Origin of the sequence: Methylobacterium sp. NPDC080182, assembly GCF_050281105.1 — a bacterium.
In the GTDB taxonomy this organism is placed as follows: domain Bacteria; phylum Pseudomonadota; class Alphaproteobacteria; order Rhizobiales; family Beijerinckiaceae; genus Methylobacterium.
On record NZ_JBNNWO010000004.1, the window covers coordinates 109,604 to 332,637 of the forward strand.

Consider the following 223,034-nt stretch of genomic DNA (forward strand, 5'->3'; position numbering starts at 1 on the left):
CGTACAGGATCGCGTGGCCATCGAAATGGCCGGCGGTGCGGTGCAGCTCCAGCCCCGGCAGCGGCTCGAGGAAATCGTCGTAGGGCCAGCTCACTTGCAGCGCCGCGCTCCACGTGAAGTCGGCCGCCGGCAGGCACAGCTCCGGGTCGAACCGGTCCTGGAGCTGCGTCAGCGCCCCGTAGGAATGTGGGTGCGAGGCCGAGAGCACAGCCATCCCGCCGAGCCGCTCGATCTGGTCGAGGGCGGCCTCGCTGAAGACCGGGCAGCCCTCGAAGCCCATGTTCCCGTGCTCGGTCTGGATCAGATAGGCGGACGGCCCGATGCCGGAGACCGGCTCGTTCCAGAAGCGCCAGACGCCCGGCTCGAGCTCCTGCCAGTGGCAGGGAAAGGCCTCCTGCGCCTCGCGGGCGGTGCGGAAGCGCCAGCCGTCCTGCGGCACGACGTGGCGGGCGTCGAGGCACATCGGGCAGGCGGCCGGCACCTCGAAGTGCCGCTGCCAGAACCCGCAATTGTCGCAGGTGTAGGCGGGCAGCTTCAGGGCGCCCGCGAAGGGCAGATAGCCGGGCATCGTCTGGGACCTTCCTCGGGGCAGTGTCTATAGATGGCCCCGGTTCAGCCGCCCTCTCCGTCATCGCGAGCGCAGCGAAGCGACCCAGGGCAGCGCGACACCGGGGAGCGTAGCGCCGGCTGGATTGCTTCGCTCCGCTCGCAGAGACGGCGGCACGCCTATCAACCGGAACGGGTGTAACAGGCGGCGCGGTCGGTTACAGCCGTCAGCTCCGCCCGGGCAGGCGGCGCGCCGACCGGGCGGCGTGGACGGTGCCGGCGAGGCCGACGAGGGCCAAGCCGACGAGGCCGCCGACCACGACGTCGCGGGTGCGGCTCGTGACGAACTCGGCGCGGCTCGCCTTGGTCCGACCGGAGAAGCGCCCGTCGATACCGGCCGGGCCGGGCACTGGGGCCTCGAGATTGCCCGCCATCTCGGGGATGGTCTCGTCGGAGAGCTGGGCCGACCACATGGCGGCGGCCTTGCGGTCGGCGAGCGCCGGCGCCAGCGCCTGGGCGGCCGCCATCATCACCGAGGACCGGCCGACCCAGACCTCCCGGCGCGGGTGCTCGACCGCGTACAGGATCGCGTCGGCGCAGAGCCGCGGGTCGAAGACCGGGTCCGGCGCGTACTGGCGGTGGCCGGTGCGGTTGCGCGCCCAGTTGAACTGCGGCGTGTTGACCGCCGGCAGGTAGATCACGCTGAGGCTGACATTGACCCGGTCGTGCAGCAGCTCGCAGCGCAGGGCGTCGGTGAAGCCCGAGACCGCGAACTTGGCCGCGCAGTAGGGCGCCTGCAGGGGCGCCGCCCGGATCGCGAGGCCCGACGAGACCTGGATGATCGCGCCGCGGTCGCGCCGCTTCATGTAGCGCAGGGCGGCGAGCGTCCCGTAGACCTGGCTGAGATAGGTGGTCTCGGTCACCCGCCGGTACTCGTCCGGGGTGATTCGGTCGGCCGGGTTCACCACCGTCGACATGGCATTGTTCACCCACGCGCGGATCGGGCCGAGCTCGCGCTCGACCCGCTCGGCGGCCGCGTCCACGGCCTCCGAGTCGGCGACGTCGGCGCCGATCGCCAGCACCGGCTGGCCGTAGGCGGCGAGCGCCCGCTCGGCCGCGGAGAGACGGTCGGGATCCCGCGCGATCACCGCGACCGACCAGCCGCGCGCGGCGAATTCATGCGCGGTGGCGAGCCCGATTCCGGCCGTGCCCCCCGTAACGACCGCAACCCGTGCCATACCGACCTCATCCGCGACAGACCGAACCGGCAACACGGTGCGGCGCGCTCGGTTGCGCCGCCCGATTGGGCCGGAACGTCACGGGGATACCGATCGCGATACCGATTTCGCGGACCGGGACGCAACGTCCGACCGCGGCCGCTGTTGACTGCCTGTACCGCGTCATGCCGAACCATCGAGGGTCGCAGCCATGCGCACTGGACGACGCTTCTCCCTCTTCTCGCTCCCGATCGATCCCTGGCCGCAGGCGTCCCTGGCCGAGCGGACCGCCGTCGGGATGGTCCTGACCGGCCTGCTGCTCGTGCCGGCCTGCGCGGTCGGGGCCGCGCTCCTCGTGTTCACGACGCTCGCGGCCCACGTGTACTGGTCCTACGATCTCGGCGCCTCCCTGCACGCGTTCATCGCCCGGCATGCCGGGGCCGCCGTCGCGCGGCGCGGCCGGCTCGTCCACAAGGCCTGACGCGCGGGAGCGGATCGACGGCCGGGCGGTGTTGAGCCGTGCCGGTCCACACGGCCCGGCCGCGCGGCCCCCGCGATCCCTGTGCGTTCGCCTCGGTCCGATTTGACCTGACGGTCTCTCGTGGGCCAGTCAGGTTCGGAACCGAGAGATCGCCATGTTCCGTACCCTGATGTCTGCGCGGCGCTTCGCGCCGCTGTTCTGGTGCCAGTTCTTCTCGGCGTTCAACGACAATTTCCTGAAGAACGCGCTCGCCTTCCTGATCCTGTTCGGGATCGGCGGCCAGGCGGACGCCCATGCCGGCGTCCTCGTGACGCTCGCGAGCGCCGTGTTCATCGGGCCGTTCTTCATTCTGTCGGGTCTCGGCGGCCAGTGGGCCGACCGCTACGACAAGGCGCTGATGGCGCGGCGGCTCAAGTTCGCCGAGATCTTCGCGGCCGGAACCGCCGTGCTCGGCTTCCTCCTGCACTCGATCCCGGTTCTGTTCGTGGCGCTCGGCCTGTTCGGGACGATCGCGGCGCTGTTCGGCCCGATCAAGTACGGGATCCTGCCGGACCATCTCCGGCGCGAGGAGCTGCCCGCCGGCAACGCCCTCGTGGAGGCGGCGACCTTCCTGGCGATCCTGCTCGGCACGATCGCGGCCGGCGCGGCCTCGGCGATGGGCGGCTCGGGACTCGTGTTCGGCGTCCTGGTGATGGGCTTCGCCGTCCTGTGCTGGCTCTCGGCCCGGATGATCCCGGCGACCGGCGAGGGGGCGCCGGACCTGCGCGTCGACCCGAACGTCGCCCGCTCGACCTACGCGCTGCTGCGCGACCTCTGGGCCGACACGCGGCTGTGGCGCGGCTCGCTCACGGTGAGCTGGTTCTGGCTGGTCGGCGTGGTGGTGCTGTCGCTGCTGCCGGTACTGGTGCGCGGCGCCTTCAACGGCACCGAGACGGTGATCACGCTGCTGCTGGCGCTGTTCTCGATCGGCATCGCGGTCGGCTCCGGCCTCGCCTCGTGGCTCGCCAGCGGCCGGATCGTGCTGCTGCCGACGCCGGTCGGCGCGGTGCTGATGGGCCTGTTCGGCCTCGACCTCGCGTGGACGATCGGCCACCTGCCGGCCCCGCCCGCCGAGCCGATCGGCCCCCTCGGCTTCCTGCAGACCGGCCACGGCCTGCGCACCGGGATCGACTTCCTCGGGCTGGCGATCTCCGGCGGCCTCTACATCGTCCCGTCTTTCGCGGCCGTGCAGGCCTGGGCCGAGAAGGCGATGCGCGCCCGGATCATCGGCGCGGTCAACGTCATGACGGCGGCCTTCATGGTCGCCGGCACCCTGGCGCTCGCGGCGCTGCAGGGCGCGGGCCTCACGATCGCGAGCCTCCTGGCGGTGGTGGCGGTGCTGAACCTGATCGTCGGCGCGCTCGTGTTCGCGACCCTGCCGACGAGCCCGTTCCGCGATTTCCTGTCGATCCTGTTCCGGGCCTTCTACCGGCTGGAGGTCCGCGGCTTCGACAACCTCGCGGCGGCCGGCCCGAACGCCATCATCGCCCTCAACCACGTCTCGTTCCTCGACGCGCCGCTCGCGCTGTCGCTCCTCGAGCAGGAGCCGGTCTTCGCCATCGATAGCGGGATCGCGCAGCGCTGGTGGGTGCGCCCGTTCCTGCGCATCACCAAGGCGATGCCGCTCGACCCGACCCGGCCGCTCGCCACCCGGACGCTGATCAACGCGGTCAAGAGCGGCGAGACCCTGATCATCTTCCCCGAGGGCCGGCTCACGGTCACCGGCAGCCTGATGAAGGTCTACGACGGCGCCGGGCTGATCGCCGACAAGTCGGGCGCGATGGTCGTCCCGGTGAAGCTCGACGGCCTGGAGCGCACCGTCTTCTCGCGGCTGTCGCGCGGGCAGGTGCGCCGCCGCTGGTGGCCCAAGGTGACCGTGACGGTGATGCCGCCGGTGCGGCTGACCGTGGACCCCGCGCTCAAGGGCAAGGCGCGGCGGCAGGCGGCGGGTGCCGCCCTCTACGGGATCATGTCGGACCTCGTGTTCCGCACCGCCGACATCGACCGCGGCCTGATGGCGGCGCTGATCGAGGCGGGCGAGCGCCACGGCTGGAGCCGCAACGCCCTGGAGGATCCGGTCGGCGGCCGCCTCAGCTACAGCCGGCTCGTGATGGGCGCCAACATCCTCGGCCGCAAGCTGATGCCGCTGGCGCCCGTGGGCGGCCGGATCGGCGTCATGCTGCCGAACGCCAACGGCGCCGCGGTGACGCTGTTCGCCCTCGCCTCCGCGGGCCGGGTGCCGGCGATGATCAATTTCTCCGCTGGCCCCGCCAACGTGCTCTCGGCCTGCCGGGCCGCGGAGGTCAGCAGGATCCTGACCTCCCGGGCCTTCATCGAGAAGGGGCGGCTGGGGTCGCTCGTGGAGGCGATCCGCGGCTCGGTCGAGTTGATCTACCTGGAGGACGTGCGGGCCGGCATCACGACGGGGGACAAGATCCGCGGCCTCCTGGCGCCGCGCCGCCCCCTGGTGGCGCGCGCCGGCGAGGATCCGGGGGCGGTGCTGTTCACCTCGGGCAGCGAGGGCACGCCGAAGGGCGTGGTGCTCGCCAACCGCTGCATGCTCGCCAACGTGGCGCAGGTGGCGGCCCGGATCGATTTCGGCCCGATGGACAAGGTGTTCAACGTCCTGCCGGTGTTCCACGCCTTCGGGCTCACGGCCGGGCTGGTCCTGCCCCTGGTCTCGGGGGTGCCGGTCTACCTCTACCCGTCGCCGCTGCACTACCGGATCGTGCCGGAGCTGATCTACGGCTCGAACAGCACCGTCCTGTTCGGGACCGACACGTTCCTCACGGGCTACGCCCGGTCGGCCCATTCCTACGACCTGCGCTCCCTGCGCTACGTCGTGGCCGGCGCCGAGGCCGTGAAGGAGACCACCCGGAAGACCTGGGCGGAGAAGTTCGGGCTGCGCATCCTGGAGGGCTACGGCGTCACCGAGTGCGGGCCGGTCGTCGCCCTCAACACGCCGATGTTCAACCGGTTCGGCACGGTCGGGCGGATCCTGCCCGGCATCGAGACCCGCCTCGAGCCGGTGCCGGGAATCGACGAGGGCGGCCGCCTGTCCCTGCGTGGACCGAACATCATGCTGGGCTACCTGCGCGCCGAGAAGCCCGGCGTGCTGGAGCCGCCGCCGGGCGGCTGGCACGACACCGGCGACATCGTGGCGATCGACCCGATGGGCTTCGTCACCATCAAGGGTCGGGCCAAGCGCTTCGCGAAGATCGCCGGCGAGATGGTGTCGCTCGCCGGCATCGAGACGCTGGCCGCCGAACTGTGGCCCGACCGTCCGAGCGCGGTGGCGGCGGTGCCGGACGCGCGCAAGGGCGAGCGGCTGATCCTGTTCACGCAGGAGAAGGGCGCGACCCGGGCCGCCTACCAGAGCTTCGCCAAGGGACGCGGCGCCTCAGACGTCGCGATCCCCGCCGAGGTGGTGGTGCTGGACGCGATCCCGATGCTCGGCACCGGCAAGGTCGACCAAGTGGCCGTCACGAAGCTCGCGCTGGAGCGGGCGAAGGAGAACGCGGCGGCCTGACGGTCGCGGCCGGGCCTCGCGCGTCACCCAAACGGGGGATGCGGTGCTCCCCGGGATCCGCTCGTATCGTGAATACAGCCGTGATTCGAACCGCTTGACGCGTTCGGGGCGCGGGTCTGAGGGGGACTCGGTACGCAACGGCGAGGGACAGATCATGCGGAAGGGCAGGCGAGTTCCGGCTTGGCTGGCGAGGCGGACCTACTTCAAGCGGATCGAGCGCTGGGCGAAGCCCGGCAAGGCGCGCAAGGCGGCGCAGCCCCCTGAGACACCGGCAGCCGCGATGCCCTCCAACGTCGTGCCGTTCCCGATCCGGATGAATCGGCCGGATCGGCCCGCCTTCGAGGACCTGCGGGGCGTCGGTACGGCCTAGAGGCCGGCTCCGGCGGGGGCTTGCCGGGCGCGCGGGAACACGGGATCCTGCGCCGTCGGAGCCGAGACCGGGAGGATGCGTGCCGCACGACGGGTCGGATCCGCGCGCGTCGGCGCCTCCCCGGAAGCGGGCGAGGGGCCTGCGCGCGGCGCTTGGGGCCACGGCGCTCGGTCTCGGCCTCCTGGGGGCCGGCACCGCCGCGCTCTGGCGCTACGCCGACGCGCTGCCGCCCCTCGACCTGGCCGCGGCCGAATCACGCTCGACGGTGGTGCTGGATCGGTCCGGCACGCTGCTGCGCCCCTTCGCGACCACGGACGGGCGCTGGCGCCTGCCGGTCACCGCTGAGGCGGTCGATCCGCGCTACCGGGCGATGCTGCTCGCCTACGAGGATCGCCGCTTCGCCGCGCATCCCGGCATCGACCCGGCCGCGGTGCTGCGCGCCGCCGGCCAGTGGCTGACCCGCGGCCGCATCGTGTCCGGCGCCTCCACCCTGTCGATGCAGGTGGCGCGCCTCGTCGAGCCGCGGCGCGAGCGGTCGCTCGAGGCCAAGCTCCGCCAGATGGCGCGGGCGGTCACGCTGGAGCAGCGCCTCGGCAAGGCCGGGTTGCTCGACCTCTACCTGGCGCTGGCCCCCTACGGCGGCCCGCTGGAGGGCGTGCGCGCGGCGAGCGTCGCGTATTTCGGGCGCGAGCCGGTCCGGCTGACTGCCGCGCAGGCGGCCCTGCTCGTCGCCCTGCCGCAATCGCCCGAGACCCGCCGTCCGGACAGGTTCCCCGAGCGCGCCCGCGCCGCCCGCGACCGGGTCCTGGCGGTGGCCGTCGCGCGGGGCATCCTCACGGCGGCGGAGGCCGAGGCCGCCCGGGCCGAGCCGGTGCCGACGGCGCGCAAGCCGTTCCCGATGCTCGCGGCGCACGCCGCCGAGGAGGCGGTGGCGGCCGATCCCGGTGCCGCCACGATCCGCCTCGCGATCGACGGGCGCCTGCAGGAGCGGCTGGAAACCCTGGCGGCCGAGCGCGCCGCCGCCGCCGGCCCGGACCTCTCGGCCGCGATCCTCGTCCTCGACAACCGCGACGGCCGGGTGCTCGCTCAGGTCGGCAGCGCCGGGTACCTGGACCCCGCCCGGCGCGGCGCCATCGACATGACCCTGGCGGTGCGCTCGCCCGGCTCCGCGCTGAAGCCCTTCGTCTACGCCATGGCCTTCGCGGACGGTCTCGCGCATCCCGAGACCCTGCTGGAGGATCGCCCGGCGCGCTTCTCGGCGAGCTACGCGCCGGAGAATTTCGACCTGACCTTCCAGGGCACGGTCACGGCCCGGCGGGCCCTGCAGCTCTCGCTGAACGTGCCGGCGGTCGAGCTGATGGACGCGGTCGGTCCCGCCCGCTTCATCGCCCGGCTGCGCGCCGCCGGGGCCGGGATCCAGCTCCCGCGGGAGGCGGCCCCGGGGCTGCCGGTCGCGCTGGGCGGCCTCGGCATCACGGTCACCGACCTCGCCCGGCTCTACGCGGGGCTCGCCCGCGGCGGCGCGGTTCCGGACCTGCTGCGCCGCGCCGACGGGGTCGCGGCCGAATCCCGGCACCGCGTCGCCGAGCCCGTGGCGTCCTGGTACGTCGCCGACATCCTGCGCGGGACACCGCCGCCGGAGAACGCACTGCCGAACCGCATCGCCTACAAGACCGGCACCTCCTACGGGTACCGCGACGCCTGGGCCGCCGGCTTCGACCGCCACGCGACGATCGTCGTCTGGGCCGGGCGCCCGGACGGCGCCGCGGTGCCGGGGCTCGTGGGCCGCACCGTCGCGGCGCCGATCCTGTTCGACGCCTTCGCGCGCCTCGGGATCGAGCCCGAGCCGGTCCCCCAGCCGCGGGACGCGCTGGTGGTCGGGACGGCGGGCCTGCCGCCGCCGCTGCGGCACCTGCGGCGCGAGGCGGCCGAGGCGGCGGGACCGGCGCTGCGGATCGCCTATCCGCCGGACGGGGCGCGGATCGATCTCGGCCTCGCGGTGGACCGGCACGGCGCCGCGGAGGGCGGCCCGGGTCTCGCCCTCAAGGCCCTGGGCGGCGTGCCGCCGCTCACCTGGCTGGTCGACGGTCAGCCGGTCGTGCAGACGCCGCGGCGGAAGGCCGAGTGGGCCCCGGGGGGCGCGGGCTTCGCGCGGATCTCGGTCTTGGACGCGACCGGCGCCAGCGACAGCGTGTCCGTCCGCCTCGAGTGAGCCGACGGCGGGTTCCTTCGGCTCAGCGACCGAGGCCGCGCTGGGCGCCGGCCGGGCCGCGCGCCTCGCAGGATTCCAGCGCCGCGGCGAGGCGCGCCGCGCTGGCCGCGGACCCGTAAGACAGGTTGAGGACAGTGGAGAGGATCCCGACGCTCACGAGCACGCCGAGGGCTGCCGCGCCGAGCAGAACGGCGGCGATCAGCCTGTTGCGTCGCAGGTCCGCCGTCAGCGCCCCGATGAGGTCCCGGTTGTGTTCGGCGAGACCGTTCCGCGCCGCCACCAGCTCGTTGTACATGTTCGTGATGGCGTTGGTGGACATGTACACCAGCAGCAGGTGGACGACGAAGTCGTCGTCCGTCGTGGTGTTGAGGGCGGCCGCGATCCGCACGGCGAGCTGACGCTCCCAGGGCTGGAGATCGCGGCCGTGGACCGACCGGTAGAACCGCTCGAGGTTGGTCACGGCCGGAGGGCATCCCGCCACGCCGTGTGGAAGTTGCGCCGCAGGCGGCGGCCCTCGACCCGCAGGCGCATCGGCGCGCTGTTCGCCAAGGCCTGCCAGGTCGTGTTCTGCACCCGCAGGGCCTCGATCAGCCGCTCGCCGATCCGCTCGATCTCGATGACGCGAAAGTTCGACTGCTTCCGCAGGGATCGCACGAGGTCGGACGATTCGAGATAGTCGAAATTGGTCGCCTGGGCGGTGTTCTTCGCCAGGATCGCCCGGTCGCACTCGATCAGCATGGGCCGGAGCTCGCGCAGGACCTCCAGGGCTGTGGGATCCACCGCGCCGGCCGCGACGACCACGGCGAGGCGGACATTCGCCTCCCGGCAGCTCTCCACGATGATCTCGGTGCACCGACGGGTCGTCTCGGTGTCGCCGGCCGGGAAGTCGACCACGACGAGGCGCTCGGCCGCCTCGGTCACGCGCTCGATCAGGTCCTGGCACAGGGTCGGGTCGACGCGGCCCGTGCTGTCCTCGGCGCGCAGGCGCTGCCGGATGGCGGTGATGCCGGGACGGCGCGGGACGAAGTTGTCGCTGCCGGGCGTGGTCTCCTGCATGAGTGCCGTGTGGAAGTGCCTGTTGGCCGGGTCGGTGTCGATCGCCAGGACCGGACCGACCTCTGCGCAGAGATCGGCCACCTGCAGGGCGATGGTCGTCTTGCCGACGCCGCCCTTGCCGCCGAGGCAGAGCACGAGAACCTTCGCGGCGGCGCCCAGGAGATCGCGCTGGATGTCCTGGATTTCGTCCGGGCTGTACCAGGCCGGAACCTTGCTCTGCGTCGTGTCGGTCATGCGGTGTCTCCTTGCTGATACGCGCGGGGTGGCCGCCGGACGCGCGCTCCGCGCGCGGCACCGGGCTGCGGGATCTCGGGGGTTCACGGGCTCGGGCCGGGCCGCACGGCCCGCGTGGGCGGGACGCGGCGCGCGCCGGCTCGACGGCGCGCCCGGGATGCCGGTCGCATCACGCGCGGGATCCGGTCGTGCACGGGTCGGCAGAGGCGCGGCCGCCTCGTGCTCGTGGCCCGGATGTGGACGGCCGACGCTCGGGTTCCGCGATGACGTCCGTCGCCACGATCTGCACTCCGTTGCTGGATCCGCTTCGCCGACGGCTCCGGCCGCAAGTCTTCCTCGCCGCGGCCGAGGGCAATGCATGATCATGCTCGGACCTAGGGAGGACGCAAGCCTCGAAAAATCGGATCTCTTCTCGACGAATGCTCTAGAATGAGATCGTTAATGAAGGTTTATATTTATAAAATATGAAATAATGAGCGAAGTACGACTATTACATCTGCATGAACACACAACATCCCGGACATCGTCCGCAATTCGATCGATTCGGCCGGCCGGAATCCGCGCGGGCCATCTGGGATGCGGGCCTTGCCCGGCCCTGTCGGCGGTGACCCGGTCGTCACCGCGCCGCGGCGAGGGGCGCGAACACGTCGATGAGGCCGTTCACCAGGATCTGGGTCCCGACGCAAAGGAGCAGGAAGGCGAAGAGGCGGCCCATCACCCGGGCGCGGGCCGGGCCGATGAAGGCGACGACCCGGTCGGCGGAGGCGTAGAGAACCGCGACCGTGGCGGCGACCGCGAGGGCCGCCAGCGTGACGCCGATATAGAAGCCGAAGCGCTCCGCGTAGGCCTCCGGCCGGTTGGCCCCCAGGGTGATGGCAACCGCGATCGTCCCCGGCCCGGTGGTGAACGGGAGCGTCAGGGGGAAGAAGGCGATGTCGGCGAGAGGGCCGGGGGCCGGGTCGCCCGGCGGCTCCGCCGGGACCGCGCCGCGGCCCGCCGACCCGGAGGCCTCGGCCTGCTTGCGCGCCTCCCGGGCCTCGGGCCGGTTCAGCTGGGTCCAGGCCGACGACATGACCACGAGGCCGCCGGCGATGCGCAGCGCACCCAGGGTGACGCCGAAGAAGTTCAGGATCGGCGTGCCCGCCCAGAGGGCGCCGAGCATCACCAGGGCGGCGTAGACGCCGATCCGGCGCGACAGCAGCACGCGCTCGGCGTGGCTGAAGGCGCCCGCCACCTGCGCGAAGATGAAGGCGCCCCCGACCGGGTTCACGATCGAGAACAGCGCGGACAGGGCGAGCAGGAACTGCTGGGTGGTGAAGTCGAGGCTCATCGGGGTCAACCCGGGGAGGGGGCCGGCACCAGCACCCGGGCCGGCGCGAGGCGGCGGGCGCGCCGCACCTGCTGGACGGCCACCGGCCGGTAGAGCTGCTTCGTCGCGTCGACCACGTGCAGGCCCGCGAAGGGCAGGGACAGGCCGGTGCCGAGCCACTCCCAGGCGGGCCCGGTGCGCAGCATCAGGCGCGAGCGGGCCGGCGGCATGTACAGGGTCTCGGCCCAGCTCACCGGCGAGAACAGCGTGTCGCGCATGAGCCGCCCGAGCTGCGAGCGGCTGTAGGGCTGGCCGTGGCCGAAAGGCGTCGCCTCCCGGCGGGCCCAGACGCCCCGGCGGTTGGGCACCACGAGGATCATGCGGCCGCCCGGTGTCAGGGTGCGCCAGACCTCCTGCAGCAGCTCCGTCGGGCTCTCCACCGATTCGAGGGCGTGGACCAGGATGACCCGGTCGATGGCGGCCTCCGGCAGCGGCATCATGGTGGGATCGGCGAGCGCCGCGCAGGAGCGCCCGGTGCCCGGCCAGTTCACCACGCCCTGCGAGGCCGGCATGAAGGCGAGGGTGCGCTCGGCGATGCAGTGGACCGGCCCGAGATACGGCGTCGCGTAGCCGATCCCGAGGACGCGCAGCCCCGAGACCGGGCCGAGGAAGTCGTGGAGCGCGCGGCCGACCACGCGGTGCGTCGTGCGGCCCAGAGGGCTGGCGTAGAAGGCCCGCAAGCCGTTGACGTCGAGGCGCATGGAGGGACAGGAGATCGCGGACGGAACGGTCGTCGTAACCAATGGTGAGCCGCGCGCCGCGCGGCAAGCGCCGGAGGAACCTCGCCGGACCATCACCTGTTCACGGCAACAGATTTCGCGCCGCTTCGCGCCCGTTCGCGTTCTTGGGAGACCCCGTCCGATGGCCGCCGAGACCGAGATTCGCACCTTCCTCTGCCGCAGCGACAACATCGGCGTGCTGATCCGCGATCCGCAGACCGGCGCCTGCGCGGCGATCGACGTGCCGGAGGCCGGACCGGTCCTCCGGGCCCTCGACGAGACCGGCTGGCGGCTGACCGACATCCTCGTGACCCACCGGCACGCCGACCATGTCGAGGGTATCCCGGAGGTGAAGCGGGCGACCGGTGCCCGGGTGGTCGCCCCCGCCAGGGCCGGCGACGCGGTCCCGCAGGTGGACGTGACCGTGCGGGAGGGCGACACGGTCACGGTCGGCAGCCTCGAGGCGCAGGTCTGGGAGACGCCGGGCCACTGCGCCGACCACGTGACCTACTGGTTCGCGGAAGCCGGCCTCGTCTGCGCCGGCGACACCCTGTTCACCCTCGGCTGCGGGCGCGTGATGGAGAGCCCGCCCGAGACCCTCTACCGCTCCCTGCGGCGCTTCGACGACCTGCCCGACGCGACGCGGGTCTTCAGCGGCCACGACTACGTACTCTCCAACGCGCGCTTCGCCCTGGCGGCCGATCCGGACAACCCGGAGCTGAGGAAGCGCCTCGCCGAGGCCGAGCGCGCCCAGGCGGAGGGGCGGTTCCTCATCCCCTCGACCATGGGTGCGGAGCGGGCGACAAACCCGTTCCTGCGCAGCGGGCAGCCGGCCCTGGCGCGATCCGTCGACCTTCCGCCGGAAAGCGATCCCGAGGCGGTGTTCGTCGCCTTACGGGCGTGGAAGAACCGCTTCTGACGCAGGTGATAACGAGAAAAATTTGTTGCCTTCTCAAGGCAAACTGACACATAGGGGTGTTTAAGCGGTCCTAATCCGCTCAGGTAACCGGGCTCCCGGGGGGAAGCCGTAACGTCAACGCGAAGCGCCGGGACGCTTCAGCCGGTATGATGGGGGTCCGTCTCGCCCTACCACCTGTCCACTTCCCGCCTTCCGCTTCCTTTCCTCAAGCCAGAGTCCGACGGGTCCAAGGAGGAGGCGCTCAGCGCCAAGGCCAAGATCACCGTCGCCGACGCCGAATCCGGCACACTCCGCGAGAGCGGTGAGGCGGCCAGTCCCGCCCGCCCGCGGGCGCCGGTCGCGGCCGACGTGCGGCTCCTCGGGATCGCCACCGAGCACCTCTCGCGGCTCGGGCCCAAGCGCGTGACGGTCGTGGCCGTCGCCGCCGAGGCCGGCATGACGCACGCGAACGTGTACCGCTACTTCCCGTCGAAGGACGCGCTCCTCGACGCGGTGGCGGGCCGCTGGCTGCGCGAGGTCGAAGCCCGGCTCGCCGGCATCGCCGATGCGCCCGATCCCGCCGACGACAAGATCGAGCGCCTCCTGACCGCCCTCGCGACGGTCCAGCGGGACGCCCTGTTCGACGAGCCGAACCTGTTCGCGGTCCATCTCGACGCCACCGTCTCGGCACGGCCGATCGCCCGGCGGCACCGCGTGCGGCTGCGCAGCCTCGTCGAGCGCGTGGTCGAGGAGGGCATCACCTCCGGGATCTTCTCGGCCCGGGACCGGGAACGGGCGATCGCCTACATCTTCGACGCGAGCTACCGCTTCACGCATCCGCTGGCGATCCAGCACGATGCCGAGGTGCCGCGCGACCTGATCGAGGCCCGGTTCGGGGCCGTCATCCACGCGATCCAGCGGGTCCTGCGCTCCGGCATCCTCTGATCCGGCGCGTACCCACAGGCTCTCTCGAAGGCCCGGACAGACCGTCCGGGCCTTCGTCGTTCGTGCGCCCTCCCGCGCCGCCCGCCGCCCGCCGCGACCCGAAATGACAGGATTCCAGATCTGTCATCGCGGCTTCGCGGCCGTCCCGCGCCAGGGTGCACTGCACCTAAAACACTCGCGACGTTGACGTTTCGGAGGCACGGTCGGGACGCTCGAGGGCGATCCGACGGCCCGGACGCGCCGCCCGCGCGGCCCTCATCGGGTTGAAGCCACGGTGCTTTTCGGCCACACAGCCGCGCAGATTTCAGAGTGGCGAATCCGGCCTCGGACCCTGACGGACGAGCGGCTCCGGCCTCGCGCAACGCATCACCGAAGTCGAACGCAGCGGAGACACATCCGACATGGCTCGCAACAAGATCGCGCTCATCGGCGCCGGCCAGATCGGCGGCACCCTGGCCCTTCTGGCCGGCCTCAAGGATCTCGGGGACGTGGTGCTGTTCGACATCGTCGACGGCGTGCCGCAGGGCAAGGCGCTGGACATCGCCGAGGCCGCCCCGGTCGAGGGCTTCGACGCGACCTACGCGGGTGCCAGCGACTACGCCGCCATCAAGGGCGCCGACGTGGTGATCGTGACCGCCGGCGTGCCGCGCAAGCCCGGCATGAGCCGCGACGACCTGATCGGCATCAACCTCAAGGTCATGCAGGCCGTCGGCGAGGGCATCAAGACCCACGCGCCGGACGCCTTCGTGATCTGCATCACCAACCCGCTCGACGCCATGGTGTGGGCGCTGCAGAAGTTCTCGGGCGTCCCGACCAACAAGATCGTCGGCATGGCCGGCGTGCTCGACTCGGCGCGCTTCCGCCACTTCCTCGCCGAGGAGTTCAAGGTGTCGGTGGAGGACGTCACGGCCTTCGTGCTCGGCGGCCACGGCGACGACATGGTGCCGCTGACCCGCTACTCGACGGTGGCGGGCGTGCCGCTGACGGACCTCGTCACGCTCGGCTGGACCACCCAGGAGAAGCTCGACGCCATGGTCGACCGCACCCGCAAGGGCGGCGGCGAGATCGTCAACCTGCTCAAGACCGGCTCGGCCTTCTACGCGCCCGCCGCCTCCGCCATCGCCATGGCCGAGAGCTACCTGCGCGACAAGAAGCGGGTCCTGCCCTGCGCCGCCTACCTCGACGGCCAGTACGGCGTGACGGGCATGTTCATCGGCGTGCCGATCGTGATCGGTGCCAACGGCGTGGAGCGCGTCCTCGAGGTGACCTTCGACGCGGCCGAGAAGACCATGTTCGACAAGTCGGTCGCCTCGGTGACGGGACTCATCGAGGCCTGCAAGGGCGTCGACAGCAGCCTCGCCTGACCGGTAAGCGGATACCGGGCAGCGCGTAGCGGTCGGAGATTCGAATCTCGATCACTCGATCTCTCTACGCGCCGCCCGCTGCCACCTATTCGCTCCTCCTTACGAGGCTCCGATGAATATCCACGAATATCAGGCCAAGGCCGTGCTGAAGGAGTTCGGCCTGCCCGTCTCCCGCGGCGTGGCCATCTTCAACCCGTCGGAGGCCGAGGCCGCCGCCAAGGAGCTCGGCGGCCCCGTCTGGGTCGTGAAGAGCCAGATCCACGCGGGCGGCCGCGGCAAGGGCACCTTCAAGGGCGCGCCCGAGGGCGCCAAGGGCGGCGTGCGCGTCACCAAGTCGATCGACGAGGTCAAGCAGTTCGCCGGCGAGATGCTCGGCCAGACGCTGGTGACCATCCAGACCGGCCCGGCCGGCAAGCAGGTCAACCGCCTCTACATCGAAGAAGGCGCCCAGATCGCCGAGGAGTTCTACCTCTCGATGCTGGTCGACCGCGCCACGGGCGGCGTCGCCTTCGTGGTCTCCACCGAGGGTGGCATGGACATCGAGGCGGTCGCCCACGACACGCCCGAGAAGATCCACACGATCGCGGTCGACCCCGCCACCGGCGTGATGCCCCACCACGGCCGCGCCGTCGCCAAGGCGCTCGGCCTGTCGGGCGCCCAGGCCAAGGAAGCGGCCGCGCTGACCGAGAAGCTCTACGCGGCCTTCGTGGCCAAGGACATGAGCCTCCTGGAGATCAACCCGCTGGTGCTGACCGCCGACGGGCACCTCAAGTGCCTCGACGCCAAGATGGCCTTCGATTCGAACGCCCTCTACCGGCACGCGGACATCATGGCGCTCCGCGACGAGACCGAGGAGGACGCCAAGGAGATCGAGGCGTCCAAGTACGACCTCGCCTACATCGCGCTCGACGGCACGATCGGCTGCATGGTCAACGGCGCCGGCCTCGCCATGGCGACGCTCGATATCATCAAGCTCTACGGCGAGGAGCCGGCGAACTTCCTCGATGTCGGCGGCGGCGCCTCGGAGGAGAAGGTCACGGCGGCGTTCAAGATCATCACCGCCGACCCGAACGTGAAGGGGATCCTCGTCAACATCTTCGGTGGGATCATGAAGTGCGACGTGATCGCCAACGGCGTGATCGCGGCCGTGAAGGCGGTGGGCCTGCAGGTGCCGCTGGTGGTGCGCCTCGAGGGCACCAACGTCGAGCAGGGCAAGGCCATCATCCGCAATTCCGGCCTCAACGTCATCCCGGCGGACGACCTCGACGACGCCGCCCAGAAGATCGTCGCCGCCGTGAAGGGAGCCTGATCATGTCGGTGATGATCGACGCCAACACCAAGGTCATCTGCCAGGGCTTCACCGGCAAGAACGGGACCTTCCACTCCGAGCAGGCCATCGCGTACGGCACCAAGATGGTCGGCGGCACGAGCCCCGGTAAGGGCGGCTCCACCCATCTCGGCCTGCCGGTCTTCGACACGGTGGCGGAGGCCCGCGAGGCCACGGGCGCCGAGGCCTCGGTGGTCTACGTGCCGCCGCCCGGCGCGGCGGACGCGATCTGCGAGGCGATCAGCGCCGAGGTGCCGCTGATCGTCTGCATCACGGAGGGCATCCCGGTGCTCGACATGGTGCGGGTGAAGCGGGCGCTGACGGGCTCGAAGTCGCGCCTCGTCGGGCCGAACTGCCCCGGCATCGTCACCGCCGGCGAGTCGAAGATCGGCATCATGCCGGCCAACATCTTCCGGCCGGGCTCGGTCGGCATCGTGTCCCGCTCGGGCACGCTGACCTACGAGGCGGTGTTCCAGACCTCCAATGCCGGCCTCGGCCAGACCACGGCGGTGGGCATCGGCGGCGACCCGGTGAAGGGCACCGAGTTCATCGACGTGCTGGAGCTGTTCCTCGCCGACCCGAAGACCGAGTCGATCGTGATGATCGGCGAGATCGGCGGCTCGGCCGAGGAGGAGGCGGCGCAGTTCCTCAAGGACGAGGCCAAGCGCGGGCGCAAGAAGCCGATGGTCGGCTTCATCGCCGGCCGCACGGCGCCTCCGGGCCGCCGCATGGGCCATGCCGGCGCGATCATCTCGGGCGGCAAGGGCGGCGCCGAGGACAAGATCGCCGCCATGGAGGCCGCGGGCATCCGCGTGTCGCCGTCGCCGGCCCGGCTGGGCTCGACGCTCGTCGAGGTGCTGAAGGGCTAAAGGCCCGCGCGCCTGCGTCGCGGCCATCGCAGGGCCGCGACGCCCATATCGGGCGTGCAGACGATCTCAGCGGGGCGGTCACCCGCCCCGTTTCGGTTCGAGGGCGCTCCGCCGCGCTGACGGGGAGCCCGGAGGGCAGGGGAGCCTGCCCGCGCGATCAGGATGGACGCACCATGGCACGCCAGGACGTGAACGAAGCGCTCCTCGAAACCTCGTTCCTGTACGGCGCCAACGCCGCCTACATCGAGGAATTGCAGGCGGCCTACGCCCGCAACCCGTCCTCGGTGGATCCGGAGTGGCAGACCTTCTTCAAGGGGCTCGGCGAGGACGAGACCCTGGTCGAGAAGAACGCCGCCGGCGCCTCCTGGGAGAAGCCGCACTGGCCGGTGCCGCTCAACGGCGAGCTGGTCTCGGCGCTCGACGGCAACTGGGGCGCCCTGGAGAAGGCGATCGGCGACAAGATCGTCGCGCGGGAAGCCAAGGAGCCCAAGCCCGGCAAGCCGCAGGACAGCGTCACCGCCACCACCGGCGTGTCGGTGGAGCAGGCGACCAAGGATTCGGTGCGGGCGATCATGCTGATCCGCTCCTACCGGATGCGCGGCCACCTGCACGCCAAGCTGGACCCGCTGGGGCTCGCGCCGCGGGGCGATCACGAGGAGCTGCACCCGCAGCATTACGGCTTCACCGAGGAGGCAGACTGGGACCGTCCGATCTTCCTCGACAACGTCCTCGGCCTGCAGTTCGGCACGATCCGCGAGATCGTCGGCATCCTGGAGCGGACCTACTGCCAGACCCTCGGCGTCGAGTTCATGCACATCTCGGATCCGGCCGAGAAGGCGTGGATCCAGGAGCGCATCGAGGGCAAGGACAAGGAGATCTCCTTCACCCCCGAGGGGCGCCGCGCGATCCTCAACAAGCTGATCGAGGCCGAGGGCTTCGAGAAGTTCCTCGACCTCAAGTACACCGGCACCAAGCGCTTCGGCCTCGACGGCAGCGAGGCGATGATCCCGGCGCTGGAGCAGATCATCAAGCGCGGCGGCGCGCTCGGCGTGCGCGAGATCGTGCTCGGCATGGCCCATCGCGGCCGGCTCAACGTGCTCACCAACGTGATGGCCAAGCCCTTCCGGGCGGTGTTCCACGAGTTCAAGGGCGGCTCGGCCTCCCCGGCCGAGGTCGAGGGCTCGGGCGACGTGAAGTACCACCTGGGCGCGTCCTCGGACCGCGCCTTCGACGGCAACAACGTCCACCTGTCGCTCACCGCCAACCCGTCCCACCTCGAGATCGTCGACCCGGTGGTGCTCGGCAAGGTCCGCGCCAAGCAGGACCAGTGGGCCAAGCCCAACATCGAGCGCCGCACGGTGCTGCCGCTCCTGATCCACGGCGACGCCGCCTTCGCGGGCCAGGGCGTGGTGGCGGAGTGCTTCGGCCTGTCGGGCCTGAAGGGCCACCGCACCGGCGGCTCGGTCCACTTCATCATCAACAACCAGATCGGCTTCACGACCGATCCGCGCTTCTCCCGCTCCTCGCCCTACCCGTCCGACGTCGCCAAGATGGTCGAGGCGCCGATCTTCCACTGCAACGGCGACGATCCGGAAGCCGTCACCTTCGCCGCCAAGGTCGCGGTCGAGTACCGGCAGAAGTTCGGCAAGCCGGTCGTGATCGACATGCTGTGCTACCGCCGCTTCGGCCACAACGAGGGCGACGAGCCGGCCTTCACCCAGCCGAAGATGTACCAGCGGATCCGCAAGCATCCCTCGGTGCTGGAGAGCTACGGCCGCAAGCTCGTCGAGAACGGCTCGGTGACCCAGGAGGCGCTCGACGCCCGCAAGGCCGAGTTCCGCGGGATGCTCGACAGCGAGCTCGACGTCGCCAACAACTACAAGGCGAACAAGGCCGACTGGCTCGACGGCCGCTGGTCCGGCGTGAAGGCCGTGCACGAGGACGTGGACGACCCGCGCCGCGGCCGCACCGCCGTGCCGGCCGGGACCCTGCAGGAGATCGGGCGCAGGATCACGCAGGCGCCGCCCGGCTTCCACCTGCACCGCACGATCCAGCGCTTCATGGACAACCGCGCCAAGGCGGTGGAGACGGGGGTCGGCATCGACTGGGCGACCGCCGAGGCCCTGGCCTTCGGGGCGACGCTCCTCGACGGCAACCGGGTCCGCCTGTCAGGTCAGGACGTGGAGCGCGGCACGTTCTCGCAGCGCCACGCGGTGGTGATCGACCAGGAAAACGAGCAGCGCTTCACGCCGCTCAACGCCATCCGCGAGGGGCAGGCCGCGATCGAGATCATCAACTCGATGCTCTCCGAGGAAGCGGTGCTCGGCTTCGAGTACGGCTACTCGCTCGCCGAGCCGAACGCCCTGGTCCTCTGGGAGGCCCAGTTCGGCGACTTCGCCAACGGCGCCCAGGTGGTGATCGACCAGTTCATCGCGTCCGGCGAGCGCAAGTGGCTGCGGATGTCGGGCCTCGTGCTGCTGCTGCCGCACGGCTACGAGGGCCAGGGGCCCGAGCACTCCTCGGCCCGCTTGGAGCGCTACCTCCAGGCCTGCGCCGAGGACAACATGCAGGTCGCCAACGTCACGACGCCGGCGAACTACTTCCACATCCTGCGCCGGCAGCTGAAGCGCGACTTCCGCAAGCCGCTGGTGCTGATGACGCCGAAGTCGCTGCTGCGCCACAAGCGCGCCGTGTCGAACCTCGACGCGCTCGCGGAGGGCTCGACCTTCCACCGCGTCCTCTGGGACGACGCCGAGGAGGAGGGCGCGCAGAACAAGCTCGTGCGCGACGACAAGATCCGCCGCGTCGTGCTGTGCTCCGGCAAGGTCTACTACGACCTGCTGGAGGAGCGGGAGAAGCGCGGCCTCAACGACATCTACCTGATGCGCGTCGAGCAGCTCTACCCGTTCCCCCTGAAGGCGCTGGCCAACGAGATGGCCCGGTTCCGCAACGCCGACGTGATCTGGTGCCAGGAGGAGCCCAAGAACATGGGCGCCTGGTCCTTCGTCGAGCCCTACCTCGAGTGGGTGCTCGGCCAGGCCGGCTCCGCGGTGAAGCGCGCCCGCTACGTCGGCCGTCCAGCCTCCGCCTCCACGGCGGTCGGCCAGATGTCGAAGCACCAGGCGCAGCTCCAGGCCTTCCTCAACGAGGCCCTGGCGGTCTGATCGTCCGGCCATGGCCTACTTCCTGCTCCGCCTGGAACCGCCCCGCCCGAGCTTCCCGTTCGACGCGACGGAGGCCGAGAAGGCGCTGTTCTCGGCGCATTCCGGCTACTGGATGGAGCAGGCGGCCGCCGGCACCGCCATCGCGGTCGGACCCGTCTTCGAGTCCGGCGGCACCTGGGGCCTGGCCCTGGTCGAGGCCGACGACGCGGCCCGGGCCGAGGCGCTCGGCGAAGCAGATCCCGTCCTGATGGCGCAGGCAGGCTTCCGGTACACCGTCTCGCCCGTTCCATCCCTGATCCTGCGGCGCTGACGTCGCGGCCCGACATCCAGAGGAGGCCCCCCGCGGGGCAGAAGAGAGCATGGCAACCGACATCCTCGTCCCGACCCTCGGCGAATCCGTGAGCGAGGCCACGATCGGCCGCTGGTTCAAGAAGCCCGGCGACACGGTCGCGGCCGACGAGCCGATCGTCGAGCTCGAGACCGACAAGGTCACCCTGGAGGTGAACGCGCCGGCGGCCGGCGAGCTCGGCGAGATCCTGGTCAAGGACGGCGAGACCGTGGAGCCCGGTGCCCTGCTCGGCTCGATCGTCGAGGCCGGAGCCGGCGGCGGCACGGCCAAGAAGGCCGCCCCGAAGGAGACCGCCGAGACCAAGGCCGAGAGCCGGAGCGAGGCCCCGAAGGCCGCCGCGCCCGCGAAGGCCGAGGCCCCGGCCCAGGAATCGTCCGCCGGCTACGGCAACCACGGCGATGCCGCCGCCCCCGCGGCCCAGCAGCGCCCGGTCGGAGACAACGGCCCGGCGGTGGCCAAGCTCGCCCGGGAATCGGGTGTCGACCCGTCGTCGGTGAGCGGGTCCGGCAAGGACGGCCGCGTCACGAAGGGCGACATGCTCGGCGCCATCGCCAAGGGGCCGGCCCCGTCGGCGCCCGCCAAGGAGGCCCGTCCGACCCTGCCGCGCGCCCCCTCGGCGCCGGACGACGCCGCGCGCGAGGAGCGCGTGCGCATGACGAAGCTGCGCCAGACCATCGCGCGCCGCCTGAAGGACGCGCAGGACACCGCGGCGATGCTGACGACGTTCAACGACGTCGACATGTCGGCCGTGATGGCGATGCGCAGCCAGTACAAGGATATCTTCGAGAAGAAGCACGGCACGAAGCTCGGCTTCATGGGCTTCTTCACCAAGGCGGTGATCGGCGCCCTCAAGGACGTGCCGGCGGTCAACGCCGAGATCGACGGGCAGGACCTCGTCTACAAGAACTACTACCACATCGGCATCGCGGTCGGCACCGATAAGGGTCTCGTCGTGCCGGTGGTGCGCGACGCCGACGACCTGTCGATCGCCGGCATCGAGAAGAAGATCGCCGGCTTCGGCAAGAAGGCCCGCGACGGCAAGCTCTCCATCGAGGAGATGCAGGGCGGCACCTTCACGATCACCAACGGCGGCATCTACGGCTCGCTGATGTCGACGCCGATCCTCAACGCGCCGCAGTCGGGCATCCTCGGCATGCACCGCATCGAGGAGCGCCCGGTGGTCCGCGCCGGCAAGATCGAGGCGCGGCCGATGATGTACCTCGCCCTGTCGTACGACCATCGCATCGTCGACGGTAAGGAGGCCGTGACCTTCCTGGTGCGGGTCAAGGAGGCGCTGGAGGATCCGGCGCGCCTCGTGCTGGACCTCTGAGGCAGCCATGTCGAGCGCTGAGAACAGGGTCGCGATCGTCACGGGTGGTAGCCGCGGCATCGGCCGCGCGGTGGCGCTTCTCCTGGCGGAGCGCGGCTACGCCGTCTGCCTGAGCTACGTGTCGGACGCCGCCGCCGCGCAGGGCGTGGTGGACGCGATCGCGGCCAAGGGCGGACGGGCGCTCGCCGTGAAGGGCGACGTCGGCAACGAGGCCGACGTCATCGCCCTGTTCAGGGCGGCCGACGGCCTCGGCCGCCTCGCGGCGCTCGTCAACAATGCCGGCGTGGTCGACGTGAAGTCTGACGTCGCCGACATGAGCGTCGCCCGCTTGCAGCGCATGATGACCACCAACGTGGTCGGCAGCTTCCTGTGCGCGCGGGAGGCGGTGCGGCGCATGTCGATCAAGCGCGGCGGGGCAGGGGGCGCGATCGTCAACCTGTCCTCGGTGGCGGCGCGCCTCGGCGGCCCCGGCCAGTTCGTGGACTACGCGGCCTCCAAGGGCGCCATCGACTCGCTGACGATCGGGCTTTCCCGCGAGGTCGCCGCCGACGGCATCCGCGTCAACGCGGTGGCGCCCGGCATCATCGCCACCGAGATCCACGCCAGCGGCGGCGAGCCGGACCGGGTCGAGCGTCTCGGCCCCGGCGTCCCGATGAAGCGGGCCGGCACCGCCGAGGAGGTGGCCGCACCGATCGTGTGGCTCCTCTCGGACGAGGCCTCCTACACCACGGGCGCCATCCTCGACATCGGCGGCGGCCGCTGAGGCCAAGCCCCACCTGACATTCCCTGCCCGTCTCGCACGCGGCACGACCGAGCGGAAGCGAAGCCTCATGTCCTACGATCTCGTCGTCATCGGCACCGGCCCCGGCGGCTACGTCTGCGCGATCCGCGCGGCGCAGCTCGGCCTGCGGACCGCGGTGGTCGAGAAGCGCGCGACGCACGGCGGCACCTGCCTCAATGTCGGCTGCATCCCGTCCAAGGCCCTGCTGCACGCGTCGGAGGCCTTCGAGGAGGCCAACACGCACTTCGCCGATCTCGGCATCGACGTCGGCACGCCGAAGCTCGACCTCAAGAAGATGATGGCCTTCAAGGCCGAGGGCGTCGCCGGCAACACCAAGGGCGTCGAGTTCCTGCTCAAGAAGAACAAGGTCGACACCTTCCACGGCACCGGCCGGATCGCCGGCGCCGGCCGCGTCGAGGTCATCGCCGAGGACGGCGGCAACCAGATGCTCGAGACGAAGAGCGTCGTCATCGCGACCGGCTCGGACGTGGCGCGCCTGCCCGGCGTCACCATCGACGAGAAGGTCGTGGTCTCCTCCACCGGCGCCCTGGAACTCGACCGGGTGCCGAAGAAGCTCCTCGTCATCGGCGCCGGCGTGATCGGGCTGGAGCTGGGTTCCGTCTGGCGCCGGCTCGGCTCCGAGGTGACCGTGGTCGAGTATCTCGACCGGGTGCTGCCGGGCATGGACGGCGAGGTCGGCAAGCAGTTCCAGCGGATCCTGACCAAGCAGGGCATCGCCTTCAAGCTGTCCACCAAGGTGACGGGCGTCGAGGTCGGCAAGAAGGGCGGCGCGACGGTCACGGTCGAGCCGGCCGCGGGCGGCGCGGCGGAGACGCTGCAAGCCGACGTGGTCCTCGTCTGCATCGGCCGGACGCCCTACACGGAGGGCCTCGGCCTCGACACGGTCGGTGTCCAGCGGGACGACAAGGGCCGGATCCTCACCGATTCCCACTACGCCACCAACGTCACCGGCATCTACGCCATCGGCGACGTGATCGCCGGCCCGATGCTCGCCCACAAGGCCGAGGACGAGGGCGTGGCGATCGCCGAGATGCTGGCCGGCCAGTCCGGCCACGTGAATTACGGCGTGATCCCGAACGTGGTCTACACGTTCCCGGAGGTCGCCTCGGTCGGCAAGACCGAGGAGGAGTTGAAGAAGGACGGCGTGGCCTACAACGCCGGCAAATTCCCCTTCACGGCCAATGGCCGGGCCAAGGCGAACGGCACCACCGACGGGTTCGTGAAGGTGCTGGCCGACGCCCAGACCGACCGGGTACTCGGCGTGCACATCGTGGGCGCGGATGCCGGCAATCTGATCGCCGAGGTGGCGGTCGCGATGGAGTTCGGCGCCTCGTCGGAGGACATCGCCCGCACCTGCCACGCGCACCCGACGCTGACCGAGGCCGTCAAGGAAGCCGCGCTGGCGGTCAACAAGCGCGCCATCCACGTCTAACGGGCGAAGGCCCACGGCTGCGCGGATTGCTACCTCGGCAGGCTCGACCGCCTGCGCGAAGGCCCCCTCTCCCGTGCGGGAAAGGGGGCCTTCGCGTTCCGTCACACACCGCGCGCCTCGAACCTGACTGGCCCGCAGAGCGACGGCCCGGCGCGGGGTCAGGCGATCTTGCGCCTGGAATTCGGCAGGTCGGCGATCCGCAGCAGCGCGCTCGGCGCGGGCGGGGCCGTCAGGGCGTTCAGCAGATACGGCCGACGCAGGCCCAGCGCGTTGTGCAGGGCGAGGTCGATGTCGCGGGCATAGAACGGCATCCGCAGCACGGCGTCGACGCCGAAGTAGCGGCCGGCCTGTGCGACGGGCTCCAGCTCGGACGTGGTCAGCAGGGTGATCCGGGTCGGGAGGCCGAGGGGCTGGATCTGGCAGGCCAGTTCGAGCCCGTCGATGCCGCCGAGCTTCACGTCGATGAAGGCGAAGTCGTAGGCGGCGAGCTTCAGCTGCTTGAGGGCGTGGCGGCCGTCATCCGTCTCGTCGAGCTCGATCGCGAACCCGCTGCGCGCCACGACGCGGCTGATGGCTGACCGCCCGGCCGGAGTCGAGCAGGCGAGCAGGGCCCGGGTCGGTGCGCGACGGCGGGCATCCGCGTGGAGCAGCGGCTCGATATGGCTCGGGTCGAGGGGCGTCTTCAGGACTTCGTAGGCGCCGAGGCTCGTCGCGATCTCCTGCCAGTGCGGCAGCACGCGGGTCGCCACCAGCACCAGGCAGGGGGGCTCCGCACCCGCCCGGCGCGCGACGGCGACGGCTTCGGGGCCGCTGAGATCGTCGAGCTGCATTCCCACGAAGGCCAGGGTGGGACGGTGGCGGAGGAGGATGTCGCAGAGCGCCTGACCCGAGGTCGCCTCATCGATCACCGCGCTGGGATCGAATCGCAGGACGATCTCTCTCAGGGAGACGCGGCGGCCCGGATCGCAATCCGCGATTACGACACGTGCCGGCGCCCTCCCATCCTGAAGATCCATGACGCCCGCCCAACCCCATCCCGTTCGTTGCCCATATTGGCTGAAGATCGTGACGAAGCTCTTAAAGAGCGGGATTCTGCACTGGGCGAACCGGAAGACGCGCCTATAGACGATGATGAAGGCTCTCGAAGTCGAAGTTTTTAGCAATCTTGCTCAATGGCCAGCCCGCGGATGGGCCGCCGCGTAGGCACTCATGAGGCGGGCGGCGTCGACCTGCGTGTAGAGCTGCGTCGTGGAGAGCGAGGCGTGGCCCAGGAGTTCCTGGATCGCCCGGAGTTCGCCCTGGCGCGCCAGGAGATGGGTTGCGAAGGAATGCCGCAGGGCGTGCGGTGTGGCGCTCTCGGGCAGGCCCAGGGCGCCGCGGGCGCGCGCGACCGTGTACTGGATGATGCGCGGCGAGAGCGGGCCGCCCCGGGCACCGAGAAACAGCGGTCCCTCCGGCGGCAGCGGCAGGGGACAGGCGGCGACGTAGTCCGCCACGGCCTGCGCCACGACGGGCAGGATCGGCACCATGCGCTGCTTGCCGCCCTTGCCGAGCACGGTGACCTGATCGACCCCGGGCAGGGGTGCGTCACGGCGGGTCAGGCCCAGGGCCTCGGAGATGCGCAGCCCGGCGCCGTAGAGCAGCGCCAGCACGGCGGCGTCCCGGGCGAGGACCCAGGGCTCCCGCTCCTCGCCGGCGCGGATCGCGGTATCGGTCAGCGCCACCGCGGCGGAAACGGGCAGGGGACGGGGAAGCCGCCGCGGGACCTTCGGCGAGCGCACACCGCCCAGGGCCGAGACGGTGCCGAAGCCCTCCCGCTCGAGGAAGCGCGCGAAGGAGCGCAGACCCGCCAGCATGCGCATCAGCGAGCGCCCGGAGACCTCGTCGGCCCGGCGCGCAGCCATGAAGCCGCGGATGTCCCGCACCTTGAGCCCGATCAGCATCGGGATCGTCGGCGTCCCCTGACGGGACGCGAGGTGGTGAAGGAACTGCCGGAGGTCGCGCCCGTACGCCTCGACGGTGTTGGACGACATCCGCCGCTCCCGCGCCAGCGCCTCGATCCAGGCGAGGACGGCGTCGCGGAGGCGGGCGTCCCCCGGAAACAGCAGCCGGTCGCCCTGGGTCTCGCGGGTGCTCGCATGCGTGCTCATGGCGACACTCGACCGGATCCTCCTTGCCGGGAGCTTAATGCCGGTCGCGGTCCGTCCCCAGCGCCGGGCTCGTCCCGCGCGGCGCGCCGTGCCAAGCTGACGCGATGACCCTCCTCGCCTACGCGGCCACCGCCCTCGCCGAGATCGCCGGCTGCTTCGCGTTCTGGGCCTGGCTGCGGCTCGGGCGGTCGGCTTGGTGGGCGCTGCCGGGCCTCGCCTCGCTGGCGGCCTTCGCGGCCCTCCTGACCCTCGTGGACAGCCCCGCGGCGGGGCGCGCCTTCGCGGCCTACGGCGGCGTCTACGTCGCGGCCTCGGTCCTGTGGCTGTGGCTCGCGGAGGGTCAGCGGCCCGACCGGTGGGACCTCGCGGGCAGCGCGGTCTGCCTCGCCGGAACGGCGCTGATCCTCCTCGGTCGCCGGGGGTGAGCTCGACCCGGCACCGGGCCGGCCACGGCCGATCGCTTCCGCGCCCGGAACCTTGGTGAAACCAAGCGTTCACGATACGTACGGCAGCCTCGGGCCGTTCACCGAGCCGTGGAGCCCCATGACCAGCGCCGTCCGCATTCTCGGGATCGACCCCGGACTCCGCCGCACCGGCTGGGGCCTGATTACCGCGCAGGGCACGAAGCTCACCTACGGCGATTGCGGGGTCGTGACTTCGGACGGGGAGCTTCCGCTGGCACTGCGCCTGCGGGAGCTGTTCGAGGGGATCGGCCGCGTCGTCGAGGCCGTTCGGCCCGACGAGGTCGCCGTAGAGGAGACCTTCGTCAACAAGGACGCCCAGGCGACGCTCAAGCTGGGCCATGCGCGGGCGATGGCGCTGCTCGTGCCGGCCCTCGCCGGACTGCCGGTGTTCGAGTACGCCCCCAACCTCATCAAGAAGACCGTCGCGGGCTCCGGCCACGCCGAGAAGGTGCAGATCCAGGCGATGGTCCGCTTCCTTCTGCCGAAGGCCGAGTTCCGCGTCGCGGACGCCGCCGACGCGCTGGCCATCGCGATCACCCATGCCAGTCACCGGGACGCCCACGCCCTGCGGCAGGCGCATCTGCCGGGGGGCAAGCGCCGCTCGCTCACCGGTCAGGCGGCCGCGGGACAAGGGCTCGAGGGGAAGGGCTTCTCGGCCGCCGCGGCCGCGCGCATCGAGGCCGCGCTGGCGAAACAAGGTTGACGGGATCGGGAAGAACTTGGTGGGGGAAGTAGGACTCGAACCTACGAAGCTTACGCAGCGGATTTACAGTCCGCCCCCTTTGCCGCTCGGGACATTCCCCCAAGGCGGGCATCGCCCGCGGCGCCCTTATGGTGAGGGGTGGGCCGGGTGTCAACGCTTATGGTGGACCGATCCGTCTCGCCGGACGCGGCAATCGTGGAGAGCGGGGCGGTTTCGCTCGGCGTCGCCGCGATCCGGGCGGCCGCGCTTGCAGAGTCGACCCTCTTCCGGCCTCGCGGTGCCCGCGGCTCCGCCATTGGGACGAAAACGCGAACGTTCCGCGACTCCGGGGATTCACAAAGGAATCCGGATCGGCCACGGTGTGGCGATGTCGCCCTGCTTCGCCGGCCCTTGACCCGTCCCGCCCCGTCCCTGCGGTCGCACCAGCGCACGCTGATGGCCCTGGTCGCGGCCATGGCGAGCGGGGAGGCGGCCCATGTCCGGAAGATCCTGGCGGCGGTCACGCCGGGCGGGGGCAAGTCGCTGCTGCCGGTCATCGCCGCGCACCGGCTGATCGAGGCGGGGCTCGTCGAGCGCGTGGTCTGGGTGGTGCCGCGGGATTCCCTGCGGCTGCAGGCCGAGGAAGCCTTCGCCGACCCGCTGTGGCGCGCGGCCTTCGGGCACGCCCTCAGCGTCCGGGCCGCCGACAACGAGCGCGACCCGGCGCGGGGTCTGGCCGGCTACGTCACCACCTATCAGGCGGTCGCCGCCGCCCCGGCGCTCCACCTCGCGGAGGCGCGGGCGCACCGCACCCTGCTGGTGGTCGACGAGGTTCATCACCTGCCGGTCCCCGGTCGCCCGGGCGCCGACGAAGCCTCCGCGGAGGATGCCGAGGCGGGGGCGTGGTCCCGCGCGATGCTGCCCGTCATGGAGGCGGCGACCGTGCGCCTGTACCTGTCCGGGACGCTGGAGCGGGCGGACGGGCGGCGGATTCTCGGACTGCCCTACCAGCCCGCCGCGCCCGGCCGCGGACCGGAACTCGATCTCGACGCCCCCGGCCTCGCGGTCATCGGCTACTCGCGGGCGCAGGCGCTGGCCGAGCGGGCGGTGCTGCCGGTGACGTTCGGCGCCATCGACGGCGAGGCGAGCTGGCTGGAGGGCGGCCGGATCGCGGGCGACAGCCCGCGCGTCGGGCCGCATCGGCTCGGCGCGGGCTCGGTCCGGATCACCACCCGGCCCGCGCTGTTCACCGCCCTGCGGACCGGCTTCGCCCGCGACCTTCTGAGCGAGGCGTTCTTCGCCACCAAGCGCCTGCGCGCCCGGCGCCGGGCCGAGCGCGATCTCCCGCCCGGCGAACCGGCCCGGGGGCTCGGCAAGCTCCTCGTGGTGGCGCCCGATCAGGCGAGCGCGCGGGCCTATCTCGCGACCCTGCGCGACTGGATGCCGGCGGGGCAGGGCGAGCGCGATGTCCGGCTCGCGACCTCCGGCCAGGGCGACGCCCACGCGGCCCTGGCCGCGTTCCGGCTCACGCCGGAACCGGCCGTGCTGGTGACGGTGGCGATGGCGTACGAGGGGCTCGACGCCCCGGAGGTCGCGGTGGTCGCGGCCCTGACCCATATCCGCTCCCGGCCCTGGCTCGAGCAGATGCTCGCCCGGGCCACCCGGGTCGATCCCCATGCCGGCCCCTACGACGGGCAGCAGGCGCTGATCTTCCACCCCGACGACCCGCTCTTCGCGCGGTTCCGCCTCGAACTCGAGACCGAGCAGGGCAGCAGCGTCCGGCCGCCCCGCGAGCGGCCGGCGAGCGCCGTCGTGCCCGAGCGGACCCGCTGGCGCGACGACGAGCCGGGCGGGATCACGCCCCTGGAGAGCAACGCGATCGGGATGCGCTACGCCCTGCTGCGCCCGCGCCTCCCCGAACCGGTCGCCGCGGCGCCCGCGCCCGAACCGCCCTCCGTCACCGAGCGGACCCTGCGCCAGCGGCTCGCCGCCGCGGTGGCCGCCCAGGCGGTCGAGGACGAGACCTCGCTGCGCGTGCCCCGCGGCGGCAATCTCGCCCACCGCTACAACGCCGTTCTCAAGCGCGTGCTCGGCAAGGGCCGCGCGACCATGACCCTCCCGGAGCTGGAGGCGGCCCTGTCGTGGCTCGAGCGCAACCGCCTCTCCGACCATCTCGACCGCCTCGACGGCGATGCCCGCTACGCGTGGTCGGCCCGGCAGCGCCGCGGGCGCTGGCAGCCGGAGCGCGCCGCCGGCCGCTGAAACGCCTGGGAAGGGGACAGCCGTGACCGAGAGCCTCCCCGCCGCCTTCGCCGCGACACTCGCTGCGTCCGAGCCGCCGAGCGTCTGGGACGCCCCGCTCGCCGCGCTCTGGTGGCTCGCCCGGGACGCGTCCGGCCCGGCCTCCGCCGCCTGGGAGCGGGCGCACCGCCTCGTCCAGGACGCCGACGGGTCCGACGCGGCCTGGGTCCACGCCCATCTCCACCGGGTCGAGGGCGACGACGGCAACGCGCGCTACTGGTACGCCCGCGCGGGCCGCCCGGTCCCGGACGGCAGGCTCGCGGAGGAGCGGGCCGCGCTCGTCCTCGCCCTCTGGCCGAGGTCGTGATCGCTCCGGGCCGCGCCGCGCCGACCGTCCCGAGCCTGCCGGATCGCGGAACGCCAAGGCTCACAGCCAGTTGAATGGCCGCCCGACGCGGAGATCGGGCCTCGATTATCGGAGCGGATCCATGAGCCTCCTCGGCAGCATCGTCAGCAAGATCCTCCATCCGTTCGGTGGCGGCACCGCGGACGCCGCGCCCGCGCCCAACGCCGGCTCCGGCGGCCAGGCCGGCACGAGCACGCCCTCCACGTCGGCCCCCGGCTCGGCCGGCGGCAGCGAGCCCGTGGACGTCGCGGCGGTGCTCACCGGCCTCGCCGAGAAGAACCCGCAGACGCTCGACTGGCGGCACTCGATCGTCGACCTGATGAAGCTGCTGGGCCTCGATTCCGGCCTCGCCGCGCGCAAGCAGCTCGCCGACGAGCTCCACTACACCGGCGACAAGGACGATTCGGCCAGCATGAACATCTGGCTGCACAAGCAGGTCATGCAGAAGCTCGCCGAGAACGGCGGCAAGGTTCCGGACGATCTGAAGCACTAGGTCATCGAGTCCGGGATCGACGAGGCTCGCCGCGGACGGTCTCGACCGGCGCCGCGGCGAGATCGCTTCTTGACCACGTCGTGCGCCGGCGGTGCGCACCGGCGGCGACACTTGCGGAGGGGGCCTTGCGGCGCCTCCGTGTTTATCGGTCACATGGCCCGCGTCGCGCAGCGCCGAATCAGGCGGCGCCGAGGAGCGAACGGTCATGGAGAGCCCGACCGGGGACCACAGCGGCGCCTTCGAGGCGTCCCCTCTCGCCGCGATCGCCACGGCGGTCGCCCGCGGTGACGTCGCGCGCATCGCCGCGCTGGCGCCCGGCCTGGATCTCTCCGTCCGCGGCGGCCGGAACCTCACCCTGCTCGAATGGGCGATCTGGAACGCGCGGCCGCGCGCGGTGTCGGCCCTGCTCGACGCGGGGGCGGACCCGTCTGTGCCGGGGCTCGATCAGGAGACCGCGCTGCACATGGCGGCGATGGTCGAGGATCCGACCTACCTGGAGATCCTGCTGCGCCACGGCGCGCCGGTCGACCCGGTGAGCCCGCGCGGTCAGTGGACGCCGCTGTTCCGCGCCGTACAGAACCGGCGCGAGGCGCAGATCGCGCTGCTGCTGCGGGCCGGTGCGGACTTGAACCGGGTCGACGCAACCGGCAACTCGCTGCTGCACGTGGCCGCGCAGGTCGGCGCGGCCAATCCCTGGGTGCTGAGGCTGCTCGAGGCCGGGATCGACCCGACCCTGCGCAACGCGCAGCGAAAGACCTTCCAGCCGTACTTCTTCACCACCCCTGAGCGCCTGCTCAACGATTCCGGGCGCGAGACCCGCGCGGCGGTCCGCGCGTGGCTCGCCCGCAGCGGCATCCCGGCGGATCCGGAACGCTGACGGAGTCCCGGCCGGGATCCGCGTCAGCGTCCGGTGCGGACCCGGGTCCAGAGGCGGGTGACGAAGCGCTGGGTGCGGTCGTCCCAGGCCGTGTTGATGGACAGGCGCTGCATCGTCGCCTCGTCCGGGTAGATGCCGGGATTGCTCAGGATCTCGGGCTTCACGAACTTCTTCGCCGCGAGGTTGCCGCTGGCGTAGGAGACGAAGTTGGTGTTGGCCGCCGCCACCTCGGGCCGCATCATGTAGTCGATGAAGGCCAGCGCCTCGGCCGGGTGGGCGGCATCCTTCGGGATCGCGAAGGTGTCGAACCACATGAGCGCGCCTTCCTTCGGCACGACGTAGGCGATGTCGATCCCGTTCTTGGCCTCCTCGGCGCGGCGCTTGGCCTGCATGATGTCGCCTGAATAGCCGACGGCCAGGCAGATATCGCCGTTGGCCAGCGCCTGGATGTATTCCGACGAGTGGAACTTCCGCACGGCGCCGCGCACCTTGTAGAGGGCGTCGGTCACCAGGGTCATGTCGTCCCAACGCTTGGAATCCGCCTTGGCGCCGAAGGCCGGGAGCATACTGGGGATCAGGTCCTCGGGGCTGTCGAGCACCATGATCCCGCAATCCTTGAGCTTGTTGGCCGAAGCGGGATTGAGGACGACGGACCACGAATTGACCGCCGCGCCGGCGCCCAGGCGCTCGCGCACCGCGGCGACGTTGTAGCCGATGCCGGTCGTGCCCCACATGTAGTCGACGGCGTAGGTGTTGCCGGGATCGTAGGCCGCCAGCCGGCTGGTCACCTCGGGCCAGAGATTGCCGAGGTTCTTCAGCTTGGACTTGTCGAGGGGCAGGAACGCGCCGGCCCGGATCAGCCGCTGCAGGTACGGTCCCGACGGCACGACGATGTCGTAGCCCGACCGGCCGGCGAGCAACTTGGTCTCCAGGATCTCGTTGTTGTCGTAGGTGTCGTAGACGACCTTGATCCCGGTCTCGCGGGTGAAGGCCTCGAGCACCTGCGGGTCGATGTAGTCCGACCAGTTGTAGATGTTGACGACCCGCTCCTCGGCGGCCGGTGCCGGCCGCACGAGGGGCAGGACCGCCAGGAGCCCTCCCGCGAGGACGGCCGCGGCCGCCGCCAGGACGGTCCGACGCGGGCCGATCACCGGCTCCTCGCGGCCACGATCACGATCTCGACCAGGTACTCCGGCGCGGCGAGCTTGGCCTCGACGGTGGCGCGGGCCGGCGCATTCTCCGGAGACACCCAGGCGTCCCAGGCGGCGTTCATCTCCGCGAACGTCGCGATGTCGGCGAGGTAGATGGTGGCCGAGAGGATCCGCGCCTTGTCGCTGCCGGCCGCGGCGAGTAGCCGGTCGATCTCCGACAGGATCTGCTGGGTCTGGATCGTGACCCCGGTGCCGACCGTGTCGGACGCGACCTGCCCGGCGAGGTAGACCATGTCGCCGAAGGTGACGGCCTGCGACATCCGCTTGCCCGGCTCGATCCGCTGAATGTCCATACCCGTCTCCACATCCTCGAGAACCGGCGTATCTGCCGCCGCACCGGCCCGGCCGTAAAGGGCCGCGCGCGCACGCGCCGCGGGAACCCGAGGAAAATCGTCATCGGCGGTCGGGGTGCGGGCAACCGTCGCGGGCCTCGAAGCGTTCTGCCGCCATCGACAATCACGCCTTGGGGTCAGTCATGGGTATTCTCTGGACCATCATCATCGGGTTTCTCGCCGGCGTCATCGCCAAGTTCCTCATGCCGGGCCCGAACGAGCCCGCCGGCTTCATCCTGACCACGATCCTCGGCATCGTCGGCGCATTCGTGGCGACCTTCCTGGGCCAGGCGATCGGCTGGTACGGGCCGAACCAGGGCGCGGGCTTCATCGGCGCCATCGTGGGGGCCGTGGTCGTGCTGTTCATCTACGGCCTGATCGCCGGCCGCCGCACCACCACCTACTGACCAGTCCGGCAGGTCCGGATACGACGAGGGGCGCCCCGCGGGGCGCCCCTTTTTTTTGACCGACGCATTCCGGTAGCGAGTCTCAACACAGCGCTCTCCGTCATCACGAGCGCAGCGACGTGACCCAGGGCAGCGCGACGATGTCGAACGTCGCGCTGCCTGGATTGCTTCGCTGCGCTCGCAAAGACGAAGGCGCCGAAGCCCTCCGAGGGCTGAGGCTCAGAGATGCTCGGACGCGGCCTTCACGGCGCAGTGGCCGGTGGCGCCGCGCACGGCGAGGCCCACGCCGACCACGAGGGCCAGCAGGCTCAGGAGCTTGTTGGGACGGGGCTGCGCGGCGGCGGCGGCGATGCCGAGGCCCAGCGCCACCGAGACGGCGCGCTCCGTCGTCGACAGGTTCGGCTGCCCGCTGAAGATGTCGTGCATCATGTCGTTGGCCATGAGGGTCTCCGATTGGGAAGTCGCGGGGGAACGCGGCATCCGGCGCCCCGTTCCCGGCCGACGACCGGTGTGACCCGACCTCGACGGGGCAACAAAAAGGGCGCGGCCCCGGAGGACTGCGCCCGTCTAAGAGATCCCCGCCGACCGAGGCCGGCGCGGGCGTCCCGCGTGCTTACTCGCCGGCCTCGCGGCGGCGCTCGCCACGGTGGCGGCCGCCCTCGCGGGGCTCGCGCGGCTCGTCGCCGCGCTCGGCCCGGTCGGCGTCGCGCTGAGCCTTCACCTTCTCGGTGATGTCCTCGCCGGTCTGCTGGTCGACGACCTTCATGGACAGGCGGATCTTGCCGCGGTCGTCCTGACCGAGGAACTTCACCTTGACCTTGTCGCCTTCCTTGACGACGTCCGTCACCTTGGCGACCCGGTTCGCGGCGAGCTCCGAGATGTGGACGAGGCCGTCCTTGGCGCCGAAGAAGTTCACGAAGGCGCCGAACTCCATGCACTTCACGATCGTGCCGTCGTAGATCACGCCGACCTCCGGCTCCGCCACGATCGAGCGGATCCAGTTGTAGGCCGCCTTGATCGCCTTGCCGTCAGCCGAGGCGATCTTCACGACGCCCGTGTCCTCGATGTTGATCTTGGCGCCGGTCTTCTCGACGATCTCGCGGATCACCTTGCCGCCGGTGCCGATCACGTCGCGGATCTTGTCCGTCGGGATCTGCATCGTCTCGATGCGCGGCGCGTACTCGCCGAGCTCCGGACGGGCCGCCGTCAGCGCCTTGGCCATCTCGGCCAGGATGTGGGCGCGGCCGTCCTTCGCCTGGGCGAGGGCGATCTTCATGATCTCCTCGGTGATGCCGGCGATCTTGATGTCCATCTGGAGCGAGGTCACGCCCTCGTCCGTGCCGGCCACCTTGAAGTCCATGTCGCCGAGGTGATCCTCGTCGCCGAGGATGTCGGACAGGACCGCGAAGCGCTCACCCTCGAGGATGAGGCCCATGGCGATGCCCGCCACCGGACGGCGCAGCGGCACGCCGGCATCCATCAGCGACAGCGAGCCGCCGCAGACCGAGGCCATCGAGGACGAGCCGTTGGACTCGGTGATCTCCGACACGACGCGGATCGTGTACGGGAACTCGTGGGCCGGCGGCAGGACCGGGCGGATCGCCCGCCAGGCGAGCTTGCCGTGGCCGATCTCGCGGCGGCCCGGCGAGCCCATCCGGCCAGTCTCGCCGACGCTGTAGGGAGGGAAGTTGTAGTGGAGCAGGAAGCGCTCCTTGTAGGTGCCTTCCAGCGCGTCGATGAACTGCTCGTCCTCGCCGGTACCCAGCGTCGCCACGACCAGCGCCTGGGTCTCGCCGCGGGTGAACAGGGCCGAGCCGTGGGCGCGGGGCAGAACGCCGACCTCGGAGAGGATCGAGCGGACCGTCTTCACGTCGCGGCCGTCGATGCGGGCGCCACTGTCGAGGATGTTCCAGCGGACCACCTTCGACTGGGCCTCCTTGAAGGCGGCCTTGACCTTCTCGGCCGGGAACTTCTCGGCGCCCTCGGGGCAGAGGGCGGCCATCACCTTCGCCTTCACGGCGTCGACGGCGGCGTAGCGCTCCTGCTTGACGGTCTTGGTGTAGGCGGCGCGGAGCTCCGCCTCGCAGACCTCCAGGACGGCCTTCTCGACGTCGGCGTTCTCGGGGGCCTTGAAGTCGCGCGGCTCCTTGGCGGCCTTCTCGGCGAGGCGGATGATCGCCTCGATCACCGGCTGGAAGTGCTTGTGGCCGAACATCACGGCGCCGAGCATCACCTCCTCGGAGAGCTCCTTGGCCTCCGACTCGACCATCAGCACCGCGTCCTGCGTGCCGGCAACGACGAGGTCGAGGCTCGACTCTTCCTTGGTCTCGGTGACCAGCGGGTTCAGCCGGTAGCCGCCGTTGATGTAGCCGACGCGGGCGCCGCCGATCGGGCCCATGAACGGCACGCCCGAGATGGTCAGGGCCGCGGAGGCCGCGACCATCGCGACGATGTCGGGATCGTTCTCGAGATCGTGGGTCAGGACAGTGACAACGACCTGCGTGTCGTTGCGCCAGCCGTCGATGAAGAGCGGGCGGATCGGGCGGTCGATGAGGCGGGAGACCAAGGTCTCCTTCTCGGAGGGACGGCCCTCGCGCTTGAAGTAGCCGCCCGGGATGCGGCCGGCGGCGTAGGCGCGCTCCTGGTAGTTCACGGTGAGCGGCATGAAGTCGATGCCGGGCTTCGGCTCCTTGGCGGCGACCACGGTCGCGAGCACCGAGGTCTCACCGTAGGTGGCGATGACGGCGCCGTCGGCCTGGCGCGCGACCTTGCCGGTCTCCAGGACGAGCTTGCGGTCGCCCCACATCAGCTCTTCGCGTTGAACGTCGAACATTCTCAATCTCTTCCTTGCCTGCGGCGGGCCCAAGCCCGGCGCCGCCCGGGGGCAAGACGGCGAGACACTGCGCCCGAAAACGCTCGGCGAAGTGTCTCGCGATCCTGCCCCGACGCTGGCGCCTCGAAGCGGCCCGTTTGTCGGGAGGCCGGACCCATTCCGGCAGCCCGCGATGGTGAAACGCGGCCCCGGGCCGGGCCCGGAACCGCGCGAGACGTGCCTTAGCGGCGGATGCCGAGACGCTCGATGAGGGCGCGGTAGCGGGCCTCATCCTTGCGCTTGACGTAGTCGAGCAGCGAGCGGCGCTGCGAGACCAGCTTCAGGAGGCCGCGGCGGGAATGGTTGTCCTTGCCGTGGGTCTTGAAGTGGCCGGTGAGGTTGGTGATCCGCTCGGTGAGGATCGCCACCTGGACCTCGGGGGACCCGGTGTCCTTGGCGTCCTTGCGGTGTTCCTTGATGAGCGCGGTCTTGCGCTCTGCCGTGATCGACATCGCGTGCCTTTCGGGTTGTGCTGGTCGGATGCGGCGCCCCAAACGGGCGCGCGCGGGCTCGGCGTTCGGCCGGTGCCGGGATGTCGTCCAGCACGGTCACAGCGCCAAGCGGCTCAAGCCCCGCCCGGCAACCCGGGTCGAGGCCGCGCGATCCATACACGAAACCGACGGTTATGCCAGTCCCGAGCCGGGCGGGCCGCAGCGGTGGCGCGTCGCGGCTGTCCGGGCCCGTCCAAAGAACGGTTAACGCCGCCGTGCTACCCGGAACCGCTCACGCGACGCGGCCCGGCGATGAACGGCACCTTCTCGGATGCGTGCGGCGTCGCCGTCGCGACGCTGCTCGGTATCCCCCTCGTTCTCGTGCCGGGCTATGCCCTGGGCGGCCTGACCGGCATCCTCGGGTTCCGCTCGCTCGCGCCCGGCGACCGCCTCCTGTGCGGGGCGCTCCTCGGGATCGGGCTGCTGCCGGCCCTCGACAGTCTGCTGATCCAGGCGGGCGGCGTCCCGGTCGCGGCCCTCGCGACCGGCGCCCTCGGGCTCGCCGCACTGCGGCCGGTCGCGCGGAGCCTGCGCGAGTCCCTCGACCGGGCGGCGCTCGCCCTCGCGCTGCTCTGGCTCGGCGTCGTGGCCTACGCACTGATCGACGTCGATACCGGCACCGCCCTCTACCGGCCCGTGACGATCATCGACCTCGTCAAGCACGCCGCCCTGACCCGCGCGATCGTCGAGCACGGATTACCGCCGGTGGACCCGTTCTTCGCCCGGCCCGAGCGGGCGGGCTACTATTACGGCTTCTACACGCTCACCGCCCTGGTCGACTGGGCGGGCGGACGGCTGGTCGACGGGCGGACCGCCTTCGCGGGCCTCGCCTTCTGGACCGGCCTCGCGCTCCTCGGCCTGATCGACCGTCTGCTCGCGGCGACCGGACTCGTCGCGGACGCCGCGCCCCGGCTCGTGCGCCGCGCGGTGCTGCTGCTGCTGCCGGCCGGAAGCCTCGACATCCTGCTGGTCCTCGCCGACCGGGCGACGTCCGGGACCTGGCTGCCGGTCCCGGAATGGCTGAACGAGCAGGTGCTCAACTGGCCGGCCTCGCTGGTCTGGGTGCCGCACCACGTCGCCGGCGCCCTGGCCGGGTGGCTCGGACTCCTGGCCCTGGCGGAGGTCGCGGACCGGACACGGCCGGACAGGCGCGCGGAGGCGGCGGCGATCGGCGTCGCGGCACTGGCCTTCGCCGCCTGCGCGGGCCTGTCCGTCTGGGTCTGCCTCGGCACGGCGAGTGCGGCCGGTGCCTGGCTGGTGCTGCTCGGCCTGGAGCGCCGCTGGCGCGCCGCGGCCCGGCTGGCGGTTGCCGGCCTGCTCAGCGCCGCGCTGGCCGCCCCTTACCTGCTGAGCGTCCTGGCCAACCGGACCGACGGCGGCGCGCCGATCCGGTTCTCGATCCGGCGATTCGGGCCGCTCGACGGCCTCGTCGACGAGCTGGCCCTGAGCGCGCTCCGCCTGATCCTCCTGCCGCTGAACTACTACACGGCCCTGGGGGTCTGCGCCGCCGGTGCGCTGCTGTTCTGGCGCCTCGTGCCGCGCCGGGAGGCGCACGGGCGCGAGGCCGGGCGCCTGCTCACGCTCTGCGCCGCGGCGAGCCTGCTCCTCGGCGGCGTCCTGCGCTCGGCGATCCTCAACAACGACCTCGGCGCGCGCGTGGTCCTGCTCGCGCAGGTCGCGACCCTGGTCTGGACCGTGGTGGCCCTGACCCGCCTGAGCGAGGCGCGGCGGCTCCGGTTCCCCGGCCTCCTCGCCGCGCTGCTGATCCTCGGCTACGCGACGACTCTCTACGGCTTCGTCGGGATGCGCGCCTATCCCGCCTCGGACCGGCCCGCCTTCGCCCGCCTCGCCGGCCGTCCCGATATCGACCGGGCGCTGCGCGCGGCCTACGCCTGGGCGGGCACGCACCTGCCCCGGGACCTGGTGCTGCAGCAGTCGCCGGTGCCGCACCGGGTGTTCGATTTCGGGCTCTACGGCCTCCAGCCGACGGGGGTGGCCGACGCGGAGGCGCGCCTGTTCGGCGCCCCGCCGGACGCCGTGGCGTCGCGGCTCGCCGACGTCGCGCCGGTCTTCCGCAACCGCCTGGACGGCGCCGAGGTGCGGCGGCGCGCCGAAGCGGCCGGGATCGGCGGCCTGGTCGTCACCGCGCAGGACGCCCCCTGGAGCAGCCCCGATTCCTGGGTCTGGCGCAGCCCCGCGGTCTACGCCGATCCGCTCGTCCGGATCCTGCGGGTCCAGGATCTCCGTGGAGGATCTCCGTGACTGAACCCAGTCCCGCGGCACCCACCCGCCCGCGCGCCGGGCAGGCCCTGCGCTGGCTCTGCGCCCAGGCGCTGCTGCAGGCCGGCGCCGTCGTCATCGGCTTCGCCTGCTTCGTGCTGCTGTTCCAGACGGATCTGTGGTCCGGCGTGACGATCCTGTTCTACCGCGGACTGATCCTGCTCGCGGTCGCCTTCCTGCTGACCCTGGCGGTCACGATGGCGCTGGCCGGGCTCGGCCGGGCCTGGGGATTGCGCCGACGGGATGCCCTCGGCGCCTGCGTCCTGTCGCTGTCCCTGAACCTCAGCGCCTTCGTGATCCTGCCGGTGACGGTCGACCGGTCGATCAGCGTGTTCCTGCTCGGCCAGATGGCTGCCCATCCCGGGGAGCGCTTCACGCCTGAGCGCGCGCGGGCGGTGTTCGAGCGGGTCTACCTCGGCGAGTTCCGGCAGATGGAGCGGCGCTTGGCCGAGCAGCAGGCCTCCGGCAACGTCGCGCGAGCGGGTGACGGCTACGTCATCACCCCGCAGGGCAGCGCCTTCATCCGCTTCTGCGGCCTCGTCGCCCGGGCGTTCCGGACCGACACCCGGATGATCGCCGCCGCACCGTCCCCGCCCGGCGGGGGCGACCCGGAAGCGCGCGGCGGGCCCCCTGAACCCGATCCCGTGGGCGCGGTGCGGCGGTAGGCTGTATCGACTCGGGATGAGGACGGTGCGGCGCCGGTCCAGGCGGTTCCGCGGAGGCCGCCGTCCGGGCATGAAAAGTGCCGGGTGACGATCCGGGCGAGGGAGAACGGACGCGATGGCGGAGTCCGCGGTGACCACGGGTGAACGGGCGGGCGCGGGGCGCGGACTCGCCCGGAGCCTCACCGCGCCGGGCCTCGTCGCCATAGGCCTCGGCGCCACGATCGGCGCCGGCATCTTCGTGCTCACCGGGACGGCGGCGGCGCAGTACGCGGGCCCGGCGCTCAGCCTCTCCTTCGTGATCGGCGGCGTCGCCTGCGGCCTCGTCGGCCTGTGCTACGCCGAGTTGGCCGCCATGATCCCCGAGCCGGGATCGACCTACACCTACACCCGCGCGAGCCTCGGGCGGCTTCCCGCCTGGATCATCGGCTGGGACCTCGTCCTCGAGTTCGCCGTGGCCGCGGCGACCGTGGCGGTGGGCTGGTCGGGCTACGCGCAGTCCCTCGCGGCGGAGTTCGGCCTGCGCCTGCCGCCGGCCCTGGCCGCGGCGCCCGGCGCCGGCGGCCTCGTCAACCTCCCGGCGGCCGGGATCGTGCTGCTGCTCAGCGCCCTGCTGATGCGCGCCACCGCGGAGGCGTCCCTGGTCAACGGCCTGCTGGTCGCCTGCAAGGTCGCGATCATCCTGGCTTTCGTGGGTGTCGGCGTGGCCCATCTGCGTCCCGAACTCTGGCACCCGTTCGTGCCGGAGAATGCCGGGACCTTCGGCGCCTACGGCTGGAGCGGCGTGTTCCGCGGCGCCGCGGTGGTGTTCTTCGCCTTCGTGGGCTTCGAGACCGTGGCGACGGCCGCGGGCGAGTGCCGGGCGCCGCAGCGCGACGCGCCGGTCGGCCTGATCGGGTCGCTGCTGATCACCACGATCCTGTACGTGGCCATGGCGGCCGTCCTCACGGGACTCGTGCCCTATCGCGACCTGGACGTCGCCGACCCGGTCGCCAAGGCGGTCGACGTGATCGGCCTGACGGGCTTCGCCACGATCATCAAGGCCGGCGCCCTGATCGGCCTGACCACCTCGGCACTGACCGCCCTCTACGGGCAGAGCCGGATCTTCTTCGCCATCGCCCGCGACGGGCTCCTCCCGGGGATCTTCTGCCGGGTCCATCCGGTGACGCGGGTGCCCGTGGCGAGCCAGCTGGTGATCGGCCTGTTCACGGCGGCCGTGGCGGGGCTCGTGCCCATCGACGTCCTGGGCGAGATCGTCAGTATCGGCACGCTCCTGGCCTTCTGCCTCGTCTGCGCGACGGTGCTGATCCTGCGCCGGACCGATCCGGACCGGGCGCGCCCGTTCCGCGTGCCGGCGGTGACCCTCATCGCCGGACTGGGGATCCTGTCCTGCGTCACGCTGATGGCGTCGCTCCCGGCCGACACCTGGATCCGCCTCGCGGTCTGGCTGGCGATCGGCCTCGCGATCTACGCCGGCTACGGCCGGCGGCACGGCCGGCTCAGCTGATCAGGTTGATGGTGGCCTGCGCGAGCGTCTTGATCGAGGCCGAGGCGCTCAGGCTCAATTCGTAGTTCCGGACCACCCGCTGGAGGTCGGCCGATTCGACCGCGACGTTGACGTTCGGCAGACGGACATAGCCGGTCGGGTCGGCCCCGGGATTGGTCGGGTCGTAGCGGGTGCGGAAGCCGGTGGTGTCGCGGACGATCCGGCCGACCGGGTCGCGGGGGCTGTCGGCCGCCACCGGGGCGAACACCGCGATCTTGCGGGCGTAGGGGGCACCGCCCGGGGTCGTCGGGACCGAATCGGCGTTGGCGAGGTTCTCGGAGATCGCGCGGATCCGCCCGCTCTGCACCTGCCGGCCGGCGGCCAGGGCGCCGGCGGCCGAGTTGAGGGCGCTGGTATCCGGCATGCGCGGGCCCTGTCGACGGCGAGGATCTGACCGAATCCTTGCCGAACAGCCTTAACCGGAAGTTAAGACGCCCGCGCGGAGAGGCTCAGCGCGTCCCGAAGATCCTGCCCGTCGGTCAGGCGAAGGCCGCGGCGGCGCAGCGCGGCCAGCATCGCGCGGTCGGGGAACGGGCAGTAGGGCAGAACGGGCTCGGACCGCCCCTCCGGCAGGGTTCCGCTCCGGGTGACGTCCTCGAGCAACCGGTCGAGCATCCCGCGCCCGTGGGCGTGGAGCGCCACCGAGGCCCGGGTCGCGGTGGTACCCTCGGGCAGCGCCAGCGCCTCCTGGGCGAGGATCGCGCCGGTGTCGATCGCGGCCGCCAGCCGGTGCAGGGTCATGCCGAACTGCCCGGGCCCGTCGGCCAGCGCGTGGATCGTCGGCACCGGGCCCCGGTGGCGGGGCAGCAGGCCGGGATGCCCGTTGATCCCGCCGAGCCGCGCCAGCCCGATGGTCTCGGGCTTCAGGATCTGGTCGAAATGGTAGGTGAGGATCAGGTCCGGCGCCGCGTCCCGGAGGGCCCGCGCGACGTCGGGACCGTTGACGTCGTCGACCGTCAGGGTCGGGACGCCGAGGCGGCGGCACAGGGTCCTGAGCGGCGTCGCCTCCGGCGCGTCGCCGCTGCCGGACGCCGCCTGGGTCAGGGGCGCCAGGGGCCGCAGCAGGTCCGGCAGGCCGAAATTGACCGCGAGGTAGGGCAGGATCCCGGGGCCGGAGCGCGCGAGGTGCCGCCGGATCTGCCCCGTGAGGCCGCCGCTCGACGGCCGCTCGGCGTTGGAGAGCCCGACCAGCACGATGTCGGCCCAGAGATCGGCGACGAGCCGGCGCACCGCGCGGGCGTTCGGCAGCGCCTCCAGAACGAACAGCGCGATCCGGGGTCGCGCCATCAGCGCCGCTTCCGGCGCTGGAAACGGAAGGCGTAGAGGCCGGCCTTGCGGACGTTCTCGGGCAGGAGCAGCACGGTGCGCGCGAGCGCCGTGAGGATGAACGGGAACGCGATCACGTCGCGGTTGGCCGCGATGCCCTTGGCGATCCGCACGGCCGCCTCCTCGGCGCTGATCTCGAGTGGCCGCCAGCCCTTCAGCTCGCCGCCCATCGGCGTCTTCACGTAGCCCGGGGTGACGACGTTGACCTTCACGCCGCGGGGCGCGACCTTCTGGCGCAGGGCGAGACCATGGGCGACGAGCGCGGCCTTGGCACCGCTATAGGCCGGCGCGTCCTGGAGCGGCGCGTAGGCCGCGAGCGACGACAGCAGCACGATCTGGCCGCGCCCGCGCTGGAGCATCAGCGTCAGGGCGGGCAGGATCACGTTGAGCGTGCCGGTGTAATTGATGTCGGCGGTCTCGAAGGCCACGTCCTCGGCCTCCACCTGCCCTTCCTGGTTGCCGCCGTTCACCGCCGCGTTGGCGATGACGAGGTCGAGGGGGGCCTCGGCATCCGACCGGTGGACCAGCGCCACGGTGGCGGCCCGGTCGCGGGTGTCGAGGCGGGCGGTCTCGACGGCGGCGCCGCTGGCGCGGCAGTCCCGGGCAACCGCCTCCAGCCGCTCGGCGTTGCGGCCGACGAGGATGAGGCTCGCGCCGGTTTGCGCGTAGTGGCGCGCCAGCGCGGCGCCGATGCCGCTCGACGCGCCGGTGATCAGAATGCGGGGCATGGGGCGGGTTACGCCGCCGCGCGGGGAAAGATCAAGGCCGGGAACGGCTCACCGGCGTTTAAACGCGCTTCAAAGGCCGCCGAATGGCGACGGCCCGGGAGCCGGGCGAGCCCGGTCAGTAGACCGGCGCGAGCTCGCCGTCGCGCTCGGCCACCTCACTCACCGCCCGCGCCGCCGCCAGCATCGCGTCGGGGAGGGCGGCCTCCATCCGCGGTACCGAGCCGGCCACCGCGCGGTCGATCGCCTCCTTGGAGAAGAAGCCGCCGTTGACCTGGGTCCGGTGCAGGACCACGCGGCGGAAATCCGCCATCAGGTCCGTCTCCGGCGGCGTCGGATTCTTCCAGAAGCTGTCGAGGTCGCCCTGATGGGTCAGGCCGGCCATGTTGTAGATCGCGGTGCCGACCGCGTGGGTCGGGCAGCCCATCTCCAGGGACAGCATCCCCACCGTCGAGTTGACGATGACCACCCCGCGGGCGCCCTTGATCAGGGCCGGCAGGTCGCCGCCGTCGATGAAGTCGAGCCGGTCGCTGACGCCGTGGCGGCGGGCCGAGGCGCGGGCGAACTTGCGCCAGTTGATCAGGCCGCTGTCGAGCGGGTGCAGCTTCACCAGCAGCCGGGTCGGCGCCGACGAGCCGTCCGCGAAGGACTTGATCACCCGGTCCATGAAGCCCTCGACGCCGAGGAACGGCGAGTGGACCCGGATCTGGTAGTCGCTGTCGAGCTGCAGCGGCAGCAGGAAGTAGTCGCAGCCGACCGCGCGGTAGATCTCGTCGCAGCGCGCCGCCTCGCGGCGGGTATGCGCGCGGCGGGCGAACTTCTTGATCCAGCCCGCATACTCGGCAGCGATATGGGTCGGCCGGTGGCTGCGGAAATGGGGGAAGAGGTAGGGGAACAGGACGTTGGCGAGGTTGTAGCCGACGTCCCAGACGCTGCGCCGGGCCATGTCGCCCGTGGAGGGCATCGCCCGGCCGGGTTGCGGCAGGCGCCGCGCCAGGGCGCGGATCTCGGCGGCCGTCCGGGGGAGGGACGAGAAGCCGTTCACGCCGCCCAGCTCGCAGGTGATCCAGTTCGGGCGGATATAGCCCTCCTCGAACACGTGCACCCGCAAGCCGCGATACTCGGCGATCATGCGGGCCGCCTTGTGGAACGGCCGGCAATCGCCGAACAGCACGATGTCGGTCACGCCCTCGCGGTCGAGATAGGCGTCGAGATACTCGCCCCAGGTCTCGCGGCGACCGCGGTAATTCTCGGCCTCGCCGCTCCAGAACAGCCAGTCGCCGGGGCAGAGATTGATGCGCCGGACAGAGTGTCCCCGCGCGCGCAGCGCCTGTCCGAGATCGGAGAAGAACGGCGTCGCGATGCCCTGCAGGAAGAGGAAGGTCGCGGGGCGGTCGCGGAGGGCGTCGGGGGCGGGCTGTTGCATTCCGCGGCGCTTCTGTCCTTGACCCTGGGCCGGATGAACCGAACCGGCGAGAGACTCTTGAGGTGGCACGGTGCCCGGCGAGCCCGCAATCCGAAGCCATGCCGCGGCATGGCGTTTCCGCGCCGGCGTGGCCCGTCTGCAACGGTCCCGCGTCTGCGGCCTAGCCTCCGGAATAGGCGGGCAATCGCGGCGACGATATGTCCAAATCCTTTCCAGGACGTGGCGACGGCGACGCGCGCTCAGGTTGTCCCCGCGTTGCATCACCATCCCATGCCGGCGAAAATGCGCTACAGGCCTGTTCCGCACCTCACCCGACCGGAGCCGGACGCACCGACCATGCCCGCAGACCCGACCCCGTCGCTCTACGCGACCGGCCGCACGATCCGCCGCCTGCGGGCGGAGATCGAGGCCGCGACGGGCCTCGCCTTCGGTCCGGCGCGCCCCGGCGCCGTCGGCGCGACCTGGGGCGCGGGGAGCCTCGCCGGGCGCCTGCTGGCGCTGACGGGGCGGCGCCGGCTCGTGGTCGCGCCCGGGCCGCTCCTGAGCCCCTACGACTCGCCGGAGTCCGGCTTCGCATCCCTGCGGATCACCCTCGACGGGGCGCCTCTCGGCGGGGAGGGCGGCGTCCATTACCTCGACCCCTGGACCGGGGCGCCGATCGACCGCGCGACCTGCGCCGAGCGGGTGGCGTGGCTCGCCACGCGCTTTGCCGAGAACGACCGGCGGGTGGTCTATGTCGGGATGTCGCGCTGGAAGCGGCCCGCCCTCGACGTCCTGGGCGCGGGCCCCGCCGGACGGCCGATCCACACCATGACCACCGAGGCCGCGATCGCCGCGGGACAGCGCCACGGCGGCCGCCTCCTCGCCTGGGCGACGCGGGCGCCCGGTCAGCTCGAGGAAGCCTGCGCGCGGGCCGGCCTGCCGCTGGCCCGCGTGGAGGACGGGTTCCTACGCTCCGTGGGGCTCGGCGCCAGCCTGCAGCCCGGCGCCTCCATCGTGGTGGACGACCTCGGCATCTACTACGACCCGCGCCGGGAGAGCCGCCTGCATCGGCTGCTCGCCGAGGCCGACTTCACCCCGGACCTCGTCGCCCGGGCGCGGCGCCTGCGCGAGGAGGTCGTGGCGCGCCGGCTCAGCAAGTACAATGTCGGCCTCGACGCCGCCGCGCTCGACTGGCCGGCCGGCCGGCGGATCGTCCTCGTGCCCGGCCAGGTGGAGGACGACGCCTCGGTGCGCCACGGCTCGCCGCTGGTCCGCTCGAACCGGGCGCTGCTGGAGGCGGCGCGGCGGCGCAACCCGGACGCGTTCCTGCTCTACAAGCCGCATCCCGACGTGGAGGCCGGGTTCCGTCCCGGCATCATCCCGGAGGCGGAGGCCCTGACCCTGGCCGACCGGATCGTGGGCGGCATCAGCATCGTCGACCTCCTCGACCGGGTGCATCACGTCGAGACCATGACGTCCCTCGCCGGGTTCGAGGCCCTGATCCGCGGCCTCACCGTGGCGACCCACGGCCGGCCGTTCTACTCCGGCTGGGGCCTGTCGGAGGATCTCGCGCCGGGCGCCGACCGCGGCCGCCGGCTGAGCCTCGATGAGCTGGTGGCCGGCGCCATGATCCTCTACGCGCGGTACCTCGACCCGGTGGCGATGAAGCCGTGCACGCCGGAACAGCTCCTCGACCGCCTCAGCGCGGCCCGGGCGGCGGCGCCGCGCAACGCCCTCTCCCTCGGCCGGACGGCCCACCTCGTGATGCGTGCCCGCTACGGCCTCCTCAATCCCGTCGTGCGGGCCCTGCGCAGCCGGCGCGGCGTCGGCCGCGAGGCCGGCGGCGGACCGCGCTAAGGCGCGGCGCGCGGCGCGAATCCGGTTCCGCGAGACCCTGATGTGACACCAAAGCGATAGCACGCGCTGCTAGAGTCCGCCCGCAACCGCCCGCCCCGGGACCGTTTCCGATCATTCCGGATCAGGAACGGCTCGCAAGCCCTTGCTCCCGCGCGCTGTTTCCTGCCGGACCGGATGCCGGCGGCGAGCAGGCCCGCCCCACGCCGAGTGCCCGTGTCTTGACGACGTTCCTCATCGCCACCGGTCTCGCGCTCGCCGTGTGCCTCGCCCTAGAGGTGTTCGCGGGCGACTCGATCACGCGGGCGAGCCTCGCGCCGCGGGATCTCGGCCTGCGGCTGCTCGGCTACCTGCTGATCCTGCTGTTCTGGTTCGAGTTCTCCTGGCGGCCCTGGCTCGCGGGGCTGACCTGCGTGATCACCGTGGCGATCCTGATCGTCGTCAGCCGCGCGAAGCGCTCGGTGATCGGCGAGCCGCTGCTGTTCAGCGATTTCGCCCTGCTGCCCCAGGTGCCGCGGCATCCGCAGCTCTACTACATCCCGCCCCTGTGGGACCCGCGCATCGCCGTGCCGGTCCTGCTCACCGCGGCGTTCACCGCGCTGTGGTACTGGATCGAGCCGAGCGTGCTGCCCGCCGCGACCCTGCCGCGGGTGCTGGCGATACTCGGCCTCCCGCTCGCGCTCTGGCTGCTGGTCAAGGCCGCCCCGCGGCCGCCGCTCGCCCGACTGATCGCCCGCTGGTTCCCCGAGCCCGACCTGGAGGCCGACGTGACCCGGGTCGGCCTCCCGGCGAGCCTCCTCGGCTACACCGCCCGCGCGATGGCGGGCGGCGTGCCGGTGCCCGCGGCGCCGGCGCTGCCGGAGGGCCCGGGCGACGATGTCGTCGTGGTGATCCAGCTCGAATCCTTCGTCGATCCGGAGCGGCTCGGCGGCGCGAAACTGCCGGCGATGGACCTGTTCCGAACCCGGGCCGCGCAGTACGGGCGCCTGCGGGTTCCGGCGCACGGCGCCTACACGATGCGCAGCGAGCACGCGGTGCTCACAGGCCGTCCGTCCGAGAGCCTCGGCTTCGGCCGCTACGACCCCTACACGTCCCGCAGCGGCGACGAGCCGACGAGCCTCGCCCGGCTCGCCGGGAGTCGGGGCTACGGGACCCTGTTCCTGCACCCGTTCCACCGCGACTTCTTCCGCCGGGCGCGGGTGATGGAGGCCTTCGGCTTCGCCGATCTCGTGATGGGCGAGGCGTTCGCGGAGGCGCCGCGCGTCGGGCCCTATGTCGGGGACGTCGCCCTCGGCGCGCGCCTCCTCGTGGAAGTCCGGGCCCGGCGCGCGCCGCTGTTCCTGTTCTGCGTGACCATGGAGAACCACGGCCCCTGGAAGCCCGGGCGGCTGCCGGGCATCGACGATCCGCAGGCGCAGTACCTCCATCACGTCGCCAATACCGGGCGGATGGTCGAGGATCTCGTCGCGGGCCTGGACGCCGTCGCCCGCGAGCGCGGCCAGACCATCACGCTCTGCGTGTTCGGCGACCACGCACCGTCGCTGCCGAGCTGCAAGCCGGGCTTCGGCGGGCGGACGACCGAGTACGCCCTGTTCCGCTTCGGCCGCCGGCAGGCGGTCCCGCGCCGCGCCGACATCGCCGCCGACGAGCTCGGTCGGGCGCTCCGCGGGGCCCTCGCGACGGCACCTGCGGACATCGCCGCGGGGACATGATACGGTTAAGCTTGCGCGGCATAAGCGTGGCCGTGCCACGCTGGTGACGCATTGCCCGCGGATAGCGCGACCGTCCGCACGGCGGCCGCCGCACCGGCGCGGTCGTTAAAGCGATCGCAGCGTTTGGCGGTCAAACTGGGTATCCCGGCCCGGGCCAGCGATGGCGCGGGCTCGGCGAGGAGAAATCTTTGTGATGCTGCGTAAGACGGCGTGCACCGCCCTGATGGCCGCCCTCGCGGCTGGATCTGCCGGCGGCTGCACGTACATGCCCGCGGCGGGTCCGACGGCGAGCGCGATCCAGGCCGGGGCCGAGGTCGCCACGGCCGACGGCGGGATCCTTGCCCGCTACGAGATCATCGACGTCACCCCCTCCGTGGTCGAGGCCCTGCGCGGCCGCCCCCTCGACAGCCTGCTCGCCTCCTTCGGCGACCATCGCCCCTCCTCCGAGCCGGTCATCGGCATCGGCGACATGGTCTCGGTCTCCGTCTGGGAAGCCGGGTCCGGCGGCCTGTTCTCCGGACCCCTCGTCGCCGACCGCTTCTCCGCCGGATCCAAGTCCGCCCTCATCCCCGAGCAGCCCGTCGGGCGCGACGGCGCCATCTCGGTGCCCTATGCCGGCCGCATCAAGGTCGCCGGCCGCCGCACCCAGGACGTCCAGGCGCTCATCGAGAACGAACTCGCCGGCAAGGCCATCCAGCCCCAGGTGCTGGTCTCGGTCACCCGCCCGATCTCCCAGGCCGTCACCGTCACCGGCGAGGGCGCCGCCGGCGCCCGCCTGCCGCTCTCGGGCCACGGCGACCGCATCCTCGACGTCATCGCCGCCGCCGGCGGCAACCGCGCGCCGGTCAACGAGACCTTCGTGCGGCTCTCGCGCGGGCCGGTGACCGCGACCGTGCCGCTGACCACGGTGGTGTCGAACCCGCGTGAGAACATCTACCTGCGGCCCAACGACGTGCTGACGCTCGTGCGCGACCCGCAGACCTTCATCGCGGTGGGCGCGCTGGGCAACAGCACCGAGCTGCCGTTCCAGGCCGACGGCATCACGCTGGCGCAGGCGCTGGCCAAGGCGCGCGGCCTGTCGGACTTCGCCGCCGACCCGGCCGGGACGTTCATCTTCCGGTTCGAGCCGGCCAGCGTCGTGCGCCGGCTCAGCCCCGGCTCGAAGCTTCTGGGCACGCCTCTGGTGCCGGTGGTCTACCGGATCGACATGCGCGACCCCAACAGCCTGTTCGTGTCCCAGGCGTTCCGGATGCGCAACCGCGACCTGATCTACGTATCGAACGCCCCCTTCACCGAGGTCCAGAAGGTCCTCACCGCCTTCAACGGCGTCACGGGCCCCGTCTCCTCGGCCGCCCTGGCCTATTCCTACGCCAAATAAGGCGGCGCAGCGCGACGCGGGCACCCACCCCACCGCGCGACGGACGCGCGCGTCGCGCCGACCCGGCCGATGCGCGCGTCCGACCGAGACCGCGGAGACCGGTTGCCCGAATGCCGAAGGGGGCGCGGATGTGATCCGCGCCCCCTACTTCGTAACGCTCTCGGGGAACCGGGGCTCCCGGCCCCGGCCGGGCTCAGACGCGCTTCGCCAGCAGTTGCTCGATCAGCGAGCCGCCCTTGTCGATGGCGGCGAGCTCCTCCGCCACCGCGTTCACGGTGTCGCGGATCTGGTCGGGGGTGTGCTCGGAGGTGAGGAAGAAGCGCAGGCGCGAGGCCCGCTCCGGCACGGCCGGGTGGATGATCGGCTGCACGTTGATGCCCCGGCGGAACAGCCGGTCCGACAGCGTCACCGCCTTCAGCGAGTCGCCGACGATGATCGGCACGACCGCGAGGCCGAGGCTGAAGCCGGTGTCGAGGCCGAGCTTCTTGGCGGTGGCCAGGAACAGGGTGCCGTTCTGGCGCAGGCGCTCGACCCGCTCCGGCTCGGCGTGCATCACCGCGAGGGCCGCCTCGGCGGCGGCCGCGAGCGGCGGCGACATGCCGACGCTGTACACGAAGCCGCCGGCGGTGTGCTTCAGGTACTCGATCAGCGCGATCGGGCCGCAGATGTAGCCGCCGCAGGTGGACAGCGTCTTCGACAGCGTGCCCATCCAGATGTCGACCTCGCGGGGGTCGACACCGCAATGCTCGAACAGGCCGGCGCCGGTGCGGCCGGTGACGCCGAGGCCGTGCGCCTCGTCGACCATCAGCCACGCGTCGTAGCGCTTCTTGAGGGCCACGAGCCCGGCGAGGTCCGGCGCGTCGCCGTCCATGCTGTAGAGGCCCTCGACCACGATCAGCGCCCGGCGATGCTCGTGGCGGGTCGACTGGAGCAGGGTCTCCAGGGCGTCGAGGTCGTTATGCGCGAAGGAGCGGCGCTGGGCGCCCGACAGCTGGGCGCCGGTGACGATGCTGTTGTGGGACAGCGCGTCGTGGAAGATCACGTCGCCGGCTTCCAGCAGGGCGCCGATGGTCGTGACGTTGGTGGCGTGGCCGCTCACCATCACGATGCAGCCCTCGGACTGGTAGTGCTTGGCCAGCGCCTGCTCGAGGCTGATGTGTCCGGGCCGCTCGCCCGCCACCACGCGGCTCGCCGACGCGGAGGTGCCGTAGGCCTCGATCGCCTCCCGGGCGGCGTTGCTCACCCGCGGATGACCGTTCAGGCCGAGGTAATCGTAGGACGAGAAGTTGGTGAAGCTCTTCTGGTCGATCCGCGTCGTGGCCCCGGCCTTGGCGTCGTGGACGCGGAAGAACGGGTTGCCCAGGCCGATCAGCTCGGCCGCCTGGCGCTGGAGCTTCAGCTCGCGGTAGCCCGGCAGGTTCTCGAAGTTCTGCGCCGCCGACTTGCCGGCGGGAGAGGCCGTCTTGACGGGGGCCGGGCGCGGCGTGGCGCGCCCGAGCCGGTTGGTCACGAAGCCGGCGAGCGCCGCGCGCCCGCCGTCCGGCCGTGCCGTGTCGGTCATGAGTTGGTCTCTTTGATCTCGCTGGACGTCTGCTCGATGAGTTCCTTGAGAGGCGCGAGGATCTGCGCATCGACCTCACCGCCGACATGCTTCGAGACGAGGCTCATCGCGACGCCGGCCGTCTCGTCCATGGGCGCGGAAACCGCCTGAATTAAGGACTCCGACAGCTCGTTGACGGTCATGCCCGACGAAAGTCCGGCGGGCGGCGCGTCGAGGGCGAAGCGCTCCTGCAGGCTGGCGCCGAGCTCGACGCCCATCAGCGAGTCGAGGCCGATCTCCGAGAGCTGGCGCACGCGGCTGATGTCGTCCTTCGGCAGCCGCAGGATGCGGGCGATGTCCTCGACGATCGCGTCCGACACGGTCTTGCGGACCGCGTCGAGGTCGCCGCCCTTGAGCAGCGACGCGATGTTGATCGCCTGGACGCCGCCGGCCTCGGCCTGCTGATCCGAGCCGAGTTCGGCGTAGCTCGGCGAGCGCATGGTGGCGAGACGCTCGCGCGCCTTGCCCCAGTGCATCGCCGCGATGGCGATGACCGCCTCGTCGGGGGACGTGCCCTGGCTGCCCAGCGCCTCGGCCATCAGGTCGAGGCAGCGGCGGGCCTCCATCGGCGTGACGCCGACGCGGCCGGCGAGGCCTTCCATGACCGCCTTGTTGCGGGCGAGCATGCCGACATCGCCGATGGCGCCCCAGGCCACGGCCAGCGCGGGCAGGCCGCGGCGGCGGCGCTGGCGCGCGAGTCCCTCCATGAAGCCGTTGGCGGCCACGTAGGACCCCTGGCCCGGGTTGCCGATGAAGGTCGTCGCCGAGGAGAATAGGACGAAGTAGTCGAGGCTCCGGTCGCGGGTGGCGGCGTCCAGGTGCTGGGCGCCGATCACCTTGGGGCCGATCACCGCGTCGAGCGCCGCGGCGTCGATGTTGGAGATCAGGCCGTCCTGGAGAACCGCCGCGGCGTGCAGCACGCCCGCGAGTTTCCTGCCGCCCTGCTCGATCCCGGCGATAAGCCGGTCCACCGAGGCGCGGCTCGTGATGTCGACGGCCTTCGCCTCGACGGTCACGCCCCGCGCGGTGAGCTCCGCGACGATGGCCTTGGCCTCGTCGGTGGCCGCGCCCTTGCGGCCCGCGAGCACGAGGTGCTTGGCACCCCGGTCGATCAGCCAGCGCGCCGCCTCCAGGCCGAAGCCGCCGAGGCCGCCGGTCAGCAGGTGGACGCCCTCGGCCGAGACCGTGAACGGCCGGGCCGTGTCCTTCATGATCGTGCCGGCCTTCGGCGGGCTGATCACGATCTTCCCGATATGGCCGGACTGCTGCATCAGCCGGAACGCGTCCGAGGTCTCGGCCGCCGTGAAGGGCTGGTACGGCAGGGGCTTGAGGCCGCCGTCGTTGAACAGGGCCATGACCTCGCGGAACATCCGCGCGCCGTCGTCGCCCTGGTGCTGGATCACTTGGTCGAGGTCGACGCCGAAGTAGCTGAGGTTCCGCCGGAACGGGCGCAGGCCGATATGGGTGTTGGCGACGTAGTCGCGCTTGCCCAGCTCGACGAAGCGGCCGAACGGCCGGAGGGCGTTGAGCGAGCGCTCCATCGCCTCGCCGAACAGGCTGTTCAGCACGATGTCGACGCCGTCGCCGGTGATCGCTCGGACCTCGTCCACGAAGGCCAGGGAGCGGGAATCGAGCACGTGCTCGGCGCCCAGCGCCTTCACGAGGGCCCGCTTCTCGCGGGAGCCGGCCGTGGCGATGACCCGCGCGCCCTTGAGCTTGACGATCTGCAGCGCCGCCAGCCCGACGCCGCCCGCGCCGCCGTGGACCAGCACCCATTCGCCGCGCCGCATCCGGGCGCAGGAGACGAGGCCGTAATAGGCGGTGAGGAAGGCCACCGGCACGGTGGCGGCCGCCATCGGGTCGAGGCCGTGCGGCATCGGCGCGACGACGAGGTCCGGCACAACGATGTGAGTCGCAAAGCCCGACTGCGCGAAGGCGACGACCGGGTCACCGACCTTGAAGCCCTTCACGCCCGGGCCGACGGCGGTGACGCGACCGGCACACTCGAGGCCGAGGCGGGGGCCGGCGAAGCCGTCCTCCAGGATCTCCTCGGGGAGCATCGAGAGCGCCCAGAGAACGTCGCGGAAGTTGAGGCCGGTGGCCTCGACCGCGATCTCCATCTCGCCCTTGCCGGGAGCGCGGCGCTCGGCCGGCCCCCAGACCATCTCGCTCAAGCCGCCGGTGTTGCTGCGCTCCAGGCGCGCGGCCTCGGCCGGGACGGCGTCGGCCGGATCCCGGTGCTGCGGCCGGCCGGCGTGGAAGCGCACGACCTGGGTCCGCTCGTCGTCCAGCACGATCTCGGTCTCCGGGGTGCCGGAGAGGATGAGGTCGCGCAGGCGCTCGGAGGCGCGCTTCGACGACATCTCGGGGGAGAGGTCGATGCGGCGGACGTCGAGGTTCGGGGCTTCGTTGGCGAGCGTGCGGGAGAAGGCCCACACGCCCGCCTCGATGTTGGTGGTCTGGCCGCCGCGGTCGCGGGTCGCGCCAGGCGCTACGACCCAGAGCTTGGTCTGACGGGATCCCAGGTGCTCGGTGCAGCGCTTCAGGCTGAGGCAGCGGTCGCGCAGGCGCTCGGACGCCTCGCCGCCGCGGGTGAAGGCGCCGGCCAGGAACACCACCGTGTCGGGGGTCTCCTTCTCCAGCTCCATCAGGGAGGTCTCGGAGTCGAGGATGATCGAGACGTGCACGCCGCCCGCGACCAGCAGGGTCGCCAGGGAGGATGCGGTCTCGGCCGCGAACTCGTCGTCCGAGCCGATGATGAAGGCGAAGCTCTGCGCCGGGGCCGGGCCCGGACGCACCGGCGCCTCGGCCGTCAGCAGCAGGTCGTCGCCGTTGGCGGAGGCGGCCCGCTCGACCTCGACCTTGACCAGGCCGTGGGCGCTCAGGATGCGCTGCCAGCCCTCGATGTCCTCGAGCCGGCCCACGGGCAGGCCGCCCGCGGCCTCCTCGAACCAGCCGGCCGTCAGTCCGAACACGAGGTCGCGGAACAGAGAGGCGCCCGGCTCCACGGCCACCAGCAGGCCGCCGGTGGCGAGCGCCCCGGCGAGCTGGCCCGGAAGGGCCCGTTCGCCGCGATGCAGGCTGCCCGACGCCAGGATCAGGTCGAAGCTGCCGGGCGCGAGCTCCTCGGCGGTCTCGACCACGGCGGCGGCACGGCCGAGCGACAGGCGGGCGCGCTCGGCGAGCCGGCGGTCGGTTTCGAAGACGGTGAGCCGGGCCTCGGCGGCGGACGCGAAGGTCGCGGTCTGGGCCGAGAGCGGGCCGAAGCCGACCTGCAGGACCCGCAGCGCCCGCTCCTTCGGGAGCTGGGCACGGCTCCGCTCGATCAGGCCGGCGACCACGTCGGCGCCGTGGCGCGCGGTGGCCGAGCGCAGCACGAAGGCGTCGATCGCCCCCTGCGGCAGGGACGGCGCGTCGGTGAGCGTGCCGGCGAGCAGCCGGTCGACCAGGGCGCCGACATCGGCGATCAGCACCAGCTCGGCCGAGAGGTCCGGATGGTCGCCGGCGATCCAGCGCATGATCTCGTCGGGCGCCGGCAAGGCGGAGCCGTCGCCCAGCGTCCAGTTCTGGCCCGCGCGCTCGGCGAGGCCGCTGCTCTCCAGGGCGTAGAGGGCGTTCAGCAGCCAGGGGCGCAGGGCCTCCGGCACACGGCTGTCAGTGACCGAGACGGTCTCCCCCTGCGCCAGCCCGGAGGCGAGGCGGTAGGCGAGCGAGGTCGCCCAGCCCTCCAGCAGGAGGTGGCCCGGCGACAGGGCGGCGTCGGACGGCCCCTTCGACTCGGCGGCGAGCGGGCGCAGACGCGCGGCCACGCTCGGGCGGCGCTCCATCGGGATCGCGGTCGGCTCGGTGGCGAGCTCCGGCACCTGCGAGATCGCGAAGGTCGAGAGGTCGCCGCCGCTCTTGGCGCGCAGGGCCTGGAACCGGCCCTCGCGGATCGTGGCGATGACCGCGCCCTCGGCGTCGAGGAGCGTGAAGTCGGCCAGGATCGAGCGCTCGTTGCAGCGGCGGGTGCGGATGATCGAGCGGGCGATCACCGCGCCGGGGCGCAGCATACGGACCTCGCCGAAGCGCACCGGGATGTAGGCCTTGCCGCCGTTCTCGCCGAGCAGGTCGGCGAACAGCAGGATCAGCCCGTGGAAGCACGCGTCGAGCCGGTTCGGCACCAGGCCGTAGCGGGTGTCGGGCTCGGCCGGCAGCAGGTCGGAGACGATCATGGCGTCGTCGAGCCGCGCGCTCATCGCCACCTGCTGGAAGCTCGGGCCGAAGCCGAGCCCGGAGGCGAGGGCCTTGGCGTAGAGCGCGTCGCCGGTGAGCACGTGGTCGCCCGCGGTCTCGAAGCTGAAGCCGTCGAGATCCGGTGTCTTCGGGGCCGAGAAGGTGCCCTCGACGATCTTGGCCTGGGCGTGCAGCTGCCAGGGGGTCTGGGTCAGGCGGGGCCGGCTCAGCACCTGGATGCCGTTGCCGGAGCCCCACAGGCGCACCGCGACCTCGCGCAGGGCGTCCTCGGCGAACACCATCGGCGCCACGATCTCGAAGTCGGCCAGCACGACCTCGTCGTCGCGCAGGGCCTCGCGAACGCAGGCCAGGGCCATCTCGACGAAGCCGGCGCCCGGCATGATCACCTGGCCGTCGACCTTGTGATCCTCCAGTTCCGGCACGGTCACCGGGTCGACGAAGCCGTTCCACTCCAGCCCGTCGAAGGTCGTGCGCGACCCGATCAGCGGGTGATAGGGGCGGGGGCTCATCGCGCCGACGCCCTCGGTGGTGTCGGCGAGGCGGAACGGGCGGCGCTGCCACGGGTAGGAGGGCAGGCGGACGTCGCCCTTCGGCGCGTCGCCGAACAGCAGCGTCTCGTCGACCTGCGCGCCCTGGACGAGGGCGGCGCTGACCGCCTTGGCGATCGGGTCGCCGCCGGAGGCCTTGCGGTGCATCACGCCGACCGTGGCGGTCTCGATGCCCAGCGGCTCGACCGCGTCGCCGACGTGCGACATGAGGGTGGCGCGCGGGCCGACCTCGACGAACACGCGGGCGCCGCGGCGGGTGGCGTCCTGCACGGCCTCGCAGAAGCGCACCGGCTCGCGGATGTTGCGCCACCAGTAGCCGGCGCCGAGATTCTCGCCGCCCAGCACCGAGCCGGTCACGGTCGAGACCATCGCGGTGGTGCCGGTCCGCGACTTGAGGCCCGCGAGATCGCGCAGCAGCGGCTTCTCGGTCGGGTCCATCAGCCGTCCGTGGAAGGCGTAGGCGAGGTCGAGCTTGCGGCCGCGACGGCGCTTGCGCGACAGGGCCTTGATGGCGGCGTCGATGTCGGCCACCGGCCCGGCGACCGTGACGGCCTTGGGGCTGTTGTAGGCGGCGATGTCGAGAGTCGGGTAATCCTTGAGGAAGGACTCGACCTCCTCGGACGGCATCAGCAGCACCGCCATGGTGCCCTGGCCGTGCGTCGTCTCCTGGTGGTGGCTGCGGTAGTAGATGACCCGGACCGCGTCCTCCAGGCTGAGGATCCCGGCGGCCTCGGCGGCCGCGATCTCACCGACGCTGTGGCCGAGGACGTAGGACGGGATCAGACCCTTCGCCTTGAGCGCGGCCGTCGAGGCGCTCTCGATGGCGAAGATCAGCGGCTGCGAGACGCTGGTCAGCGCGAGGCGCTCGTCGAGGTCGTCGGCGTAGAGCGCGTCCTTCAGCGACCAGTCCGAGTAGGCCCGGAACAGGGTGTCGATCCGGTCGAAGGTCGCGCGGAAGGTCGCGTTCTCCTCGTAGGCCTCGCGGCCCATGCCGGCCCACTGGCTGCCGTTGCCGGAATAGATGAACGCCACCTCGGCGACGCGGTCGACCGCGGTGCCGGTGAAGGCGTCCTGCGTGTCCTCGCCCTCGCCGACGGCGCGCAGCGCCGCGGCGACGTCGGTCTTGCCGTCGAGCGCGACGGCGAGGCGGGCGGGCATGCGCTCGCGGCGATGCGCCACCGCGGCCGCAACGGTCGCGACCTGCTCGGGGGCGGCCTCGAGGCGCTCGGCGTAGTCGAGGGCGAGCTCGTTCAGCGCCGCCCGGCTCTGGGCCGAGAGCAGCAGCACCTGGGCCTGGGGCTCCGCGGTCGCGGCGGCGGGCTTCGCCCAGGCGGGCGCGTCGGTGATGACGACGTGGGCGTTGGTGCCGCCGAAGCCGAAGGAGTTGACGCCGGCGAAGCGCTCGCGCGAGCCGCGGCCGATCTTCAGCGGCGCGCGCACGACGTCCAGGTTGAGCTCGCCGAAGGGGATCTCGGGATTGAGTTCGGCCGCGTGCAGCGACGGCGGGACGAGATCGTGCTCGAGCGCCAGAGTCGCCTTCATCAGGCCGGCGAGGCCGGAGACCGGCTCGGTGTGGCCAATATTGGTCTTGATCGAGCCGATCGGCAGCGGCGCCTGCCGGCCGCGGCCGAGCTTCGAGCCGATGGCCGAGGCCTCGATCGGGTCGCCCACCGGCGTGCCGGTGCCGTGCGCCTCCATGAAGGCGAGGTCGTCGAGGCGGATCTCGGCCTCGCGGTAGACCTTCTCCAGCAGGGCGCCCTGGGCGTAGCCCGAGGGGAGGGAGATGCCGGTGGTCCGCCCGTCGGAGTTGATGCCGGAGGCGGCGACGACCGCGCGCACGGTGGCGCCGTTGCGCCGCGCGGCCTCGGCCGACTGCAGCACGAACACCACGCCGCCCTCGGAGCGCACGTAGCCGTCGGCGTTCTTGGAGAACGCCTGGCACAGGCCGGTGCGCGAGAGCATCTGCGCGGTGGAGAAGCAGATGAAGTTGAACGGGCTCGCCAGCACGTTCACGCCGGCGACGACCGCGGTGTCCACGCGGCCGGACCGGATCGCCTGCACGGCGTTGTCGAAGGCGACGAGCGAGGACGAGCAGGCCGTGTCGACCGTGAAGCTCGGGCCCTTGAGGTCGAAGATGTAGGAGATGCGGTTCGAGATGATCGAGAGCGTGTTGCCGGTCGCCGCGTAAGCGTCGCCCGACGGCGCGTCGAGGATGCGCAGGTTGCCGTAATCGAGGGACGAGGCGCCGACGAACACGCCGATATTGCTGCCGGCCACGCTCGACGGGCGCAGGCCCGCGTCCTCGAGGGCTTCCCAGGTCAGCTCGAGCAGCATCCGCTGCTGCGGATCCATCTGCTCGGCCTCGCGGGGCGAGATGCCGAAGACCGACGGGTCGAACGACCAGACGTCGTCGATGACACCGGCCGCCCAGGTGTAGCTCTTGCCGCGCTCATGGGCGCGCGGATGGGCGAACCGCTCCAGGGAGAACCGGTCGGCCGGCACCTTGCTGACGGCGCAGCGCCCTTCGGACAGGAGTGACCAGAGCCCATCCACGCTGGGGGCCCCGGGCAGTCGGCATGCGCGTCCGACGATCGCAATGTCTGTACGTTGTGTCACGTTCGGTTCGCACACGCTCGTTATCGGAAGTCGGCTCGGCTCTCGACGAGTGAGTACCCTCTCACCCCTTACTGTGGCACCATTGCGGTGTCCAACCAGCCCTAACGCGAGGTCATCCCCGCGTGGCAAAATTGCCAGAGGCTGTGACATGTATTCATCAGAAGCTTATCCAATTCCTACGGTCAAAACGCCAAGTTTGAACCGCCGGACCGGCTGCCGAGACGCGGGCTCGATCACGAGAAAGCCACAGTTGCGCCTCCGCGGACGCCGCCCGTCTAGCGGCATCGATGCCGATTCCGGAAGAAATCTTCGCGATGTCGCGCAGGTCCCGCACAGGAATCCGGGCTCGAAGGCCGGCGCGGTGATGATCAAGACCCGATCCGGGCGACGCTCTCCTTGGTTCGTCCGACGCCGCAATAGGTGAAACCGTGGCGCGCGGCGCTCGCGGGGTCGTAGATGTTGCGCAGGTCGATCAGCACGGGAGCCGCCTCACCGGACGACATGGCCTGACGCAGTCGGTCGAGGTCGAGGGCCCGGAACGCGTTCCACTCGGTGACGATCACCACCGCGTCGGCGCCCTCGGCGCAGGCGTAGGCGTTCTCGGCGTAATCCACAGCCGGCATCAGGATCCGAGCCTGCTCCATGCCCTCGGGATCGTAGGCGCGGATTACGGCGCCGGCGTCCTGCAGGCCCGCCACGATCGCCAGCGCGGGCGCGTCGCGCATGTCGTCGGTGTTCGGCTTGAAGGTCAGGCCGAGGAGGGCGATCGTCTTGCCCCGCACCGACCCGCCGCAGGCCTTGATCACCTTGCGCGCCATCGCGCGCTTGCGCTGGTCGTTGACCGCCACCACCGTCTCGACCAGCCGCAGCGGCGTGCCCGCGTCCTGCGCGGTCTTGACCAGGGCCAGCGTGTCCTTGGGGAAGCACGAGCCGCCGTAGCCCGGCCCGGCGTGCAGGAACTTCGACCCGATCCGGTTGTCCAGGCCGATGCCGCGCGCCACCGCCTGCACGTCCGCGCCCACCGCCTCGCACAGGTCCGCCACCTCGTTGATGAACGTGATCTTCGCCGCGAGGAACGCGTTCGCCGCGTACTTGGTCAGCTCGGCCGTCCGGCGCGAGGTGACCATGATCGGCGCCTGGTTGAGGTAGAGCGGCCGGTAGACCTCGCGCATCACAGCCTCGGCCCGGGCCTCCTCGGCGCCGACGACGATGCGGTCGGGGCGCTTGAAGTCGGCGATGGCCGCGCCCTCGCGCAGGAACTCGGGATTCGAGGCGACCGCGAACTGCGCCTCGGGGTTGGTCTCGCGGATGATGCGCTCGACCTCGTCGCCGGTGCCCACCGGAACGGTCGACTTGGTCACAACCACGGTGAAGCCGGACAGGGACCCGGCGATCTCCCGGGCGGCATCGAACACGTAGCTCAGGTCGGCGAAGCCGTCGCCGCGGCGGGAGGGCGTGCCCACCGCGATGAAGACCGCGTCCGCCTCGGCCACGGCGTCCCGCATGGTCGCGCGGAAGGCGAGCCGGCCCTGGCGGACGTTCTCGGCGACCAGGACGTCGAGTCCCGGCTCGTAGATCGGCATGCGGCCGGCGTTCAGGCTGGCGATCTTGTCGGGATCCCGGTCGATGCACACGACCGTGTGGCCGAAATCGGCCAGGCAGGCGCCGGAGACCAGGCCGACATATCCGGCCCCAATCATCGCAATCCGCATCGGGCCCTCCCGGCAGCTCGCCCTCAGCTTGCTGCGATGCAACATGATCCGGGCCGCGTGAGGATGCAACCCGGGCCAGCCTGGATCTGCTCCAGTCTGTCACGGGAATGCAACACCCGCGAAGGATGACTGTAGTTTGACAGCGGGTCCCGGAGCGCCCCCCATCGGCCGCCGATCCGCGCGGCGAGCCTCCGCGACGGCGCGCGGGCGGCTTCGCAGCGCGGGCGGCTTCCTGTAGAAGCGCCCCCGCCCGACGGGGAGGCCCGGATCCGCCCCCGAGGACCCGACCCAAGGATCGGCGAAGGACCGCGATGACCGAATTGCCCAACGTGCACGTGCGTGCCGAGGTCCTGGCCCAGGCGCTGCCCCACATGCAGCGCTACGACCAGGAGATCGTCGTCATCAAGTACGGCGGCCACGCCATGGGCGACCGGGCCGCGGCCGAGGACTTCGCCGAGGACATCGTCCTGCTGGAGCAGTCCGGCCTGAAGCCGATCGTCGTGCACGGCGGCGGACCGCAGATCGGCAAGATGCTCGACCGGCTCGGCATCCAGTCCGAGTTCCGCGGCGGCCTGCGCGTCACCGACGAGGCCACCGTCGAGGTGGTCGAGATGGTCCTGGCCGGCCTGATCAACAAGCAGATCGTCGGCTGGATCTCGGCCGAGGGCGGCAGGGCGGTCGGCCTGTGCGGCAAGGACGGCAACATGGTCCGGGCCAAGCGGGCGATGAAGACCGTCGTCGATCCCGAGAGCCGCGTGGAGCAGACCGTCGATCTGGGCCTCGTCGGCGAGCCGGACCACGTCGAGCGCGGCGTCCTCGACGCGGTGCTCAAGGCCGAGCTGATCCCGGTCCTGGCGCCGGTCGCCTACGGGGCGGACGGGCAGACCTACAACGTGAACGCCGACACCTTCGCGGGGGCGATCGCCGGGGCGCTCCGGGCCAAGCGCCTGCTGCTGCTCACCGACGTGCCGGGCGTCCTCGACAAGGACAAGAAGCTGATCCCGGAACTCACCGTGGAGGATTGCCGGCGCCTGATCGCCGACGGCACCATCACGGGCGGGATGATCCCGAAGATCGAGACCTGCATGTACGCGATCGAGCGCGGCGTCGAGGCGGTCGTCATCCTCGACGGCAAGGTCAACCACGCCGTGCTGCTCGAGCTGTTCACCGATTACGGTGCCGGCACCCTGATCCGTCGCGGCTGAGATCCGGACCGCCCGCGCACCGTGCCGGATCCCAGCGCGGCGCGCGGGCGCAACCTCCGCGCGCCCAGCGCATTGTCGTACCCCGCCCGCCCCGGAGGGGCCGGCCCAGCAAGGCCCGGGCAAGGTACCGGCAAGCACCGAACTTGCGAGCTTGACCGTTCCAGTCCAGATTCCGGGGCAACAGCAACCTGAGGGGTTCCGGTGCACCACCCCGACAAGGCCCAGTTCACCACGCCCGCGGCGCGCGGCTTCGCCGATGTCGACACCTGGGTGTTCGACCTCGACAACACGCTCTACCCGAGCGACGCGGCGGTCTGGCCGAAGGTCGACGAGCGCATCACCCTGTACGTGATGCAGCTCTACGGGCTCGACGGGATCTCGGCCCGAGCCCTGCAGAAGTACTTCTACCACCGCTACGGAACGACGCTGTCAGCGCTGATGGTCGAGTCGCGGGTCGATCCCCACGACTTCCTCGATTTCGCGCACGACATCGACCATTCGTCGATCAAGCTCGACAAGAGCCTCGGCGACGCGATCGAGCGGCTGCCCGGGCGCAAGCTGATCCTGACCAACGGGTCGCGCCGGCACGCCGAGAACGTTGCCGCCAAGCTCGGCATCCTCGACCATTTCGAGGACGTGTTCGACATCGCCGCCGCCGACTTCGTGCCGAAGCCGGAGCGCACGACCTACGAGCGGTTCCTGGAGAAGCACGCCGTCGAACCGACCCGCGCCGCCCTGTTCGAGGACATCGCCCGCAACCTCGCGGTGCCGCACGACCTCGGCATGGCGACCGTGCTGGTGGTGCCGAAGGTCACCGATCCCTACCGCGAGGCCTTCGAGCAGGAGGCGGTGCGCGAGCCGCATATCGACCACATCACGGACGATCTCGCCGCCTTCCTCTCTGCCTGCGTGCTGCCCGAAGTACGATCCGCATCCGGGGAGCGCCGCTGACGCGAGGCCGGAGCGCTTCACGGGCGGCGCGCATCGAGCCCTGATCCCAAGTCGACCGACGATCCGCCGCGCCGGCAGCACCGCGGACCGATCGCGGCGGCAACCCAATCGACAAGCCGGCGACGATCCTGTAGAGAGCCGCCCAACTCACAACAGGATCGCCGAAATCCTGGCGCCGATCGCCCATGAGGGGCGGAACGGCGCGACGGCCGGAGCTATGCCATGAACATCATCGAGCAGCTGGAGCGCGAGGAAGTCGCGCGCCTCGCCAAGACCATCCCGGATTTCGAGCCGGGCGATACGCTCATCGTCAACGTCCGCGTGAAGGAAGGCGAGCGCACCCGCGTCCAGGCCTACGAGGGCGTCTGCATCGCCCGCTCGGGCGGCGGCCTCAACGAGAGCTTCACGGTCCGCAAGATCTCCTACGGTGAGGGTGTAGAGCGCGTCTTCCCGGTCCATTCCCCGATGATCGACTCGATCAAGGTGGCCCGCCGCGGCAAGGTGCGCCGCGCCAAGCTGTACTACCTGCGCGACCGGCGCGGTAAGTCGGCCCGCATCGTCGAGCGCACCGACCGTTACAAGGCCAAGGACACCCCGGCCCAGGCGCCGGCTGCCGCGGAGTAAGCTGTCCGATTCGCTCCGCAGGCCGGAGCGATCGCCCCGTTTCAGACCGGTCCGACTCAGCCGGGCCGGTTTTTTCGTGGCCGACAGGTCCGTCCAGTCGGCCGATAGCGCGCCTCAGGCAGCCCGGATCCCGTCGAGGAGCCGGTGGATCTCGGCGGAGAGCTGATCGGACCTGCGCGACAGGTCGATCGCGGCGCCGAGGACCTGCTCGGCCGCCTCGCCCGTCGCCTCGGCGCCCTGCGAGACCTCGGCGATGTTGCCGGTGACGGCCTCCGTGCCGGCCGCCGCGCGCGCGACGCTGCGCACGATCTCCTCGGTGGTCGCGCCCTGCTGCTCGATCGCGGCCGCGACGGACGCGGCGAGCGTGCTGACCTCGCCCACACTACGGCCGATCCCGTGGATCGCCTCCACGGCCTGCCGGGTCGAGGCCTGGACCGCGCCGATCCGCGCGGCGATCTCCTCGGTCGCGGCCGCGGTCTGCTCGGCCAGCGCCTTGACCTCGCCCGCCACGATGGCGAAGCCCCGGCCCGCCTCGCCGGCCCGCGCCGCCTCGATCGTGGCGTTGAGGGCGAGGAGGGTGGTCTGACGGGCGATGCCCGCGATCATGCTGGCGACGGACCCGATCCGCTCGGCCCCGTCGGCGAGATCGCCCACGAGGGCGTCCGTGCGCCGCGCCTCGGTCGCCGCCCGCGCGGTCTTGGCCGAGGATTGCGCCATCCGTCCGGAGATCTCCTGGATGGTGATCGCCATCTCCTCGGTGGCCGCGGCGACGCTCTGCACGCTCCCGGCGGTCTCCTGCGCGGCCCCGGCGACGCGCGTCGCCCGGGCACTCGTGCGCGACGCCGTCCGCGCCATCGCCTCGGCGGTCGCCTGCATCTCCGTGGCGGCCGCGGAGACGCCCGTCATCAGCGCCCCGGCCCGGGCCTCGAACGCCTGGGTGAGCGCGTCGAGGGTCTGCGCATGCCGGACCTTGGCCTCAGCTTCGCGCGCGACCGCCCGGTCCGTCTCGGCCTTGGCGACCAGCGCCTGCCGGAACACTTCGACGGTCCGGGCCATCTGACCGATCTCGTCCGTCCGCTCGAGTCCCGGTATCGGCTCCGCGCCGTCGCCCCGGGCGAGCGCCTGCATCCGGCGACCGAGGCGGTCGAGCGGGCGCGTGATGCCGCGCCCGATCAGGACGGAGCCGATCACCCCGAGCGCGCCGACCCCGAGCAGAAGGCCGATCGCCGCGAGGGCGAGCGCCTGGAAGGCGGCCCCGATGTCGTCGGTGTAGGTCCCGGCCGCGATCATGATGTCCCAGGGCTCGAACCTGACGGCGAGCGTCGTCTTCGGAGACAGGCCTTCGTGCCCCGGCCGGGGGTAGAGATAGCTCAGCGTCGCCGTGTCGGAGGTCTTCAGCCGTTCGATCAGCGTTCCGGCCGCACGAACGCCGTTGACCCGGGTCTCCAGCTGGTTGCTGCCGACGAGACGGCGATCGGGGACCGCCAGGACCGTGCCGTCCATCGCGTAGATGGCGACGTAGTTGGTGCCGTTATCGAATCGCATGGCCATGGCGGTCTCGGCCAGCTCCACCAGGGCCGCCTCACGGGACAGGGCGCCGCTCCTGACCCGGCTCTCGAGACTTTGCGCATAGGTGGTGAACAACTCCGTGACCGTGCGCAGGGACTTCAGCCGCCCCGACAGCATCTCTTGGTAATACATGCGCAGTCCGATGACACCGATGACCGATATAAGCAGACCTATCAAGGAAATCTGCGTCATCATCCGACGTGATAGATTTTTACTCAAAAATCGTCTTATCATAATACGTTCCGCGAGATCGACAAACTCGTCGATGCTGCGGTGTGGCCTGATAAATCTGAGCCCGCATGTCAACGTAATCTCGCAGATCTGGATCGAGATCTGAAAGACACGCGGTTCAGGCGCGCAGGGCGGCCGAGGAAGCGGTCACTCGCGACGCGGGCTGCGCCGGCGGCAGGAGCGGGCCGTCAGTAGGCGAGCAGAACCTGAGATCCTGCCCGCGGCGCGGGGCTACGCCCGACCAGCCCGAATGACCGGGATCGAATCGCTCCCTTGCACGCACCGCTGGGGCACGATGGGGATGACGTCATCGGCGGATCGGAGTGGCGCCGCGGCCCGACGGAACGGCGCGGAGACGGCGCGATCGGGAGCGGGACAGGCGTCTAGCCGATCCGCGCGGTCACCTCGATCTCGACGCGCATCTCGGGGCGCAGGAGGCCCGCCACGACCACGATCGTGGCGGCGGGCCGGACGTCCGCCAGCACCCGCCCGCAGACGGCCAGCACGGCCTCGGCATCGTCCCGGTCGGTGACGTAGTAGGTGGCGCGCAGGACGCCGGCGAGGCCGGTTCCGGCCTCGGCAAGGACCGAACGGATCGTGCGCCAGCAGGCCTCGGCCTGCGCGGCGGCGCCGTCGGGCATCGTCATCGTGGCGTAGTCGTAGCCGGTCGTCCCGGACAGGTAGACGGTGTCGCCGTCGACCACCGCCCGGGAGTAGCCGTAATCCCGCTCGAACGGGGACCCCGACGTGATCAGCCGCCGGCTCATCCGCCGCGCAGGGCCTCCAGAACCTTGCCGCCGGCGCGGCCCGTGGGCGTCATGCCGAGCCGGCGCTCGACGTCCTTGATGGCGTCGCGCGTCTTCTGGCCGACCTTACCGTCCGGCTCGCCGACGTCGTAGCCGCGGGCGGCCAGCCGGGTCTGGAGGTCGCGGCGCTCGGCCCGCGACAGGGGCGGGTCGTCGGTCGGCCAGGCGGCCTGGACGCCGGGCCGGCCGCGCAGCCGGTCGGACAGGACCGCGATGGCGAGGCCGTAGGATTCGGCGGCGTTGTACGAGTAGATCGCGTCGAAGTTCCGGGTCACCAGGAAGGCCGGTCCGTCGATGCCGGCGGGCGCCAGGATCCCGGCCGGGCCCTCGCCCGAGAGCGGGCGCCCGTCCGCGCGGGTGACGCCGAGCGACGCCCAGTGGGCGACCGGCTTCTTGTTCTTGCGCCCGGCGGCGCCGACGTTGAAGCCGCGGGGCAGCTTCACCTCGTAGCCCCAGACCTGACCGTTCTGCCACTTGGCGACGCGCAGGAAGTTGGCGGTGGAGGCGACGGCGTCGGCCACGGAGTCGACCACGTCGCGCCGGCCGTCGCCGTCGCCGTCCACGGCGAGTCGCTGATAGGTCGTCGGCATGAACTGGGTCTGGCCGAAGGCGCCCGCCCAGGAGCCGGTCAGCCGCTCCGGCGCGATGTCGCCGCGCTCGATGATCCGCAGGGTGGCGATCAGCTCGCCGCGGAAGAAGTCCCGACGGCGGTTGTTCGAGCAGGCGAGCGTCGCCAGCGACTGCACCAGCGGCATCTTGCCGAGGTTCTTGCCGAAATTCGACTCGACGCCCCAGACCGCCGCGATCGTGTAGCGGTCCACCCCGTAGCGCGACTCGGCCTGGGCGAGCGCCGCCGCGTTTTGGCGCATGGCCGCGCGCCCGTCCTCGACCCGCTCGTCGTCGACGAGCGCCGCCATGTAGTCCCAGATCGGCGTCTTGAACTCGGGCTGCGCCTGGGACAGCTCGATCACCTTGTCGTCGTAGCCGATGCCGCTCGTGGCGGCCCGGAAGGTCTGCGCCGAGACGCCCGCCGCTGCCGCCTGCGACTGGATGCCGGCGAGGCAGCTGTCGAAATCGGCCCGCGCCGGCAGGCTCGCCAGGGGCAGGACCGCGATGCCGGCGAGCAGCCCGAGCGCGCGCGCCGTCCTCGGTCCCGTCGGGTGCTTCGGCATGCTGACGATCCTCACGATGCGGAACGGAGTCTGGGCGCGGATTCAGGCGACATGTGGGTTAACGAACGGTGAGGAAACCCGCCTCGTCTTGACCCTGCGGCCTACCAACCGGTAGGTTGGCACCGTACTGGCGCATCGCCGGTCGGGTCAACGAACAGGGAGACGGGACGCGTGATGAAGGACTGGAATCAGTACGGCGCCGAGCTCGTCAGCACGCTCGGGCGCATCGGTGCGGTGAGCCCGGACCTCCTCAAGGCCCACGACCAGCTCGCCGCGGCGGCCCCGACCGAGCGCAAGCTGGACGCGAAGACCCGCGAGTTGATCGCCCTCGCGGTCGCGGTCACGACCCGGTGCGACGGCTGCATCGCGGTGCATTCCGACGCCGCCCGCAAGGCCGGCGCGAGCAAGGAGGAGGTCGTGGAGGCGCTGGGCGTGGCGGTGGCACTGAACGCCGGCGCCGCCCTGGTCTACACCGCCCGCGCCTTCGAGGCGTTCACCGGCGAGTCCGGCTGAGCCGACCGGGATAGGGCCATGTCCGGTTCGCCGGGCCCGGGGCTCGCCTTCAGGACGGCGCGCCGGCCCGGTCTCGGCTGCCCAGGCGGTCCAGATACGCGCAGAGCATATCGGCCAGGGCGTCCGCGAAGGTCGCCATGGCCGCCTCGGTCCGGACCACCTCCGAGATGCGCTCGCCGACCTCGCCGAGCGTCATCGCGATGATCTCGCCCGCGACCGCCAGGTCCGTCTCGCGCGCCGCGGGAAGCGCCGCGCGCAGGAAGTCGCGGAAGGCCTGCGAGCCGGCCAGCTGCGGCTCCGCGGCCTCGGGCGCGTCGCGATAGGCCGGGGCGGCCGCGTCGAGGGCCCGGCGCATCGCGGCCTCCGCGCATTCCGAACGCACGAAGGCGTGGACGGCGGCGCGCAGGCGCTCGCCGGGCGCGCAAGCGGGATCCGTCAGGATGCCGGCGAGGAGGGCGCTCGTGTCCCGCCACTCGTCGCTCTGGAGCTGGAACAGGATCGCCGCCTTGTTGGGGAAGTACTGGTAGAGCGAGCCGATGCTGACGCCGGCGCGCTCGGCGACCCGCGCCGTCGTGAACCGCGCCGCGCCGACCTCCGCCAGAACCTGAGCGGCGGCCTCCAGAACGGCCGCGACGAGGTCGCTGGAACGCGCCTGCCGGGGCTGCTTTCGCCTGGAGATTCCGAGACTTGGCCGGTCGGGCATGGGGCGGGGCTCGGAACGCGAATAGGCGCGGGCAGGGGGCGCCGGTACTCTGCGTCGTGTTCAGTTGAACGCGCAAGACGGAAAGCAACGCGCCATGTCACTCTCAGCATCCACACTCGCCGAACCGCGTATCGCGTCGCTGTTGGACAGTCTCTTCGCGCAGGCGGAGGCCTCCTCACCCTTGAGCGCCATCAGCGATCTCTCGGCGGAACAGCGGGCGCGCCTCATGGGCAGCCGCACCGGCTACCGGGACTTCTACAGCCGGCTCAAGGACATGCCCCTCGCGGTCTCGCGGGAGACCGGCCGGCTGCTCTACATGCTCGCGCGGACCCGCCGGGCGCGGACGATCGTCGAGTTCGGCACGTCCTTCGGTCTCTCGACCCTGCACCTCGCCGCGGCCCTGCGCGACAACGGCGGCGGCCGGCTGATCACCTGCGAGTTCGAGCCGTCCAAGGTGGTGCGGGCGCGGGCGAACCTGATGGAGGCCGGGCTGGCGGACCTCGTCGAGTTCCGCGAGGGCGACGCACTCCAGACCCTCGGCCTCGACCTGCCCGACTCGGTCGAACTGCTGCTCCTCGACGGGGCGAAGGGGCTCTATCCGGAGGTACTGAGCCTCGTGGAGAGTCGCCTCGGACCGGGGGCCCTGGTGGTCGCCGACAACGCGGACCACAGTCCGGACTACCTGCAGCGGGTGCGCGCGCCGAGCCGCGGCTACCTGTCGGTGCCGTTCGCCGAGGACGTGGAGCTGTCCATGCGGCTCGGGTGAGGCGGGCCCTGGCCTCGGACCGGCGGTCGCCTCAGCGCGACGCGACCGCCGTCGGGACGCGGGTCCGGTCGCTCAGGCCCACTCGCGCTGGGCGAGCTTCTGCTCGTAGGCGTCGATGGAGGAGACGCGCTCCAGCGTCAGCCCGATCTCGTCGAGTCCGTTCAGCAGGTTGTGCTTGCGGCCCTCGTCGACGTCGAAATGCAGGGTGCCGCCGTCCGGTCCCCGGATCGTCTGCGCCGCCAGGTCGACCGTCAGGGTGGCGTTCGCGCCGCGCTCGGCGTCCTCGAAGAGCTTCTCCAGATCCTCTGGCGACACGACGATCGCCAGGATGCCGTTCTTCGCGCAGTTGTTGAAGAAGATGTCGGCGAAGCTCGTGGAGATCACGCAGCGGATGCCGAAATCGGCCAGCGCCCAGGGCGCGTGCTCCCGGGACGAGCCGCAGCCGAAATTGTCGCCGCACACCAGGATCTTGCTGTTCCGGTAGGCCGGCTGGTTGAGGATGAAGTCCGGGTTCTCGGAGCCGTCCTCGCGGTAGCGCATCTCGGCGAACAGGCTCTTGCCGAGGCCGGTCCGCCGGATCGTCTTCAGGTACTTCGCCGGGATGATCCGGTCGGTATCGACGTTGATCGTCCGCAGGGGCGCCGCGACGCCCTCCAGGGTGGTGAACTTTTCCATCGTCTGACGGCTCGTGTCGGTGGTCTCTCTGTCGCGCGGTTTAGCAGCCGCGGGCCCGGGCCGGAAGCGTCAGGCGAGGTCGGGCGCCGTCGCCCGGGACAGGGTGCCGTCGTGGAGGGCCGAGGCGACCAGCGCCCCGGCGATCCCGGCCGCCCGGAGCGCCCGCAGGTCGTCCGGGCCGCGCACGCCGCCCGCCGCGTAGAGGCGGCGATCCGGCGCCCGCGCGCGCAAGGCTCCCAGGGCCGCGAGGTCCGGGCCGGCCCCGGCGCCGACCTGCGCCAGCGTCATGGCGATCACCTCCGGCGGCCAGAGCGCCGGATCGTCGTGGAGGGCCGCCGGGCCGAGCCGCTCCGCGCCGCGCGTGTCGAGAGAGAACACCGCCCGGTCGCCGAGCCGCGTCACGAGGTCGGCATCCGCCTGGCTCTCGCTGCCAATCACCGGTCGCCCGAGCCCGGCCTCCAGGAACGCCGCGACGCCCTCCGGCTCGGCGAAGCCGGCATCGACCCACAGGGCGATCCCCGGGCAGGCGCGGGCGATCGCCTCCAGGGCGCGGAGATCGGGCGCGGCGCGGTCGATGATCGCGTCGAGATCGGCGACGTAGAGGATCGCGGCGGGCCACGCGTCGACCAGCCCGCGGGCCACCGCGTCCGGCGCCGAGCCCTTTGCCAAGGGCGTCTCGATCGGGGCATAGGAGGAGCGCTCGCCCCGGCGCGCCCGCACCACGCGGCCGCCCCGGAGATCGAGCACCGGGATCACCGCGAAGCCGGGGCGCCCGATCCTGTGGTCCATCGAGGCGCTCATCGCGGTCCCATGCGCTCATCAAACCCAACGACCATCGGGTGGGACCTCGGCGGGGTCCACGTCAAGGTCGCCCTGGTCGAGGACGGCCGGGTCGCGGCCGCCGCCCAGGTGCCGTGCCCGCTCTGGCAGGGCCTGCCGGCCCTCGACCGGGCGCTGGAGGCCGCCCCCGACTGGGCCCGCGGCGCGGCCCTGCACGCCGTGACCATGACGGGCGAGCTGACCGACTGCTTCGCCGACCGGCGCGACGGCGTCGCGGCGCTCGCCGGATGGGCCGGGTCGCACCTCCCCGGGACCGTGCGGATCTACGCCGGCCGCTCCGGCCTCGTCGCCCCCGAGGCGGCCGCGCCCCTGTCGGCGGACGTGGCCTCGGCCAACTGGCACGCCACCGCGGCGCTCGCCGGCCGGCACGTCCCGGACGCGCTGCTGGTCGATATCGGCTCGACCACCGCCGACCTGATTCCCGTCGTGGGCGGGCGGCCGGCCGCGACCGGCTACAGCGACGCCGAGCGGCTGGAGACCGGCGAGCTCGTCTATACCGGCGCGGTGCGCACGCCGGTGATCGCCCTGTCCGACCACGCCCCCTTCGCGGGCCGCCGGACCCGGCTGATGACCGAGACCTTCGCCCACATGGCGGACGTCTACCGCATCCTCGGCCAGCTCCCCGAGGGCGCCGACCAGCAGCCGAGCGGCGACCGCAAGGGCAAGACGGTCGCCGAGAGCGAGACCCGGCTCGCCCGGATCGTCGGGCGGGACCGGGCGGAGGCGCCCGGAGCGGCCTGGACGGCGCTCGCCGCCCATTTCGCCGAGGCGCAGCTGCGCCTGCTGCACGACGCGGCGGCGGAGATCCTCAGCCGGCCCGATCTCGGCGCGGACGCGCCCCTCGTCCTGTGCGGCGCCGGCGCCTTCGTGGGCGCCCGCCTCGCCGAGCGTCTCGGCCGGTCCTCGACACCGCTCGTGACGCTGCTGGCGGACCGGATCGGCGGCGCGCGCGACGGCATCTCGACCTGTGGACCGGCGGTGGCGGTCGGCCTCATCGCCGCGGAGGAGGCACTCGCATGAGCGCAATCAAGATCCTGGCCCGGATCCTGACGGCCCGGGTCGGGCCGCATATCGAGCTGGCCGTCGAGACGGAGACCGGTGAGGTTCTGAAGGTGCTCGCCACCGAGGACCAGGTCGACCGGCTGGTCGACGAGCTCGAGGACATCCTCAACTCGCCCGCCGACCCGGAGGATGACGGGCCGCCCCAGGCGGCCTGAGGCCCCGGGCCCCGCCGGTCGCCATGAGCCTGATCGCCGCCAAGATCGTCGTCACGCCGACCCTGATGTGGGCCGTGTCGGCGGCCGCGCGCCGGTGGGGCAGCCTCGTCGGCGGCCTGCTCTCGGGCCTCCCGCTGACCTCGGCGCCGATCTCGATCTACCTCGCCGCCGAGCAGGGCGAGCGCTTCGCCGCCGACGCGGCGATCGGCTCGGTGGAGGGGCTCGGCGCGGTCACCGTCAGCTACCTCGTCTACGCCGTCGCCGCGCCGCGGACGGGGGGCCTCGCGGCCGCGCTGCTCGCCCTCGCGGGCTTCGTCCTCGGCGGTGCGCTGCTGCACGGGGTGGTCCAGCCCGGCCTGTGGCTCGCCACGGCGATCGACCTGCCGGCGATGGCCCTGGTGGTCGCCCTGTGCCGGCCGGCCGCCGGGACCGAATCGCCGATCCGCCGGGCGCGCCCGCCGCGCTGGGACATGCCGGCCCGGCTCGCGGCCGCCACCGCCCTGGTCCTGATGGTCTCGGGGCTGGCGCCGCATCTCGGCTCCGGCCTGAGCGGCGTCCTGGCGCCGATCCCGATCATCTCCTGGCCGCTCATCGTCTTCGCCCGGGCGCAGGACGGCGTCGGCGCCGCCCTGGACGTGGTGCGCGGCAGCGCCCAGGGCGCGTTCGGCGTGCTGGCCTTCTATGTCTGCGTGCACCTGCTGCTCGGGCGCATCGACCCGGTCGCGGCCTACGCCGCCGCGATCGCGGTGTCGGCGGCCTGCGTGCTGCCGTGGCTGGTCGCGCGGCGGCGCCCGCTTTCCGCGTGACCGGGCCGCGCCGAGGCGACCGCGGAGGGGATCGATGCTGCCGGAGACCGGAATCCCGACCCTCACACCGGGCTACGCGACGGTGCCGCCCGGCCATCTCGCCACGATCGTCACCAGCCTGGAGATGCTGCGCCCGCCGCCCCCGCGGCCCGGACGGCCGTTCCCGCCCGGGCTCGCCCTCGAGCCCTTGGAACGCACCGACCCGGAGACCTACCGGAGCCTGTTCCGGGCGGTGGGCGCCGACTGGCTCTGGTTCTCGCGCCTCACCCTGGCCGACGAAGCGCTGGCGGCGATCCTGGCCGACCGGGATGTCGAGATCCTCGCGCTGCGGCGGGACGGGCGGAACGTCGGCATGCTGGAACTGGATTTCCGCCGGCCCGGCACCTGCGAGCTGGTCTTCCTCGGACTGACCGGGGACGCGGTCGGTACCGGGATCGGCCGCACGCTGATGAACGCGGCGATCGGCCGGGCCTGGGCGCGCCCGATCGCGCGGTTCTGGCTGCATACCTGCACGCTGGACCATCCCGGCGCGCTCGCCTTCTACCGGCGCTCCGGCTTCGTTCCTTTCGCGATCCACGTCGAGGTCGCGCCCGATCCGCGGCTCGACGGGACCCTGCCGCGCGACTGCGCCCCCCACGTGCCGCGGCTCGGCTGAGGCGCCGCGGGGTCCGGACACGAAGAGACCCGCGGCCTCGCGGCCGCGGGTCTCGTGTCGTCAGTCGCGCGCGCCGGTCAGGCGGCGGTGCGCTTGCGGGCTTCCTGCTTCGTGTCGACGCCGGCCGCTTTGATCTCGGACAGCTTCTGCGCGACGTTGCGCGAGAACACGAACTCGGCCGGGCGCTGGTTCTCCAGGCTGACCTCGGGGGCCATCTCGCCCTCGGTCTTGATGCCGCGGATCGCGTGCACCAGCGGCTTCCAGGGCTTGCGGACCGAATCGACCACCGAGGAGGCCTCGTAGCCCGAGTGGACCATGCAGTCGGCGCACTTCTCGTAGTTGCCGGTGCCGTAGGCGTCCCAGTCGGTGGTCTCCATCAGCTCCTTGAAGGTCGCCGCGTAGCCCTCGCCGAGAAGGTAGCAGGGCTTCTGCCAGCCGAACACGGTGCGGGTCGGGTTGCCCCACGGGGTGCAGTGGTAGGTCTGGTTGCCGGCCAGGAAGTCGAGGAACAGGCCCGACTGCTGGAAGGTCCACTTCTCGCGGCCCTTCTCCTTTCCGTGCCGGAACACGCCGCGGAACAGGTCCTTCGTCGCCTTGCGGTTCAGGAAGTGCTTCTGATCGGGGGCGCGCTCGTAGGCGTAGCCGGGGGAGACGGTGATGCCGTCGATGCCCATCCGGGTCACGCTGTCGAAGAAATCGGCGATCTTCTCAGGCTGGGAATTGTTGAAGAAGGTGCAGTTGATGGTGACCCGGAAGCCCATCTCCTTGGCCTTCGCGATCGCCGCCACGGCCTTGTCGTAGACGCCGCGCTGGCACACCGACTGGTCGTGCATCTCCTTGTCGCCGTCCAGATGGATCGACCACGTGAAGTACGGGCTCGGCTTGTACTCCTTGATCTTCTTCTCGAGGAGCAGCGCGTTCGTGCAGACGATCGCGAACTTCTTCTGGGCGATGATGCCCTCGACGATCTGCGGCAGGTCCTTGTGGAGGAGCGGCTCGCCGCCGGCAATCACCACCACCGGGGCGCCGCACTCGCGCACCGATTCGAGCGCGTCGGCGACCGGGAGGCGCTTGTTCAGGATCTCGTCCGGGTAGTCGATCTTGCCGCAGCCGGCGCACGCCAGGTTACAGCGGAACAGCGGCTCCATCATCATCACAAGCGGGTAACGCTTGCGGCCCGTGAGGTGCTGCTTCAGGATGTAGCCGCCGATCTTCGCGACGTACCGGAGGGGGATACCCAAGATTGCGGCTCCTTACTTCGTCGGCCCCGGGACATCGGGGTGCTTAACGCGAAAAAATCTCGAATTCCAGCCATCTAGCTTGGAACTAATCTGAAATGACCCCGTTTCGGCGGGGCGATGACATCTTATTCCGTGTCTGACGCAACGGCGCCACATGGACCGCGCTTGCGGAGCCCGTGGGCGGACGCGCCCGATCGTTGAGGACAGCACGTGCATTGCGTCGGCAATACGACCGGAATCCCACGATTCGGGTGGCCGCGCCAGAAACGCCGTGCGCTAACGCACACGGGCGGGCGCGGGATGCGCGCCACGGCGGCCGCGTTGCAATCTGGCATCGCCCTCTTTACTGAGCCTCGTGGCCGCGATGCAAGTCCCGGCCCGCGGCGGGTGTCCCGACCGCGGACCGCATCGGGCGCAATCAGTCGGGTGCCGGGCGCGCGCGGCGCGCTCGGATCGGGCGGTGTGGCGTTCCTCGAACCCGATGCGCACCCGGCCGAATCGCGGAGCGTCGCGCGGCGGAGCCCTGAGCCCGCCCGTGTCGGTGGCCCGGGTTCGGACCGGACAGATGGCAGGAGCCGGTCGCGCACGGGGCGCGTCCGATGCGAACAGGCAGGGTGCTCGTGATCGAAAGTCTCGTCGCGTTCTCGGTGCGGTATCGGTGGATCGTGATCGCCTTCACGGCGTTCCTCACGGTCGCGAGCCTCGGAGTCGCGGCGCACCTGTTCCGAATCAACACCGACGTCGAGCGGCTGATCGACCCGAAGGAGCCGTGGCGACAGGACGAGATCAATTTCGAGAAGGCGTTCCCGCAGCGCAGCAACACCATCGTCGCGGTCATCAACGGCGAGACGCCGGAGGAGACCGAGGAGGCGGCCGCCAACCTCGCCAAGGCGCTCACGGCGCACAAGAACCTGATCGAGACGGTCTACCGGCCCGACGGCGGCCCGTTCTTCAACAAGAACGGCCTGCTGCTGATGTCGCAGGCGGACCTCGACAAGACCCTGGAGGCGCTGACCCAGCAGCAGGGTCTGCTCGGCCCGCTCGCCGCCGACCCGTCGCTGCGGGGCATCATGCGGGTGCTGACGCTGGGCGCGCGCGGCGTGAAGACCGGCGACGCCAAGATCGAGGACCTCGAGAAGCCCATGGGGCAGATCGACGCCACCCTGCAGAAGGTGCTGGCGGGTCAGCGGGCGCGGATGTCCTGGCAGGAACTCCTGTCGGGAGGTGAGACCAGCGTCACCGACAAGATGAAGTTCGTGGTGATCCAGCCGGTCCTCGACTTCAACGCCCTGGAGCCCGGCTACCAGGCGACCAAGCTGATCCGCAACGTCGCCAAGGATCTCGGGATCGACGCCCAGAACGGCCTGCGGATGCGCCTGACCGGCACGGTGGCGGTGGCGGACGAGGAGTTCGCGACGCTGTCGGAGGATGCCGGCCTCAACAACAGCATCATTGTCGGCGCGATCGTGCTGTTCCTGTGGCTGGCCCTGCGCTCGGGCAAGCTCGTCGGCGCGGTGATCATCACCACCTTCGCGGGCCTCGTGGTCACGGCCGCCCTGGGCCTCATCATGGTCAAGGAGCTGAACCCGATCTCGGTGGCCTTCGCGGCCCTGTTCGTCGGGCTCGGCATCGATTTCGGCATCCAGTTCTCGGTGCGCTACCGGGCCGACCGCTACGAGCAGCCGACGCTGGAGAGCGCGATCCGCGCCGCTGCCCGGGGCGTCGGCTGGTCGCTGACGCTCGCCGCGGTGTCGCTGGTGGCGGGCTTCTTCGCCTTCCTGCCCACGGCCTTCCGCGGCGTTTCGGAGCTGGGCCTGATCGCCGGCGTCGGCATGATCGTGGCCTTCCTGTTCTCGCTGATCCTGCTGCCGGCCCTGATCGCGGTGTTCAAGCCGGTGGGCGAGAAGGCCGCGGTCCAGACCGAGTGGCTCGTCGGCGTCGACCCCTGGATCATCCGGCACCGCAAGCCGATCCTGATCGGCGTCGGCCTCGTGACCCTGGCCGGCGCGCCGCTGCTCTGGCACCTGCCGTTCGACTCGAACCCGATGCACCTGCGCAGCGCCAAGACGCAGTCCATCGCGACCTACCTGGACCTGATCAAGAATCCCGAGACCAGCCCGAATTTCATCGACGTGCTGGCGCCCAGCGTCGCGGAGGTCCCGTCGCTGTCGAAGACGCTCCTGGCCCTGCCGGTCACCGCCTCGGTCAACAGCATCGACACCTTCGTCCCGCGGGATCAGGACAAGAAGCTGGCCCAGATCGCCGACACGGCCCAGCTCCTCGACCCGGTGCTCAACCCCGGCCGCCGGCCGCCGCCGCCGACCGACGCCGACAACGTCAAGGCGCTCAAGGACGCCGCCGCGGCGCTCAACGGCCTCTCGGCCGACGCCAAGGGCGACGCGAAGGGCGCCCAGGAGGCCAAGCAGCTCGCCGGCACCCTGGACAAGCTCGCCGCCGGACCGGTGCAGATGCGCGAGGCGGCCTCGGTAGCGCTCACCAAGGATCTGGTGCCGCTGCTCGCCCGCCTGCGCGACCTGCTGCATCCCGAGAAGATCACGCTGGACAACCTGCCGCCGCAGCTGAAGGCCGACTGGGTGGCGGCGGACGGACGGGCGCGCATCGAGGTTCACCCGAAAGGCGACTCGAACGACGACACCGTGCTCCGCCGGTTCTCGGACGAGGTCCTGAAGGTCGCCCCGCACGCGACCGGCGCGCCCGTGGCCACCACGCAGTCGAGCTACACGATCCTGGGCGCCTTCGTGCAGGCGGCGGTGACGGCCTTCGTGCTGATCTTCGTCATCCTCTCGGTCGCCCTGCGCAAGCCGTGGGACGTGGCGATGACCCTCGGCCCGCTGGTGATCGCGACGCTCTGGACGCTGATGGCCATGCGCATCGTCGGCATGCCGCTGAACTTCGCCAACATCATCGCCCTGCCGCTGATGCTCGCGGTCGGCGTGGCGTTCCACATCTACTACGTGATCGCGTGGCGGGCGGGGGTGACCGACATGCTCGCCTCCAGCCTGACCCGGGCGATCTTCTTCTCGGCGCTGACCACGGGCAGCGCCTTCGGGTCGCTGGTCCTGTCGAGCCATCCGGGCACGGCCAGCATGGGCAAGCTGCTGGCGCTGTCGCTGTTCTTCACCCTGGTGGCAGCGTTCTTCGTGGTTCCGGCGACCCTCGGCGAGCCGCCGGAGCAGCCCGACGAGGATCGTCCGGAAGCCGAGAAGGCGGCCGGTGCGGCCCTGCGCAAGTCCGCCCCGCACCAGGATCCGGTGCCCGCCAAGTAGAAGCCGAGCAGCGCCGGCCGGTCGCGGCCGGCGCTTCGGAGAGCCTCAGAGGGCCTTCTGGAAGAAGTGGTCCGGATAGGGATCTTCGTTGAAGCGGTCGATCTCCACCCAGCCCGACCGCCGGTAGAGCGCCAGGGCCTCAGGGAGGGCGCTGTTGGTGTCGAGCCGCAGCGTCCGGATCCCGAGGTCGCGGGCGGCGGCCTCGGCCTCCCGCATCAGCCGCTTGGCGAGGCCCAGCCCGCGCGCCGCGGGATCGACCCAGAGCCGCTTGATCTCCGCGACCGCGCCGCCGCCTCCCTTGAGCCCGACGCATCCGACCGGCAGCCCGTCGGCGCACGCGAGCAGGAACACGCCGCGCGGCCGCACCATGGCGGCGGCCTCCGGGTCGCACGACAGGGCGACGTCGAACCCGCCGGCAAACCGGGTCGCGAGCTCGGCGTAGCAGGCGGCGAGGCAGGCGCGGGCGCCCGCGTCGGTCGGGTCGGCCTCCCGGATCGCGATGGCGTCGCGGCCGAGGGCCAGGGCGACCCGGTCCATGGCGTGCAGCAGCGCGTCCACCTGCGGTGCGCGCTCCAGCAGGGCGACGGCGCGGGCATCCGACAGCGCCTCGTAGGCCGCGAACTCGCGCCGCCCGGCCTCGGTCAGGGAGGCGACCCGGCGGCGGGCATCCGCGGGGTGCGGCGCGGTCGCCACCAGCCCCTCCTCCTCCAGGCTCCGCAGGAGACGGCTCATCAGGCCGGAATCGAGACCGAGATAGGCGCGGATCTCGCCGATCTCCGCGCGGCCCGCGCCGATGGCGTTCAGGACCCGCGCCGCGCCCAGAGGACGGCCGCGACCGAGGAACGAGGAATCGAGCGCGCCGACCTCGGCGGTGACCGCGCGGGCGAAGCGGCGGACGCGGGCGATCTCGGCAGGCTCCATGTTATCTGACTAAAGTCAGATAACGGCCTGGGTCAACCGAGGAAGTCGGAGAACCCGCCGCGGACGGCGCCCGACGCGTCGGCGGCCGACCGGGATGCGGGGGCGATCAGGGCGTCGCGCTCGTCGGCGTAGCGGTAGCCCGGCGCCTCGCCGGGGAAGCCGCCGGCGGTGGCCGGATGGGTGTAGAGCTCGGTCAGGCCGTCCGGAAGTTCGGCCAGCAGGGCCGCGACACGGGCGGGCGTCATGGCGCCGGACCACGCGAGGCCGAGGGTGCGGTCGGGGATCAGCAGCCCGGCCTGCCGGGCGCGGACGGCGAGCAGCGCCGCCCAGGGCGCGATGTCGAGGGCGGCTCGCGGCCGCGCGCCGGGCTCGGCGCGGCGCAGGATCTCGCGCGGCTCCCGCGGCACCCGCAGGGCGCGCATCCCGAAGTCGCGGCCGACGCGCAGCACCGCCCCGGCGATCAGCGGGTGGACGTGGAAGTGCTTGTGGGCGTTGACGTGGTCCAGCGGCAGGCCGGTGGCCCGGTAGGCCTCGAACTGAGCCCGGATCTCGGCGGCGAGCTGGCGCCGGGCCGCGGGCCTGCGGGCGAAGTCGAGGCCGAGGCGGGCCATGTCGGCCCGCATCAGGCCGGCCTCGTCCGTCAGGTCGGGAAGCTGTTCCGCCGGCAGGGTCGGCCACGCCTCCACGAGGACGAGGTGCAGCCCGACCCGCAGGGACGGCATCCGCCGGGCCCGCGCCACGGCGTCGGCGGCGGCCGGCGCCGAGACCATCAGGCTGGCCGCCGTGAGGATCCCGTCGCGATGGGCCTGCTCGACGGCCTCGTTGACCTCGGGGCTCAGCCCGAAATCATCCGCGGTGACGACCAGACGCTTCACGGTAACCTCGTAACGGGTGTCGAGAGGGCTCGCCCTCTCGCGGGTCCAGGGCGGAGCCCTGGAAGAGGGGCGGGGCTCCGCCCCGCTCCCCGCCGGGGCCGCAGGCCCCGGACCCCTGACTTCAGGCCGCCTTGGCGGTGCCCTGACGCTCCTTGAGGAAGCGGTAGAACTCGACGCCCTCGCGAAGGCGGCGCTTCATCATGTCGGGCGAGCGCACCATCTCGCTGACGATCGAGGCGATCTTCGGCGCCCGGAAGTAGAACTTCTTGTAGAACTCCTCGACCGAGGTGAAGATCTCGGTGTGGGAGAGGTGCGGGTAGTGCAGCGGCGCGACCTGCACGCCGTTCTCGTCGACGAGCTCGGCGTTCTCGATGTCGAGCCAGCCGTTCTCCACCGCCTGCTTGTACAGGAAGGTGCCCGGGTAGGGCGCCGCCAGCGAGACCTGGATCGTGTGCGGGTTGATCCGCTTGGCGAAGTTGATCGTCTCCTGGATCGTCTCCTTCGTCTCGCCCGGCAGGCCGAGGATGAAGGTGCCGTGGATGGCGATGCCCAGGTCGTGGCAATCCTTGGTGAACTTCTCGGCGACCTCGACCCGCATCCCCTTCTTGATGTTGTGCAGGATCTGCTGGTTGCCGGACTCGTAGCCGACCAGCAGCAGGCGCAGGCCGTTCTCCTTGAGCACCTTCAGGGTCTCGCGCGGCACGTTCGCCTTGGCGTTGCACGACCACGTGACGCCGAGCTTGCCGAGCTCGCGGGCGATCTCCTCCGCGCGCGGCAGGTTGTCGGTGAAGGTGTCGTCGTCGAAGAAGAACTCCTTGGTCTGCGGGAACTCCTTCAGGCAGTACTTGATCTCCTCGATCACGTGGGCGACCGAGCGGGTGCGGTAGGTGTGGCCGCCGACCGTCTGCGGCCAGAGGCAGAAGGTGCAGCGGCTCTTGCAGCCCCGGCCCGAGTAGAACGAGATGTAGGGGTGCTTCAGGTACCCGATGAAGTACTTCTCCATCTCCAGGTCGCGCTTGTAGACGCTGGTGACGAAGGGCAGCTGGTCCATGTCGGTCATGATCTCGCGGTCCTCGTTGTGGACCACGACACCGTTGGCGTCGCGATAGGACAGCCCCTTGATCTCCGACATCGGGACGCCGTCGGCGACCTCCTTGACGGTGAAGTCGAACTCGTTGCGGGCGCAGAAATCGACCACCGGGGCCTGGGCCATCGCGCCGGCGGCGTCGACCGCGACCTTGGCGCCGATCAGGCCGGCGATGAGCTTCGGGTTGGCGGCCTTGAGCGCCTCGATCGTCTTCACGTCGGACTTGAACGACGGCACCGAGGTGTGGAGCACGACGAGGTCGAAGTCGTTGGCCTGGGCCACGATCTCGGCGAGCTTGATGTTGTGCGGCGGCGCGTCGATCAGCTTCGAGTTCGGCACCAGGGCGGCCGGCTGGGCCAGCCAGGTCGGGTACCAGAACGACTTGATCTCGCGCTTGGCCTGGTAACGGGAGCCGGCACCGCCGTCGAAACCGTCGAAGGTGGGGGCCTGGAGGAAGAGCGTGCGCATGGGGTTCAAGGCCTCAGGGCAATGCCGGGGGAGGGGCGGAGGACGAGGGAGCCGGGTTCAGCGGAGCGGCGCGCCGGCATCGCGGCCGAGTTCGGCGTCCGGGATCAGGGTGCCATCCGCAACCACGTGATAATCGTGACCTTTCCATGTCACCGCCCCCGACACGAAGGCCCAGGAGAAGTTCAGGAAGGAGAGGATGTCGCGGATCGGCAACAGTCCGTAGGGGTGCGGGGCGAGGCCGAAGGCCCGCTCCAGCTGCCGGCAGAGCAGCACGCGGCTCGCCAGCGCCGCGGCGGCGACCCAGAGGGCGCCGGTGCCGGCGCCGGGCAGGAGCGCGCCCAGCAGGGCGAGCGGGAAGGCGTGGGTGACGATCGAGCCGGCGTAGCCCGCCGGGTCGACGGTGCGGATCGTCCGGTTCCAGCGCAGCTCGTGCCGCCACAGGCCGGAGAGATCGGTGTCGACGCTGGTGTGGCCGATCGTGAAGCTCGGGATCACCACCCGGCCGCCGAGGCCGCGCAGGGCGGCGCCGATGGCGTAATCGTCCGCCAGATCGTTGCGGAAGGTGCGGAAGCCGCCGACCGCCTCCAGGCTCGCCCGGGTGAAGGCCACGGTGGAGCCGAAGCAGGGCTTCGCCAGACCGAGGCTCAGGCCCATCACAACGTTGGGCAGGAAGTGGGTGTCGATCGCGAGCGTCGAGAGCTGGTCGTACAGGCCCCGGAAGGCCGGGACCCCGTGGTACAGGCAGGTGACGCCGGTGACGCCGTCCTGGGACAGCTCCGCGACGAGGCGCTCGAGGTAGTCGGGCCCCACCACCATGTCGCTGTCGGCCAGCACCACCACGTCGTGGGCGATGGCCTCGGCCATGTTGATCAGGTTCGAGACCTTGCGGTTCGATCCGTGCTGCCGGCCGTCGATCACGAGGTCGATGCGGGCCTCGGGATAGGCCTGCTGTAGGCGCTCGACCACGCCGATCGCGGGATCGGTGGACTTCTGGACGCCGAACAGGACCTGGACCGGCCCGGCGTAGTCCTGGCGCAGCACGGTCTCGAGATTCGCGTAGAGGTTGGGCTCGAGACCGCAGAGCGGCTTCAGCACCGTCACGGAGGGCCGCGTCGCGCCGGCGGGCAGCATCGGCGGGCGGCGGCCCGCGTAGCGGCCCGCGCAGATGGCGCCGGCCAGCCCGTAGACGCAGCCCGCCGCCGCCAGGATCAGGCATAGCAGCGAGAGCCACGAGAGGCCGAGCAGCGCCAGGGAGGAGACATCCATCCGGTCGGATCCGTGCGATCGTCCGGCCGCCGAGGCGGCGATGGCCGCGAACGGCCGGTTCAGGTCGGCGCAGGCGCCGGCGCCGCTCAGGGCGTCGGCTTGGCCGCGAGCATGCCGTCGGCCCGCGCCCGGAGGAACTTCACGACGCCGTCGGCGCCCCCGGACTTCAGCGGCGCCGACAGGGCGTTCCGCTGCGCGGCGATCTCGCTGACGTCGCCGTTGAGCAGGACGTCCTGGATGCGGTTGTCGGCGTTGACGACGAAGTCCACGGCGGAATCGTCGCCGTCCGCGGCGGTGACGCGGGTCGGCACCACGCGCTGGGCGCCCCGCTCCTCGACCTTCGGGGTCACGTCGAACTTGCCGCCGGCGGCGCGGGCCAGGCGGTTGGCGTAGGTCACGGTCAGGCTGCGCTTGAAGGCGTCGATCACCGCCGCCTGCTGCTCCGGGGTGAAGCTCGACCATTTCGAGCCCACCGCGACGCGGGTCATGGCGGGGAAGTCGAACGCCTTGTCGAGCGCCGGGCCGACGGCCTCAACCCGGGCCGGCAGCGGGCCGGGCCCGTCCTTCAGCGCGGCCGAGAAGGCGGCGTAGAGGTCGCGCACGGTCTGAACGGCCGGATCGTCCGCGGCCCAAGACGGGGCCGGGACGAGCAGGGTCAGGGCCAAGGGAGCGGCGATGAGGGCGGCCGCGAGCCGGCGGGTCAGGCGCACTTCTTCAACTCCTCGCCGTCGCCGAGCCGCGCCCCCATGCGCGGCGGAGCGTAGCTGTAGAACGGGCCGAGGGTGGCGGGCTGCGCGACCCTCTTGGCCTTGCGCCCGGCCTCCGGCGCAGGCTCGCGCTCCTCTTCCTCCGGCGTCTCGGACCGGAGCCTGGACTCGATCCGGTGCCAGAGCAGGAGGCTCGGGAGCCCGACGCCGAGATCGGCGAAGCGCTTGACCAGCGACAGGGCGAGCGCCGCCTCGGCCGGGATATTGAACAGGCCGCACAGGGCGATCAGCCCGCCCTCCTGCGCGCCCAGGGCGCCGGGCACCGCGAAGGCCGCGCCGCGCACGGCCTGGGCGAGGCTCTCGATCATGAGCGCCTGCGCGAAGTCGATCGGGTAGCCCATGAACCGCAGGCAGACATAGACCTCGAGCGTGCCGATCACCCAGCCGGCGAGGTGGACCACCAGGGCCAACGCGAAGCGACCGTGGTTGCCGTAGAGCCGGCGCAGGCTGTCGTAGAGCTGGTCGATGGCGCCGAAGGCCCGCCACTCGCGCCCGGAGGCGAAGCGGCTGAGTAGCGCCTGGATCAGGCGATGACCGGCCTTGCGCTGGATCAGGTAGAAGGCGCCGAGCGCCGGGACCGCCAGGGCCAGCCCGCCCTCGACCGTGTGGGCGATCGGTCCGTCACCGGAGATCAGGACCAGCAGGGCGAGGCCGGCCACCGTGAACAGGAGCTGCGTCAGCGCCTGGGTCATCAGGTCGACGAACATGCTGGCGCCCGCGAGCGCGCCCGGAACGTCGCGCTTCGACAGGAGGCGGGCGCCGACGAAGTCACCGCCGACGGTGGCGACAGGCAGCAGCGTGTTGATGCCCTCGCGGACAAAGCGGAGCGAGATGCAGTCGGCGAGCTTGGTCGCGCCGGCGGGGAACACGACGTACCAGCCGAGCCCCGCCCAGGCGACGGCCACGAAGCGCGCGAGCACCACCAGGGCGGCGCCCCAGCCGGCGCTCACGACGGCGGCCGACACATCCTCCAGGCCGGAGGACATGAACAGGCCGACGACCGTGCACAGACCGGCGATCGAGGCCAAGGTCGTCAGGCGCTTCATTGTCGTCTTTCAAGCTCGCGTAAGGCTTGATGCGGGAAATCGGTCACGGTCGCGGCAGAAATAGGTCCATCGGCCCGGGAACGTTTCTGTCACGTTGCAGCACGGATTAGCGGTGTCTATCACCCGTTTGACACACCGAGGGCCAAAGCGGCGGCGGGGCTGAGAAGCCCGCGCAGAAGGCCGCGGCACGTCGCAGAAGGGGCACACGTCATGGAGCGCGAATCACCGATCACGGCCCTGGAGGCCGTGACCGACGACACGCATGCGGGCGGTCTCCCGGGCGGGACCGGACCGGGCGTGCCGGCTCCCCAGTCGCCGGTGATGGCCTGGAACGAGTGGGATCCGCTGGAGGAGGTCATCGTCGGCTCGCTCGACGGCGCCACGATCCCGACTCACCACCTGACGGTGATCTTCAACCTGCCGCGCGCCGCGCAGCCGTTCTACCGGCTGGCGAGCGGCTGGAAATATCCGAAGTTCATGAAGAAGCTCGCCCAGGCCGAGCTCGACAACTTCATCACCATCCTGGCCGGCGAGGGCGTGAAGGTCCGCCGTCCCGACGCGGTGGACTTCTCGAAGAAGTTCAAGGCGCCGCGCTGGTCCTCCCGCGGCTTCTGCGTCGCCTGCCCGCGCGACCCGTACCTCGTGATCGGCGACGAGATCATCGAGAGCCCGATGTGCTGGCGCTCGCGCTACTTCGAGGGCGACGCCTACCGGTCGCTGTTCAAGGAGTATTTCCGCGCCGGCGCCCGCTGGACCTCCGCGCCGCGCCCGCAGCTGACCGACGACCTCTACAACTACGACTACCGGGTGCCGAACCTGAAGGCCGGCGAGCCCATGCAGTTCACGGTCAACGAGTTCGAGCCGGTCTTCGACGCCGCCGATTTCGTCCGCTGCGGCCGCGACCTGTTCGTGACCCGCTCGAACGTGACCAACCTGATGGGCATCGAGTGGCTGCGCCGCCACCTCGGCCCGGGCTTCCGCATCCACGAGATCGAGAGCCGCTGCCCGCAGCCGATGCACATCGACTCGTCGTTCATGCCGCTCGCCCCCGGCAAGGTTCTGGTGAACCCGGACTACGTCGACGTCGAGAAGCTCCCGGCCGTGCTCAAGAAGTGGGACGTGCTGGTCGCCCCGCGCCCCGACCCGGTCGAGGGCTTCATGAGCAAGATCTCGATGTGCTCGCCCTGGACCTCGATCAACGTCCTGGCGATCACCGAGAAGAAGATCGTCGTCGACCAGAGCCAGCCGACGCTGATCAAGGCCCTGAAGGACTGGGGCTTCGACCCGATCCCGGCGCCGTTCCTCAGCTACGGCCCGTTCGGCGGCTCGTTCCACTGCGCGACCCTCGACGTCCGCCGCCGGGGCGTGCTGAAGTCCTACTTCTAGGATCAAGGCGCCGGGCACGCCGTCGTCCCGGGGCGCCGCGAGCGCCCCGGGACGACGGAGGACGGCGCGCGGCGCCTAGCGCGCCGCGATCCCGGCGATCAGCGCCGCATTGAACCCCTCCGGATCCGACATCTGCGGCGCGTGGCCGAGATCCGGGAACTCCACGAGCCGCGCGCCCGGGATGGCCCTGGCGGCCGCCTTGCCGAGCTCGGGATAGTTGCCGAGGCTCGCCCGCACCTCCGGCGGTGCGAGGTCCTTGCCGATCGCCGTGTTGTCCTTCTGACCGATCAGGAGCAGCGTCGGCACCGCGATCTGCGGGAACCGGTAGACCACCGGCTGGGTGAGGATCATGTCGTAGAGCAGCGCCGAGTCCCAGGCGACCGCCTCCTTGCCGGGGCCGCCGTTGAGGCCCGCGAGCATCGTGACCCAGGGCTCGTAGCGGGGCTCCCAGGCGCCGGCGTAGTAGGTCGCCGTCTCGTAGGCCCGGATCGAGGCCGCCGTCACCTTCAGCTCGCGCTGGTACCACTGCTCCACCGAGGTCGGCGGCACGCCCTTGGCGGCCCAGTCCTCCAGGCCGATCGGGTTGACCAGCACGAGCTGCTCCACCGCCTTCGGGTAGAGCAGGGCGTAGTGGGCGGCCAGCATCCCGCCCGTCGAGTGGCCGACCAGGATCGGCCGCTCGATCCCGAGCTTGTCCAGGAGCGCGCGGGTGTTCTCGGCGAGCTGCCGGAAGGTGAACTGGTAGGCCGCCGGCTTGCTCGACTTGCAGAAGCCGATCTGGTCCGGCGCGATGACCCGGTACCCGGCGGCGCCGAGCGCCCGGATCTGGCTCTCCCAGGTGGCGGCGCAGAAGTTCTTGCCGTGCAGCAGAACGGCGGTCCGGCCGTTCGGCGTCGCCGGCCGGACGTCGAGATAGGCCATCTGCAGGGGCTGGTGCTGCGACGTGAACGGGAACCGCTCCACCGGGAACGGGTAGGCGAAGCCCTCGAGTTCGGGCCCGTAGGTCGGCTGCTGGGGCGGCTCTGCGGAAGCGTGCCCGGCCGGCACCAGGGCCAGCAGGACGGAAGCGAGGAGGGTTCGGAGCATGGCCGCGTCGGAGCCTGATCTGCGAGCGGCGTGAGGCGCCGCGCCGCCCGCTCAGATCGGTCATCCGGCTGTTCCTGTCCACGTCCCGCGGCGCGGCTTCGCGCCCGCCGCAGGGCGCGCTATCTCCCGGGCGCGCCATCTCCCGGGCGCGACCGTCTCCCGCCGCGGATGTCCCGATGCTGCGCCTCACCACCCTGACCGCCCTCGCCGGCGCGCTCCTCCTCGGGCCGGCCCCGGCCCGGGCGGCGGATGCCTGCGACGTCCTCGCCGCGCGGGTGATCCGCACCACCGGCGCCTCCCTGGCGGGGCGGGCCGGCCCCGTCGCGGTGTTCCGGGCACAGGATGCCGAGCGGCTGAGCCTCGATTGCCGCGCGCCCGCCCGGATCACCGTGGCCTCCCGCGAGCGCGAGCCGGCGCCGGCCTACTTCGTCCTGATCGGCCGCGCCGCGCAGGCGCTCGCCGGGGCGGACGCCGCCGCGGTCGAGGTGCTGGCGCTCAACCTCCACCAGGCCAGCCTGCTGGCGGATGCGCCGCGTCGGGGCGGTGCCGGCCGGATCCTGATGCTGTGCGAGACCGGCCCGCGCGCGGACGCCCTCCGGGAGGACCGCACGGTCTGCCGGGTCGCGCCCCGGCCCGGGCTTTCGCGGATCCGCCGCGCGGGCTAGACCGGCCGGCATGTCGAAGATCGAGACACCCGGCCCCGTCGTCCAAGTCGGCGACGCGCGCTTCGCCAACCATCTGCCGCTGACGCTGATCGCCGGCCCCTGCCAGCTCGAAGGGCGCCAGCACGCCCTGGAGATCGCCGCCGCCCTCAAGGAGATGGCCGCGGGTCTGGGCGTCGGCCTCGTGTTCAAGACCTCCTTCGACAAGGCCAACCGCACCTCGGGCAGCGCCGCCCGGGGCATCGGCCTCGACGGGGCGCTCCCGGTCTTCGCCGAGATCCGCGAGACCCTCGGGCTGCCGGTGCTGACCGACGTGCACGCCGCCGAGCAGTGCGCCCCCGCCGCCGAGGCGGTGGACGTGCTCCAGATCCCCGCCTTCCTGTGCCGCCAGACCGACCTGCTGCTGGCCGCCGCCGCGACCGGCCGCGCGGTCAACATCAAGAAGGGCCAGTTCCTGGCGCCCTGGGACATGAAGCACGTCGCCGCCAAGGTGACGGAGGCGGGCAACCCCAACGTCATCGTCACCGAGCGCGGCGCCTCGTTCGGCTACAACACGCTGGTGTCGGACATGCGCAGCCTGCCGATCATGGCGCAAGTCACGCAGGGCGCGCCGGTGGTGTTCGACGCCACCCACTCGGTGCAGCAGCCCGGCGGGCAGGGGGCGAGTTCCGGCGGACAGCGGGAATTCGTCGCCGTCCTCGCCCGCGCCGCCGTGGCGGTGGGCGTGGCGGGGGTGTTCATCGAGACCCATCCCGACCCCGACCGGGCGCCCTCCGACGGCCCCAACATGGTGGCGCTGAAGGACATGCCGGCCCTGCTCGAGGAACTCCTCGCCTTCGACCGCCTCGCCAAGCGCCGGGCCGCCTGACCGGCTCAGGCGGCCGCCGGCTCCAGGACGTGGATCCGCAGCGGCTGGACGAGGCCGAACTGCCCGTCGGCCTCGCGCGCGGCGGCCTTGAGGAAGGCCTCCTCGACCACGGAGCGCCGGTCCCGGATGGTCGCCTCGCGCGCCGGGTCCACGGCGCTGACGCGGGCGAGGAAGGCGTCGAGCGAGTCGAAGCGCTCGCGCCGCGCGATCGTCGCGTCGCGGCGGCACGCGTAGGCGCCGCGGGCGAGGGCGGCCGCGATGGCGTCCTGGGCGGCGGCGCGGATTGCGGTCTCGTCCTCGATCGGCCGCAGGGCGTCGAAGAAGCTGCCCTCCGCCAGGGGCTCCACCACGACGAGCAGCCCGCCCGGGGCCAGGACGCGGGCCGCCTCGGCGAGGGCCGCCGCCGGGTCCGGGACGTGGTGGAGGGAATTCAGCATCACGGCGCCGTCGAAGCTGGCGTCCGGGAAGGGCAGGGCCTCGCCGGTCGCGGCCTCGAAGCGCGCCTCCGGCACGGCGGCCCGCGCCCGGGCGAGCGCCGCGGCGCCGGGATCGATCCCGGTGACACGCGCGCCCGCGTCGACCAGCCGCCGCGCGAGCGTCCCGGCGCCGCACCCGATATCGACGACCCGCTTGCCGGCCAGCGGCGCGAGGCTCTCGCGGATCAGGGTCAGGGCATCCATCGTCGGTCCTCCCGGCCGATCCGTAGCACGCCCGACCCGCGGCGGGGCGGATTTCTATCTCCGGGACCGGCCGTCCGCCGCGCCGGCCCGCCGCGGCGTTTCAGGTGCTCCCGAAGACTCGCCGCAAGAGTTCGAGCGCTTCCGGAAGAGAGACACCCAAGCTTGACCGCACTCATCGACGCGGCGGCGACGCTGAACAACGGTTCATAATCCCGACTGGGTGCGGATCCGCACGCAAGTCCGGCGTGAAATCTGGAACTGTCCGGATGCGGCCACGTTATTGGGCATGTTCGATCAGGGATCGAGAAGGAACACTATGCGCAAGATCGGTATCATCGCCACTGCCGCCGCCATGGCTCTCGGCAGTGTTGCCGTCACCACGAGCGCCGAGGCGCGGCCTTACGGCTACCACGGCGGCTACGGCGGCTACGGTCACGGCTACTACCGCGGCCGTCGCGGCATCGGCACCGGCGCCGCCATCGGCCTCGGCATCGCCGGCCTCGCGGCCGGTGCGATCGCCGCGGGCGCGGCCCGCGACAGCTACTACGGCGGCGGCTACGGCTACGCCCCGTCCTACGGCTACGGCTACGCCCCGGTCTACGGCGGCTACGGCTACGCCGCTCCGGGCTACGGCTACTACGGCTACGGCTACTGAGATCGAAGATCCGGGAGGATCGGGGGCGACCGGCGCGAGCCGGTCGCCCTTTTCGTTGGCTCGGTCAGCGTCCGCGATAGGGCGGCACGCCCGGGTCCGGCAGCCACGCGTTCTTCGGCAGTTCGCCCGTCTGCCAGAAGACGTCGATCGGGATGCCGCCGCGGGGATACCAGAACCCGCCGATTCGCAGGTAGCGCGGTTCAAGCAGGTCGCGGAGCCGCTTGCCGATCGCCACCGTGCAATCCTCGTGGAACGCTCCGTGGTTGCGGAACGCCCCCAGGTAGAGCTTCAGTGACTTCGACTCCACCAGCCAGTCACCGGGCACGTAGTCGATCACCAGGATCGCGAAATCTGGCTGCCCGGTGACCGGGCAGATCGAGGTGAATTCCGGCGCGGTGAACCGGGCGACGTAGTCGGTGTCCGCGTGCGGGTTCGGGACCCGGTCGAGCCGCGCCTCCTCGGGCGAGGTGGGAAGGGGCGTCGGCTGGCCGAGTTGGAGATCGTCGGGAGAGGTCATGGCCGGCCATATAGAGCCTGCCGGCGCCGCGCGCATCCGCCTGATCCGCGACGCTTTCCCGACAGGACCTGGCTGTGCGCCGTCCGTCCCGGCGCTTGCCGCCGGCCGCGGCTTGACGGATAAGCCGCCGCGATGCGCCGCACCCTCCGATTGGGGCGCGGTCGCCGACCCGCGGCCCCCGCGAGAGGACGTTCCATGACCGCGATCACCAATATCAGCGCCCGCGAGATCCTCGACAGCCGCGGCAACCCGACGGTCGAGGTCGACGTCATCCTGGAGGACGGCTCCTTCGGCCGCGCCGCGGTGCCGTCGGGGGCCTCCACGGGCGCCCACGAGGCGGTGGAGCTGCGCGACGGCGACAAGAATCGCTTCCTCGGCAAGGGCGTGCTGAAGGCGGTCGAGGCGGCCCAGACCGAGATCCTCGACGCGATCGGCGGCATGGAGGCCGAGGACCAGGTCGCGGTCGACGAGGCGATGATCGAGCTCGACGGCACGCCCAACAAGGCCCGCCTCGGCGCTAACGCGATCCTCGGCGTGTCGCTGGCGGTGGCCAAGGCCGCGGCCGAGGCCTCGGGCCTGCCGCTCTACCGCTACGTCGGCGGCGTGCAGGGCCGGGTCCTGCCGGTGCCGATGATGAACATCATCAACGGCGGCGCGCACGCCGACAACCCGATCGACTTCCAGGAATTCATGATCATGCCGGTGGGCGCCGATTCGCTCGCCGAGGCCGTGCGCATGGGCTCCGAGGTGTTCCACACCCTTAAGGGCAAGCTGAAGAAGGCCGGTCACAACACCAACGTCGGCGACGAGGGCGGTTTCGCCCCGAACCTGCCGTCCGCCGAGGCCGCCCTCGATTTCGTGATGGACGCGATCAGCGCCGCCGGCTTCAAGCCGGGCCAGGACATGGCGCTCGCCCTCGACTGCGCCGCCACCGAGTTCTTCAAGGACGGCGCCTACGCGTACGAGGGCGAGGGCAAGACCCGCACCATCGAGGCGCAGGTCGACTACCTCGCGCAGCTCGTCGCCACCTACCCGATCGTCTCGATCGAGGACGGCATGTCGGAGGATGACTGGGCCGGCTGGAAGCTCCTGACCGACAAGATCGGCGACCGCTGCCAGCTCGTGGGCGACGACCTGTTCGTCACCAACGTCGAGCGCCTGTCCCGCGGCATCGCCGAGGGGACGGCCAACTCGATCCTGATCAAGGTCAACCAGATCGGCTCGCTCACCGAGACCCTGGCGGCGGTCGATATGGCCCAGCGCGCCGGCTACACCGCGGTGATGTCGCACCGCTCGGGCGAGACCGAGGACTCGACCATCGCGGATCTCGCGGTCGCCACCAATTGCGGACAGATCAAGACCGGCTCGCTCGCCCGCTCCGACAGACTGGCCAAGTACAACCAGCTGATCCGCATCGAGGAGGGCCTGGGCCCGCAGGCACTCTACGCCGGCCCGTCGGCGCTCAAGCAGCTCGCCCGCCGCTGATCGGTAAGATCCTGCTGGCCGGCCTGCTCGGTATCGGGGCGGTCGGCCCCGCCCGCGCGGACCCGCTCTGCGACGGTGCCCGCCCGACGCTCAGCGCGCAGCTGCTGTTCGGCCTGTCGCGGCCGGACGGCGGCCGCGTCTCGGGGGCGGCCTTCGACCGGTTCCTGGCCGAGCGGATCACCCCCCGCTTCCCGGACGGGCTGACCGTGTTCGCCGGCCGGGGCCAGTGGCGCGGGCCGGACGGACGGATCGTCCACGAGGCCGCCCGCATCGTCCTGATCGTCACCGAACCGACGCCCGAAGCGGTCGCCGCCCTGCGTGAGATCCGGGAGGCCTACCGGCGCCGCTTCGTGCAGGGCGCGGTCGGGCTGGTGCTCCAGCGGAGCTGCGCGCTGTTCTGACGACGTCAGCGCGGCGCCTCCCACTTTGTTCCGGGGCGCCGCAGGCGAGCCCGGAAGACGGCGCTCGCCTCAGGTCATCGCCGCACCGGACGACTCCCTCGGCACGGTCCAGACCCGCATCGGCCGCGACAGGCCCCGCAACTCGATCGTCCCGACCGGCTCCAGCCGCCGGGCGCACCGCTCGGCGAAGGAGTCCGACACGAGGAGGTCGTGGCCGAGGGCGGCGCACTGGCTCTCGATCCGGCTCGCCTCGTTGACCGCCCGTCCGATGATCGTGAAGTCGAGGCGCCGCTCGGTCCCAACATTGCCGTACATCACCGTCCCGAAATGCACGACGCCCTCGGCCGGCAGCTCCGGCAGCCCCTCGGCGCGGCGGCGGGCGTTGAGCGCCGCGTTGGCGGCGAGCCCCTCGATCGCGGCGTCGAGGGCGGCCCCGCAGACCGGGCAGGGGAGGGTGTCGGCGTCCGGGACCGGGAAGATCGCCAGGAAGCCGTCGCCGAGGAATTTCAGGATCTCGCCGCCGTGCCGCGCCACCGGGTCGCCGAGGGCGTCGAAATGCTCGTTGAGCCACGTGACGATGTCGGCCGGATCCACCCGGTCGGCCAGGGCCGTGAAGCCGCGCAGGTCGGTCAGCAGGATCGCCGCCGGCACGGCCCGCCCCTCGCCCCTCCGGATCTGCCCGTCGAGGATGCGCTCGGCGGTGGATCGGCCGAGATAGGTGGCCGAGACTTCCCGGAACGTGTGGGCGAGGCCCATCTTGGCCATCGCCAGCGTCAGGAACGGCAGGACACCGGCGATCGCCGCGAGGTCCGCCTCGGTGAAGCCGGCGGCGGCGCGGGTGCAGAACGAGACCGCGATGCCGCGCAGCGCGGTGCCGGGGGCGAATTCGGCGATGTGCAGCACGTAGTCGACGCCGCCCTGCGCCCCGAGGGCCTTCAGGACCGGAAAGTCGACGGCCAGCCCGGGCGCGTCGAGGCGCCAGCGGCCGAAGGTCTCGCCCGTCTCCACGAGGGCGTAGACGGGGCTCAGGAGCCAGTCGCTCTCCTCGTCGGCGCCGTGGGCGTTGGCGACGAAGGACATGCCCTCGCCCGCGTGCCAGTTGAGGCTGACGCCGCGCAGCGTCGGGTCCAGGGCCGGCGCCATGACGCTGACCCGCCAGACGGGGAGGCCGGCCTCGACCAGCGACTCGCAGAAGCCCGAGAGCAGGGTGTCGTGGTCGTCGGTCGCCGTGGCGTGCGCGGCGATCCAGCGTCCCAGATGCGTCAGGTCCATGCCTCAGGCTCGCCCCTGTTCGTCCCGGCCGCGGTCCGGCCCCGTCGCGGTCCTGCCCCGACCGCGGCGCGGTCGAAAAGAACCGTTAACCTTTCCGCGCGAGGGTCGCGCCATGGTCGTGCGCCGCCGAGTCAGAATGGTCGTGTTGCCGCTGGGTCTCTGGACCCTGTCGGCGCTCGTGGTCGGCTATTTCGTGTGGCAGGCCGAGAGTGGCAACCGTGGCCTCGAGGCCAAGAAGGCCCTGAAGATCCGCGCCTACGGCCTCAGCCAGGAACTCGCCGCCGTGAAGGCCGAGCGCGCCGTCTGGGAGCACCGGGTGAACCTGCTGAAGAGCGACCAGATCGACCGCGACCTCCTGGAGGAGCGCGCCCGGATCGTCCTGGGCCGGGTCCACGCCAACGACGTGGTCATCATCACGCCCTGACAGGTCCGCGGAGGTCCCGCGATCGTCCCGCGGAAGTCCAGGGGATCGTTTTCCCTAGTCCCGAAAGTCCTCTGACAAGAGCGGCTTCCTGTCAGAGCGGCAGCCCTCGCTTTCCAATCGTCGCTGTCCTACACCCCCACGAAGTCGCGTGGAATCACGGGGAGAGCGCCGATGGACGCCGCCAAGGAGCCTGCCAAGGAGCCCGCCAAGGACGCGTCGTCCGCGCCGGTGCAGGCCGCGAGCCCTCAGGCCGCCGAGGCGCATCGCCCCGCGCCGAACATGCCCCAGTTCACGCGGGACGAGGATCTCCACGCCTATCACGAGATGCTGCTGATCCGGCGCTTCGAGGAGAAGGCCGGCCAGCTCTACGGCATGGGCCTGATCGGCGGCTTCTGCCACCTCTACATCGGCCAGGAGGCCGTGGTGATCGGCATGCAGATGGCCTCGGTCGAGGGCGACCAGGTCATCACCGGCTACCGCGACCACGGCCACATGCTCGCCTGCGGCATGGACCCGAAGGGCGTCATGGCCGAGCTGACCGGCCGCCGCGGCGGCTACAGCCGCGGCAAGGGCGGCTCGATGCATATGTTCAGCCGCGAGAAGCAGTTCTTCGGCGGCCACGGCATCGTCGGCGCGCAGGTCTCGCTCGGCACCGGCCTCGCCTTCGCCGACCATTACCGGGAGAACGGCAAGGTCAGCCTGACCTACATGGGCGACGGCGCCGCCAACCAGGGCCAGGTCTACGAGAGCTTCAACATGGCGGCCCTCTGGAAGCTGCCGGTCGTCTACGTGATCGAGAACAACCGCTACGCGATGGGCACCTCGGTGGCCCGCGCCTCGGCGCAGACGGACTTCTCGAAGCGCGGCCTCTCCTTCGGCATCCCCGGCGAGCAGGTCGACGGCATGGACGTGCGCACGGTGCGCGAGGCCGCGACCCGGGCGATCGAGCACGCCCGCACCGGCCAGGGCCCCTACATCCTGGAGATGCAAACCTACCGCTATCGCGGCCACTCCATGTCCGATCCGGCCAAGTACCGGACCAAGGACGAGGTCTCGAAGATGCGCGACGAGCACGACCCGATCGAGATGGTGCGCAAGCGCCTGCTCGAGCTGCACGCCGTGCCCGAGGCCGAGCTCAAGGCCACCGACGCCAAGGTCCGCGAGGTCGTCAACGCCTCGGCCGAGTTCGCCACCAACGACCCCGAGCCGGATCCGTCCGAGCTCTGGACCGACATCCTGCTCGAAGCGCACGCCTGAGCGCGCACGACAAAGCTGGCCGCCCCCTAACGAAAAGACGACCGCAGAGCTGAGCATGGCGACCGACATCCTGATGCCCGCCCTCTCGCCCACCATGGAGGAGGGCAAGCTCGCCAAGTGGCTGAAGAAGGAGGGCGACCCGATCAAGTCCGGCGACGTGCTGGCCGAGATCGAGACCGACAAGGCCACCATGGAGGTGGAGGCCATCGACGAGGGCATCCTCGCCAAGATCCTGATCGCCGAGGGCACCGAGGGCGTCGCGGTCAACACGCCGATCGCCGTCATCGCCGGCGAGGGCGAGGATCCGGCGAGCGTCCAGTCCGGCGGCGGCGCCAAGCCCAACGGCGCGGGCGGCCACCCGGCCCCGACCCCCGACATGCAGGCCGAGGGCATGGCCGACAAGGCCGCCCCCGCGGCCAAGACCGGCGACGACGCCCCGAAGGCGCCGGCCGCGCCGGCCGTCATCACCAACAAGGCCCAAGAGCCGGTGATGGAGGAGTTCCCGGCCGACACGCCGATGGTCACCCAGACCGTCCGCGAGGCCCTGCGCGACGCCATGGCCGAGGAGATGCGCCGCGACGGCGACGTCTTCGTCATGGGCGAGGAGGTCGCCGAGTACCAGGGCGCCTACAAGGTCACCCAGAACCTGCTGCAGGAGTTCGGGCCGAGGCGCGTCGTCGACACCCCGATCACCGAGCACGGCTTCGCGGGCATCGGCGTGGGCGCGGCGCTGGCCGGCCTGAAGCCGATCGTCGAGTTCATGACCTTCAACTTCGCCATGCAGGCGATCGACCACATCATCAACTCGGCGGCCAAGACCCTCTACATGTCCGGCGGCCAGCTCGGCTGCCCGATCGTGTTCCGCGGGCCCAACGGCGCCGCCGCCCGCGTCGCCGCCCAGCACAGCCACGACTATTCCGCGTGGTACTCCAACGTGCCGGGCCTCAAGGTGATCGCACCCTACACGGCCTCCGACGCCAAGGGCCTGCTCAAGGCCGCGATCCGCGACCCGAACCCGGTGATCTTCCTCGAGAACGAGATCCTGTACGGGCAGTCCTTCCCGGTGCCGAAGCTCGACGACTTCGTGCTGCCGATCGGCAAGGCGAAGATCCATCGCACCGGCAGCGACGTGACCATCGTGTCCTTCGCGATCGGCATGACCTACGCCCTCAAGGCCGCGCAGGCGCTGGCCGAGCAAGGCATCGAGGCCGAGGTGATCGACCTGCGCACGATCCGCCCGATGGACAGCGCGACGGTGGTGGAATCGGTCAAGAAGACCGGCCGCTGCATCACCGTGGAGGAGGGCTTCCCGCAATCCGGCATCGGCGCCGAGATCGTGGCCCGCCTGATGGTCGACGCCTTCGACTTCCTGGACGCGCCGGTCCTGCGCATCACCGGCAAGGACGTGCCGATGCCCTACGCGGCCAACCTCGAGAAGCTGGCGCTGCCGACGGTGGCGGAGGTCGTCGAGGCCGCCAAGAGCGTCTGCTACAAGTGACGGGCGCGCGGGCGACGCCGTCGCCCGCCCCGGCCAGATCGAGGAACAGCCGGCGCGCCATGAGCCAGGATCCGAGCACCGACTTCGCCGAACTCGCCATCCCGCCCGACGCCCTGGAGCAGGGCGGCATCGAGGTGCTGCGCGCGGCCGTGGTCGACGGCGCGGTGAGCGTCGCCCTGCGCCGCTCCTTCGACGATCCGGCGACCTGGGGCCGGCTGCTGGCCGACCTCGCCCGCCAGGCCGCCCGCGCCTACGCGCTGGAGACCGACATGTCGGAGGACGAGGCGGTCGAGCGCATCCGCGCCGGTTGGGAGGCCGAGGGGCTCGACCCCGGCGGTCTCAACTGACGATGGCGGCCGACCATGGCTGAGGCGGCCGTCCGGCAGGCGACCTACGCGGATCTGGAGGCGGTCCTCGCGCATCGCGTCGCCGCGAAGGTCGACGGGGCGCCGGACCCGCGTCCGCAACCGCCCTTCGACGCCGTGCCGTTCCCTTTCGACGATCTCTTCCCCTTCGACGATCCGGCCGCCCCGGCCTTGCCCGAGACCTGATGCCATGCCGATCAACGTGCTGATGCCCGCGCTCTCCCCGACCATGGAGAAGGGCAACCTCGCCAAGTGGCTGAAGAAGGAGGGCGACCCGATCAAGTCCGGCGACGTGCTGGCCGAGATCGAGACCGACAAGGCCACCATGGAGGTGGAGGCCATCGACGAGGGCGTGCTCGCCAAGATCCTCGTGCCCGAGGGCACGGCGGACGTGCCGGTCAACGATTTGATCGCCATCATCGCCGCCGAGGGCGAGGACCCGTCGAGCGTGCAGGCCGGCGGCGCGCCGAAGGCCGCCTCGAACGGCGAGGCCAAGGCCGAGTCCAAGCCCGAGCCGAAGGCCGACGCCTCTGCGGCCAGCCAGAACACCACGCCGGGCGGCGGCCACATGTCGTACGAGCGGGTGAACGCCGCACCGGAGGGCGCGCAGCCGAGCGGCGCTCCGCAGGGTGGCGCGCAGGCCGGCCCGGGCGGCCGCGTGTTCGCCTCGCCGCTCGCCCGCCGGATCGCCAAGCAGGAGGGCGTCGACCTCGGCGCCGTCCAGGGCAGCGGTCCGCACGGCCGCATCATCGCCCGCGACGTCCAGGCCGCGAAGGCCTCCGGCACCACCAAGGCCCCCGCCGCCGCGCAGGCCGCCGCCGAGGCGCCGAAGGCGGCTCCGGCCCCGAAGGCCGCCCCCGCGGGCGGCGCGCCGGCCGGGCTCACGACCGATCAGGTCAAGGGCTTCTTCGCCAAGGATGCCTACGAGGAGGTGCCCCTCGACGGCATGCGCAAGACCATCGCCAAGCGCCTCACTGAGGCGATGCAGGTCGCCCCGCACTTCTACCTGACGGTGGATTGCGAGCTCGACGCGCTGATGAAGCTGCGCGAGACGCTGAACGGCTCGGCCGGCAAGGACAAAGACGGCAAGCCCGCCTACAAGCTCTCGGTGAACGACTTCGTCATCAAGGCGATGGGCCTCGCGCTGACCCGCGTGCCGGCCGCCAACGCGGTCTGGGCCGAGGACCGGATCCTGCGCTTCAAGCACGCCGAGGTCGGCGTCGCGGTGGCGATCGACGGCGGTCTGTTCACACCGGTGATCCGCCGGGCGGACGAGAAGACGCTCTCGACCATCTCCAACGAGATGAAGGATTTCGCGGCCCGCGCCCGCGCCAAGAAGCTGAAGCCCGAGGAGTACCAGGGTGGCGTCACCTCGGTGTCGAACCTCGGCATGTTCGGCATCAAGCACTTCACCGCGGTGATCAACCCGCCGCAATCGAGCATCCTGGCGGTGGGCGCGGGCGAGAAGCGCGTGGTCGTGAAGGACGGGGCGCCGGCCGTGGTCCAGGTCATGACCTGCACCCTGTCGTGCGACCACCGGGTGCTCGACGGGGCGCTGGGTGCGGAGCTGGTCTCGGCCTTCAAGGGGCTGATCGAGAACCCGATGGGCATGCTGGTGTGAGGCAGGGCCTCTCCTCCCCCTTGTGGGGAGGAGTTGGAGGTGGGGGTGGTGCAGGAGGCACCGGGACGCTCGATCCTGAACCACCCCCACCCCTGACCCCTCCCCACAAGGGGGAGGGGAAAGTGCGTCGCAGGATGTCGAGGTGGGGGAAGGTGACAGGCACCGGTCAGTACACCCTATCCTGCTGCGATGTGCCGTGCTCCATGCTCACGATGAGCATACCGCCATCGGCCACGTTCGATTGACCTGCCGCCCCATGTCCTGGAGCCAGCAGCCCCGGAGATCAGCCTCGCCCAGAGCAACCGCGAACGCGAAGACGCTGCGGCGCTCGCTCACGGAGGCAGAGAAGCGGCTCTGGTGGCACCTGCGTCACCGCCTGCCGGTGGACGGCTCGCATTTCCGCAGGCAGGTCGCCCTCGGCCCTTACGTGGCGGATTTCTGCTGCCTCACCGCCCGGCTCATCGTCGAGGTCGACGGGGAGCAGCACGGCTTCGAGGCCAGTACGGCCTACGATGCCCGCCGGGATACCTATCTTTGCTCCGAAGGCTTCCGCGTCCTGCGTTTCCCGAACCGTACGGTCCTGCGGGAGATCGATACCGTCCTCGAGACGATCCACGCGGCCCTTGCCGCATCCAACGCGCCTCTTCCGGATTCAGCCGGCCAGGCGGAGCCACCCCCACCCCCAGCCCCCTCCCCACAAGGGGGAGGGGCGTTCGCGGAGAGGTAAATGTCCGACACCTACGACGTCCTCATCATCGGCGCCGGGCCCGGCGGCTACGTCACGGCGATCCGCGCGGCGCAACTCGGCTTCAAGACCGCCGTGGTCGACCGCGAGCATCTCGGCGGCATCTGCCTGAACTGGGGCTGCATCCCCACCAAGGCCCTGCTCCGCTCGGCCGAGATTTTTCATTATTTCCAGCACCCCGGTGATTACGGGCTGACGGCCGACAAGGTCGGGTTCGACACCGCCGCCATCGTGAAGCGCTCCCGCGGCGTCTCGGCCCGGCTCAACGGCGGCGTCGGCATGCTGCTCAAGAAGAACAAGGTCGACGTGATCTGGGGCGAGGCCTCGGTCGACAGCGCCGCGCAGGGCAACCAGCCCGGCAAGGTCACCGTGAAGGAGACCAAGCGCGCCGAGGCGCCGAAGGGCGCCAAGGGCGCCGGCACCTACCAGGCCAAGCACATCATCGTGGCGACCGGCGCGCGCCCGCGCGCGATCCCGGGGATCGAGCCCGACAAGAAGCTGATCTGGACCTACTACGAGGCCATGGTCCCCGAGGCGATGCCCAAGAGCCTGCTGGTGATGGGCTCGGGCGCCATCGGCATCGAGTTCGCCTCGTTCTACCGCACCATGGGCGCCGAGGTGACCGTGGTGGAGCTGCTGCCGCAGATCCTGCCCGTGGAGGATGCCGAGATCGCCGGCCTCGCCCGCAAGCGCTTCGAGAAGCAGGGCATCAAGATCCTCACCGGCGCCAAGGTGACCAAGGTCGAGAAGGGCGCCGATTCTGTCACGGCCACCATCGAGGGCGGCGACGGCAAGACCCAGCAGATCACCGCGGAGAAGCTGATCTCGGCGGTGGGCGTCGTCGGGAACATCGAGAATATCGGTCTCGAGAAACTCGGGGTGAAGATCGACCGCGGGATCGTGGTGACGGACGGGCTCGGCCGCACCAACGTGCCCGGCCTCTACGCGATCGGCGACGTCGCCGGGCCGCCGATGCTCGCCCACAAGGCCGAGCACGAGGGCGTCATCTGCATCGAGACCATCAAGGGCCTGCACACCCACCCGATGGACAAGGCCAAGATCCCGGGCTGCACCTACTGCCAGCCGCAGATCGCCAGCGTCGGGCTCACCGAGGCGAAGGCCAAGGAGCAGGGCTTCTCGGTGAAGGTCGGCCGGTTCCCCTTCGCGGGCAACGGCAAGGCGATCGCGCTCGGCGAGCCGGACGGCCTGATCAAGACCGTGTTCGACGCCAAGACCGGCCAGCTGCTCGGCGCCCACATGGTCGGCGCCGAGGTGACCGAGCTGATCCAGGGCTACGTGGTGGCGATGAACCTGGAGAGCACCGAGGAGGAGCTGATGCACACGGTGTTCCCGCACCCGACGCTCAGCGAGATGATGCACGAGAGCGTGCTCGACGCCTACGGCAAGGTGATCCATACCTGATCGGCGGCCGACGCGGCGCGCGGGTCGGACGTGGATCCGACCCGCGCCGCCACCGACCGGTCAGTGCGGACCGGACCGCGCCGCGAGCGTCAGGCTCACGGCCTGGAACAGCAGGATCACCAGAACCGTCGCCACGCTGCCGCCGATCGGGATCAGCAGCAGGGCGACGAGCGGATCGAGCCCCCGGACGAGCAGGAGCGTGATGCAGCTGCCGATCACGGAGGCGATGGTCATCCGAAAGATGCAGCATTCGGACGGTTGCATGCGCCCTCCAATCAGGCCCCCGTCGGGAGTTTGTCGGGGCGCGCCCGATCGTGCAACCGGAGATAGTACTTAGTTGAAAATCAATCTGAGATCATGGATCTGAGGCGGCATTGAGGCGACAGGGCCGATCCCGAACCTCAGCGGTGCCCGGGATCCACGGGCTCGGCCTGGTCCGGGGACGGCACGTAGGCGCACCATTCGCAGATCCCGCGCTCCGCGCCGCGCTGCGCGTTGCGCTGGGAGCAGAGCGGGCAGACGAGCAGGATCAGCCGCGAGCCGGAGCGCAGCGCCAGCCCGCGCCCCCGGAAGGTGACCTCGGTCGCCGCGTCGCCCGAGGCCCGGTCCCGGGCGCTCACGCCGCGCCTCCGCCGTCGCGCGGCCGCCGTACGGGTCTGCACGTGGTCTCGATGGCCATGGCGATGCCGCCCCCCAGCGTTCCTGCCAAGTTGTCGCTGGGTATAAGCGGCGAGTCGGCGAATGGCTCCGCTTGCGCATGTGGATCGGCCGGATGCATGCGGGCCGAAACGCCCGTATGAGAGGGGTTGCGCCCCCTGCTTCCTCAGGTGCGGCCCCGGGCGGATGGGATGCAGGCACGATGCAGGCGACGATGCACGACACCCAGCGGGGCGAGCCCGGCGCGACCGCCGGCGGCCTTCCCACCTTCGCCGACGTGGCCCGCGCCGCGGAGCGGATCGCCGGGGCCGCGCACCGCACCCCGGTCCTGACCTCGCGCACGGCGGACGCGATGACCGGCGGCCGCCTGTTCTTCAAGGCGGAGAACCTGCAGCGGGCCGGCGCCTTCAAGTTCCGCGGCGCCTACAACGCGATCAGCGCCCTGCCGGAAGCGGCCCGCACCCGCGGGGTGATCACCTACTCCTCGGGCAACCATGCCCAGGCGATCGCCCTGGCGAGCCGGCTGCTCGGGGCGCCCGCCACCATCATCATGCCGGACGACGCCCCCGCGGCGAAGATCGCCGCCACCCGCGGCTACGGCGCCGAGGTGGTCCTGTACGACCGCTATACCCAGGACCGCGAGGCCCTCGGCCGCGAGGTCGCCGAGGCCCGCGGCCTGACGCTGATCCCGCCCTTCAACCATCCCAACGTGATCGCCGGGCAGGGGACGCTGGCGCAGGAGCTGATCGAGACGGTCGGCCCCCTCGACGTGCTGGTGGCCTGCCTCGGCGGCGGCGGCCAGCTCGCGGGCTGCGCGCTCGCCGCCGCCGCGCTGTCGCCGGGCTGCCGGGTGATCGGCGTCGAGCCGGAGGCGGGCAATGACGGGCAGCGCTCGTTCCGCGAGGGCCGGATCGTCTCGATCCCGGTACCCCGCACCATCGCCGACGGGGCGCAGTCGACGGCGCTGGGCGACCTGACCTTCGCGATCATCCGCGCGCAGGTGTCCGACATCCTCACCGTCACCGACGCGCAGCTCGTCGAGACCATGCGGTTCTTCGCCAGCCGGATGAAGCTCGTGGTCGAGCCGACCGGCTGCCTCGCGGCGGCGGCGGTGCTGAGCGGCCTCGTGGACGTGACGGACAAGCGCGTCGGCGTGGTGATCAGCGGCGGCAACGTCGACCTCGCGACCTTCGCGCGGCTGACCGGCGAGACGGCCTGAGGCGGCCCCTGGCGGCCCCTCGCGGCGATTGCCGGGCCGGTGTGCCCCCGCCGCGGTGGACCGGCCCGGAGCCAATGCTTATCTTGTGCCGGTCAGAATGCGCGTCCCCGGGCCTTGAACCCGGATGGGCGGGAGGGTGACGATGTCCGCTGGTTTCAAGGTTCTCTCGCTGACCGATCGGGCCGCCGATCGGATCAAGGCGATCATGGCGGAGGCCGACCGGCCGATCGCCGGGCTGCGCGTCGGTGTCCGGAACGGCGGCTGCGCCGGGATGTCCTACACGATGGAATATGCCGAGGCGGCCAAGCCCGGCGAGGACGTGGTCGAGGATCGCGGCGTGCGCGTCTTCGTCGACCCGAAGGCGGTGCTGTTCCTGCTCGGCACCGAGATGGACTTCACCACCAACAAGCTGGCGTCGCAGTTCGTGTTCAACAACCCGAACCAGACCTCGGCCTGCGGCTGCGGAGAATCCGTGGCGATCACGCCGGTCTCGGCCGACCGCCTGCCCGCGCAGGCCTGAGAGGGACCGCCCCGGCGCGCGGCGCGGAGCGGGCCGGAAGCGCGCCGCGCCCTCAGGCCACCTGCGACAGCGACTCGGCGGCGTCGTCCAGGAAGCGGTTCCGCCCGGCGCGCTTGGCCGCGAACATGCACAGGTCGGCCCGCTCCATCAGCGAGGCCGGCGTGTCGCCCGGGCGCAGCACCGCGACACCCAGGGAGATCGTGATCTTGCCGAGCGACTCGCCGGTCGAGCGCTTGACCAGCTCGCGCCCCATGACGCTGGCGCGCACCGTCTCGGCCACCTGCTTGGCCACCGCCCGGTCGACCCCGGGCAGGATGATCCCGAACTCCTCGCCGCCGAACCGGGCGAGCTGCGCCTGCTTGCCGGCATTCTCGCGCATCACGATCGCCACGAGTCGCAGAACCTGATCGCCCGTGAGGTGACCGTACAGGTCGTTGAAGCGCTTGAAGAAGTCGATGTCGAGGATGATCAGGCTCATGGGCGTCGTGCGCGCCCGGGCCGTCTCCATGGACGCCTTCAGCGTCTCCTCGAAATGCTTGCGGTTCGCCAGCCCCGTCAGGGCGTCGGTCAGGCTCTCGCGCCGGGTCGCGTCGAGCTTCTCGCGCAGGGTCTCGATCTCGCTGCGGGTCTCGCGCATGCGGGCTTCGAGGATCCGGTTGTTGGCGGCGACCTCCCGGGTCGTGGCGGCCAGGGTCGCGACGATCTCGCCGAACCGCGCCCGGCTCGGGACGCCCTGGGAGAGATCCTGGGCGACCCCGCGCAGGGACTCGCTGTACTGCGCCGTCGAGCCCAGGGAGAGGTCCAGGATCTCGGTGACGGCCGCGATCTCGCTGAGGACGATGCGGCTGACGTCGTCGGTGGTGCTCGCGAGGCGGCGCCCGTCGAGATAGGTCTCGTGCAGGTCGTCGATGTCGCCCTCGGTGAGGCAGCCGTTCTGGGTGGTGAGACGCTTCACGGCGTCCGCGAGGAGCGGCAGCTCCCCCGACACGTAGGCGTACCAGACGGCGTAGGCGCGCGGCGTCGCGGAGGGGCCGTAGTCGCGAATCAGATCGTGGCTGCGCTTCGCCAGCGCGAAGCTGCGATCCCGATCCGAATAGGTCTCCTGGCTCATCCGTATCCCGCGGTCCGGGGCGACCGGCGCGCATGCGTCGTTGCCCTGACCCAATATACGGCTGCCTGGTAGCCGGACAGTTAAGCCGGAACAGACGTCTGTTACTTATCCTTCTTCGCCAAGACTGGTCGAAGCAGGAACGCCGGGACGTGGGAGCCGAGGCCGACGGGCGTGTCCCCGTCCGCGTCGATCCGGCGCCCGCGCACCTCGCGCGCGGACTCGCCGCCGCGGCCGGCCGAGCGGCCCGACGCGCGGGGCTCGGGACGGTTCTCGGGACGGCTCTCAGGCCGGTCGTCCGGACGGGTCTCCGCCCGCGCCGCGCCGCGGCCGCCGCGCGACCGGGTCGGACGCTCGCGGACCTCCTCGGCCTCGCCGGCGCTCCGGGCGCTCTTCTCGACGACACCCTTGTCGCTGCCGCCCTTGTCGGCGCCCCTGCCGCCGCCCTTGGCGGAGCGCGTGCCGCGACGCCCGTCGCTCGACCGGCCGCGGTGGCGCGTGCCGGTGTCGCCGGACGCGTCGGCCACGCTCGACAGGTCGCCGTCCAGCCACGGGATCGGCTGGCCGATCAGCGCCTCGATGGCGCCGAGGGAGCGCGCGTCGTCGGGGGCGACCAGCGTGTAGGCCGTGCCGCTGCGGCCGGCGCGGCCGGTGCGGCCGATCCGGTGGACGTAATCCTCCGGGTGATGCGGCACGTCGAAGTTGAAGACGTGGCTGACGGCCGGGATGTCGAGACCGCGCGCCGCCACGTCGCTGGCGACCAGCAGGGCGGTGTCGCCGTTGCGGAACCCGTCGAGGGCCGTCGTGCGGGCGCGCTGGTCCATGTCGCCGTGGAGCGCCGCGGCGTCGAAGCCGTGGCTGACCAGGGACTTCTGCAGCAGCGCCACGTCGCGCTTGCGGTTGCAGAAGATGATCCCGTTCTTCAGCTCGCCCTCGCCGCGGATCAGGGTGCGCAGGCGCTCGCGCTTGGCGTGCCCCTCGGCGCCGGTGGCGACGAGCCGCTGGGTGATCGTGGTCGCCGTGGAGGCGGGCCGGGCCACCTCGACCCGCTGCGGGTTGTGCAGGAACATGTCCGCCAGCCGCTCGATCTCCGGCGGCATGGTCGCCGAGAAGAACAGCGTCTGCCGGGTGAACGGCACCATCTTCACGATGCGCTCGATGTCGGGGATGAACCCCATGTCGAGCATGCGGTCGGCCTCGTCGATGACCAGGAGCTCGACGCCGGTGAGCAGCAGCTTGCCGCGCTCGAAATGGTCGAGCAAACGGCCGGGCGTCGCGATCAGCACGTCGGTGCCGCGCATCAGCTTGGCGTCCTGATCGGCGAAGGAGACTCCGCCGATGATCAGCGCCACGTTGAGCTTGTGGTTCGTCCCGTAGCGGTCGAAATTCTCGACCACCTGAGCGGCCAGCTCGCGGGTCGGCTCCAGGATCAGCGTGCGCGGCATCCGCGCGCGGGCGCGGCCGTTCTCCAGCAGCGTCAGCATCGGGAGCGTGAAGGCCGCGGTCTTGCCGGTGCCGGTCTGGGCGATCCCGAGGACGTCGCGGCGCGCCAGCACGTGGGGGATGGCCTCGGCCTGGATCGGCGTCGGCTCGGTGTAACCCGCCGCTTCGACGGCGTTCAGGACTTTCTCGCTCAGTCCCAGGTCGGAAAAAGGCATCTGCGTTCAGGAACCGTTGCGCGCCCGGCCGGCGCGAAGGACACCGTCGCGGCAACGGCTGGGAAAGGCTCGCGCGGGGCGCTCGGACGCTCCCGGGGCCGCGGGGCGCATGCTCTCTGTCAGTTAGGGCCTTGGCGCGACTTGTCAATCTCGCAATGGCGACAGCGCGGGTCGGCGCACAGGGGATCGGCCGCCCGAAGGGTCGCCGATCAGGGCCGGAGACGGTCGCCCGCGGGCGCGACGCAGGGATCCAGGCGGGTGGTGCGGGCGGATCGCGCCGCCGCGATGGCACCGGTCGTCTCGGGCTCGGCCATCGGCGCGAGCGCCGCGGTCGCGAGGGCAGTCCCGGGCGTCGGCGCGTCGGGCCGACTCAGCCGCGCGAGCTGGTAGGCGCCGATCACCGCGACGATCCCGACCAGGCCCGCCACGCGCAGCGTCCAGGGCAGGGGGCCCGCGGACCGCCTCGGCTCGGCGCGCGCCACCCGCGCGGCGGTCGAGCCGGTCCGCGGGCCGGCCTGCGCGCCGGGCGCGGCCTCGCCGGTCCGGCGCTTGCCGAAGGTCGTCCGGCTCCGTTCGTCGGGGCTCTGCATGGACAGCGGTCTCCGCCGGCGGGGGACCGGATTCGGTTTGGGGCGCGACAGGGGTTCGGGGACGGGCCCGCGAGCGACGGACCATCGGGCAACAGGGTTAATCGATCGCTTACGCGCGAGAATCATTCTCGTCGAAGTTGTGCCGGAATAAAACGTCCGCCGCCGACGGCTCCTGCAGAGACCGCGAGCGATGTCGCAGGCCCCGCGCCGGCCGCCGCCAATATGCGCGGCGCGCAAGGCAGCTAGTCATCACGGTCTCTGCAGCTCTCCTCGCCCTCGTCGAGCGCGCGAGCGGGCCGTCTGCTGTCGGGCGGGCCCAGCTAGTCTTCATCTTTCGTTGACGGGATGTCCCTAGCCTGAAGAGGCTTGTTGCAGGAAAGCGACAGACCCGCCATCCGAGAGCGCCTAGAAGGCTGCCGGCTCAAGCTAACCCCAGGACCGAACACCACCATGAAGAAGCTTCTCCTCGCATCCACCGTCCTCGCCGGCATGACCGCCGCGGCGTCCGCCGCCGACCTTCCGCGCCGCGCCGCGCCGCCGCCGGTGTTCACGCCGGTGCCGGTGTTCACCTGGACCGGCTTCTACTTCGGTGTGAACGCCGGCTACGGCTTCGACGCCAACAGCCGCAACACCACCAGCTACGCCCTGCCCGGCGGCTCGCTGATCAACTCCCCCGGCACCGCCGGCGTCGTCAGCGTCAACAACCGCAGCAACAACGACGGCTTCTCGGGCGGCGCCCAGATCGGCTACAACTACCAGTTCACCCCGGGCTCCGGCGTCGTGATCGGCTTCGAGGCCGACGCCCAGTACGTCGACTTCGCCCGCCGCGCCAACGGCACCCAGAACTACGCCTTCGGCGGCGCCCCGGGCATCGCGTTCGCCGCCCCGCGCGCCTTCGTCGCCACCAGCGGCAACGGGCTGGACTACTTCGGCACCGTGCGCGGCCGCCTCGGCTACGCCTTCGACCGCACCCTCGTGTACGGCACCGGCGGCTTCGCCTACGGCTCGGGCCAGGACGACCAGAACTTCGCCGGCAACCGCTTCCGCGACAGCTTCCGCACCGGCTGGGCCGCCGGCGGTGGCGTCGAGTACGCCCTGCCCACCGACTCGTTCCTGAACTTCTTCCGCTCGAACGCCGTGACGCTGAAGGTCGAAGGCCTCTACGTCAGCCTCGACCGCCAGAAGAACTCGGCCGGCGGCGTGTTCTACGGCAACCTCCTGCCCCCGAACGGCATCGCCTACCTCAACGGCGCCGCCGCCAAGACCGAGTTCGCCGTCGTCCGCGCCGGCCTGAACTACAAGTTCGGCTCGTACTGAGACCGGATGCCGGAGCCGGCTCTGCCGGCTCCGCGCTCCCGAAGGGCCCGGCCGCAAGGCCGGGCCCTTTCGCGTTTCGGGACCGCGAACCGGCCTCGGCGGGTGCGACAGGGAGGGCCGGAACCGCGCGGGCCGCCCGCGATTGAGACCGCGGCGCCCCTCAGTGACCCGGACAGGGCCTTCCACGCAGGGACCGGGCGCGCGGAGCGATCAGCCATGCGAAGCCGAATCCTTCTCCTGTCGCTCGCGGCCCTCGGCCTCGCGAACGCGCCGGCCTCCGCGCAGGATGCCAGCGTGATCGGCAAGGACACGATCCTGCCGGCCACGGGACCGGGAACCTCGACGGACGGCAAGGGGGGCGGGCGGCTGACGGAGGCGGCGAGCGCCGAGGACGCCGCCAAGCGTCAGGGGCTCAAGCCCGTCACCTTCCTGACCACGAAGATGATCGGCGTGACGGTTCGCAACGCCGCCGGCGACAGCGTCGGCAAGATCGAGGATCTGCTCATCGCCGACGGCGGGACGCTCAAGGCGGTCGTGATCGACGTCGGCGGCTTCCTCGGCCTCGGCAGCAAGCTCATCGCGGTCGAGCCGGGCGCCCTCGTGCTGCGTCCCGGCGGCGACCGATTCTCGGCGGTCCTCAACATGGGCAAGGACACGGTGGCGGCGGCCCAGCCCTTCGACCCGGCCAAGGTGATCGCGCCGCCCCGATAAGGCGCGGCCGAAACCCGTCAACCGTCTTTGCGAGCGCAGCGAAGCGATCCAGGGCAGCGCGACTTCGGTGAACGTGGCGCTGCTGGGTTGCTTCGCTGCGCTCGCAATGACGGCGCGGCGCCATCGACCGACGCGGCGCGGCCGCGCCGGCGCTCCGGCGTCAAATGTCGAGGTCGGCGCCCTCGGCGAAGGCCGCGCGCTCGCTGATGAAGGCGAAGCGCGCCTCGGGCTTGTTGCCCATCAGGCGCTCGACCGTGTCGCCGGTCGATTCCCGGGCCTCGTCCAGGACCGCGACGCGCAGGAGCGTGCGCTTCTTCGGGTCCATGGTGGTTTCCTTGAGCTGGGCCGGCATCATCTCGCCGAGGCCCTTGAACCGCCCGATCTCGACCTTGCCGCCCTTGAACACGGTCTTGACGATCCGCTCCCGATCCGCGTCGTCCCGGGCATAGGCCACCTTCGAGCCCTGCTGCAGCCGATAGAGCGGCGGGATCGCGAGGTAGAGGTGGCCGCGGTCGATCAGCCTCGGCATCTGGCGGTAGAAGAAGGTGATCAGCAGCGAGGCGATGTGGGCGCCGTCGACGTCGGCGTCCGTCATGATGATCACCTTCTCGTAGCGCAGGTCCGCCTCGCGGAAGGCCGAACCGGTGCCGCAGCCGAGCGCCAGGGTGAGATCCGAGATCAGCTGGTTGGCGCCGAGCTTGTCGCGCGAGGCCGAGGCGACGTTCAGGATCTTGCCGCGCAGCGGCAGGATCGCCTGGGTCGCCCGGTCCCGGGCCTGCTTGGCCGAGCCGCCGGCCGAGTCGCCCTCGACGATGAAGATCTCCGAGCCCGCGGTGCCGGCCGCCGAGCAGTCGGCGAGCTTGCCGGGCAGGCGCAGCTTGCGGGTCGCGCTCTTGCGGGCGACCTCCTTCTCCTGGCGGCGGCGCAGGCGCTCCTCGGCCCGGTCGATCACCCAGTCGAGGAGCTTGTTGGCCTGGGCCGGGGAGGCGGCGAGCCAGTGGTCGAAGGCGTCGCGCACCGAAGTCTCGACGATGCGCTGGGCCTCCACGGTGGCGAGCTTGTCCTTGGTCTGGCCCTGGAACTCCGGCTCGCGGATGAACACCGAGAGCATCGACGCGCAGGTCGCCATGACGTCGTCCGTCGTGACGGCGGTCATGCGCTTGGCCTGGTTCACCCGCTCGGCGTGCTCGCGCAGGCCGCGCAGCAGGGCGACGCGCAGGCCGGCCTCGTGGGTGCCGCCCTCGGGCGTCGGGATCGTGTTGCAGTAGGAGTGCGAGATCCCGTCCTCGGCGACCATCCAGGCCACCGCCCATTCAAGCGACCCGTGCGAGCCCGGCTTGGTGATCTTGCCGGAGAACATGGCGTCGGTGACGAGTTCCTTCCCGTCGATGTCGCGGGCGAGGTAGTCGCGCAGCCCGTCGGGGAAGCGGTGCACCGCCTCGGCTGGCACGTCCTCCAGCCCCTCGAGGAGGGCAGGGGCGCAGCGCCAGCGGATCTCGACGCCGCCGAACAGGTAGGCCTTGGAGCGCGCCATCTTGAACAGGCGGCGCGGGTCGAACTTCAGCGAGCCGAAGATCTGGGCGTCCGGGTGGAAGCGCACGCGGGTGCCGCGGCGGTTCTGCACCCGGCCGACCAGTTCCAAGGCCCCTTGGGCATGACCGCGCGAGAAGGTCTGGCGGTAGAGGGTCTGGTTGCGCGCCACCTCGACCTCGAGCAGGTCGGAGAGCGCGTTCACCACCGAGATGCCGACGCCGTGCAGGCCGCCCGAGGTCTCGTAGACCTTCGAGTCGAACTTCCCGCCGGCGTGCAGCGTGGTCATGATGACCTCGAGCGCCGACTTGCCGGGGAATTTCGGGTGCGGGTCGACCGGGATGCCGCGGCCGTTGTCGGTCACCACGAGGGCGCCGGATTCCTTCAGCTCCACCTCGATGAAGCTGGCATGGCCGGCGACCGCCTCGTCCATCGAGTTGTCGATCACCTCGGCGAACAGGTGGTGGAGCGCCCGCTCGTCGGTGCCGCCGATATACATGCCGGGCCGGCGCCGGACGGGCTCCAGCCCCTCCAGCACCTCGATGTCGGAGGCGGTGTAGCCGCCCTCCGGCTCGGCGGCCGCGAGCGTCGCCACGGAGGCCGCCGAATCCAGCCGCCGCCGCGGCTCGGGCGGGCGGGCCGCCGCGCCCTTGCCGCCCGGCCCGAACAGGTCCCGCGCCGGATCGCTCACGCGCGGCCTCCTGGCGCGCGGCGCGTCGGCCGGCTCGGCTTCGCGCAGACGGGTCTTGGGACGGGTCTCGGGTCGTGGAGCATGAGCCTTCATCCCCGCATGATAGCGGAACAAACCATAAACATCAAAGCCGTTCGCCCTGCGGCGAGGCGGTCGCATCATCGCATGCTGCGCCGCCGCGAGCGAGGGCCGCGTCCGTGCCGGCACACGGTTCCGCGCGCCGGGCCGTCATCACGACGTTGCACAACAATGGGTTAAGGCTTTCTCGTGATCCGCATGCCCGGCTTCCACAGGCGACGCCCGGAACAGAACGGGACGATCGACGTTGGTGGCGGAGATAAATCTTGACCGTGGTCAGGGAGCCGCAGTCCATGAGCGACGCCGCGATCGAGGCCCGCCGCCTCACGTTGATCCGCTTCGAGCACGCGGCCGGCGCCGCCTTCGGCTGCGACGATGACGCGGCCGCGGTGCCGGCCGGGCGGGCGCTGATGAACTCCACCACCCTCGCGCTCGCGACCTTCGCGACGGCCGTGGCGGCGACGATCACCTACCTGGTGTGAACCCGATCGCTGACCGCAACCCGCGGTGAGGGGCGGCAACGCTGCCTCTGCCACGTCCTTGCGAGCGGAGCGAAGCAACCCAGTCGGCGCCACGTTCGAACGCCTCGCGCTGCACTGGATTGCTTCGCTTCGCTCGCAAGGACGGGCGGGCTCGCCGGCCCGCCTCAGCCTCGTCCACGAACGCTTCAGCCCGCGCTCGACGTCTTCGCCGCCGCCTTCTTGGCCGCAGGCTTCTTCGCGGCGGTCTTCTTCGCCGCCGGCTTGTCGGCGCTCGCGGCCCGCGCCGACCCTTTCCGGACCGCCCCGCGCTTCGCCGGCTTGCCGCCGCCCGCGGCGCGCTTGGTGTTCACCAGGGCGATCGCCTCGTCGAGGGTCAGCGCCTCGGCGCTCATCGTCTTCGGCAGCGTGGCGTTGACCTCGCCGTCCGTGACGTAGGGCCCGTACTTGCCGGCCTTGACCACGAGATCGCGGCCGCTGGCCTCGTCCTTGCCGAGCGGCCGGCCCGGATCGGCAGCCGGGCGGCCGCGTCCGCCGCCCTGCTCCTTGGCGACGATCAGGTCGATGGCGCGGTTAGCCCCGATCTCCAGCACGTCGTCGTCCTTGCCGAGATTGGCGTAGGTCTTCCCGTGCTGCACGTAGGGTCCGAACCGGCCGAGATTGGCCAGGATCGGCTCGCCGGTCTCGGGGTGGCGGGCCACCTCGCGGGGCAGCGCCAGCAGGGCCAGCGCCTTGTTGAGATCCACGTCCGAGGGGCTGAGCCCCTTGGGCAGCGACGAGCGCTTCGGCTTCTCGGCGCCCTTCTCGGCGGAGGCCTCGCCGAGCTGGAGGAACGGTCCAAACCGGCCGTCGCGCAGCGTCACCGGCAGGCCGGTCGCGGGATCGTCGCCCAGCACCCGCACGCCCGGCTGGCCGCCCTCGGCCGAGGAGCCGTCACCGTCGCCGTCGACGCCCGAGGCCGAGAGCTGCCGGGTGTACTTGCACTCCGGGTAGTTCGAGCAGCCGATGAAGGCGCCGAACTTGCCGAGCTTCAGCGACAGCTGGCCCGAGCCGCAGGTCGGGCAGGTGCGCGGGTTCGAGCCGTCGCCCTTGTCGGGGAAGATGTGCGGGCCGAGGAGGCCGTTCAGCGCCTCCAGCACGTCGGCGACGCGCAGCTCCTTGGTCTCACCGATCGCCGCGGAGAAGTCGCGCCAGAAGTCGCGCAGCACCGCCCGCCAGTCGATCTCGGCGTTGGAGACCCGGTCGAGCTGCTCCTCGAGGCCGGCGGTGAAGTCGTACTCGACGTAGCGCCGGAAGAAGCTCTCGAGGAAGCCCGTGACGAGCCGCCCCTTGTCCTCCGGCTGCAGCCGCTTCTTCTCGATCTTGACGTATTCGCGATCCCGCAAGGTCTGGAGAACCGCGGCATAGGTCGACGGGCGGCCGATGCCGAGCTCCTCCATGCGCTTCACGAGGCTCGCCTCGGAGTAGCGCGGCGGCGGCTCGGTGAAGTGCTGGGTCGAGCTGATCCGCTCGCGGGCGAGCGGGTCGCCGGCCTTCATGGGCGGCAGGCGGCGGCTCTCCTCGTCCTCCTCGTCGTCCTTGCCCTCTTGGTAGAGGGTCAGGAAGCCATCGAACTTCACCACCTGGCCGGTGGCGCGCAGGTCGATGGTCCGCGGTCCGACCTTGGCGGTGACGTCGACGGTGGTCCGCTCCAGCTCGGCCGATTCCATCTGGCTGGCCATGGTGCGGGTCCAGATCAGCTCGTAGAGCCGGGCCTGCTCGGGCTCGAGGTGGCGCGCCACCGTCTTGGGCAGGCGGCCCATGTCGGTGGGGCGCACCGCCTCGTGGGCCTCCTGGGCGTTCTTGGCCTTGACGCTGTACTTGCGCGGAACGTCCGGCACGTAGCGGTCGCCGAACTCCTTGCCGATCACCCGGCGGGCGTCCTGGATCGCCTCCGGCGCCATGTCGACGCCGTCGGTCCGCATGTAGGTGATGATGCCGACCGTCTCGCCGCCGATATCGACGCCCTCGTAGAGCCGCTGGGCGACCCGCATGGTCTGGGCCGGCGCCATCCCGAGCTTGCGGGAGGCCTCCTGCTGGAGGGTCGAGGTGGTGAAGGGCGGCTGCGGGTGGCGCTTGGCGGGCTTCGCCTCGACGCTCGCCACCTGGAAGGTCGCGAGCTCGAGGTCGCGCTTGAAGGCGGCCGCCTCCTCGCCCGTGCCGACGTCGAGGCGCTGGATCCGCTTGCCGTCGGCGCCGACGAGGCGGGCCTCGAAGGTCGCGCCGTCGGCGGTCGTCAGCGTCGCGATGAGCGTCCAGTACTCGCGCGGCTTGAACCGCTCGATCTCCATCTCGCGCTCGACCACGAGCCGGAGCGCCACGGACTGGACGCGCCCGGCCGAGCGGGCGCCCGGCAGCTTGCGCCACAGGACTGGCGAGAGGTTGAAGCCGACGAGGTAATCGAGCGCCCGGCGCGCCAGGTAGGCGTCGACCAGCGCCTGGTCGATCTCCCGCGGCTTGCGCATCGCCTGCTCGACCGACGCTTTGGTGATGGCGTTGAAGGTCACGCGCTCGACCGGGATGCCCTTGAGCGCCTTGCGGGCGGTGAGCGCCTCCAGCACGTGCCAGGAGATCGCCTCGCCCTCGCGATCCGGGTCGGTGGCGAGGATCAGCTTGTCGGCGCCCTTGACCGCCTTGGCGATCTCCGAGACCCGGCTCGCCCCGCGGTCGGCCAGCTCCCAGACCATGTGGAAGTCCTGCTCGGGATCCACCGAGCCGTCCTTGGGCGGCAGGTCGCGGATATGCCCGAAGGAGGCGATGACTTCATAGTCGCGGCCGAGATACTTATTGATCGTCTTGGCTTTGGCCGGCGACTCGACGACGACGACTTTCATTCAGACCTCTGCCCCTGACGGAGCCTGGGCGCGACGGACGAATTCTGTTCGAGATTCGCGTGGGACGTATGCCCGCCGTCGGGCCGGGGCCGCGCGCCGGGCACAAGTGGGTCACGGGCGGCGGGTTGTCAAATCGCGAGGTTGTTCGGGGGAGCCACTGCGCGGCACTTTTCGGGCCGGGTCCTGATCAGGTTCCGCGTCGCTCCACCTGTCCGGGGAAGAGGCCATGCAGGATGAAACGCGGCCCGGGCTCCAGCACGGAACTTGCCGCGTCAGCAGCTCAAAATCCCGTCAGTCGCCTCAGATCCCCGCGTACCACTCGTAGCCGCGGTCTTCCCAGTAGCCGCCGCTGCCCTGGCCGATCCCGGCGAGCGACTCCACCATCTCGACCCGCATCACGTACTTGGCCTGCTTGTAGCCGAGCTGGCGCTCGACCCGCAGCCGCAGGGGCGCGCCGTTCGAGACCGGCAGCGGCTTGCCGTTGAGGTCGTAGGCCAGGATCGTCTGCGGGTTGAAGGCGTCGTAGAGGTCGATGCTCTCGTAGTAGCGGATCGGGATCCCCGCCGGCTCGGGCTCCGGGGCCGGGCTGCCCTGGCCCCAATCGTCCTTGGGCGCGTCGGTGGCGGTGGCCGGGCCGCCCCAATCGTCGGCGGCGGCGAGCTGCACGTAAGCGTCGCGCACCGCGCCCGGATGGCTCGGGCGCCAGAGGGACGCGCCCTGGTTGCGCCCTCTGCCACCGCCCTTGGGACCGGCCTCGAACTCCAGCGTGTCGGCGCAGTGGAACACCGCGTAGCGCGCCTGCGGCTTCAGCCCGGCCTTCTTGAGCACCTCGGCGAGCGGCACGCCGCCCCATTGCCCGATGCAGCTCCAGCCCTCCACGCAATCGTGCCGGGTGATCTGGGTGCGCGACGGCAGGGCGCGCAGGTCCGCGAGGCTCAGCGACAGCGGGGTCTGGACCAGCCCGTCGACGGAGAGCTTGAAGTCCGAGAAGTTCCGCGCCGCCAGCGCCCGGTAGGCGCGGTCCGGCGGGTCGATCGTGCCGTTCGGCTTGAACCAGGGCGAGATCATCGAGGCCGGGAATTCCCGGGCCAGGGTCGTCGGCGACATCAGCAGGCGCTGGACGTACTCGTTGGCGTCCTCGCCGACCTTGAGGGTGCGCTGCCCCGTCTCGGTCCCGGCGAACTTGTCGCAGCCGGCCAGCAGCGCGGTGCCCATCAGGCCGGCGCCCGCGGTGAGGAGCTTGCGGCGGTGGAGGATCATCGCGCGGTCTCCCGGTCGCGGCCGAGGCTGAACCAGCCGGTGATCATGCCGCGCATGTTGTTGACGAGCCCGGAGACGACCACGAGCAGCACGTGGACCACCACGAACAGCACGATCAGCCCGGCGGCGATGAAGTGGACGCTGCGCGCCGATTGCCTGCCGCCGAACAGCTCGGTGAGCCACGGCCAGGCCGCGTCCATCCCGGGCGACATGGCGAGGCCGGCGAGCACCATCGCGGGCAGCAGGCCCAGCACCAGCACGAGGTAGGTCAGCTTCTGGATGACGTTGTAGCGCTTGGCCTCGGTGCCCTCGGGGAAGCGCAGGAGCAGGTGCTCCTTCACGGAGCCGCCGAAGTCGCGGATCTGGTCGCCGTCCGGGATCAGGCGGCGGCGGAGCTGGCCCGAGACCAGGCCGTAGAGCAGGTAGACCGCCCCGTTGATCACCAGCAGCCACGCGAACAGGAAATGCCAGCGCCGCCCGGTGGCGAGGTCCTGGTTGGCCGGCAGCGTCGCCCAGGACGGGAAGGCGCGCTCCACCTCGGTGCCGCCCTCCCTCGACAGGCCGAGCACGCCGGTCGTGTCGAGGGTGTGGGAACCGACCGTCACGACGCCGCGGGTCGTGCCGTCGCGGCCGGGCTCGCTGGTGATGGCGAGCGACGGATTGTCGAAGGTCGAGACCGAACCCCAGTAGAGCGCCGGGTGGGCGTTGAAGATCTGCAGGCCGCTCATCAGCAGCACCAGCAGCACCGCGGCGTTGATCCAGTGCGCCAGCCGGATGACCAGCGGGTGGCGGTAGAACCAGCGGCGCCCCTGCCGGTCGACGGTCTCGGGGGCTTCGAGGGCAGGGGAGGCGGCCAAGCGTCTGGATCCCGGGCAAGCGGCGCGGGGTCGGGAGCGTACGAATCCCGACCGTTCGGGCAGATACGTGGCGCGGGGGCGGGCGGTTACCATCCGCCGGGAAAAAGGCCGCAGCCGCCTCTCGAAGTGCGACTGCGCCGATGGGCGCGCGCCGTCGATGACGGAGCGCGACGCGCCCCATCCTGCCGCCGGACGGACAGCCTGGGCCTCGAACCCGTGACGCCCGCAGCCCCTAACGGAGCGAGCGTCATGACTGAACCGGGATGAGCGCCGAACAGCCTTGCCCCCCGGGCGCGCCGCACCTACACCCGGGCCTCATCATGACGACGCCTCCGACCCCGGCCTTCCCGCACCGGCACCTCCTCGGCATCGAGGGCCTGACCCGGCCCGACATCGAGGGGCTGCTCGACGCCGCCGAATCCGCCGTCGACATCTCGCGGCAGGTGGAGAAGAAGCGCACGACCCTGCGGGGCCGCACGCAGATCAACCTGTTCTTCGAGCCCTCGACGCGGACGCAATCGTCCTTCGAGCTCGCCGGCAAGCGGCTCGGCGCCGATGTCATGAACATGTCGGTGGCCTCGTCCTCGGTGAAGAAGGGCGAGACCCTGATCGACACCGCCGCGACGCTCAACGCCATGCGGCCCGACATCATCGTGGTCCGTCACGAATCGGCGGGCGCCGTTCACCTGCTCGCCCGCAAGGTCGACTGCGCGGTGGTCAATGCCGGCGACGGCGCCCACGAGCACCCGACCCAGGCCCTCCTCGACGCGCTCACCATCCGCCGCAACAAGGGCCGGATCGAGGGCCTGCAGGTGGCGATCTGCGGCGACGTCCTGCACTCGCGGGTGGCGCGCTCCAACATCATCCTGCTCCAGGCCATGGGCGCGCGGGTCCGCCTGATCGCGCCCTCGACGCTGCTGCCCTCCGGGATCGAGCGCTTCGGCGTCGAGACCTTCACGGACATGCGCAAGGGCCTCGTCGGCTGCGACATCGTCATGATGCTGCGCCTCCAGCGGGAGCGCATGAACGGCTCGTTCGTGCCGTCCGTGAAGGAGTATTTCCGCTACTTCGGCCTCGACGGCGAGAAGCTGGCGCTCGCCAAGCCCGACGCGCTGGTGATGCATCCGGGGCCGATGAACCGCGGCGTCGAGATCTCCTCCGAGATCGCCGACGGGGCGCAGTCGCTGATCCGCGAGCAGGTCGAGATGGGCGTCGCCGTCCGCATGGCCGTGCTGGAGGCGCTGGCGCGGCACCTGCCGAACGGGTGAACCCAAGACAACGGGTGATCCCCAGACAAAGCCGGGCGGCCTTCACCCGCTCCGCTTGCCCGCCGAGCGGCCGTGGCGCAGTTTCCTGCCGAAATCCGGCCCTGATCTGTATAAGGGGCCGTCGCAACATGCAGATCGCTTCATGACCGCCTACACGCTCGCCGACCTCGCCGCCCTCGTGGCGAGCCGCGCCGGGACCGATCCGGCCACCTCCTACACGGCCAAGCTCCTGTCCGAGGGCCCCGCCAAGGCGGCCAAGAAGCTCGGCGAGGAGGCGGTGGAGGCGGCGATCGCGGCCGTGCAGGGCGACAAGACCGGCCTGCGGAACGAGGCCGCCGACGTGCTCTACCACCTCGTCGTACTGCTCCGGGCGGGCGGGGTCGAGCTCGATGCCGTGATGGCGGAGCTGGAGCGTCGCACGGCCCAGAGCGGCATCGCCGAGAAGGCCGCGAGGCGCCACGCGTGAACGCGGCCGCGCTGCCGGGCTCGGTCGAGGCGATCCTCGAAGCGTCCGACCGGCTCTCGCCGTATCGCCGCTTCAGCCGCGAGGAATGGGCGCAGCTGCGCGCCGACACGCCGCTCACCCTCAACCAGGAAGACCTGGAGCGGCTGCAATCGATCAACGACCCGATCTCGGTCGAGGAGGTGGTGGCGATCTACCTGCCGCTGTCCCGTCTGCTCGCCCTGTACGTCGCGGCGACGCAGGGCCTGTTCAAGGCGACGCAGCGCTTCCTGCTGGCCGAGCGCGAGACCAAGGCGCCCTACATCATCGGGCTCGCCGGGTCGGTGGCGGTGGGCAAGTCCACGACCGCCCGCATCCTGACGGCCCTGCTGGCGCGCTGGCCCAACACCCCCAAGGTCGACCTCGTCACCACCGACGGGTTCCTGCTGCCCAACGCCGAGCTCGCCGCCAACGGGCTGATGGAGCGCAAGGGTTTCCCGGAGAGCTACGACACCGCCGCGCTGCTGCGCTTCCTCCACGACGTGAAGGCCGGCCACAAGCGCGTCACCGCGCCGCTCTACTCGCACCTCGTCTACGACCGGGTGCCCGGCGAGGAGCGGGTGGTGGAGAGCCCCGACATCCTGATCGTCGAGGGCCTGAACGTGCTCCAGCCGGCGCGGCTGCCGCGGGACGGGACCGCGATCCCGTTCGTGTCCGACTTCTTCGACTTCTCGATCTATCTCGACGGCCACGAGGACGACCTGCACCGCTGGTACGTCACGCGCTTCATGAAGCTGCGGCAGACGGCGTTCCGCGACCCGCGCTCGTATTTCCGGAAATACGCCGAGATCGCCGAGACCGAGGCCCTGGACATCGCCGACCGGCTCTGGACGACGATCAACCTGCCGAACCTGCGCGAGAACATCGTGCCGACCCGCCAGCGGGCGAGCCTGATCCTCACCAAGGGCGCGAGCCACCGGATCGAGAGCGTGGCCCTGCGGCGGCTGTAGGCCGGTTCGGGACGATCGCGCGATCGTCCCGCATGAAGACTGAACCTCCGTCATCACGAGCGACGCGAAGTGACCCAGGGCCGCGCGACGTTCGGGGCGATGTCGCCGACTCTGGATTGCTTCGCTTCGCTCGCAAGGACGTGAACGACCGAGCCCAGGCGCATCACGCGAACGGGAACTCCGCCTCCGCCACGTACGGACCGCCACCGGTCGAGTCCCGCGCCGAGAACAGCGTCACCCGGTCCGACGTGTAAGTCAGCGGCGCGAAGACCGGCGCCTGCGACAGGTACATCGCCGCCGCCTCCGGCGTGGCGTCGCGCCGGAGGCGCGCCAGGGTCACGTGCGGGGTGAATTTCCGCCGCTCCGGCTCGACCCCGGCCCGGCGCACGAGCCGCTCCTGCTCGGCCTGGAGATCCGTCAACCCCGCCTCCGGCACCACCGAGGCGTAGAGCGCCCGCGGCCTGTCGCCGCCGAAGATGCCGAGGCCGTCGAGCGTCACCGTCAGGGCCGGGCGGACCCGCATCTCGGACAGCGCCTCCACCACGTCGTCGGCCGTGGTCGCGTCGACGTCGCCGATGAACCGCAGGGTCACGTGGAAGTCGCCGGGCTCGATCCAGCGGGCCCCGGGCAGGCCGCCCTGCCAGGCCCTGAGCGCGTCGGCGATCGCGGGCGGCACGGCGAGGCCGGTGAACAGGCGCGGCACTACCGCGACGCCCCCTGCCGGAGGCCCCCCAGGAAACCCTCCACCGTCGGCAGCATGCGGGAAGCGATGGTCTCCACGCCCTGCCGGTTCGGGTGGATCATGTCGTCGAGGTGCTGCGCCCGGTCGCCGATGATCCCGTCGAGGAAGAACGGGTAGAGGGTCAGGCCGTAGCGCTTGGCGAGCGCCGGGTAGATCGCGTCGAACCGGGCCTTGTAGTCGGGTCCGAGATTGGGCGCGGCCTGCATGCCGGCGAGCAGGACCGGGATGCCCCGGGCCTTCAGCCGCTCGATGATCGCCGAGAGCGCGCCCTCGGTGACCTTCGGGTCGGTGCCGCGCAGCATGTCGTTGGCGCCGAGTTCGAGGATCACGCCCGCGGTCCCGTCCGGGACCGACCAGTCGACCCGGTCGAGGCCGCCCGTGGCGGTGTCGCCGGAGACGCCGGCATTGGCGACCGTCACGTCCGCGCCCCTGGCCTTGAGCAGGCGCTCCAGCACGGTCGGGAAGGCGGCGTCGGCCGGGAGCTTGTAGCCCGCAGTCAGGCTGTCGCCGAGGGCGACGAGCTTGACCGGCCCGCCGGGCGCGGCCCGCGCTCCCGGCGCGACGGCTGTCATGAAAGGGACCATCAGGAGCGCTAGCGCTGCGGCATACAGGGCCGTGCGCCGGAACACGGCGCGCGCGTCATGGCGCGGCCCCAATGCCGAACCCATATCGCGGTGCACCCGCGGCCCGTAGAGCCAAGATCGAAGCCGAAGGGATCGACCCCACGTGAGGACCTCGCGCGCCATGCTCGTCATCGCCCACAGATCGGCTCACCGGTGAGCCAAGGCAAGGTGCTGCGCGAGCCCGCGATCGCGCTGTCGGACATCGATCTCAGCCTCGGCCGCGGCGCCGCCCGCGTCCACGTCCTGCGCGGCATCTCGCTGAATGTCGACCGCGGCGAGGCGGTCGGCCTCGTCGGCCCGTCCGGCTCCGGTAAGTCGACGCTGCTGATGGTCATGGCCGGGCTGGAGCGGCCCGATTCCGGCGGCGTCGTCATCGAGGACACCGATCTCGTCCGCCTCGACGAGGACGCCCTCGCCCGGTTCCGCGGCCGGCGGATCGGCATCGTGTTCCAGGCCTTCCATCTCGTGCCGACCATGACGGCGCTCGAGAACGTGGCCCTTCCGCTCGAACTCGCCGACCGGCCCGGCGCCCTGGAGCGGGCACGCGCCGAGCTGGAGGCGGTCGGCCTCGGGCACCGGCTGCACCATTACCCGGCGCAGCTCTCCGGCGGCGAGCAGCAGCGGGTCGCCATCGCCCGGGCGGTCGCCCCCGACCCGGCGATCCTGGTCGCCGACGAGCCCACCGGGAACCTCGACGAGGCCACCGGCCGCCAGATCGTCGACCTGCTGTTCCGGCTGAAACGGGACCGCGGCGCGACGCTGGTCCTCGTCACCCACGACAACGGCCTCGCCCGCCTGTGCGACCGCACCGTGCGCCTGCGCTCGGGGCGGATCGAGGAGGCGGTGACCGCCTGATGCACGGCACGATCACCCGCCCCGAACCCGCGCCCCGCCGGATCCCGCTCACCCTGCGCCTCGCGCTGCGCGAGTTGCGGGCCGGGCTCGACGGCTTCGCGGTGTTCCTCGCCTGCATCGCGCTGGGCGTCATGGCCATCGCGGGCGTGGCGTCGATCTCGCGCTCGCTCTCGGACGGGCTCGGCCGGGAGGGCCGGCGCATCCTCGGCGGCGACCTCGCCTTCAACCTCATCAACCGCGAGGCGACCGACGCGGAGAGGCAGGCGCTGGCGGGCGAAGGCCGCCTCGACATCGTCGCCTCCCTGCGGGCCATGGCGGTGGCGGGCAGCGGCGACGCGGCCCTGGTCGAGCTGAAGGCCGTCGACCCCGCCACCTATCCGGCCGCCGGCGACCTCGCGACCGACCCGCAGGGCCGCCTCGCCGACCTGCTGGCGGAGCGCGACGGGGTGCCGGGGGCGCTCGCAGACCCGGCGCTCCTCACCCGCCTCGACGTCAAGGTCGGCGACCGGATCGCGCTCGCCGGGCACGACGTGGCGATCCGCGGCACCATCGTGTCCGAGCCCGACAAGATCGCCGGCGGCATCGGCTTCGGGCCGCGGCTGATGGTCTCCGAGCCGACGCTCCGCGCCACCGGCCTCGTCCAGCCCGGCAGCCTCAACCGCTGGAGCTACCGCCTCGTCCTGCCGCCCGGCACGCCGGACGCCGACCTCGACGCGGCGCAGGCCCGGATCCGCGCCGCCACCCCCGAGGCCGGCTGGGAGATCCGCTCGCGCACCAACGCCGACCCGCGTTTCGCCAAGAGCATCGAGCGCTTCACGCAGTTCCTGACCCTGGTGGGACTCACCGCGCTGATCGTCGGCGGCGTCGGGGTCGGCAACGCCGTCCACGCCTTCGTGGAGCGCAAGCGGCCCTCGATCGCGACGCTCAAGAGCGTCGGCGCGCCGGGCTCGCAGGTGGTCGCCCTGTACCTGACGCAGGTGATGCTGATCGCCGGCCTCGGCACCCTGATCGGCCTCGCGATCGGCGCGAGCCTGCCCTTCCTCCTCGACGCCCTGTTCTCCGCCGACCTGCCGCTGCCGCTGAACCCGACGCTCGCCCCCGGGGAGCTGGCGCTCGCGGCCGCCTACGGGCTGATCACGGCCTTCGCGTTCGCGATCACGCCGCTCGGCCGCGCCCACGACGTGCCGGTCTCCGGGCTGTTCCGCGACACGGTCGACCCGGCCCGCGTCAGCCCGCGCTGGCGCTACCGGATCTGGCTCGCCGTCAGCCTCGCGGCCCTGGTCGGCCTGTCGGTGGCGACCGCCTTCGACCGGCGCGTCGCGCTGATCTTCATCGCGGCCGCAGCCATCGCGTTCGGCCTGCTGCATCTGGTGGCGCTCGGCCTGATGGCGCTCGCCCGCCGCCTGCCGCACCCGCGCTGGCCGGCGCCCCGGATGGCGCTCGCCAACCTGCACCGGCCCGGCGCCCTGACGCCCGCCATCGTCCTGTCGCTCGGCCTCGGCGTGACGCTCCTCGTGACGCTCAGCCTGATCGACGCCAATGTCCGCCGCACGATCAGCGCGACCCTGCCGGCCCGGGCGCCGAACCTCTTCTTCCTGGACATTCCCTCGCGGGACGCCGCCCAGTTCCGCGAGTTCCTGGCGCGCTCGGCCCCGAGCGGAAAGATCGAGGACGTGCCGATGATGCGCGGCCGGATCGTCGCCCTGAACGGCGTGCCGGCGAGCAAGATCCGCCCCCCGGAGGACGCCGCCTGGGTGCTCGACGGCGACCGGGGCATCACCTACGCCGACACGGTGCCGGACGGCTCCAGCCTCACCGAGGGCGCGTGGTGGAGCCCGGAGCAGGGCGCGAAGCCGCTGGTCTCCTTCGAGGCCGACCTCGCCCGCCAGCTCGGCCTGAAGCTCGGCGACACCGTGACGGTGAACGTGCTCGGGCGCGACCTCACCGCGACGATCTTCAACCTGCGCCGGGTGGAGTGGCGCAACCTCGGCATCAACTTCGTGATGGTGTTCTCGCCGGGCACCTTCCGGGGCGCGCCGCATTCCGACCTCGCGACGCTGACCCTGCCCGGCGGCACCGACGCTTCCGCCGAGAACCGCATCCTGCGCGACGTCGCCAAGACCTTCCCGTCGGTGAGCGCCGTGCGGGTGAAGGACGCCCTGGACGCGATCGGCGACCTCGTCGGCCGGCTGGTCCTGGCGATCCGGGGGGCGAGCGCCGTGGCGGTGCTGGCGAGCCTGTTCGTGCTGGCCGGCGCCATCGCGGCCGGGCACCGGGCGCGGCTCTACGACGCCGTCGTGCTCAAGGTGCTGGGCGCGAGCCGGGCGCGGCTGCTGACCGCCTACGCCCTCGAATACGCCGCGCTGGGGCTCGCCACGGCGCTGTTCGGCCTCCTGGCCGGGACGCTCGCCGGCTGGGTGATCGTCGCCAAGGTCATGCACCTCGACTTCCGCCTCGACCTGTCGGGCGCGCTGGTCGCGGCCGTGGCCGCGGTGGCGCTGGCGATCCTCCTCGGGCTCGTCGGTACGTGGCGGATCCTGGGGCAGAAGCCGGCGCCGTATCTCCGGCAGGCCTGACGGAGGCCGATCCCGCAGGCTCCGTATCCGGTTCAGCCCCGGCGGAGGCCGCGATCGAGGCCGTCGAGAGCGGCGGACCGCGCCCGGCCGGAGACGGTCCGGCGGGATATCGAAGCCCTCGGTCCGTGGGGGAGGGGCTTCCAACCGTCGAACCCCGCGCTCACGGGTCGCCGCGCTCCGCATTCTCCGCGGTGCGCGCGCATGCCTCGGTCGGTTCGGGGCCGACCAGAGCTTGGACCGCCTCACCGAATCGCCTCCGCGCCGCAGGATCGAGTCGGCGCAGGTGGACCCCGACCAGCATCAGCAGCCGCTCCGTCTCCCGCTCGATGGCCGGACGGTCCACAGATCCGCAGTGATCGGAACCGTAGAACGCCTCGATCGGCAAATCGAGGGACTGCGCAATCCTGTTCAGCGCGCGCGCGGCGGAGGATTCCACCTTCGGGTCAGCAATCGTCCGCAGGAATTCGAGTCCGTTCTCATCCATGGCGGCCCCTCGAATCACTCGCGACGGGGGAAAATTTCCCAACCATGACAAGAGGTGCCCCCGTGAAGGGGTATTCGCAAGTGAACTCTTTGTCATTTCGCCGGAAGATTGGTACGGAGCTAGACATTCGAGCTTCGAGCGGCCCGGGGGGACCGTCCACCATGCGCATCAACGTCATCGATGGCTACGCGGAGAACGCCGACCGTCTCCGGGCGGCTCTCGAAGCCTCGTGCGTTGTGGGAGCCTGGGAGTGGGACCACGTCCGCGGCGTGGTCGTCTACGACGCGGGCGCGGCCCGGTTGCTGACCGGCAATCCCGACCTTGCCGACCGTCCGATCAACGGGCCGATGGCTCTGGCCGCGGTGCATCCCGAGGACATGACGTGGTTGATGGACCACATGCTCCGGGCCGTCCGATCGAGCGGGCTGGTCCTTGCCGAGTACCGCGTGTTCAAGGCGGACGGCACCGTGCGCTGGCTCCTCAGCCGGGGGCGGACCCATCGGAACGAGGACGGCGAGCCGCAGCGCTCGCACGGCATCCTGATGGACATCACCGAGATCCGCGACGGCGGCGACCGCTACGTGGTCGGCAGGCCCATGGCGGGCGGCGACCCGCTGGAGCGGGCGGCCGACCTCGCCGTCGCGCTCAAGGAGACGCTCACCGACGACATGCCCGCGGAGGTGCGGGCGGCCGCCGACCTGATGCTGCTGGGTCTGGGCCGTGCCCTGGCCCGCCGGATGACGCACTGAACCGCCCCTCCCGGGCCGCCCAGATCCCGCGCGCCGGAGAGCGGATCTTCGAGGCTGCGGACCCGCCTTGCAGGCACGAACCCGCCGGGACTTGGCGGTCCGGACCGGAGAAACCGGGGCGCATGCGGACGCACGTGGCATAAGGAAGCCGTTAAGACTTCGCGCGGGCGCATCGAAACGCCTGGACGGCGGCAACCGTCAGTCGAACAACCCGACGACGGAGCGGAATGCATTTTAATCCCGGCCCAGATGGACAAAAATACATCCGCCGGACACGGAAAAGCGGACCCGGAACCGTGGCCGGGGACTTGTGTCGCGGCTTCGGGCGCAACATATTCCCGACCGAGGCGCCAGCCCGGCGCCAGAGGTCCTGCGTGGGCCTCGACCGAACACCACGCTGAGAGAGCCTCCGCAAGGAAACTCCCATGGCATTCGAGAACAGCCCCTTCCGGTACGGCGCCCAGCAGCCGACCGGCTACGCCGGCACCCAGGTCGAGGTCGATCAGGGCCTGCGCACCTTCATGCTCGGCGTCTACAACAACATGATCGTCGGGCTTGGCATCTCGGGTCTCGTCGCGCTCGGCCTGAACATGGCCTCCGTGGCGGCCTACCAGGGCACCCGCCCGATCCTGACCCCGTTCGGTCAGACCCTCTACCTCAGCCCGCTGAAGTGGGTCCTGATGCTCGCCCCGCTGGCGTTCATCTTCGTCTTCTCCATGCGGATGGACCGGATGTCGGCCTCGTCCGCCCGGACGATGTTTTGGGCCTTCGCGGCGGTGATGGGCGCCTCGATGTCCTCGCTTCTCCTGGTGTTCACCGGGGGCAGCGTGGTGCAGGTGTTCTTCATCACGGCGGCGGCCTTCGGCTCGCTCAGCCTGTGGGGCTACACCACCCGGCGCAGCCTCTCCGGCATGGGCTCGTTCCTGATGATGGGCCTGATCGGCATCATCCTCGCGTCGCTGGTGAACATCTTCTTCGCCTCGTCGGCCCTCCAGTTCGCCATCTCGGTGCTGGGCGTGCTGATCTTCGCGGGCCTGACCGCCTACGACACCCAGAAGCTCAAGGAGATGTATCTCTACGGCGGCTTCGACGGCGAGATGGCGGCCAAGATGTCGGTGAACGGCGCCCTGACGCTCTATCTCGACTTCATCAACATGTTCCAGTTCCTGCTGAGCCTGATCGGCGACCGCCGATAAGCCAGCCCGAACAAGACGGGACGAGGGAACCCCGGCGGGACACCGCCGGGGTTTCTTTTTGCCTGGCCGCCGCGCGCGGATGCGCTAGGCTCGGGCCATGCCCGCGCTCTCCGACCTCTCCGGCCTCTCCGCTTTCCCGATCACCCCGAGCGACGCAGACGGCCGCGTCGACGCGGAAGCGCTGCGCCGGTTGCTGGAGCCCCTGGCGGCCGCCGGGGTCGACTCGATCGGCCTCCTCGGCAGCACCGGGACTTACGCGTACCTGAGCCGCGAGGAGCGGCGCCGGGCGGTGGCGATCGCCGCCGAGGCCGTGGCCGGACGGGTCCCGCTCCTCGTCGGCATCGGCGCCCTGCGCACCGACGAGGCCGTGCGCCTCGCGCAGGACGCGCGGGCGGCCGGCGCGGATGCCGGGCTCCTCGCCCCCGTCTCGTACACGCCGCTCACCGAGGCGGAGGTCGAGGCGCATTTCGCGACCGTAGGGGAGGCGGGCGGCCTGCCCCTCGTCCTCTACGACAACCCCGCGACCACGCATTTCCACTTCACGCCGGCGTTGATCGGCCGGATCGCCCGCCAGCCCGGGATCGTGGCCGCCAAGTGCGCCGCGCCGGAGCCGGCGCGGGCCGCCGCCGGGATCGCGACCCTGCGGGAGGCCGTCCCGGCGGGCTTCCCCATCGGGTTCAGCGGCGACTGGAACGTCACCGAGGCGCTGATCGCCGGCGGCGCGGCGTGGTTCAGCGTGGCGGGCGGCCTGTTTCCCCGGACCTGCCTGGCGATCGTCCGGGCCGTGGCGGCGGGCGAGACCGAGCGGGCCCGCGCCCTCAACGCCGAGCTGGAGCCCCTCTGGACGCTGTTCCGGACGCATTCCAGCCTGCGGGTGGTCTACGCCCTGGCCGATCTCATGGGCCTGTGCCGCGTAGAGCCGCCGCGGCCGATCCGGCCCCTGGCGCCGGAGGCGGTGGCCGAGATCGCCGCGACCGTCCGGCGCCTGTCCCTGTCCTGAACGGGCGCCGTCAGACCGCCGCCGGTGCCGGTTCCAGCACGGCGATCACCCGGGCGAGCTCGGTGCCGCGCTTCAGGATCTGGCCGCTCGCGGCGACGACGGCGTAGGCCCCCTGGCGCCGGGCGAGCTTGGGATCCTTCTCGATGCGGTAGAGCGGCATCTCGGAGGAGCGCCGGTAGATCGAGAACACCGCCTTGTCGCGGCGAAAATCGAGGGCGTAGTCGCGCCACTCGCCCGCGGCGACCTGCCGGCCGTAGAGGTTGAAGATCGTGCGGAGCTCGTCCCGGTTGAAGGCGATCTGCGGAGGGGCCGCGCGGGCGGGGAAGGGGATGACATGGCCCGCCGCCTCGTCGGGCCTCGACCCGGCGCTCGTCCTCTCGGTCATCACGGCTCCCGTGCATCGATGCTTTGCCGGATGATGGGCCTCGCCGCCGCGGCCCGCAAGGGTCGCGCACGCCGTGTCCCGCAAGACACGCCCAAGCGACAAAAAACACGGTTTGGCCCGATTCACGCCTTTTGCAGGCCGCGTTGCGGCGCGACAACAGACGTCGAACCTCGCCGGGTTCTGCCCGGTCGGCGACCGACACCCAGCTCCCCAGCCATCGGTCGCCGCTCGGGATCCCAGGATCCGGCACTCCGAGGTTTCGAGACCCAAGACTTCAGGCCGCCCCTCGGGCGGCCTTTTTTCCGTTTCCCGTCGGGCCGGGGTTGCGGCTATGCCAGCCGCACCATGGGCCCGCCCGCCTTCGACGCCGCCTTCCTGCACGACCTCGACGCGCTGTTCGCGTGGCGCCGCGACGTGCGCCGCTTCCGGACGGATCCGGTCGACGAGGACGCCCTGCGCGCCTGCCTCGCGGCGGCCCACCGGGCCCCCTCGGTCGGCAACAGCCGGCCCTGGCGCTTCGTGCGGGTCGCGAATCCGGGACGCCGCCGCGCAGTCGCGGAGAACTTCGCCGGCTGCAACGAAGCCGCGGCCGCGGGCTACGCGACCGATCGGGCCGCGCAGTACCGCGGCCTGAAGCTCGCCGGCCTGCGGGAGGCGCCGGTCCATCTGGCCGCCTTCTGCGACGCGGCCACCGAGACCGGCCTCGGCCTCGGCCGGGCCAGCATGCCGGAGACCCTGGCCTACTCGGTCGTGGGGGCGGTGCAGTGTTTCTGGCTCGCCGCCCGGGCCCGCGGCCTCGGCGTCGGCTGGGTCTCGATCCTGGAGCCGGAGACGGTCACGGCGATCCTGGCCGTGCCGGAGACGTGGCGGCTCGTGGCCTATCTCTGCGTCGGCTACCCGGTGGAGGAGCATCTCGACCCGGAGCTGGAGCGCCACGGCTGGCAGTCGGAGGACCGGCGCGGGAGCGAACTCCACGAGCGCTGAGACGCGCGCGGAGCGGCGGCCCCGCCGCGGGGCAACGGCCCGTACACTCTGGTTAGTGGTTGCTCTTTTACCGTACCCCGCGGATCCGCAGAATGACCCCGCGTCAACCATAGCTTTTCTCGGAACGGTAAGTTCGGCCGGGGATTACTTGCCCGCGTCTAGTCTAGCTTTGCGAGGATCGCGGTGATGTCGGGTCGGGTGGCGACTCTATTCGGTTTGGCCGGCGCGATGCTGGCCGGTTGTTTCCAGGCGGCGCAGGCGCGCGAGATCGTCCCCTTCGCCAACGGCGTCGCGCCGGGCTCGGTGGTGATCAGCGTGTCGCAGCGCAAGCTCTACTTGGTGAACGGCGACGGCACGGCGATCCGCTATCCCGTGGCGGTGGGCCGTCCCGGCAAGCAGTGGTTCGGCATCAAGCCGATCGACGGCAAGTACGTCGCCCCCGCCTGGTCGCCCCCCGCGGAGGTGAAGCGCGACAACCCACGGTTGCCGAACCTCATCGCGGGCGGCTCGCCGCACAATCCCATGGGGGCGGCGGCGATGACGCTCGCGGGCGGCGAGTACGCCATCCACGGCACCAACCGGCCGAACTCGGTGGGCACCTACGCGTCCTACGGCTGCATCCGAATGTACAATCAGGACGTGGTCGACCTCTACGCGCGGGTCGATGTCGGCACGCAGGTCTACATGACCCACTGAACCCACTGAGGCCCGCCGGCCTCACCCGGCCGGCGGCGCGGTCGCCTCGACGGCCGTGAAGGTCTCCAGGATCCGGTAGGTGTGCGCGGCGCCGGCCGGCACGCAGTAGGAATCGCCCGGCGCGAGCGCCACGGTCTCGCCCTCCAGCACGAGCTCGGCCCGGCCGCTGATGACGTAGCCGACCGTCTCGTGCGCCGAGGTGGTCATCGGCTTGTCGGCGTTGGGCTCCTCGGCCCGCCACATCCGCATGCCGAGCCGCTCGCCGCGGGCGAGGTGGATCTCGCCGTGCGGACCCGCGGCCGCGCTCCGGGCCGATACTGTCGTCGCCATCGTCGCCTCCCTCCGGTGAACCTCGCCAACGGGGCCCGGCGCCCGACGTTCCGCGCCCGACAGCGCGACACGTTCGGCAAGCCCCGCGCCGGCGCGCCGCTTGACGGCCCGCGCCGCGCCCCGACAGGATGACGCACCGGTCCGAGAGGCGCCCGACAGAGGCGCGGGCCGGCGCGGCGTCCGCGATCCCGCCCGGATCCGGCGCGTCGGCGGACGACCCGGATCGGGAGGGACGCGCCATGCAGATCAAGGCGGCGATCGACAGGATTCCCGGCGGCCTGATGCTAGTGCCGCTCCTGCTCGGGGCCCTGTGCAAGACCTTCGCGCCGGGCGCCCCGGCCTATTTCAAGGGCTTCACGCAGGGGATCATGACCGGCGTGATCCCGATCCTGGCGGTCTGGTTCTTCTGCATGGGCGCCTCGGTCAGCCTGAAGGCGACCGGCACGGTGCTGCGCAAGTCCGGGACGCTGGTGGCGACCAAGCTCGTCGCCGCCTGGGCGATCGTGCTGGTGGCCGGGCTGTTCATCCCGCCCGAGGGCATCCAGACCGGCTTCTTCGCCGGCCTGTCGATCCTGGCGATCGTCTGCGCGATGGATATGACCAATGGCGGCCTCTACGCCTCGCTGATGCAGACCTACGGCAGCCGCGAGGAGGCCGGCGCCTTCATCCTGACCTCGATCGAGTCCGGCCCGCTGATGAGCATGATCATCCTCGGCGCCTCCGGGGCGGCGCATTTCGAGCCGCAGATCTTCGTGGGCGCGGTGCTGCCCTTCCTGGTCGGCTTCGCCCTCGGCAACCTCGACCCGAAGCTCCGGGCCCTGTTCGCGCCCGGCGGCCAGCTGATGATCCCGTTCTTCGCCTTCGCGCTGGGGAACACGGTCGACCTCAACAACCTGCTCTCGCCGCTCGCGGGGCTCGGCATCGTGCTGGCGCTCGCGGTGATCGTCCTGACCGGCATCCCGCTGATCCTGGCCGACCGGGCGATCGGGGGCGGGACGGGCACGGCCGGCTTGGCCGCCTCTTCCACCGCCGGGGCGGCGGCCGCCAACCCGCTGGCGATCGCCGCCGTCGCCCCGCAATTCGCCCCCTCGGCGCAGACCGCCACCGTGCTGGTGACGATCTGCATCATCGTCACCTCGATCCTCGTGCCGATCCTGACCGGGCTCTGGTACCGGCGCTTCGGGGCTGGCGTCGCGGAGGCCCGGGCCGAGGAAGAGGCCGGCGCGCCGCTGGCGGTCCCGGCCGAGTAGGCGCCCCGCGGCGGGTCTCTCAGAAGTCGACCGCGAGGCCCTTCACCTCCCAGTCGTCGTAGCGGACCGGCTCCAGACCGCCGCGCCCCTGGCGCTCGGGCTTGGCGCTGATCTCGGCGGCCCGGGCGTCGATCGCCGCGCGGCGCTCGGCGGCCTCGGCGAGGGCGCGCTGCGCCGCCGGGCTGAGGATGCGGGGCGGGGCGGCGCCGTCTCCGGCCTCCTCGGCCGGGTCCTGTCGGTGCGGGTCCTGTCGGTGCGGGTCCTGTCGGTGCAGGTCTTGTGCGGTCGGCTCTTGCATCGCGCTCGCTCGGGTGTGAGGGCGTGGGTCGGGAAGACGTCGGATCTGGAGCAGAAGTGGCATCGCGGGACACAGGCCGCAACACGCGGAACGCAGCGGCACCGGGCGGGACCGGTCCGGACATCGCGGGACTGGGCGCGCGCCGCGCGGCGATGCAGGCGGTCGCGGCCCTGATCGGCCAGGAGCGCCCCCCCGCCCTCGACGACGCCCTCGCCCAGGCGATCCGCGCCGAGGCGCTGGCGCCGGCCGATGCCGGGCTGGCGCGGGCCATCGCGGTGGCGACCTTCCGCCGCTACGGGCTGATCCGCGCCGCCCTGGCCGCGCGGCTCGAGCGCGGGCTCCCGGCGGCCAAGCCGCAGCTCACGGCCCTGCTGGCCACCGCGACCGCCCAGATCCTCGACCTCGCGGTCCCCGACCACGCCGCGGTCGACCTCGCCGTGCGGCTCGCCAAGGCGGATACCCGCACGGCCCATCTCGCCGGGCTCGTCAACGCGGTGCTGCGCCGGGTCGCCCGCGAGCGCGACGCGATCCTGGCCGCGGACGCCGACGCCCTGGCGGTCAACACCCCGGACTGGCTCGCCCGCCGCTGGGTCGCGGCCTACGGGCCTGAGCGCGCGGCCGCGATCGCCCGCGCCCACCTCGCGGGGGCCGCCATCGACCTGACCCCGCGGGGCGAGCCCGCCGATTGGGCCGCGCGGCTCGGCGCCGTGACCCTGCCGACCGGCTCCCTGCGCCTGCCCGAGAACGGCCCGGCCATCCCCGAGCTGCCGGGCTTCCAGGAGGGAGCGTGGTGGGTCCAGGACGCCGCCGCGGCGCTGCCGGCCCGGCTCCTGGCGCCGGGGGACGGCACCCGCGTCCTCGACCTCTGCGCGGCGCCCGGCGGCAAGACCCTGCAGCTCGCCGCCACCGGCGCCCGGGTCACGGCGGTCGATCGGTCCGCACCGCGGCTGGAGCGCCTGCGCGAGAACGTCGCGCGGCTCGGCTTCGCCGTCGACGTCGTGGTCGCCGACGCCCTCGCGCTGGAGCCGCAGGACCACGACGCCGTGCTGCTCGACGCGCCGTGCTCGGCCACCGGGACGATCCGGCGCCATCCGGACGTGGCCTGGACGAAGGCCGAGGCCGATATCGGGCGGCTCGCCGCGCTCCAGGCGAAGCTCCTCGACCACGCGGCCGGGCTGGTGCGGCCGGGCGGCCTCCTCGTCTACTGCACCTGCTCGCTGGAGCCGGAAGAGGGCGAAGCGCAGGTGGCGGCGTTCCTGGCCCGCGATCCCCGCTACGCGCGGGTGCCGGTCGGGCCCGAGGAGGTCGGCGGCGCCGCGGCGCTGATCGACGACCGCGGCGACCTGCGCACGCTGCCGTGCCACCTGCCGGAGTTGGAAGGCGCCCGAGGCGGCCTCGACGGCTTCTTCGCGAGCCGCCTCCGGCGGGCGGACTGACCGGTCGCCCGCCTCCGCCCCGTCATTCCGGGGCGCCGCAGGCGAGCTCGGAACCCGGATTCGCCGACGGTGCGTTCCCGATCGTGTTGCAAAGGCCCGGGAGACAGGAGTCTGCCGGTCGGCACAGCCGCGCCGCGACGCGATCCCTCTCTCGCACGGGAGAGGGACCCGCGCCCGACTCTCATATTGTTTCCGGGTCATGGGATCGGTTCCGCCGTCCTCGCGAGCGGAGCGGAGCGGGCCAGGGGCGCGCCCCGCTCAATGACGTCGCGCCGCCCTGGGTCGCTTCGCTGCGCTCGCGAGGACGGAGAGGGGCGTCGACCGGGGCGCGCGGCTCAGTTTACCTTGACAATGTTCCTATTTTGTGCTTCCTGACCGCACCTGTCCGCGGCGGCCCGGGAGCGATCCCGGGGCGTCCTTCGGGGGCCCGCCCGGTGGCTGACCGTGCGGGTCCGGGGACGGGGCGGCGCCCGCGTCGGTGGCTCTCAGCCGCCATCGCCCCGGGCGACGGACCGGTGCGGGGCGTGCCTCGGACGCGGGCGTGAGACCGGGCGGCACTGTGCCCGGCGGGGTGAGGAAATGCCCCCGCGCCGACCCGCCTCTGGGCCGACCCTGAGCGACCTGCGGACCCGCCCACTACGAGGCGGGGAACGGCTGGAAGGCCACGGCGCCGATGCGGGTTCCGGAGGTGCGGGCACGGCGTGCGAGTACGGCGTGCACGCACCTCGACAGAGACCGCTCACGGGGAGTCGCAGGACCGGGACGTCGGAGACGTCGCGACGAGACAGACGGCACCGGCCGGGGACCATGCCCGGTCGATGCCGCGGGGCGCCGCGGGGATCGGATCCCGCGCGTACTTGGCCGACACCTGGGTTCCCGCGGCGTCCCGCGTCCCTCGTGCTCGCCTCCCGGGCCATGCCCCCGGCGCCAGTCGGCGCGCGGGGACGATCACGCGTGTCCGCGAGCCTCGGCGTTTCGCGCCCGAATCGGCGCCGGAGCGCCCCCCGGCCGGAGCGGGCGCCCAGGCCCGCGGCGACCCGCGACCCCTGGAAAGTTGACGGCGGCCCGGCGGACTGCCATCCGCCCGTCCGACACGTCCGCCCGCCCGCGACATCCTCGAGTCCGAAGAGCCCATGACCGACCTGATCGAGACGATCCGCCGGACGCTCGTGCCGATCCACAAGGAGGGCTATCCCTTCATCCTGATCGGCATCGTGCTGACGGTGCTGGCCGGCTACTTCTCCCAGTTCTTCGGCTGGATCTTCCTGATCCTCACCCTCTGGGTCTGCTACTTCTTCCGCGATCCGGAGCGCGTCACCCCGGTGGCGGACGGGCTCGTGATCTCGCCCGCCGACGGGCGCGTGAACCTCATCGCCACCGTCCTGCCGCCGCCCGAGCTCGACCTGCCGCAGGTGCCGACCCTGCGGGTCTCCGTGTTCATGAACGTGTTCGACTGCCACGTGAACCGGGTGCCGGTGGCGGGCCGGATCGGCCAGATCCACTACACGCCGGGCCTGTTCCTCAACGCCGAGCTCGACAAGGCCAGCGACGACAACGAGCGCAACGGCATGGTCATCGAGACGACCCATGCCGGCCAGCCGAAGCGGGTCGGCGTGGTGCAGATCGCCGGCCTCGTGGCCCGGCGCATCGTCGGCTTCGTCGCGGCGGGCGACGTGCTCGGCGTCGGCGAGCGGTTCGGCCTGATCCGCTTCGGCTCGCGGGTGGACGTGTACCTGCCGGCCGGCTCGACCGTGCTGGTCGGCCTCGGCCAGAAGGCCGTGGCCGGCGAGACGGTGCTGGCCGATCTCGGCGGCGGCCCGGAGCGGCTGTTCAAGCGGATCTGAGGCGGCCATGGACGATCTCTTCCCGCCCTTCGCGCCCGACCCGAACGAGCCGCGGCCGCGCCGGTTCAAGCCGGTGCCGTTCCGGATGATCGCGCCCAACATGATCACCCTGATGGCGCTCTGCCTCGGGCTGACGGCGATCCGGCTCGCCTTCGAGGGCAAGTTCGAGCCCGCCGTCATCGCCGTGGTGGTGGCCGGCGTGCTCGACGGCATCGACGGGCGGGTGGCGCGGCTGCTCAAGGGCACGTCGCGCTTCGGCGCGGAGCTCGACTCGCTCGCCGACTTCGTGAATTTCGGCTGCGCCCCGGCCCTGATCCTCTACGGCTTCGTGCTGTTCCATCTGAAGTCGGTGGGCTGGATCGTGGCGCTGATCTTCGCCATCGCCATGGCGCTCCGCCTCGCCCGCTTCAACGCGATGCTGGACGACCCGAACCGGCCGGAATGGAAGAAGGACTTCTTCGTCGGCATGCCGGCCCCCGCGGGGGCGCTCACCGCGATGCTGCCGCTCTACCTGCACTTCCTGGGCTTCGGCATCGAGACCTGGGCGGCGCCGGCGGTCCTGATCTACGTGCTGTGCATCGCCCTCCTGGTGGTCTCCACGGTCCCGACCTACTCGGGCAAGACCATGGGCAAACGGGTGCCGCGCAGCCTCGTCCTGCCGATCTTCCTGTTCGGCGTCGCGGCTTTCGGCATCCTGATCAGCTACCCGTTCGAGGCCCTGGTGGCGGTGAGCGGCGGCTACCTGCTGACCATCCCGGTCGTCGCCGCCCAGTATCGCCGGCGGCTCAAGGCGGAGCCGGCGCTCCCGGCCGGGGAGCGGCCCGCCGCCGGGGCGGACGCGCAGCCCGAGAGCGGCGCGGAGGCGCGGCCGCCGGCCGTCTAGCCGGACCGGGCGCTGGCCGCCGCGGGATTCTCCCCTACCTTGGCAGCGTTCGTGGAGGGGGTTCCGGAGATGCTCGAGGAATTCAAGAAGTTCGCGCTGCGCGGGAACGTGGTCGATCTCGCGGTCGGCGTGATCATCGGCGCGGCCTTCGGGGCCATCGTCAATTCGGCCGTGCAGGACATCTTCATGCCGGTGATCGGCGCGATCACCGGCGGGCTCGATTTCTCGAACTACTACATCCCGCTCTCGTCCAAGGTGCAGGCCGGCCTGCCCTACGTGGACGCGAAGAAGCAGGGCGCGGTCCTCGGCTACGGCCAGTTCCTGACGCTGACGCTCAACTTCGCCATCGTCGCCTTCGTGCTGTTCCTGGTGATCCGGGCGATGAATCGTCTGCAGCACGCCGAGGTCAAGAAGCCCGACGAGGTGCCGGCCGACGTGAAGCTGCTCTCCGAGATCCGCGACCTGCTGGCGACGAAGCCGCGCGTCTGACGGCTCAGCCCGCGCGCGTGTCGTCGTCCCGCGGCTTCACCCCGAAGGCGTCGAGGATCTGGTCGAGGGCCTGCCCGACGGCGCCGGTGCCCTCCTCGTGGGTCTTCAGGCGGGTCTCGAGCCTGCGGATCTGCGGCTCGAACGCGTCGGGCACCGGGTCGTCGCCCAGGAAGCGCGGCTTGTCGGTCCCGACCGGCAGGACGCTGCGCAGCTGCTGGCCGAGATGATCGCGCACCGGCTCGGGGAGCGTGGATTTCGGATCGGCGGAATTGTCGCTCATGATCGCCTCACGGGTCGAACCGTTCCTCAACGGCCGGACGGATGAAGCGTTGCGCCGGCGGCCGCGTCTGCGGGAATGCCCCCGGAGCCAAGCTCCGGGGGCGTTCGGGCCGGCACGAGACCGGCCCAGGGCCTTAGTCGATGACCTCGACGATGCGGTGACCGCGGTCGACCAGCACCGGGCGGTCGTTCACCACGGTGTAGCGGTAGCCCGGCTGCACGCGGTACTCGCTCGGCACGTCGTAGTAGGTCACGCCCGAGTTCGGCAGGGTCGTGCCGACGGCGACGCGGCCGTCGTAGTCGTACGAGCGGACGTTGCGCTCGCGGACGTAGCTGCGGAAGCGTGGGGCCATGTCGACGCCGAGGATGCCGCCCACCGTGCCGGTGGCCGCGCCGACCGCGCCGCCGACGATGCCGCCGATCGGGCCGGCCGCGTCGGCACCCGCGGCCGCGCCGCGCTCAGCGCCCGGGATGGTGCCCTGGGCCTGCGCGGCCAGCGGCAGCGACAGGGCGAGGGCCGAGGCGGCGATGAGGGTCTTGAAGGTCATGCGGTGCGTCTCCGTTCCGTGGTGTTTCGCCGCGCTGGCGCAGCGAAGCTCGGGCCGGTAACGCCCGATCCCCGGAATCGGATGCATCTTTTTTTGTGGACCGCCGGACCGTGGCGGCCCGGGCGCCTACGCGTCCTTGGGCATCGCCGACTGGATGAACCGGTCGGAGCCGAGATCCTCCTCGTCGTAGCCCAGGAGCTCCGCGAGGCGGCCGCGGGCGCGGCTGACGCGGCTCTTCACGGTGCCGACCTTGCAGCCCATGATCGTCGCGGCCTCCTCGTAGGAGACGCCCTCGGCGCCGACCAGCACCAGCGCCTCGCGCTGGTCCGGCGGCAGCTTGGCGAGCGCCGATTGCAGGTCCTCGACGTCGAGCCTGTCGCCCTGGTGCGGCGCGGTGGCGAGCCGGGCCGCGTAGGACCCGTCCTGGTCCTCGACCTCGCGGACCCGCTTGCGATGGTCCGAGTAGAAGATGTTGCGCAGGATCGTGAACAGCCACGCGTTCAGGTTCGTCCCCGGCTGGAACCGGGCGCGGTGCTGCCAGCCCTTCAGCAGGGTGTCCTGGACGAGGTCGTCCGAGCGGGCCGGGTTCGAGGTCAGCGACAGCGCGAAGGCGCGCAGCGATGGCACGGCCGCGAGCAGGCCGTTGCGGAATTCGGGCTCGATCGCCTCGCCCCGGGCGCGCAGCGCCGCCTCGAGCTTCTCGATCAGCTCGGCGAAGCGGGACGGCAGCGTCTCCTCGCCGATCCGGTCGTAGACCGTGCGCAGGTGCTCCCCGAGATGCGTGCGGATGCCGGGCGCCAGGTTCGGGCGGCCATCCCGAGTCCCGTCCTCCTGGGACAGGACGGTGTCGGTGTCGTCGCGGGTCATGCGTATCGCGCTCGTCAACTCATCGTGGCTCGACCTGTGGTCCCGAGCGGGTCGAGGCGGAGCGCTTGCCGGCTCGAACCGGTAGTGAGGTCCGGCCGATGCGCTCCTGTTACCGGGATTCTAGCGCATCGGCCGCGGCCATGCACCCTCGGGCAAAACACACTTAAGCTAAGTTGGCCGGTCTCAACAGCCGGATCGCCCCGTCGCGCAGGGTCAGGACGTCGCCGCGGGCGAGATCGGTCCAGCACTCGTCCCGGGTCAGCGCCTGCGTGGCGATGACCGTCACCACGTCGTGCTCGGTGGTCTCCTGGGCGAAATCCACCTGCCAGTCCTCGTCGATCAGGGTGGCCTTCCCGAAGGGCGCGCAGCGGGTGAGGTAGCAGAGGCGCTTGCCGCAATGGGCGTAGAGGGTGCGGCTGTCGGTGAGCAGCATGTTGAACACGCCGAGCGCGTGCAGCTCGCCCGCGAGGTCGGCCACCGCCCGGTCGAGGGTCTCGGGGCGGGGCAGGGCGCGGAACCGGGCCTGGAGCCGGCCGAGCATCCAGCAGAAGGCGTGCTCGCTGTCGGTGGAGCCGATCGGCATGAAGCCGCCCAGCGGCAGCCGCTTCACGCCCTTGAGCTGACCGTTATGCGCGAAGGTCCAGCGGCGGCCCCACAACTCCCGGGAGAACGGGTGGGTGTTCTCCAGGCTGACCCGGCCGCGATTGGCCTTGCGGACATGGGCGACCACGATCCGGCTCTTGATCGGCATGTCGCGCAGGAGCCGGGCGAGCTGCGAGCGGGCGCTGGGCTCCGGCTCGTGGAAGCTGCGGCAGGTGCGGCCGTCGTAGAAGCTGATACCCCAGCCGTCGGCGTGCGGCCCGGTCTCGCCGCCGCGCCGGGCGAGGCCCGCGAAGGAGAAGCGGATGTCGGTCGGCACGTTGGCGCTCATGCCGAGCAGTTCGCACATCGTCTTTCAGCCGGGCCATGCGGGGAAGCGGCTCCGTTTAGGAGCGTTCGGCCGTCCCGACAACGGCTTTCGCGCGGGTCAGCGGGCGAGATAGTCGGTCAGCGTCATGCCGACCATGATGGCGACCCAGAAGAAGCCGAGCCCCGAGAACAGCCGGATCAGCGGCGGCTCGTGGATCACCTCCATGGAGACGAGGAGGATCAGCGCCACCATCACGGCGACGACCGCGAGCTCCACGATCCAGACCTGCGCGAAGGGGAGGGTGGCGCCCAGCGTCACGTTGACGGCGAGCAGGGCGAGCAGCGCCAGGAAGGTGAGGACGGGCGTGCGCAGGCGCTTCCGGAGCAGGGCGCGGTCGTCGGCGCTCAGGGTCGCGAGGGGGTTCCGCATCCTACCGGTTCACCACGTAGAGGATCGGGAAGGCGAGGATCCAGACCAGATCGATGAAGTGCCAGTACAGGCCGTAGACCTCGATCCAGTTCTGGTGCCGGGCGAGGAACCCGGCTCTGGCGGCCATCCACGTCATGCCGAGCAGGAGCGTGATGCCGGTGAACAGGTGCAGCGCGTGGAGCAGCGTCGCGACGTAGTAGAGGTTCACGAACAGCCGCGCCGCCGGCGTCTCGGCGAGGGCGAAGGGCCTGTCGCTGAGGAACGGCATCATGTGCTCGGCCCAGTCGGCGTAGTACTCGTAGCCCTTGAGCACGAGGAACAGGCCGCCCAAAGCCGCGGTCGCCAGCATCGCCCGGACCATGGCGCGCTGCCAGCCCATGCGCGAGAACTCGATCGCCATCGACATGGTCAGGCTGGAGCAGATCAGCACCACGGTGTTGATGGCCCCGATCCAGAACTTCAGGTGCTTGGCCGCCGCGACCGTCGCCTCGGGGTGCTGGATCCGGGTGATCAGCGCCACCAGGAACAGGGCCGCGAACAGCAGCAACTCGGTGATCAGCCACGCCCAGATGCCGAGCGTCGCCGCTTCGCGCTGCTGCGCCACGCTCTCGAAATGGTGGGCGCGGGCGACCCCGACGCCGTCGGCGAGGGGCTCGCTCATCCGTGCTGGTCCCGGGCTTCCTGGGCCTGGATCGGGTAGTCGTAGGGGATGCGCGGCACCTCCGGCGGGGACAGGAAATTGTGCGTCGGCGGCGGGGACGACGTCTCCCACTCGAGCCCCTTCGCGTTCCACGGGTTGGCGGGCGCCTTCCGCCCGAACCAGAGGGAGTAGACGAGGTAGAGCATCGGGAAGAGGTAGCCCGCCGCCAGGATCGTGGCGCCGGCCGAGGACAGGACGTTCAGGAGCTGGAACTCGGCCGGGTAGGTCGCGTAGCGCCGCGGCATCCCCAGATAGCCGAGGATGAACTGCGGGAAGAAGGTCACGTTGAAGCCGAGGAAGATCAGCAGCGCCGAGACCCTCCCCCAGGGCTCGCTGTACATCCGGCCGGTGAATTTCGGCCACCAGAAGTGCAGGCCGCCGAGGAAGGCCAGCACCGTGCCGCCGACCATGATGTAGTGGAAGTGCGCGACCACGAAGTAGGTCGCGTGGATGTGCTGGTTGATGGCGAGCGTCGCGAGGTAGAGGCCGGTGAGCCCGCCGAGCACGAACAGGCCGATATAGCCCATCGCGTAGAGCATCGGCGTGTCGAGCCGGAGCGCCCCCTTATGGATCGTGGCCGTCCAGTTGTAGACCTTCACGGCCGAGGGCACCGCCACCGCGAAGGACAGGGCGGAGAACACCAGCGAGGCCAGGTCGCTCTGGCCGTTGACGAACATGTGGTGGCCCCACACGAAGAAGGTCACCGAGGCCAGCCCGATCGAGGCGTAGGCGACGAAGCGGTAGCCGAACAGCTTCTTCTGCGCGAAGGCCGGGACGATCTCGGAGATCACCCCCATGCCGGGCAGGACCATGATGTAGACGGCCGGGTGCGAGTAGAACCAGAACAGGTGCTGGAACAGCACCGGGTCGCCGCCGTAGGCCGGGTCGAACACGCCGATATGGAAGGCACGCTCCGCGATCAGCAGGATCAGCGCGGTGGTGATGACGGGGGTGGCCAGCAGGAAGATCAGGCTCGTGGCGTAGTGCGACCAGACGAAGATCGGCAGCTTGAACCACGTCATGCCGGGCGCCCGCATGGTGTGGATCGTGACCACGAAATTGAGCCCGGTCAGGATCGACGAGAAGCCCACGATCGTGACGCCGATCAGCGCCGGCAGCACCCAGGTGTTCGAGAAGGCGGTGGAGAGCGGCGCGTAGAAGGTCCAGCCGGTGTCGACCCCGCCGAGCACCACCGAGACCAGGGTGAACAGGGCGCCGGCCATGAACACGTACCAGCTCGTCAGGTTGAGCTTCGGGAAGGCGAGGTCCTTGGCCCCGATCATCAGCGGGATCAGGAAGTTGCCGAAGGTCGCGGGGATCGACGGGATCAGGAAGAACCAGACCATCACCACCCCGTGGATGGTGAAGGCCTTGTTGTAGGTGTCGTTGGTCATGATCGCGCCGTTCGGCACGACGAGCGCGAGGCGCACCACGCCGGCCGCCAGGGCCCCGATCACGAAGAAGCCGGTGATCGAGGCGAGGTAGAGGATCGCGATGCGCTTGTGATCGGTGGTGAGGAACCACGAGCGCAGGGTCGATTCCGCGTGCAGGTAGTCGGATTTTCGCCCGATCGTGGATTCCGGGGCGTGGGGTTCCCGGCGGGCGGTGCCGCCGACGCTGCCCGATGCGCTCATCGTGTCGCTCCCGGCAGCGTCGCGTCCGCGGCCTTGCCGGAGGCCGGACCGGCGTAGGATTTCAGGAAATCGATCAGCGTGCCGAGCTCGTCCGCCGGGATCCGGCCGGCGAAGCTCGGCATCACCTGCTTGCCACCGCCGGCGAGCCGGTCACCGTTCGGGTTCAGGATCTTCTCGCGCAGCCACGCGTCGTCGGCGGTGACGGTGCGCCCGTCCGCGAGCTTGACTTGGCTGCCGTAGAGGCCCGCGAGGCTCGGCGCCTTCACGGACGAACCGGGGTCGTGGCAGCCGGCGCAGCCATAGGCCTCGTAGAGCGCCCGGCCCGCCGCGACCTTGCCCTGCTGCGCGCCGGCGTGGGTCAGCCAGTCCTGGTAGTCGCCGGGATTCATGAAGGTGACCTCGCCGCCCATCACGGAATGGTCGGTGCCGCAATATTCCGAGCAGTAGAGATGGTAGGTGCCGGTCTTCTCGGCCTTGAACCACAGGTCGGTGTAGCGGTCGGGCAGGGCCGCCACCTGCATCCGCACGGCCGGCAGGTAGAGGGCGTGGATCACGTCCTGGCTGATGATGTGCAGCCGGATCGGCTGGCCGATCGGCAGGTGCAGGTTGTTGATCTCGGACTGGCCCGTCGGGTGCTGGAACTTCCACATCCACTGCCGGCCGATCACCTCGACCACCATGGCGTCGGGGGGCGGGTTCTTCGACTCGACGAACAGCCGGGCGCCCCAGACGAAGAAGATCAGCGTCAGCAGGAACGGGATCAGCATCCAGCTGATCTCGATGAGGTTCGACCGGATGCCCGAGGGGCTCCGGTCCGCCTCGGAGCCCTCGCGATAGCGCAGGGCGAAGTAGGTGATCGCCACGAAGACCGGCACGGTCAGCAGCAGCGTCAGCACCGTGAAGGCCAGGATCAGCCAATCGGTCTCGATCGCCGTGGCGGAGACCGCGGCGGGCCAGAGCTGGAGGGAATCGTGGCTCGGCGTCATCGCGCAGCGGGCTCCGCCGGTTCGAGGGAGCGGCCGACGGTCAGGTCCATGGCGCGCCCGATCGGGATGCGGGCGCGGGTGTGGGCCTCGTCCCTGTAGCCGTAGCCGGAGAGGCGCGCCGCGGCCTCGGCCCGCTCGCGGTCGAGGTCGGCGTAGGGGTCGGCCTGCAGGTTCGGCGGCGGCGGCGCCAGCCGCGTCGTCTGCTGCGGCGTCAGGGCGGGCAGCGCCCGGCGCTGGCTCGCCGCGAAGGTGCCCATCAGCCAGACCATCGCGCCGACGACCGCCAGCGCCGCGAGCGCGAGGCCCGCCATCACCAGCACGGTGTTGCGGACGTTGACGTCGCGCGTCTCGTGCCCGGGATCGTCGGGATGGCGCTGCGTGTTGGCCGCCGGGCGCGGCGGCCGCCCGTTCAGGAGGCCGCTGCCGCGCAGGGCCAGCCCCGCGAGGATCGCCGGGATCAGGCCGGTGGGTCCGTCCGCGCTCATGCCGGCCTCCCGGCGCGGCGGGCGGTCGCGGCCGCGCGGTCTGCGCGCGGACGCATCAGCGGGCGCAAAGCGGCCGCGAGGCAGGCCACGGCGCCGGCGGCCAGCACGTCGCTCGGCCGGAGGACGAAGCGGTCGCGCACCGCCGGGGTGACCAGCCAGAACATCTCCAGGGCGTGGACGGCGAGGGCCGCGCCGGCCAGGATCCGGGTGGTCGGGCGCCCGGGACGCAGGGTCGCGAGCCCGGCGAGCACGACGACCGCGCCGGCCACGATCGCCAGCGCCCGCCCGACCCAGCCGCCGCGGGCGAGGTACCAAGCCACCTCGGGCGGCAGGTTGGCCGACCAGACGATCAGGAACTGCACGAAGTGCATGTAGGCCCAGAGGCCAAGGAGCACGACGAGGGGGACGAGCCGGCCCCGGCCAGGGGCCGTGCGGCCGCGACCCACGGGCTCCGGCTCCTCCCAGGCCAGCAGGATCGCCGCCGCGAAGGCGAGGCCGCTCCACGCCGTCATCACCAGGAGACCCAGGAGGGTGGAGTCGAGCCGCGGATCCAGGGAGGCGACGACGTCGGTGACGAACAGCGTGCCAATGACCGCGTGCAGGCCCACCGCCGGCACGGTCCGCCCCTCGCCGGGCGCGTCGAACGGCCTGGCGAAGCGCAGCGCCAGCCAGGTCCAGGCCGCGAGGTAGGCGATCACCCGGACCGCGAAGAACGGCACCGTGAACCACAGGGCGGCCAGCGGCGTGCGCGCCGGGGCGCTCACCCACGGATAGAGCAGCGGCGCGGCGGCCAGCAGCGGCAGCGCCAGCACGGCCGCGACCGGCATCAGAGCCGTCAGCCGGCGCAGGCCCGCCAGCATCTCGATGCCGCCGCGCTCGCGGACCCGCTTGCCGAAGCGCTCGGCCACGATGACCACCGGCAGGGCGCCGACCGGCAGGGCGAGGAGGACCAGCCACGCCGCGAGATACGAGGCCGCGGCTCCGCGCCAGCCGCCCGCGATCAGGCAGACGGCCAGGAGGACGAGGCCGGCGAGGCCGAGCAGGGCGGGGCGCCTCACCGCGTCGCCTCCAGCCGCGCGCGATCCGCCTCGGGCAGGCGCGCCACCGGGGCGTCCTGGCTGAGCTGGAGGGCGCGGACGTAGGCGACGATCGCCCAGCGGTCGGCGGAGGGGATCATCTGGGCCATGCCGAACATCGCCTTCCGGCCGTTCGAGATGGCATCGTAGAGGTCGGACGCGGAGGCCGCGCGCACCGGCCCGGCGGTGAGGTCGCCGGCGGACGGGAAGCCCCGGGCCACGATCATCCCGGCGCCGCGGCCGTCCTGCCCGTGGCAGGGGGTGCAGAACACCCCGTAGCGCTCGCGGCCCTGGTCGAGCAGCGCCCGGCTGATCGCCTGCGGCTGCGGCGCCGCGCGGGCCGGATCGCTCCGCGGCACGGTGCCGGCCACCGGCTGGCGCATCGTGATCTCGCGGGGGAAGAACGGGTTCTTGTCCCAGGTCTTGGCCCGGGCCTGATCGGCCATGTCGGCCTCGCCGCAGGCGGCGAGCGGCGCGAGGGCCAGGCAGGCGAGGAGGGCGCGTGGCCCGGCGCGGCGGGCGGTGCGGCGGACGGCGCGCCTCATCGCGGGATCCGCCGGATCTCGAGGGGGCGCCCGGCCTCGGCCGGCAGGGAGGCGAGCCGCCGCTCGATCCGCGCCGCGTCGAACCGGTCGCCCCGCGCCTCGGCGGAGAGGAAGAACCGGTCCTCCGAGGCGCGCAGGAAGCCCGGGATGTTGAAGGCCGGGTGGTTCAGGCGCGGCAGGCGGTTGAGCACGAGGAGCGCGAGGTGGATCGCCACGCAACCGGCCATCATCGCGAAGGAGACGCTCGGGACCACGAAGGACGGCCAGGACAGGCGCGGGCGGCCGCCGATCAGGAACACGTAGTCGTAGGCCGTGGCGTAGATGCACAGTGCGAAGAAGCCGAAGCCGCCGAGCAGGGCGCCCGCCAGGGCGTAGGGCAGGATCGAGCGCCCCTCCAGGCCCAGGGGCCGCAGGGTGCGGGGCATCGGCACCGGTCCGTGCCCGTCGAGATGGACGTGGTCCGGGCCGATCCCGGAGACCGCCTGGAGGGCGGCGGCGAGGTCGCCCTGGCTCGCGAAGGTCGCGGACACGCCCCACAGGGGCGCGGTGACCGGGTTCTCCTCGGGGCGACCCGTGGCCCCGGACGCGGCCGCGCGGGCGGCCTCCTGCGCGGCCGGCGACGCCGTCAGGGCGAGGCGGCGGCTCTCGACGATCGAGACGGCCGGCAGGTAGCGCAGGAACAGGAGCAGCAGGGTCAGGAACAGCCCGATCGAGCCCGCGAAGGTGGCGATGCCCCAGATGTCGGTCGTGTAGGGCAGCCTCGAGGAGGGCAGGAAGTCCTGCGTCAGCGTGACGACCAGGACCATGACGTGGTCGGCGTAGGCACCGATCGCCACGAGCAGCCCCACCGCCGCGATCGCCGGCGGCGCCGTGCGGGCGCGGGCCGACCACAGGATCTGCGCGGGCAGGACGAGGCACAGGACCGCCGTCCAGGACACCAGGGCGTGGTCGCCGGTCATGCGCCGGACCAGGACGCCGCGCCCCTCGGCGTCGCCGTTGAGGAAGGTGTCGAAGTACTCGGCCGCGTAGCAGTAGGCGCTGGCGCAGCCGAGGCAGAGCAGCAGCCGCCCGAGGACGTCGAGATGGCGGTCCGTCACCAGGGCGTCGAGGCCGTAGACGAGGCGGATCAGCATCACGGTCACCGCCGTGACGCCGACGCCCGAATAGACCGCGTTGACCAGGAAGCTCACCGGCAGCAGCGTGCTGTGCCAGCCGGGCATCAGCGAGCCCGCCAGCATGACCGAGGCCCCGGTCTGGACCGAGACCACCAGCAGCACGCCGAGGAGCGCCACCGTCCGGTAGGCCTGGACCCAGATCTGCCAGTGGGCCGCCGAGCCGCGCCAGCCCGAGGCGAGGATGCCGTAGACCTGCGCGCGCAGGAGGGCGAGCTTGCGGGTCGGCGCCTTCGCGTCGAACTGGCGGAGCGCCTCGACGTGGGCCCGGTCGCGCAGCGTCGCGAGGTCCGGCAGCAGGCCGATGAACCAGAGGCTGACGCAGATCACCAGGAACGACACGATGTCGATCGCGTCCCACAGGAGCGGCGAGCGGAACTGCGGCCAGAGATCGTAGGTGTTGGGGTAGGGCAGGTTCCAGAAGAAGAACCAGGGCCGCCCGAGATGGATGATCGGGTAGAGGCCGGCGGCCGCGGTGGCGAGCAGCGCCAGGGTCTCGGCGACGCGGTTCACCGCTCCGCGCCACTCCGCGCCGAGCAGGAGCAGGATCGCCGAGACCAGCAGGCTGCCGGAGGCGACGCCGATCCACCAGTCGTAGCTCGCGATGTCCAGCGCCCAGACGACGGCGTTGTTGTTCGCCCAGATGCCGGGGCCGGCGTAGAGCAGGTAGCCGAGGGTGAGGACGAACAGGCCGAGGAGCGAGGCCGCCCCCGCGAAGGCGATCCACCAGCGGCGGTTACCGGGATGCGTCAGCGGGATCTCCACGACCGCGCCGCCGATGTCCTCGAGGGTCGCGTCGGGCCGGATCAGGGCGCCGGACATGCTCAGCCCTCCCGTCCGTTGGGATCGGCGGCCGGGGCGAGCCCGGCGAGGTAGGTGGTGCGCGGCCGCGTGTTGAGATGCCCGAGGAGCGCGTATTCCCGCGGGTCCCGGCGGGCGGCCGAGACCTGGCTCCCCGGGTCGGCGACGTTGCCGAAGGTGATCGCCCGGGTCGGGCAGGCGCCCTGGCAGGCGGTCTCGACGCTCCCGTCGGGGATCGGCGCGTGGGCGTCCTTGGCCGAGGTGATCCGCGCCGCCGTGATCCGCTGGATGCAGTAGGTGCACTTCTCCATCACGCCGCGGGACCGGACCGTGACCTCGGGGTTGCGCTGCTGCTGCTCCACCGGGGTCGTGCCGCCGGTATAGTCGCGGTAGTTGAAGCGCCGGACCTTGTAGGGGCAGTAGCTCTGGCAGGTCCGGGTGCCGACGCAGCGGTTGTAGACCTGCAGGTTCAGGCCCTCGCTGTCGTGGAGCGTCGCCTCGACGGGGCAGCCGAGCTCGCAGGGCGCCTGCTCGCAATGCATGCAGGGTACCGGCTGGAAATGCGTGGTCGGGGCGTCGAGGCCGCCCGCGTAGTAGCGGTCGACCCGCAGCCAGCCCATCCAGCGGCCGAGCGCGACCTCCTCGCGCCCGACCACGGGGATGTTGTTCTCCGCCTGGCAGGCGGTGACGCAGGCGTTGCAGCCGATGCAGGCGTCGAGGTCGATGGCCATGCCCCACTGCGCGGCGACCCAGCGGTCCTGGCTCTCAGGGGGCGGGTAGAACGAGGCGGGGGTCGGCGCACCCTTCGGGTCGCCCGCGGGCGCGGCGCCGAGCGCCTGGACGCGCACGAGGTCCTGCCCCTCCATCGTGCCGAGGTGCTGGGTGGTCACCGGCTTGCGCACGCGGCCGGTCTTCGTCAGCCGGGCGCCGACGAGGCGCCAGGCCGAACCGGCCGGGCGCAGGGGCGCGGAATCGTAGCCGAGGCCGCGGGCGAGGTGGTCCGGCACGTCGCGGCCGTAGCCCAGGGTGAGGGTGACGGTGTCGTCGGCCTGGCCGGGCAGGATCCAGGCCGGCCCCTCGACCGCGCGGCCGCCGGCCTCGACCCGCAGGATGTCGCCCGTCGCGATCCCCGCGCGCTCGGCGAGGCGCGGGCTCACCGCGACCACGTTCTCCCAGACCACCTTGGTCAGGGGCTTCGGGAGTTCCTGCAGCCACGCGAGGTCGGCGTGGGTGCCGTCCCAGATCGTCGGATCGGGCCGGAACAGCACCTCGACCTCGCCGGCGGACGCGGGAGATGGAGCGACCGCGGGGGCCGCCGCCTGCGTCAGCGCGACGGTCTCGGCCGGGCGCGCGCTGCCCGCCCAGAAGCCGAGGCGCAGGGCCTCGGTGAAGCGGGCCTCGAAGGCCGCGTCGTCCTCGCCGGCGCTGCGCCCGCCCGCCTTGAGGAGGTCGAGGGCGTCCTGGCCGCTCTCCCCGCCCTCGCCGCCGGCCAGGAAGGCCAGCATCTCCGAGGGCGTCCGACCGTTGTAGAGGGGCGCGACGGTCGGCTGGATCAGCCCCACGGTCCCGTCGAGGGACCGGATGTCGCCCCAGGATTCCAGCGGGTGGGCGGCGGGCAGGTGCCAGTCGGCGTGCGCGCCGGTCTCGTCGTAGTAGAGTCCCGCGTGGATCTTGAGCGGGACGCGCGCCATCCGGGCGGCAAAGTCGAGGGCGCCCGGCGCCTCGTAGACCGGGTTGGCGCCGAGCACGACGAGCGCCTTGACGGCACCCTGATCCATGGCCTCCGCGAGCTCTGCCAGGGTCCCGGCGCCCGTCTCCTCCGCGGGCGCCCTGTGGACCAGGGTCGCCCCGGTGTTGCCGAGGGCGCCGTTGAGGCGGTGGACCAGCGCGTGCAGTTCCGGGCTCGCGGTCAGGCCGGCGGTGACGATGCCGCTTCCCCGGGCCTCGATGAGCGCCGTGCCGGCGCCCCGCGTCCAGCGCGCGACGGGGTCGTCGCCCATCGGCGCCGCGCCGCCCGCGGCCAGGGCGAGGAGGTCCCGGGCGAGGTCCTCCAGCCGGCCGGCCGGGACCGCGAGACCGTAATCCGCCTTGGCGCTGGTCAGCGTCGGCGTCGGCGCCGCCGCGTGGAGGGTGAGGAGGCGCCCCTCCGCGTAGGCCACGCGCCGCGCTTCGCTCCATCGCCGCGCCAGGCCGACCTGGCCGGGCCCGAGGTCCAGGAAATCGCCGTCCAGCGCCACGATGGTGCGGGCGCGGCCGAAATCCGGGATGGTCTCCAGCGGCCGGCCGTAGGCCTGGCGGGCGCCCTCGTAGATCCCGCCGCGGCCGGCCCCGGCGCCGGTGTACCAGCGCAGAGCCGGGTAGGCGGCCCGCAGCCGCGCGATCTGGGCCGCCACGCCGGGTGACGTCACCGGGCCGGTGAGCAGGGCGAGACCCTCGCCCCGGCTCTCGCGCCAGCCCGGCATCCGCGCCTGGAGATCCGCCCGGAACGCCGGCCAGGAGCTCGGCCGCCCGAGATGCTGCACCGCCTGGGAGCGGAACGGGTCGTAGAGCCCGAGGACCGAGGCCTGGGCCAGCACGTCGGTGCCGCCGCGGCTCCAGGGATGCTCGGGGTTGCCCTCGATCTTCAGGGGGCGGCCGTTGCGGGTGGTGACCAGGACGCCGTTGCCGAAGCCGTCGAACACCGCCGAGGAGGCGTAGGACAGGTCCGTGCCGGGCACGATCCGCTCGGGCTGGTTGACGTAGGGCACCTCGTAGTCGCGGCCGCTGCCCCCGCCGCAGGCCGTGAGGCCGCCCAGCGCGAAGGAGGCGGCCATGAGCTTCAGGAAGCCGCGCCGCTCCGGGGCGGCGGCGAGCCGGGACGCCGACGGGAACTCGGCCGCCAGGTAGGCGCGGAACTCGGGGCTGTCGGCCACGGCGTCGAGGCTGCGCCAGAAGCGCGGTCCGTCGCCGCCGGCGAGTTTTTCGCGCAGGGCCGCGATGTCGGGGGCGCCGGTCATCGGTGGCAGATCCCGCATTCGGTCAGCCGCTCCCCGCCGCGGATATGGTACTGGGCCACGAGCTTCGGGCCCAGACTCGCCTGATCGGCCGGCGGCTTCCAGGTCATGTTCCAGACCTGATCCGGCGTGCGGACGTACTTCTCCGGGGCCCGGTGGCAATCGAGGCAGAACTGCATCTCGAAAGCGTTGGCCCGGTAGGTCATCTGCATCGACGTGACGTCGCCGTGGCAGGTCGAGCAGCCGATCCCCTTCGTCACGTGGACGGAGTGGTTGTAGTAGACGTATTGCGGCAGCTTGTTCAGCCGCTTCCATTCCAGCGGCTTGTCCTGCGCGTAGCTGTCGCGCACCGGCTTGAGCATCTCGGAGCCGGTCCAGATCTGCGAGTGGCAGGTCATGCAGGTGTGCGTCGGCGGGATGCCGGCGGTGGCCTCCCGGTCGACCGTGGTGTGGCAGTAGCGGCACTGGATGCCGAGCTCGCCGGAATGGTGCTTGTGGCTGAACGGCAGCGGCTGGGCCGGCGCGATCCCGACGCCCGTGACGTAGTTCGAGCGCACGATCCCGGCCGCCAGGACCGGGACGCCCACCAGGCAGGCCACGCCGGTCATCAGCGCGAGGCGGTAGAGCGCGTCGGCGCCGGGGGTGAACAGCTGCGCCATCAGGCCGTCCCGGACGTCGAGCCAGCCGGGCCGTGCCCTTCGGTCTGCTCAGCCCCTCGCCGCACGCGTCACCCCATCCTCTGGTCCCGCCCGAGATCGGCTGCGCCGGCACGCCCACGCGACGCGGCCCGGGCGGACGCGGCGACCGGGCCTCGCGGCAGCCTCCAGGGTCGCACCGCGCACGGAATCCAACCTAGAGCGCTTCCATTCCAGGGCTAGAACTTGGATCAGTCCGGCCGACATGTCGCACGGGGCCGGGCCGCGCCGGCCGCCCTTTCCGCCGCGGCCCCGAAGGCCTATGCCGCGGACGGCGGCGGACCGCGGCGGACCCGCCCGATGCTGTCCGGAGACGCATGGAATCCGATCCTCTCCTCCTGACGTGGCGCGCCGCGCGGCCGCAGCACACCGTCGCGGCGGCCCTCGCGGTCGGGGTCGGCGCGCCGCTCTGCGCGCTCGCGCTCCTGTGCCTGCGCGACCTGATCGCGGTCCTGCCGCGCGACGAGGCGCCGGTCCTCCCGTTCCTGCGCGTGGCGGCGGAGCTCCCTGGCCGGGAACTGGTGCTCGTCCCCGGCATCCCGATGCGCCCCGCCGAACTCGAACTCACGGCCTTCCTGTGCATCGCGGTCTGCGCGCTGGCGCTGGCGGGGGTCGGCTGGTTCGTCGCGCGCCTGTGCTTCAAGGCGCAGAACAAGGCCGGGGACGCCGTCCGCGAGGGCGTGCTGCAGGCGATCCTCGACGCGCCCGCGGGCGCGCGGGACGAGGCGCGCGGCCTCACCCGGATCGTCGGCGAGGTGCTGGCCCGGGCCGACCGCCTGCTGGCCGCCGGCATCGTCCTGCCGGCGATGACCCTCGCGGCCCTGATCCTGGCCCTCGGCTTCGCGGCGCTCGCCGCGCCCAGGCTGGTCCCCGCGGCGGTGATCGGCCTCGCGGCGATCGGCCTCGCCTACGGGCTGGTGCTCGAGCGCGCGCGCGACCGGCACGATCTGCGCCTGCGCTCGAGCGCGCGCGCCGAGGAGAGCCTGAACGACCTCGTCCGGCGGCTGCCCGCCGTGCGCAACCACGGCGCGGCGGCCATCGAGCGCCGCCGGATCGCCGCCCGCGTCGCCGCGATGCGGGCCAATGTCGGGCGGGCCGAGGCGCGGCTGGCCTATGCCCGGGCGCCGGCCCTGGCCCTGGCGGTGATCCTTCCGGCGATCGCCGCCGGCACCGCGCTGTGGCGCTCGGGACCGGGCCAGCCGCCCGCGGCCCCGGTGGATCCGGCCGCCCTCGTGGCGGCCGTGGGCGCCTTCGGCCTCGCCGGCTGGCTCGCGGCGATCTGCGCGCGGCTCTGGATGGTCCGCAGGTCCGTGCGCCCGCGCCTGCGCGACCTCGCCCGCACCATCGCGGCCCTCGAGGGGCGGCGGGCCCGGGCCGCCCGCAGCGGCGCCGCCGTCCTGCCGCTGCCCCGGTCCGGGATCCTGGCCACCGAGGGCGTCGGCGCCTTCGATCCGGCCACGGGCGAGCGCCTGACCGGCGTCGACGTGGCCGTGTCGATGCCGGGGCACGTGGCGATCACGGGCAGCCGCGGCAGCGGCGCCCGCGCGCTGGCGGCGGTGCTGGCCGGCCAGGTCGAGCCGACGGCCGGCGCCGTCACCTACGCGGGCACGGACCTGCGCGACTTCGACCCCGCCGAGCGCGCCCGGCGGATCGCCTTCACGTCCGGCGAGGCGATCCTGATGGAGGGCTCCCTCCGGCAGAACCTGCTCTACGGCACCGATCCGGCGACCGCGCCCGACGACATCGCGCTGATCGGTATCAGCCGGCTCACCGGACTCGACGGCTTCGTGTACGCCCGCGGGCTGACCGGGCGGCTCGACCCGGCCGCCCAGCCGCGGCTCGCCGCCGCGATCGTCGCCGCGCGCCGCACCATGCGGGTGGCGCTGGCCGCCAAGGGCGCCGAGCGCCTAGTCGAGCCCTTCGACCCCGACCGCTACAACAATCAGGCGAGCATCGGCGAGAACATCCTGTTCGGCGAGCCGGTGGGCGGCACCTTCGCGCCCCTGCGCTTCGCCCGCCACCCCTACCTGCGGGCGGTCCTGGAGGCCGAGGGGCTGGTCCGGCCGCTCACCGAGATCGGCCTGTCGGTGGCCCGCAGCACGGTGGAGATCTTCGCCGACCTGCCCAATGACCATCCCCTGTTCGACGCCTACTCGCTGTTCCAGGCGGCCGAGCGGGGCTATTTCGAGGATCTCGTGGCGCGCCTGCCAGGCGCGGCGAGCCTGCGGCGGGGACCGGCGGGCCAGCGCGACCGCGCGCGGCTGATCGGCCTCGCGCTGCGCTACAACGAGTCCCGCCACCGCTTCGGCCTGATCGACGGCCCGTTCGAGGAGCGCCTCGTGCAGGCGCGCCGGTCCTTCGCCCGGATGCTGCCGGCCCACCTCGCCGGCGCGGTGGTCTTCCACGATCCCTCGCGGGTCAATCCGGCCGCGAGCCTGGAGGAGAACCTGCTGTTCGGCCGGATCAGCCTCGGCGAGGCCAATGCCGAGCCGCGGGTGCGCGAACTGGTGCGGCGGGTGCTGGCGGACGAGGGCCTCGAGGCCTCGGTCTACGGCCTCGGCCTCGACAGCAAGGTCGAGATCCAGCCCAGCACCGGGGCGCTGGCGGACGGCGCGATCAACGCCCGCGAGCGGGTGGCGATCGAGCTGAGCCGGTGCCTCGCCCGCGACCCCGACATCCTCGTGGTGGCGGTCGCGATGGACGAGCGGAAGGCCGAGGGCGCGCGCGAGCGTCTCGCCCAGCTGCGGCAGGCGCGGACCGGGCGCGGCCTCATCGTCTTCCTGTCCGAGACGGGCCTCGCCGAGTGCGCCGCGCCGTTCGACGCGGTGATCGCCGTGGAGAACAGCGCGGTCGTCGCGCCCGTGCCGGCGGATGTCGAGCGGGAGCCGGAACCCGCGGCCTGAGGGGAACCGGCGGCGGTGCCCGTCCGTGGGGGAGGCGGCGCCTCCGCGGAGCGACGGGCGGGGCGGCGGGCGGACCGGACGCGCAGCCTCACGGCCGCCGCAATACTCCGTCAGGTCGCGAGGCCGCGCCCGTCCGGCAGCCATCCCGGCCGATCCAGCGCGGACGGTTCATGCCCCTGTCGACCTCGCTTCCCCTCGCCGCCGGCCTCGTTCTGCTGGCCCTCGCAGGCCCGGCCGCCGCGCAGGCGGGCAAGGCCGAGGCGCCGATTCCGGCCGCGACCCTCGCGCTGATGGCGCAGAAGGGCGTGACGGCCGCCTCGCCGGTCCTGTTCCGGGCCTACAAGAAGGAATCGGAGATCGAGGTCTGGAAGAAGGGCGCCGCGGGCTACGTCTACATCAAGACCTTCCCGATCTGCCGCTGGTCCGGCCAGCTCGGGCCCAAGCGCAAGACCGGCGACCGTCAGACCCCGGAGGGGTTCTACGCCGTGCCCCGGCGCCAGATGAACCCGAACTCGCACTACTATCTGTCCTTCGACGTCGGCTATCCCAACGCCTACGACCGGGCCCATGGCGGCACCGGCTCCGCCGTGATGGTGCACGGGATCTGCTCGTCCATGGGCTGCTTCGCCATGACCAACGGCACGGTCGGCGAGATCTACGCCATCGCCCGGGACGCGCTGAACGGCGGGCAGGCGGCCTTCCAGTTCCAGTCCTACCCGTTCCGGATGACGGCCGAGAACATGGCCCGCCACCGGACCGATCCCAACATCGCCTTCTGGCGGGAGCTCAAGGCCGGCTCCGACCGGTTCGAGGCCAGCCGGGAGGAGCTGCAGGTCTCGGTCGTCGCGGGCCGGTACGCCTTCGCGCCCGCCCGGGATCCCGCCGTCGAGGCGGCCGTCACCACCCGCCGGGCGGTCGAGGAGGCGCGGATGGCCGCGCTCGCCGAGGCGGGCGAGCCCGCCGTGCGCACCACCTATTCCGACGGCGGGCAGAACGCCTTCTGGGCGGCCTACACGGCCCGGGGCGGCGCGGTGGGGGACATCAGCCGGCCGGAGGCCCTGGCCTTCGCCGGGCAGGAGGTGGTGGTCGTGCCGGGCCATCGCGTCCATCGCCCGGTGCCCGAGACGGTCTGGGCCGGCTGGGCCGCGCCCGGATCGGGCCTGTCGCCGCGGCAGATGGCGGGCTTCGTGCCGGTCTACGAGCGGGCGCCCGACCCGTTCGGGGCCCTGGTCGCGCCGCTCCCGACGCGGTACAGCGACGCACTCCCGTCCTGGCTGGCCGCGGGACTCGCCGGATCGGCGACCGGCCGCCCGATTCTGGCCGGGTCGCCGGCCGGTCTCCTGGCCGCCGCGGAGCCTCTCTGAGCATGCGAAGGCCCTTCGCGGCGGCCCGTGCGTGTGCGCGGACGCACATCACGACCGCGTGCGGCACACCAATTCATGATACGGCAGGGGATGAGCGGTACACCTGCTCCGTCGGCCTGCCGTATTCAGAGCTACCTTCCCGGAACGGCGACGGGGTTTCGATCATAAGTGATCGGGACCGACTGTCCGCGGATTCGTGATCGCCATGTCGAACAGTTCCGAGCCGACCATCCTGGCGGCCGACCAGGACCTCGCACTGCGCTTCTGGGGCGTCCGCGGCTCGACGCCCGTCAGCGGCCCGCAATACGCCGAGTTCGGCGGCAGCACGCCCTGCATCGAGGTGCGGTGCGGCCAGCGCATGTTCATCGTCGACGCGGGCTCGGGCATCTACAACCTCGGGCAGGGTCACCGGACCGATCTGCCCCAGGAAGTCGACCTGCTGTTCAGCCACCTGCATCTCGACCACACCGCGGGTCTGCCCTTCTTCAAGCCGGCGGTCCTCGATCCCGACCGGGTGATCAACACCTATTGCGGCAACCTCGGCGGCGAATCGGCCGGGCCGACCCTCGACCGCCTGTTCGCGCCGCCGCTCTTCCCGGTTACGCTCGACAAGCTGTGCTGCACCTTCCACCACCACGGCTTCGAGGCGGGTCAGACCCTGGCCTTCCCGGACGGCACGCGCGTCGCCACGATCCTGCTGAATCATCCGCAGGGATCGGTCGGCTATCGGTTCGAGCACGGCGGCCGACGCCTGTGCCTGATCAGCGACATCGAGCACAGCGACCCGTGGCCGGATCCGGAGCTCGCCGCCTTCGTCGCCGACGCCGACCTGATGGTCTACGACGGCATGTTCACCGACGGGGAATATCCGACCTGCCGGGGCTGGGGGCACTCGACCTGGCAGAAGGGCGTGGAGCTCGCCCGGAACGCCGGCGTGAAGGCGCTCGGGATCATCCACCTGCACCCGGCCCATTCCGACACGGCGCTGCGCGACATGGAGGCCGACCTCCAGGCCGAGATGCCGACGGCGTTCATCGCGCGCGAGCGCCAGAGCCTCATCGTCGGCGCCCCGCGGGCGGTGAGCGGCCGGCCGAGCGCGCGCCCGGCCGTGGCGCGGGAGATGCGCCGCCGAATCAAGGTCGCCTGAGGCCGGGCGTCAGACGGAGCGCCGCCGGCGCGTCCGGCTGTACCGGGCCCAGGTGAACAGCACGAACAGCGCGACGCCGATGATCAGGATGCTCCAGCCGTAGTTGCTGACGAGCTGCGCGTCGATCGGGTGGCCGACGTACCCGAGCGCCACCAGCAGACCGAGCACCGCGATCGCCGCGGAAACGAGCATCCCTACAATCATCGAAGTCCCCGGCGCGTCCCATCCGCGCGATTCGGCAGGGCCGTATGGTGGGGAAGAATGCACGGCGGCGGCACCCGTTCCAGCCCCGTGATCAGCCTCCCGCGAGCCGGCGCGCGGTCCCTCGGCCGCGATCATCCGCCCCGCGCTGTTCACCGGAATGGCGCGGCGGCGCATTCGGCGGCTCCCATCGCGCCGAAGTTAGGCTAAGTAGGCCGCCTGACGGCGCCCCGAGGCGCGCGAGGAGCTCGAGACCACGGCGATGAGCGGCCAAGACAACACGACGGCGTCCGGGACGGCGCACACCAGCGAGCAGACGCATTCCGCCGCCGCGCCGGGCCCCCTGCGCCCGCAGGACCAGCTCGTGACCATCTACGGCGGCTCCGGCTTCCTGGGCCGGCACGTGGTGCGGGCGCTGGCCAAGCGCGGCTACCGGATCCGCGTCGCGGTGCGCCGGCCGGACCTCGCGCTGTTCCTGCAGCCGCTCGGGAAGGTCAACCAGATCGTCGCCGTCCAGGCGAACCTGCGCTACCCGGACTCGGTGGCCCGGGCCGCCGAGCGGTCGGACGTGCTGATCAACCTCGTCGGCATCCTGCAGGAGACCGGCTCCCAGAGCTTCGCGCGGCTGCAGGTCGACGGGGCCGAGGCGATCGCCCGCGCCGCGGCGCGCCAGGGCGCCCGGATGATCCAGGTCTCGGCGATCGGCGCCGATCCGGCCTCGCCGTCGCTCTACGCGCGCACCAAGGCGGAGGGCGAGGCGCGGGTCTTCGCCGCCTGCCCGGACGCGGTCGTGTTCCGGCCCTCGCTGATCTTCGGGCCGGGTGACAGCTTCTTCAACCGCTTCGCCGGCCTCGCCCGGGCGCTCCCGGTCCTGCCGCTGGCCGGCGGCCAGTCCCGCTTCCAGCCGGCCTTCGTGGGCGACGTCGCCGAGGCGATCGCCCGCGCGGTCGACGGCACGCTGGCGCCCGGCAAGGTCTACGAGCTCGGCGGCCCGGAGGTGGGCACGCTGGAGCATTTCGTGCGCTACATGCTGAAGACGATCCGGCGGAAGCGGGTCGTCGTGGACCTGCCCGTGCCGGCGGCCAAGCTCCAGGCCCGCATGCTGGAGATCGCCGACACGCTGACCTTCGGCCTGCTGCCGGATTCGCTGAAGCTGACCCGCGATCAGGTCACGCTGCTCCAGAACGACAACGTCGTCTCGGAGGCCGCCAAGGCCGAGGGCCGGACCTTCGAGGGGATCGGGATCACGCCGACCGCCGCGGAGGCGGTGGTGCCGGGCTATCTCTGGACCTTCCGCAAGGCGGGCCAGTTCGCCACCGATCGCGACGAGGAAGTCCTGTCCGAGGTGCCCGACACGCTGGCGTCGCAGCCCCTGGCGGCCGGCTCGCAGCACCGGCCGAAGACCGCCTCCGGCCCGGCGATCGGCGCCGATGCCGGCAGCTCGCCGGGGGCCGGGCAGGGCAGCATGGGCGTGCGCTGGGGAACCCGGAACCCGGGCTAGGTGACGCTCCCCGCCCGGATCGCGCCGTGAGCGCGCCCTCTTCCCACGGGTCCGGCGGCCCGGTCCCGCGGCGCATCCTCGTCACCGGGGCGGCCGGTTTCGTGGGCGGCCACGTCTTGCCGCTCCTGGCGGGGGCTACGGCGGGGTCGACGGCGCGGGCGGGCGACTGCGTGGCCGGGATCGGGCGGGGGCGGTCGCCGCGCCTGCCGGAGGGCGTCACCTACGCGGCGATCGACCTCCTCGACGAGACCGCGCTCGGCGGCTTCGTGGCGCGGTTCCGGCCGACCGCGATCCTGCACTTGGCGGGCCTCGCCTCGGTGGCGGATTCCGCGAGCGGCCCGGGCCAGACGTGGCGGGTCAACGTCAACGGCCTGATGAACCTCGTGGCCGCGGTGGAGGCGGTGCCGGGCTGCACCTTCTTCTTCGTCAGCTCCGGCGAGGTCTACGGCAGCGCGTTCCTCGCCGGCCACGCCCTCAGCGAGGCGGTCGAGCCCCTGCCGCGCAACACCTACGCCCGGTCGAAATGGGTCGGCGAGCAGCTGCTCCGCGACCTGCTGCCCCGCATCGGCGTGAAGCTCGTCGTGCTGCGGCCGTTCAACCATATCGGTCCCGGCCAGGACGAGCGCTTCGTCGTGGCCTCCTTCGCGGGACAGATCGCCCGGATCGAGGCCGGCCTCGTGCCGCCCTGCCTGGAGGTCGGCAACCTCTCGTCCTACCGCGACTTCCTCGACGTCGCCGACGTGGCGAACGCCTACGCCGACCTGATCGGCCGGGCGGACTCGCTGGCGGACGGGAGCGTGTTCAACATCAGCTCGGGCCAGCCGCGGACGATCGCCAGCGTCCTCGAGGACCTGCGCGCCCGGGCCCGGGTCCCGTTCGAGATCCGCATCGCCCCGGAGCGGGTGCGGCCGACCGAGATCCCCCTGGCCGCGGGCGATGCCGGCCGCCTCCACGCCGCCACCGGCTGGCAGCCGCGGGTCACGTGGGACGCGGCCCTGACCCGGGTTCTGGACGACGCGCGGGCGCGGCTCGCGGACGCGCGCGCGACCCGCTGAGGCGCCGGGCCCCGCGCGAAGCGGCGCTCAGCGCTCCGCGACGCCGATCAGCGCGGTGGAGGGGATCGGCAGGACGGGTCGACCGCCCGCCATGCGCCGCGCCTCCGCGATCACCGCGGCCCGGTCGTCCGCGCTCAGGTCGACCCAGTCCGGCGACAGGCCGAACACCGTGTCGGGGTCGTCGAGCAGGGCGACGTCGAGCGCGTAGTCGAAGGTCACCCGGTCGATCCGGGGGGGCGCGTACCCGGCCGCGACCAGTTCCCGGGTGAAGCCGGCCGGATCGCCGAGCGCCCGCACCCCGTCGGGCATCGCCCGGCTCTCGCGTTCGGGGAACAGCCGGCGGCGGATCTCGCCGAGCAGCAGGAACGTCGCCGCGCCCTGGTCCTGCCAGGTCGCGACGACGCCCAGTCCCCCGGGCCGCGTCACGCGCGCCATCTCGGCGAGGCCCTTCCGCCAGTCGGGGAACATGATCACCCCGAAGATCGAGAACACCGCGTCGAAGCCGCCGTCGGGCAGGGCGAGGGCCTGGCCGTCCATGACCCGCGCGTCGACGTTGGGCAGGGCCGCCCCGGCGATGCGCGCGACCATGCCGGGCGCGAAGTCGACCGCGAGGACCTGCGCCCCCGTCCGCGCCGCGGCCAGCGCGAGGGCACCGGTGCCCGCCGCGACGTCGAGGACGCGGCTCCGCCCGGTCAGCGGCACCCGCGCGAGCGCCGCCTCCGCGAAGCGCGCGGTGAAAGGGTGGGCGGTCGTCGCGTAGTGCTCGGCGACCTTGTCCCACCGATCGGGGTTCTCGAACTCGCGCACCGCTCGGGCTCCGCTCCATCACGCAACTTGATAAGTATCGTGATCGGGCACGGTTGCCAATCCCGGGCCCGGTGTGATGGATCGGCGGGTGCGCACCGACAGCCGCCTCTCCCGCACGCTCCATGTGCTGCTTCACATGGCCCGCCACGACGGACCGATGACGTCCGAAGCGATCGGGCGGATGCTCGGGACGAACCCCGTGGTCGTCCGCCGGACGATGGCGGGGCTCAGAACCGCGGGCTACGTGAAATCCGAGAAGGGGCACGGCGGCGGATGGTCCATCGCGGCGGACCTGAACGCGGTCTCGCTGCTCGACGTCCACCGCGCGGTCGGCGGCCCCCGCATCTTCGCGATCGGCAGCGATCGCGCGAACCCGGCCTGCGCGGTCGAGAAGGTCGTCAACGCGGCGGTCGAGGACACGCTGCGCGAGGCCGAGGCGCTCCTGGTCGCGCGGCTCGGTTCCGTCAGCCTCGCCGAACTCGCGCGAAGCTTCGACGCCCGGTGCCGGCCCGACGGGCCGTCGGATGCCTCGACCTGCGCCTGACGGCGGGCGGTTGCCGCGGCGACGCTCAGGCGCCATCCTCGGCATCGACGCGGACCAGCACGAGATGAGCGGCCATGGGCCTACTGGACGGATTGCTCGGACACGGCTCGGCCGTCGACGCGGCCTCCCTGGAGCGCCGGCTCGACGGCATCCTGATCGAGGGCGAGACGGCGCGGCTCGCCTTCAAGATCATCCGGGACGTGTTCGTGTTCACCGAGCGCCGCGTCATCCTGATCGACGTCCAGGGCGTGACCGGCAGCAAGGTCGAGTTCCTGTCGGTGCCGTACCGCGCGATCGTGCGCTTCTCGGTCGAGACCGCCGGCACGTTCGACCTCGACGCCGAGTTGAAGATCTGGGTCTCGGGGGCGGCGGAGCCGATCCAGCGCACCCTGAAGAAGGGCGCGGATGTCCGGGGCATCCAGCGGGCCCTCGCCGAGGGCGTGCTGCGCTAGCCCGGGGCGCGCGCCGGCGGGCGGCGGCAGCCTAGCGGACCACGCCCTTCGCCCGCAGCGCGTCGCGCGCGGCCTCCGGATAGTCCAGGTGCTCGGCCAGGATCTCGGCGCTCGAATCCCCGAGGCCGGGCGGCATGCGGCGCACCGGCAGCCGGCGGCCGTCGAGCCGGTAGGGCGGGGCGATGACGTGGGCGGTCGCGGAGGCCGCCTCCGGTGCCGCGACCACCAGCCCGGCCTCCCGGGCGCGGTCGCAGGTGAGCGCCTCGCGCAGGCCCATCACCTCGCCGCAGGGGATGCCCGCCGCCCGGAGCCGGGCGATCAGCGGCGCGCGCTCCCACGTGGCGAGCTCGGCCTCCAGCACGGGGATGAAGGCGGCGCGGTTGCGCGACCGGTCGAGGTTGGTGGCGAAGCGCGGGTCAGCGACCCAGTCCGGCCGCTCCAGCACCTGCTCGCAGAAGCGGCGGTACTGCCCGTTGTTGCCGACCGTGATCACCACCGGCCCGTCGCCGGCCTCGAACACCCCGTAGGGCACGATCGACGGGTGGGCGTTGCCGTAGCGGGGCGGATCGATCCCCCGGGCGAGCGCCTCCAGGCCGTAATAGGAGGTCAGCGCCACGCCGCAGTCGAACAGGGCGAGGTCGACGGTCCGGCCGCGCCCGGTCCGCTCCCGCTGGTACAGGGCCGCCAGCACCGCCTGGGCGGCGAACTGGCCGGTGAACAGGTCGACCGCCGCGACCCCGAACTTGAGGGGCGGTCCCCCGGCCTCGCCGTTGAGCGCCATCACGCCGGATTCGCCCTGGACCACGAGGTCGTAGCCGGGCCGGCCGGCCTCGGAGCCGTCGGAGCTGTAGCCGGCGATCGAGCAGTAGATCAGGCCGGAATTCTCCGCCGACAGGTCCGCGTAGCCGAGGCCGAGCTTCTCGGCCCCGCCGGTCTTGAAGTTCTGGACGAGCACGTCGCTCTCGCGGGCGAGCGCCTTGACGATCGCCAGCCCCTCCGGCGTGGCGAGGTCGACGCCGATCGAGCGCTTGTTGCGGTTCACGCTGTCGAAATACGAGGTGTTGCCGGGGCTCGTCGGCACGCCCCAGTCGCGGGTGTCGTCGCCGCGCTCCGGATGCTCGACCTTGATCACGTCGGCGCCGAGATCGCCCAGCACCTGCGCGCACCAGGGCCCGGCCAGGACCCGGGACAGGTCGAGGACGCGGATTCCGGCGAGCGGCAGGTCGGCAACGGCATCCATCGCGATGGTCCTCAGGCTCCCATGACGCCGTCGAGGCTGCGCACGGCGTCGATCAGTCTCGGGCGCGCCACCTCCAGGAGGAAGCGCGCGTCGGTGATGACGGTGGGGGCACCGCAATTGACCGACATGGGCGGCAGCCCGCCGCCGGGATGGAACCCCACCGCGATGGCGCAGACCGTCTCCTGCCACTCGCCGAACGAGGTGCAGCAGCCGAGTTCCCGGTGCTCCTCCACCGCGCGGTCGAGGCCGGCGCGCAGCACCGGCCAGGCCACGGGATCCAGCGCCTTCAGGTCCTCGTAGATGCCCGCGCGCTCCCGGTCCGGGCAGACCGCCACGTAGGCGCGGCCCATGGCGCTGCGGGCCAGCGAGATGCGCGAGCCGGTGTCGAGGTTGAGCGAGATCGCCGCCGGGCCGCGCTGGCAGTCGACGTAGCGCATGCTGAGCCGGTCCCGCACCCCGAGGCCGACCGAGGCGTTGGCCGCCTCCGCGACCGCGCGCAGCACCGGCCGGGCAATGGCGCGGACGTCGAGGCCGCCCAGGGCGGCCGAGCTCAGCGCGATGGTGGCGGTGCCGAGCCGGTAGCGGCCGAGCTCGGCCATGTGCTGCAGGTAGCCGAGCTTGGTCAGCGTGTAGGTCAGCCGCGACACGGTGGAGCGCGGCAGGCCGCAGGCCTCAGCGATGTCGTGGTTGGCGAGGCTCGTGCGTCCCGGGCCGAAGCAGGCGAGCACCGACAGCCCCCGGGCCAGGGCCGTGACGAAGTGCCGATCCTCCTTCGCGCCGGCCCCGGCCGCGTCGGGCTCGGCCGTGTCGAGCCCGATGTCGGATCCGGCGCGCGGGCCGGCCTCCACCTCCATCCGCCCGCTCATCGGCGCAGGAACGCCGCGAAGGCCGCCTGCGCCGCCGGACCGCGGCGGAGGGCGTGGAAGACCTCCGCCTCGGCGTCGAGGGCGCGGGCGACGCTGTCGTCGTGGCCGCGCCGCAGCGCCTGCTTGGTGGCGGCGATCGAGACCCGGGGCAGGGCGGCGAGCGCGCGCGCCTTGGCGAGTGCGGTCTCCAGGGCCGTCCCGGCCGGGACGGCGGCGTTGATCAGGCCGGCCGCGGCGGCGTCCGCGGCCGTGAAGGGCTCGCCGAGCATCAGCAGCTCGGCGGCGCGTTTCGATCCCGCCACCAGGGGCAAAAGGTAGCTCGACCCGCCCTCCGGACTGAGGCCCAGGGCCGTGAAGGGCAGGCGGAACCGTGCCCCGTCCCCCGCGTAGGCGAGGTCGCAGTGGAGCAGCAGCGTCGTGCCGATGCCGACCGCGTGGCCCTCCACGGCGGCCACGACCGGGAGCGGGCAGGCGCGCAGGGCCTTGAGGAAGGTCAGGCCGGGACTGTCGCCCCCGGTCTCGACGTCCTGGAAATCCTTGAGATCGTTGCCGGCGGTGAAGCAGCCGCCCGCGCCGGTGAGGACCAGGGCGCGCACCTCCGCGTCCCGTCCCGCGGCCTCCAGGGCGTCGGTCAGGCCCGCGTAGGTCGCCCGGTCGAGGGCGTTGCGCCGGTCCGGCCGGTCGATCGTGACGAGCCGGATCCCGGGCTCCGGATCGGCGAGGCGGACGCTCACGGAACGGCCCCGCCGTCGCGGTCCGCAACGTAGTCCGCGGAGCTGCTGGCCGTCCGCGCCCGCGCCGCCGCGTATTCCCGGGTGAGCCGGGCGACCAGGTCGGCGGTCGCCGGCGCGTCCGCGATGGTGCCGACACCCTGGCCGGCACCCCAGACGTCGCGCCACGCCTTCACGCTGGCGCTGCCGAAGTTCATCGCGGTCTTGTCGCGCACCGGCAGGGCCTCGGGATCGAGCCCGGCGGCGCGGATGCTCGGCGTCAGGTAGTTGCCCGGAACGCCGGTGAAGTAGGGGGTGTAGAGGATGTCGGCGGCCGCGCTACCGGCGATCATGTCCTTGTAGGCCGCCGCCGCGTTCGCCTCCCGGGTGGCGATGAAGCGGGTGCCCATGTAGGCGAGGTCGGCACCCATGGCCTGGGCCGCCAGGATCGCGGAGCCCGAGGTGATCGCCCCCGACAGGATCAGCGGCCCGTCGTAGAACCGCCGGATCTCGCCCACCAGGGCGAAGGGGCTCAGTGTCCCCGCGTGCCCGCCCGCCCCGGCGCAGACCAGGATCAGCCCGTCGACGCCGGCCTCCAGCGCCTTCTCGGCGTGGCGGACATTGGTGACGTCGTGGAACACCACCCCGCCATAGGCGTGGACCGGGCGGATCACCGCGTCCGGCGCCCGCAGCGAGGTGATGATGATCGGCACCCGGTGCCGGACGCAGGCCTCGACATCCTGCGCCAGCCGGTCGTTGGAGGCGTGGACGATCTGGTTCACCGCGAACGGCGCGATCTTCCGCGACGGGTCGGCGGCGCGGGCCTCTGCGAGCGTCTGCGTGATCCGCGCGAGCCACGCGTCGAGGAGTTCGGCCGGCCGGGCATTCAGCGCGGGGAAGGAGCCGACGACCCCGGACAGGCACTGGGCGATGACCAGCTCCGGGCCGGAGACGATGAACATCGGGGCGCAGATCACCGGCAGGGCGAGCCGGCCGCGCAGGATCTCGGGCAGGCGCCCGCCCGGGTCGCGCTCGGGACCGTCGCTCACCGCCCGCTCCCCTCTACCGGAACCCGCGCCAGACAGCCGCTCCCGGGCCGCTCGCCCCGATCCTTGCCGCGCACCGCGATCCTCCCCCGTGCCTCCGGCGGCCCGGCCTTCGCGCGCCGGGCGGCGTCCGCAACCGAGTCTCGTTCAGGGCCGTTGTGATGGCATGGCCCCGGGCCGCGGGTCAAACGGCCGAGGCGACGCTTTTCTGCACTGCAGAACAGTTGGCCGCATCCCGATGACAGACCTTGCCTGTCCTTGACGCTGGCGGGCACTCGGACCAACATCCTGCCGAAATGCAGACACTTATTCTGCATTGCAGAACAACAGGGAGTATCGGGTGGTTCGTCAGGAGGTCGACGGCGGCGTGGCCGTGCTCACGCTCGCCAACCCGCCGGTCAACGCGCTGGGCGCCGCGCTGCGGGCGGCCCTCGACGAGGCCCTGACGAAGGCCATCGCGGACGCGTCGGTCCGGGCCGTCGTCCTGGCCGCGGAGGGCAAGGTGTTCGTCGGCGGCGCCGATATCGGCGAGTTCGGCAAGCCGCAGCACCCGCCGAGCCTGCCGGACATCCTGGACCGGCTCGATGCCAGCCCGAAGCCGGTGGTGGCGGCGATCGGCGGCGCGGCCCTCGGCGGCGGCCTGGAGCTGGCGATGGCCTGCCACGGACGCGTCGCGGCCCCGTCGGCGCGGATCGGCCTGCCGGAGATCAAGCTCGGGATCATCCCGGGGGCGGGGGGCACGCAGCGCCTGCCGCGCCTGATCGGGCCCGACGCCGCCTTCGCGATGATGCTCACCGGCGAGCCGGTCTCCGCCGAGACGGCGGCGACGCTGGGCATCGTGGACGCCGTGGTGCTCGGCGACCTCGTCGCGGAAGCCCGCAAGCGGGCGCTGGAACTCGCCGATTCCGGCGCCCTGCCGCGGGTGCGCGACCGGTCCGAGACGCTGACGCCGGGGGCGCGGGAGAGCTTCGAGGCGCAGGCCGCGGAGGCCGTCAAGCGCGATCCCGACGCCACCAACGTCCACGCCCTGGCGCGGGCGGTGCGCGCCGGCCTGGAGCAGGATTTCGATGCCGCCGTGGCGCTGGAGCGGGCCGAGTTCCGCGCCCTGGTGGAGGATCCGCGCTCGAAGGCCCTGCGCTACGCCTTCTTCGCCGAGCGCGAGGCCGGCCGGGTGCCCGGCCTGCCGAAGGACACGCCGCGCCGCCCCGTCCGCACGGCCGCTGTGATCGGCGCCGGCACGATGGGCGGCGGCATCGCCATGTGCTTCGCCAATGCCGGGATCCCCGTGACGGTGATCGAGACGGAAGAGGGCGCCCTGGCGCGCGGCCTCGACCGGGTGAGGGGGCTCTACGCCGGCTCGGCCAAGCGCGGCTCGATCACCGAGGCCCAGCGCGACGAGCGGGTCGGCCGGATCACGGGCGCGCTCGGCCTGGAGAACGCCGGGGAGGCCGACATCGTCGTCGAGGCGGCCTTCGAGGACATGGGCGTCAAGCGCGAGATCTTCTCCAAACTCGACCAGGTCGCCAAGCCGGGCGCGATCCTGGCCACCAACACCTCCTACCTCGACGTGAACGCCATCGCGGCGGTGACGGGCCGGCCGCAGGACGTGCTCGGCCTGCACTTCTTCAGCCCGGCCAACGTCATGCGCCTCGTGGAGGTGGTCCGTGCGGAGAGAACCGCGCCGGACGTGCTGGCCACCGCGCTGGATCTGGGCAAGCGCCTCAACAAGCTGCCGGTGACGGTGGGCGTCTGCTTCGGCTTCGTGGGCAACCGCATGCTGGAGCGCCGCAGCCGGGCCGGCGAGCGGCTGCTGCTCGAGGGCGCGCTGCCGCACGAGGTCGACGCGGCGGTGACCGGCTTCGGCTTCCGGATGGGCCCCTTCGCCATGGGCGACCTCGCGGGGCTCGATATCGGCTGGCGCTCGCGCAAGGATTTCGGCGGCCGGGCGCCGGTGGCGGACTCGCTCGCCGAGCAGGGCCGGTTCGGCCAGAAGACCGGCCGCGGCTTCTATCTCTACCCGGACGGCGCCCGCGCCGGCACGCGCGACCCGGAGGTGGAGGCGCTGATCGCGCGCGTCGCCGCCGAGCACGGCGTCGCGCGCCGCAGCTTCACGGCCGACGAGATCGTCGCGCGGCTCATGTACCCGATGGTCAACGAGGGCGCGCGGATCCTGGAGGAGGGCATCGCGGCTCGGCCCGGCGACATCGATACGATCTGGATCAACGGCTACAATTGGCCCGCCTGGCGCGGCGGCCCGATGCACTGGGCCGACACGGTCGGATTGAAGACCGTCGCGGAGGCCTTGTCGCGCTTCGCGGCCGAGACCGGCGACGACAGCCAGGAGCCGGCGCCGCTCCTGAAGAAGCTCGCCGCCGAGGGCGGCAGCTTCGCCGGCTTGAAGAACGCTTGAGCGGGAGAGCGATCATGACCGACGCGGTGATCGTCTCGACCGCCCGCACGCCCATCGGCAAGGCGCATCGCGGCGCGCTGAACCTCACCCGCGGCGCCGACCTCGCGGCCCACGCGATCCGCGGCGCCCTGGACCGGGCGTCCCTGGAGCCCGCGGCCGTCGAGGAGGTGGTGCTCGGCTGCGGCTATCCCGAGAACGCCACGGGCGGCAACGTCGCCCGCCACGCCGCCCTGGTGGCGGGGATCCCGGTCGAGTCGGCCGGCGTCACCGTCTCGCGCTTCTGCGCCTCGGGCCTGGAGGCGATCGCCAGCGCGGCGCGCCGGATCATCCTCGACGGCGTGCCGGTGGCGGTGGCCGGCGGCGTCGAGTCGATCAGCCTCGTGCAGCCGAAGGTCCAGCGGGAGCTGACCCGCAACGCCTGGCTGGAGGCGCATCTGCCGGCGATCTACATGCCGATGATCGAGACCGCCGACATCGTGGCGGAGCGCTATCGGATCTCCCGGGAGGCGCAGGACCACTTCGCCCTGGAGAGCCAGCGACGGACCGCGGCGGCGCAGGAACGCGGGCTGTTCGACGACGAGATCGTCCCGATGAGCGCCGTCATGGCGGTGACCGACAAGGCCACCGGCGAGACCCGGGAGGTCGAGACGCGGCTCGCCAAGGACGAGGGCAACCGGCCGGACACGAATCTGGAGGGTCTCGCCAAGCTCAAGCCCGTGCGCGGGGAGGGTGCCTACATCACGGCGGGCAATGCCAGCCAGCTCTCGGACGGGGCCTCGGCCAGCGTGCTGATGTCGGCCGACGAGGCGGCGCGGCGCGACCTCGAACCGCTGGGCACTTTCCGGGGCTTCGCCTCCGCGGGCTGCGGGCCGGACGAGATGGGCATCGGCCCGGTCTTCGCGGTGCCGCGGCTCCTGGAGCGCCAGGGCCTGCGCGTCGCCGACATCGACCTGTGGGAGCTGAACGAGGCCTTCGCGTCCCAGTCGGTCTATTGCCGCGACACGCTCGGGATCGACCCGGACAAGGTCAACGTCAACGGCGGCGCCATCGCGGTCGGCCACCCGTTCGGCATGTCGGGGGCGCGGCTCGTCGGCCATGCCCTGCTGGAAGGCCGCCGCCGCGGCGCGCGCTACGCCGTCGTGACCATGTGCGTCGCCGGCGGCCAGGGCTGCGCCGGCCTGTTCGAGATCGCCCGGAGCTGAGCCGATGGACCTGCGCTTCACCGACGACGAGATCGCGTTCCGCGACGAGGTCCGGACCTTCTGCAGGACGGAAATCCCGGCGGAGATCCGGAAGAAGGTCTCGGAGGGGCGCAGTCTCTCGAAGGAGGACTACGTCACGAGCCAGCGGATCCTCAACGCCAAGGGCTGGGCGGTGCCGCACTGGCCGCAGGAATGGGGCGGCCGGGACTGGACCCCGATCCAGCGCTACATCTACACCGAGGAGCTGTTCCAGGCGGCGGTGCCGCTACCCCAGCAGTTCAACTGTTACATGTTCGGCCCGGTGCTGGCGACCTTCGGCCGGCAGGACCAGAAGGCGCGCTTCCTGCCGCGCGCCGCCAACCTCGACGACTGGTGGTGCCAGGGCTTCTCCGAGCCCGGCGCCGGTTCGGACCTCGCCTCGCTGAAGACCAGGGCGGTGCGCGACGGCGACCACTACGTCGTGGACGGCCAGAAGACCTGGACCACGCTCGGCCAGCACGCCGACTGGATCTTCTGCCTCGTGCGCACCGATTTCGAGGCCAAGAAGCAGCGCGGCATCTCCTTCCTGCTCATCGACATGACGACGCCCGGGATCACCGTGCGGCCGATCCTGACGCTGGAGGGGCGGCACGAGGTCAACGAGGTGTTCTTCGACTCCGTCCGCGTGCCGGTCGAGAACCTCGTCGGCGAGGAGAACCGGGGCTGGGACTACGCGAAGTTCCTGCTCGCCAACGAGCGCACCGGCATCGCCCGGATCGGGCTGACCAAGGAGCGGATCGCCCGCATCAAGCGGCTGGCCCGCGAGATGCCGGCCGGACCCGGCACGATGTGGGACGATCCCGCCTTCCGCGCCCGCGTCGCGGAGGTCGAGGTCGAGCTGAAGGCCCTGGAGATCACCCAGATGCGGGTGGCGGCCAAGCAGGGAAGGGCGGATTCGGTGGAGCCGGACCCAGCCTCGTCGCTCCTCAAGATCCGCGGCTCGCAGCTCCAGCAGGCGGCGACAGAATTGCTGGTGGAGCTCGCCGGGCCCTTCGCCCTGGCGGCGCCCGCGCGCGGGGCCGGGGCCAACAACCTGCCCGGCGGCTTCGACTGGGTCGACGCGGCGGCGCCGAGCTACTTCAACAACCGCAAGGTCTCGATCTACGGCGGCTCGAACGAGATCCAGCACAACGTCATCGCCAAGGGCATCCTGGGGTTGTGAGCGGTCGCCTCGCCCCGTCCTCCCCCTCATCCTGAGGTGCCGGGCGCCTCCGACGACATCCGCGAGGGAACACCATGGATTTCGACCTGAACGAGGACCAGTCGCTCCTGCGCGACAGCGTCGAGCGGCTGGCCGCCGACCTCTACCCGTCGCTGGAGAGCCGGCAGGCGCGCCTCAAGGCGCCCCTCGGCTTCCCCGAGGACGGCTGGGCGGCCTTCGCGGAACTCGGCGTCGCCGGCCTGCCCTTCTCCGAGGACGAGGGCGGCCTCGGCGGCGGTCCGGTCGAGACCATGCTGGTCATGGAGGCGGTGGGCCGCAACCTCGTGGTAGAGCCCCTGCTCGCGAGCCTCGTGCTGGGCTCGACGGCCCTGCGGCTCGGCGGCAGCGCCGCGCAGCGGGAGCGCCTCGTCCCGGGGCTCGTCGCCGGCGACCTCCGCCTGACCCTCGCCCACACCGAGCGCCAGTCCCGCTACGACCTCGCCGACGTGGCGACGACAGCCCGTCGCAGCGGCGACGGCTACGTGCTGAGCGGGGCGAAGAGCGTCGTGCCCAACGCCGACGCGGCCGGCCTGATGGTGGTCTCGGCCCGCGTCTCGGGCGAGCGGCGCGACCCGAGCGGGATCGGCCTGTTCCTCGTCCCGACCGACGCCGCCGGCGTCGCCATCGAGGCCTACCCGACCCAGGACGGCGGCCGGGCCGCCGAGGTGTCCTTCTCCGACGTAACGCTCCCGGCCGACGCGGCGCTAGGCGACCCGGAGAGCGGCCTGCCGCTCCTGGAGCGGGTGGTGGAGCACGGGATCGCGGCGCTCGCCGCCGAGGCGGTGGGCTCCATGGACGCGCTCCACAAGCTCACGGTGGAGTACCTCAAGACCCGCAAGCAGTTCGGCGTCAGCGTCGGCTCGTTCCAGGCGCTGCAGCACCGGGCCGTCGACATGCTGATCCAGCTGGAGCAGGCCCGATCCATGGCGCTCTACGCCGCCATGATGGTGGACACATCCGAGCCGCGCGCGCGGGCCGCGGCCCTCTCGGCCGTGAAGGTGCAGATCAACAAGGCCTGCCGCTACGTCGGCCAGGAGGCGGTGCAGCTCCACGGCGGCATCGGCATGACGCTCGAGTATATCGGCGCCCACCACTTCAAGCGGCTCGCCATGATCGAGTACCAGCTCGGCGACACCGCCCACCACCTGCGCCGGATCACGCAGGACGAGAACGGGCTGCTGGCGGCGTAGTTCGCCTCAGGCGCTGGCACCGTCTCCGCGCGCGGAGCGAAGCGATCCGGTGGCGCCGCGCGCGACCGTGTCGCGCTGCCCTTCGTCGCTCCGCTCCGCGCGCGATGACGGAGCGATCAGTTGAACAGCGTGCCGACACCGCCCTGCACGCGGCCGAGGCCGGCCCGCGCGACGGTGTTGTTGGGGTCGATCGTCGAGGCGCGCTGGTAGTTCTCCATCGCCTCCTTGCGCTGGCCCTGCTTCTCGTAGGCGAGGCCCCGATAGGCCCAGGACGTGGCGTCCTTGGCGTTCACGTTGAGCGCGGCGTTGTAGTCCTCGATCGCCTTCGCGTACTGGTTGGTCGCGATCAGGCTCTGGCCGCGGGCCGCGTAGGGCGCGGCCACGAACGGGTCGCGGTCGATGGCGGCGTCGAAATCGGCGATCGCCTGGGTGTCCTGGCCCTGCTTCTGCTTCACGAGGCCGCGGGCATGGTACGCCTGCGCGGATTCGGGGCTCAGGCGGATCGCGACGTTGAGGTCGTTCAGCGCCTGGTCGAGGTTGCCCTGCGCGCGCTCGACATTGGCCCGGCCGATATAGGCCGGCCCGTAATTCGGATCGATACCGATCGCCTTGGAAAAGTCCTGCAGCGCCGGGCCGTCGCGGCCGATCTGGCGGTTCGCCAGGGCGCGATTGTTGTAGGCGGAGGCGGAGTTCGGATCGAGCTGGATCGCCTTGGTGAAGTCGCCGATGGCGTCGTTGAACTGGCCGGCGCGGGCGTAGGCGGCGCCGCGGGTGTTGTAGGCCGCCGCGTCGTTCGGGTTGCGCTGCACGACCTCGGTCAGGGAGGCGATGTTGACGTTCGTGGCGCCGGTCGTGTCCTTCTCCAGGACCGCGTATTGCCGCGGACCGGCCGCGCTGCCGACGGTCTCGCAGCCCGCGAGGCCGGCAGCCGAGACCAAGGCCGCGCCGATCAGTGCCGTCTTCCGTCCCAGCCGGTTGCGTACGTTCATTGCCCCACTCTCCCCGAGGCGTCGCCCGCTCCGCGCGCGCCCGCCCCGCCCCTCACAGTCCAAGAGCCCGCGCCGAGCGCCGGGCACGCCCGAGTTCGGGGCACCGTCGCGCATCACGGTGAAGGCCGGCTTAAGAAGCGCCGCGTCGTGATCCGGCCCCCGCCGGTCCCGGCGGGACCGAGCGGTGCGGGCGGGTTCGAGCGACAGCATACGGAACCGACCACACTGTCGTGGAAGCGGCGGGATGTGGCGAAGGTATGGCTCGACCGTTCCGCGGGGCCGCGGACGGCCCTCCGGCGATCACGCGGCGACGCGGGTGTGCCCTCGAAGCCTCAGGATCCGGTCGGACCCGGCCCGAGGCGCGTGACGTGGCCCATCTTGCGGCCGGGGCGCGCCTCGCCCTTGCCGTACAGGTGCAGGTGGGCGCCGGGCTCGGCCAGCAGGGCGTGCCAGTCGTCCGCCTGGGCGCCGATCAGGTTGCGCATCTCGACGGGCAGGCCGCCGACCCGGCCCGCATCGCCCAGCGGCCAGCCGCAGACGGCCCGGACGTGCTGGGCGAACTGCGAGGTCAGCGCGCCTTCGCTGGTCCAGTGGCCGGAATTGTGCACCCGGGGCGCGATCTCGTTGACCACGAGCCGCTCCGCCCCGTCCTCGCGGACGAGGAACATCTCGACGGCGAGCACGCCGACATAGTCGAGGGCGTCGGCGATCCGCCGGGCGATCTCGACGGCGGCACGGCCCGTCTCGGCGGACACGCCGGGCGCCGGCACCCGGGTCAGCGCGAGGATGTGGTCGCGGTGCTCGTTCTCGCAGAGGTCGTAGGCCGCGAAGCTGCCGTCGCGCCCGCGCGCGCCCACCACCGAGACCTCGCGCTCGAACGGCACGAAGCCCTCCAGGATCAGCGGCGCGCCGCCGAACTCGGCGAACAGGGCGTTGCGGTCGCCCTCGGCCCGCTCGCGGAGCATGCGCTGCCCCTTGCCGTCGTAGCCGAAGCGGCGGGTCTTGAGCACGGCCGGCAGGCCGATCAGCTCGATCGCCCGGTCGAGGTCGTCGGGCGTGTCCACCGCCCGGAACGGCGCCGTCGGGATGCCCAGGCCGTTGATGAACTCCTTCTCGGAGAGCCGGTCCTGCGTGGTCGAGAGCGCGCGCGCGTTCGGGTGCAGCGCGGCGTGCCGGGCGAGGACGTCGGCGGTGGCGTGCGGGATGTTCTCGAACTCGTAGGTCACGACGTCGACGCCGCGGGCGAAATCCGCCAGCGCCGCGGCGTCGTCGTAGGCCGCGCAGGTGGTCCGGGCGGCCACGTCGAAGGCGGGGCTGTCCGCGTCGGGCGCGTAGACATGCGCCTTGAGGCCGTAATCGGCCGCCGCGAGCGCGATCATGCGCCCGAGCTGGCCCCCACCGACGATGCCGAGGATGGAGCCGGGGCCGAGGATCTTGTCCGTCACGCGTTCTCTTCCGTCACCGGCCGTTCGGCCACCGAGGCGCTCTGGGCCGCGCGCCACGCCTCCAGGCGCTCCGCCAGGTCCGGATCGGTCAGCGCCAGGACGGCGGCGGCGAGCAGGGCCGCGTTCACCGCCCCGGCCCGGCCGATCGCCAGGGTCCCCACCGGGATGCCCGCCGGCATCTGGACGATGGAGAGCAGGCTGTCCTGGCCGGAGAGGGCCTTCGACTCCACCGGCACGCCGAAGACCGGCAGGCGGGTCATCGCGGCCGCCATGCCGGGCAGGTGCGCGGCGCCGCCCGCACCGGCGATCACCACCTTGAGGCCGGCCGCGACCGCGCCCTTGGCGAAGGCGACGAGCCGGTCCGGCGTGCGGTGGGCCGACACGATGCGCGCGTCGTACGGTACGCCGAGCGCGTCGAGCGTCTCGGCGGCATGACGCATGGTCGCCCAGTCGGACTGGCTGCCCATGATGATCGCGACCGGAGGAGGCGACGCCATCGTTGATCCCGGCAAAAGAGGGCGCTTACAGGCGGCGCGGGCCTGCGGCAAGGCGGGGCCGGAGGGCGTCCACCGGCATCAGGCGATGATGTCCGGCGTGAGCGCATCCTCGATGTGATAGATGCGGTCGCGCAGCGTGAGCTTGCGCTTCTTCAGGCGCTGGATCTGGAGCTGGTCCCCGGCGACGCTGCGCTCCAGCGCCTCGATGGCGCTGTCGAGATCCCGGTGCTCCTCGCGCAGCCGCGCCAGCTCGCCCTGGAGGTCCGACTGCGCACCCTCACCCGCCTCGTCCGCCATCGTCACCTGAGAACCCGAAGACCGTTCGTCGCCCGAGAGCATGCGTCACGCTCCGGCGCCGGACAAGGCGGCGCGGTAAGCAATCATCAGACTTAGCAGCAGAAAACGCTTCGACAGGTCCGGCATCCTGTGCCAATCTCGTTGTGTCGAAACGATGACAGGAGATTCGACTCATGTCGCTGCAGACGCATCTGAACCAACTCGCCCGGAAGCACGAAGCCCTCGAGCGCGAGATTCAGGAAGCGATCCACAGACCTTCGGCGAACGACCTCCACATCGCCGAGCTGAAGCGACGGAAACTCCTCCTCAAGGACGAGATCAACAAGCTTCAGGCGGGCAACGACACGTTGCACTGACGCCTGAGACGTCCAATCCGATAGCGAATTCACGCTGACGACCGCCGCATCGGGAGCCCCGGTGCGGCGGTTTTCTCATTGGGGGGCACCGAGCCGCGGCCGTCACGCCCGTGGCCACTCCCTCCCGTGGCCACTCCCTCCCGTGGCCACTCCCTCCCGTGGCCACTCCCGCGCGCGCGAGAATGGGCTACTCTGCAGCCCGCCGCCGGAGAGCGGTCCGCGAGGAAACGCCCAACCGATGACGAGAGCCAGCCTGCCGGGCCGCTACCCGGAGATCTACGAATCGGCCTGCCGCGACCCCGAGGCGTTCTGGCTCGGTGCGGCGCGGGCCCTCGACTGGGCGCGGGCGCCGGAGCGGGCCTTCGCGCCGGATTCCGGCCCCTACGGACGCTGGTTCCCGGACGGCACCCTGAACGCCTGCCACAACGCGGTCGACCGCCACGCGGACGGGGGCCGGGCGGATCAGGTGGCGATCCGCTACGACTCGCCCGTGACCGGGACCAAGCGCAGCATCACCTACCGGGCGCTGCGCGACGAGGTGGCGGTGCTGGCCGCCGTGCTGGCCGACCTCGGCGTCGGCAAGGGCGACCGGGTGATCCTGTACATGCCGATGGTGCCCGAGGCGCTGTTCGGCATGCTGGCCTGCGCCCGGCTCGGCGCGGTCCACTCGGTGGTGTTCGGCGGCTTCGCGGCCAGCGAGCTGGCGGTGCGGATCGAGGACGCGGCGCCGAAGGTGGTGCTCGCCGCCTCCTGCGGGATCGAGCCGAACCGCGTGGTCGCCTACAAGCCGCTCCTCGACGCGGCGATCGCGGCCTCGCGGCACAAGCCGGAGGCCTGCCTGATCCTCCAGCGCCCGCAAGGGCCTGCGACCCTCGTCGCGGACCGGGATCGCGACTGGGGTGAGACCGTCGCGGCCGCCCGGGCGGCGGGGCAGAGCGCGGCGTGCGTGCCGGTCGCCGCCACCGACCCGCTCTACGTCCTCTACACCTCCGGCACGACCGGGAAGCCGAAGGGCGTGGTCCGCGACACCGGCGGCTACCTCGTCGCCCTGGCCTGGTCGATGCCGAACCTCTACGGCGTCCAGCCCGGCGAGACCTACTTCTGCGCCTCCGACATCGGCTGGGTCGTCGGCCACTCCTACATCGTCTACGCGCCGCTCCTGCACGGCTGCACCACGGTCCTCTACGAGGGGAAACCTGTCGGCACGCCCGATGCCGGTGCCTTCTGGCGGGTGGTCGCCGAGTACGGGGTGGTCTGCCTGTTCACCGCGCCGACGGCCCTGCGGGCGATCAAGAAGGAGGATTCGAAGGGCGCCCGGATCGCCGATCACGACCTCTCGGCCTTCCGCAGCCTGTTCCTGGCGGGCGAGCGCGCCGATCCGGACTCGGTCGCCTGGGCCGAGCGCGTGCTGGGCCGGCCGGTGGTCGACCATTGGTGGCAGACCGAGACCGGCTGGCCGATCGCCGGCAACCCGATGGGCCTCGGCCTCCTGCCGGTGAAGCACGGCAGCACCTGCGTGCCGATGCCGGGCTACCGGGTCGAAGTGCTGGACGAGGGCGGCAAGCCGGTTCCGGCGGGCACCATGGGCACCATCGCGATCCGCCTGCCCCTGCCGCCCGGCTGCCTGCCGACGCTCTGGGGCTCGGACGACCGGATGCGGTCGAGCTACCTCGCCACCTTCCCGGGCTACTACGACACGTCGGATGCCGGGGTGATCGACGCCGACGGCTACATCACGGTCCTTGGACGGACCGACGACATCATCAACGTCGCGGGCCACCGGCTGTCCACCGGCGGCATGGAGGCGGTGCTGGCGAGCCACCCGGACGTGGCGGAATGCGCGGTCATCGGCATCCGCGACGCGCTGAAGGGGGAGGTGCCCTGCGGGTTCGTGGTGCTGAAGGCCGGCGTCGCCCGGCCGACCGAGACGATCGAGCGGGAACTCGTCGCCAAGGTGCGGGACGAGATCGGCCCGGTGGCCGCCTTCAAGCTGGCGCTGACCGTGCCGCGGCTGCCCAAGACCCGGTCGGGCAAGATCCTGCGGGCCACGATGAAGCGCATCGCCGATCACGAGCCCTGGACGATGCCGGCGACGATCGACGACGCGGCGGCCCTCGACGAGATCGGCGACAGCCTGAAGGACCGGGGGATCGGCGCGGACCGGTAGGGTGCCGGACCGCGCCGCTTGCGCGTTGACGGGCGATCGCGGCCCGCCTCAATCCGCCTCAATCCGCGTCAGCGCCGTCGTCGTCGGTGTCGATATCGACCGTCGGCGCCGGCTGCGTCAGGGCGGGCGCGTAGGTCCCCGCGGTCGGACCTGTGGTGACCGAGGCCGGGACGCGCCGGGCGTTCGGCTCGGACGGGATCAGCGTCGCGGTGGCGGCCACGAGGCCGGCGAGGGACCGGACGTCCTGCGGCTGCCGCGGATCGCGCGAGATCAGCGTCGCCTCCTGTTGCAGGCGGAGATTGCAGGCCTCCGAAGGCAGGCCGCCGTTCGGCGTGCAGGCATCGTGCCGGGCACAGGCGGCGTCGAGGGCGTCGATCGGCGGGAGCGGCGCGTTGTTGCCTGGCCCGCAGTAATTGCCGTGGATCAGCATCTTCGGCCCACCGAAGGCGGCGGGCTGGGCCTGGGCGGTGCCCGCGAGGGCGGCGCAGCCGGCGGCCAGGGCGAGCGGGACGGCGAGTCTGGTGAGCATCATCTGGACCTCGGGCGATCTCGCCCCCTCAGGCGGTTCGCGTCGATTGCCGCGATGCGGCGACAGGCCAGGAAACGGGCGGCCACATCCGCAAGTTCCCGCACCGCCCGCCCGCAGAGGTGCTCTGCCGCACCGCACTGGCCGCCGCGCCCGTCCTGAGCCAGAGTGAACCCTCCACCAGGAGTTGCCGATGACCGCTCGCCTGTTCGAACCGCTGACACTCGACGCGCTCACGCTCGAGAACCGCATCCTCGTCGCGCCGATGTGCCAGTACTCGGCGCGGGACGGCGAGGCGACCGACTGGCACATGATGCATCTCGGCCAGCTCGCCATGTCGGGGGCCGGCCTGCTGACCCTGGAGGCCACCGCGGTCTCCCCGGAGGCGCGGATCACCGCCTGGGATCTCGGCCTCTACAACGACGGCTGCGAGCGGGCGCTGGGCCGGGTGCTCGACGCCGTGCGCGAGTACGCGCCGATCCCGGTCTGCATCCAGATCGCCCATGCCGGGCGCAAGGCCTCCAGCGAGGCCCCCTGGGCCGGCGGCCAGCAGATCCCGCCGGAGCACGCCTACGGCTGGCGCACCGAGGCGCCCTCGGCGGTCGCGCACGGGGAGGGCGAGGTCCCGCCCAACGCCCTCGACGCCGCCGACCTGAAGCGCGTCCGCGACCAGTTCGTGGCCACCGCCAAGCGGGCCGTGCGCCTCGGTATCGAGGCCGTCGAGCTGCACGGCGCCCACGGCTACCTGCTGCACCAGTTCCTGTCGCCGATCGCCAACAAGCGGACAGATGAATACGGCGGCAGCCTCGCCAACCGCATGCGCTTCCCCCTCGAGGTCTACGACGCGGTGCGGGATGTCGTGCCCGCCGGCAGCCCGGTCTGGCTGCGGGTCTCGGCCACCGACTGGGTCGAGGACGGCTGGGATCTCGACGAGACGGTGGAGCTGGCCCAGGCGCTCAAGCGGGCGGGATCGCCGGCGCTCCACGTCTCCACGGGCGGCGTCTCGCCCAAGCAGGCGATCAGGCTCGGGCCGGGCTATCAGGTGCCCTACGCCGAGCGGATCAAGGCCGAGACGGGCCTCACCACCATCGCGGTCGGGCTGATCACCGAGGCCCGGCAGGCGGAGACGATCCTGCAGGAGGGCCGGGCGGACGCGATCTCGCTCGCCCGCGCCATGCTGTACGATCCGCGCTGGCCCTGGCACGCCGCCGCCGAGCTCGGCGCCCGGGTGCGCGCGCCCAAGCAGTACTGGCGCTCGCAGCCGCGGGAGTACAAGGACCTGTTCAAGGACACGGCCTTCGGCCAGCGCTGAGGGCGGCCCTCACCGCGGCAGCGCGCCGACCAGCGGCCCGAGAGGGCGGCTGATGTCGGTGCGGCCGAGGTTCGGCGCGTAGAGGCTGGAGACCGAGCCGTCGAGGAACAGGGCGTTGCGGCAGCCGAGATCGTCGCGGAACAGCCGCGCGAAGGCCCCGAAGGTCACCGGGCGCTCGGAGATCGCGAAGATCGCCACGTGCCCGTCGCCGGGCACGCCGACGCCGTTGCGGATCTTCTGGCTCGGCCCGTCGGCGGCGATCTTCGGGTGGATCTGGCCGTCGATCACCAGCATCGGCCCGGACTGCGTGGCGAAATCCGGCCGGATCTTCGCCCGCAGGTAGCGGGACGTGTCGACCACCCCGGCGCGCTCACCCTTCAGCCAGAAGATCCCGTTGGGCTTCAGGTGGAAATTGCCCGGCCCGTCCGCCGTGGAGACGCGCTTCAGCTCGTGCCCGTTCTCGACGTAGAGGCCGACCGGCGCCTGGTCCTTGTCGTACATGCCGGCGTTCATCGCGAAGGCGAGGCGGCCGCCCTGCTTCTCGGCGAGGGTGCCGAGGGCGCCGTAGGGCTTGCCGTCGTCCTGGAGCCAGAACAGCCGCAGCCGCTGCTTCCGGAGGTCGATGGTGCAGACCGTGAAGGTCTCACCCTGCGCCTCGACCGCCCGGCAGGGCTCCGTCGCGGCCGGGGCGGCCGCCCGGGCCGGGGCCGCGAGGGCGAGCAGCGTGATCAAGAGGGCGTGAGCCGGGCGCAGCATCATCATTCGTTCCAGGCAGCTCGGGGACGGCGAGTCGGGGACGGCGAAGCTCGTTCGGCCCGCCCTTCGCCCTGGAAAGCGGCGAATTTCGTGTCCGAGCCGCGCCCGCATGGGTCCGGACGCGGCCGGGTGCGTCTCGCGACCGCGCGCCGCGGCCGGGGCTGGACCGTTTTACCGGTTCGAGCGTTCTTAGCCGCAGAGGGCGTGTTTCCACGGAGATGACGTGATGAAGGGTGCAGTGCTCGGCTCGGCCCTGCTGGCGGCAGGTGCTCTGGCCTTGGCGCCGGCCAGCGCGGACGCGCGCGGCTTCGGCGGCGGCGGCTTCCATGGCGGCGGTTTCGGCGGCGGCTTCCACGGTGGCGGGTTCGGCGGCGGCTTCCGCGGCGGCGGCTTCGGCGGGTTCCGCAACGGCGGCTTCGGCGGCGGCTTCCGGGGCGTCGGCTTCCGTCCGGGCGGCTTCGGCTACGGCCGCGGCTTCTACGGCCGGGGCTACGGCTGGCGCGGCGGTTACGGCTACCGCGGCGGGTACGGCTACGGGCTCGGCGGCCTGGGCCTCGGTGTCGGGCTCGGCCTCGCGGCCGGGGGCCTCTACGGCGGCTACGGCTACCCGGGTTACGGCTACGGTTACGGCGGCGGCTACGCCCCCGTCGGCTACGGGTACGGCGGCGATTACGGCTACGGCGGCGGCTGTTACACGGTCCCGCGGGTGCGCTGGACTCCCTACGGCTACCGGCGGGTTCTGGTCGAGCGCTGCTACTGAGCGTCGATCGAGCGTGAAAAGAACGGGACAGGCCGCCTCCGGGCGGCCTTTTCCTTTCCGGTTGCTTGCGTGATCCGCCGCATCGTTGGACAGCTCTGCCCGGGACGCTGATACTGGTATCGGGCGGCGGGAGGCGGTGATGAGTTCAGCAACCGGGCAGGGGCCCACGGGCGTGGACGCGGTCGAGATCCGCGACGCCAGCCTCACCGCCTTCTACCGATCGATGACGCCGCCGGAGCGGCACACCTTCTGGGCGTGCGCCGCCGGCTGGTGCCTCGACGGCATGGACTTCATGATCTACCCGCTGGTGATCGGCACGATCATGGCGCTGTGGCACGTCGATGCCGGCACGGCCGGGCTCGCCGCCACGGTGACGCTGCTGGCCTCGGCGCTCGGCGGCTGGCTCGCGGGCTTCGTCGCCGACCGCATCGGCCGGGTGCTGACGCTGCAGATCACGATCCTCTGGTTCTCGCTGTTCTCCCTCCTCTGCGCCTTCGTGCAGAACTTCGAGCAGCTGCTCATCGCGCGGGCGCTGCTCGGCCTCGGCTTCGGCGGCGAGTGGGCGGCCGGCGCCGTGCTGATCGGCGAGACGATCCGGGCCGAGTATCGCGGCCGGGCGGTGGGCTCGGTCCAGTCCGGCTGGGCGATCGGCTGGGGCCTCGCGGTCCTGTCGCAGGCGGTGCTGTTCTCGCTTCTGCCGCCCGAGACCGCGTGGCGCTGGATGTTCGCGGTGGGCGCGCTGCCGGCGCTGCTGGTGTTCTACCTGCGCCGCTACGTGAAGGAGCCGGAGGTCGCCGCCGAATCCCGCGCCCGGGCCGCCGCCACGGGCGACCGGCCGCAGATCTGGGAGATCTTCTCCGGCCCGATCCTCAAAACGACGCTGCTCGCCTCGCTGGCGGCGGCGGGCTGCCAGGGCGGCTACTACGCGATCACCACCTGGGTGCCGCGCTTCCTGACCACAGAGCGCCACCTGTCGATCGTGTCCTCCACCGGCTACCTCGCGGCCCTGATCATCGGCTCGTTCACCGGCTACCTCGTGGGCGCGTGGCTCGCCGACCGGCTCGGCCGGCGGCCGCTGTTCCTGATCTTCTCGCTTGGCGCCATCGCGGTGATCGTGGCCTACACGCAGATCCCGCTCTCGAACGGCGTGCTCTGGGTGCTGGGCTTCCCGCTGGGCTTCTTCGCCTCCGGCTACTTCTCCGGCATGGGCGCCTTCCTGACCGAACTGTACCCGACCCGCCTGCGCGGCTCGGGGCAGGGGTTCTGCTACAATTTCGGCCGCGGCATCGGCGCCCTGTTCCCGGCGCTGGTCGGCTACCTCGCGGAGCGCGCCGGTCTCGCCTCGGCCATCGCGATCTTCGCGGCCGTCGCCTACGGGATCTTCTTCCTGGCGGCCTTCGCGCTGCCCGAGACGCGCGGCAAGGTCCTGCACGCGGATTCCTGATCATGCCCGAGATCCGAGACTGCCCCGCCCCGGACCCGCATCCGGAAGGCCCGACCCGCTACGCCGTGCCGGAGGGTGCGGTCGACACGCACGCCCACGTCATCGGCCTGCCGCCGGACTATCCCCTGGTGGCGGACCGCAGCTACACGCCCCCGGCGGCGCCGGCCGAGCGGTATCTGGCGATGCTCGACGGGACCGGCATGGCCAACGGTGTGCTGATCCAAGTCAGCGTGCACGGCACCGACAACCGGCTGATGGTCGAGACGCTGCGCGCCCACCGGCGGCGCCTGCGCGGCGTCGCGGTGATTCCGCTCGGCCTGCCCGACGCCGAGCTCGCCGCGCTGAAGGAGGCCGGCGTGGTCGGCCTGCGCCTCAACGTCCTGTTCGGCGGCGGGGTCGGGCTCGACGCGGTCGAGTCCTACGGGGCGCTCGCCCGCGAGATGGGCTGGCACCTCCAGTTCCTGCTCGATGCCCGCGAGCTGCCGGCGATCGCCGGCCGCCTGGCGCGGCTGCCCGTGCCGCTGGTCTTCGACCATATGGGCCACATGCCGACCTCGGCGGGCGTGGACCATCCGGGGTTCCGGGCACTGCTCGGCCTCGTCGCCGACGGCAACTGGGTGAAGCTCTCGGGCGCCTTCCGGGACTCCGTCACCGGGCCCCCCTACGCCGACACGATCCCCTTCGCCCGGGCGCTCAACGACGCCGCGCCGGAACGCTGCCTCTGGGGCTCGGACTGGCCGCACGTGGCCGCCTGGGACGGGCCGCCGCGGACGCGGGAGCTCCTCGACCTGATGGCCGACTGGGTGCCGGACGCGGACCGGCGCCGGATGGTGTTCGTCGACAACCCGCGGCGGCTCTACGGCTTCGGGTAAGGGCGGACCGACGGGCGGCGGGCGCGCGGGGCGCCGCCGTCACACCCGCAGGTCGACGCTCTGGCCCTGTCCGGGAGGGGCCGGCGGGCCGGCGCTCGCCGCCTGGGCGGCGCTGTCCGCCACCAGCCCGGCGACCGCCTTGTCGGCGGAGAGCTGCTGCTTGGCGACGGCGATGCCGATCTGCTGGTTCTGGGACGAACCCAGCATCTGGACGGCGGCTGCGGCGATCGAATCCATGCCGCCGATCCTGGACCACCGGTCTGAATCCCGCGTTACCCGGATCCGGCGCCTTTGACCGGTCGCGCTCACCCGTCGAGGAAACCCCGCTGCCGCGCCCGGTAGCCGCCGATCGCCGTGACGCACAGGAACGACACGCCGGCCAGCGCCGTGCCGAACACCGCGATCGGCCACCAGTGGCCCTGGAAGCGCTCAGCCAGCACGGTGCCGACGATCGGGGTGAGGCCGCCGGCGAGCGCGCCGCAGAACTGGTAGGCGATGGAGATCGCCGTGTAGCGCACCCGCGTCGGGAACGCGCCCGCGAGGTAGCCGGCGATCACCGCGTAGAAGGTCGCGCTGCCGACCACGTTGAGGGCGAGACCCAGCACGATCAGCGGCACAGACTTGGTCTCGACCAGCCAGAACAGCGGGTAGGGGGCCAGCATCGCCCAGACCAGCGTCCCCTGGAGGAACAGACGCTCGTTGCGGATCAGCTCGGCGATCCGGGCGCCCACCGGGGTCATCACCAGCTGGACCACGGCGGCGATCAGCAGGGCGTCGAGGATCGTCGCCCGCGCGATGCCGAGATACTGCGTGGTGAACGCGATCATGAAGGTGTTGAACAGGTAGACCGAGGCGATCGCGAAGGTGTTGGCCCCCGCCGCCAGCAGCACCGGCTTCAGGCAGGTCGTCAGCACCTCGCGCACCGGCGCCGGCGGCGGCCCGCCGGCGGCCCGGGCCTTCTCGAAGGCCGGGGATTCCGCGACGCCGAGGCGGATCGCGAGCCCGACGCCGAGCAGCAGGATGCTGACGAGGAACGGCACACGCCAGCCCCAGCTCAGGAAGCTCTCCTTGTCGAGGAGGCCCGCGAGCCGGAAGGCCAGCAGCGACAGGATCTGCCCGGCCGGGCTGCCGAGCTGCGCGAAGGAGGCGAAGAAGGTGTTGCGCCCGGCCGGCGCGTGCTCGGCGGCCATCAGCACCGCCCCACCCCACTCGCCGCCGACCGCGAGACCCTGGATCAGCCGCAGGACGACCAGCATCACCGGCGCCCAGAGGCCGACCGACGCGTAGGTCGGCAGCAGGCCGATACACGAGGTGGCGATGCCCATCATCACGAGCGTCGCCACCAGGGCGCGCTTGCGCCCGAACCGGTCGCCGAGATGGCCGAAAATCAGGCCGCCGAGTGGTCGTGCGAGGAAGCCGACCGCGAAGGTGCCGAAGGCCGAGAGCGTCGCGATGTAGGGCGATTCCGCCGTGAAGAAGAGCGGCCCGAACACCAGGGCCGCCGCCGTGCCGTAGATGAAGAAATCGTACCACTCGATCGTGGTGCCCACGAAGGCCGCGAGCGCCGCGCGCGCCGACTGGTTCTGTCCGGGCCCGGCGGCCGGGCTTGCGGTCGTGACGGCCATCGATCCTCGCGCGGCATTATGAATTCAAACGCCGCCCTGCATGCGCCAGTCTGCCGGCCGACCGCAACGCCTGCACGCGACAGGGCGAGCGTTTCATCCGCCGCAGCCGGGCTCCGTCTCAGAAGCTCGGCGGCGTGCAGGCGCTCACCACCTCGCAGGGGTTGGGCCCGACGCAGCGGAACCGGTGCGGGCGGCGGCTGTCGAAGCTGTAGGCGTCGCCGGGGCCGAGGATCCGGCGCTCGGCATCGACCGTCACCTCCAGGCGCCCGGAGAGCACGATGCCACCCTCCTCGCCCTCGTGGGAGAGCGGCACCCGGCCGGTATCGGCGCCCGGCTCGTAGCGCTCCTTGAGGATCTGGAGCTTGCGTCCGAACAGGCTGTCGCCGACCTGACGGTACGAGATCGCCCCCTTGGCGGCCCGGCGGCCGATCTCGGTGAGGTCCTCGGCGGCGAAGAACGCCTTGCGCTCCAGCTCCGGCTCCAGGGCGAAGAACTCGGCCATGCCGATCGGCACCCCGTCGAGGATCCGCTTCAGGGCGCCCACCGACGGGTTCACCCGGTTGGCCTCGATCAGCGAGATCGCCGAGTTGGTCACGCCGGCGCGCTTGGCGAGGGTCCGCTGCGACAGGCCGTGGCGGGCCCGAACGAAGCGCAGGCGCGCGCCGACATCGATGCTCATCCGGCCAGGGCCCGTTTCAGGTGTTGCGGATCCCGCAACGGTGCCACCCGCGGCCCCGATCCTGCAAGGGGTTGGCGGCGACCAGAAAAGGACTTGTTGCCCGATCGGCGAAGGTGTCCCCTGGTCCCGCCGCCGATCCGCGTCGCCCGTCCCGGAGAACCGCCCATGACCGACCATCCGCTCCGCAACACGCCCGCGATGGACGCCTTCTGGATGCCGTTCACGGCCAACCGCCAGTTCAAGGCGGCGCCGCGCCTGCTCGTGTCGGCCGAGGGCATGCACTACACCGCCGACGACGGCCGCAAGGTCCTCGACGGCTCCGCGGGCCTCTGGTGCGTCAATGCCGGCCACGGGCGGCGGGGCATCGCCGCCGCGGTGGAGCGTCAGCTCGCGACCCTCGACTTCGCCCCGACCTTCCAGATGGGTCACCCCGTCGCCTTCGAGTTCGCCGAGCGGCTGGCCGAGATCGCCCCGGGCGGTCCGGACAAGCGCCTCGACCGGGTGTTCTTCACCAATTCCGGCTCGGAATCGGTCGACACCGCCCTCAAGATCGCGCTCGCCTACCAGCGGGCGATCGGGCAGGGCACGCGGACCCGGCTCGTCGGCCGCGAGCGCGGCTATCACGGCGTCGGCTTCGGCGGCCTGTCGGTCGGCGGCATCGTGTCGAACCGGCGGGTCTTCCCGCAGCTCAACGGCACCGACCACCTGCGCCACACCCACGACCCGGCCCGCAACGCCTTCGTGAAGGGCCAGCCCGAGCACGGGGCGGAGCTCGCCGAGGATCTGGAGCGGCTGGTGGCGCTGCACGGAGCCGAGACCATCGCGGCCTGCATCGTCGAGCCGGTGGCGGGCTCCACGGGCGTGCTGATCCCGCCGAAGGGCTACCTCGAGCGCCTGCGCGAGATCTGCACCAAGCACGGCATCCTGCTGATCTTCGACGAGGTCATTTCCGGCTTCGGCCGTCTCGGCGCGCCGTTCGCGACCGACTTCTTCGGCGTCGTCCCCGACCTCGTGACCAGCGCCAAGGGCCTGACCAACGGCACGGTGCCGATGGGCGCGGTCTTCGCGAGCCGCGCGGTCCACGACGGCCTGATGCACGGCCCGGACGGGATCGAGCTGTTCCACGGCTACACCTATTCCGGGCACCCGATCGCCTGCGCGGCCGGGATCGCGACGCTGGACATCTACCGGGAGGAGGGGCTGCTCACCCGCGTCGCCGACATCGCCGACGACTGGGCAGCGGCGATCCACGATCTGCGCGGGCGCAAGGGCGTCATCGACATCCGCACCATCGGGCTCGTCGCCGGCGTCGAGCTGGCGCCGCGGCCGGACGCGCCGGGCAAGCGCGCCTACGAGGTGTTCGTGGACTGCTTCGAGCGCGGCCTGCTCACTCGGGTGACCGGCGACATCATCGCCCTGTCGCCGCCGCTGATCATCGAGCGCGGCCAGATCGGCGAGATCGTCGACATCCTGGGCGCGGCGATCGACCGGGTCGCCTGAGAACCCTCCGGTCTTTGCGAGCGGAGCGAAGCAATCCAGGGTCGCGCCACGGTTGCAAACGTCCCGCCGCCCTGGGTCGCTTCGCCACGCTCGCGATGACGGGGGCTCGCGATCACACAACCCTTGCGCGCCGCAAAGGCGTCCCCGCCGCGCGGCGGGGTTGTCGCGACACCACCCGCGCCCATCTGCCCCGGACCCGGATTTGGGCCGGGCACGAGGGTTTCCATGTCGAACACCGCCCTGATCGTCGGCGCGAGCGGGATCGTCGGCAGCGCCACCGCGGCGCTGCTCCACCGGGAGGGCTGGCACGTCGCGGGCCTCGCCCGCCACCCCGTGCGGCAGGACGGCGTCGCGCCGGTGACCGGCGACCTGCAGGATCCGGCCTCGCTGGAGGAGGCGCTCTCCAACCTCGCCCCGAGCCACGTGTTCCTGGCGACCTGGCAGCGGCGCCCGACCGAGGCGGAGATGATCCGCGTCAACCGGGCGATGGTGGAGAACCTGCTCGACGCGCTCCGCCCTAAGAAGAGCGTCCGCCACGTCGCCCTGGTAACCGGGCTGAAGCACTATCTCGGCCCGTTCGAGGCCTACGGCAAAGGCACCCTGCCGCAGACGCCGTTCCGCGAGGACCAGGGCCGCCTCGACATCGAGAACTTCTACTACGCGCAGGAGGACGCCGTGTTCGCGGCCGCCGCCCGCGACGGCTTCACCTGGAGCGTCCACCGCCCGCACACGATCATCGGCAAGGCGGTGGGCAACGCCATGAACATGGGCACGACGCTCGCCTGCTACGCCACCCTGTGCCGGGAGCTGGGACGCCCGTTCGTCTTCCCGGGCTCGGCCGCGCAGTGGAACGGCCTGACCGACATGACCGACGCGCGGCTCCTCGCCCGCCAGCTGCTCTGGGCATCGACGGAGCCGAGGGCCGCCAACGAGGCGTTCAACGTCGTGAACGGCGACGTCTTCCGCTGGAGCTGGATGTGGGGCCGGATCGCCGCGTGGTTCGGGATCGAGGCGGTGCCGTTCGACGGCACGCACCGGCCGCTGGAGCCCCGGATGGCGCAGGACGGCCCGGCCTGGGCCGAGATCGCGCAGCGCTACGGTCTGGCCGAGCCGAACCTCGAGAAGCTGGCCTCGCCCTGGCACACGGATGCCGATCTCGGCCGGCCGATCGAGGTCGTCACCGACATGAGCAAGAGCCGCCGCCTCGGCTTCACCGCCTACCAGCCGACGGACGACGCGTTCTACGATCTGTTCGCCCAGCTCCGCGCGGACCGGCTGATCCCCTGACGGAGGACACCACCGTCATCGCGAGCGCAGCGAAGCGACCCAGGGATGCACGACGCCCGTGAGCGCAGCGCTGCCCTGGATTGCTTCGCTGCGCTCGCAAGGACGGCGGCTCACCCCGCCTTCCGCTCCGTCCCGCACCACTCGGCCACGAACAGCGCCATGGCGGTCGTGATCCGCTTCACCGAGGCGAGGCTCACGCGCTCGTCGAAGCCGTGGATGTTCTGGGAGGTCGGGCCGTAGCAGAGGGCCGGCACCCGGTCGTAGAGGGCGTGCACCCGGGTATCGAGGTAGCCCGCCGTCATGAAGCTCTGAAGCGGCGACCCGATCGCCCGCTCGTGGGCGCGGCCGAGCACGGCCTCGGCCTCCGAGCCTTCCTCCAGCACGTAACCCTCGGCGAAGAAGCCGTTGAAGACCACCCGCGGCGGGCTGTTGGCCAGGAACGGGTCGGTGCGGGAGAAGCCCGCCACCGCGGCCTCGATCTCGGCAGCGGCCTGCGCGGCGGTGACGCCCGGGTAGAGCGCCACCCGGCAGTGGATCCGGCACCAGGCCGGGACCGAGGAGGCCCAGTCGCCGCCCTCGATCTTGCCGATGTTGAGATTGATCGGGTGGTCCTCGGTCTCGAAATGCGGGTGCGCGGCCTTCTCGGCGTTCCAGCGGGCCTCGACGGCGCGCAGCGCGCCGATCACCCGGTAGGTGGCGTCGATGGCGTTGGCGCCCGCGCCCATCTCGCGGACATGGACCGGCACGCCCCGCACCTCGACGGTGAACCAGAGCACGCCGGTATTGGCGCGCACGAGCTTCTCGTCCTCGGGCTCGGGGATCAGCACGGCGTCGGCGCGGTAGCCGCGCAGATGGGTCATCAGGGCGCCGTTGCCGGTGGATTCCTCCTCGACCACCGACTGCACCGTCACGGAGGCCGCCGGCTGCAGGCCGAGGCGCGCCAGGGCGTCGAGGGCGAACAGGTTAGCGGCGTGGCCGGCCTTCATGTCGCCGGCACCGCGGCCGTACATCCAGTCACCCTGGATCACCGGGTCGAAGGGCCGGTGGGTCCAGAGGTCGGCGGGCCCCGGCGGCACCACGTCGACATGGGCCTGCAGGATCAGCGAGCGGCCGGTCTCGGTGCTTGGCCGGTGGTGGCAGACGACGATCGGCGCGTCCGAATGGTGCGCCTCGTCGATCTTCGAGCCGCCCGGATGGTCCGCGATGGCCGCCCGGTCCATGGCGAAGCGCTCGGTGGCGTAGCCGCGGGCGCGGAACTTATCGAACACGTAATCCTGGCAGGCATGCTCCTCCCCGCGCAGGGACGCGAACCGAACCAGCGCCTGCGTGTGGGCGACCTGATCGGCGAAACCCTCCGCCACGGAGGCTTCGATCTCGGCGGCGAGGGTGGGGTCGAGGGCCATGGGAACTCCGAACCGTCTGCGGCCGGGAGGAAGCGCCCGGGCCCGGGCCGCTGTCAACCGGCGGTTGCCGAGAGCATGGCGCGTGCCGGAACCGGGATCCTAGGTCACATCCGGGAGCGCCGTCCGCACCTGCTCGGCGAACCGCGCGAAGGCCGCGCTCGGCCGATCGTCGGCGCGGTGGATCAGCAGCGTCGGGACGTGCCCGTCCCCGTCGGGCACCGGGTGAACCGAGACCCGGCCCGCGCGGTGCGCCGGCTCTGCCACGGCCCGCGGAACCAGGGTCACGCCCAGGCCGGCCGCCACGCAGCCGAGGATGCCGTCGAGGGTCCCGAATTCCATGCGTCGCACATGCACGAGGCCCTGGCGGGCCAGGAACGCCTCCAGGCGCCTCCGGTACGAGCAGCCGGCCCGGAACACGAGCACCTTCGCGTCGCGCGCCCGGGCCAGCCGGTCGAGCAGCGCCGCGAGGTCGCCGACGGCCGGGTGCGCCACCAGCACCAGCTCCTCCGTGAAGACCGGGATCCCGACGAGGTCGGCCTGCGCGACCGGGCCGGCCACGAAGGCCCCCTCCAGACTCCGGTCGAGGACCCGGGCGATCAGGTGCTCGGTCGGGCCGGTCTCCAGCTCGATGTCCACCTCCGGGTGACCCGCGGCGAAATCCGCGAGCGGACCGGGCAGGCGCAGGGCCGCGGTCGTCTCCATGGCGCCGATCCGCAGGGGTCCGCGCGGCTCGCCCTCGGCCAGCAGGGCGTGGCGCGCCTCCGCGAGCAGCTGCCCGACCTGGAGCGCGTAGGGCAGGAGCCGCTCCCCCGCCCGGGTCAGCGTCACCCCGCGGCTGCCGCGGTGGAACAGCGGCACGCGCAGGGCCTGCTCCAGGGCGCGGATCCGGCCTGTGACGTTGGACTGGACGGTGTTGAGCCGCGCCGCCGCCCGCCCGATGCCGCCGGTCTCGGCCACCGCCGCGAAGAACATCAGGTCGGTGCTGTTCATGTCATCTGCTTTTCCGATGCCTTCCTTCAGAAGGAATCATTTTTTCCGCCATCGCGCGAGCGCTAATCCCTGGCGGGCGACGCGCGCAACCGAGACGCTACCCGGGGGAGGGGATCCATGGCCTTGAGGACCAGACTCACCGACGCCTTCGGGCTGCGACACCCGATCGTGCTAGCCCCCATGGACCCGGCCTCGGGGGGTGCCCTCGCGGCGGCGGTGAGCGCCGCCGGCGGCCTCGGCCTGATCGGCGGCGGCTACGGCGACCACGCGACGCTCGACCGGGAATACGCCTGCGCGGGCAATCAGCGGGTCGGCTGCGGCTTCATCACGTGGTCGATGGCCCGGGACCCATCGCTCCTCGACGCGGCGCTCGCCCGGTCGCCCGCGGCCCTGATGCTCTCCTTCGCGGATCCCGCGCCATTCGCGGACCGGATCCGCGCCGCCGGCGTGCCGCTGATCTGCCAAGTGCACACCCTGGCGCATGCGAGGCGTGCCCTGGAGGTCGGCGCGGCCGCGGTGGTGGCGCAGGGGACGGAGGCCGGCGGCCACGGCCTCACCGCCCGCGGCACCGCGGCGTTCGTCCCGGCGGTCGCCGACCTGATCGCCCGCGAGCGCCCCGAGACGCTGCTCCTCGCGGCGGGCGGCATCGCGGACGGGCGCGGCCTCGCCGCCGCCCTGGCGCTGGGGGCCGACGGTGTCCTGATGGGGACCCGGTTCTGGGCCAGCCGGGAGGCGCTGATCCACCCGGCCGCGAAGCAGCGGGTTCTCGCCGCGACCGGCGACGACACGATCCGCACGCAGGTCTACGACATCGCCCGCCAGCGGGCCTGGCCGGAGCCCTATACCGGCCGACTCCTGCGCAACGCCTTCATCGAGACGTGGCACGGCCGCGAGGACGCGCTGCGCGCGGCCTCGGCCGAGCGGCGCCGGGACGTGGAGGATGCCGACGCGGCGGGCGACTACGACGTCGCCAACGTCACGGTCGGCGAAGCCGTCGGGCTCATCGCCGACCTGCCGGGCGCCGGCGACCTCGTCCTGCGCATCGCCGAGGAGGCCGAGGCCGCGATCCGCCGGATCTCCGGCATGGCCGCGGCTGCGCCGTGAGGGCGCCGCCAGGGTGCTGTGATGGTGCTCAGCAAAGCGTGACTACGCAGGGTTGCCGCGGACCGGAACCTCGGTGTTGCCGACGGTTTAGCGTGACGGCAAACCGTCGCGGTTTCTCGAGGCGCGTCTCGAGTCGGAGTCGCTCATGCGTATCGGTCTGATCTCCGTCCTGTCCGGGCTGCTCCTGTGCGCGGGGATCCCCGCGACGGCCAGCGCGGACGTGCTCGTCAACGTCGACAAGACCACCCAGCGCATGGAGGTCTCCGTCGACGGCCAGCCGCGCTATTCCTGGCCGGTCTCGACCGGCGTCGCGAGCTACGACACCCCGTCCGGCGCCTACCGCCCGTTCCGGATGGAGCGCACGCACTTCTCGAAGGAGTGGGACGACGCGCCCATGCCCTTCGCGATGTTCTTCACCACCCAGGGCCACGCCATCCACGGCACCAACCACGTCCGGAGCCTCGGGCGCGCGGCCTCGCACGGCTGCGTGCGCCTGTCGGTGCGCAACGCCGCGACCCTGTTCAACCTCGTGAAGAGCCAGGGCATGGGCCGGACGCGGGTGGTGATCGAGGGGGCGGATGTTCCGATGGCGGACCGTGGCCGGCGCGGCACCCGGCTCGCCCGGAACCGCAGCCCCTACGAGCCGGACGATCTGCTGGCAAACAGCGATCAGATGGGGCGCCGGTCGGTCCCGGCCTATTACCGCCCGGCGGCCCGGCCGGCCTACGCGCCCGCGACGGTCTACGGCTACCCGGCCTACGCCGACGAGACGGACGGCTGGTAGGCCGGATCGCGGCCCAGGCCGCGAGTATCGGCCGCTCGGCGCCACGACGGCCCCTGCGCGCAGACAATCACCGACCGCGTCGTCTGACCGCGAAAGTCATGCGCCGCCGCTCCCGCCCATTGCCGAGCGCGCCCTCCCGGCCTAGCTCCTGCGCGGCCATCAGAGCCTGCGCGGCCCCTGCCGCGACCTGAGACGGACGGAGACACCCCGAGATGCCCTTCGCTTTCTGCCGGTCCCTTCCCCTCGCCGCCCTGGCGCTCGCCGCGGCCACCGTGCCGGGCTACGCCCTCGAGGTGACGCGCTCGGCCGACATCGCCGCGCCGCCGGCCAAGGTCTGGCAGACCATCGGCGAGTTCTGCGGCATCGGCGACTGGCACCCCGCCATCGAGAAGTGCGTCCTGTCGGACAAGGACGGCATGAAGGTCCGCACCCTCAGCCTCAAGGGTGGCGGCACCATCAAGGAGGAGCAGGTCTCCCGCGACGACAAGGTGATGAGCTACACCTACACGATCCTGGAGAGCCCGCTGCCGGTCTCGGACTACAAGTCGACCCTCTCGGTCGCCCCCGCCGGCTCCGGCTCGAAGGTGACCTGGACCGGGACCTTCAACGCCAAGGGCGCGCCGGACACGGTCGCCACCGACGCGATCCAGGGCATCTACGATTCCGGCCTGAAGGCGCTCGCCGACAAGGCGAAGTAAGCCCGTCACGATTCGGAGCGCGCCGCCGACGCCGGATGCCGGCGGCGCGCACCAAGTCCCTCCGGCAACAGCGGAATCGCGCGTTCGCGGCGAACCGCGTCCCGCGCTTCGCGCCCCTTCGGCATGTCGCCGGGGCGATTGACCCCTTGCCAAGCTCGGCTCAGAACCTCGGCGGCGCGGCCCCTCGCGCCCCAACAGGATGATCGCCGTGCCCGCGTCCCGCCTCCCGATGCGCCTCAGCCTCGTCGCCCTCGCCGTCGCGGCGCTGGGCGCCTGCCAGCAGCGCGCCACGCCCGCGGTCACCGAGCCCTCGCCGATCGTGCCGGCGCCCCTGGCCCTGCCCACGGGCAGCGGTTGCGGCCCGGAGATCGCCCGCACGAAGGCGATCGTCGACAGCGACGTGGCCACCGGCAACCTCAACAAGCCGGTGGGCGACCGCTTCAGCGCCGACCTCGCCCACGCCGCCGCGGAGTGCTCGGCCGGCAAGTCGGGCGAAGCCCTGCACCTGCTCGCCGCCGCCAAGAGCCGCTACGGCTACCGCTGAGCGCGGGGCTTTCCTTTCCCGCCGCGTTGCAGGATCGCGCTGTCGATCCTGCAGGCGCGTCCGACCCGGCCCCTCATCCCGCGGTGCAGAGCGCGGCGGAGGTCTCGAAGGCGGCCTCCAGGCGCCGCGCGCTCCCTGGAACTCTCCCTCGAGGGCCACCGACACGGCCACCTCGGGACGAGGCCGTCGGTCGGGATGGGCGCATCCCGCGCTAGATCACGAACAGCAGGTTCAGTCCGGCGCGCCGGAACCCGTCCTCGGCGATCTTCAGGTCGAGCCCGTAGGACGCGATGTCGTCCGCCACCGGGTCGAGGGCCGGCGCCCGGTGCTGGTGGAGGTGCTTGATGTAGCTGTGGCAGGTCGTGCAGGTCTCGACCTGGACGTCCTTCGAGACCTCATCGAGCCCGTAATAGCTGACACTCTCGCCGTCGCCGCAGGCGGTGCAGCGGATCCGGACGTGGTTCCAGTACGTGCCGCAGACTGAGCAGCTGAGATACCGGGCCTTGTCGGCCGGGGTCCAGGAGACGATGACGCTCGCCACCGGCGCGCCGCCGCAGCACGGGCAGACGCCGTCCGCGACGGGCTTCAGCGTCCGCGTGTCGAGGCGCGCGGCCCGCTCGGCGAAGCGCACCTGCAACGCGGCTGAGACGAACAGGCATTCGGCGATCCGGTCGACCGGCAGCGCGCCCTCGAAAACCTGCACGGCGAGATCGCGGCGCTCCTCCGGCGCGGCGGCTCGCAGGGCATCCCGCGCCGCGCCCGAGGCCTCGGGCGCGGTCGCGAGATCCAGCGCGTCGAGCAGCGCCAGGAGGCACGCGTCGAAATCCTGGTCGGCCTCGAGGCTGTGCCGCGACAGCGGCGGCATGCCGTGCTCGCTCCGCAGCGCCTGATCGGCGGGATCCGGCGCCGGCGGGGCCGGAAACCGTGCCTGGATCGCCGCCTGGGCGCGGGCGACCTCACCGACGAACCGGAGATAGGCCTCCAGCGGGTGCCCGGGCGCGGCCTCCGCCAGGCGCGCGGCCCGGTCGGCGAACAGCGTCGCGGGATCGGGCAGGCGCACGAACGGGACCGAGCCCGAGATCCCGATCTTGTCGGGATCGGGCTTGAGCTCGCTGAAATCCCGGCGGCGGGGCTTCGGGGCCTCGGCGGGTTTCGGGGTGTTGTCCGCGGCCGGAGCCGCGGGTTTCCGCCTGAAGAAGTTGGCCACGCGATCAGGATCCGCGCTTGTTCACCGAGCCGCGGCGCGCCGGGCCGCCGGCCATCTGACGGAACCACTTGCGGTGGTGCCGGTAGGCCCAGCCGCCCGTGACCGTGCCGCGGACCATCGCCCGGCCGGTGCCGCGCACCCAGATGCCGGCGTAGACGTGCACCACGATGATCGCGATGGCGATGACGGCGGCCAGCGAGTGCGCGAGCAGCGCCCAGCGCTGGGTCTCGATCGAGGTGAGGCCGCCGAAATAGGTGTTCCAGATCACGAGGCCGGTCACGAACATTACGCCGATCAGCGCGGTCTGGCCCCAGAACACGCCCTTCTGGCCGGCATTGTACTTGCCGAGCTCCGGCAGCCGGTCCTCGCGGTTGGTGACCACGTCGCCGATCTTCTTCGACCACTCGACATCGTCCTTGTTGGGGATGTTGAGCCGCCAGAAGCGCACGAACAGGAAGAGGAAGCTGATCGCCAGCGCCACGCCGAACCACGGGTGGACCGCCCGGGTCGCCTGTCCGCCGCCGAACAGGCCGGTCAGCGAGAACAGGTAGGGCGTGAACATCGCCAGCCCCGAGAGGGTCAGCAGCGTGAACAGGATCGCGGTGATCCAGTGGTTCACGCGCTGCACGCCGGTGTAGCGCGGGACGTACATCACCTCCGGCGCCTCGGACTTGGCGTGGTGGAGGGGGCGGGAATCGCCGTCCCGGACATCGTTCTGGATCGTCATCGGCCTTCACTCGCCTGACGGGGCCGCCCGTCGCGGCGGGCGGGCCGTGAAACTCGAAATCGGGTCTGGCGCCCGAGCCGTCTCCGCCCTGCCGAAACCGTTCGGCGCGGCGCTCCCTCCCCCCGCGGGGGAGGGAGACCGTCGCGTCTCAGTGCGGCCGGGCCTCGCCGCCATTCTCCCGGCGCTTGGCCTCGTCGTACTCGACCGCCTCTTCCTCCTCCTCGGGCACGACCTCGTTGGGGCCGGCCGTCACGTAGTGGAAGAAGCCCGCCACCGCCGCGAAGCCCATCGCGGCGAGACCGAACACCTTGGCGCCGCCCTTCCAGAAGGCGACCAGCGGCGAGATCTTCGGGTCGTTCGGCAGGCCCGCGTAGAGGTTCGGCTGGTCGGCGTGGTGCAGCACGTACATGACGTGCGTGCCGCCGACGCCGGCCGGGTCGTAGAGGCCGGCATGCGCGAAGCCGCGCGACTTCAGGTCCTCGACGCGGTCGTGGGCCTGATCGATCATGGCCTGCTTGGTGCCGAACATGATCGAGCCGGTCGGGCAGGCCTTGGCGCAGGCCGGGGCCTGACCCACCGCCACTCTGTCCGAGCACAGGGTGCACTTGTACGCCTTGTGGTCGGTCTGGCTTATGCGCGGGATGTTGAAGGGGCAGCCCTTCACGCAGTAGCCGCAGCCGATGCAGTTCTCCTCGATGAAGTCGACGATGCCGTTGGAGTACTGCACGATCGCGCCGGGAGACGGGCAGGCCTTCAGGCAGCCCGGCTCGGTGCAGTGCATGCAGCCGTCCTTGCGGATCAGCCATTCGAGGTTGTTGGTCTCCGGGTTCTCGTACTCGGTGAACCGCATCAGGGTCCACGACTTCGGCGTGAGGTCGTGGGGGTTCTGGTAGGTGCCCGTGTTGACACCGATGTCGTCGCGCAGGTCGTTCCACTCCTCGCACGCCGACTGGCAGGCCTTGCAGCCGATGCACTTCGACACGTCGATGAGTTTGGCGACCTCCACCTGACGGCGGATCTCCGGCGGCGTCTCCGTGGAGGCGGAGCGCTGGCGGATGTCGAGGGAGCTGTAGTCAGCCATGTCTGCCGCTCCCCCTTACGCGACCGCGTCCGACGGAGGCGTGGTCGGCTCGATGTTCACGAGCCAAGCCTTGAACTCCGGCGTCTCGGTGTTCGCGTCGCCGACGACGGGCGTCAGCGAGTTCGGGTGCCATCCTTTCTTGGTGTGGCCCATGAAGCCCCAGTGCTGCGGGATACCGACGACGTGGACGGGTTTGCCGTCGCAGATCAGCGGCTTGATCCGCTTCGTCACCACCGCCTTGGCCTTCAGGGAGCCGCGCTTCGACCAGACGCGGACCCAGCCGCCCTTGGCGATGCCCTTCTCCTTGGCGAGCTCCTCCGAGATCTCCACGAAGGCCTCCGGCTGGAGGATCGCGTTGATCCGGGCGTGCTTGGTCCACCCGTGGAAGTGCTCGGTCAGGCGGTAGCTCGTCGCCGCGTAGGGGAACTCCTTCGCGTCGCCGAGGTCGGCGAGGTCGTCCTTGAAGATGCGGGACGCGGGCGCGCCCTTGATCTTCGGGAAGGCGAGGTTGGCCACCGGGGACTCGAAGGGCTCGTAGTGCGTCGGGAACGGTCCGTCGCGCATGAGACCGCGGGTCCACAGGCGGGCGACGCCCTCCTGGTTCAGGATGAACGGGCCGACGCCCTTATCGGGGGCGACGGTGACGCCGTAATCCGGCACGTCGAAGCCGATCCACTGCTTGCCGTTCCACTCGATGAGCTTCTTCTTCTCGGACCACGGGCGCCCCTCGGGGTCGCACGAGGCGCGGTTGTAGAGCACGCGCCGGTTGGCTGGCCACGCGAAGGCCCAGTTCGGCGCGATGCCGCGATCGCCGGGATCGGTGTTGTCCCGGCGGGCCATCATGTTGCCCTTCTCGGTGTAGCAGCCCGAGTAGATCCAGCAGCCGCAGGCGGTCGTCCCGTCGTCCTTGAGCTGGGCGAAGCCGTCGACCTGCTTGCCCGCCGGGATGATCGTCCCGTTGAGGTCCGGCGTCGGCGCCAGCGTGTAGCCGTTGAGCTCGCGGGCGAGCTCGGTCGGCGTCGGCGCCTCGGCGATCGCGTAATCCCACTTCAGATTGACGATCGGGTCCGGGAAGGCCCCGCCATCCTTCTTGTAGGCCGCCTTCATGCGGAGGAAGATCTCCGACATGATCTCGATGTCGGAGCGGCACTCGCCCGGCGCCTCCTGCGCCTGCCAGTGCCACTGCAGCCACCGGCTGGAGTTCGACAGCGAGCCTTCCTCCTCCACGAACAGGGTGGTCGGAAGCTCGAACACCTCGGTCTGGATCTTGGTCGGATCGACGTCGTTGTACTCGCCGTGATTCTCCCAGAACCGGGCCGTCTCGGTCTTGAGCGGATCCATCACCACGATGAACTTCATCTTGGAGAAGGCTTCCGTCATCTTGGCGCGATTGGGGAACGACAGCAGGGGGTTGAAGCCCTGGATGACGTAGCCGGTCATCTTGCCCTGCTTGGCGAGCTCGAACCCGCGCAGCACGTCGTAGGTCGGCACGTCGAGCTTGGGCAGGTAATCGTACGCCCAGTCGTTCTCCTTGGTGGCCTTGTCGCCCCACATCGCCTTCTGGAACGAGACAAAGAACTTGTTGTAGTTCTGCCAGTAGCTCGTCTGTCCGGGACGCAGCGGCTTGAACTGCCGCTTGGCGATATAGCTCGCGTAGTCGGGCTCCTTCTCCACCGGGATGTTCAGGTACCCGGGGATGAGGTTCGACATCAGCCCGATATCGGTCAGCCCCTGGATGTTGGAGTGACCGCGCAGGGCCTGCATGCCGCCGCCGAGCACGCCGATGTTCCCGAGCAGCGTCTGCACGATGCACATCGAGCGGATGTTCTGCGAGCCCTTGGAGTGATGGGTCCAGCCGAGCGCGTAGAGCGAGGCCATCGACTTCTCGGGGGAAGCCGTCGTCGCCATCAGCTCGCAGACCTTCAGGAAGGTCTCTTTGGGCGAGCCGCAGATTTTTTCCACCATCTCGGGCGTGTAGATCGCGAGATGCTTCTTGAGGAGCTGCATCACGCAGCGCGGATGCTGCATCGTCTCGTCGACCACGGCGTAGCCGTCGGGGCCGATCTCGTAGTCCCAGGTGGTCTTGTCGTAGTCGCGCTTGTCCGCGTCGTAGCCCGTGAACAGACCCTCGCTGAAGTCGTAGCCCTCGCGGACCACGTACCCGGCGTTGGTGTAGGCGGAGACGTAGCGGTGCTGCAGCTTGTCGTTGTCGAGCAGGTACTTGGCCACGCCCGACAGGAACGCGATGTCGGTCCCCTGCCGGATCGGGCAGTACAGATCGGCCACCGACGCCGTGCGGGTGAAGCGCGGATCGACGACGATCAGCTTGGCATTGTTATGGGCTTTCGCCTCCACGACCCACTTGAAGCCGCAGGGGTGGGCCTCGGCGGCATTGCCGCCCATCACGGTGATCACGTCCGCGTGCTTGATGTCCATCCAGAGGTTGGTCATCGCACCGCGTCCGAAGGAGGGCGCCAAACTGGCGACCGACGGACCGTGTCAAACTCTGGCCTGATTATCGAAGACCAGGGCCCCCATGCTTCGGACTGTCTTGTAGGTCAGCCAGGCCGTCTCGTTGGTGGTGGCCGAGGCCCCGAGGAAGCCCATCGTGGTCCACCGGTTGACCGTGAGGTCGCCGTTCTTGGCCACGAAGTTCTTGTCCCGGTCCTCCTTCATGAGCTGCGCGATGCGGTCGAGGGCGAAATCCCAGGACACGCGCTTGAACTCGGAGGAACCCGGGGCGCGGTGGAGCGGGTACTTGGTGCGGGTCTCGGCGTGCACGAAGTCGAGCAGCGCCGAGCCCTTCGGGCAGAGCGTGCCGCGGTTGACCGGATGATCCGGGTCGCCCTCGATGTGCATGACCGAGGAGCGCGCGTTCTTCGAACGGTCCCCCAGGCTGTAGAGGATCACGCCGCACGCGACCGAGCAGTACGGGCAGGTGTTGCGGGTCTCGCGCATCTGCGCGAGCTTGAACGGCCGCACCGCGGCGGCCATGGCGGGCTCGAGTCCGCCGAATCCGAGCGCGCCCAGCGAGCCGCCAGCGAGGCCGGCGCCGGCCCCCTTGAGCAGGCCACGCCTTGAGACCTGGACCGTCATCTCCGCTCCGTAAAAGCGATCTGGTATAATTCCAAGCTGTCCCAAAAAAGCGTGCGCGAGGCAAGTGCGGTTGCGTGACACAGCAAGTCGCCGTGTCTCAGCCGAAGCAACACGTTTGTCACACCGGCATCATCCTGCATGAGAACGGTTTTTTTACTTGCTGGGATTGGCCGGATTGGTGCCTGACGGGCCGGCCGTGCGGTGCTCCAGGGGCGCCTGCGGCTCGGTCGCGGAAGTGCCGCCGGGCTGGGCCGGCGGCACGGGACGGTCGGCATTCTCCTTGATCGAGTTGCCGCCTGGGTCCGGCGCGTCCTTGGCGGCCGACTGCTCGCGCGGCACCGGGGCCTGGCTCCAGCCGTCCTGCGCGCTGCGGGACTTGTCGCCCATCGCGTCGATGCCCTTGATCTCGCCGGGCTTCGTCTGCGCGAGACAGGGCGACGCGGCCGCCGCGAGGCCGAGGAGCACCGATATCGTCAGGGGGATCGAGCGGGACACGGGGCGCCTCCTGGCAGCGGGGGAACGGCAGCGGGGAATGCCCGGGCAACGTAGCCTTCGCGGCCGCAGTTCCGGCCTGCGACACCGACCGGGGACCGGGCACTCGGGTCGCGCGGCGGGGTCGCGGTGTCGGCGGTGACGGCTCCTTAACCAAACCTTGCAACCGTACGTGTCCACAGGTGCGAGGATTTTCCGGTCATGTCGAAGCCGCATCCCGAGCGCCCCTGCGAGACCGAGCGGTCCGTAGACGCACCACCGCTCACCTCCGACATCCGGCGCCATCTCGGCCAGAACCTGCGCGCGCTCTTCACCGACACGCTGGCGGCCCCGGTCGACAAGCGGCTGGAGGCCCTGATCGCCCGGCTCGACAAGCCGAAGCGCTGACCCGGACCGCCGCCGGCAGGGGAGCGGAGGATCGCCGTCTTGCGGGCAACCGCGTGCGGCGCGAACCGCCGACGGCTCTCGCCGGCCCGCAGCATGCCGCCCGATGTGCGCTAGAGCACTTAAGATCGTTCGTTCTGAGAGACCCGATTCCGCGCAGGAAATCTTCTCCATCGGCGACGCCAGAGAGAAGATCCATGCGTTCTGATCGTCTACTGCCCTGAGTTATCTTGCATTTCCGGCACGATCGTCGATCCTGATCACGTTACGGCATCACGCGGGTCCACACCCGAGGCTTGACTTCGTTCGGTAAAAAGAACGATTTCGCGCCTCCCGGGGACGCCTGTCCCCTGCGTCGCAACCGCGGATGGCTGGGGGATCGGACGTGATGACGAACGCTTCAGGTCTGGGCCGGATGGCTCGGGCGATCGGGCTGACCCTTCTGGCCGGAGCCGGCCTGCTGACCTGCGCGCTGCCGGCCGCGGCCGAGACCGCGCTCCTCAACGTCTCGTACGATCCGACCCGCGAGCTCTACCGCGAGATCAACGCCGCCTTCGCGGAAGAGTGGAAGGCCAAGACCGGCGAGGCCATCACGGTGCGGGCCTCGCACGGCGGCTCGGGCGCGCAGGCGCGCACGGTGATCGACGGGGTGGACGCCGACGTGGTCACCCTCGGCATCCCGTCCGACATCGACGCGATCGCCAAGCTCACCCGCAAGATCCCGGAGGATTGGCGCAGCAAGCTGCCGAACCAGGGGACGCCCTACACCTCGACGGTGGTGTTCCTGGTCCGGAAGGGCAACCCGAAGGGCGTCAAGGACTGGGACGACCTGGTCAAGCCCGACGTGAAGGTGATCACCCCGAATCCGAAGACCTCGGCGGGCGGGCGCTGGAACTTCCTCGCCGCCTGGGGCTACGCCTACGGGAAGGACAAGGACGCCGCGAAGGCCGACGCCTTCGTCGGGCAGGTCTACAAGAACGTGCCGGTGCTCGACACCGGCGCCCGCGGCTCGACGGTGACCTTCGCGCAGCGCGGCCTCGGCGACGTCCTGCCGACCTGGGAGAACGAGGCCTACCTCGTGCTCCAGGAGTTCGGCGCCGACAAGTTCGACATCGTCTCGCCGCCGACCTCGATCTACGCCGAGCCGCCTGTGGCCCTGGTGGCGGTCAATGCCGAGCGGAAGGGCACCACCAAGGCGGCCCAGGCCTATCTCGACTTCCTCTACGGCGACCGCGCCCAGGCGATCTTCGCCAAGCACCATTACCGGCCGATCCGGCGGGAGGCGGCCGCCCCGGCGGACCTCGCCCAGTTGCCCGAGATCAAGCTGTTCAAGATTGAGGACCTCCAGGGATCCTGGGACGAGATCCAGAAGCGGAACTTCGACGCCGGCGGCCTGTTCGACCGTCTGAGCCGGGCCGGCCGCTGAGGCTTCAGATCATGGTCCAGACGCCCCGTACCCGTCGGACGTTCCGACGGCCGAGCGTGATCCCGGGCTTCGGGATCAGCTTCGGCTACACGCTGACCTGCCTCGGCCTGATCGTCCTGCTGCCGCTGGCCGGACTGGTGGTGAAGGCCTCGGGGCTCGGCCTGTCGGGCATCTGGGAGGTCGCCACCGATCCGCGGGTCGCGAGCGCCCTGCGGATCAGCTTCGGCGTCTCGGCGATCGCGGCGCTCGTCGCCTCGGTCTTCGGCTTCCTGGTGGCCTGGGTGCTGACCCGCTACCGCTTCCCGGGGCGCAAGCTGGTCGACGCCGCCGTCGACCTGCCCTTCGCGCTGCCCACCGCGGTCGCCGGCATCGCGCTCGCCTCGCTCTACGCGCCGGACGGTCTGCTCGGCGCGCCGCTCGCGCGCCTCGGCATCCAGGCGGCCTACACGCCGGTCGGCATCTTCATCGCCATGGTGTTCATCGGCCTGCCCTTCGCGGTGCGGACCGTGCAGCCGCTGATCGCCGAGATCGACAAGGAGATCGAGGAGGCCTCGGCCACCCTCGGGGCGACGCGCCTCGTCACCCTCACCCGGGTGGTGCTGCCGCCCCTGATCCCGGCGGTGCTCACCGGCTTCGCGCTCGCCTTCGCCCGGGGTGTCGGCGAGTACGGCTCGATCATCTTCATCGCCGGCAACCTGCCCTACGTGTCGGAGATCGCGCCGCTGCTCATCGTCATCAAGCTCTCCGAGTTCGACTACGGCGGCGCGGCGGCCATCGCGACGATCATGCTCGGGATCTCGTTCCTGACGCTGCTCGCCATCAACCTCATCCAGGCCTGGTCACGGCGGCGGTTCGGCTATGTCTGAGATCTTCTCTCCCGCCTTCGTGCCGGCCGCCAAGCCAGCCCCGGTCGCCTCGGAAGGGGTCGGCGTCCGCGCGGTCCTGATCGGGATCGCCGTGGCGTTCCTGGCGCTGTTCCTGGTGCTGCCACTGTTCGCGGTCTTCCTCCAGGCCTTCTCCAAGGGGCTCGGGGCCTTCCTGGACGCGTTCCGGGAGCCCGACGCCTGGAGCGCGATCCGCCTGACGCTGACCGTGGCGGCGATCGCGGTGCCGTTCAACGTCGTGTTCGGGCTGGCCGCCTCCTGGGCGATCGCCAAGTTCGAGTTCCCCGGCAAGGCGCTGCTGATCACCCTGATCGACCTGCCGTTCTCGGTCTCTCCGGTGGTCTCCGGCCTGATCTACGTGCTGCTGTTCGGGTCCCAGGGCCTGTTCGGCTCCTGGCTCCTCAACCACGGCGTCCAGATCCTGTTCGCCCTGCCGGGGATCGTCCTGGCGACGGTGTTCGTGACCTTCCCGTTCGTCGCCCGCGAGCTGATCCCGCTGATGCAGGAGCAGGGCACCGCCGAGGAGGAGGCGGCGCTGACGCTCGGCGCCTCGGGCCTGCACGCGTTCCGGACGGTGACGCTGCCCAATATCCGCTGGGGCCTGCTCTACAGCGTGCTCCTCTGCAATGCCCGGGCGATGGGCGAATTCGGAGCGGTGTCGGTGGTGTCGGGCCACATCCGCGGCCTGACCAACACCATCCCACTCCACGTGGAGATCCTCTACAATGAGTACAACTTCGTCGCCGCATTCGCCGTCGCTTCGCTCCTCGCCGTCCTTGCCCTCATCACCCTCGTCCTCAAATCCGTCCTCGAATGGCGCTTCGCGGGTGAGCTCGCGCACGGCCGGGCACACTGATCGCCCCTCCACGGCGATCCGGGTCGAGAACGTCTCGAAGACGTTCGACACGGCGGCGGTGCTGCACGACCTGTCGCTGGACGTGCGGGCGGGCGAGCTGATCGGGCTCCTCGGCCCGTCGGGCTCGGGCAAGACGACGCTGCTGCGGATCATCGCCGGGCTCGACGCGCCGGACCGGGGCCGGATCCTGTTCGGCGGCGACGACGCCACCGGCCTGCCGGTGCAGGAGCGGGCCGTGGGCTTCGTGTTCCAGCACTACGCCCTGTTCAAGCACATGAGCGTGGCCGACAACATCGCCTACGGGCTGAACGCGCGGCGCCGCGCCGACCGGCCGGCCAAGGCCGAGATCAAGCGCCGGGTCGGCGACCTGCTCGACCTGATCCGCCTCTCCGGGTTCGGCGACCGCTACCCGTCGCAGCTCTCCGGCGGCCAGCGGCAGCGGGTGGCGCTCGCCCGGGCCCTTGCGGTCGAGCCGCGGGTTCTCCTGCTGGACGAGCCCTTCGGCGCGCTCGACGCCCAGGTCCGCAAGGACCTGCGCCGCTGGCTGCGCGAGATCCACGACCGCACCGGCCAGACCACGATCTTCGTGACTCACGACCAGGACGAGGCCCTGGAACTGTCCGACCGCGTGGCCGTGCTCGATCGCGGCCGCCTGGAGCAGGTCGGCACGCCCGACGAGGTGCAGGAGAACCCGGCCTCCGCCACCGTGATGAAGTTCCTGGGCGATTCCGTCGAGGTCGAGGCGATCGCCGAGGGCGGCCGGGTGCTGGTCCGGGGCCGGGAGACGCCGGTCGCCGCGCCCGCCAGCCTGTTCGGCCCGGTCAAGCTCTACGTCCGGCCCTGGCAGCTGCAGCTCGCCGAGCCCGAGGCCGCGCACCTGTCGGGCACCGTGCGCAGCTCGTACCGGACGCAGGGGCGCCAGCGGATCGAGGTGGCCGACGCCGAGGGGCGCGTCCTCGCCGTGGAGGATTTCGACGGCGTGCGCTACCCGGCCGGCCACCCGGTCGGCCTGCGGATCAACGGCGGGCACGTGTTCGGGTGAGGCTCGCCAGCGGCCGCGCGGCACCCTAGGCTCCCGACCATGACCGTACCGAGTCGCGAACCCGCCTCCGACGTCCTGGCCGCCATCGGCCAGACGCCGCTGATCCGCCTGCGCCGCGCCTCCGAGGAGACCGGCTGCACCATCTACGGCAAGGCGGAGTTCCTGAATCCCGGCCTGTCGGTGAAGGACCGGGCGGCGCTCTCGATCGTGCGGGACGCGGAGGCGCGGGGCCTGATCCGCCCGGGCGGCACGATCGTCGAGGGCACCGCCGGCAACACCGGCATCGGTCTCGCCCTGGTGGCCTCGGTGCGCGGCTACCGGACGCTGATCGTCATCCCGGTCACCCAGTCCGAGGAGAAGAAGCAGACCCTGCGGCTCGCGGGCGCCCGGCTGGTGGAAGTGCCGGCGGTGCCCTTCGCCAACCCGAACAACTACGTCCACGTGGCCCGGCGGCTCGCGGAGAAGCTCGCCGCCACCGAGCCGGCGGGCGCCTTCTTCGCCGACCAGTTCGACAACGTCGCCAATCGGCAGGCCCATGTCGACGGCACCGGCCCGGAGATCTGGGCGCAGACCGGCGGCCGGGTCGACGGCTTCGTCTGCGCGGCCGGCACCGGCGGCACGCTGGCCGGCACCGCCGAGGCCCTGCGCGCCCGCAACCCGCAGGTGCGGATCGCGCTGTCGGATCCGGAGGGCTCGGCCCTCTATGCCCACTACACGACCGGCACCCTGAAGGCCGAGGGCTCCTCGATCACCGAGGGGATCGGCCAGGGGCGGATCACCCGCAACCTCGAGGGCTTCACCCCCGACCGCGCCTTCCGGATCCCGGACCGCGAAGCCCTCGACATCGTCTTCGGGCTGATGCGGGAGGAGGGGCTGTCGCTGGGCGGCTCGTCGGGCATCAACGTCGCCGGGGCGATCCGGCTGGCCCGGGACCTCGGGCCCGGTCACACCATCGTGACGATCCTCTGCGACGGGGCGGCCCGCTACGCCTCGAAGCTGTTCAACCCGGCGTTCCTCACCGAGCGCGACCTGCCAGTTCCCAGCTGGCTCGACGCGCCCGCGGACGCTCTGCCGGACTGGCACGCCTGAGGCCGGGGTCTCATCCGGAATTTTCCTCACAAAAGCGTGGCTTGGCGTTGAACGGAACGGAATGTCGCAGCGTTTGAACGGTCACGCTCGCACCAGCGCGACCGTCCGGAGAACGCGACCGATGTCCCTCGTCACCATCCTACTCATCATCCTGATCATCCTGGCCTTCGGCGGCGGCGGCTTCCTCGGCGGCGGCGCGTATCGCGGCCCCGGCTTCGGCCTGGGCGGCATCCTGCTCATCGTGCTGATCGTGCTCCTGGTCACCGGGCGGCTCTGAGCGGCGGCCCGTCGCCTGGGCGGACGACTTGTCCGCCCAGGCTCGTGAACGCCGGCGGATCCCGCGCGAGCGATAGGGGATCCGCCGCGCGACCCCCATCTCAGCGGCAGGTGATCCCCACCACGGCGGGCGCGACCCCGCCGGGCCCGCCACCCGAGTGCGGCGCCGCCGCGGCGATGCCCTGGGCGGCGAGGAAGGCGGAGATCGCCCGCGCCGAAACGACCGGCAGGCGTGCCGGCGGCACCACCCCGGCGACCCGGCGCGGCGCCGCGGGATAGCGGGCGACGAGACCGACGAGGGCCCCCGACCGGTCCAGCACCGGCGCGCCGCCGGAACCCGGCTGGAGCGCCGCGATCACGTCGCCGCCCCGCGCCTCACCGGGAGCGGCCTGGACCCCGTCCGCACCCGGCGCCAGGGCGATCACGCTCTCCTCGGCACCGACGGGCTCGGTTCGGAGCGCGGGCCGGAGCGGGGCGGGGGCGCCGGGCACATCGAGGAGGGCGAGGCCGGCGGGATCGGTGGCGAGCACCCGCGCCGATGCCGCGCCGATCCTGGGCTGGGCGCAGCCCTCCAGCACGGCGGCGGCGGTCAGCACGCGTCCCGGCGCCACCGCGAGACCCGCGCCCGAGGCCGGCGCGGGGGACAGGCTCGCCGGCCTCAGCGGCGCGGCCTGCGGCTGGGGCGCCGGGTGGGCGGCGGCGCGGACCGCCGGTGCCGGACCTGGGCTCGGGGGTAGCTGCGCGGCCGGCGCCGCGGCGGGATCGGGAAACGGCACGAAGGCGTTCGCCACGGCGATCACGAGCCGGTCGACCTCCGGTGCCAGGGCGCGATCGTAGCCGAGCAGGAACCCCCGCACGCCCTCCGGTCCGGACGCGTAGCGGATGTAGGACAGTCCCGGCCCGGTCTCGGCGGTGACCACCACGGTGTCCGGCCGCCGCAGCTTGTAGGTCACCTTGCGGCCGGGGAGCGGCGCGGTCGCCTTCTCGAACAGCGCGTCGAGGCTCTCGGCCCCCGGCGGGAAGGCGCGGGATTCCAGGGTGACGCGACCGTCCTGGCTCTGCCAGCGGGTTCCGGAGGGCAGGGCGGTCCGTTTCGCCAGGAGTCTCTCGGGCACGCCCATCACGGCGCCGGTCCCGGGATCGACCGCGACGCGGAAGCGCGCCGCGTTCCGCGCCGCCGCGCCGGCGGCCAGCAGCGCCGCACGGCCGCGCGGATCGAGGGGGTCGGCCCCGCCGCCGGTCCGGGCGCCGTAGGCGGTGAGCGCCTCGAAGGTCCGGCGCCCGAAGGCCCCCGACACGACGGCGTTGAAATCGCCGGTCCAGACCAGGGCGTCCTGGACGGCCTTGCGGTCGGCCTCCGGCAGGGCCTCGAAGCCCGCCCGCATCGCCTCGAAGACGGGGTCGGCCGGCGCGCCGGCCGCCGGCGCGGGTCTGGGGGCGGCCCGGGCGGGCGCCGGCCGGTCCTGGGCCCCGACAGGCCCGGTGCCGAGGGCGATCAGGAGCGCGAGGGCCGTCGCGCGCCGGGCGCGGCCGCGCAGGGTATCCGGGTTCCGACACCGCGACGCGTCACCCGAATCCATGCCCGCCCCCGACCCTCTCTGCCCCGCGTCGTCCCGATCCTGGCAGAGGCCGCCGCGACAGGCCAGATCAATCCGGTGCCGGGCCGGTCCCGGCCCGGTCCCGGCAGCCGTGCGTCCGGCGCCGCGATGCGCTACAGGGCGGATGTCCGGCCCTGGGCGGCGGCCGGATCCCGGATCGGTCGTCCGGCCACGCGATGCCGCCACGGTTCGACGCGGAGCCCGGCATGAGCGACACGAACAACACCTTCAAGAAGGCGCCCAAGCGCAAGGCCGCCAAGGGCAAGAGCATCAGCGTCTCGCCGGAGATGCGGCAGGCCTACGCCGACCTGATCCAGGAGCGCGCCGAGAAGCAGGAGGCCTACGGCCGCCACCTGCCGCAGGACGAGACGCGGCGGCGGTAGCGCGGCCGGGAGAAGCGCCGCCCCGCATCGGCCTCAGCGCTTGCGCACGAACTCGGTGCGCAGGACGAGGCCCTTGATGGTGTCGTGGCGGCAGTCGATCTCCTCCGGATCGTCCGTGAGCCGGATCGACCGGATGACCGTGCCCTGCTTCAGGGTCTGGTTCGCGCCCTTGACCTTGAGGTCCTTGATCAGCGTGACCGAATCGCCGTCGGCCAGGACGTTGCCGGCCGCGTCGCGGACGGCTCTCGCCTCGGCGGGCGCGGCCGCGGATCCGGGCGGGAGCCACTCGCCCGTCGCCTCGTCGTAGACGTAAGCCTCGTCGTCGCCGCTCAAAACCGTGCCCCCTGTCCGGATCGGGGCCGGGTCCTGTGAGGATCGCGTGGGCCCGTCATCAGCGCCCCGGCACACCGAATCGGTCGCCGAGTCGGCGCGGGACGCCGCGAGCCTAGCCGATCGGGCCGGCCCCGCGCGAGAGCGGGAACCGGCCCGACGGAGCGCCCTACCGCTTCAGCGGACCGGCCTCGATCACGTCCTCGACCGTGCGCAGGCCGGCGCGCGGGGAGTTGACGAGGCAGGCCATGTTGCCCGGCGGGTGCTGGTTCTTCCACATCTTGGTGTGGGCCTGGGGGATCTTGTCCCAGGGGAAGACCTCGCTCATGCACGGGTCGATCCGCCGGTCGAGCACGAACTGGTTCGCCGACGAGGCCTGCTTGAGGTGGGCGAAGTGCGAGCCCTGGATGCGCTTCTGCCGCATCCAGACGTAGCGGGCGTCGAAGGTGATGTTGAAGCCGGTCGTGCCGGCGCAGAACACCACCATGCCGCCGCGCTTCACCACCAGCGCCGAGACCGGGAAGGTCGCCTCGCCCGGATGCTCGAACACGATGTCGACGTCCTGCTTGCCGGTGATGTCCCAGATCGCCTTGCCGAACTTCCGCGCCTCCTTGGTCCAGGCGTGGAACTCGGGGCTGTTGACCTTAGGGAGCTGGCCCCAGCAGTCGAAGTCCTTGCGGTTGATGACGCCCTTGGCGCCGAGGCTCATCACGTAGTCGCGCTTCGACTCGTCCGAGATCACCGCGATGGCGTTGGCGCCCGAGGCCGCGCAGAGCTGCACGCCGAACACGCCGAGGCCGCCGGAGGCACCCCAGATCAGCACGTTCTGGCCCGGCTTCACCGTGTGCGGGGCGTGGCCGAACAGCATGCGGTAGGCGGTGGCGAGCGTCAGCGTGTAGCAGGCGGCCTCCTCCCAGGTGAGGTGCTTCGGCCGGACCATGAGCTGGCGGGACTGCACCCGGCAGAACTGCGCGAACGAGCCGTCGCCGGTCTCGTAGCCCCAGATCCGCTGCGAGGGCGAGAACATCGGGTCGCCGCCGTTGCACTCCTCGTCGTCGCCGTCGTCGCGGTTGCAGTGGACGATGACCTCGTCGCCGACCTTCCAGCGCTTCACCTTGGAGCCAACCTTCCAGACGATGCCGGAGGCGTCGGAGCCCGCGATGTGGTACTCGCCCTTGTGGACGTCGAAGGGCGAGATCGGCTCGCCGAGGCCGGCCCAGACGCCGTTGTAGTTGACTCCCGCCGCCATGACGTAGACCAGCACCTCGTCGTCGCCGATCTCCCAGACCGGCAGCACCTCGAGCTGGTGGGACTGTTCCGGGGGTCCGTGCCGCTCGCGCCGGATCGCCCAGGCATACATCTTGGCCGGCACATGACCCAGCGGCGGGATCTCACCCATCTCGTAGAGGTCCTTGACCTCCCCGCCCGTCGGACTGATCGCAGCGCTCGCCGCCATCTCGCTCTCCTCTCGTCCCGCGTGTTTCTCACGGCCGCGGTTCTCCATCGCGCTATACCGGCGATGCCGGAGGCGTCCAAGTGGGCCGAAAGTCGAAAGCCGACGGTTTCCGACATGAAAAAAGCGCGAGCACAGGGCGCGCGACCACGTATTCAAAATCGGCTTTCCGGCAGACCAAGTATTATTCGGCGCCGGCCTCGGTCGCCCCGGCCCCGAGACCTTGCCCGACTCCACCGCCGCGCGCCCGAGCTGCTCCAGGCCGTCCGGCGAGCACATGCACCTCTAAGTCATTGGTTCGACTTGCTCTCTCGCGCCTGAGCAGCGGCAAGTCCCGCGAAGAACAGTTCAGGTGGACATTATACCAGCACTGATAAAGCGGATCGGGACCGTCGCGCGGCACCGTCCGGACCGCGGGTGCGGGCGGCGCGCGGGCGGCGGCGCGCCGCGGCGCCTTCAAATCCCGCTGTTCCGGCGGGCAAGTTTTTTCATGAGCCGCGGATGCCCGCGCGGGCGTCTTGCACTTCCGTCCCGGATGACGCGTGCTCAAGCCTTCGCTACGGTGACCGCAAGGCCGCGCCCCGCGCGGATACAAAGATCACACGGAGGCGAGGAATGGGCGCGAGCGTCGCCGAAACCAGGAGCGACAAGTCGAGCCGCGACAAGCCCTGGATCATCCGCACCTACGCGGGGCACTCGACCGCGGCGGAGTCCAACAAGCTCTATCGGGGCAACCTCGCCAAGGGCCAGACCGGCCTGTCGGTTGCCTTCGACCTGCCGACCCAGACCGGCTACGACCCCGACCACGAGCTGTCCCGCGGAGAGGTCGGCAAGGTCGGCGTCTCGATCGCGCATCTCGGCGACATGCGGACCCTGTTCCAGGACATCCCGCTCGCCCAGATGAACACCTCGATGACGATCAACGCCACGGCCCCGTGGCTGCTGGCGCTCTACCTCGCGGTGGCCGAGGAGCAGGGCGCGCCGATCGCCGCCCTCCAGGGCACGACCCAGAACGACATCATCAAGGAGTACCTGTCGCGCGGCACCTACGTGTTCCCGCCCGCGCCGTCCCTCCGGCTCACCAAGGACGTGATCCTGTTCACGACCAAGAACGTGCCGAAGTGGAACCCGATGAACGTCTGCTCCTACCACCTGCAGGAGGCGGGGGCGACGCCGGTCCAGGAGCTGTCCTACGCGCTCGCCATCGCCATCGCGGTGCTCGACACCGTGCGCGAGGACCCCGAGTTCGACGCCGCGAGCTTCCCCGAGGTGTTCGGCCGGATCTCGTTCTTCGTGAACGCGGGCCTGCGGTTCGTCACCGAGATCTGCAAGATGCGGGCGTTCTCGGAGCTCTGGGACGAGATCGCCCGCGAGCGCTACGGCATCGACGACCCGAAGAAGCGCATCTTCCGGTACGGCGTGCAGGTGAACTCCCTGGGACTCACCGAGCAGCAGCCCGAGAACAACGTCCACCGCATCCTGATCGAGATGCTGGCGGTGACGCTGTCCAAGCGCGCCCGCGCCCGCGCGGTGCAGCTCCCGGCCTGGAACGAGGCGCTCGGCCTGCCGCGGCCCTGGGACCAGCAATGGTCCATGCGCATGCAGCAGATCCTGGCCTTCGAGACCGACCTCCTCGAGTACGACGACATCTTCGACGGCAGCCACGTGATCGAGGCCAAGGTCGAGGAGCTGAAGGCGCAGACCCGCGCCGAGCTGGAGCGGATCGGCGGCATCGGCGGCGCGGTCGCGGCGGTGGAAACCGGGGCGCTCAAGCGCGCGCTGGTGGAGTCGAACGCGCGCCGGATCTCGGCGATCGAGGCCGGCGATCAGATCGTGGTCGGCGTCAACAAGTGGCAGCAGGGCGAGCCGTCGCCGCTCACGGCCGGGGAGGGGGCGATCTTCTCCGTCTCCGAGACCGTCGAGATGGAGGCGCAGAGCCGGATCCGCGAGTGGCGCGGCCGCCGCGACGAGAACGCCGTGGGCAAGGCCCTCGACGCCCTGGAGCAGGCGGCGCGCTCCGGCGCCAACATCATGCCGCCCTCGATCGAGGCGGCCAGGGCCGGCGTCACGACCGGCGAGTGGGGCGCGCGCCTGCGCGCGGTCTTCGGCGAGTACCGGGCGCCCACCGGCGTCACCGTGGAGACCGTCTCCAGCGGCGCGGCCGAGGAGGCCAAGCTCCTGATCGCCGATCTCGGCGAGCGGCTCGGCGAGACGCCGAAGCTCGTGGTCGGCAAGCCCGGCCTCGACGGCCACTCCAACGGCGCCGAGCAGATCGCGCTCCGTGCCCGCGATGTCGGCTTCGACGTCACCTACGACGGCATCCGCCAGACGCCGGCCGAGATCGTCGCGAAGGCCAAGGAGACCGGCGCCCACGTGGTCGGCCTGTCGATCCTGTCCGGCTCCCACGTGCCGCTGGTGCGGGAGGTCCGCGCCAAGATGCGCGAGGCCGGGCTCGACCACATCCCGGTGGTGGTCGGCGGCATCATCTCGCCGGAGGACGAGCTGGTCCTCAAGAACATGGGCGTGCGCGCCGTCTACACGCCGAAGGACTACGCCATCGACCAGATCATGGTCGGGCTCGCCAAGGTCGTGGAGAAGGGTCTGGATCGACGGGACGGCCCGGCGGATCCGCCGCGCGCCGAGGCCCAGGTCTACTAGCGGACCGAGCCTGCCCGGACCGCGCGCGGTCCGGGCAGGACCAAACAACCTTAATATTTCTCAGACAAGCATAGGCCCCGGTCCCACGTGCGGGACCGGGGACGATTCCTATGCGCGCCGGTATCTCCATCGCGGCCAAGCTCGGCCTGTGTCTCGCGGCCCTGGTGCTGCTGATCGCCGCGACGAGCGGCCTCTCGCTGGCCGAGCTCGGCCGCATCGAGTCCGCCGCCGCGCAGCTGCGCGACACGCGCATCCCGGCCACCGACGCCCTCGGCCGGATCGGCATCAACTTCATGCGGCAGCGGGTCAACGCCGTCCGCCTGATCACCGCCGACACGCCCGCGCTGCGCGCCGAGGTCGCCGACCAGATCGCCAAGCGCGACGCGCTGCTCGCCGCCCAGTACGCCCGGTACGAGGCCCTGCCGCTGACCCAGCCCGAGCGCGAGGCCTACGCGGTGTTCCGCCAGCACGTGGCCACCTACGCCGAGCAGCAGCGGGAGGCGGTGGCCAAGGCCGAGGCGGGCGACGTCGCCGGCGGCCAGCGGATCTACAACACGGTGATGTCCGACAGCATCCGCGCCATCATGGCCGACTGGGAGAAGCTCGTCGCCCTGAACGGCGACGGCTCGCAGGCGAGCGGCACGCTGATCGCGCAGACCTACGACGCCGCCAAGCGGAACGTGCTGGCGCTCGCCGGCCTCGCCCTGCTGGTTGCCCTCGGGGCCTTCGTGCTGGTGACCCGCGGCGTCAGCGGGCCGCTCCGCAAGATCGCCGCCGTGACGCAGCGCCTCGCGGCGGGCGACGCCGAGGTGGCGATCTCCGGGCAGGAGCGCCGCGACGAGATCGGGGCGCTCGCGGGCTCCGTGGTGGTGTTCCGCGACAACCTCGTCCGCGCGCGCGCCCTGGAGGCCGAGACGGCGCTGGCCCGCGCCGATGCCGAGACGCAGCGCCGGGCCGCGACCCGGGCCATGGCCGACGCCTTCGAGCAGGCGGTGGGCGGCATCGTCGGCGGCGTGTCGGCGGCCGCGACCGAGCTGGAGGCCACCGCCCGGACCCTGACCGGCAGCGCGACCGAGGCCGCCGGTCAGTCCGGCACCGTCGCGGGCGCCGCGAGCGACGCCGCCGCCAACGTCAACACCGTCGCGGCCGCCGCCGAGGAGCTCGGCTCCTCGGTGCAGGAGATCGGCCGGCAGGTCAGCAGCTCGGCGGAGCTCGCGCGGGTCGCCGTCGCCGAGGCGACCAACACGGTGGCGCTGGTCCAGGACCTGAGCGGCGCGGCCGCGAAGGTCGGCGACGTGGTGGCGCTGATCTCCGGGATCGCCGCCCAGACCAACCTCCTGGCGCTCAACGCCACGATCGAGGCGGCGCGCGCCGGCGCCGCGGGCCGCGGCTTCGCGGTGGTGGCCTCGGAGGTCAAGGCGCTCGCCGAGCAGACCGCCCGGGCCACCGAGGAGATCACCGGCCAGATCGGCCGGATCCAGTCCTCCACCGGGCAGGCGGCGTCGGCGATCGACGGGATCGGCCGGCGCATCCGCGAGATCGACGGCGTGGCCTCCAGCATCGCGGCCGCCGTGGAGCAGCAGGGCGCGGCCACGCAGGAGATCGTCCGCAACGTCGCCGAGGCGGCCGCCGGCACCGGCGCGGTCACCGGCACCATCGCGAGCCTCGCCCAGTCCGCCGAGGAGACCGGCGCCGCCGCCGCCCAGGTGCTCGGGGCCGCGAGCGAGATGTCGCGTCAGTCCGAGCATCTCGGGGCCGAGGTCGCGCGCTTCCTCGCCACGGTGCGGGCGGCGTAGCCCCCTCACGGTCGGGCGGCGGATCGCGTAGGACGGCGCCATGCCGCCCGATTTGCCGCCCGACGCGCCGCCCGCCCTGTCCACCCTCCCGTCCGCCCTGACCGCGATCCTGCTCCTGGCGGTGCCCCTCGCCGCCGCGCTCTCGGCGGGCCTGATCCTGCGCCTGCGCCCGCTGCTGCAGCGCTACGCCCTGGCCCGGCCGAACGCCCGATCCAGCCACACCGTGCCGACCCCGCAGGGGGGCGGGATCGCCGTGGTGACGGCGCTGGTCACGATCTCGGGCCTGCTGATCGCGGCGCCGGAGATCGGCGGCCGGCCGGACTGGATCTGGCTCGCCGGCGGCGCCCTGGCCCTGGCGGTCCTCGGCGCCGTGGACGACGTCCGGCCGCTGCCGGCCGCCCTGCGGCTCGCCGTGCAGGCCGTCGTGGTCGGCCTGCTGGTCTGGCACCTGGACGGGCGCCTGCTGCCCGGCCTGCCGCTCTGGCTGGAGCGCGGCCTGGCGCTGCTGGCGGGCCTGTGGTTCGTCAACCTGACGAACTTCATGGACGGGCTCGACTGGATGACGGTGGCGGAGATCGTCCCGGTGGCGGGCGCGCTCCTGCTCATCGGCCTCGCCGGGCACCTGCCGCCGCTGCCGACCCTGGTGGCGGCGAGCCTGCTCGGCGCGGTGCTGGGCTTCGCGCCGTTCAACCGGCCGGTCGCGCGGCTCTTCCTCGGGGATGTCGGCTCGCTGCCGGTCGGGCTCGTCACCGCGTGGCTGCTGTGCCAGCTCGCCCTGGCGGGCGGGCTCGCCGCCGCCCTGCTGCTGCCGCTCGTCTACCTCGCCGATGCCAGCCTGACTCTCGCTGCGCGGGCGGCGCGGGGCGAGCGGGTCTGGGAGGCGCATCGCGGGCACTATTACCAGCGGGCCACCGTCAACGGGCTGACCTTGCCCGGCGTGGTCGGACGGGTGTTCGCGGCCAATCTCGCCCTGGCGGCGCTCGCCGCCGCGACCTTGTTTTGGCCGTCCTGGCCGGTCACGCTCGCCGCATCGGCCGCCGGGCTCGCCCTGGTCGCCGCCCTGCTCCGCCGCTTCGCCCGCGCCCCGGCGCCGGCCCCAGCCGAAGGTGCCGCCCAGCCGTGACAGAGGCCGCCCAGCCGTGACCGGACTCATCGCGCTCACCGGGGCGACCGGGTTCATCGGCCGCCACCTGCTCGCCGACCTCACCGCGCGCGGCTACCGGGTCCGCGTGCTGCTGCGCCGGCCCACGACCGTGCCGGAGGGCGCGGCGAGCGCGGTCGTCGGCGACCTGACCCGCCCGATCAACATGGCGGCGGCCCTCAGCGGCGTCGACGCGGTGGTGCACTCGGCCGGCCTCGCCCATGCTATGTCGGGGGCACCGGAGGACGACTACCGCACGCTCAACACCGAGGCGACGCGCCGGCTGGCGGAGGCCGCGGCGCGCGCGAAGGTGCGCCGCTTCGTGTTCCTGTCGTCGATCCGCGCGCAGGTCGGGGCGAGCGCGCCGGGCGTGGTCGGGGAGGGCGATCCGCCCCGGCCCACCGACGCCTACGGCCGCTCCAAGCTCGAGGCCGAGGCAGCGCTCGCCGAGACCGGCCTGGACTGGGTCGCGCTGCGCCCGGTCCTCGTCTACGGCGCCGGCGTGAAGGGCAACATGGCCGCGCTCCTGCGGCTGGCGCGCAGTCCCTACCCGCTGCCGCTGGGCGGCCTCGCGGCGCGGCGCTCGCTGATCTCGCTGGAGAGCCTGTCGGGTGCCGTGGACGCGGTGCTGGCGGCGCCCGCCCCCCTGAACCGCGCCCTCGTGGCGGCCGATCCGGACCCGCTCAGCCTGCCCGAGATGATCGCGGCGCTGCGCCGGGGCCTCGGCCGCGGCCCGGGCCTCGTCCCGGTCCCGGCTGGGCTCCTCCGGCTGGCCTGCCGGCTGACCGGCCGGGACGCGCAGTTCGCCCGCGTCGCCGAGGGTCTCGTCGCCCGCGCCGACGGGCTCGCGTCCCTCGGCTGGCGGCCGGCCCGGCCGACCCGCGACGGGCTCGCCCGGCTGGCCCGCGACGGCGGCTGAACGCGAGGCTGCCTCAGCGGCCCGCGTAGATGTCGGTGATCTTGCCGAGCAGCGACAGGGCGTCCGCCTTCGAGCGCTGGAACGCGTTGCGGCCCACGATCGAGCCGAAGCCGCCGCCCGCCTGGATGGCGCGGATCTCGTCGAGGAAGCTGGCCTCCTCGGCCTGGGCGCCGCCGGAGAAGATCACGATCCGCCGGCCGTTGAAGGCGCACTGCACCACGTGGCGGACGCGCTCGGCCGCCGTGCCGATCGGGATGCCGGTCGATTCGTAGACCTTCTTCGCCGCCGGCTGCTCGATATGGGCCGAGGGCAGCTTCACCTTGATGATGTGGGCGCCGAGCTGCGCGGCGATCTGGGCCGCGTAGCCGATCACGTCGATGGCGGTCTCGCCCTCCTTCGACAGGGCCGAGCCGCGGGCGTAGGACCAGATCACCACGGCGAGGCCGACGCTCTTGGCCTCCTCGGCGATCGCGCGGATCTGCCCGTACATGGCGTTGCGGTGGGCGGAGCCCGGATAGATCGTGAAGCCGATGGCGCAGGCCCCGAGCCGCAGGGCGTCGGCCACCGAGCCGGTGATCGCCTGCTCGGGATCCTCCTCGTCGGCCAGGAGGTCGTGGTCGTTGAGCTTCAGGATCAGCGGGATGCGCCCGGCGTAGTCGCGCGCGCCCGCCTCCAGGAAGCCGAGCGGCGCCGCGTAGGCGTTGCATCCCGCCGCCAGGGCCAGCTCGAAATGGTAGTGCGGATCGTAGGCCGGCGGGTTCGGGCCGAAGCTGCGGGCGGGCCCGTGCTCGAAGCCCTGGTCGACGGGCAGGATCAGCATCTTGCCGGTGCCGCCGAGCTTGCCGTGCTCCAGCATCCGGGCGAGGTTGGTGAGGGTCCCGGGGCTGTCGGCCCCGTACCACGACAGGATCTCGGTGACGCGGGCGGATCGGTCCATCGGGCAGCCTCCTGGCCAGAGACCGTCGCGCCGCGGATCGGGCCGCGGGCCGTGCTGCGGACGGCTCCCGGTCGGAACGGTGCGGGCAAAGCCGCGGTTCCCGCGCGCGGCGCTTTCGGCTAACCGGGCGGGAGCGGGCGCCGCCCGGTCCGGCCGCGCGCGCCCGGACCGGCAGCCCCGAGACCGGCCCACGAGACGCGTCAGAGGTTCGCTCATGCGCAGGCTGATCCTGCTGCGGCACGCCAAGTCCGACCGTCCGCCGGGCGTGGCGGACCACGAGCGCCCGCTCAACGCGCGCGGGACACGGGCCGCCCCGGCGGTGGGCGCCCACCTCGCGCGGGAGGGCCTGTGCCCGGACCTCGCCCTGGTCTCCACCGCCGCGCGGACCCGCGAGACCTGGGCCGCGATGGAGGCGGCCCTCGGCAGCCCCGAGACGCGCTGGCATTCCGAGATCTACGAGGCGCCGGCGGACCGGATCCTCGGGGTGATCCGGCAGGCGCCCGACGCGGCCGCCACGCTGATCGTCGTCGGCCACAATCCGGGCCTCGGCGACCTCGCCGCAATCCTCGCGGGCTCGGGACCGCGGGCGGCCCGGGACCGGCTGGCCCTGGAATTCCCGACCGCGGCCTTCGTGGTGATCGACTTCGACGGCGACCGCTGGGCGGAGATCGCGCCGGACCGCGGGCACCTCGACCGGTACGTGCGCCCGCGGGACATCGACCCGGATCTCGGCGGCTGACGCCTCAGGCGACCGGCACCGCCACGGCGTGCGCCTCGACCTCCGCGTGGGTCGGCAGGGGCGAGCCCGGCACGAAGGCCTCGAAGGCCGCCCAGAAATCCTGCCGGATCGCGTCGCGCTCGGTCAGGATCTCGTGCCTGGAATCCGGCAGGACCAGGATATGGCCGGCCTTCAGCCGGGCGGCGAAGCGTTCGGTCTCCGCCGTGCCACAGACCGGGTCGGCGCCCGCCGCGACGATCAGGGTCGGCAGCCCGATCCGCGGCGCCGCCCGCGGGTCGCGCAGCCGCGCCATCGCGCGGAACGCCTCGGCGAGCCACGCGATCGTCGGGTCGCCGACCGCGCCGGCGCCGACCTGCCGCGCCGCCGCGGCGTTGCGAGCGTAGCGGATGGGATCGCGCGACAGGCGGTTGCCGGCGTACGGGTTGGTGGCGATCGAGACCGGCTTGCCGAACGGGATGTAGCGGCTCCCGAGGCCGAGCCGCTGCAGGCCCCGCGACAGGATCGCGGCGCCGGCCGGCCAGCGGACCATCCGGATCGACAGCATCGGCGCCAGGGTCACCAGCCGCCGGAACGGCAGCGCGCCGTCGAGGGCCGCGAGGAGCGCGACGCATCCGCCCATGGAATGCGCGAGGCCGACATGGGGCTCGGGCATCAGCGGCACCAGGATCGTCTCGGCCACCGCCCGCAGGTCGAGCCGGTAATCGTCGAACCGGGCGACGTGGCCCTTGTGGGGGTCGTCGACCCGGCGGTCCGATTCGCCCTGGCCGCGCCAGTCGAACGCCACGACCGCGAAGCCCCGGGCGCGCAGCTCGTGGATCGTCTCGTAGTACTTCTCGATGAACTCGGCCCGGCCCTGGAGCAGGCAGACCGTGCCCCGGCAGGTGCGCGCCGTGGTCTGCCAGTAGGCCGCCCGCAGGGTGCAGTCGTCGCGCGTGCCGACGGCGATCAGCGTGCCGCCCGGCGGGACCGGGTTGTCGGGCGTGCTGCGCAGGGTCAGGAGCGGCGGCTCGCGCCCGGTGTCACCGTCGAAGCGTCTCACTGGCCTCACCTCAGCGCCTCCGCGCACCGTCCGATACACGCCCGGATGCACTCTGCGACCGTAGCGAAAAAATCTCGTTTCCGACCCTCGCCGGGGGTCTTGAAGCGCGATTTTCCCCCTCCGATATCTCGTCTGTGCCGGCCGTCAGGCGGCACGAGAGACGGGTCCGGCCCATCGGGCGGACCGGAATTGCATGTTGCTCAGACGAGGATATGTCATGCGTCAGTTCGATCTCGCTCCCCTGTACCGCTCCACCGTCGGCTTCGACCGCCTGTTCTCCGCCCTCGACCAGTTCGCGAGCGCCGAGGCGGCCCCGACCTACCCGCCCTACAACATCGAGCGGACCGGCGAGAACGCCTACCGCATCACCGTCGCGGTTGCCGGCTTCACCGATTCCGACCTGTCGATCGAGGTGCGGGAGAACGCTCTCACGCTGAAGGGCGAGCGCAAGGCCGAGGGCAGGGCGGAGTTCCTGCACCAGGGCATCGCGGCCCGCGCCTTCGAGCGGCGGTTCCAGCTCGCCGACCACGTCCAGGTGACGGGTGCGGCGCTCGAGAACGGCCTCCTCCACATCGACCTCGTCCGCGAGGTTCCGGAGGCGAAGAAGCCCCGTCGCATTGAGATCGCCTCGGCGGCGCGCCCCAGCGCCCCGGTGATCGAGGGCGACGTCCGCAAGGACGCGGTCCAGCAGGCCGCCTGACCCCGCCCGCGCGGGAACCGTCAGGTCCACATCAGGTACCGATCAGGTTCTTGGAGCGCCCCGGCCCCGGCCGGGGCGCTTTCTCGTGGCGGCTGTCATAATGGCGTGTGGCCGTCGTGCTCTCTGTCGGATTCGACGGTGCACGGACGCGCACCCGGAGTGAACCCGACGATGGTCGCCAATCTCGCCCGCGGAGCCTACAGCGCGCTCGGAGCCGGCTGGCACAGGGGCGTGCAATGGGGCGTCGGCGCGCCGATCGCCAAGCTGCGCCGCCGGTCGGTCCCGCTGCCGGGCGTCGCGGGCGCGGGCGGAATCGACGACGTGCTCTCGGCCGAGCGGGCGATCCGCCTGCCCGAGCCGTTCGAGGGCCGCAGCCTCGGCCGCATCGGCAGCCTCGAGGTCCGGCTGGCGACGCGGAAATCGGAGATCCGGCGGGCCCAGCGGCTGCGCTATAAGGTCTTCTACGAGGAGATGTCGGCGGTGCCCTCCGGGCTCGCCGCCCTGTCCCGGCGCGACGTCGACGGCTACGACGCGGTCTGCGACCACCTCCTCGTCCTCGACCACGCGGCGCCGCGGCGGAAGAAGCCCTTTGTCGAGCCGCGCCCGAAGGTCGTCGGCACCTACCGGCTGCTGCGCGGCGAGGTGGCCGAGCGGCATACCGGCTTCTACTCGGAGAGCGAGTACGACCTCGCGCCGCTTCTCGCCGCGCAGGGGCACCGGCGGCTCCTGGAGCTCGGCCGCTCCTGCGTGCTCAAGCCCTACCGGAGCAAGCGGACCGTCGAGCTGCTGTGGCAGGGGATCTACGCCTACGTCCTGCACCACCGGATCGACGCGCTGATCGGCTGCGCGAGCCTGGAAGGCACCGACCCGGACCGGCTGGCCCTGCCGCTCGCCTTTCTGCACCACCATGCCCGCGCGCCGGAGGGCTGGCGGGCCCGGGCGCTGCCGGAGCGGGCGGTGGCGATGGATCGGATGCCGCGCGAGGCGGTGGACGCCAAGGCGGCCCTGCAGGCGCTGCCGCCCCTGATCAAGGGCTACCTGCGCCTCGGCGCCACCTTCGGCGACGGCGCGGTGATCGACCGCCAGTTCGGAACGACGGACGTGTTCGTCGCGCTGCCGGTCGAGGTGATCGGGGCGCGATACCGGGGCCATTTCGCGCCTGCCGGGTGAGAGTCGCTCCGGGAACCCCGAGGGTTTGCGCGCCCTCGTCCTTGCGAGCGCAGCGAAGCAATCCAGGATCGCCACGCTTCGCAGGGTCGCGCTGCCCTGGGTTGCTTCGCTGCGCTCGCAAGGACGAGGGCGCGGCAGCCCCTCAGAGATCCCCCAGAGCCAGCTGACCCTGGTTGCGCGCCTTCGGCGGCGCGGCCTTGCGCTCCTTGGCCCGCCCGGAGGCGGGGCGCGCGGCGGCCGCCTTCCTGGGCTTCGGGTCGCCGCGCATCCGGGCCACCGCCTTGTCGCGGGCCACGGCCTCCGGGGCGTTCGGGTCGTCGCTCAGCCATTTGCCGCGCTTGATCACCTCGTTCACGCGGCCCTGGTTGACTCCGACCTTGAAGGCGATCTCCTGCTGGGTCATGCCCGTCGTGGCGTGCAGGTCCAGGATCGCCCGGGCGAGTTCCGGGGTCATCTTCTGTCCGGTCAGCCGCCGGGCGGGCTTCACCGTCCGGGTGGCGCGGTCGCGCTCGCGCAAGCGCTCCAGCAGCGCCAGCGCCATGTTCATGCCGTGCTCGCGCAGGGCCTCCTCGAATTCCTTCAGGGTCGCCATCGGCGCCATCCTCCGCCGGGCTCTCGGGCCGGGTGCTGGCCGGGGAACGTGCCGGGAACGAAGCGGTTGCGCAAGCCGATCCGGCGGGTGCCCTCCGCCGCGCCGGTGGATGACACCCGCCGTCCACCGGAAATGCGCGGCCCTGGCCTCCCCCCGGCGGCTCCGCTAGAGGGGGCCGGACCGTGACGGCCGTGGGCGCGCAGACGATGATCACCCCGATCCGCAGAATTGTCCCCGGCGAGGCGTCCGGCTCCCGGGCGCGGGGGCTGGAGGCCGCGGCGGTGCTGCTGTTCCCCGATCTGCCCTTCCCGTTCAGCGCGTTCGAGCGCCGGTTCACCGAGCGGCCCTTCGCGGACGGCAGGGCCGAGAACGTCAGCATCCACGGCGAGGCGGCCGAGCTGCGCGGCGCGGCCGGCACGCCGGAGGGGCAGGAGTCCCTGCGCCGGCTGCTGATCCGCGTCCCCGCCTTCACCCGGGACCCTCTCGGACCTCGTGATGCACGGTGCCATGGGCGGCCGCTACATGCTGGAGCAGACCGCCTACCTGCCGGTCGCCGCCCAGGCCGACCCCACCTTAAGCCCGCAGCGCATCCTCGCGGCCAAGCTCGGCCGCGCCCGTCGCACCTGAGACAGGAACCGCACCGATGATCCTCGAAATCGCGCAGATTGAGATCAAGCCCGGCCTCGAGGCCGAGTTCGAGAAGGTCATCACCGAGGCCTCGGCGATCTTCAAGCAGGCCAAGGGCTGCCGGCACTTCGAGGTCCGGCGCTCGATCGAGCATCCGCAGCGCTACCGCCTGCTGATCCACTGGGACACGCTGGAGGCCCACACCAAGGACTTCACCGGCTCGCAGCCCTGGCAGGATTACCGCGCCCTGGTCTCCCACTGCTTCGCCGGCCCGGTCGCCGTCGAGCACGCCGAGCAGGTGCTGAAGGCGTTCTGAGCCTCGGCGCGAGGCCGGGCGGGGCCTACAGCGATCCGAAGCGTTGCGAGCCCGACCGCCGGTGCTAGGCTCCCGCGCGACGGGACCCGGAACGAATCATCGGGATTGCGGGTGGGGAACAGGCTGATGGCGCGGCTCGGACGGCTCGCGGGTGCCCTGGCGCTCCTCGGAGGAATCGCCAGCAATCCGGCCCTCGCCCAGACCTCGCCAGCCCTGTCCCCACCTGCGGCCCGCACCGCGCCCCGCCCGGCGACGGCTGTCTCCGCGCCGTTCGCCAGGACCTTCGTCCGGGCCGACCTCGCCAGCGCGGCGGTCCGCCTGGAGACCGCGCTGAAGGCGGAGGCCGGGGGCCCGCTGCGGCCCGCCGGCCAGTCCCGCGCGGCCGGGCTGGCCCTGCTCGCCGCCGACAAGCCCGACGAGGCGCTGGCGCCTTTGACCGCCGCGGTGGCGGCCGATCCGGCCGACGCGCGCAACTGGCAGGCCTATGCCCGGGGGGCTGCGGCGGCCCTGGGTGCCCTCGAGGACAACGACTACCAGGGCCGGTCGCGCCTGCGCGGGCGGGTGACGGCCGCCGCCTACCGCGCCTACGAGCGCGCCGGCACGGCGGCCGACGCCGCGGCCGCGCTGGCGGCGCTCGCCGCCGCCGAGGCCGAGCAGGAATCCTGGCGCCCGGCGCTCGACGCCTACGCGGCGAGCCTCGCCCTGGCCGAGACCGGTTCGGTCCGGGAGACTTACGAGACCGTGCGGGCGCAGCACGGCTTCCGGATCCTCGACTACAAGGTCGATTCCGACGCGGCCGCCCCCCGGGCCTGCTTCACCTTCTCGGAGGCGATCCGCCCCAAGACCGACTACGCCCCCTTCGTCGCCGTCTCCGGCAGCAGCGCGGCCGCCGTGACCGGGGAGGGCTCCCAGGTCTGCGTCGACGGGCTCAAGCACGGCGGCCGCTACGCCATCGTGGTCCGCCAGGGCCTGCCCTCCGCGGTCGGCGAGAGCCTGCTCAAGGCCGCCGATTACGAGATCTACGTCCGCGACCGCGCCCCGCAGGTGCGCTTCACCGGGCGCAACTACGTCCTGCCGCGGACGGGCCAAGCGGGCGTGCCCCTGGTCTCGGTGAACGCGCCGAAGCTCGACGTCGAGGTTCTGCGGATCGGCGATCGCGGCCTGCTGCCGACCCTGCGGTCGGAGGATTTCCTGGGCCAGCTCAGCGGGTCCACCGCCCGGACGATCGCGTCCGAGAAGGGTCAGCGCGTCTGGAAGGGCACCCTCGACACCGCCAAGGCCGAGCTGAACCAGGAGGCGGTCACCGCCTTCCCGGTTCTCCAGGCCGTGGGCAAGCTCGAGCCCGGACTCTACGTGATGCTGGCCCGCCCCTCCGGCACGGCCGCCGCCGACGAGGAGTACGACACCCAGGCGACCCAGTGGTTCGTGGTCTCCGACCTGGGGCTCACCGCCACCAAGGGCCGGGACGGGGTCACCGTGGTCCTGCGCTCGCTCGCCTCCGCGCAGGTGATGCCGGGCGCCGAGATCCGGCTGGTCGCCCGCAACAACGAGGTGCTGGGCACCCGGACCACGGACGCGCAGGGCCACGTCGCCTTCGATCCCGGGCTCGCCCGCGGGGAGGGCGGCCTGGCGCCGAGCCTCGTGGTCGCGCAGGCGGGCGGCGATTACGGCTTCCTCGACCTCAACCTCGGCGCCTTCGACCTCACCGACCGCGGCGTGAAGGGACGGCCCGAGACCGGCGGCCTCGACGCCTACCTGTTCCCGGAGCGCGGGGTCTACCGCACGGGCGAGACCGTCCAGCTCACCGCCCTGCTGCGCGACCCCCGCGGCGCCGCCGTGCCGGACCTGCCGCTGACCCTGGTGGTCAAGCGGCCGGACGGGGTCGAGTACCGGCGCGTCTCGGTGCCCGACCAGGGGCTCGGCGGCCGGGCCCTGCCGCTGCCGCTCCTGTCGGGGGCGATGCACGGCACGTGGCGGGTCTCCGCCTACACGGACCCGAAGGCGCCCGCGATCGGCGAGACCAGCTTCCTCGTGGAGGATTACGTCCCCGAGCGGCTGGAGGTGACCCTCAAGGCCCGGCAGGCGGCCCTGAACCGGGGCGAGGCCGCGCAGGTCGACGTCGCCGCCCGCTACCTCTACGGCGCCCCGGGCTCCGATCTCGACGTATCGGGCAGCGTGACCGTGCAGGCGGCGGCCACCAGCGGCATCAAGGGGCTGGAGACTTATTCCATCGGTCTCGACGACGAGGCCGTGGAGCCGACGACCCAGGAGTTGCAGGACCACGCCACCACGAACGCGCAGGGTGCCGCCACCGTCACGGTGCCGGTACCCCAGGTCGCGGCACCGCGGGCGCTGGAAGCGAAGATCACGCTGGCGGTCGGCGAGCCCGGCGGCCGGGCGCTGTCGCGCAGCCTGACCCTGCCGATCCTCCCGGCCAAC

Annotated in this window: 205 protein-coding genes, 1 tRNA gene and 1 pseudogene (2 of these 207 running past the window's edge); 112 read left to right on the forward strand and 95 right to left on the reverse strand. The window is 71.9% G+C overall.

Annotated elements, in window-relative coordinates:
• Positions 1-568: the 5' portion of an MBL fold metallo-hydrolase gene (locus tag ACQKQD_RS09165; protein ID WP_427508157.1), read on the reverse strand. It extends 308 nt beyond the left edge of the window; only the first 568 of its 876 coding nucleotides appear in the window; its start codon is at positions 566-568; its stop codon lies beyond the left edge, outside the window.
• 205 nt (positions 569-773) lie between these two features.
• Positions 774-1,784 (reverse strand): SDR family oxidoreductase, encoded by a 1,011-nt coding sequence (locus tag ACQKQD_RS09170; RefSeq protein ID WP_427508158.1) that lies wholly within the window; start codon positions 1,782-1,784, stop codon positions 774-776.
• Between the two features lie 190 nt (positions 1,785-1,974).
• On the opposite strand from ACQKQD_RS09170, the gene ACQKQD_RS09175 reads away from it, so the two are divergent.
• From ACQKQD_RS09175 to pbpC, 4 genes are all read left to right on the forward strand, one after another.
• The gene (locus tag ACQKQD_RS09175) at positions 1,975-2,244 is read left to right on the forward strand and encodes a hypothetical protein (RefSeq protein WP_020093716.1); all 270 of its coding nucleotides are present in this window, start codon (positions 1,975-1,977) and stop codon (positions 2,242-2,244) included.
• Between the two features lie 154 nt (positions 2,245-2,398).
• Positions 2,399-5,812, forward strand: coding sequence for an acyl-[ACP]--phospholipid O-acyltransferase (locus tag ACQKQD_RS09180; RefSeq protein WP_427508159.1), 3,414 nt, complete (start codon positions 2,399-2,401; stop codon positions 5,810-5,812).
• A gap of 154 nt (positions 5,813-5,966) precedes the next feature.
• A complete protein-coding gene (locus tag ACQKQD_RS09185) occupies positions 5,967-6,182 on the forward strand; it encodes a hypothetical protein (protein ID WP_020093718.1) in 216 nt (71 codons plus the stop codon).
• Between the two features lie 79 nt (positions 6,183-6,261).
• Positions 6,262-8,394, forward strand: a complete 2,133-nt coding sequence (gene pbpC, locus ACQKQD_RS09190) for a penicillin-binding protein 1C (protein WP_427508160.1) — start codon at positions 6,262-6,264, stop codon at positions 8,392-8,394.
• Between the two features lie 22 nt (positions 8,395-8,416).
• On the opposite strand, the gene ACQKQD_RS09195 is transcribed toward pbpC, so the two are convergent.
• The 4 genes from ACQKQD_RS09195 to ACQKQD_RS09210 form a co-directional block, all read right to left on the reverse strand.
• A complete protein-coding gene (locus ACQKQD_RS09195) occupies positions 8,417-8,854 on the reverse strand; it encodes a hypothetical protein (RefSeq protein ID WP_427508161.1) in 438 nt (145 codons plus the stop codon).
• Positions 8,851-9,684, reverse strand: a complete 834-nt coding sequence (locus ACQKQD_RS09200) for an ArsA-related P-loop ATPase (protein WP_091979515.1) — start codon at positions 9,682-9,684, stop codon at positions 8,851-8,853. The genes ACQKQD_RS09195 and ACQKQD_RS09200 overlap by 4 nt, the downstream gene beginning before the upstream one ends.
• Before the next feature lie 616 nt (positions 9,685-10,300).
• Positions 10,301-11,014 (reverse strand): MarC family protein, encoded by a 714-nt coding sequence (locus tag ACQKQD_RS09205; RefSeq protein WP_427508162.1) that lies wholly within the window; start codon positions 11,012-11,014, stop codon positions 10,301-10,303.
• A gap of 5 nt (positions 11,015-11,019) precedes the next feature.
• The gene (locus ACQKQD_RS09210) at positions 11,020-11,754 is read right to left on the reverse strand and encodes a class I SAM-dependent methyltransferase (RefSeq protein WP_427508163.1); all 735 of its coding nucleotides are present in this window, start codon (positions 11,752-11,754) and stop codon (positions 11,020-11,022) included.
• 160 nt (positions 11,755-11,914) lie between these two features.
• Between ACQKQD_RS09210 and gloB the strand changes: the two genes are divergently transcribed.
• From gloB to lpdA (ACQKQD_RS09260), 10 genes are all read left to right on the forward strand, one after another.
• Positions 11,915-12,691: a hydroxyacylglutathione hydrolase gene (gene gloB, locus ACQKQD_RS09215; protein ID WP_427508164.1), complete on the forward strand. Its 777-nt coding sequence runs from the start codon at positions 11,915-11,917 to the stop codon at positions 12,689-12,691.
• Between the two features lie 348 nt (positions 12,692-13,039).
• Positions 13,040-13,615, forward strand: a complete 576-nt coding sequence (locus tag ACQKQD_RS09220; RefSeq protein ID WP_012317921.1) for a TetR family transcriptional regulator — start codon at positions 13,040-13,042, stop codon at positions 13,613-13,615.
• Positions 13,616-14,016: 401 nt separating this feature from the next.
• Positions 14,017-14,979 (forward strand): malate dehydrogenase, encoded by a 963-nt coding sequence (gene mdh, locus ACQKQD_RS09225; RefSeq protein WP_427508165.1) that lies wholly within the window; start codon positions 14,017-14,019, stop codon positions 14,977-14,979.
• Between the two features lie 112 nt (positions 14,980-15,091).
• Entirely contained in the window at positions 15,092-16,288 is a 1,197-nt protein-coding gene (gene sucC, locus ACQKQD_RS09230; protein ID WP_020093726.1) for an ADP-forming succinate--CoA ligase subunit beta, read from the forward strand.
• Between the two features lie 2 nt (positions 16,289-16,290).
• Positions 16,291-17,175, forward strand: a complete 885-nt coding sequence (gene sucD / locus ACQKQD_RS09235; RefSeq protein ID WP_427508166.1) for a succinate--CoA ligase subunit alpha — start codon at positions 16,291-16,293, stop codon at positions 17,173-17,175.
• A 173-nt stretch (positions 17,176-17,348) separates the two neighbouring features.
• The gene (locus ACQKQD_RS09240) at positions 17,349-20,339 is read left to right on the forward strand and encodes a 2-oxoglutarate dehydrogenase E1 component (RefSeq protein WP_020093727.1); all 2,991 of its coding nucleotides are present in this window, start codon (positions 17,349-17,351) and stop codon (positions 20,337-20,339) included.
• Between the two features lie 10 nt (positions 20,340-20,349).
• On the forward strand, positions 20,350-20,649 hold the full coding sequence (locus tag ACQKQD_RS09245; protein WP_042671905.1) for a YciI family protein: 300 nt from the start codon (positions 20,350-20,352) through the stop codon (positions 20,647-20,649).
• A 49-nt stretch (positions 20,650-20,698) separates the two neighbouring features.
• Entirely contained in the window at positions 20,699-22,018 is a 1,320-nt protein-coding gene (gene odhB, locus ACQKQD_RS09250; RefSeq protein ID WP_042671906.1) for a 2-oxoglutarate dehydrogenase complex dihydrolipoyllysine-residue succinyltransferase, read from the forward strand.
• A gap of 7 nt (positions 22,019-22,025) precedes the next feature.
• On the forward strand, positions 22,026-22,781 hold the full coding sequence (locus ACQKQD_RS09255) for an SDR family oxidoreductase (protein WP_427508167.1): 756 nt from the start codon (positions 22,026-22,028) through the stop codon (positions 22,779-22,781).
• Positions 22,782-22,848: 67 nt separating this feature from the next.
• Positions 22,849-24,252, forward strand: coding sequence for a dihydrolipoyl dehydrogenase (gene lpdA / locus ACQKQD_RS09260; RefSeq protein WP_042671907.1), 1,404 nt, complete (start codon positions 22,849-22,851; stop codon positions 24,250-24,252).
• 158 nt (positions 24,253-24,410) lie between these two features.
• On the opposite strand, the gene ACQKQD_RS09265 is transcribed toward lpdA (ACQKQD_RS09260), so the two are convergent.
• Both ACQKQD_RS09265 and ACQKQD_RS09270 read right to left on the reverse strand, forming a co-directional pair.
• Positions 24,411-25,160: a response regulator gene (locus tag ACQKQD_RS09265; protein ID WP_020093732.1), complete on the reverse strand. Its 750-nt coding sequence runs from the start codon at positions 25,158-25,160 to the stop codon at positions 24,411-24,413.
• Between the two features lie 261 nt (positions 25,161-25,421).
• Positions 25,422-26,402 carry a tyrosine recombinase XerC gene (locus tag ACQKQD_RS09270; protein WP_020093733.1) on the reverse strand — a complete coding sequence of 327 codons (981 nt, stop codon included), beginning with the start codon at positions 26,400-26,402 and terminating at the stop codon, positions 25,422-25,424.
• A 104-nt stretch (positions 26,403-26,506) separates the two neighbouring features.
• Here ACQKQD_RS09270 and ACQKQD_RS09275 point away from each other — a divergent pair, with 104 nt between their 5' ends.
• Entirely contained in the window at positions 26,507-26,827 is a 321-nt protein-coding gene (locus tag ACQKQD_RS09275; protein WP_427508168.1) for a YnfA family protein, read from the forward strand.
• Positions 26,828-26,945: 118 nt separating this feature from the next.
• Positions 26,946-27,569, forward strand: a complete 624-nt coding sequence (ruvC, locus tag ACQKQD_RS09280) for a crossover junction endodeoxyribonuclease RuvC (RefSeq protein ID WP_020093735.1) — start codon at positions 26,946-26,948, stop codon at positions 27,567-27,569.
• 17 nt (positions 27,570-27,586) lie between these two features.
• On the opposite strand, the gene ACQKQD_RS09285 is transcribed toward ruvC, so the two are convergent.
• Positions 27,587-27,670 (reverse strand) — tRNA-Tyr (locus ACQKQD_RS09285).
• A 289-nt stretch (positions 27,671-27,959) separates the two neighbouring features.
• Here ACQKQD_RS09285 and ACQKQD_RS09290 point away from each other — a divergent pair.
• The 4 genes from ACQKQD_RS09290 to ACQKQD_RS09305 all read left to right on the forward strand — a co-directional run bounded on the left by ACQKQD_RS09290 (position 27,960) and on the right by ACQKQD_RS09305 (position 31,565).
• Positions 27,960-29,810, forward strand: a complete 1,851-nt coding sequence (locus tag ACQKQD_RS09290) for a DEAD/DEAH box helicase (RefSeq protein ID WP_427508169.1) — start codon at positions 27,960-27,962, stop codon at positions 29,808-29,810.
• Between the two features lie 22 nt (positions 29,811-29,832).
• Positions 29,833-30,156 carry a hypothetical protein gene (locus ACQKQD_RS09295; protein ID WP_427508170.1) on the forward strand — a complete coding sequence of 108 codons (324 nt, stop codon included), beginning with the start codon at positions 29,833-29,835 and terminating at the stop codon, positions 30,154-30,156.
• A 121-nt stretch (positions 30,157-30,277) separates the two neighbouring features.
• The gene (locus ACQKQD_RS09300) at positions 30,278-30,688 is read left to right on the forward strand and encodes a DUF3597 domain-containing protein (RefSeq protein WP_091681242.1); all 411 of its coding nucleotides are present in this window, start codon (positions 30,278-30,280) and stop codon (positions 30,686-30,688) included.
• Between the two features lie 205 nt (positions 30,689-30,893).
• Entirely contained in the window at positions 30,894-31,565 is a 672-nt protein-coding gene (locus tag ACQKQD_RS09305; protein WP_427508171.1) for an ankyrin repeat domain-containing protein, read from the forward strand.
• A gap of 23 nt (positions 31,566-31,588) precedes the next feature.
• On the opposite strand, the gene ACQKQD_RS09310 is transcribed toward ACQKQD_RS09305, so the two are convergent.
• Positions 31,589-32,716 carry a polyamine ABC transporter substrate-binding protein gene (locus ACQKQD_RS09310; protein ID WP_427508172.1) on the reverse strand — a complete coding sequence of 376 codons (1,128 nt, stop codon included), beginning with the start codon at positions 32,714-32,716 and terminating at the stop codon, positions 31,589-31,591.
• Complete coding sequence (locus tag ACQKQD_RS09315) at positions 32,713-33,069, reverse strand: RidA family protein (protein ID WP_020093741.1); 357 nt, start codon at positions 33,067-33,069, stop codon at positions 32,713-32,715. The genes ACQKQD_RS09310 and ACQKQD_RS09315 overlap by 4 nt, the downstream gene beginning before the upstream one ends.
• A 182-nt stretch (positions 33,070-33,251) precedes the next feature.
• Here ACQKQD_RS09315 and ACQKQD_RS09320 point away from each other — a divergent pair, with 182 nt between their 5' ends.
• Positions 33,252-33,515 carry a GlsB/YeaQ/YmgE family stress response membrane protein gene (locus tag ACQKQD_RS09320; protein WP_012317940.1) on the forward strand — a complete coding sequence of 88 codons (264 nt, stop codon included), beginning with the start codon at positions 33,252-33,254 and terminating at the stop codon, positions 33,513-33,515.
• 219 nt (positions 33,516-33,734) lie between these two features.
• Here ACQKQD_RS09320 and ACQKQD_RS09325 read toward each other — a convergent pair whose 3' ends face one another.
• From ACQKQD_RS09325 to rpsO, 3 genes are all read right to left on the reverse strand, one after another.
• On the reverse strand, positions 33,735-33,956 hold the full coding sequence (locus ACQKQD_RS09325) for a YgaP-like transmembrane domain (RefSeq protein WP_020093742.1): 222 nt from the start codon (positions 33,954-33,956) through the stop codon (positions 33,735-33,737).
• Positions 33,957-34,128: 172 nt separating this feature from the next.
• Complete coding sequence (gene pnp, locus ACQKQD_RS09330; protein ID WP_056525668.1) at positions 34,129-36,348, reverse strand: polyribonucleotide nucleotidyltransferase; 2,220 nt, start codon at positions 36,346-36,348, stop codon at positions 34,129-34,131.
• A 221-nt stretch (positions 36,349-36,569) separates the two neighbouring features.
• Entirely contained in the window at positions 36,570-36,839 is a 270-nt protein-coding gene (gene rpsO / locus ACQKQD_RS09335) for a 30S ribosomal protein S15 (RefSeq protein WP_012317943.1), read from the reverse strand.
• Between the two features lie 291 nt (positions 36,840-37,130).
• Between rpsO and ACQKQD_RS09340 the strand changes: the two genes are divergently transcribed.
• From ACQKQD_RS09340 to ACQKQD_RS09350, 3 genes are all read left to right on the forward strand, one after another.
• Positions 37,131-39,140 (forward strand): hypothetical protein, encoded by a 2,010-nt coding sequence (locus ACQKQD_RS09340; RefSeq protein WP_427508173.1) that lies wholly within the window; start codon positions 37,131-37,133, stop codon positions 39,138-39,140.
• Positions 39,137-39,823 (forward strand): hypothetical protein, encoded by a 687-nt coding sequence (locus tag ACQKQD_RS09345; RefSeq protein ID WP_427508175.1) that lies wholly within the window; start codon positions 39,137-39,139, stop codon positions 39,821-39,823. Before ACQKQD_RS09340 ends, ACQKQD_RS09345 begins: the two co-directional genes overlap by 4 nt.
• Before the next feature lie 115 nt (positions 39,824-39,938).
• Positions 39,939-41,327, forward strand: coding sequence for an amino acid permease (locus ACQKQD_RS09350; RefSeq protein ID WP_427508176.1), 1,389 nt, complete (start codon positions 39,939-39,941; stop codon positions 41,325-41,327).
• Here ACQKQD_RS09350 and ACQKQD_RS09355 read toward each other — a convergent pair.
• From ACQKQD_RS09355 to ACQKQD_RS09370, 4 genes are all read right to left on the reverse strand, one after another.
• Entirely contained in the window at positions 41,320-41,730 is a 411-nt protein-coding gene (locus tag ACQKQD_RS09355) for a flagellar basal body rod protein FlgC (RefSeq protein WP_020093747.1), read from the reverse strand. The two genes, ACQKQD_RS09350 and ACQKQD_RS09355, sit on opposite strands and share 8 nt — an antisense overlap.
• 62 nt (positions 41,731-41,792) lie before the next feature.
• A complete protein-coding gene (locus tag ACQKQD_RS09360) occupies positions 41,793-42,653 on the reverse strand; it encodes a formyltransferase family protein (RefSeq protein WP_427508177.1) in 861 nt (286 codons plus the stop codon).
• Positions 42,653-43,420 carry an SDR family NAD(P)-dependent oxidoreductase gene (locus tag ACQKQD_RS09365; protein WP_020093749.1) on the reverse strand — a complete coding sequence of 256 codons (768 nt, stop codon included), beginning with the start codon at positions 43,418-43,420 and terminating at the stop codon, positions 42,653-42,655. The genes ACQKQD_RS09360 and ACQKQD_RS09365 overlap by 1 nt, the downstream gene beginning before the upstream one ends.
• A gap of 115 nt (positions 43,421-43,535) precedes the next feature.
• Positions 43,536-44,843, reverse strand: coding sequence for a capsule biosynthesis protein (locus tag ACQKQD_RS09370; RefSeq protein WP_427508178.1), 1,308 nt, complete (start codon positions 44,841-44,843; stop codon positions 43,536-43,538).
• A 336-nt stretch (positions 44,844-45,179) separates the two neighbouring features.
• Between ACQKQD_RS09370 and ACQKQD_RS09375 the strand changes: the two genes are divergently transcribed.
• The 3 genes from ACQKQD_RS09375 to ACQKQD_RS09385 all read left to right on the forward strand — a co-directional run bounded on the left by ACQKQD_RS09375 (position 45,180) and on the right by ACQKQD_RS09385 (position 49,769).
• Positions 45,180-46,682: a capsular biosynthesis protein gene (locus ACQKQD_RS09375; protein WP_427508179.1), complete on the forward strand. Its 1,503-nt coding sequence runs from the start codon at positions 45,180-45,182 to the stop codon at positions 46,680-46,682.
• Between the two features lie 218 nt (positions 46,683-46,900).
• On the forward strand, positions 46,901-48,391 hold the full coding sequence (locus tag ACQKQD_RS09380) for an LTA synthase family protein (RefSeq protein ID WP_427508180.1): 1,491 nt from the start codon (positions 46,901-46,903) through the stop codon (positions 48,389-48,391).
• A gap of 193 nt (positions 48,392-48,584) precedes the next feature.
• On the forward strand, positions 48,585-49,769 hold the full coding sequence (locus tag ACQKQD_RS09385) for a polysaccharide biosynthesis/export family protein (RefSeq protein ID WP_234081000.1): 1,185 nt from the start codon (positions 48,585-48,587) through the stop codon (positions 49,767-49,769).
• 193 nt (positions 49,770-49,962) lie between these two features.
• Here the strand turns inward: ACQKQD_RS09385 and ACQKQD_RS09390 are convergent, their stop codons facing one another.
• The 3 genes from ACQKQD_RS09390 to ACQKQD_RS09400 all read right to left on the reverse strand — a co-directional run bounded on the left by ACQKQD_RS09390 (position 49,963) and on the right by ACQKQD_RS09400 (position 60,481).
• On the reverse strand, positions 49,963-51,330 hold the full coding sequence (locus tag ACQKQD_RS09390; RefSeq protein WP_427508181.1) for an aminotransferase class I/II-fold pyridoxal phosphate-dependent enzyme: 1,368 nt from the start codon (positions 51,328-51,330) through the stop codon (positions 49,963-49,965).
• A complete protein-coding gene (locus tag ACQKQD_RS09395) occupies positions 51,327-58,769 on the reverse strand; it encodes an SDR family NAD(P)-dependent oxidoreductase (protein WP_427508182.1) in 7,443 nt (2,480 codons plus the stop codon). Before ACQKQD_RS09395 ends, ACQKQD_RS09390 begins: the two co-directional genes overlap by 4 nt.
• Before the next feature lie 368 nt (positions 58,770-59,137).
• Positions 59,138-60,481: a UDP-glucose dehydrogenase family protein gene (locus ACQKQD_RS09400; RefSeq protein WP_103986052.1), complete on the reverse strand. Its 1,344-nt coding sequence runs from the start codon at positions 60,479-60,481 to the stop codon at positions 59,138-59,140.
• Positions 60,482-60,792: 311 nt separating this feature from the next.
• On the opposite strand from ACQKQD_RS09400, the gene argB reads away from it, so the two are divergent.
• From argB to rplS, 3 genes are all read left to right on the forward strand, one after another.
• Positions 60,793-61,686 carry an acetylglutamate kinase gene (gene argB, locus ACQKQD_RS09405; RefSeq protein WP_020095286.1) on the forward strand — a complete coding sequence of 298 codons (894 nt, stop codon included), beginning with the start codon at positions 60,793-60,795 and terminating at the stop codon, positions 61,684-61,686.
• Positions 61,687-61,887: 201 nt separating this feature from the next.
• Positions 61,888-62,637 (forward strand): pyrimidine 5'-nucleotidase, encoded by a 750-nt coding sequence (locus ACQKQD_RS09410; protein WP_042672461.1) that lies wholly within the window; start codon positions 61,888-61,890, stop codon positions 62,635-62,637.
• A gap of 222 nt (positions 62,638-62,859) precedes the next feature.
• A complete protein-coding gene (rplS, locus tag ACQKQD_RS09415; RefSeq protein WP_091683176.1) occupies positions 62,860-63,261 on the forward strand; it encodes a 50S ribosomal protein L19 in 402 nt (133 codons plus the stop codon).
• Positions 63,262-63,375: 114 nt separating this feature from the next.
• On the opposite strand, the gene ACQKQD_RS09420 is transcribed toward rplS, so the two are convergent.
• The 3 genes from ACQKQD_RS09420 to ACQKQD_RS09430 form a co-directional block, all read right to left on the reverse strand.
• Complete coding sequence (locus ACQKQD_RS09420; protein WP_427508183.1) at positions 63,376-64,962, reverse strand: methyl-accepting chemotaxis protein; 1,587 nt, start codon at positions 64,960-64,962, stop codon at positions 63,376-63,378.
• 482 nt (positions 64,963-65,444) lie between these two features.
• Positions 65,445-65,828, reverse strand: a complete 384-nt coding sequence (locus ACQKQD_RS09425) for a RidA family protein (protein ID WP_091980913.1) — start codon at positions 65,826-65,828, stop codon at positions 65,445-65,447.
• A complete protein-coding gene (locus ACQKQD_RS09430; protein WP_020095291.1) occupies positions 65,825-67,039 on the reverse strand; it encodes a lytic murein transglycosylase in 1,215 nt (404 codons plus the stop codon). The genes ACQKQD_RS09425 and ACQKQD_RS09430 overlap by 4 nt, the downstream gene beginning before the upstream one ends.
• Before the next feature lie 171 nt (positions 67,040-67,210).
• Here ACQKQD_RS09430 and ACQKQD_RS09435 point away from each other — a divergent pair, with 171 nt between their 5' ends.
• A complete protein-coding gene (locus ACQKQD_RS09435) occupies positions 67,211-67,552 on the forward strand; it encodes a carboxymuconolactone decarboxylase family protein (protein WP_020095292.1) in 342 nt (113 codons plus the stop codon).
• 49 nt (positions 67,553-67,601) lie between these two features.
• Here the strand turns inward: ACQKQD_RS09435 and ACQKQD_RS09440 are convergent, their stop codons facing one another.
• Entirely contained in the window at positions 67,602-68,255 is a 654-nt protein-coding gene (locus ACQKQD_RS09440; protein WP_427508184.1) for a TetR family transcriptional regulator, read from the reverse strand.
• A gap of 94 nt (positions 68,256-68,349) precedes the next feature.
• Here ACQKQD_RS09440 and ACQKQD_RS09445 point away from each other — a divergent pair, with 94 nt between their 5' ends.
• Positions 68,350-69,021: an O-methyltransferase gene (locus ACQKQD_RS09445; RefSeq protein WP_427508185.1), complete on the forward strand. Its 672-nt coding sequence runs from the start codon at positions 68,350-68,352 to the stop codon at positions 69,019-69,021.
• A gap of 72 nt (positions 69,022-69,093) precedes the next feature.
• Here ACQKQD_RS09445 and leuD read toward each other — a convergent pair whose 3' ends face one another.
• Both leuD and ACQKQD_RS09455 read right to left on the reverse strand, forming a co-directional pair.
• Positions 69,094-69,696 carry a 3-isopropylmalate dehydratase small subunit gene (leuD, locus tag ACQKQD_RS09450; RefSeq protein WP_020095295.1) on the reverse strand — a complete coding sequence of 201 codons (603 nt, stop codon included), beginning with the start codon at positions 69,694-69,696 and terminating at the stop codon, positions 69,094-69,096.
• Between the two features lie 69 nt (positions 69,697-69,765).
• Complete coding sequence (locus tag ACQKQD_RS09455) at positions 69,766-70,497, reverse strand: HisA/HisF-related TIM barrel protein (RefSeq protein ID WP_091928214.1); 732 nt, start codon at positions 70,495-70,497, stop codon at positions 69,766-69,768.
• A gap of 9 nt (positions 70,498-70,506) precedes the next feature.
• Between ACQKQD_RS09455 and ACQKQD_RS09460 the strand changes: the two genes are divergently transcribed.
• From ACQKQD_RS09460 to ACQKQD_RS09475, 4 genes are read left to right on the forward strand one after another with little or no spacing between them, the layout of a single operon-like run.
• Positions 70,507-71,556: a hydantoinase/oxoprolinase family protein gene (locus ACQKQD_RS09460; RefSeq protein ID WP_427508186.1), complete on the forward strand. Its 1,050-nt coding sequence runs from the start codon at positions 70,507-70,509 to the stop codon at positions 71,554-71,556.
• Positions 71,553-71,753, forward strand: coding sequence for a hypothetical protein (locus ACQKQD_RS09465; protein ID WP_012317969.1), 201 nt, complete (start codon positions 71,553-71,555; stop codon positions 71,751-71,753). Before ACQKQD_RS09460 ends, ACQKQD_RS09465 begins: the two co-directional genes overlap by 4 nt.
• 23 nt (positions 71,754-71,776) lie before the next feature.
• Positions 71,777-72,559 (forward strand): hypothetical protein, encoded by a 783-nt coding sequence (locus ACQKQD_RS09470; protein WP_427508187.1) that lies wholly within the window; start codon positions 71,777-71,779, stop codon positions 72,557-72,559.
• Positions 72,560-72,593: 34 nt separating this feature from the next.
• Entirely contained in the window at positions 72,594-73,214 is a 621-nt protein-coding gene (locus ACQKQD_RS09475) for a GNAT family N-acetyltransferase (protein WP_427508188.1), read from the forward strand.
• A 77-nt stretch (positions 73,215-73,291) separates the two neighbouring features.
• Here the strand turns inward: ACQKQD_RS09475 and hpnH are convergent, their stop codons facing one another.
• Entirely contained in the window at positions 73,292-74,455 is a 1,164-nt protein-coding gene (gene hpnH, locus ACQKQD_RS09480) for an adenosyl-hopene transferase HpnH (RefSeq protein ID WP_020095300.1), read from the reverse strand.
• 620 nt (positions 74,456-75,075) lie between these two features.
• Here hpnH and ACQKQD_RS09485 point away from each other — a divergent pair.
• Entirely contained in the window at positions 75,076-77,742 is a 2,667-nt protein-coding gene (locus ACQKQD_RS09485; RefSeq protein ID WP_091928218.1) for an MMPL family transporter, read from the forward strand.
• A gap of 45 nt (positions 77,743-77,787) precedes the next feature.
• On the opposite strand, the gene ACQKQD_RS09490 is transcribed toward ACQKQD_RS09485, so the two are convergent.
• From ACQKQD_RS09490 to ACQKQD_RS09515, 6 genes are all read right to left on the reverse strand, one after another.
• Entirely contained in the window at positions 77,788-78,663 is an 876-nt protein-coding gene (locus ACQKQD_RS09490) for a bifunctional helix-turn-helix transcriptional regulator/GNAT family N-acetyltransferase (protein ID WP_427508189.1), read from the reverse strand.
• Positions 78,664-78,695: 32 nt separating this feature from the next.
• Positions 78,696-79,538: a hopanoid biosynthesis-associated protein HpnK gene (gene hpnK, locus ACQKQD_RS09495; RefSeq protein WP_427508190.1), complete on the reverse strand. Its 843-nt coding sequence runs from the start codon at positions 79,536-79,538 to the stop codon at positions 78,696-78,698.
• Between the two features lie 121 nt (positions 79,539-79,659).
• On the reverse strand, positions 79,660-81,093 hold the full coding sequence (gene hpnJ, locus ACQKQD_RS09500; protein WP_020095304.1) for a hopanoid biosynthesis associated radical SAM protein HpnJ: 1,434 nt from the start codon (positions 81,091-81,093) through the stop codon (positions 79,660-79,662).
• A gap of 57 nt (positions 81,094-81,150) precedes the next feature.
• Positions 81,151-82,359 carry a bacteriohopanetetrol glucosamine biosynthesis glycosyltransferase HpnI gene (gene hpnI, locus ACQKQD_RS09505; protein WP_427508191.1) on the reverse strand — a complete coding sequence of 403 codons (1,209 nt, stop codon included), beginning with the start codon at positions 82,357-82,359 and terminating at the stop codon, positions 81,151-81,153.
• A gap of 86 nt (positions 82,360-82,445) precedes the next feature.
• The gene (locus tag ACQKQD_RS09510; RefSeq protein ID WP_132366808.1) at positions 82,446-83,069 is read right to left on the reverse strand and encodes an ABC transporter substrate-binding protein; all 624 of its coding nucleotides are present in this window, start codon (positions 83,067-83,069) and stop codon (positions 82,446-82,448) included.
• On the reverse strand, positions 83,060-84,172 hold the full coding sequence (locus ACQKQD_RS09515) for a flippase-like domain-containing protein (protein ID WP_091683197.1): 1,113 nt from the start codon (positions 84,170-84,172) through the stop codon (positions 83,060-83,062). Before ACQKQD_RS09515 ends, ACQKQD_RS09510 begins: the two co-directional genes overlap by 10 nt.
• 210 nt (positions 84,173-84,382) lie before the next feature.
• Here ACQKQD_RS09515 and ACQKQD_RS09520 point away from each other — a divergent pair, with 210 nt between their 5' ends.
• Positions 84,383-85,558: an amidinotransferase gene (locus tag ACQKQD_RS09520; RefSeq protein WP_091980931.1), complete on the forward strand. Its 1,176-nt coding sequence runs from the start codon at positions 84,383-84,385 to the stop codon at positions 85,556-85,558.
• 75 nt (positions 85,559-85,633) lie between these two features.
• Here the strand turns inward: ACQKQD_RS09520 and ACQKQD_RS09525 are convergent, their stop codons facing one another.
• Positions 85,634-86,644, reverse strand: coding sequence for an alpha/beta fold hydrolase (locus tag ACQKQD_RS09525; protein WP_427508192.1), 1,011 nt, complete (start codon positions 86,642-86,644; stop codon positions 85,634-85,636).
• A 176-nt stretch (positions 86,645-86,820) separates the two neighbouring features.
• On the opposite strand from ACQKQD_RS09525, the gene ACQKQD_RS09530 reads away from it, so the two are divergent.
• Both ACQKQD_RS09530 and kdsA read left to right on the forward strand, forming a co-directional pair.
• Positions 86,821-87,309, forward strand: a complete 489-nt coding sequence (locus ACQKQD_RS09530; RefSeq protein ID WP_056529583.1) for a hypothetical protein — start codon at positions 86,821-86,823, stop codon at positions 87,307-87,309.
• 10 nt (positions 87,310-87,319) lie between these two features.
• Positions 87,320-88,174 carry a 3-deoxy-8-phosphooctulonate synthase gene (kdsA, locus tag ACQKQD_RS09535; protein WP_020095311.1) on the forward strand — a complete coding sequence of 285 codons (855 nt, stop codon included), beginning with the start codon at positions 87,320-87,322 and terminating at the stop codon, positions 88,172-88,174.
• A 5-nt stretch (positions 88,175-88,179) separates the two neighbouring features.
• Here kdsA and ACQKQD_RS09540 read toward each other — a convergent pair whose 3' ends face one another.
• The gene (locus ACQKQD_RS09540; protein WP_354455277.1) at positions 88,180-88,854 is read right to left on the reverse strand and encodes a class I SAM-dependent methyltransferase; all 675 of its coding nucleotides are present in this window, start codon (positions 88,852-88,854) and stop codon (positions 88,180-88,182) included.
• Between the two features lie 316 nt (positions 88,855-89,170).
• Between ACQKQD_RS09540 and ACQKQD_RS09545 the strand changes: the two genes are divergently transcribed.
• Positions 89,171-89,509 carry a hypothetical protein gene (locus ACQKQD_RS09545; RefSeq protein ID WP_012317985.1) on the forward strand — a complete coding sequence of 113 codons (339 nt, stop codon included), beginning with the start codon at positions 89,171-89,173 and terminating at the stop codon, positions 89,507-89,509.
• A 64-nt stretch (positions 89,510-89,573) separates the two neighbouring features.
• Here ACQKQD_RS09545 and queF read toward each other — a convergent pair whose 3' ends face one another.
• On the reverse strand, positions 89,574-90,026 hold the full coding sequence (gene queF, locus ACQKQD_RS09550) for a preQ(1) synthase (RefSeq protein WP_100253249.1): 453 nt from the start codon (positions 90,024-90,026) through the stop codon (positions 89,574-89,576).
• Positions 90,027-90,221: 195 nt separating this feature from the next.
• Between queF and eno the strand changes: the two genes are divergently transcribed.
• Together eno and ACQKQD_RS09560 are read left to right on the forward strand one after the other, a co-directional pair.
• Complete coding sequence (eno, locus tag ACQKQD_RS09555) at positions 90,222-91,511, forward strand: phosphopyruvate hydratase (RefSeq protein ID WP_012317987.1); 1,290 nt, start codon at positions 90,222-90,224, stop codon at positions 91,509-91,511.
• A gap of 104 nt (positions 91,512-91,615) precedes the next feature.
• Complete coding sequence (locus ACQKQD_RS09560; protein ID WP_427508294.1) at positions 91,616-91,912, forward strand: DUF3574 domain-containing protein; 297 nt, start codon at positions 91,616-91,618, stop codon at positions 91,910-91,912.
• Positions 91,913-91,981: 69 nt separating this feature from the next.
• Here the strand turns inward: ACQKQD_RS09560 and ACQKQD_RS09565 are convergent, their stop codons facing one another.
• Positions 91,982-93,184 (reverse strand): adenylate/guanylate cyclase domain-containing protein, encoded by a 1,203-nt coding sequence (locus ACQKQD_RS09565; RefSeq protein ID WP_100253251.1) that lies wholly within the window; start codon positions 93,182-93,184, stop codon positions 91,982-91,984.
• Between the two features lie 112 nt (positions 93,185-93,296).
• Here ACQKQD_RS09565 and ACQKQD_RS09570 point away from each other — a divergent pair, with 112 nt between their 5' ends.
• The 8 genes from ACQKQD_RS09570 to lpdA (ACQKQD_RS09605) all read left to right on the forward strand — a co-directional run bounded on the left by ACQKQD_RS09570 (position 93,297) and on the right by lpdA (ACQKQD_RS09605) (position 100,516).
• A complete protein-coding gene (locus tag ACQKQD_RS09570) occupies positions 93,297-93,608 on the forward strand; it encodes an FtsB family cell division protein (RefSeq protein WP_012317989.1) in 312 nt (103 codons plus the stop codon).
• Between the two features lie 171 nt (positions 93,609-93,779).
• Complete coding sequence (gene pdhA, locus ACQKQD_RS09575) at positions 93,780-94,865, forward strand: pyruvate dehydrogenase (acetyl-transferring) E1 component subunit alpha (protein WP_020095317.1); 1,086 nt, start codon at positions 93,780-93,782, stop codon at positions 94,863-94,865.
• 55 nt (positions 94,866-94,920) lie between these two features.
• On the forward strand, positions 94,921-96,363 hold the full coding sequence (locus ACQKQD_RS09580; protein ID WP_427508194.1) for a pyruvate dehydrogenase complex E1 component subunit beta: 1,443 nt from the start codon (positions 94,921-94,923) through the stop codon (positions 96,361-96,363).
• A gap of 59 nt (positions 96,364-96,422) precedes the next feature.
• The gene (locus tag ACQKQD_RS09585) at positions 96,423-96,710 is read left to right on the forward strand and encodes a DUF5076 domain-containing protein (RefSeq protein WP_020095319.1); all 288 of its coding nucleotides are present in this window, start codon (positions 96,423-96,425) and stop codon (positions 96,708-96,710) included.
• A 15-nt stretch (positions 96,711-96,725) separates the two neighbouring features.
• On the forward strand, positions 96,726-96,914 hold the full coding sequence (locus ACQKQD_RS09590) for a hypothetical protein (protein WP_427508195.1): 189 nt from the start codon (positions 96,726-96,728) through the stop codon (positions 96,912-96,914).
• A 4-nt stretch (positions 96,915-96,918) separates the two neighbouring features.
• The gene (locus tag ACQKQD_RS09595) at positions 96,919-98,349 is read left to right on the forward strand and encodes a pyruvate dehydrogenase complex dihydrolipoamide acetyltransferase (protein ID WP_427508196.1); all 1,431 of its coding nucleotides are present in this window, start codon (positions 96,919-96,921) and stop codon (positions 98,347-98,349) included.
• Between the two features lie 256 nt (positions 98,350-98,605).
• Positions 98,606-99,076, forward strand: coding sequence for an endonuclease domain-containing protein (locus ACQKQD_RS09600; protein ID WP_427508197.1), 471 nt, complete (start codon positions 98,606-98,608; stop codon positions 99,074-99,076).
• Positions 99,077-100,516 (forward strand): dihydrolipoyl dehydrogenase, encoded by a 1,440-nt coding sequence (gene lpdA, locus ACQKQD_RS09605; RefSeq protein WP_427508198.1) that lies wholly within the window; start codon positions 99,077-99,079, stop codon positions 100,514-100,516.
• 60 nt (positions 100,517-100,576) lie between these two features.
• On the opposite strand, the gene ACQKQD_RS09610 is transcribed toward lpdA (ACQKQD_RS09605), so the two are convergent.
• Together ACQKQD_RS09610 and ACQKQD_RS09615 are read right to left on the reverse strand one after the other, a co-directional pair.
• Positions 100,577-100,750: a hypothetical protein gene (locus ACQKQD_RS09610; protein ID WP_427508199.1), complete on the reverse strand. Its 174-nt coding sequence runs from the start codon at positions 100,748-100,750 to the stop codon at positions 100,577-100,579.
• A 167-nt stretch (positions 100,751-100,917) separates the two neighbouring features.
• Positions 100,918-101,136 (reverse strand): hypothetical protein, encoded by a 219-nt coding sequence (locus ACQKQD_RS09615; protein WP_427508200.1) that lies wholly within the window; start codon positions 101,134-101,136, stop codon positions 100,918-100,920.
• Positions 101,137-101,375: 239 nt separating this feature from the next.
• Here ACQKQD_RS09615 and ACQKQD_RS09620 point away from each other — a divergent pair, with 239 nt between their 5' ends.
• The gene (locus tag ACQKQD_RS09620; protein ID WP_427508201.1) at positions 101,376-102,392 is read left to right on the forward strand and encodes a threo-3-hydroxy-L-aspartate ammonia-lyase; all 1,017 of its coding nucleotides are present in this window, start codon (positions 101,376-101,378) and stop codon (positions 102,390-102,392) included.
• 142 nt (positions 102,393-102,534) lie between these two features.
• A complete protein-coding gene (locus tag ACQKQD_RS09625; RefSeq protein ID WP_012317999.1) occupies positions 102,535-102,912 on the forward strand; it encodes a HesB/IscA family protein in 378 nt (125 codons plus the stop codon).
• Between the two features lie 52 nt (positions 102,913-102,964).
• Here ACQKQD_RS09625 and ACQKQD_RS09630 read toward each other — a convergent pair whose 3' ends face one another.
• The 3 genes from ACQKQD_RS09630 to ACQKQD_RS09640 all read right to left on the reverse strand — a co-directional run bounded on the left by ACQKQD_RS09630 (position 102,965) and on the right by ACQKQD_RS09640 (position 106,268).
• On the reverse strand, positions 102,965-104,023 hold the full coding sequence (locus tag ACQKQD_RS09630) for a diguanylate cyclase domain-containing protein (RefSeq protein ID WP_427508202.1): 1,059 nt from the start codon (positions 104,021-104,023) through the stop codon (positions 102,965-102,967).
• 101 nt (positions 104,024-104,124) lie between these two features.
• On the reverse strand, positions 104,125-105,678 hold the full coding sequence (locus ACQKQD_RS09635; protein ID WP_427508203.1) for a DEAD/DEAH box helicase: 1,554 nt from the start codon (positions 105,676-105,678) through the stop codon (positions 104,125-104,127).
• Between the two features lie 209 nt (positions 105,679-105,887).
• Positions 105,888-106,268: a hypothetical protein gene (locus ACQKQD_RS09640; protein ID WP_091928195.1), complete on the reverse strand. Its 381-nt coding sequence runs from the start codon at positions 106,266-106,268 to the stop codon at positions 105,888-105,890.
• 450 nt (positions 106,269-106,718) lie between these two features.
• Here ACQKQD_RS09640 and ACQKQD_RS09645 point away from each other — a divergent pair, with 450 nt between their 5' ends.
• Complete coding sequence (locus ACQKQD_RS09645; RefSeq protein WP_103986075.1) at positions 106,719-107,585, forward strand: outer membrane protein; 867 nt, start codon at positions 106,719-106,721, stop codon at positions 107,583-107,585.
• 216 nt (positions 107,586-107,801) lie between these two features.
• A complete protein-coding gene (locus ACQKQD_RS09650; protein ID WP_020095331.1) occupies positions 107,802-108,296 on the forward strand; it encodes a PRC-barrel domain-containing protein in 495 nt (164 codons plus the stop codon).
• Positions 108,297-108,456: 160 nt separating this feature from the next.
• On the opposite strand, the gene parE is transcribed toward ACQKQD_RS09650, so the two are convergent.
• A complete protein-coding gene (parE, locus tag ACQKQD_RS09655; RefSeq protein ID WP_427508204.1) occupies positions 108,457-110,517 on the reverse strand; it encodes a DNA topoisomerase IV subunit B in 2,061 nt (686 codons plus the stop codon).
• 371 nt (positions 110,518-110,888) lie between these two features.
• On the opposite strand from parE, the gene ACQKQD_RS09660 reads away from it, so the two are divergent.
• Positions 110,889-111,077 (forward strand): hypothetical protein, encoded by a 189-nt coding sequence (locus ACQKQD_RS09660; RefSeq protein WP_132369347.1) that lies wholly within the window; start codon positions 110,889-110,891, stop codon positions 111,075-111,077.
• Between the two features lie 185 nt (positions 111,078-111,262).
• Here the strand turns inward: ACQKQD_RS09660 and topA are convergent, their stop codons facing one another.
• From topA to ACQKQD_RS09675, 3 genes are all read right to left on the reverse strand, one after another.
• Positions 111,263-113,947 (reverse strand): type I DNA topoisomerase, encoded by a 2,685-nt coding sequence (gene topA, locus ACQKQD_RS09665; RefSeq protein WP_427508205.1) that lies wholly within the window; start codon positions 113,945-113,947, stop codon positions 111,263-111,265.
• 300 nt (positions 113,948-114,247) lie between these two features.
• The gene (locus tag ACQKQD_RS09670; protein ID WP_042669666.1) at positions 114,248-115,207 is read right to left on the reverse strand and encodes a molybdopterin-dependent oxidoreductase; all 960 of its coding nucleotides are present in this window, start codon (positions 115,205-115,207) and stop codon (positions 114,248-114,250) included.
• Entirely contained in the window at positions 115,204-116,064 is an 861-nt protein-coding gene (locus ACQKQD_RS09675) for a cytochrome b/b6 domain-containing protein (protein WP_056531198.1), read from the reverse strand. The genes ACQKQD_RS09670 and ACQKQD_RS09675 overlap by 4 nt, the downstream gene beginning before the upstream one ends.
• Before the next feature lie 320 nt (positions 116,065-116,384).
• On the opposite strand from ACQKQD_RS09675, the gene ACQKQD_RS09680 reads away from it, so the two are divergent.
• The 3 genes from ACQKQD_RS09680 (at position 116,385) to coaA (ending at position 118,784) form a co-directional block, all read left to right on the forward strand.
• Complete coding sequence (locus tag ACQKQD_RS09680) at positions 116,385-117,332, forward strand: aspartate carbamoyltransferase catalytic subunit (protein WP_026605274.1); 948 nt, start codon at positions 116,385-116,387, stop codon at positions 117,330-117,332.
• Positions 117,333-117,474: 142 nt separating this feature from the next.
• Positions 117,475-117,798 (forward strand): phosphoribosyl-ATP diphosphatase, encoded by a 324-nt coding sequence (locus tag ACQKQD_RS09685; RefSeq protein ID WP_020095338.1) that lies wholly within the window; start codon positions 117,475-117,477, stop codon positions 117,796-117,798.
• Positions 117,795-118,784, forward strand: coding sequence for a type I pantothenate kinase (gene coaA / locus ACQKQD_RS09690; RefSeq protein WP_091683634.1), 990 nt, complete (start codon positions 117,795-117,797; stop codon positions 118,782-118,784). Before ACQKQD_RS09685 ends, coaA begins: the two co-directional genes overlap by 4 nt.
• A 163-nt stretch (positions 118,785-118,947) precedes the next feature.
• Here coaA and thpR read toward each other — a convergent pair whose 3' ends face one another.
• Together thpR and ACQKQD_RS09700 are read right to left on the reverse strand one after the other, a co-directional pair.
• Positions 118,948-119,487, reverse strand: coding sequence for an RNA 2',3'-cyclic phosphodiesterase (thpR, locus tag ACQKQD_RS09695; protein ID WP_100253266.1), 540 nt, complete (start codon positions 119,485-119,487; stop codon positions 118,948-118,950).
• Positions 119,487-120,098 (reverse strand): arylesterase, encoded by a 612-nt coding sequence (locus ACQKQD_RS09700; protein WP_091683632.1) that lies wholly within the window; start codon positions 120,096-120,098, stop codon positions 119,487-119,489. Before ACQKQD_RS09700 ends, thpR begins: the two co-directional genes overlap by 1 nt.
• 204 nt (positions 120,099-120,302) lie before the next feature.
• On the opposite strand from ACQKQD_RS09700, the gene ACQKQD_RS09705 reads away from it, so the two are divergent.
• Together ACQKQD_RS09705 and ACQKQD_RS09710 are read left to right on the forward strand one after the other, a co-directional pair.
• On the forward strand, positions 120,303-121,004 hold the full coding sequence (locus tag ACQKQD_RS09705) for an ABC transporter ATP-binding protein (RefSeq protein WP_376738864.1): 702 nt from the start codon (positions 120,303-120,305) through the stop codon (positions 121,002-121,004).
• Positions 121,004-123,580: an ABC transporter permease gene (locus ACQKQD_RS09710; RefSeq protein WP_427508206.1), complete on the forward strand. Its 2,577-nt coding sequence runs from the start codon at positions 121,004-121,006 to the stop codon at positions 123,578-123,580. Before ACQKQD_RS09705 ends, ACQKQD_RS09710 begins: the two co-directional genes overlap by 1 nt.
• 160 nt (positions 123,581-123,740) lie before the next feature.
• On the opposite strand, the gene ACQKQD_RS09715 is transcribed toward ACQKQD_RS09710, so the two are convergent.
• Complete coding sequence (locus ACQKQD_RS09715; protein ID WP_427508207.1) at positions 123,741-124,064, reverse strand: hypothetical protein; 324 nt, start codon at positions 124,062-124,064, stop codon at positions 123,741-123,743.
• Between the two features lie 161 nt (positions 124,065-124,225).
• Between ACQKQD_RS09715 and ACQKQD_RS09720 the strand changes: the two genes are divergently transcribed.
• The 3 genes from ACQKQD_RS09720 to ACQKQD_RS09730 all read left to right on the forward strand — a co-directional run bounded on the left by ACQKQD_RS09720 (position 124,226) and on the right by ACQKQD_RS09730 (position 127,009).
• Positions 124,226-124,813, forward strand: a complete 588-nt coding sequence (locus ACQKQD_RS09720; protein ID WP_020095345.1) for a PAS domain-containing protein — start codon at positions 124,226-124,228, stop codon at positions 124,811-124,813.
• Between the two features lie 425 nt (positions 124,814-125,238).
• Positions 125,239-126,009, forward strand: coding sequence for a Bax inhibitor-1/YccA family protein (locus tag ACQKQD_RS09725; protein WP_020095346.1), 771 nt, complete (start codon positions 125,239-125,241; stop codon positions 126,007-126,009).
• A gap of 97 nt (positions 126,010-126,106) precedes the next feature.
• Positions 126,107-127,009: a dihydrodipicolinate synthase family protein gene (locus tag ACQKQD_RS09730; protein WP_427508208.1), complete on the forward strand. Its 903-nt coding sequence runs from the start codon at positions 126,107-126,109 to the stop codon at positions 127,007-127,009.
• Between the two features lie 10 nt (positions 127,010-127,019).
• Here ACQKQD_RS09730 and ACQKQD_RS09735 read toward each other — a convergent pair whose 3' ends face one another.
• On the reverse strand, positions 127,020-127,394 hold the full coding sequence (locus ACQKQD_RS09735; RefSeq protein ID WP_020095348.1) for a DUF2794 domain-containing protein: 375 nt from the start codon (positions 127,392-127,394) through the stop codon (positions 127,020-127,022).
• A gap of 345 nt (positions 127,395-127,739) precedes the next feature.
• On the opposite strand from ACQKQD_RS09735, the gene bluB reads away from it, so the two are divergent.
• Both bluB and ACQKQD_RS09745 read left to right on the forward strand, forming a co-directional pair.
• Complete coding sequence (gene bluB, locus ACQKQD_RS09740; protein ID WP_427508209.1) at positions 127,740-128,378, forward strand: 5,6-dimethylbenzimidazole synthase; 639 nt, start codon at positions 127,740-127,742, stop codon at positions 128,376-128,378.
• A gap of 186 nt (positions 128,379-128,564) precedes the next feature.
• Positions 128,565-129,074, forward strand: a complete 510-nt coding sequence (locus ACQKQD_RS09745; RefSeq protein WP_427508210.1) for a L,D-transpeptidase — start codon at positions 128,565-128,567, stop codon at positions 129,072-129,074.
• 21 nt (positions 129,075-129,095) lie between these two features.
• On the opposite strand, the gene ACQKQD_RS09750 is transcribed toward ACQKQD_RS09745, so the two are convergent.
• On the reverse strand, positions 129,096-129,404 hold the full coding sequence (locus tag ACQKQD_RS09750) for a cupin domain-containing protein (protein ID WP_042669659.1): 309 nt from the start codon (positions 129,402-129,404) through the stop codon (positions 129,096-129,098).
• A 239-nt stretch (positions 129,405-129,643) separates the two neighbouring features.
• Here ACQKQD_RS09750 and ACQKQD_RS09755 point away from each other — a divergent pair, with 239 nt between their 5' ends.
• Positions 129,644-130,654, forward strand: coding sequence for a 2-keto-3-deoxygluconate permease (locus ACQKQD_RS09755; RefSeq protein WP_020095352.1), 1,011 nt, complete (start codon positions 129,644-129,646; stop codon positions 130,652-130,654).
• A gap of 19 nt (positions 130,655-130,673) precedes the next feature.
• On the opposite strand, the gene ACQKQD_RS09760 is transcribed toward ACQKQD_RS09755, so the two are convergent.
• The gene (locus ACQKQD_RS09760) at positions 130,674-130,952 is read right to left on the reverse strand and encodes a DUF1674 domain-containing protein (RefSeq protein WP_042672489.1); all 279 of its coding nucleotides are present in this window, start codon (positions 130,950-130,952) and stop codon (positions 130,674-130,676) included.
• Between the two features lie 56 nt (positions 130,953-131,008).
• On the opposite strand from ACQKQD_RS09760, the gene ACQKQD_RS09765 reads away from it, so the two are divergent.
• From ACQKQD_RS09765 to mscL, 4 genes are all read left to right on the forward strand, one after another.
• Positions 131,009-132,388 carry an RsmB/NOP family class I SAM-dependent RNA methyltransferase gene (locus tag ACQKQD_RS09765; protein WP_427508211.1) on the forward strand — a complete coding sequence of 460 codons (1,380 nt, stop codon included), beginning with the start codon at positions 131,009-131,011 and terminating at the stop codon, positions 132,386-132,388.
• Positions 132,389-133,521: 1,133 nt separating this feature from the next.
• Complete coding sequence (locus ACQKQD_RS09770; RefSeq protein WP_020092368.1) at positions 133,522-134,232, forward strand: phosphatidylserine decarboxylase; 711 nt, start codon at positions 133,522-133,524, stop codon at positions 134,230-134,232.
• Between the two features lie 7 nt (positions 134,233-134,239).
• Positions 134,240-135,115 carry a CDP-alcohol phosphatidyltransferase family protein gene (locus tag ACQKQD_RS09775; RefSeq protein WP_020092369.1) on the forward strand — a complete coding sequence of 292 codons (876 nt, stop codon included), beginning with the start codon at positions 134,240-134,242 and terminating at the stop codon, positions 135,113-135,115.
• Positions 135,116-135,184: 69 nt separating this feature from the next.
• Positions 135,185-135,604, forward strand: a complete 420-nt coding sequence (gene mscL, locus ACQKQD_RS09780; RefSeq protein ID WP_020092370.1) for a large conductance mechanosensitive channel protein MscL — start codon at positions 135,185-135,187, stop codon at positions 135,602-135,604.
• Positions 135,605-135,608: 4 nt separating this feature from the next.
• On the opposite strand, the gene ACQKQD_RS09785 is transcribed toward mscL, so the two are convergent.
• The 14 genes from ACQKQD_RS09785 to ACQKQD_RS09850 all read right to left on the reverse strand — a co-directional run bounded on the left by ACQKQD_RS09785 (position 135,609) and on the right by ACQKQD_RS09850 (position 149,688).
• Complete coding sequence (locus ACQKQD_RS09785; protein WP_427508212.1) at positions 135,609-135,884, reverse strand: hypothetical protein; 276 nt, start codon at positions 135,882-135,884, stop codon at positions 135,609-135,611.
• Between the two features lie 133 nt (positions 135,885-136,017).
• Positions 136,018-136,431, reverse strand: coding sequence for a DUF1236 domain-containing protein (locus ACQKQD_RS09790; protein WP_020092372.1), 414 nt, complete (start codon positions 136,429-136,431; stop codon positions 136,018-136,020).
• Between the two features lie 126 nt (positions 136,432-136,557).
• Entirely contained in the window at positions 136,558-137,298 is a 741-nt protein-coding gene (locus tag ACQKQD_RS09795; protein WP_020092373.1) for a NepR family anti-sigma factor, read from the reverse strand.
• A 163-nt stretch (positions 137,299-137,461) separates the two neighbouring features.
• Positions 137,462-138,247: a class II glutamine amidotransferase gene (locus ACQKQD_RS09800; protein WP_020092374.1), complete on the reverse strand. Its 786-nt coding sequence runs from the start codon at positions 138,245-138,247 to the stop codon at positions 137,462-137,464.
• 78 nt (positions 138,248-138,325) lie between these two features.
• Complete coding sequence (locus tag ACQKQD_RS09805) at positions 138,326-138,637, reverse strand: hypothetical protein (protein WP_020092375.1); 312 nt, start codon at positions 138,635-138,637, stop codon at positions 138,326-138,328.
• Position 138,638: 1 nt separating this feature from the next.
• Entirely contained in the window at positions 138,639-139,298 is a 660-nt protein-coding gene (locus ACQKQD_RS09810; RefSeq protein WP_427508213.1) for a cytochrome c oxidase subunit 3, read from the reverse strand.
• Complete coding sequence (locus ACQKQD_RS09815) at positions 139,295-140,971, reverse strand: cytochrome c oxidase subunit I (RefSeq protein ID WP_056523416.1); 1,677 nt, start codon at positions 140,969-140,971, stop codon at positions 139,295-139,297. Before ACQKQD_RS09815 ends, ACQKQD_RS09810 begins: the two co-directional genes overlap by 4 nt.
• Positions 140,968-141,957 (reverse strand): cytochrome c oxidase subunit II, encoded by a 990-nt coding sequence (gene coxB / locus ACQKQD_RS09820; RefSeq protein WP_020092378.1) that lies wholly within the window; start codon positions 141,955-141,957, stop codon positions 140,968-140,970. The genes ACQKQD_RS09815 and coxB overlap by 4 nt, the downstream gene beginning before the upstream one ends.
• Entirely contained in the window at positions 141,954-142,442 is a 489-nt protein-coding gene (locus tag ACQKQD_RS09825; protein WP_427508214.1) for a hypothetical protein, read from the reverse strand. Before ACQKQD_RS09825 ends, coxB begins: the two co-directional genes overlap by 4 nt.
• A complete protein-coding gene (locus tag ACQKQD_RS09830; protein WP_091927237.1) occupies positions 142,439-143,500 on the reverse strand; it encodes a hypothetical protein in 1,062 nt (353 codons plus the stop codon). Before ACQKQD_RS09830 ends, ACQKQD_RS09825 begins: the two co-directional genes overlap by 4 nt.
• Positions 143,497-144,063 carry a c-type cytochrome gene (locus tag ACQKQD_RS09835; protein WP_427508215.1) on the reverse strand — a complete coding sequence of 189 codons (567 nt, stop codon included), beginning with the start codon at positions 144,061-144,063 and terminating at the stop codon, positions 143,497-143,499. Before ACQKQD_RS09835 ends, ACQKQD_RS09830 begins: the two co-directional genes overlap by 4 nt.
• Positions 144,060-146,057 (reverse strand): quinol:electron acceptor oxidoreductase subunit ActD, encoded by a 1,998-nt coding sequence (locus ACQKQD_RS09840; protein WP_427508216.1) that lies wholly within the window; start codon positions 146,055-146,057, stop codon positions 144,060-144,062. Before ACQKQD_RS09840 ends, ACQKQD_RS09835 begins: the two co-directional genes overlap by 4 nt.
• 2 nt (positions 146,058-146,059) lie before the next feature.
• Complete coding sequence (locus ACQKQD_RS09845; RefSeq protein ID WP_427508217.1) at positions 146,060-149,032, reverse strand: TAT-variant-translocated molybdopterin oxidoreductase; 2,973 nt, start codon at positions 149,030-149,032, stop codon at positions 146,060-146,062.
• The gene (locus ACQKQD_RS09850; RefSeq protein WP_020092384.1) at positions 149,029-149,688 is read right to left on the reverse strand and encodes a cytochrome c3 family protein; all 660 of its coding nucleotides are present in this window, start codon (positions 149,686-149,688) and stop codon (positions 149,029-149,031) included. Before ACQKQD_RS09850 ends, ACQKQD_RS09845 begins: the two co-directional genes overlap by 4 nt.
• A gap of 353 nt (positions 149,689-150,041) precedes the next feature.
• On the opposite strand from ACQKQD_RS09850, the gene ACQKQD_RS09855 reads away from it, so the two are divergent.
• The 3 genes from ACQKQD_RS09855 (at position 150,042) to ACQKQD_RS09865 (ending at position 155,138) form a co-directional block, all read left to right on the forward strand.
• Positions 150,042-152,627, forward strand: coding sequence for an ABC transporter ATP-binding protein (locus ACQKQD_RS09855; protein ID WP_427508218.1), 2,586 nt, complete (start codon positions 150,042-150,044; stop codon positions 152,625-152,627).
• Between the two features lie 170 nt (positions 152,628-152,797).
• Positions 152,798-153,991 carry a L,D-transpeptidase family protein gene (locus ACQKQD_RS09860; RefSeq protein WP_020092386.1) on the forward strand — a complete coding sequence of 398 codons (1,194 nt, stop codon included), beginning with the start codon at positions 152,798-152,800 and terminating at the stop codon, positions 153,989-153,991.
• A 205-nt stretch (positions 153,992-154,196) separates the two neighbouring features.
• Positions 154,197-155,138, forward strand: a complete 942-nt coding sequence (locus tag ACQKQD_RS09865) for an MBL fold metallo-hydrolase (protein ID WP_020092387.1) — start codon at positions 154,197-154,199, stop codon at positions 155,136-155,138.
• A gap of 9 nt (positions 155,139-155,147) precedes the next feature.
• On the opposite strand, the gene ACQKQD_RS09870 is transcribed toward ACQKQD_RS09865, so the two are convergent.
• Positions 155,148-155,330 (reverse strand): hypothetical protein, encoded by a 183-nt coding sequence (locus ACQKQD_RS09870; protein ID WP_020092388.1) that lies wholly within the window; start codon positions 155,328-155,330, stop codon positions 155,148-155,150.
• 271 nt (positions 155,331-155,601) lie between these two features.
• Between ACQKQD_RS09870 and ACQKQD_RS09875 the strand changes: the two genes are divergently transcribed.
• Together ACQKQD_RS09875 and ACQKQD_RS09880 are read left to right on the forward strand one after the other, a co-directional pair.
• Positions 155,602-156,840 (forward strand): complex I NDUFA9 subunit family protein, encoded by a 1,239-nt coding sequence (locus ACQKQD_RS09875; RefSeq protein WP_427508219.1) that lies wholly within the window; start codon positions 155,602-155,604, stop codon positions 156,838-156,840.
• Positions 156,841-156,866: 26 nt separating this feature from the next.
• Positions 156,867-157,895, forward strand: coding sequence for an NAD-dependent epimerase/dehydratase family protein (locus ACQKQD_RS09880; RefSeq protein WP_427508220.1), 1,029 nt, complete (start codon positions 156,867-156,869; stop codon positions 157,893-157,895).
• A 27-nt stretch (positions 157,896-157,922) separates the two neighbouring features.
• Here the strand turns inward: ACQKQD_RS09880 and ACQKQD_RS09885 are convergent, their stop codons facing one another.
• Positions 157,923-158,702, reverse strand: coding sequence for a class I SAM-dependent methyltransferase (locus ACQKQD_RS09885; protein WP_427508221.1), 780 nt, complete (start codon positions 158,700-158,702; stop codon positions 157,923-157,925).
• Between the two features lie 88 nt (positions 158,703-158,790).
• Here ACQKQD_RS09885 and ACQKQD_RS09890 point away from each other — a divergent pair, with 88 nt between their 5' ends.
• Positions 158,791-159,246 (forward strand): Rrf2 family transcriptional regulator, encoded by a 456-nt coding sequence (locus tag ACQKQD_RS09890; RefSeq protein ID WP_207904183.1) that lies wholly within the window; start codon positions 158,791-158,793, stop codon positions 159,244-159,246.
• 74 nt (positions 159,247-159,320) lie between these two features.
• Positions 159,321-159,698, forward strand: coding sequence for a PH domain-containing protein (locus tag ACQKQD_RS09895; RefSeq protein ID WP_020092393.1), 378 nt, complete (start codon positions 159,321-159,323; stop codon positions 159,696-159,698).
• A gap of 31 nt (positions 159,699-159,729) precedes the next feature.
• On the opposite strand, the gene ACQKQD_RS09900 is transcribed toward ACQKQD_RS09895, so the two are convergent.
• Genes ACQKQD_RS09900 through ACQKQD_RS09915 form a run of 4 tightly spaced genes read right to left on the reverse strand, consistent with a single transcriptional unit; the run spans position 159,730 to position 163,563 of the window.
• Complete coding sequence (locus ACQKQD_RS09900; RefSeq protein WP_427508222.1) at positions 159,730-160,938, reverse strand: CaiB/BaiF CoA transferase family protein; 1,209 nt, start codon at positions 160,936-160,938, stop codon at positions 159,730-159,732.
• 11 nt (positions 160,939-160,949) lie between these two features.
• Positions 160,950-161,804, reverse strand: coding sequence for an IclR family transcriptional regulator (locus ACQKQD_RS09905; protein WP_234080995.1), 855 nt, complete (start codon positions 161,802-161,804; stop codon positions 160,950-160,952).
• The gene (locus ACQKQD_RS09910) at positions 161,801-162,538 is read right to left on the reverse strand and encodes an enoyl-CoA hydratase-related protein (protein WP_056523441.1); all 738 of its coding nucleotides are present in this window, start codon (positions 162,536-162,538) and stop codon (positions 161,801-161,803) included. Before ACQKQD_RS09910 ends, ACQKQD_RS09905 begins: the two co-directional genes overlap by 4 nt.
• Positions 162,535-163,563: an NAD(P)H-dependent flavin oxidoreductase gene (locus tag ACQKQD_RS09915; RefSeq protein ID WP_427508223.1), complete on the reverse strand. Its 1,029-nt coding sequence runs from the start codon at positions 163,561-163,563 to the stop codon at positions 162,535-162,537. Before ACQKQD_RS09915 ends, ACQKQD_RS09910 begins: the two co-directional genes overlap by 4 nt.
• A gap of 337 nt (positions 163,564-163,900) precedes the next feature.
• Between ACQKQD_RS09915 and ACQKQD_RS09920 the strand changes: the two genes are divergently transcribed.
• The 4 genes from ACQKQD_RS09920 to ACQKQD_RS09935 all read left to right on the forward strand — a co-directional run bounded on the left by ACQKQD_RS09920 (position 163,901) and on the right by ACQKQD_RS09935 (position 169,602).
• The gene (locus ACQKQD_RS09920) at positions 163,901-165,970 is read left to right on the forward strand and encodes a 3-hydroxyacyl-CoA dehydrogenase NAD-binding domain-containing protein (protein ID WP_427508224.1); all 2,070 of its coding nucleotides are present in this window, start codon (positions 163,901-163,903) and stop codon (positions 165,968-165,970) included.
• Positions 165,971-165,984: 14 nt separating this feature from the next.
• A complete protein-coding gene (locus ACQKQD_RS09925; protein WP_427508225.1) occupies positions 165,985-167,172 on the forward strand; it encodes an acetyl-CoA C-acyltransferase in 1,188 nt (395 codons plus the stop codon).
• A gap of 4 nt (positions 167,173-167,176) precedes the next feature.
• A complete protein-coding gene (locus ACQKQD_RS09930) occupies positions 167,177-168,373 on the forward strand; it encodes an acyl-CoA dehydrogenase family protein (RefSeq protein WP_427508226.1) in 1,197 nt (398 codons plus the stop codon).
• 74 nt (positions 168,374-168,447) lie between these two features.
• The gene (locus ACQKQD_RS09935) at positions 168,448-169,602 is read left to right on the forward strand and encodes an acyl-CoA dehydrogenase family protein (protein ID WP_427508227.1); all 1,155 of its coding nucleotides are present in this window, start codon (positions 168,448-168,450) and stop codon (positions 169,600-169,602) included.
• 116 nt (positions 169,603-169,718) lie between these two features.
• Here ACQKQD_RS09935 and ACQKQD_RS09940 read toward each other — a convergent pair whose 3' ends face one another.
• The 4 genes from ACQKQD_RS09940 to ACQKQD_RS09955 all read right to left on the reverse strand — a co-directional run bounded on the left by ACQKQD_RS09940 (position 169,719) and on the right by ACQKQD_RS09955 (position 172,872).
• The gene (locus tag ACQKQD_RS09940) at positions 169,719-170,591 is read right to left on the reverse strand and encodes a tetratricopeptide repeat protein (RefSeq protein ID WP_020092402.1); all 873 of its coding nucleotides are present in this window, start codon (positions 170,589-170,591) and stop codon (positions 169,719-169,721) included.
• A gap of 332 nt (positions 170,592-170,923) precedes the next feature.
• A complete protein-coding gene (locus ACQKQD_RS09945; RefSeq protein ID WP_427508228.1) occupies positions 170,924-172,036 on the reverse strand; it encodes a 5-(carboxyamino)imidazole ribonucleotide synthase in 1,113 nt (370 codons plus the stop codon).
• Positions 172,033-172,533: a 5-(carboxyamino)imidazole ribonucleotide mutase gene (purE, locus tag ACQKQD_RS09950; RefSeq protein WP_020092404.1), complete on the reverse strand. Its 501-nt coding sequence runs from the start codon at positions 172,531-172,533 to the stop codon at positions 172,033-172,035. The genes ACQKQD_RS09945 and purE overlap by 4 nt, the downstream gene beginning before the upstream one ends.
• A 78-nt stretch (positions 172,534-172,611) precedes the next feature.
• On the reverse strand, positions 172,612-172,872 hold the full coding sequence (locus tag ACQKQD_RS09955) for a YdcH family protein (protein WP_244527029.1): 261 nt from the start codon (positions 172,870-172,872) through the stop codon (positions 172,612-172,614).
• A gap of 131 nt (positions 172,873-173,003) precedes the next feature.
• Between ACQKQD_RS09955 and ACQKQD_RS09960 the strand changes: the two genes are divergently transcribed.
• Positions 173,004-173,186 carry a YdcH family protein gene (locus ACQKQD_RS09960; RefSeq protein ID WP_012318068.1) on the forward strand — a complete coding sequence of 61 codons (183 nt, stop codon included), beginning with the start codon at positions 173,004-173,006 and terminating at the stop codon, positions 173,184-173,186.
• Between the two features lie 238 nt (positions 173,187-173,424).
• On the forward strand, positions 173,425-175,353 hold the full coding sequence (locus tag ACQKQD_RS09965; protein ID WP_427508229.1) for a propionyl-CoA synthetase: 1,929 nt from the start codon (positions 173,425-173,427) through the stop codon (positions 175,351-175,353).
• Positions 175,354-175,411: 58 nt separating this feature from the next.
• Here the strand turns inward: ACQKQD_RS09965 and ACQKQD_RS09970 are convergent, their stop codons facing one another.
• On the reverse strand, positions 175,412-175,885 hold the full coding sequence (locus ACQKQD_RS09970; protein ID WP_020092407.1) for a hypothetical protein: 474 nt from the start codon (positions 175,883-175,885) through the stop codon (positions 175,412-175,414).
• A 187-nt stretch (positions 175,886-176,072) separates the two neighbouring features.
• On the opposite strand from ACQKQD_RS09970, the gene ACQKQD_RS09975 reads away from it, so the two are divergent.
• Positions 176,073-177,191, forward strand: a complete 1,119-nt coding sequence (locus ACQKQD_RS09975; protein ID WP_427508230.1) for an NADH:flavin oxidoreductase/NADH oxidase — start codon at positions 176,073-176,075, stop codon at positions 177,189-177,191.
• A gap of 9 nt (positions 177,192-177,200) precedes the next feature.
• Here ACQKQD_RS09975 and ACQKQD_RS09980 read toward each other — a convergent pair whose 3' ends face one another.
• Positions 177,201-177,950 (reverse strand): phosphodiester glycosidase family protein, encoded by a 750-nt coding sequence (locus ACQKQD_RS09980; protein WP_091927307.1) that lies wholly within the window; start codon positions 177,948-177,950, stop codon positions 177,201-177,203.
• Between the two features lie 223 nt (positions 177,951-178,173).
• Here ACQKQD_RS09980 and ACQKQD_RS09985 point away from each other — a divergent pair, with 223 nt between their 5' ends.
• From ACQKQD_RS09985 to ACQKQD_RS09995, 3 genes are all read left to right on the forward strand, one after another.
• A complete protein-coding gene (locus ACQKQD_RS09985; protein ID WP_091927252.1) occupies positions 178,174-178,707 on the forward strand; it encodes a hypothetical protein in 534 nt (177 codons plus the stop codon).
• A gap of 139 nt (positions 178,708-178,846) precedes the next feature.
• Positions 178,847-180,151: an MFS transporter gene (locus tag ACQKQD_RS09990; protein WP_026604804.1), complete on the forward strand. Its 1,305-nt coding sequence runs from the start codon at positions 178,847-178,849 to the stop codon at positions 180,149-180,151.
• Between the two features lie 2 nt (positions 180,152-180,153).
• Entirely contained in the window at positions 180,154-181,023 is an 870-nt protein-coding gene (locus tag ACQKQD_RS09995; RefSeq protein WP_427508231.1) for an amidohydrolase family protein, read from the forward strand.
• A gap of 39 nt (positions 181,024-181,062) precedes the next feature.
• Here ACQKQD_RS09995 and ACQKQD_RS10000 read toward each other — a convergent pair whose 3' ends face one another.
• The 3 genes from ACQKQD_RS10000 to ACQKQD_RS10010 form a co-directional block, all read right to left on the reverse strand.
• The gene (locus ACQKQD_RS10000) at positions 181,063-181,260 is read right to left on the reverse strand and encodes a hypothetical protein (protein ID WP_091682246.1); all 198 of its coding nucleotides are present in this window, start codon (positions 181,258-181,260) and stop codon (positions 181,063-181,065) included.
• A 68-nt stretch (positions 181,261-181,328) separates the two neighbouring features.
• Positions 181,329-182,648: an MFS transporter gene (locus tag ACQKQD_RS10005; protein WP_427508232.1), complete on the reverse strand. Its 1,320-nt coding sequence runs from the start codon at positions 182,646-182,648 to the stop codon at positions 181,329-181,331.
• 118 nt (positions 182,649-182,766) lie between these two features.
• Positions 182,767-183,327, reverse strand: coding sequence for a cupin domain-containing protein (locus tag ACQKQD_RS10010; RefSeq protein ID WP_427508233.1), 561 nt, complete (start codon positions 183,325-183,327; stop codon positions 182,767-182,769).
• A 165-nt stretch (positions 183,328-183,492) separates the two neighbouring features.
• Here ACQKQD_RS10010 and ACQKQD_RS10015 point away from each other — a divergent pair, with 165 nt between their 5' ends.
• Both ACQKQD_RS10015 and ACQKQD_RS10020 read left to right on the forward strand, forming a co-directional pair.
• The gene (locus ACQKQD_RS10015; protein WP_427508234.1) at positions 183,493-184,827 is read left to right on the forward strand and encodes an aspartate aminotransferase family protein; all 1,335 of its coding nucleotides are present in this window, start codon (positions 183,493-183,495) and stop codon (positions 184,825-184,827) included.
• A gap of 225 nt (positions 184,828-185,052) precedes the next feature.
• Positions 185,053-186,114 (forward strand): SDR family oxidoreductase, encoded by a 1,062-nt coding sequence (locus tag ACQKQD_RS10020; RefSeq protein WP_427508235.1) that lies wholly within the window; start codon positions 185,053-185,055, stop codon positions 186,112-186,114.
• Positions 186,115-186,224: 110 nt separating this feature from the next.
• Here ACQKQD_RS10020 and ACQKQD_RS10025 read toward each other — a convergent pair whose 3' ends face one another.
• Positions 186,225-187,517 carry an ArgE/DapE family deacylase gene (locus ACQKQD_RS10025; protein ID WP_427508236.1) on the reverse strand — a complete coding sequence of 431 codons (1,293 nt, stop codon included), beginning with the start codon at positions 187,515-187,517 and terminating at the stop codon, positions 186,225-186,227.
• 99 nt (positions 187,518-187,616) lie between these two features.
• The gene (locus tag ACQKQD_RS10030) at positions 187,617-188,507 is read right to left on the reverse strand and encodes a LysR family transcriptional regulator (RefSeq protein WP_427508237.1); all 891 of its coding nucleotides are present in this window, start codon (positions 188,505-188,507) and stop codon (positions 187,617-187,619) included.
• Between the two features lie 117 nt (positions 188,508-188,624).
• Here ACQKQD_RS10030 and ACQKQD_RS10035 point away from each other — a divergent pair, with 117 nt between their 5' ends.
• From ACQKQD_RS10035 to ACQKQD_RS10050, 4 genes are all read left to right on the forward strand, one after another.
• Positions 188,625-189,611, forward strand: a complete 987-nt coding sequence (locus ACQKQD_RS10035; RefSeq protein WP_427508238.1) for an NAD(P)H-dependent flavin oxidoreductase — start codon at positions 188,625-188,627, stop codon at positions 189,609-189,611.
• A 145-nt stretch (positions 189,612-189,756) separates the two neighbouring features.
• Positions 189,757-190,395, forward strand: coding sequence for a L,D-transpeptidase (locus ACQKQD_RS10040; RefSeq protein WP_427508239.1), 639 nt, complete (start codon positions 189,757-189,759; stop codon positions 190,393-190,395).
• Positions 190,396-190,607: 212 nt separating this feature from the next.
• On the forward strand, positions 190,608-191,093 hold the full coding sequence (locus ACQKQD_RS10045; RefSeq protein WP_012318087.1) for an SRPBCC family protein: 486 nt from the start codon (positions 190,608-190,610) through the stop codon (positions 191,091-191,093).
• Positions 191,094-191,292: 199 nt separating this feature from the next.
• Positions 191,293-191,637, forward strand: a complete 345-nt coding sequence (locus tag ACQKQD_RS10050; protein WP_020092423.1) for a hypothetical protein — start codon at positions 191,293-191,295, stop codon at positions 191,635-191,637.
• A gap of 211 nt (positions 191,638-191,848) precedes the next feature.
• On the opposite strand, the gene fdhE is transcribed toward ACQKQD_RS10050, so the two are convergent.
• The 5 genes from fdhE to ACQKQD_RS10075 all read right to left on the reverse strand — a co-directional run bounded on the left by fdhE (position 191,849) and on the right by ACQKQD_RS10075 (position 198,243).
• Positions 191,849-192,844: a formate dehydrogenase accessory protein FdhE gene (fdhE, locus tag ACQKQD_RS10055; RefSeq protein WP_427508240.1), complete on the reverse strand. Its 996-nt coding sequence runs from the start codon at positions 192,842-192,844 to the stop codon at positions 191,849-191,851.
• 4 nt (positions 192,845-192,848) lie between these two features.
• Positions 192,849-193,571, reverse strand: a complete 723-nt coding sequence (locus ACQKQD_RS10060; RefSeq protein ID WP_427508241.1) for a formate dehydrogenase subunit gamma — start codon at positions 193,569-193,571, stop codon at positions 192,849-192,851.
• 148 nt (positions 193,572-193,719) lie between these two features.
• Positions 193,720-194,652 (reverse strand): formate dehydrogenase subunit beta, encoded by a 933-nt coding sequence (gene fdxH / locus ACQKQD_RS10065; protein WP_020092426.1) that lies wholly within the window; start codon positions 194,650-194,652, stop codon positions 193,720-193,722.
• A 15-nt stretch (positions 194,653-194,667) separates the two neighbouring features.
• Entirely contained in the window at positions 194,668-197,748 is a 3,081-nt protein-coding gene (gene fdnG, locus ACQKQD_RS10070; protein WP_103985475.1) for a formate dehydrogenase-N subunit alpha, read from the reverse strand.
• Between the two features lie 153 nt (positions 197,749-197,901).
• The gene (locus tag ACQKQD_RS10075; RefSeq protein ID WP_091927263.1) at positions 197,902-198,243 is read right to left on the reverse strand and encodes a hypothetical protein; all 342 of its coding nucleotides are present in this window, start codon (positions 198,241-198,243) and stop codon (positions 197,902-197,904) included.
• 198 nt (positions 198,244-198,441) lie between these two features.
• Here ACQKQD_RS10075 and ACQKQD_RS10080 point away from each other — a divergent pair, with 198 nt between their 5' ends.
• From ACQKQD_RS10080 to ACQKQD_RS10110, 7 genes are all read left to right on the forward strand, one after another.
• Positions 198,442-198,627 carry a hypothetical protein gene (locus ACQKQD_RS10080; protein WP_091927264.1) on the forward strand — a complete coding sequence of 62 codons (186 nt, stop codon included), beginning with the start codon at positions 198,442-198,444 and terminating at the stop codon, positions 198,625-198,627.
• A 412-nt stretch (positions 198,628-199,039) separates the two neighbouring features.
• Positions 199,040-200,050 (forward strand): sulfate ABC transporter substrate-binding protein, encoded by a 1,011-nt coding sequence (locus ACQKQD_RS10085; protein ID WP_020092431.1) that lies wholly within the window; start codon positions 199,040-199,042, stop codon positions 200,048-200,050.
• Between the two features lie 11 nt (positions 200,051-200,061).
• A complete protein-coding gene (cysT, locus tag ACQKQD_RS10090) occupies positions 200,062-200,916 on the forward strand; it encodes a sulfate ABC transporter permease subunit CysT (RefSeq protein WP_427508242.1) in 855 nt (284 codons plus the stop codon).
• Complete coding sequence (gene cysW, locus ACQKQD_RS10095; RefSeq protein WP_091682273.1) at positions 200,909-201,790, forward strand: sulfate ABC transporter permease subunit CysW; 882 nt, start codon at positions 200,909-200,911, stop codon at positions 201,788-201,790. The genes cysT and cysW overlap by 8 nt, the downstream gene beginning before the upstream one ends.
• Positions 201,762-202,832, forward strand: coding sequence for a sulfate/molybdate ABC transporter ATP-binding protein (locus tag ACQKQD_RS10100; protein ID WP_234080988.1), 1,071 nt, complete (start codon positions 201,762-201,764; stop codon positions 202,830-202,832). The genes cysW and ACQKQD_RS10100 overlap by 29 nt, the downstream gene beginning before the upstream one ends.
• 39 nt (positions 202,833-202,871) lie before the next feature.
• Positions 202,872-203,921, forward strand: a complete 1,050-nt coding sequence (locus ACQKQD_RS10105) for a cysteine synthase A (RefSeq protein ID WP_427508243.1) — start codon at positions 202,872-202,874, stop codon at positions 203,919-203,921.
• 121 nt (positions 203,922-204,042) lie between these two features.
• Positions 204,043-204,198 (forward strand): hypothetical protein, encoded by a 156-nt coding sequence (locus tag ACQKQD_RS10110; protein WP_007563230.1) that lies wholly within the window; start codon positions 204,043-204,045, stop codon positions 204,196-204,198.
• Between the two features lie 100 nt (positions 204,199-204,298).
• On the opposite strand, the gene ACQKQD_RS10115 is transcribed toward ACQKQD_RS10110, so the two are convergent.
• Positions 204,299-205,777, reverse strand: coding sequence for a serine protease (locus ACQKQD_RS10115; RefSeq protein ID WP_427508244.1), 1,479 nt, complete (start codon positions 205,775-205,777; stop codon positions 204,299-204,301).
• Positions 205,778-206,001: 224 nt separating this feature from the next.
• Between ACQKQD_RS10115 and ACQKQD_RS10120 the strand changes: the two genes are divergently transcribed.
• Entirely contained in the window at positions 206,002-206,178 is a 177-nt protein-coding gene (locus ACQKQD_RS10120) for a hypothetical protein (RefSeq protein WP_012318104.1), read from the forward strand.
• Between the two features lie 33 nt (positions 206,179-206,211).
• On the opposite strand, the gene ACQKQD_RS10125 is transcribed toward ACQKQD_RS10120, so the two are convergent.
• Together ACQKQD_RS10125 and ccrA are read right to left on the reverse strand one after the other, a co-directional pair.
• Positions 206,212-206,511: an alkylphosphonate utilization protein gene (locus tag ACQKQD_RS10125; RefSeq protein WP_020092438.1), complete on the reverse strand. Its 300-nt coding sequence runs from the start codon at positions 206,509-206,511 to the stop codon at positions 206,212-206,214.
• A gap of 166 nt (positions 206,512-206,677) precedes the next feature.
• Positions 206,678-207,964 carry a crotonyl-CoA carboxylase/reductase gene (gene ccrA, locus ACQKQD_RS10130; protein WP_042672037.1) on the reverse strand — a complete coding sequence of 429 codons (1,287 nt, stop codon included), beginning with the start codon at positions 207,962-207,964 and terminating at the stop codon, positions 206,678-206,680.
• Between the two features lie 612 nt (positions 207,965-208,576).
• Between ccrA and ACQKQD_RS10135 the strand changes: the two genes are divergently transcribed.
• The 4 genes from ACQKQD_RS10135 to ACQKQD_RS10150 all read left to right on the forward strand — a co-directional run bounded on the left by ACQKQD_RS10135 (position 208,577) and on the right by ACQKQD_RS10150 (position 214,475).
• Complete coding sequence (locus tag ACQKQD_RS10135) at positions 208,577-210,619, forward strand: protein meaA (RefSeq protein WP_427508245.1); 2,043 nt, start codon at positions 208,577-208,579, stop codon at positions 210,617-210,619.
• Between the two features lie 110 nt (positions 210,620-210,729).
• Entirely contained in the window at positions 210,730-212,415 is a 1,686-nt protein-coding gene (locus ACQKQD_RS10140; protein WP_020092441.1) for a methyl-accepting chemotaxis protein, read from the forward strand.
• 40 nt (positions 212,416-212,455) lie between these two features.
• Complete coding sequence (locus ACQKQD_RS10145; protein WP_427508246.1) at positions 212,456-213,538, forward strand: MraY family glycosyltransferase; 1,083 nt, start codon at positions 212,456-212,458, stop codon at positions 213,536-213,538.
• 16 nt (positions 213,539-213,554) lie between these two features.
• Positions 213,555-214,475, forward strand: a complete 921-nt coding sequence (locus tag ACQKQD_RS10150; protein ID WP_427508247.1) for an NAD-dependent epimerase/dehydratase family protein — start codon at positions 213,555-213,557, stop codon at positions 214,473-214,475.
• A 13-nt stretch (positions 214,476-214,488) separates the two neighbouring features.
• On the opposite strand, the gene ACQKQD_RS10155 is transcribed toward ACQKQD_RS10150, so the two are convergent.
• Entirely contained in the window at positions 214,489-215,412 is a 924-nt protein-coding gene (locus tag ACQKQD_RS10155) for a class I fructose-bisphosphate aldolase (RefSeq protein ID WP_020092444.1), read from the reverse strand.
• 214 nt (positions 215,413-215,626) lie between these two features.
• On the opposite strand from ACQKQD_RS10155, the gene ACQKQD_RS10160 reads away from it, so the two are divergent.
• Complete coding sequence (locus tag ACQKQD_RS10160; protein ID WP_132368666.1) at positions 215,627-216,151, forward strand: SixA phosphatase family protein; 525 nt, start codon at positions 215,627-215,629, stop codon at positions 216,149-216,151.
• Positions 216,152-216,155: 4 nt separating this feature from the next.
• Here the strand turns inward: ACQKQD_RS10160 and ACQKQD_RS10165 are convergent, their stop codons facing one another.
• Positions 216,156-217,190 (reverse strand): alpha/beta fold hydrolase, encoded by a 1,035-nt coding sequence (locus ACQKQD_RS10165; protein WP_056523499.1) that lies wholly within the window; start codon positions 217,188-217,190, stop codon positions 216,156-216,158.
• A gap of 217 nt (positions 217,191-217,407) precedes the next feature.
• Here ACQKQD_RS10165 and ACQKQD_RS10170 point away from each other — a divergent pair, with 217 nt between their 5' ends.
• Both ACQKQD_RS10170 and ACQKQD_RS10175 read left to right on the forward strand, forming a co-directional pair.
• A complete protein-coding gene (locus tag ACQKQD_RS10170; protein ID WP_427508248.1) occupies positions 217,408-217,890 on the forward strand; it encodes an Hsp20 family protein in 483 nt (160 codons plus the stop codon).
• A gap of 171 nt (positions 217,891-218,061) precedes the next feature.
• A complete protein-coding gene (locus ACQKQD_RS10175; protein WP_427508295.1) occupies positions 218,062-219,060 on the forward strand; it encodes a GNAT family N-acetyltransferase in 999 nt (332 codons plus the stop codon).
• Between the two features lie 142 nt (positions 219,061-219,202).
• Here the strand turns inward: ACQKQD_RS10175 and ACQKQD_RS10180 are convergent, their stop codons facing one another.
• Complete coding sequence (locus ACQKQD_RS10180; RefSeq protein WP_026604809.1) at positions 219,203-219,652, reverse strand: DNA-directed RNA polymerase sigma-70 factor; 450 nt, start codon at positions 219,650-219,652, stop codon at positions 219,203-219,205.
• A 206-nt stretch (positions 219,653-219,858) separates the two neighbouring features.
• Between ACQKQD_RS10180 and ACQKQD_RS10185 the strand changes: the two are divergent.
• From ACQKQD_RS10185 to ACQKQD_RS10195, 3 genes and pseudogenes are all read left to right on the forward strand, one after another.
• Positions 219,859-220,279: pseudogene (locus ACQKQD_RS10185) on the forward strand (Kdo hydroxylase family protein).
• Between the two features lie 16 nt (positions 220,280-220,295).
• Positions 220,296-220,595, forward strand: coding sequence for an antibiotic biosynthesis monooxygenase family protein (locus ACQKQD_RS10190; RefSeq protein ID WP_427508249.1), 300 nt, complete (start codon positions 220,296-220,298; stop codon positions 220,593-220,595).
• Between the two features lie 126 nt (positions 220,596-220,721).
• A protein-coding gene (locus tag ACQKQD_RS10195) for an alpha-2-macroglobulin family protein (protein WP_427508250.1) crosses the window boundary here: on the forward strand, positions 220,722-223,034 show its beginning. It continues 2,994 nt past the right edge of the window; 2,313 of the gene's 5,307 nt are visible here — the first part of the coding sequence; it begins with the start codon at positions 220,722-220,724; its stop codon lies off the right edge, out of view.

Coding starts and splice junctions, on each gene's coding strand:
- ACQKQD_RS09465 (WP_012317969.1), top strand. CDS start 71,553: ATGAGCGCAATCAAGATCCTGGCCCGGATCCTGACGGCCCGGGTCGGG.
- ACQKQD_RS09905 (WP_234080995.1), bottom strand. CDS start 161,804: ATGAGCGGGCGGATGGAGGTGGAGGCCGGCCCGCGCGCCGGATCCGAC.
- ACQKQD_RS09930 (WP_427508226.1), top strand. CDS start 167,177: ATGGACCTGCGCTTCACCGACGACGAGATCGCGTTCCGCGACGAGGTC.
- ACQKQD_RS10110 (WP_007563230.1), top strand. CDS start 204,043: ATGTCCCTCGTCACCATCCTACTCATCATCCTGATCATCCTGGCCTTC.
- ACQKQD_RS09640 (WP_091928195.1), bottom strand. CDS start 106,268: ATGCAGAGCCCCGACGAACGGAGCCGGACGACCTTCGGCAAGCGCCGG.
- ACQKQD_RS09845 (WP_427508217.1), bottom strand. CDS start 149,032: ATGACCGGCGCCCCCGACATCGCGGCCCTGCGCGAAAAACTCGCCGGC.
- ACQKQD_RS09940 (WP_020092402.1), bottom strand. CDS start 170,591: ATGAACGTACGCAACCGGCTGGGACGGAAGACGGCACTGATCGGCGCG.
- ACQKQD_RS09315 (WP_020093741.1), bottom strand. CDS start 33,069: ATGGACATTCAGCGGATCGAGCCGGGCAAGCGGATGTCGCAGGCCGTC.
- ACQKQD_RS09965 (WP_427508229.1), top strand. CDS start 173,425: ATGACGAGAGCCAGCCTGCCGGGCCGCTACCCGGAGATCTACGAATCG.
- ACQKQD_RS10180 (WP_026604809.1), bottom strand. CDS start 219,652: ATGGCGACCCTGAAGGAATTCGAGGAGGCCCTGCGCGAGCACGGCATG.
- ACQKQD_RS09350 (WP_427508176.1), top strand. CDS start 39,939: ATGGCGGAGTCCGCGGTGACCACGGGTGAACGGGCGGGCGCGGGGCGC.
- ACQKQD_RS10190 (WP_427508249.1), top strand. CDS start 220,296: ATGATCCTCGAAATCGCGCAGATTGAGATCAAGCCCGGCCTCGAGGCC.
- ACQKQD_RS09275 (WP_427508168.1), top strand. CDS start 26,507: ATGACCCTCCTCGCCTACGCGGCCACCGCCCTCGCCGAGATCGCCGGC.
- ACQKQD_RS09980 (WP_091927307.1), bottom strand. CDS start 177,950: ATGATGCTGCGCCCGGCTCACGCCCTCTTGATCACGCTGCTCGCCCTC.
- ACQKQD_RS10170 (WP_427508248.1), top strand. CDS start 217,408: ATGCGTCAGTTCGATCTCGCTCCCCTGTACCGCTCCACCGTCGGCTTC.
- ACQKQD_RS09990 (WP_026604804.1), top strand. CDS start 178,847: ATGAGTTCAGCAACCGGGCAGGGGCCCACGGGCGTGGACGCGGTCGAG.
- ACQKQD_RS09170 (WP_427508158.1), bottom strand. CDS start 1,784: ATGGCACGGGTTGCGGTCGTTACGGGGGGCACGGCCGGAATCGGGCTC.
- ACQKQD_RS09475 (WP_427508188.1), top strand. CDS start 72,594: ATGCTGCCGGAGACCGGAATCCCGACCCTCACACCGGGCTACGCGACG.
- argB (WP_020095286.1), top strand. CDS start 60,793: ATGACCGAATTGCCCAACGTGCACGTGCGTGCCGAGGTCCTGGCCCAG.
- ACQKQD_RS09795 (WP_020092373.1), bottom strand. CDS start 137,298: ATGACCCGCGACGACACCGACACCGTCCTGTCCCAGGAGGACGGGACT.
- ACQKQD_RS09825 (WP_427508214.1), bottom strand. CDS start 142,442: ATGAGCGCGGACGGACCCACCGGCCTGATCCCGGCGATCCTCGCGGGG.
- ACQKQD_RS09585 (WP_020095319.1), top strand. CDS start 96,423: ATGAGCCAGGATCCGAGCACCGACTTCGCCGAACTCGCCATCCCGCCC.
- eno (WP_012317987.1), top strand. CDS start 90,222: ATGACCGCGATCACCAATATCAGCGCCCGCGAGATCCTCGACAGCCGC.
- ACQKQD_RS09650 (WP_020095331.1), top strand. CDS start 107,802: ATGCGAAGCCGAATCCTTCTCCTGTCGCTCGCGGCCCTCGGCCTCGCG.
- lpdA (WP_042671907.1), top strand. CDS start 22,849: ATGTCCTACGATCTCGTCGTCATCGGCACCGGCCCCGGCGGCTACGTC.
- ACQKQD_RS09770 (WP_020092368.1), top strand. CDS start 133,522: ATGACCGACCTGATCGAGACGATCCGCCGGACGCTCGTGCCGATCCAC.
- ruvC (WP_020093735.1), top strand. CDS start 26,946: ATGACCAGCGCCGTCCGCATTCTCGGGATCGACCCCGGACTCCGCCGC.
- ACQKQD_RS09850 (WP_020092384.1), bottom strand. CDS start 149,688: ATGGCGCAGCTGTTCACCCCCGGCGCCGACGCGCTCTACCGCCTCGCG.
- ACQKQD_RS09800 (WP_020092374.1), bottom strand. CDS start 138,247: ATGTGCGAACTGCTCGGCATGAGCGCCAACGTGCCGACCGACATCCGC.
- ccrA (WP_042672037.1), bottom strand. CDS start 207,964: ATGGCGGCGAGCGCTGCGATCAGTCCGACGGGCGGGGAGGTCAAGGAC.
- ACQKQD_RS10005 (WP_427508232.1), bottom strand. CDS start 182,648: ATGGCCGTCACGACCGCAAGCCCGGCCGCCGGGCCCGGACAGAACCAG.
- ACQKQD_RS10020 (WP_427508235.1), top strand. CDS start 185,053: ATGTCGAACACCGCCCTGATCGTCGGCGCGAGCGGGATCGTCGGCAGC.
- sucD (WP_427508166.1), top strand. CDS start 16,291: ATGTCGGTGATGATCGACGCCAACACCAAGGTCATCTGCCAGGGCTTC.
- ACQKQD_RS09440 (WP_427508184.1), bottom strand. CDS start 68,255: ATGCCCGACCGGCCAAGTCTCGGAATCTCCAGGCGAAAGCAGCCCCGG.
- ACQKQD_RS09625 (WP_012317999.1), top strand. CDS start 102,535: ATGTCCGCTGGTTTCAAGGTTCTCTCGCTGACCGATCGGGCCGCCGAT.
- ACQKQD_RS09565 (WP_100253251.1), bottom strand. CDS start 93,184: ATGGACCTGACGCATCTGGGACGCTGGATCGCCGCGCACGCCACGGCG.
- ACQKQD_RS09895 (WP_020092393.1), top strand. CDS start 159,321: ATGGGCCTACTGGACGGATTGCTCGGACACGGCTCGGCCGTCGACGCG.
- ACQKQD_RS10145 (WP_427508246.1), top strand. CDS start 212,456: ATGCCGCCCGATTTGCCGCCCGACGCGCCGCCCGCCCTGTCCACCCTC.
- ACQKQD_RS10160 (WP_132368666.1), top strand. CDS start 215,627: ATGCGCAGGCTGATCCTGCTGCGGCACGCCAAGTCCGACCGTCCGCCG.
- ACQKQD_RS09430 (WP_020095291.1), bottom strand. CDS start 67,039: ATGCCGAAGCACCCGACGGGACCGAGGACGGCGCGCGCGCTCGGGCTG.
- ACQKQD_RS09785 (WP_427508212.1), bottom strand. CDS start 135,884: ATGAGCGACAATTCCGCCGATCCGAAATCCACGCTCCCCGAGCCGGTG.
- ACQKQD_RS09670 (WP_042669666.1), bottom strand. CDS start 115,207: ATGATCCTCCACCGCCGCAAGCTCCTCACCGCGGGCGCCGGCCTGATG.
- ACQKQD_RS09805 (WP_020092375.1), bottom strand. CDS start 138,637: ATGCGGAACCCCCTCGCGACCCTGAGCGCCGACGACCGCGCCCTGCTC.
- ACQKQD_RS10035 (WP_427508238.1), top strand. CDS start 188,625: ATGGCCTTGAGGACCAGACTCACCGACGCCTTCGGGCTGCGACACCCG.
- ACQKQD_RS09425 (WP_091980913.1), bottom strand. CDS start 65,828: ATGAGCCGGCGGCTGATCACGTCGGGGTCCCCGTTCGAGCGGGATTAC.
- ACQKQD_RS09570 (WP_012317989.1), top strand. CDS start 93,297: ATGGTCGTGCGCCGCCGAGTCAGAATGGTCGTGTTGCCGCTGGGTCTC.
- ACQKQD_RS09355 (WP_020093747.1), bottom strand. CDS start 41,730: ATGCCGGATACCAGCGCCCTCAACTCGGCCGCCGGCGCCCTGGCCGCC.
- ACQKQD_RS09180 (WP_427508159.1), top strand. CDS start 2,399: ATGTTCCGTACCCTGATGTCTGCGCGGCGCTTCGCGCCGCTGTTCTGG.
- ACQKQD_RS10135 (WP_427508245.1), top strand. CDS start 208,577: ATGGGCGCGAGCGTCGCCGAAACCAGGAGCGACAAGTCGAGCCGCGAC.
- purE (WP_020092404.1), bottom strand. CDS start 172,533: ATGGCGTCGCCTCCTCCGGTCGCGATCATCATGGGCAGCCAGTCCGAC.
- ACQKQD_RS09490 (WP_427508189.1), bottom strand. CDS start 78,663: ATGGAGCCTGCCGAGATCGCCCGCGTCCGCCGCTTCGCCCGCGCGGTC.
- fdxH (WP_020092426.1), bottom strand. CDS start 194,652: ATGGCTGACTACAGCTCCCTCGACATCCGCCAGCGCTCCGCCTCCACG.
- ACQKQD_RS09660 (WP_132369347.1), top strand. CDS start 110,889: ATGAGCGACGCCGCGATCGAGGCCCGCCGCCTCACGTTGATCCGCTTC.
- ACQKQD_RS09240 (WP_020093727.1), top strand. CDS start 17,349: ATGGCACGCCAGGACGTGAACGAAGCGCTCCTCGAAACCTCGTTCCTG.
- mdh (WP_427508165.1), top strand. CDS start 14,017: ATGGCTCGCAACAAGATCGCGCTCATCGGCGCCGGCCAGATCGGCGGC.
- ACQKQD_RS09400 (WP_103986052.1), bottom strand. CDS start 60,481: ATGCGGATTGCGATGATTGGGGCCGGATATGTCGGCCTGGTCTCCGGC.
- ACQKQD_RS09645 (WP_103986075.1), top strand. CDS start 106,719: ATGAAGAAGCTTCTCCTCGCATCCACCGTCCTCGCCGGCATGACCGCC.
- ACQKQD_RS09790 (WP_020092372.1), bottom strand. CDS start 136,431: ATGACCTTCAAGACCCTCATCGCCGCCTCGGCCCTCGCCCTGTCGCTG.
- ACQKQD_RS10175 (WP_427508295.1), top strand. CDS start 218,062: ATGGTCGCCAATCTCGCCCGCGGAGCCTACAGCGCGCTCGGAGCCGGC.
- ACQKQD_RS09270 (WP_020093733.1), bottom strand. CDS start 26,402: ATGAGCACGCATGCGAGCACCCGCGAGACCCAGGGCGACCGGCTGCTG.
- ACQKQD_RS10025 (WP_427508236.1), bottom strand. CDS start 187,517: ATGGCCCTCGACCCCACCCTCGCCGCCGAGATCGAAGCCTCCGTGGCG.
- ACQKQD_RS09525 (WP_427508192.1), bottom strand. CDS start 86,644: ATGCTCCGAACCCTCCTCGCTTCCGTCCTGCTGGCCCTGGTGCCGGCC.
- ACQKQD_RS10105 (WP_427508243.1), top strand. CDS start 202,872: ATGACCGTACCGAGTCGCGAACCCGCCTCCGACGTCCTGGCCGCCATC.
- ACQKQD_RS09590 (WP_427508195.1), top strand. CDS start 96,726: ATGGCTGAGGCGGCCGTCCGGCAGGCGACCTACGCGGATCTGGAGGCG.
- ACQKQD_RS09185 (WP_020093718.1), top strand. CDS start 5,967: ATGCGGAAGGGCAGGCGAGTTCCGGCTTGGCTGGCGAGGCGGACCTAC.
- ACQKQD_RS09875 (WP_427508219.1), top strand. CDS start 155,602: ATGAGCGGCCAAGACAACACGACGGCGTCCGGGACGGCGCACACCAGC.
- ACQKQD_RS09600 (WP_427508197.1), top strand. CDS start 98,606: ATGTCCTGGAGCCAGCAGCCCCGGAGATCAGCCTCGCCCAGAGCAACC.
- ACQKQD_RS09935 (WP_427508227.1), top strand. CDS start 168,448: ATGGATTTCGACCTGAACGAGGACCAGTCGCTCCTGCGCGACAGCGTC.
- ACQKQD_RS09375 (WP_427508179.1), top strand. CDS start 45,180: ATGCCCGCAGACCCGACCCCGTCGCTCTACGCGACCGGCCGCACGATC.
- ACQKQD_RS09545 (WP_012317985.1), top strand. CDS start 89,171: ATGCGCAAGATCGGTATCATCGCCACTGCCGCCGCCATGGCTCTCGGC.
- ACQKQD_RS09810 (WP_427508213.1), bottom strand. CDS start 139,298: ATGAGCGAGCCCCTCGCCGACGGCGTCGGGGTCGCCCGCGCCCACCAT.
- ACQKQD_RS10050 (WP_020092423.1), top strand. CDS start 191,293: ATGATCGCCGTGCCCGCGTCCCGCCTCCCGATGCGCCTCAGCCTCGTC.
- ACQKQD_RS09725 (WP_020095346.1), top strand. CDS start 125,239: ATGGCATTCGAGAACAGCCCCTTCCGGTACGGCGCCCAGCAGCCGACC.
- ACQKQD_RS09735 (WP_020095348.1), bottom strand. CDS start 127,394: ATGACCGAGAGGACGAGCGCCGGGTCGAGGCCCGACGAGGCGGCGGGC.
- ACQKQD_RS09815 (WP_056523416.1), bottom strand. CDS start 140,971: ATGAGCGCATCGGGCAGCGTCGGCGGCACCGCCCGCCGGGAACCCCAC.
- ACQKQD_RS09255 (WP_427508167.1), top strand. CDS start 22,026: ATGTCGAGCGCTGAGAACAGGGTCGCGATCGTCACGGGTGGTAGCCGC.
- ACQKQD_RS10000 (WP_091682246.1), bottom strand. CDS start 181,260: ATGGATTCGATCGCCGCAGCCGCCGTCCAGATGCTGGGTTCGTCCCAG.
- ACQKQD_RS09320 (WP_012317940.1), top strand. CDS start 33,252: ATGGGTATTCTCTGGACCATCATCATCGGGTTTCTCGCCGGCGTCATC.
- ACQKQD_RS09925 (WP_427508225.1), top strand. CDS start 165,985: ATGACCGACGCGGTGATCGTCTCGACCGCCCGCACGCCCATCGGCAAG.
- ACQKQD_RS09900 (WP_427508222.1), bottom strand. CDS start 160,938: ATGGATGCCGTTGCCGACCTGCCGCTCGCCGGAATCCGCGTCCTCGAC.
- kdsA (WP_020095311.1), top strand. CDS start 87,320: ATGTCGAAGATCGAGACACCCGGCCCCGTCGTCCAAGTCGGCGACGCG.
- ACQKQD_RS09595 (WP_427508196.1), top strand. CDS start 96,919: ATGCCGATCAACGTGCTGATGCCCGCGCTCTCCCCGACCATGGAGAAG.
- ACQKQD_RS09840 (WP_427508216.1), bottom strand. CDS start 146,057: ATGTCCGGCGCCCTGATCCGGCCCGACGCGACCCTCGAGGACATCGGC.
- ACQKQD_RS09750 (WP_042669659.1), bottom strand. CDS start 129,404: ATGGCGACGACAGTATCGGCCCGGAGCGCGGCCGCGGGTCCGCACGGC.
- ACQKQD_RS09610 (WP_427508199.1), bottom strand. CDS start 100,750: ATGACCATCGCCTCCGTGATCGGCAGCTGCATCACGCTCCTGCTCGTC.
- ACQKQD_RS09955 (WP_244527029.1), bottom strand. CDS start 172,872: ATGCTCTCGGGCGACGAACGGTCTTCGGGTTCTCAGGTGACGATGGCG.
- ACQKQD_RS10040 (WP_427508239.1), top strand. CDS start 189,757: ATGCGTATCGGTCTGATCTCCGTCCTGTCCGGGCTGCTCCTGTGCGCG.
- ACQKQD_RS09755 (WP_020095352.1), top strand. CDS start 129,644: ATGCAGATCAAGGCGGCGATCGACAGGATTCCCGGCGGCCTGATGCTA.
- ACQKQD_RS10015 (WP_427508234.1), top strand. CDS start 183,493: ATGACCGACCATCCGCTCCGCAACACGCCCGCGATGGACGCCTTCTGG.
- ACQKQD_RS09460 (WP_427508186.1), top strand. CDS start 70,507: ATGCGCTCATCAAACCCAACGACCATCGGGTGGGACCTCGGCGGGGTC.
- ACQKQD_RS09720 (WP_020095345.1), top strand. CDS start 124,226: ATGCGCATCAACGTCATCGATGGCTACGCGGAGAACGCCGACCGTCTC.
- ACQKQD_RS09835 (WP_427508215.1), bottom strand. CDS start 144,063: ATGAGGCGCGCCGTCCGCCGCACCGCCCGCCGCGCCGGGCCACGCGCC.
- ACQKQD_RS09470 (WP_427508187.1), top strand. CDS start 71,777: ATGAGCCTGATCGCCGCCAAGATCGTCGTCACGCCGACCCTGATGTGG.
- ACQKQD_RS10155 (WP_020092444.1), bottom strand. CDS start 215,412: ATGGACCGATCCGCCCGCGTCACCGAGATCCTGTCGTGGTACGGGGCC.
- bluB (WP_427508209.1), top strand. CDS start 127,740: ATGGGCCCGCCCGCCTTCGACGCCGCCTTCCTGCACGACCTCGACGCG.
- ACQKQD_RS09360 (WP_427508177.1), bottom strand. CDS start 42,653: ATGGCGCGACCCCGGATCGCGCTGTTCGTTCTGGAGGCGCTGCCGAAC.
- ACQKQD_RS09325 (WP_020093742.1), bottom strand. CDS start 33,956: ATGGCCAACGACATGATGCACGACATCTTCAGCGGGCAGCCGAACCTG.
- ACQKQD_RS09245 (WP_042671905.1), top strand. CDS start 20,350: ATGGCCTACTTCCTGCTCCGCCTGGAACCGCCCCGCCCGAGCTTCCCG.
- ACQKQD_RS09985 (WP_091927252.1), top strand. CDS start 178,174: ATGAAGGGTGCAGTGCTCGGCTCGGCCCTGCTGGCGGCAGGTGCTCTG.
- ACQKQD_RS09175 (WP_020093716.1), top strand. CDS start 1,975: ATGCGCACTGGACGACGCTTCTCCCTCTTCTCGCTCCCGATCGATCCC.
- ACQKQD_RS09580 (WP_427508194.1), top strand. CDS start 94,921: ATGGCGACCGACATCCTGATGCCCGCCCTCTCGCCCACCATGGAGGAG.
- ACQKQD_RS09445 (WP_427508185.1), top strand. CDS start 68,350: ATGTCACTCTCAGCATCCACACTCGCCGAACCGCGTATCGCGTCGCTG.
- hpnI (WP_427508191.1), bottom strand. CDS start 82,359: ATGGATGTCTCCTCCCTGGCGCTGCTCGGCCTCTCGTGGCTCTCGCTG.
- leuD (WP_020095295.1), bottom strand. CDS start 69,696: ATGGAAAAGTTCACCACCCTGGAGGGCGTCGCGGCGCCCCTGCGGACG.
- ACQKQD_RS09390 (WP_427508181.1), bottom strand. CDS start 51,330: ATGACCGACACGGCACGGCCGGACGGCGGGCGCGCGGCGCTCGCCGGC.
- hpnJ (WP_020095304.1), bottom strand. CDS start 81,093: ATGCGCACGCTCTTCCTCCAGGCCCCCACCTTCGACGGTTTCGACGGC.
- ACQKQD_RS09370 (WP_427508178.1), bottom strand. CDS start 44,843: ATGCAACAGCCCGCCCCCGACGCCCTCCGCGACCGCCCCGCGACCTTC.
- ACQKQD_RS09620 (WP_427508201.1), top strand. CDS start 101,376: ATGCAGGCGACGATGCACGACACCCAGCGGGGCGAGCCCGGCGCGACC.
- ACQKQD_RS10080 (WP_091927264.1), top strand. CDS start 198,442: ATGTCGAAGCCGCATCCCGAGCGCCCCTGCGAGACCGAGCGGTCCGTA.
- ACQKQD_RS09975 (WP_427508230.1), top strand. CDS start 176,073: ATGACCGCTCGCCTGTTCGAACCGCTGACACTCGACGCGCTCACGCTC.
- ACQKQD_RS09530 (WP_056529583.1), top strand. CDS start 86,821: ATGCTGCGCCTCACCACCCTGACCGCCCTCGCCGGCGCGCTCCTCCTC.
- ACQKQD_RS09760 (WP_042672489.1), bottom strand. CDS start 130,952: ATGCAAGAGCCGACCGCACAAGACCTGCACCGACAGGACCCGCACCGA.
- ACQKQD_RS09730 (WP_427508208.1), top strand. CDS start 126,107: ATGCCCGCGCTCTCCGACCTCTCCGGCCTCTCCGCTTTCCCGATCACC.
- ACQKQD_RS10030 (WP_427508237.1), bottom strand. CDS start 188,507: ATGAACAGCACCGACCTGATGTTCTTCGCGGCGGTGGCCGAGACCGGC.
- ACQKQD_RS09520 (WP_091980931.1), top strand. CDS start 84,383: ATGGAGCGCGAATCACCGATCACGGCCCTGGAGGCCGTGACCGACGAC.
- ACQKQD_RS09680 (WP_026605274.1), top strand. CDS start 116,385: ATGACGACGCCTCCGACCCCGGCCTTCCCGCACCGGCACCTCCTCGGC.
- ACQKQD_RS10140 (WP_020092441.1), top strand. CDS start 210,730: ATGCGCGCCGGTATCTCCATCGCGGCCAAGCTCGGCCTGTGTCTCGCG.
- sucC (WP_020093726.1), top strand. CDS start 15,092: ATGAATATCCACGAATATCAGGCCAAGGCCGTGCTGAAGGAGTTCGGC.
- ACQKQD_RS09305 (WP_427508171.1), top strand. CDS start 30,894: ATGGAGAGCCCGACCGGGGACCACAGCGGCGCCTTCGAGGCGTCCCCT.
- ACQKQD_RS10010 (WP_427508233.1), bottom strand. CDS start 183,327: ATGAGCATCGATGTCGGCGCGCGCCTGCGCTTCGTTCGGGCCCGCCAC.
- topA (WP_427508205.1), bottom strand. CDS start 113,947: ATGAAAGTCGTCGTCGTCGAGTCGCCGGCCAAAGCCAAGACGATCAAT.
- ACQKQD_RS09865 (WP_020092387.1), top strand. CDS start 154,197: ATGTCGAACAGTTCCGAGCCGACCATCCTGGCGGCCGACCAGGACCTC.
- ACQKQD_RS09970 (WP_020092407.1), bottom strand. CDS start 175,885: ATGATGCTCACCAGACTCGCCGTCCCGCTCGCCCTGGCCGCCGGCTGC.
- rplS (WP_091683176.1), top strand. CDS start 62,860: ATGAACATCATCGAGCAGCTGGAGCGCGAGGAAGTCGCGCGCCTCGCC.
- ACQKQD_RS09775 (WP_020092369.1), top strand. CDS start 134,240: ATGGACGATCTCTTCCCGCCCTTCGCGCCCGACCCGAACGAGCCGCGG.
- ACQKQD_RS09385 (WP_234081000.1), top strand. CDS start 48,585: ATGCTGCGTAAGACGGCGTGCACCGCCCTGATGGCCGCCCTCGCGGCT.
- ACQKQD_RS09715 (WP_427508207.1), bottom strand. CDS start 124,064: ATGGATGAGAACGGACTCGAATTCCTGCGGACGATTGCTGACCCGAAG.
- ACQKQD_RS09340 (WP_427508173.1), top strand. CDS start 37,131: ATGAACGGCACCTTCTCGGATGCGTGCGGCGTCGCCGTCGCGACGCTG.
- ACQKQD_RS09210 (WP_427508163.1), bottom strand. CDS start 11,754: ATGCGCCTCGACGTCAACGGCTTGCGGGCCTTCTACGCCAGCCCTCTG.
- ACQKQD_RS09200 (WP_091979515.1), bottom strand. CDS start 9,684: ATGACCGACACGACGCAGAGCAAGGTTCCGGCCTGGTACAGCCCGGAC.
- pdhA (WP_020095317.1), top strand. CDS start 93,780: ATGGACGCCGCCAAGGAGCCTGCCAAGGAGCCCGCCAAGGACGCGTCG.
- ACQKQD_RS09365 (WP_020093749.1), bottom strand. CDS start 43,420: ATGCCCCGCATTCTGATCACCGGCGCGTCGAGCGGCATCGGCGCCGCG.
- ACQKQD_RS09540 (WP_354455277.1), bottom strand. CDS start 88,854: ATGGATGCCCTGACCCTGATCCGCGAGAGCCTCGCGCCGCTGGCCGGC.
- ACQKQD_RS09630 (WP_427508202.1), bottom strand. CDS start 104,023: ATGAGCCAGGAGACCTATTCGGATCGGGATCGCAGCTTCGCGCTGGCG.
- queF (WP_100253249.1), bottom strand. CDS start 90,026: ATGACCTCTCCCGACGATCTCCAACTCGGCCAGCCGACGCCCCTTCCC.
- coxB (WP_020092378.1), bottom strand. CDS start 141,957: ATGACGCCGAGCCACGATTCCCTCCAGCTCTGGCCCGCCGCGGTCTCC.
- ACQKQD_RS09685 (WP_020095338.1), top strand. CDS start 117,475: ATGACCGCCTACACGCTCGCCGACCTCGCCGCCCTCGTGGCGAGCCGC.
- gloB (WP_427508164.1), top strand. CDS start 11,915: ATGGCCGCCGAGACCGAGATTCGCACCTTCCTCTGCCGCAGCGACAAC.
- ACQKQD_RS09870 (WP_020092388.1), bottom strand. CDS start 155,330: ATGCTCGTTTCCGCGGCGATCGCGGTGCTCGGTCTGCTGGTGGCGCTC.
- ACQKQD_RS09635 (WP_427508203.1), bottom strand. CDS start 105,678: ATGCCTTTTTCCGACCTGGGACTGAGCGAGAAAGTCCTGAACGCCGTC.
- ACQKQD_RS09420 (WP_427508183.1), bottom strand. CDS start 64,962: ATGTATTACCAAGAGATGCTGTCGGGGCGGCTGAAGTCCCTGCGCACG.
- ACQKQD_RS09860 (WP_020092386.1), top strand. CDS start 152,798: ATGCCCCTGTCGACCTCGCTTCCCCTCGCCGCCGGCCTCGTTCTGCTG.
- ACQKQD_RS10120 (WP_012318104.1), top strand. CDS start 206,002: ATGAGCGACACGAACAACACCTTCAAGAAGGCGCCCAAGCGCAAGGCC.
- ACQKQD_RS10115 (WP_427508244.1), bottom strand. CDS start 205,777: ATGGATTCGGGTGACGCGTCGCGGTGTCGGAACCCGGATACCCTGCGC.
- ACQKQD_RS09700 (WP_091683632.1), bottom strand. CDS start 120,098: ATGACAGCCGTCGCGCCGGGAGCGCGGGCCGCGCCCGGCGGGCCGGTC.
- ACQKQD_RS09710 (WP_427508206.1), top strand. CDS start 121,004: ATGCACGGCACGATCACCCGCCCCGAACCCGCGCCCCGCCGGATCCCG.
- ACQKQD_RS10060 (WP_427508241.1), bottom strand. CDS start 193,571: ATGACGATCCAGAACGATGTCCGGGACGGCGATTCCCGCCCCCTCCAC.
- lpdA (WP_427508198.1), top strand. CDS start 99,077: ATGTCCGACACCTACGACGTCCTCATCATCGGCGCCGGGCCCGGCGGC.
- pnp (WP_056525668.1), bottom strand. CDS start 36,348: ATGTTCGACGTTCAACGCGAAGAGCTGATGTGGGGCGACCGCAAGCTC.
- cysW (WP_091682273.1), top strand. CDS start 200,909: ATGTCTGAGATCTTCTCTCCCGCCTTCGTGCCGGCCGCCAAGCCAGCC.
- ACQKQD_RS09205 (WP_427508162.1), bottom strand. CDS start 11,014: ATGAGCCTCGACTTCACCACCCAGCAGTTCCTGCTCGCCCTGTCCGCG.
- mscL (WP_020092370.1), top strand. CDS start 135,185: ATGCTCGAGGAATTCAAGAAGTTCGCGCTGCGCGGGAACGTGGTCGAT.
- rpsO (WP_012317943.1), bottom strand. CDS start 36,839: ATGTCGATCACGGCAGAGCGCAAGACCGCGCTCATCAAGGAACACCGC.
- ACQKQD_RS10045 (WP_012318087.1), top strand. CDS start 190,608: ATGCCCTTCGCTTTCTGCCGGTCCCTTCCCCTCGCCGCCCTGGCGCTC.
- ACQKQD_RS09745 (WP_427508210.1), top strand. CDS start 128,565: ATGTCGGGTCGGGTGGCGACTCTATTCGGTTTGGCCGGCGCGATGCTG.
- ACQKQD_RS09960 (WP_012318068.1), top strand. CDS start 173,004: ATGTCGCTGCAGACGCATCTGAACCAACTCGCCCGGAAGCACGAAGCC.
- ACQKQD_RS09515 (WP_091683197.1), bottom strand. CDS start 84,172: ATGAAGCGCCTGACGACCTTGGCCTCGATCGCCGGTCTGTGCACGGTC.
- ACQKQD_RS10085 (WP_020092431.1), top strand. CDS start 199,040: ATGGCTCGGGCGATCGGGCTGACCCTTCTGGCCGGAGCCGGCCTGCTG.
- odhB (WP_042671906.1), top strand. CDS start 20,699: ATGGCAACCGACATCCTCGTCCCGACCCTCGGCGAATCCGTGAGCGAG.
- cysT (WP_427508242.1), top strand. CDS start 200,062: ATGGTCCAGACGCCCCGTACCCGTCGGACGTTCCGACGGCCGAGCGTG.
- ACQKQD_RS09855 (WP_427508218.1), top strand. CDS start 150,042: ATGGAATCCGATCCTCTCCTCCTGACGTGGCGCGCCGCGCGGCCGCAG.
- ACQKQD_RS09300 (WP_091681242.1), top strand. CDS start 30,278: ATGAGCCTCCTCGGCAGCATCGTCAGCAAGATCCTCCATCCGTTCGGT.
- ACQKQD_RS09995 (WP_427508231.1), top strand. CDS start 180,154: ATGCCCGAGATCCGAGACTGCCCCGCCCCGGACCCGCATCCGGAAGGC.
- ACQKQD_RS09455 (WP_091928214.1), bottom strand. CDS start 70,497: ATGAGCGCCTCGATGGACCACAGGATCGGGCGCCCCGGCTTCGCGGTG.